This is a genomic window from Thermosynechococcus sp. HN-54 (genome assembly GCF_023650955.1).
Lineage (GTDB): Bacteria > Cyanobacteriota > Cyanobacteriia > Thermosynechococcales > Thermosynechococcaceae > Thermosynechococcus.
Genome location: NZ_CP098039.1, coordinates 519,045 through 749,730 on the forward strand (window position 1 = coordinate 519,045; position 230,686 = coordinate 749,730).

General features: G+C 53.5%; 203 protein-coding genes, 4 tRNA genes, 3 pseudogenes and 1 riboswitch (2 of these 211 only partly in view). Of the genes and pseudogenes, 108 read left to right on the forward strand and 102 right to left on the reverse strand.

The genetic code is table 11. From position 1 onward, the window contains the following. Together NBE99_RS02540 and NBE99_RS02545 are read right to left on the reverse strand one after the other, a co-directional pair. A protein-coding gene (locus tag NBE99_RS02540; protein ID WP_250682946.1) for an HAD-IC family P-type ATPase crosses the window boundary here: on the reverse strand, positions 1-827 show its beginning. 1,654 nt of this gene lie to the left of the window's left edge; 827 of the gene's 2,481 nt are visible here — the first part of the coding sequence; the start codon lies at positions 825-827; its stop codon lies off the left edge, out of view. Between the two features lie 3 nt (positions 828-830). Next, positions 831-1,262, reverse strand: a complete 432-nt coding sequence (locus NBE99_RS02545; protein WP_206200764.1) for a universal stress protein — start codon at positions 1,260-1,262, stop codon at positions 831-833. Between the two features lie 426 nt (positions 1,263-1,688). Between NBE99_RS02545 and NBE99_RS02550 the strand changes: the two genes are divergently transcribed. The 3 genes from NBE99_RS02550 to NBE99_RS02560 are packed head-to-tail and all read left to right on the forward strand — an operon-like array spanning position 1,689 to position 4,552. Then, positions 1,689-2,843 (forward strand): Re/Si-specific NAD(P)(+) transhydrogenase subunit alpha, encoded by a 1,155-nt coding sequence (locus tag NBE99_RS02550; protein WP_250682947.1) that lies wholly within the window; start codon positions 1,689-1,691, stop codon positions 2,841-2,843. A gap of 24 nt (positions 2,844-2,867) precedes the next feature. After that, complete coding sequence (locus NBE99_RS02555) at positions 2,868-3,146, forward strand: NAD(P) transhydrogenase subunit alpha (RefSeq protein ID WP_250682948.1); 279 nt, start codon at positions 2,868-2,870, stop codon at positions 3,144-3,146. A gap of 5 nt (positions 3,147-3,151) precedes the next feature. Further along, positions 3,152-4,552, forward strand: a complete 1,401-nt coding sequence (locus tag NBE99_RS02560) for an NAD(P)(+) transhydrogenase (Re/Si-specific) subunit beta (protein WP_250682949.1) — start codon at positions 3,152-3,154, stop codon at positions 4,550-4,552. On the opposite strand, the gene NBE99_RS02565 is transcribed toward NBE99_RS02560, so the two are convergent. Both NBE99_RS02565 and trpC read right to left on the reverse strand, forming a co-directional pair. Beyond that, on the reverse strand, positions 4,549-5,262 hold the full coding sequence (locus NBE99_RS02565) for an HAD family phosphatase (RefSeq protein ID WP_250682950.1): 714 nt from the start codon (positions 5,260-5,262) through the stop codon (positions 4,549-4,551). The two genes, NBE99_RS02560 and NBE99_RS02565, sit on opposite strands and share 4 nt — an antisense overlap. A 14-nt stretch (positions 5,263-5,276) precedes the next feature. After that, positions 5,277-6,200 carry an indole-3-glycerol phosphate synthase TrpC gene (trpC, locus tag NBE99_RS02570; RefSeq protein ID WP_250682951.1) on the reverse strand — a complete coding sequence of 308 codons (924 nt, stop codon included), beginning with the start codon at positions 6,198-6,200 and terminating at the stop codon, positions 5,277-5,279. Between the two features lie 117 nt (positions 6,201-6,317). On the opposite strand from trpC, the gene NBE99_RS02575 reads away from it, so the two are divergent. The 7 genes from NBE99_RS02575 to malQ all read left to right on the forward strand — a co-directional run bounded on the left by NBE99_RS02575 (position 6,318) and on the right by malQ (position 13,223). Then, the gene (locus tag NBE99_RS02575) at positions 6,318-7,817 is read left to right on the forward strand and encodes a cryptochrome/photolyase family protein (RefSeq protein ID WP_250682952.1); all 1,500 of its coding nucleotides are present in this window, start codon (positions 6,318-6,320) and stop codon (positions 7,815-7,817) included. A 240-nt stretch (positions 7,818-8,057) separates the two neighbouring features. Then, positions 8,058-9,209 carry a hypothetical protein gene (locus NBE99_RS02580; RefSeq protein WP_250682953.1) on the forward strand — a complete coding sequence of 384 codons (1,152 nt, stop codon included), beginning with the start codon at positions 8,058-8,060 and terminating at the stop codon, positions 9,207-9,209. A gap of 71 nt (positions 9,210-9,280) precedes the next feature. Continuing rightward, a complete protein-coding gene (locus NBE99_RS02585; protein ID WP_250682954.1) occupies positions 9,281-10,207 on the forward strand; it encodes an isoaspartyl peptidase/L-asparaginase in 927 nt (308 codons plus the stop codon). A gap of 120 nt (positions 10,208-10,327) precedes the next feature. Beyond that, the gene (gene ndhK / locus NBE99_RS02590) at positions 10,328-11,041 is read left to right on the forward strand and encodes a photosynthetic/respiratory NAD(P)H-quinone oxidoreductase subunit K (RefSeq protein ID WP_250682955.1); all 714 of its coding nucleotides are present in this window, start codon (positions 10,328-10,330) and stop codon (positions 11,039-11,041) included. A gap of 31 nt (positions 11,042-11,072) precedes the next feature. Then, positions 11,073-11,303: a photosynthetic/respiratory NAD(P)H-quinone oxidoreductase subunit L gene (gene ndhL / locus NBE99_RS02595; RefSeq protein WP_250682956.1), complete on the forward strand. Its 231-nt coding sequence runs from the start codon at positions 11,073-11,075 to the stop codon at positions 11,301-11,303. A 5-nt stretch (positions 11,304-11,308) separates the two neighbouring features. Then, positions 11,309-11,641 (forward strand): DUF3007 family protein, encoded by a 333-nt coding sequence (locus tag NBE99_RS02600; protein WP_250682957.1) that lies wholly within the window; start codon positions 11,309-11,311, stop codon positions 11,639-11,641. A 25-nt stretch (positions 11,642-11,666) separates the two neighbouring features. After that, positions 11,667-13,223 (forward strand): 4-alpha-glucanotransferase, encoded by a 1,557-nt coding sequence (gene malQ, locus NBE99_RS02605; protein ID WP_250682958.1) that lies wholly within the window; start codon positions 11,667-11,669, stop codon positions 13,221-13,223. Here malQ and NBE99_RS02610 read toward each other — a convergent pair. Next, on the reverse strand, positions 13,220-14,569 hold the full coding sequence (locus tag NBE99_RS02610) for a pentapeptide repeat-containing protein (protein ID WP_250682959.1): 1,350 nt from the start codon (positions 14,567-14,569) through the stop codon (positions 13,220-13,222). The two genes, malQ and NBE99_RS02610, sit on opposite strands and share 4 nt — an antisense overlap. Before the next feature lie 207 nt (positions 14,570-14,776). Here NBE99_RS02610 and NBE99_RS02615 point away from each other — a divergent pair, with 207 nt between their 5' ends. From NBE99_RS02615 to NBE99_RS02625, 3 genes are all read left to right on the forward strand, one after another. Next, a complete protein-coding gene (locus NBE99_RS02615) occupies positions 14,777-15,961 on the forward strand; it encodes a DegT/DnrJ/EryC1/StrS family aminotransferase (protein ID WP_315897282.1) in 1,185 nt (394 codons plus the stop codon). Between the two features lie 213 nt (positions 15,962-16,174). Then, positions 16,175-17,173, forward strand: coding sequence for a 2-hydroxyacid dehydrogenase (locus NBE99_RS02620; protein WP_250682960.1), 999 nt, complete (start codon positions 16,175-16,177; stop codon positions 17,171-17,173). Between the two features lie 85 nt (positions 17,174-17,258). Beyond that, the gene (locus tag NBE99_RS02625) at positions 17,259-18,464 is read left to right on the forward strand and encodes an argininosuccinate synthase (protein ID WP_250682961.1); all 1,206 of its coding nucleotides are present in this window, start codon (positions 17,259-17,261) and stop codon (positions 18,462-18,464) included. Here the strand turns inward: NBE99_RS02625 and NBE99_RS02630 are convergent. Further along, positions 18,461-18,733: a YciI family protein gene (locus NBE99_RS02630; RefSeq protein WP_250682962.1), complete on the reverse strand. Its 273-nt coding sequence runs from the start codon at positions 18,731-18,733 to the stop codon at positions 18,461-18,463. The genes NBE99_RS02625 and NBE99_RS02630 overlap by 4 nt on opposite strands. A gap of 105 nt (positions 18,734-18,838) precedes the next feature. Between NBE99_RS02630 and NBE99_RS02635 the strand changes: the two genes are divergently transcribed. Beyond that, a complete protein-coding gene (locus NBE99_RS02635) occupies positions 18,839-20,146 on the forward strand; it encodes a pentapeptide repeat-containing protein (protein ID WP_250682963.1) in 1,308 nt (435 codons plus the stop codon). Continuing rightward, positions 20,146-21,426 carry a CCA tRNA nucleotidyltransferase gene (locus NBE99_RS02640; RefSeq protein WP_250682964.1) on the forward strand — a complete coding sequence of 427 codons (1,281 nt, stop codon included), beginning with the start codon at positions 20,146-20,148 and terminating at the stop codon, positions 21,424-21,426. The genes NBE99_RS02635 and NBE99_RS02640 overlap by 1 nt, the downstream gene beginning before the upstream one ends. Here NBE99_RS02640 and NBE99_RS02645 read toward each other — a convergent pair. The 5 genes from NBE99_RS02645 to NBE99_RS02665 all read right to left on the reverse strand — a co-directional run bounded on the left by NBE99_RS02645 (position 21,423) and on the right by NBE99_RS02665 (position 28,569). Continuing rightward, the gene (locus NBE99_RS02645; protein WP_250682965.1) at positions 21,423-22,481 is read right to left on the reverse strand and encodes an extracellular solute-binding protein; all 1,059 of its coding nucleotides are present in this window, start codon (positions 22,479-22,481) and stop codon (positions 21,423-21,425) included. The genes NBE99_RS02640 and NBE99_RS02645 overlap by 4 nt on opposite strands. After that, the gene (locus NBE99_RS02650) at positions 22,469-24,058 is read right to left on the reverse strand and encodes a glucose-6-phosphate isomerase (RefSeq protein ID WP_250682966.1); all 1,590 of its coding nucleotides are present in this window, start codon (positions 24,056-24,058) and stop codon (positions 22,469-22,471) included. The genes NBE99_RS02645 and NBE99_RS02650 overlap by 13 nt, the downstream gene beginning before the upstream one ends. 83 nt (positions 24,059-24,141) lie before the next feature. Further along, positions 24,142-24,963 carry an alpha/beta hydrolase gene (locus NBE99_RS02655; protein ID WP_250682967.1) on the reverse strand — a complete coding sequence of 274 codons (822 nt, stop codon included), beginning with the start codon at positions 24,961-24,963 and terminating at the stop codon, positions 24,142-24,144. After that, positions 24,960-26,549, reverse strand: a complete 1,590-nt coding sequence (gene ndhD1 / locus NBE99_RS02660; RefSeq protein WP_250682968.1) for a photosynthetic/respiratory NAD(P)H-quinone oxidoreductase subunit D1 — start codon at positions 26,547-26,549, stop codon at positions 24,960-24,962. Before ndhD1 ends, NBE99_RS02655 begins: the two co-directional genes overlap by 4 nt. Before the next feature lie 49 nt (positions 26,550-26,598). Then, on the reverse strand, positions 26,599-28,569 hold the full coding sequence (locus NBE99_RS02665; protein ID WP_250683680.1) for an NAD(P)H-quinone oxidoreductase subunit 5: 1,971 nt from the start codon (positions 28,567-28,569) through the stop codon (positions 26,599-26,601). 272 nt (positions 28,570-28,841) lie between these two features. Between NBE99_RS02665 and NBE99_RS02670 the strand changes: the two genes are divergently transcribed. The 6 genes from NBE99_RS02670 to NBE99_RS02695 all read left to right on the forward strand — a co-directional run bounded on the left by NBE99_RS02670 (position 28,842) and on the right by NBE99_RS02695 (position 34,891). Continuing rightward, positions 28,842-29,543 carry a lipid-binding SYLF domain-containing protein gene (locus NBE99_RS02670; protein WP_250682969.1) on the forward strand — a complete coding sequence of 234 codons (702 nt, stop codon included), beginning with the start codon at positions 28,842-28,844 and terminating at the stop codon, positions 29,541-29,543. Between the two features lie 61 nt (positions 29,544-29,604). After that, positions 29,605-29,952 carry a YbaB/EbfC family nucleoid-associated protein gene (locus tag NBE99_RS02675; protein WP_206200739.1) on the forward strand — a complete coding sequence of 116 codons (348 nt, stop codon included), beginning with the start codon at positions 29,605-29,607 and terminating at the stop codon, positions 29,950-29,952. Positions 29,953-29,970: 18 nt separating this feature from the next. Continuing rightward, complete coding sequence (locus NBE99_RS02680; protein WP_250682970.1) at positions 29,971-30,600, forward strand: response regulator transcription factor; 630 nt, start codon at positions 29,971-29,973, stop codon at positions 30,598-30,600. A 69-nt stretch (positions 30,601-30,669) separates the two neighbouring features. Next, complete coding sequence (locus NBE99_RS02685) at positions 30,670-33,297, forward strand: FHA domain-containing protein (protein ID WP_250682971.1); 2,628 nt, start codon at positions 30,670-30,672, stop codon at positions 33,295-33,297. 11 nt (positions 33,298-33,308) lie between these two features. Beyond that, positions 33,309-34,316 carry a WD40 repeat domain-containing protein gene (locus NBE99_RS02690; RefSeq protein WP_250682972.1) on the forward strand — a complete coding sequence of 336 codons (1,008 nt, stop codon included), beginning with the start codon at positions 33,309-33,311 and terminating at the stop codon, positions 34,314-34,316. 56 nt (positions 34,317-34,372) lie between these two features. Beyond that, the gene (locus tag NBE99_RS02695) at positions 34,373-34,891 is read left to right on the forward strand and encodes a DUF4330 domain-containing protein (protein ID WP_250682973.1); all 519 of its coding nucleotides are present in this window, start codon (positions 34,373-34,375) and stop codon (positions 34,889-34,891) included. Here the strand turns inward: NBE99_RS02695 and NBE99_RS02700 are convergent. Beyond that, positions 34,878-35,276, reverse strand: a complete 399-nt coding sequence (locus NBE99_RS02700; protein WP_250683681.1) for a RidA family protein — start codon at positions 35,274-35,276, stop codon at positions 34,878-34,880. The genes NBE99_RS02695 and NBE99_RS02700 overlap by 14 nt on opposite strands. A 413-nt stretch (positions 35,277-35,689) precedes the next feature. On the opposite strand from NBE99_RS02700, the gene psaA reads away from it, so the two are divergent. From psaA to NBE99_RS02720, 4 genes are all read left to right on the forward strand, one after another. Then, positions 35,690-37,897: a photosystem I core protein PsaA gene (gene psaA / locus NBE99_RS02705; RefSeq protein ID WP_399371030.1), complete on the forward strand. Its 2,208-nt coding sequence runs from the start codon at positions 35,690-35,692 to the stop codon at positions 37,895-37,897. 23 nt (positions 37,898-37,920) lie between these two features. Next, complete coding sequence (psaB, locus tag NBE99_RS02710; protein WP_250682975.1) at positions 37,921-40,146, forward strand: photosystem I core protein PsaB; 2,226 nt, start codon at positions 37,921-37,923, stop codon at positions 40,144-40,146. A gap of 142 nt (positions 40,147-40,288) precedes the next feature. After that, positions 40,289-40,705, forward strand: coding sequence for a hypothetical protein (locus tag NBE99_RS02715; RefSeq protein WP_250682976.1), 417 nt, complete (start codon positions 40,289-40,291; stop codon positions 40,703-40,705). A gap of 308 nt (positions 40,706-41,013) precedes the next feature. Further along, entirely contained in the window at positions 41,014-42,546 is a 1,533-nt protein-coding gene (locus NBE99_RS02720; protein ID WP_250682977.1) for a mechanosensitive ion channel, read from the forward strand. Positions 42,547-42,597: 51 nt separating this feature from the next. On the opposite strand, the pseudogene NBE99_RS02725 reads toward NBE99_RS02720, so the two are convergent. The 6 genes and pseudogenes from NBE99_RS02725 to NBE99_RS02750 all read right to left on the reverse strand — a co-directional run bounded on the left by NBE99_RS02725 (position 42,598) and on the right by NBE99_RS02750 (position 50,824). Next, positions 42,598-43,459 (reverse strand): annotated as a pseudogene (locus NBE99_RS02725) (IS982 family transposase). 313 nt (positions 43,460-43,772) lie between these two features. Further along, positions 43,773-44,735 carry a transposase gene (locus tag NBE99_RS02730; RefSeq protein WP_399371026.1) on the reverse strand — a complete coding sequence of 321 codons (963 nt, stop codon included), beginning with the start codon at positions 44,733-44,735 and terminating at the stop codon, positions 43,773-43,775. 79 nt (positions 44,736-44,814) lie between these two features. After that, positions 44,815-45,474: an O-methyltransferase gene (locus tag NBE99_RS02735; protein WP_250682978.1), complete on the reverse strand. Its 660-nt coding sequence runs from the start codon at positions 45,472-45,474 to the stop codon at positions 44,815-44,817. Positions 45,475-45,607: 133 nt separating this feature from the next. Beyond that, complete coding sequence (gene ftsH2, locus NBE99_RS02740) at positions 45,608-47,503, reverse strand: ATP-dependent zinc metalloprotease FtsH2 (protein ID WP_250682979.1); 1,896 nt, start codon at positions 47,501-47,503, stop codon at positions 45,608-45,610. A gap of 61 nt (positions 47,504-47,564) precedes the next feature. Continuing rightward, entirely contained in the window at positions 47,565-49,949 is a 2,385-nt protein-coding gene (recG, locus tag NBE99_RS02745; protein ID WP_250682980.1) for an ATP-dependent DNA helicase RecG, read from the reverse strand. 14 nt (positions 49,950-49,963) lie between these two features. Further along, positions 49,964-50,824 (reverse strand): hypothetical protein, encoded by an 861-nt coding sequence (locus NBE99_RS02750; protein ID WP_250682981.1) that lies wholly within the window; start codon positions 50,822-50,824, stop codon positions 49,964-49,966. Positions 50,825-50,966: 142 nt separating this feature from the next. Here NBE99_RS02750 and NBE99_RS02755 point away from each other — a divergent pair, with 142 nt between their 5' ends. The 4 genes from NBE99_RS02755 (at position 50,967) to NBE99_RS02770 (ending at position 55,534) form a co-directional block, all read left to right on the forward strand. Beyond that, a complete protein-coding gene (locus NBE99_RS02755) occupies positions 50,967-51,788 on the forward strand; it encodes an undecaprenyl-diphosphate phosphatase (RefSeq protein ID WP_250682982.1) in 822 nt (273 codons plus the stop codon). 198 nt (positions 51,789-51,986) lie between these two features. Continuing rightward, complete coding sequence (locus NBE99_RS02760; RefSeq protein ID WP_250682983.1) at positions 51,987-52,790, forward strand: RNA polymerase sigma factor SigF; 804 nt, start codon at positions 51,987-51,989, stop codon at positions 52,788-52,790. 19 nt (positions 52,791-52,809) lie between these two features. Further along, positions 52,810-53,838 (forward strand): circadian clock protein LdpA, encoded by a 1,029-nt coding sequence (gene ldpA, locus NBE99_RS02765; protein WP_250682984.1) that lies wholly within the window; start codon positions 52,810-52,812, stop codon positions 53,836-53,838. Beyond that, entirely contained in the window at positions 53,831-55,534 is a 1,704-nt protein-coding gene (locus NBE99_RS02770) for a R3H domain-containing nucleic acid-binding protein (RefSeq protein WP_250682985.1), read from the forward strand. Before ldpA ends, NBE99_RS02770 begins: the two co-directional genes overlap by 8 nt. On the opposite strand, the gene NBE99_RS02775 is transcribed toward NBE99_RS02770, so the two are convergent. Together NBE99_RS02775 and NBE99_RS02780 are read right to left on the reverse strand one after the other, a co-directional pair. Next, positions 55,535-56,407: a chemotaxis protein CheB gene (locus NBE99_RS02775; RefSeq protein ID WP_250682986.1), complete on the reverse strand. Its 873-nt coding sequence runs from the start codon at positions 56,405-56,407 to the stop codon at positions 55,535-55,537. Then, complete coding sequence (locus NBE99_RS02780; protein ID WP_250682987.1) at positions 56,404-56,859, reverse strand: response regulator; 456 nt, start codon at positions 56,857-56,859, stop codon at positions 56,404-56,406. Before NBE99_RS02780 ends, NBE99_RS02775 begins: the two co-directional genes overlap by 4 nt. A 270-nt stretch (positions 56,860-57,129) precedes the next feature. Between NBE99_RS02780 and NBE99_RS02785 the strand changes: the two genes are divergently transcribed. The 4 genes and pseudogenes from NBE99_RS02785 (at position 57,130) to NBE99_RS02795 (ending at position 58,153) form a co-directional block, all read left to right on the forward strand. Continuing rightward, positions 57,130-57,318, forward strand: coding sequence for a hypothetical protein (locus tag NBE99_RS02785; protein ID WP_250682988.1), 189 nt, complete (start codon positions 57,130-57,132; stop codon positions 57,316-57,318). 100 nt (positions 57,319-57,418) lie between these two features. Next, a pseudogene (locus NBE99_RS13410) lies at positions 57,419-57,538 on the forward strand (ISAs1 family transposase); the annotation flags it as partial. Positions 57,539-57,540: 2 nt separating this feature from the next. Beyond that, the gene (locus NBE99_RS02790) at positions 57,541-57,765 is read left to right on the forward strand and encodes a hypothetical protein (protein WP_250682989.1); all 225 of its coding nucleotides are present in this window, start codon (positions 57,541-57,543) and stop codon (positions 57,763-57,765) included. A gap of 109 nt (positions 57,766-57,874) precedes the next feature. Beyond that, positions 57,875-58,153 (forward strand): hypothetical protein, encoded by a 279-nt coding sequence (locus NBE99_RS02795; RefSeq protein ID WP_250682990.1) that lies wholly within the window; start codon positions 57,875-57,877, stop codon positions 58,151-58,153. Between the two features lie 117 nt (positions 58,154-58,270). Here NBE99_RS02795 and psaC read toward each other — a convergent pair whose 3' ends face one another. Beyond that, positions 58,271-58,516 carry a photosystem I iron-sulfur center protein PsaC gene (gene psaC, locus NBE99_RS02800; RefSeq protein ID WP_011056855.1) on the reverse strand — a complete coding sequence of 82 codons (246 nt, stop codon included), beginning with the start codon at positions 58,514-58,516 and terminating at the stop codon, positions 58,271-58,273. 349 nt (positions 58,517-58,865) lie between these two features. Here psaC and NBE99_RS02805 point away from each other — a divergent pair, with 349 nt between their 5' ends. From NBE99_RS02805 to NBE99_RS02815, 3 genes are read left to right on the forward strand one after another with little or no spacing between them, the layout of a single operon-like run. After that, positions 58,866-59,258 (forward strand): DUF4168 domain-containing protein, encoded by a 393-nt coding sequence (locus NBE99_RS02805; RefSeq protein WP_250682991.1) that lies wholly within the window; start codon positions 58,866-58,868, stop codon positions 59,256-59,258. Positions 59,259-59,285: 27 nt separating this feature from the next. Further along, positions 59,286-60,032: a glycosyltransferase gene (locus NBE99_RS02810; protein WP_250682992.1), complete on the forward strand. Its 747-nt coding sequence runs from the start codon at positions 59,286-59,288 to the stop codon at positions 60,030-60,032. After that, entirely contained in the window at positions 60,029-61,003 is a 975-nt protein-coding gene (locus tag NBE99_RS02815; protein WP_250682993.1) for a glycosyltransferase family A protein, read from the forward strand. The genes NBE99_RS02810 and NBE99_RS02815 overlap by 4 nt, the downstream gene beginning before the upstream one ends. Here NBE99_RS02815 and NBE99_RS02820 read toward each other — a convergent pair. Further along, the gene (locus tag NBE99_RS02820; RefSeq protein ID WP_250682994.1) at positions 61,000-61,167 is read right to left on the reverse strand and encodes a metallothionein; all 168 of its coding nucleotides are present in this window, start codon (positions 61,165-61,167) and stop codon (positions 61,000-61,002) included. The two genes, NBE99_RS02815 and NBE99_RS02820, sit on opposite strands and share 4 nt — an antisense overlap. A 118-nt stretch (positions 61,168-61,285) precedes the next feature. Between NBE99_RS02820 and NBE99_RS02825 the strand changes: the two genes are divergently transcribed. Then, complete coding sequence (locus NBE99_RS02825; protein WP_250682995.1) at positions 61,286-61,657, forward strand: helix-turn-helix transcriptional regulator; 372 nt, start codon at positions 61,286-61,288, stop codon at positions 61,655-61,657. On the opposite strand, the gene NBE99_RS02830 is transcribed toward NBE99_RS02825, so the two are convergent. The 7 genes from NBE99_RS02830 to NBE99_RS02860 all read right to left on the reverse strand — a co-directional run bounded on the left by NBE99_RS02830 (position 61,654) and on the right by NBE99_RS02860 (position 71,854). Then, positions 61,654-62,121, reverse strand: coding sequence for a type IV pilin-like G/H family protein (locus NBE99_RS02830; protein ID WP_250682996.1), 468 nt, complete (start codon positions 62,119-62,121; stop codon positions 61,654-61,656). The genes NBE99_RS02825 and NBE99_RS02830 overlap by 4 nt on opposite strands. Positions 62,122-62,197: 76 nt before the next feature. Further along, entirely contained in the window at positions 62,198-65,530 is a 3,333-nt protein-coding gene (locus NBE99_RS02835) for a tubulin-like doman-containing protein (protein WP_250682997.1), read from the reverse strand. 108 nt (positions 65,531-65,638) lie between these two features. Continuing rightward, positions 65,639-68,248, reverse strand: coding sequence for a hybrid sensor histidine kinase/response regulator (locus NBE99_RS02840; protein WP_250682998.1), 2,610 nt, complete (start codon positions 68,246-68,248; stop codon positions 65,639-65,641). Between the two features lie 13 nt (positions 68,249-68,261). Then, positions 68,262-69,824 (reverse strand): methyl-accepting chemotaxis protein, encoded by a 1,563-nt coding sequence (locus tag NBE99_RS02845; protein ID WP_250682999.1) that lies wholly within the window; start codon positions 69,822-69,824, stop codon positions 68,262-68,264. Further along, positions 69,821-70,309 carry a chemotaxis protein CheW gene (locus tag NBE99_RS02850; protein WP_250683000.1) on the reverse strand — a complete coding sequence of 163 codons (489 nt, stop codon included), beginning with the start codon at positions 70,307-70,309 and terminating at the stop codon, positions 69,821-69,823. The genes NBE99_RS02845 and NBE99_RS02850 overlap by 4 nt, the downstream gene beginning before the upstream one ends. Positions 70,310-70,337: 28 nt before the next feature. Then, positions 70,338-70,712, reverse strand: coding sequence for a response regulator transcription factor (locus tag NBE99_RS02855; RefSeq protein ID WP_250683001.1), 375 nt, complete (start codon positions 70,710-70,712; stop codon positions 70,338-70,340). Beyond that, positions 70,709-71,854, reverse strand: coding sequence for a response regulator (locus NBE99_RS02860; RefSeq protein ID WP_250683002.1), 1,146 nt, complete (start codon positions 71,852-71,854; stop codon positions 70,709-70,711). Before NBE99_RS02860 ends, NBE99_RS02855 begins: the two co-directional genes overlap by 4 nt. 561 nt (positions 71,855-72,415) lie before the next feature. On the opposite strand from NBE99_RS02860, the gene NBE99_RS02865 reads away from it, so the two are divergent. Both NBE99_RS02865 and NBE99_RS02870 read left to right on the forward strand, forming a co-directional pair. Then, positions 72,416-73,354 carry a bile acid:sodium symporter family protein gene (locus NBE99_RS02865; protein WP_250683003.1) on the forward strand — a complete coding sequence of 313 codons (939 nt, stop codon included), beginning with the start codon at positions 72,416-72,418 and terminating at the stop codon, positions 73,352-73,354. A 47-nt stretch (positions 73,355-73,401) separates the two neighbouring features. Beyond that, positions 73,402-74,733, forward strand: a complete 1,332-nt coding sequence (locus tag NBE99_RS02870) for a MotA/TolQ/ExbB proton channel family protein (RefSeq protein WP_250683004.1) — start codon at positions 73,402-73,404, stop codon at positions 74,731-74,733. On the opposite strand, the gene urtE is transcribed toward NBE99_RS02870, so the two are convergent. The 8 genes from urtE to NBE99_RS02910 all read right to left on the reverse strand — a co-directional run bounded on the left by urtE (position 74,730) and on the right by NBE99_RS02910 (position 82,154). Next, on the reverse strand, positions 74,730-75,434 hold the full coding sequence (gene urtE, locus NBE99_RS02875) for an urea ABC transporter ATP-binding subunit UrtE (RefSeq protein WP_315897305.1): 705 nt from the start codon (positions 75,432-75,434) through the stop codon (positions 74,730-74,732). The genes NBE99_RS02870 and urtE overlap by 4 nt on opposite strands. A 50-nt stretch (positions 75,435-75,484) precedes the next feature. Continuing rightward, positions 75,485-76,258, reverse strand: coding sequence for an urea ABC transporter ATP-binding protein UrtD (gene urtD / locus NBE99_RS02880; protein ID WP_250683006.1), 774 nt, complete (start codon positions 76,256-76,258; stop codon positions 75,485-75,487). Next, positions 76,255-77,433 (reverse strand): urea ABC transporter permease subunit UrtC, encoded by a 1,179-nt coding sequence (gene urtC / locus NBE99_RS02885; RefSeq protein WP_250683007.1) that lies wholly within the window; start codon positions 77,431-77,433, stop codon positions 76,255-76,257. Before urtC ends, urtD begins: the two co-directional genes overlap by 4 nt. After that, positions 77,426-78,583: an ABC transporter permease subunit gene (locus NBE99_RS02890; protein WP_250683008.1), complete on the reverse strand. Its 1,158-nt coding sequence runs from the start codon at positions 78,581-78,583 to the stop codon at positions 77,426-77,428. The genes urtC and NBE99_RS02890 overlap by 8 nt, the downstream gene beginning before the upstream one ends. 111 nt (positions 78,584-78,694) lie before the next feature. Continuing rightward, complete coding sequence (urtA, locus tag NBE99_RS02895; RefSeq protein ID WP_250683009.1) at positions 78,695-80,008, reverse strand: urea ABC transporter substrate-binding protein; 1,314 nt, start codon at positions 80,006-80,008, stop codon at positions 78,695-78,697. Positions 80,009-80,145: 137 nt separating this feature from the next. Then, positions 80,146-80,490 (reverse strand): histidine triad nucleotide-binding protein, encoded by a 345-nt coding sequence (locus NBE99_RS02900; RefSeq protein WP_250683010.1) that lies wholly within the window; start codon positions 80,488-80,490, stop codon positions 80,146-80,148. A 30-nt stretch (positions 80,491-80,520) separates the two neighbouring features. Continuing rightward, a complete protein-coding gene (gene ispG / locus NBE99_RS02905; protein WP_250683011.1) occupies positions 80,521-81,729 on the reverse strand; it encodes a (E)-4-hydroxy-3-methylbut-2-enyl-diphosphate synthase in 1,209 nt (402 codons plus the stop codon). Between the two features lie 122 nt (positions 81,730-81,851). After that, positions 81,852-82,154 carry a helix-turn-helix domain-containing protein gene (locus NBE99_RS02910; RefSeq protein ID WP_250683012.1) on the reverse strand — a complete coding sequence of 101 codons (303 nt, stop codon included), beginning with the start codon at positions 82,152-82,154 and terminating at the stop codon, positions 81,852-81,854. Positions 82,155-82,343: 189 nt separating this feature from the next. Between NBE99_RS02910 and NBE99_RS02915 the strand changes: the two genes are divergently transcribed. The 5 genes from NBE99_RS02915 to NBE99_RS02935 all read left to right on the forward strand — a co-directional run bounded on the left by NBE99_RS02915 (position 82,344) and on the right by NBE99_RS02935 (position 86,226). Beyond that, complete coding sequence (locus NBE99_RS02915) at positions 82,344-82,592, forward strand: helix-turn-helix domain-containing protein (RefSeq protein WP_250683013.1); 249 nt, start codon at positions 82,344-82,346, stop codon at positions 82,590-82,592. A gap of 149 nt (positions 82,593-82,741) precedes the next feature. Beyond that, positions 82,742-83,734 carry a GGDEF domain-containing protein gene (locus tag NBE99_RS02920; RefSeq protein ID WP_250683014.1) on the forward strand — a complete coding sequence of 331 codons (993 nt, stop codon included), beginning with the start codon at positions 82,742-82,744 and terminating at the stop codon, positions 83,732-83,734. 72 nt (positions 83,735-83,806) lie between these two features. Next, positions 83,807-84,004 (forward strand): hypothetical protein, encoded by a 198-nt coding sequence (locus tag NBE99_RS02925; protein ID WP_250683015.1) that lies wholly within the window; start codon positions 83,807-83,809, stop codon positions 84,002-84,004. Positions 84,005-84,019: 15 nt separating this feature from the next. Next, complete coding sequence (gene argH, locus NBE99_RS02930; protein ID WP_250683016.1) at positions 84,020-85,411, forward strand: argininosuccinate lyase; 1,392 nt, start codon at positions 84,020-84,022, stop codon at positions 85,409-85,411. A 98-nt stretch (positions 85,412-85,509) separates the two neighbouring features. Beyond that, complete coding sequence (locus NBE99_RS02935; protein ID WP_250683017.1) at positions 85,510-86,226, forward strand: heme oxygenase (biliverdin-producing); 717 nt, start codon at positions 85,510-85,512, stop codon at positions 86,224-86,226. 2 nt (positions 86,227-86,228) lie between these two features. On the opposite strand, the gene NBE99_RS02940 is transcribed toward NBE99_RS02935, so the two are convergent. After that, the gene (locus NBE99_RS02940; protein ID WP_399371033.1) at positions 86,229-87,551 is read right to left on the reverse strand and encodes a TldD/PmbA family protein; all 1,323 of its coding nucleotides are present in this window, start codon (positions 87,549-87,551) and stop codon (positions 86,229-86,231) included. A gap of 221 nt (positions 87,552-87,772) precedes the next feature. Further along, complete coding sequence (locus tag NBE99_RS02945) at positions 87,773-88,573, reverse strand: DUF3800 domain-containing protein (RefSeq protein WP_250683019.1); 801 nt, start codon at positions 88,571-88,573, stop codon at positions 87,773-87,775. A 120-nt stretch (positions 88,574-88,693) separates the two neighbouring features. On the opposite strand from NBE99_RS02945, the gene NBE99_RS02950 reads away from it, so the two are divergent. Further along, complete coding sequence (locus NBE99_RS02950; RefSeq protein WP_250683020.1) at positions 88,694-89,566, forward strand: SDR family oxidoreductase; 873 nt, start codon at positions 88,694-88,696, stop codon at positions 89,564-89,566. Here NBE99_RS02950 and NBE99_RS02955 read toward each other — a convergent pair. Next, positions 89,563-90,429 (reverse strand): peptidoglycan recognition family protein, encoded by an 867-nt coding sequence (locus tag NBE99_RS02955; RefSeq protein ID WP_250683021.1) that lies wholly within the window; start codon positions 90,427-90,429, stop codon positions 89,563-89,565. The two genes, NBE99_RS02950 and NBE99_RS02955, sit on opposite strands and share 4 nt — an antisense overlap. Positions 90,430-90,498: 69 nt before the next feature. Here NBE99_RS02955 and aroF point away from each other — a divergent pair, with 69 nt between their 5' ends. Together aroF and NBE99_RS02965 are read left to right on the forward strand one after the other, a co-directional pair. Then, a complete protein-coding gene (gene aroF / locus NBE99_RS02960) occupies positions 90,499-91,530 on the forward strand; it encodes a 3-deoxy-7-phosphoheptulonate synthase (protein ID WP_250683022.1) in 1,032 nt (343 codons plus the stop codon). A gap of 20 nt (positions 91,531-91,550) precedes the next feature. Continuing rightward, positions 91,551-92,051 carry a GNAT family N-acetyltransferase gene (locus NBE99_RS02965; RefSeq protein WP_250683023.1) on the forward strand — a complete coding sequence of 167 codons (501 nt, stop codon included), beginning with the start codon at positions 91,551-91,553 and terminating at the stop codon, positions 92,049-92,051. Here the strand turns inward: NBE99_RS02965 and NBE99_RS02970 are convergent. Together NBE99_RS02970 and NBE99_RS02975 are read right to left on the reverse strand one after the other, a co-directional pair. Beyond that, complete coding sequence (locus tag NBE99_RS02970; RefSeq protein WP_250683024.1) at positions 92,032-92,358, reverse strand: hypothetical protein; 327 nt, start codon at positions 92,356-92,358, stop codon at positions 92,032-92,034. The two genes, NBE99_RS02965 and NBE99_RS02970, sit on opposite strands and share 20 nt — an antisense overlap. A gap of 3 nt (positions 92,359-92,361) precedes the next feature. Then, a complete protein-coding gene (locus NBE99_RS02975) occupies positions 92,362-92,910 on the reverse strand; it encodes a thioredoxin family protein (protein WP_250683025.1) in 549 nt (182 codons plus the stop codon). Between the two features lie 203 nt (positions 92,911-93,113). On the opposite strand from NBE99_RS02975, the gene NBE99_RS02980 reads away from it, so the two are divergent. Beyond that, positions 93,114-93,186 (forward strand) — tRNA-Val (locus NBE99_RS02980). An 11-nt stretch (positions 93,187-93,197) separates the two neighbouring features. Here NBE99_RS02980 and NBE99_RS02985 read toward each other — a convergent pair. Genes NBE99_RS02985 through NBE99_RS03000 form a run of 4 tightly spaced genes read right to left on the reverse strand, consistent with a single transcriptional unit; the run spans position 93,198 to position 95,587 of the window. Beyond that, positions 93,198-93,896: an OB-fold-containig protein gene (locus NBE99_RS02985; RefSeq protein ID WP_250683026.1), complete on the reverse strand. Its 699-nt coding sequence runs from the start codon at positions 93,894-93,896 to the stop codon at positions 93,198-93,200. 4 nt (positions 93,897-93,900) lie between these two features. Beyond that, positions 93,901-94,689: a TIGR03943 family putative permease subunit gene (locus tag NBE99_RS02990; protein WP_250683027.1), complete on the reverse strand. Its 789-nt coding sequence runs from the start codon at positions 94,687-94,689 to the stop codon at positions 93,901-93,903. A gap of 33 nt (positions 94,690-94,722) precedes the next feature. Then, complete coding sequence (locus NBE99_RS02995; RefSeq protein WP_226971977.1) at positions 94,723-95,175, reverse strand: diheme cytochrome c; 453 nt, start codon at positions 95,173-95,175, stop codon at positions 94,723-94,725. Positions 95,176-95,212: 37 nt separating this feature from the next. After that, positions 95,213-95,587 carry a DUF4346 domain-containing protein gene (locus tag NBE99_RS03000; RefSeq protein WP_250683028.1) on the reverse strand — a complete coding sequence of 125 codons (375 nt, stop codon included), beginning with the start codon at positions 95,585-95,587 and terminating at the stop codon, positions 95,213-95,215. A 119-nt stretch (positions 95,588-95,706) separates the two neighbouring features. Between NBE99_RS03000 and NBE99_RS03005 the strand changes: the two genes are divergently transcribed. Then, positions 95,707-95,779, forward strand: a tRNA-Met gene (locus NBE99_RS03005). 18 nt (positions 95,780-95,797) lie between these two features. Here NBE99_RS03005 and NBE99_RS03010 read toward each other — a convergent pair. The 10 genes from NBE99_RS03010 to NBE99_RS03055 form a co-directional block, all read right to left on the reverse strand. Beyond that, positions 95,798-98,467 carry an RNA helicase gene (locus NBE99_RS03010; protein ID WP_250683029.1) on the reverse strand — a complete coding sequence of 890 codons (2,670 nt, stop codon included), beginning with the start codon at positions 98,465-98,467 and terminating at the stop codon, positions 95,798-95,800. Continuing rightward, a complete protein-coding gene (locus NBE99_RS03015; protein ID WP_250683030.1) occupies positions 98,464-102,771 on the reverse strand; it encodes a response regulator in 4,308 nt (1,435 codons plus the stop codon). The genes NBE99_RS03010 and NBE99_RS03015 overlap by 4 nt, the downstream gene beginning before the upstream one ends. Positions 102,772-102,789: 18 nt before the next feature. Then, positions 102,790-105,873, reverse strand: coding sequence for a methyl-accepting chemotaxis protein (locus NBE99_RS03020; RefSeq protein ID WP_250683031.1), 3,084 nt, complete (start codon positions 105,871-105,873; stop codon positions 102,790-102,792). Positions 105,874-106,071: 198 nt separating this feature from the next. Next, a complete protein-coding gene (locus NBE99_RS03025; protein WP_250683032.1) occupies positions 106,072-106,602 on the reverse strand; it encodes a chemotaxis protein CheW in 531 nt (176 codons plus the stop codon). A 5-nt stretch (positions 106,603-106,607) separates the two neighbouring features. Continuing rightward, positions 106,608-106,973 (reverse strand): response regulator transcription factor, encoded by a 366-nt coding sequence (locus NBE99_RS03030; RefSeq protein ID WP_149817109.1) that lies wholly within the window; start codon positions 106,971-106,973, stop codon positions 106,608-106,610. Positions 106,974-107,053: 80 nt separating this feature from the next. Then, positions 107,054-108,286 carry a response regulator gene (locus NBE99_RS03035; RefSeq protein WP_250683033.1) on the reverse strand — a complete coding sequence of 411 codons (1,233 nt, stop codon included), beginning with the start codon at positions 108,284-108,286 and terminating at the stop codon, positions 107,054-107,056. 15 nt (positions 108,287-108,301) lie between these two features. Further along, entirely contained in the window at positions 108,302-108,937 is a 636-nt protein-coding gene (locus NBE99_RS03040) for a MerR family transcriptional regulator (RefSeq protein WP_250683034.1), read from the reverse strand. Positions 108,938-109,257: 320 nt separating this feature from the next. Next, a complete protein-coding gene (aroA, locus tag NBE99_RS03045) occupies positions 109,258-110,580 on the reverse strand; it encodes a 3-phosphoshikimate 1-carboxyvinyltransferase (protein WP_250683035.1) in 1,323 nt (440 codons plus the stop codon). 48 nt (positions 110,581-110,628) lie between these two features. Then, a complete protein-coding gene (locus NBE99_RS03050) occupies positions 110,629-111,159 on the reverse strand; it encodes a hypothetical protein (protein ID WP_250683036.1) in 531 nt (176 codons plus the stop codon). A gap of 29 nt (positions 111,160-111,188) precedes the next feature. Continuing rightward, on the reverse strand, positions 111,189-112,046 hold the full coding sequence (locus tag NBE99_RS03055; protein WP_250683037.1) for a hypothetical protein: 858 nt from the start codon (positions 112,044-112,046) through the stop codon (positions 111,189-111,191). Positions 112,047-112,119: 73 nt separating this feature from the next. Here NBE99_RS03055 and NBE99_RS03060 point away from each other — a divergent pair, with 73 nt between their 5' ends. After that, a complete protein-coding gene (locus NBE99_RS03060) occupies positions 112,120-113,145 on the forward strand; it encodes a YheT family hydrolase (protein WP_250683038.1) in 1,026 nt (341 codons plus the stop codon). A gap of 8 nt (positions 113,146-113,153) precedes the next feature. On the opposite strand, the gene NBE99_RS03065 is transcribed toward NBE99_RS03060, so the two are convergent. The 3 genes from NBE99_RS03065 to NBE99_RS03075 all read right to left on the reverse strand — a co-directional run bounded on the left by NBE99_RS03065 (position 113,154) and on the right by NBE99_RS03075 (position 115,457). Further along, positions 113,154-113,225, reverse strand: a tRNA-Cys gene (locus tag NBE99_RS03065). Positions 113,226-113,276: 51 nt separating this feature from the next. Beyond that, the gene (gene sir / locus NBE99_RS03070; RefSeq protein ID WP_250683039.1) at positions 113,277-115,178 is read right to left on the reverse strand and encodes a sulfite reductase, ferredoxin dependent; all 1,902 of its coding nucleotides are present in this window, start codon (positions 115,176-115,178) and stop codon (positions 113,277-113,279) included. A 108-nt stretch (positions 115,179-115,286) separates the two neighbouring features. Continuing rightward, a complete protein-coding gene (locus NBE99_RS03075) occupies positions 115,287-115,457 on the reverse strand; it encodes a hypothetical protein (RefSeq protein WP_190278128.1) in 171 nt (56 codons plus the stop codon). A gap of 158 nt (positions 115,458-115,615) precedes the next feature. Between NBE99_RS03075 and zds the strand changes: the two genes are divergently transcribed. Both zds and NBE99_RS03085 read left to right on the forward strand, forming a co-directional pair. Next, on the forward strand, positions 115,616-117,055 hold the full coding sequence (gene zds / locus NBE99_RS03080; RefSeq protein WP_250683040.1) for a 9,9'-di-cis-zeta-carotene desaturase: 1,440 nt from the start codon (positions 115,616-115,618) through the stop codon (positions 117,053-117,055). Then, positions 117,052-117,501: an SRPBCC family protein gene (locus NBE99_RS03085; protein ID WP_250683041.1), complete on the forward strand. Its 450-nt coding sequence runs from the start codon at positions 117,052-117,054 to the stop codon at positions 117,499-117,501. Before zds ends, NBE99_RS03085 begins: the two co-directional genes overlap by 4 nt. Before the next feature lie 7 nt (positions 117,502-117,508). Here the strand turns inward: NBE99_RS03085 and NBE99_RS03090 are convergent, their stop codons facing one another. The 3 genes from NBE99_RS03090 to NBE99_RS13265 all read right to left on the reverse strand — a co-directional run bounded on the left by NBE99_RS03090 (position 117,509) and on the right by NBE99_RS13265 (position 120,966). Continuing rightward, the gene (locus NBE99_RS03090) at positions 117,509-118,498 is read right to left on the reverse strand and encodes an inorganic phosphate transporter (protein WP_250683042.1); all 990 of its coding nucleotides are present in this window, start codon (positions 118,496-118,498) and stop codon (positions 117,509-117,511) included. A gap of 9 nt (positions 118,499-118,507) precedes the next feature. Beyond that, on the reverse strand, positions 118,508-119,890 hold the full coding sequence (gene thiC, locus NBE99_RS03095; RefSeq protein WP_250683682.1) for a phosphomethylpyrimidine synthase: 1,383 nt from the start codon (positions 119,888-119,890) through the stop codon (positions 118,508-118,510). Positions 119,891-119,900: 10 nt separating this feature from the next. Beyond that, positions 119,901-119,999, reverse strand: a riboswitch (TPP riboswitch). Positions 120,000-120,033: 34 nt separating this feature from the next. Continuing rightward, positions 120,034-120,966: a septal ring lytic transglycosylase RlpA family protein gene (locus tag NBE99_RS13265; RefSeq protein ID WP_305879886.1), complete on the reverse strand. Its 933-nt coding sequence runs from the start codon at positions 120,964-120,966 to the stop codon at positions 120,034-120,036. Positions 120,967-121,485: 519 nt separating this feature from the next. Between NBE99_RS13265 and NBE99_RS03105 the strand changes: the two genes are divergently transcribed. From NBE99_RS03105 to NBE99_RS03130, 6 genes are read left to right on the forward strand one after another with little or no spacing between them, the layout of a single operon-like run. Next, a complete protein-coding gene (locus NBE99_RS03105; RefSeq protein WP_250683043.1) occupies positions 121,486-123,261 on the forward strand; it encodes a DUF2339 domain-containing protein in 1,776 nt (591 codons plus the stop codon). Between the two features lie 2 nt (positions 123,262-123,263). Further along, positions 123,264-123,899: a pyridoxamine 5'-phosphate oxidase gene (gene pdxH / locus NBE99_RS03110; protein WP_250683044.1), complete on the forward strand. Its 636-nt coding sequence runs from the start codon at positions 123,264-123,266 to the stop codon at positions 123,897-123,899. A 37-nt stretch (positions 123,900-123,936) separates the two neighbouring features. Next, positions 123,937-124,242, forward strand: coding sequence for an urease subunit beta (locus NBE99_RS03115; RefSeq protein WP_250683045.1), 306 nt, complete (start codon positions 123,937-123,939; stop codon positions 124,240-124,242). A 33-nt stretch (positions 124,243-124,275) separates the two neighbouring features. After that, positions 124,276-125,031: a HEAT repeat domain-containing protein gene (locus NBE99_RS03120; RefSeq protein WP_250683046.1), complete on the forward strand. Its 756-nt coding sequence runs from the start codon at positions 124,276-124,278 to the stop codon at positions 125,029-125,031. Positions 125,032-125,043: 12 nt separating this feature from the next. Beyond that, positions 125,044-125,841 (forward strand): ABC transporter ATP-binding protein, encoded by a 798-nt coding sequence (locus NBE99_RS03125; protein ID WP_315897284.1) that lies wholly within the window; start codon positions 125,044-125,046, stop codon positions 125,839-125,841. Positions 125,842-125,868: 27 nt separating this feature from the next. Further along, on the forward strand, positions 125,869-127,032 hold the full coding sequence (locus tag NBE99_RS03130) for a glycosyltransferase family 4 protein (RefSeq protein ID WP_250683048.1): 1,164 nt from the start codon (positions 125,869-125,871) through the stop codon (positions 127,030-127,032). A gap of 6 nt (positions 127,033-127,038) precedes the next feature. Here NBE99_RS03130 and prmA read toward each other — a convergent pair whose 3' ends face one another. From prmA to NBE99_RS03175, 9 genes are all read right to left on the reverse strand, one after another. Next, positions 127,039-127,938 carry a 50S ribosomal protein L11 methyltransferase gene (prmA, locus tag NBE99_RS03135; protein ID WP_250683049.1) on the reverse strand — a complete coding sequence of 300 codons (900 nt, stop codon included), beginning with the start codon at positions 127,936-127,938 and terminating at the stop codon, positions 127,039-127,041. 8 nt (positions 127,939-127,946) lie between these two features. After that, a complete protein-coding gene (serA, locus tag NBE99_RS03140) occupies positions 127,947-129,530 on the reverse strand; it encodes a phosphoglycerate dehydrogenase (RefSeq protein ID WP_250683050.1) in 1,584 nt (527 codons plus the stop codon). A 145-nt stretch (positions 129,531-129,675) separates the two neighbouring features. After that, positions 129,676-130,575, reverse strand: coding sequence for a DnaJ domain-containing protein (locus NBE99_RS13415; protein ID WP_250683051.1), 900 nt, complete (start codon positions 130,573-130,575; stop codon positions 129,676-129,678). Positions 130,576-130,627: 52 nt separating this feature from the next. After that, positions 130,628-132,532 (reverse strand): RAMP superfamily CRISPR-associated protein, encoded by a 1,905-nt coding sequence (locus NBE99_RS03150; protein ID WP_250683052.1) that lies wholly within the window; start codon positions 132,530-132,532, stop codon positions 130,628-130,630. Positions 132,533-132,544: 12 nt separating this feature from the next. Then, a complete protein-coding gene (locus NBE99_RS03155; RefSeq protein WP_250683053.1) occupies positions 132,545-132,934 on the reverse strand; it encodes a hypothetical protein in 390 nt (129 codons plus the stop codon). A gap of 2 nt (positions 132,935-132,936) precedes the next feature. Beyond that, the gene (gene cmr4 / locus NBE99_RS03160; protein WP_250683054.1) at positions 132,937-133,734 is read right to left on the reverse strand and encodes a type III-B CRISPR module RAMP protein Cmr4; all 798 of its coding nucleotides are present in this window, start codon (positions 133,732-133,734) and stop codon (positions 132,937-132,939) included. A gap of 72 nt (positions 133,735-133,806) precedes the next feature. Further along, positions 133,807-134,937, reverse strand: coding sequence for a type III-B CRISPR module-associated protein Cmr3 (locus tag NBE99_RS03165; protein WP_250683055.1), 1,131 nt, complete (start codon positions 134,935-134,937; stop codon positions 133,807-133,809). Beyond that, positions 134,937-137,723 (reverse strand): type III-B CRISPR-associated protein Cas10/Cmr2, encoded by a 2,787-nt coding sequence (gene cas10 / locus NBE99_RS03170; protein ID WP_250683056.1) that lies wholly within the window; start codon positions 137,721-137,723, stop codon positions 134,937-134,939. The genes NBE99_RS03165 and cas10 overlap by 1 nt, the downstream gene beginning before the upstream one ends. After that, positions 137,642-137,968 carry a hypothetical protein gene (locus tag NBE99_RS03175; RefSeq protein ID WP_250683057.1) on the reverse strand — a complete coding sequence of 109 codons (327 nt, stop codon included), beginning with the start codon at positions 137,966-137,968 and terminating at the stop codon, positions 137,642-137,644. The genes cas10 and NBE99_RS03175 overlap by 82 nt, the downstream gene beginning before the upstream one ends. A gap of 650 nt (positions 137,969-138,618) precedes the next feature. Between NBE99_RS03175 and gshA the strand changes: the two genes are divergently transcribed. Together gshA and lpxB are read left to right on the forward strand one after the other, a co-directional pair. Next, positions 138,619-139,758 carry a glutamate--cysteine ligase gene (gene gshA, locus NBE99_RS03180; RefSeq protein WP_250683058.1) on the forward strand — a complete coding sequence of 380 codons (1,140 nt, stop codon included), beginning with the start codon at positions 138,619-138,621 and terminating at the stop codon, positions 139,756-139,758. Positions 139,759-139,760: 2 nt separating this feature from the next. Then, on the forward strand, positions 139,761-140,948 hold the full coding sequence (lpxB, locus tag NBE99_RS03185) for a lipid-A-disaccharide synthase (RefSeq protein ID WP_250683059.1): 1,188 nt from the start codon (positions 139,761-139,763) through the stop codon (positions 140,946-140,948). A gap of 51 nt (positions 140,949-140,999) precedes the next feature. Here the strand turns inward: lpxB and NBE99_RS03190 are convergent, their stop codons facing one another. From NBE99_RS03190 to NBE99_RS03200, 3 genes are read right to left on the reverse strand one after another with little or no spacing between them, the layout of a single operon-like run. Next, positions 141,000-141,440 (reverse strand): Spy/CpxP family protein refolding chaperone, encoded by a 441-nt coding sequence (locus NBE99_RS03190; RefSeq protein ID WP_250683060.1) that lies wholly within the window; start codon positions 141,438-141,440, stop codon positions 141,000-141,002. Between the two features lie 49 nt (positions 141,441-141,489). After that, positions 141,490-141,810 carry a hypothetical protein gene (locus tag NBE99_RS03195; protein ID WP_250683061.1) on the reverse strand — a complete coding sequence of 107 codons (321 nt, stop codon included), beginning with the start codon at positions 141,808-141,810 and terminating at the stop codon, positions 141,490-141,492. After that, positions 141,807-142,412 carry a sigma-70 family RNA polymerase sigma factor gene (locus NBE99_RS03200; RefSeq protein WP_250683062.1) on the reverse strand — a complete coding sequence of 202 codons (606 nt, stop codon included), beginning with the start codon at positions 142,410-142,412 and terminating at the stop codon, positions 141,807-141,809. The genes NBE99_RS03195 and NBE99_RS03200 overlap by 4 nt, the downstream gene beginning before the upstream one ends. Positions 142,413-142,570: 158 nt before the next feature. On the opposite strand from NBE99_RS03200, the gene NBE99_RS03205 reads away from it, so the two are divergent. Beyond that, complete coding sequence (locus tag NBE99_RS03205) at positions 142,571-143,230, forward strand: MotA/TolQ/ExbB proton channel family protein (RefSeq protein ID WP_250683063.1); 660 nt, start codon at positions 142,571-142,573, stop codon at positions 143,228-143,230. A gap of 464 nt (positions 143,231-143,694) precedes the next feature. Here the strand turns inward: NBE99_RS03205 and gpmI are convergent, their stop codons facing one another. Beyond that, on the reverse strand, positions 143,695-145,290 hold the full coding sequence (gene gpmI / locus NBE99_RS03210; RefSeq protein ID WP_250683064.1) for a 2,3-bisphosphoglycerate-independent phosphoglycerate mutase: 1,596 nt from the start codon (positions 145,288-145,290) through the stop codon (positions 143,695-143,697). A 283-nt stretch (positions 145,291-145,573) separates the two neighbouring features. Here gpmI and chlP point away from each other — a divergent pair, with 283 nt between their 5' ends. Next, on the forward strand, positions 145,574-146,782 hold the full coding sequence (gene chlP, locus NBE99_RS03215; protein WP_250683065.1) for a geranylgeranyl reductase: 1,209 nt from the start codon (positions 145,574-145,576) through the stop codon (positions 146,780-146,782). A gap of 25 nt (positions 146,783-146,807) precedes the next feature. On the opposite strand, the gene NBE99_RS03220 is transcribed toward chlP, so the two are convergent. The 4 genes from NBE99_RS03220 to NBE99_RS03235 all read right to left on the reverse strand — a co-directional run bounded on the left by NBE99_RS03220 (position 146,808) and on the right by NBE99_RS03235 (position 149,980). Beyond that, the gene (locus NBE99_RS03220; protein ID WP_250683066.1) at positions 146,808-147,077 is read right to left on the reverse strand and encodes a YciI family protein; all 270 of its coding nucleotides are present in this window, start codon (positions 147,075-147,077) and stop codon (positions 146,808-146,810) included. 9 nt (positions 147,078-147,086) lie between these two features. Beyond that, entirely contained in the window at positions 147,087-148,181 is a 1,095-nt protein-coding gene (prfA, locus tag NBE99_RS03225) for a peptide chain release factor 1 (RefSeq protein WP_250683067.1), read from the reverse strand. An 18-nt stretch (positions 148,182-148,199) separates the two neighbouring features. Next, a complete protein-coding gene (rpsD, locus tag NBE99_RS03230; protein WP_250683068.1) occupies positions 148,200-148,808 on the reverse strand; it encodes a 30S ribosomal protein S4 in 609 nt (202 codons plus the stop codon). Positions 148,809-148,933: 125 nt separating this feature from the next. Beyond that, positions 148,934-149,980, reverse strand: a complete 1,047-nt coding sequence (locus NBE99_RS03235) for an AI-2E family transporter (RefSeq protein WP_250683069.1) — start codon at positions 149,978-149,980, stop codon at positions 148,934-148,936. A 169-nt stretch (positions 149,981-150,149) separates the two neighbouring features. On the opposite strand from NBE99_RS03235, the gene NBE99_RS03240 reads away from it, so the two are divergent. Both NBE99_RS03240 and NBE99_RS03245 read left to right on the forward strand, forming a co-directional pair. Beyond that, entirely contained in the window at positions 150,150-150,830 is a 681-nt protein-coding gene (locus NBE99_RS03240; RefSeq protein ID WP_250683683.1) for an NnrU family protein, read from the forward strand. 67 nt (positions 150,831-150,897) lie between these two features. Next, positions 150,898-152,784 carry a chloride channel protein gene (locus tag NBE99_RS03245; RefSeq protein ID WP_250683070.1) on the forward strand — a complete coding sequence of 629 codons (1,887 nt, stop codon included), beginning with the start codon at positions 150,898-150,900 and terminating at the stop codon, positions 152,782-152,784. Here NBE99_RS03245 and cobA read toward each other — a convergent pair. The 3 genes from cobA to NBE99_RS03260 all read right to left on the reverse strand — a co-directional run bounded on the left by cobA (position 152,758) and on the right by NBE99_RS03260 (position 154,738). Continuing rightward, positions 152,758-153,525, reverse strand: coding sequence for a uroporphyrinogen-III C-methyltransferase (cobA, locus tag NBE99_RS03250; RefSeq protein ID WP_250683071.1), 768 nt, complete (start codon positions 153,523-153,525; stop codon positions 152,758-152,760). The genes NBE99_RS03245 and cobA overlap by 27 nt on opposite strands. A gap of 51 nt (positions 153,526-153,576) precedes the next feature. Continuing rightward, positions 153,577-154,218 (reverse strand): L-threonylcarbamoyladenylate synthase, encoded by a 642-nt coding sequence (locus NBE99_RS03255; RefSeq protein ID WP_250683684.1) that lies wholly within the window; start codon positions 154,216-154,218, stop codon positions 153,577-153,579. 79 nt (positions 154,219-154,297) lie between these two features. Then, entirely contained in the window at positions 154,298-154,738 is a 441-nt protein-coding gene (locus tag NBE99_RS03260) for a DUF29 domain-containing protein (protein WP_250683072.1), read from the reverse strand. A gap of 142 nt (positions 154,739-154,880) precedes the next feature. Between NBE99_RS03260 and NBE99_RS03265 the strand changes: the two genes are divergently transcribed. Continuing rightward, positions 154,881-155,285, forward strand: a complete 405-nt coding sequence (locus NBE99_RS03265; protein ID WP_250683073.1) for a hypothetical protein — start codon at positions 154,881-154,883, stop codon at positions 155,283-155,285. Between the two features lie 295 nt (positions 155,286-155,580). After that, complete coding sequence (locus NBE99_RS03270; RefSeq protein WP_250683074.1) at positions 155,581-156,831, forward strand: hypothetical protein; 1,251 nt, start codon at positions 155,581-155,583, stop codon at positions 156,829-156,831. 6 nt (positions 156,832-156,837) lie between these two features. Here the strand turns inward: NBE99_RS03270 and NBE99_RS03275 are convergent, their stop codons facing one another. Next, a complete protein-coding gene (locus tag NBE99_RS03275; RefSeq protein WP_250683075.1) occupies positions 156,838-158,241 on the reverse strand; it encodes a BCD family MFS transporter in 1,404 nt (467 codons plus the stop codon). Between the two features lie 309 nt (positions 158,242-158,550). Between NBE99_RS03275 and NBE99_RS03280 the strand changes: the two genes are divergently transcribed. After that, positions 158,551-159,762 carry an MFS transporter gene (locus NBE99_RS03280; protein ID WP_250683076.1) on the forward strand — a complete coding sequence of 404 codons (1,212 nt, stop codon included), beginning with the start codon at positions 158,551-158,553 and terminating at the stop codon, positions 159,760-159,762. 77 nt (positions 159,763-159,839) lie between these two features. Further along, the gene (locus NBE99_RS03285) at positions 159,840-160,376 is read left to right on the forward strand and encodes a DUF2062 domain-containing protein (RefSeq protein WP_250683077.1); all 537 of its coding nucleotides are present in this window, start codon (positions 159,840-159,842) and stop codon (positions 160,374-160,376) included. Here the strand turns inward: NBE99_RS03285 and NBE99_RS03290 are convergent. Both NBE99_RS03290 and NBE99_RS03295 read right to left on the reverse strand, forming a co-directional pair. After that, positions 160,336-161,013 carry a peptidylprolyl isomerase gene (locus NBE99_RS03290; RefSeq protein WP_315897306.1) on the reverse strand — a complete coding sequence of 226 codons (678 nt, stop codon included), beginning with the start codon at positions 161,011-161,013 and terminating at the stop codon, positions 160,336-160,338. The genes NBE99_RS03285 and NBE99_RS03290 overlap by 41 nt on opposite strands. 103 nt (positions 161,014-161,116) lie before the next feature. Next, positions 161,117-162,031, reverse strand: coding sequence for a cell division protein FtsQ/DivIB (locus tag NBE99_RS03295; protein WP_250683079.1), 915 nt, complete (start codon positions 162,029-162,031; stop codon positions 161,117-161,119). Positions 162,032-162,157: 126 nt separating this feature from the next. Between NBE99_RS03295 and NBE99_RS03300 the strand changes: the two genes are divergently transcribed. Together NBE99_RS03300 and hisB are read left to right on the forward strand one after the other, a co-directional pair. After that, positions 162,158-162,778: a hypothetical protein gene (locus tag NBE99_RS03300; RefSeq protein ID WP_250683080.1), complete on the forward strand. Its 621-nt coding sequence runs from the start codon at positions 162,158-162,160 to the stop codon at positions 162,776-162,778. 6 nt (positions 162,779-162,784) lie between these two features. After that, complete coding sequence (gene hisB / locus NBE99_RS03305; RefSeq protein ID WP_250683081.1) at positions 162,785-163,417, forward strand: imidazoleglycerol-phosphate dehydratase HisB; 633 nt, start codon at positions 162,785-162,787, stop codon at positions 163,415-163,417. Here hisB and NBE99_RS03310 read toward each other — a convergent pair. Further along, complete coding sequence (locus NBE99_RS03310; protein WP_250683082.1) at positions 163,414-164,220, reverse strand: pentapeptide repeat-containing protein; 807 nt, start codon at positions 164,218-164,220, stop codon at positions 163,414-163,416. The two genes, hisB and NBE99_RS03310, sit on opposite strands and share 4 nt — an antisense overlap. A 128-nt stretch (positions 164,221-164,348) precedes the next feature. Here NBE99_RS03310 and ftsH3 point away from each other — a divergent pair, with 128 nt between their 5' ends. The 3 genes from ftsH3 to menD all read left to right on the forward strand — a co-directional run bounded on the left by ftsH3 (position 164,349) and on the right by menD (position 168,153). Then, a complete protein-coding gene (gene ftsH3 / locus NBE99_RS03315; protein WP_250683083.1) occupies positions 164,349-166,187 on the forward strand; it encodes an ATP-dependent zinc metalloprotease FtsH3 in 1,839 nt (612 codons plus the stop codon). Positions 166,188-166,242: 55 nt separating this feature from the next. Next, positions 166,243-166,313: transfer RNA gene (locus NBE99_RS03320), tRNA-Gly, on the forward strand. A gap of 151 nt (positions 166,314-166,464) precedes the next feature. Beyond that, on the forward strand, positions 166,465-168,153 hold the full coding sequence (menD, locus tag NBE99_RS03325; RefSeq protein WP_250683084.1) for a 2-succinyl-5-enolpyruvyl-6-hydroxy-3-cyclohexene-1-carboxylic-acid synthase: 1,689 nt from the start codon (positions 166,465-166,467) through the stop codon (positions 168,151-168,153). A gap of 11 nt (positions 168,154-168,164) precedes the next feature. On the opposite strand, the gene NBE99_RS03330 is transcribed toward menD, so the two are convergent. Continuing rightward, positions 168,165-168,524 (reverse strand): hypothetical protein, encoded by a 360-nt coding sequence (locus NBE99_RS03330; RefSeq protein ID WP_250683085.1) that lies wholly within the window; start codon positions 168,522-168,524, stop codon positions 168,165-168,167. Positions 168,525-168,973: 449 nt separating this feature from the next. Here NBE99_RS03330 and NBE99_RS03335 point away from each other — a divergent pair, with 449 nt between their 5' ends. Next, complete coding sequence (locus tag NBE99_RS03335) at positions 168,974-171,736, forward strand: AAA family ATPase (protein ID WP_250683086.1); 2,763 nt, start codon at positions 168,974-168,976, stop codon at positions 171,734-171,736. Between the two features lie 6 nt (positions 171,737-171,742). Here the strand turns inward: NBE99_RS03335 and NBE99_RS03340 are convergent, their stop codons facing one another. Further along, positions 171,743-171,880 carry a hypothetical protein gene (locus NBE99_RS03340; RefSeq protein ID WP_024125599.1) on the reverse strand — a complete coding sequence of 46 codons (138 nt, stop codon included), beginning with the start codon at positions 171,878-171,880 and terminating at the stop codon, positions 171,743-171,745. A 313-nt stretch (positions 171,881-172,193) separates the two neighbouring features. Here NBE99_RS03340 and NBE99_RS03345 point away from each other — a divergent pair, with 313 nt between their 5' ends. Next, positions 172,194-172,934: an FHA domain-containing protein gene (locus NBE99_RS03345; protein ID WP_250683087.1), complete on the forward strand. Its 741-nt coding sequence runs from the start codon at positions 172,194-172,196 to the stop codon at positions 172,932-172,934. Positions 172,935-173,142: 208 nt separating this feature from the next. Then, entirely contained in the window at positions 173,143-173,469 is a 327-nt protein-coding gene (locus NBE99_RS03350; RefSeq protein ID WP_250683088.1) for a 2Fe-2S iron-sulfur cluster-binding protein, read from the forward strand. A gap of 257 nt (positions 173,470-173,726) precedes the next feature. On the opposite strand, the gene glmS is transcribed toward NBE99_RS03350, so the two are convergent. Next, positions 173,727-175,607, reverse strand: a complete 1,881-nt coding sequence (gene glmS / locus NBE99_RS03355) for a glutamine--fructose-6-phosphate transaminase (isomerizing) (RefSeq protein WP_250683089.1) — start codon at positions 175,605-175,607, stop codon at positions 173,727-173,729. A 39-nt stretch (positions 175,608-175,646) separates the two neighbouring features. Beyond that, on the reverse strand, positions 175,647-175,952 hold the full coding sequence (locus tag NBE99_RS03360; protein ID WP_250683090.1) for a hypothetical protein: 306 nt from the start codon (positions 175,950-175,952) through the stop codon (positions 175,647-175,649). A 355-nt stretch (positions 175,953-176,307) separates the two neighbouring features. Here NBE99_RS03360 and NBE99_RS03365 point away from each other — a divergent pair, with 355 nt between their 5' ends. Together NBE99_RS03365 and NBE99_RS03370 are read left to right on the forward strand one after the other, a co-directional pair. Next, a complete protein-coding gene (locus NBE99_RS03365) occupies positions 176,308-177,801 on the forward strand; it encodes a UDP-N-acetylmuramoyl-L-alanyl-D-glutamate--2,6-diaminopimelate ligase (RefSeq protein ID WP_250683091.1) in 1,494 nt (497 codons plus the stop codon). A gap of 20 nt (positions 177,802-177,821) precedes the next feature. Then, a complete protein-coding gene (locus NBE99_RS03370; protein ID WP_250683092.1) occupies positions 177,822-179,315 on the forward strand; it encodes a helicase C-terminal domain-containing protein in 1,494 nt (497 codons plus the stop codon). Here the strand turns inward: NBE99_RS03370 and larE are convergent. Continuing rightward, positions 179,287-180,099: an ATP-dependent sacrificial sulfur transferase LarE gene (gene larE, locus NBE99_RS03375; RefSeq protein ID WP_250683093.1), complete on the reverse strand. Its 813-nt coding sequence runs from the start codon at positions 180,097-180,099 to the stop codon at positions 179,287-179,289. The genes NBE99_RS03370 and larE overlap by 29 nt on opposite strands. Positions 180,100-180,252: 153 nt before the next feature. On the opposite strand from larE, the gene psb30 reads away from it, so the two are divergent. Then, entirely contained in the window at positions 180,253-180,393 is a 141-nt protein-coding gene (psb30, locus tag NBE99_RS03380) for a photosystem II reaction center protein Ycf12/Psb30 (protein ID WP_011057084.1), read from the forward strand. A gap of 19 nt (positions 180,394-180,412) precedes the next feature. Here psb30 and recJ read toward each other — a convergent pair whose 3' ends face one another. Continuing rightward, entirely contained in the window at positions 180,413-182,677 is a 2,265-nt protein-coding gene (gene recJ, locus NBE99_RS03385) for a single-stranded-DNA-specific exonuclease RecJ (RefSeq protein WP_250683685.1), read from the reverse strand. Between the two features lie 194 nt (positions 182,678-182,871). On the opposite strand from recJ, the gene NBE99_RS03390 reads away from it, so the two are divergent. Next, positions 182,872-184,485, forward strand: a complete 1,614-nt coding sequence (locus NBE99_RS03390) for an iron uptake porin (RefSeq protein WP_250683094.1) — start codon at positions 182,872-182,874, stop codon at positions 184,483-184,485. On the opposite strand, the gene NBE99_RS03395 is transcribed toward NBE99_RS03390, so the two are convergent. Further along, the gene (locus NBE99_RS03395) at positions 184,482-185,426 is read right to left on the reverse strand and encodes a GTP-binding protein (RefSeq protein ID WP_250683095.1); all 945 of its coding nucleotides are present in this window, start codon (positions 185,424-185,426) and stop codon (positions 184,482-184,484) included. The two genes, NBE99_RS03390 and NBE99_RS03395, sit on opposite strands and share 4 nt — an antisense overlap. Positions 185,427-185,536: 110 nt before the next feature. Here NBE99_RS03395 and NBE99_RS03400 point away from each other — a divergent pair, with 110 nt between their 5' ends. The 17 genes and pseudogenes from NBE99_RS03400 to NBE99_RS03480 all read left to right on the forward strand — a co-directional run bounded on the left by NBE99_RS03400 (position 185,537) and on the right by NBE99_RS03480 (position 209,011). Beyond that, complete coding sequence (locus NBE99_RS03400) at positions 185,537-186,277, forward strand: DUF561 domain-containing protein (protein ID WP_250683096.1); 741 nt, start codon at positions 185,537-185,539, stop codon at positions 186,275-186,277. Beyond that, entirely contained in the window at positions 186,255-187,283 is a 1,029-nt protein-coding gene (locus NBE99_RS03405) for an RsmB/NOP family class I SAM-dependent RNA methyltransferase (RefSeq protein ID WP_250683097.1), read from the forward strand. Before NBE99_RS03400 ends, NBE99_RS03405 begins: the two co-directional genes overlap by 23 nt. Before the next feature lie 1,045 nt (positions 187,284-188,328). Then, positions 188,329-190,920: an alpha-glucan family phosphorylase gene (glgP, locus tag NBE99_RS03410; protein ID WP_250683098.1), complete on the forward strand. Its 2,592-nt coding sequence runs from the start codon at positions 188,329-188,331 to the stop codon at positions 190,918-190,920. Positions 190,921-190,926: 6 nt separating this feature from the next. Then, positions 190,927-191,238, forward strand: a complete 312-nt coding sequence (locus NBE99_RS03415; protein WP_250683099.1) for a nucleotidyltransferase domain-containing protein — start codon at positions 190,927-190,929, stop codon at positions 191,236-191,238. Then, positions 191,232-191,708 (forward strand): hypothetical protein, encoded by a 477-nt coding sequence (locus tag NBE99_RS03420; RefSeq protein WP_250683100.1) that lies wholly within the window; start codon positions 191,232-191,234, stop codon positions 191,706-191,708. The genes NBE99_RS03415 and NBE99_RS03420 overlap by 7 nt, the downstream gene beginning before the upstream one ends. A gap of 7 nt (positions 191,709-191,715) precedes the next feature. Then, entirely contained in the window at positions 191,716-194,181 is a 2,466-nt protein-coding gene (locus tag NBE99_RS03425; RefSeq protein WP_250683101.1) for an ATP-binding cassette domain-containing protein, read from the forward strand. A gap of 193 nt (positions 194,182-194,374) precedes the next feature. Next, on the forward strand, positions 194,375-195,289 hold the full coding sequence (locus NBE99_RS03430) for a fatty acid desaturase family protein (RefSeq protein ID WP_250683102.1): 915 nt from the start codon (positions 194,375-194,377) through the stop codon (positions 195,287-195,289). Next, on the forward strand, positions 195,286-196,290 hold the full coding sequence (locus NBE99_RS03435) for an alpha/beta fold hydrolase (protein WP_250683103.1): 1,005 nt from the start codon (positions 195,286-195,288) through the stop codon (positions 196,288-196,290). Before NBE99_RS03430 ends, NBE99_RS03435 begins: the two co-directional genes overlap by 4 nt. Positions 196,291-196,395: 105 nt before the next feature. Continuing rightward, positions 196,396-198,582: an amylo-alpha-1,6-glucosidase gene (locus NBE99_RS03440; protein WP_250683104.1), complete on the forward strand. Its 2,187-nt coding sequence runs from the start codon at positions 196,396-196,398 to the stop codon at positions 198,580-198,582. Between the two features lie 79 nt (positions 198,583-198,661). Next, positions 198,662-201,379, forward strand: coding sequence for a bifunctional acetate--CoA ligase family protein/GNAT family N-acetyltransferase (locus tag NBE99_RS03445; protein ID WP_250683105.1), 2,718 nt, complete (start codon positions 198,662-198,664; stop codon positions 201,377-201,379). A gap of 49 nt (positions 201,380-201,428) precedes the next feature. Continuing rightward, a complete protein-coding gene (locus NBE99_RS03450) occupies positions 201,429-202,571 on the forward strand; it encodes a 5-(carboxyamino)imidazole ribonucleotide synthase (protein WP_250683106.1) in 1,143 nt (380 codons plus the stop codon). Positions 202,572-202,583: 12 nt separating this feature from the next. Continuing rightward, positions 202,584-204,119, forward strand: a complete 1,536-nt coding sequence (locus NBE99_RS03455) for a hypothetical protein (protein ID WP_250683107.1) — start codon at positions 202,584-202,586, stop codon at positions 204,117-204,119. 2 nt (positions 204,120-204,121) lie between these two features. Beyond that, positions 204,122-204,415 (forward strand): DUF2103 domain-containing protein, encoded by a 294-nt coding sequence (locus NBE99_RS03460; RefSeq protein ID WP_315897307.1) that lies wholly within the window; start codon positions 204,122-204,124, stop codon positions 204,413-204,415. A gap of 3 nt (positions 204,416-204,418) precedes the next feature. Next, entirely contained in the window at positions 204,419-205,417 is a 999-nt protein-coding gene (locus NBE99_RS03465) for an ABC transporter permease (RefSeq protein ID WP_250683109.1), read from the forward strand. Between the two features lie 189 nt (positions 205,418-205,606). Then, positions 205,607-206,221, forward strand: a pseudogene (locus NBE99_RS03470) (CsgG/HfaB family protein). Between the two features lie 138 nt (positions 206,222-206,359). Further along, positions 206,360-206,722, forward strand: coding sequence for a single-stranded DNA-binding protein (locus tag NBE99_RS03475; RefSeq protein WP_250683110.1), 363 nt, complete (start codon positions 206,360-206,362; stop codon positions 206,720-206,722). Between the two features lie 54 nt (positions 206,723-206,776). Further along, positions 206,777-209,011, forward strand: coding sequence for a transglycosylase domain-containing protein (locus NBE99_RS03480; RefSeq protein WP_250683111.1), 2,235 nt, complete (start codon positions 206,777-206,779; stop codon positions 209,009-209,011). On the opposite strand, the gene NBE99_RS03485 is transcribed toward NBE99_RS03480, so the two are convergent. Next, a complete protein-coding gene (locus tag NBE99_RS03485) occupies positions 209,008-210,078 on the reverse strand; it encodes an ABC transporter ATP-binding protein (RefSeq protein WP_250683112.1) in 1,071 nt (356 codons plus the stop codon). The genes NBE99_RS03480 and NBE99_RS03485 overlap by 4 nt on opposite strands. A gap of 166 nt (positions 210,079-210,244) precedes the next feature. After that, positions 210,245-210,712, reverse strand: a complete 468-nt coding sequence (locus NBE99_RS03490) for a DUF4079 domain-containing protein (protein ID WP_250683113.1) — start codon at positions 210,710-210,712, stop codon at positions 210,245-210,247. Positions 210,713-210,874: 162 nt separating this feature from the next. Here NBE99_RS03490 and NBE99_RS03495 point away from each other — a divergent pair, with 162 nt between their 5' ends. Beyond that, the gene (locus NBE99_RS03495; RefSeq protein WP_250683114.1) at positions 210,875-211,807 is read left to right on the forward strand and encodes a DUF1517 domain-containing protein; all 933 of its coding nucleotides are present in this window, start codon (positions 210,875-210,877) and stop codon (positions 211,805-211,807) included. 7 nt (positions 211,808-211,814) lie between these two features. Here the strand turns inward: NBE99_RS03495 and NBE99_RS03500 are convergent, their stop codons facing one another. Further along, a complete protein-coding gene (locus NBE99_RS03500; RefSeq protein WP_250683115.1) occupies positions 211,815-212,798 on the reverse strand; it encodes a glucokinase in 984 nt (327 codons plus the stop codon). Positions 212,799-212,808: 10 nt separating this feature from the next. Next, positions 212,809-213,543, reverse strand: coding sequence for a phosphoribosylaminoimidazolesuccinocarboxamide synthase (gene purC, locus NBE99_RS03505; protein ID WP_250683116.1), 735 nt, complete (start codon positions 213,541-213,543; stop codon positions 212,809-212,811). 140 nt (positions 213,544-213,683) lie between these two features. On the opposite strand from purC, the gene NBE99_RS03510 reads away from it, so the two are divergent. Next, positions 213,684-214,481 carry a helix-turn-helix domain-containing protein gene (locus NBE99_RS03510; RefSeq protein WP_250683117.1) on the forward strand — a complete coding sequence of 266 codons (798 nt, stop codon included), beginning with the start codon at positions 213,684-213,686 and terminating at the stop codon, positions 214,479-214,481. 9 nt (positions 214,482-214,490) lie between these two features. Next, positions 214,491-217,982: an AAA-like domain-containing protein gene (locus tag NBE99_RS03515; RefSeq protein ID WP_250683118.1), complete on the forward strand. Its 3,492-nt coding sequence runs from the start codon at positions 214,491-214,493 to the stop codon at positions 217,980-217,982. Here the strand turns inward: NBE99_RS03515 and NBE99_RS03520 are convergent. Next, positions 217,979-218,299: an MgPME-cyclase complex family protein gene (locus NBE99_RS03520; RefSeq protein WP_011057339.1), complete on the reverse strand. Its 321-nt coding sequence runs from the start codon at positions 218,297-218,299 to the stop codon at positions 217,979-217,981. The genes NBE99_RS03515 and NBE99_RS03520 overlap by 4 nt on opposite strands. A gap of 132 nt (positions 218,300-218,431) precedes the next feature. Here NBE99_RS03520 and NBE99_RS03525 point away from each other — a divergent pair, with 132 nt between their 5' ends. The 4 genes from NBE99_RS03525 to NBE99_RS03540 all read left to right on the forward strand — a co-directional run bounded on the left by NBE99_RS03525 (position 218,432) and on the right by NBE99_RS03540 (position 223,122). Beyond that, positions 218,432-219,337: an Rpn family recombination-promoting nuclease/putative transposase gene (locus tag NBE99_RS03525; protein ID WP_250683119.1), complete on the forward strand. Its 906-nt coding sequence runs from the start codon at positions 218,432-218,434 to the stop codon at positions 219,335-219,337. Between the two features lie 129 nt (positions 219,338-219,466). Beyond that, positions 219,467-220,204, forward strand: a complete 738-nt coding sequence (gene fabG, locus NBE99_RS03530; protein WP_250683120.1) for a 3-oxoacyl-[acyl-carrier-protein] reductase — start codon at positions 219,467-219,469, stop codon at positions 220,202-220,204. A gap of 25 nt (positions 220,205-220,229) precedes the next feature. Further along, positions 220,230-222,959 carry a valine--tRNA ligase gene (locus NBE99_RS03535; protein WP_250683121.1) on the forward strand — a complete coding sequence of 910 codons (2,730 nt, stop codon included), beginning with the start codon at positions 220,230-220,232 and terminating at the stop codon, positions 222,957-222,959. After that, positions 222,952-223,122, forward strand: coding sequence for a hypothetical protein (locus NBE99_RS03540; protein WP_250683122.1), 171 nt, complete (start codon positions 222,952-222,954; stop codon positions 223,120-223,122). The genes NBE99_RS03535 and NBE99_RS03540 overlap by 8 nt, the downstream gene beginning before the upstream one ends. A gap of 117 nt (positions 223,123-223,239) precedes the next feature. Here the strand turns inward: NBE99_RS03540 and NBE99_RS03545 are convergent, their stop codons facing one another. From NBE99_RS03545 to NBE99_RS03555, 3 genes are read right to left on the reverse strand one after another with little or no spacing between them, the layout of a single operon-like run. After that, the gene (locus NBE99_RS03545) at positions 223,240-223,596 is read right to left on the reverse strand and encodes a ribulose bisphosphate carboxylase small subunit (RefSeq protein WP_250683123.1); all 357 of its coding nucleotides are present in this window, start codon (positions 223,594-223,596) and stop codon (positions 223,240-223,242) included. A gap of 30 nt (positions 223,597-223,626) precedes the next feature. After that, positions 223,627-224,007 (reverse strand): RuBisCO chaperone RbcX, encoded by a 381-nt coding sequence (gene rcbX, locus NBE99_RS03550; RefSeq protein WP_250683124.1) that lies wholly within the window; start codon positions 224,005-224,007, stop codon positions 223,627-223,629. 53 nt (positions 224,008-224,060) lie between these two features. Further along, positions 224,061-225,488: a form I ribulose bisphosphate carboxylase large subunit gene (locus NBE99_RS03555; protein WP_250683125.1), complete on the reverse strand. Its 1,428-nt coding sequence runs from the start codon at positions 225,486-225,488 to the stop codon at positions 224,061-224,063. Between the two features lie 413 nt (positions 225,489-225,901). Here NBE99_RS03555 and ylqF point away from each other — a divergent pair, with 413 nt between their 5' ends. Together ylqF and NBE99_RS03565 are read left to right on the forward strand one after the other, a co-directional pair. Further along, entirely contained in the window at positions 225,902-226,759 is an 858-nt protein-coding gene (gene ylqF / locus NBE99_RS03560) for a ribosome biogenesis GTPase YlqF (RefSeq protein ID WP_250683126.1), read from the forward strand. 3 nt (positions 226,760-226,762) lie between these two features. Further along, entirely contained in the window at positions 226,763-228,262 is a 1,500-nt protein-coding gene (locus tag NBE99_RS03565) for a hypothetical protein (RefSeq protein WP_250683127.1), read from the forward strand. Positions 228,263-228,269: 7 nt separating this feature from the next. On the opposite strand, the gene bchI is transcribed toward NBE99_RS03565, so the two are convergent. After that, complete coding sequence (gene bchI, locus NBE99_RS03570; protein WP_399370851.1) at positions 228,270-229,337, reverse strand: magnesium chelatase ATPase subunit I; 1,068 nt, start codon at positions 229,335-229,337, stop codon at positions 228,270-228,272. Between the two features lie 341 nt (positions 229,338-229,678). Between bchI and NBE99_RS03575 the strand changes: the two genes are divergently transcribed. Beyond that, on the forward strand, positions 229,679-230,158 hold the full coding sequence (locus tag NBE99_RS03575) for an RNA-binding protein (protein ID WP_250683129.1): 480 nt from the start codon (positions 229,679-229,681) through the stop codon (positions 230,156-230,158). Between the two features lie 18 nt (positions 230,159-230,176). Further along, positions 230,177-230,686 carry the 5' portion of a precorrin-6Y C5,15-methyltransferase subunit CbiT gene (cbiT, locus tag NBE99_RS03580; protein ID WP_250683130.1) on the forward strand. Its footprint extends 93 nt past the window's final position, so 510 of the gene's 603 nt are visible here — the first part of the coding sequence; its start codon is at positions 230,177-230,179; the stop codon falls past the right edge of the window.

Here is a 230,686-nt window from a genome sequence, read left to right on the forward strand (position 1 = left end):
TTGGCACGGGAGATACGCAGTGCCCCCAAGGCATAGGTGAGGGTAATCGTCAGATACAAGCCCACGGGGACAAGACCCGCCACCACTGCCGCCGTTTGCACACTCATTTGTAGAGTGGTCAGGCGTACCAACAGCGAGAGCAGCACCAATAGCCATAGAAAAACCGCGAGCGCCAGAATGACGCGGATAATCAGATTAATTTCCCGTTGCAGAGGGGTAAGTTTGTGGTGGTGGGTTTTGGCGGCAGCAGTCAGTTGATGGGCGGTACTTGCTTCCCCCACCTGTTCAGCGACATAGGCAGCGGCACCGCGCACACAAAAGCTCCCAGAGTACAGGCGATCGCCCGCTTGCTTGGAGATGAGATCCGACTCCCCTGTGAGTAACGACTCATCAACTTGAATCTGTCCATCGCCAACCACTGTACCATCGGCAACGATTTGATCCCCCGGCTCCAAAAGGAGAATATCCCCTTCTACGACTTCTGCGGGATCAATAATGGCTTCTTGGCGATCGCGCAGCACCTTGACACGGGGACGGGTGAGGAGGCTAATTTCATCCAACTGCCGTTTGGCGCGAATTTCCTGCAGGATGCTAATAATGGCATTGAGAAACACCACCACCATAATGGCGGCCACATCCCCCGGACGGCCTAAAAAGAGCAAAATGACGCTAATAAAAGCAAAAACCCCATTGATAAACGTGAAGAGGTTTTCCCGCAAAATGTCGCCATAGGTGCGATTGCTTTCACTCGCTTGACGGTTAATGCGACCTTTGGCTTGCCGCTCCGCCACTTCCGCCGCTGTCAGACCCGTCAATGGTGCTGTCATACCTTAGGTTTCCGCTGACTTAACCACAAACACCGAGCAGGGGGCATCAGCCACAACGGCGCCACTCACCGAGCCTTGCACAACCCGCTCAACCCCCGTGAGACCCCGACTCCCCAGCACAATCAGGTCTGCCCCATAGATATTGGCCAAGCGTAGAATTTCCTCGACGGGGTCACCAGTCACAATTTCAATTTCCGAGTCACAGGGGAGATGGCTTTGGAACTGTTGTAAATGCTGTTCAATACTACGGTAGGTGCCCATTTGTGGATGCAACGAGGGGCGATCGGCACTGACCCCAAACCCCGACTCCACCGGTGAAATCACATGACTGAGAATCACTTGGGCATCTGGGTCAAGATTTAACTGTGCCACTGCTGCCATCACCCGTGCCGATAACTCACTGGTATCGAGTGCCACTAAAATTGTTTTGAACATGCCTGTGACTCTGTACTTGCAATCTCTTAGTCTGCCACAAGGGTGCTGGGATTGATATTTTCTAGGTTTGGCAAGTAGAAGTACCCAGCGATAATACAGCCTTTTTCAGATGGATTGAACACACTCAAAAGTGTAAACGCCAATGCCGCTGTAGGGTGGCATCCCACATCACTATATGTATTCCATTTCAGAAGAGAGCTATGTCAACATTTGTTACAAAGGTTACCGGGGATCATAAGACTTGTGGAGAACCCCCATGAAATGCTGACATTTCCTCGCATTCCCAAGGGGATCGCAGTAGCTTGAGGATCAGTACAGGACAGCAGGTGAATGTGTTGTGACGGTGTCGGGCGGTTATAAAAATGCCCTGATGAGTACACCGAGAAATTGTTCTGTCAAGACTGCAAACCCTATCCAAGAGTGCCTATGAAAGTTGGGGTCGTTAAGGAACGCGAAGTGGGTGAACAACGGGTTGCCCTGATTCCCGAAGTCGTTGCCAAGCTAGTGCAGCAGGGGTATCACCTCTGTGTGGAGTCCGGTGCAGGGGATATGGCTCACTTCAGTGATGATGACTACCGTGCAGCAGGTGCGGAAATTGGTTACTCCATTGAAGAGGTCTGGGGCGGTGTGGATGTGCTGCTCAAGGTTGCCCCACTGCGCGATCGCGAGGTGGAGTGGATCCGCCCTGGCACCACCTTAATTAGTTTTCTCAATCCCTTGGGCAATCCATGGCAGATGCAACACTTGGCAGAGCGGCACATTACTGCCTTTGCCCTCGAGTTGATTCCCCGCACCAGTCGTGCCCAGAGTATGGATGCCCTGTCTTCGCAAGCGGCGGTGGCGGGCTATGCGGCGGTGTTATTGGCTGCTTCCAATTTGCCGCGCTTTTTCCCCATGCTGACGACGGCAGCCGGCACGATTCCCCCCGCCAAGGTGTTTGTGATTGGGGCTGGAGTGGCGGGCTTGCAGGCGATCGCCACCGCCCGGCGTTTAGGCGCCGTAGTTGAAGCCTTTGATATTCGCCCAGCGGTTAAGGAAGAAGTGCAAAGCCTCGGTGCCAAATTTGTTGAAGTCAACCTTGAAGAGGACACCGTTGCTGAGGGCGGCTATGCCAAGGAGGTTTCGGAAGCAGCGAAGCACAAAACCCAAGAAGCCATTGCTGCCCATGTTCACACTGCCGATGTGGTCATTACCACTGCCCAAATTCCCGGCAAGCCGGCGCCCCTGTTGGTGACAGAACGTATGGTCGCCAGCATGAAACCGGGTTCAGTGATTGTGGATCTTGCAGCAGAACAGGGGGGCAACTGTGCCTGCACAGAACCGGGGCGCTCCATCTGTCATCAGCGGGTCACCATTATTGGCCCGATTAACCTGCCCTCGACAATGGCAGTGCATGCCAGTCAAATGTATGCCAAAAACATTTCCACGCTGCTGAAGTACCTCACTCCCAAAGGGGAATTGGTGTTGAACTTTGGCGATGACATTGTGGATGCCGCCTGTGTCACCCATGAAGGGCAGGTTCGCAACCCACGGGTATTGCAACTCTTGCATCCTGCCCAAACCTTGGCCACAACGGTTTAGAAATTTCCCTAGAGGGTTGGTTCTATGACAGATCCCATTCTTGTCGGTCTGATTATTTTTGTGCTGGCCAGTTTCATTGGCTTCGAGGTCATTAATAAAGTCCCTCCCACCCTGCATACCCCTTTGATGTCTGGCTCGAATGCAATTTCCGGTATTGCGGTGATTGGTGCGCTGCTGATGGCAGGAAGTGGTCACACCACCTTAACAGTGGTGCTGGGATTTATTGCGACGGTGCTCGCCACGATTAATGTGGTGGGTGGATTTTTGGTCACAGATCGCATGTTGCAGATGTTTAAGCGGTAGGAACCATGGATTGGCTAACACGTATTCAAGAATTGAGCTATCTGGGCGCGGCGGCCCTCTTTATCCTCGGTTTGAAAAAGTTGGGTTCACCGGCCACGGCACGCCAAGGAAATCGTCTTGCCGCGTTGGGGATGTTGATTGCAATTGTGGTCACCCTCCTCGATCGCCAGATTATTAGCTACACAGGCATCTTGGCGGCCATTGGCCTCGGCAGTGTCATTGGCGCGATCGCGGCCTACAAAGTGGAAATGACGGCCATGCCCCAGATGGTGGGGTTACTCAATGGCTTAGGGGGGGCGGCCTCAGCCCTAGTGGGCATTGGTGAATTTTGCCGCCTCGTCGCCGTCGGTGAACCCTTGACCCCCAGCACCCTGATCACAATTATTTTGGGGGTGCTCATTGGTGGTGTTACCCTTACGGGCAGTCTTGTGGCCTTTGGTAAACTTCAGGGGCTAATTTCCGGCACCCCGATTATTTTCCCGATGCAGCAGGCCATTAACCTCGGCTTGCTGGCGGTTTTCTTGGCAGGCAGTGGGTTTGTCTGGCTGGATCCGAGTCAGTTGCCAATTTTCTGGGGGTTGGTGGCGATCGCCAGCATTTTGGGAGTGCTCTTTGTCCTACCCATTGGCGGTGCCGATATGCCAGTGGTCATTTCCCTGTTGAACTCCCTTTCGGGCTTGGCTGCCAGTGCAGCAGGCTTCATCGTTGGCAACAGTATGCTGATTATTTCGGGTGCCTTGGTCGGGGCGTCGGGGCTGATCCTCACGCAAATTATGTGCAAGGCCATGAATCGCTCCTTGGCCAATGTGCTCTTTAGTGGCTTTGGTAGCTCCACCACTGGTAGTGCTGAGGGCAGCGTTCATGCAACGGCGAAGTCAGTGCGCACCATTGACCCCGAAGAAAGCGCAATGATGCTGGGTTATGCCAAGTCTGTGGTGATTGTTCCTGGCTATGGGATGGCGGTGGCTCAAGCGCAGCACAGTGTCAAAGAACTGGCAGATCAACTGGAGCGGCTGGGTGTGGATGTCAAATACGCGATTCACCCTGTGGCAGGTCGCATGCCGGGGCACATGAATGTGCTACTTGCTGAAGCCAATGTCCCCTACCCCCAACTCAAGGATATGGAGGACATTAATCCAGAGTTTGAGAATGTGGATGTGGCCTTGGTGATTGGTGCCAATGATGTTGTGAATCCAGCTGCGCGCACGAACCCCGGTAGCCCCGTCTATGGCATGCCCATTCTCGATGTGGATCGGGCACGGCACACGATTGTGATCAAGCGTAGCCTGAATCCGGGCTTTGCCGGTATTGACAATGAGTTGTTCTACAAAGACAGAACCCTGATGCTGTTTGGCAATGCCAAGGAAGTGCTCAATCAACTGATTGCTGAGGTCAAACACCTCTAAGAGGTGGCGGTGGCGACACTGCGGTCAAAAACAGGGGCAATTTCTTCAAGCTCAAACTGATCAAGGCGATCAAGCACCCAATGGCAGCGACGCTGGAGCATGTGGAAGGGGTAGGTGTGGGCGACCCCCAAGACCTTGACACCAGCTTCACGGGCAGATTGCACCCCCACCAACGTGTCCTCGATCGCCAGACAATCAGCGGCTGTAAGATCGTCCCCTAGGGCTTGCAAGGCTTCAATGGCACGGAGATAGGGGTCAGGGTGGGGTTTGCCCCGTTCCACACTTTCAGCACTGATAATGCAGTCCACAACACCCGTGAGGTTTCCCCGCTCAAGGGCTAAGTCCACATCGGATCGCAGGGCACCGGTGACAATGGCAATTTTCAACTGCGCGGCATGGAGTTTTTGCAGCAGGGCGATCGCCCCCGTAAAGAAGGGAAAAGGCTCCATATGAGCCAACCGTGCGCGGTAGGCGGCTGCCTTTTGTGCCACGAGTTTATCCAAATAGGCCGGGGTCACTGCCCGCCCGCGGCGACTAAGGAGGTTATCTAAACAGGCGCGATCGCTCCGTCCCAAGCAAAAGAGATCGTATTCCCCCCGCTGGGGTCGCAGGTTTTCTTGCAGCAGGATCTCATCAATGAGGGCAGCATGGATGGCCTCATCATCGAGGATCACACCATTGAAATCAAACAAGACTGCCTTCAGGGGCATAACCGAGTGTGCGACTAGTGTGCTAACTCTGGGAACAACTGCTGAATCTGCTGCTGGAGCTGCTCAGTTTCGCTCAAGTGCGCCATCTCTGGCAAGGGGCGCATCAGAGATTCTCCCACTAAAATGGCTTTGGCGCCCGCTTGGGCGACCCGTTCGACATCCGTGCGCTGATGAATGCCCGATTCACTGACCACGAGGATATTGCGATCGCGCAATTGCGCCCCATAGGTGGCGAGGAGCCGCTCTGTCGTCCCTAGATCAACGCTAAAATCGGTGAGGTTGCGATTATTGATCCCCACCAACTGCACCTCCTCCAGCTGAAGCACCCGTTCAATCTCCTCAGCGGTGTGCACCTCCACCAAGGCCGTTAGCCCCAAGCCATGGGCAATCCGCAGGAAATAACGCAGATCGCGATCCGAGAGAATGGCAGCAATTAAGAGAACCGCATCAGCGCCCCGCAGCCTTGCCAGAAACATCTGGTAGGGGTAGATGATAAAGTCCTTGCACAGCAGTGGCACGTCCACCACTTGGCGAATTTGGGCGAGGTACTCAAAACTGCCTTGAAAAAACTCACTGTCCGTGAGAACGGAAAGGCACGTCGCACCAGCGGCAACATAGGCTTGGGCGATCGCCGGCGGGTCAAAGTTAGGGCGAATAATGCCTTTGCTGGGGGAGGCCTTCTTAACTTCGGCAATCAGCGCCGGCTGGGTCACGGGCGCTTGCAGCGCTGCTAAAAAGGAACGCACCGGCGGCGCATCCAGCACCTGACGTTGCAAATCGGCCAAGGGCAGCACTTCCCGAAGCTGCTCCACCTCCTGTTCCTTGTGCCAAACAATTTTCTCAAGGATGTTGCGGGGGGCCTCATCGGCCACCGGTACTTGGTAGTGGAGGTTGCGAACCGTCACAGCGGGATTGGGAGGACGCCGGCGAATTTGCATAGTCAGCTTCCTATAGAGTTGCCATCGTTGCCCATAAGCATAAACCACAAGTACAACCCCTCACCACCCTCTCTAACCCTGTTATGGTGTCAAAAGGCCAGTAGGAGAGGGCTATAGATGAGCATTGGCGTTTGGGTCTTGGGGGATCAACTGTGGCGACAGCAAGCAGCGCTGCAAAGCTGTCCTGAGCCTGTACCTGTCATTCTGATTGAATCCCACGATTGGGTGAAACAACGTCGCTACCATGCCCAAAAACTGGTGCTGGTGTGGTCGGCCATGCGCCACTTTGCCCAAGAACTGGAAGCAGCCGGTTGGCCGGTGACCTACGCGATCGCCCCCGACTTTGCTACCCCTTTGCGGCAGTGGATTGAAGCTCACCATATCCACGAACTGCGGATCATGCAACCCAGCGATCGCCCCTTTCGCCATCTGATTGCCACCCTTGACCTCCCCTGTACCATCAAATTCTTGCCCAACAATCACTTTCTCTGGTCAGAAGCAGACTTTCAGCAATGGGCCGCCGGTCGCAAAACCCTTGTTTTGGAGTACTTTTACCGTGCGGGGCGCCAACGCTTCCAAATCCTCATGGACGGCAAATCCCCTGTGGGCGGCAAATGGAACTACGATGCTGAGAACCGCCAACCGCCGCCTACTCACCTCAAACCGCCATCGCCGCTGCGCTTTTCTGCCGATCAGATCACCAAAGACGTGATCAAAACCGTTACCCAAGGCAACTTTGCCACCTACGGTCACATCGAACCCTTTTACTGGGGGGTTACCCGTGCCCAAGCCCTGCAAGTACTGACTCATTTCATTGAGTACCGCTTGCCCCAGTTTGGCCCCTACCAAGATGCCATGGTTGTTGGTGAGGAAACCCTGTGGCACAGCCTCCTTTCCCCCTATTTGAACCTAGGGTTATTGCACCCCCAAGAAGTGATTGATGCCGCCTTGGCCGCCTATGCTGAACGGCAGTTGCCCCTCAACAGTGTGGAGGGCTTTATCCGCCAAATCCTTGGCTGGCGAGAGTACATGTATGGCCTGTATCACTACCTTGGAGCTGACTACTGTCAGCAGAACTTTTTTCAGCACACCCAACCGGTACCTGCTTTCTTTTGGTGGAGCGATCGCACCCAAATGAATTGTCTGCACCACGTCCTCAGTCAAATTGAGCGCACTGGCTATGCCCATCACATTCAACGGCTGATGATTCTTGCGAACTTTGCCCTCATTGCCGGCTTGTCCCCCCAAGCGGTGGAAAACTGGTTCCACAGTGTGTTTATTGATGCCTACGACTGGGTAATGCAAACCAATGTCTTGGGAATGGGACTGTTTGCCGATGGTGGACGCTTGGCCTCCAAACCCTATGCGGCCTCTGCCAATTACATTCAGCGCATGAGCAACTATTGCCAAGGTTGTGCCTATGATCCGAAACAACGGGTGGGCGATCGCGCCTGTCCCTTTAACTTTTTTTATTGGCATTTTCTAGCACGCCACCGTGAAGTTCTCAGTCACCAAGGACGGATGAGTGTGATCCTTAAAAATCTAGATAAATTGAGTGCCACAGAAACGGCAGCAATTCAACAGCAGGTGCAGCGATGGTATGCCGAAAATCTATAGACCAGTGAAATAAAAACTGTATTCCAGATCACACTCATTTCTTAAGATCTGAACCAACGTCAGGGAGTTTTGTATTCCCCGAAACTTGAAGCATTTTCACGCTTATCATGAATCAAGCTTAACCAAAAGATAACCAAAAAATAATTTCCTCCTACTCTCCAGTCGAGATAATTTGAGTGAGGTAGAGCAAAGTGCAGTTTTCACCCAAAAAATTCAATACTTATTCCGGGGGACAATCAAATGAATGAGACAGTCACTGTTCAACTGTCCGCAGCCGCTACATTAGCCGATCTGCCCTATTTCTCCTATCAGGTTTCTCCTGAAACCATCTCTGAAGAAGTGGCCGATGAATTTCAACGTCATCCTGAGCTACCGGGGGTGCTGGTGGTGGCGGGCGATCGCGTCGTCGGCATGATCTCAAAAGTCAAGTTTTTTGAGCGCATGAGTCAGCAGTTTGGCCGAGATCTGTACTTACCGCGCCCCATCAAATTAATTCCAGAAATTGCCGCGCCCAAAGTGCCTCCCCTGGTCTTGATGGCTCGCACCCCTGTAGAAGAAGCTGTGGAACAGGCCTTGAGTCGTCCCCCTGCCTTTGTCTATGAACCGGTGGTCGTGCGCAAGGGCAAGCAACTGGTGTTGGTGGATATGCGGGTGATCCTAATTGCTCAAGCCCAAGTGCTGAGCAAGAAAAATCTCTTCATTCAGCAACAGCACCTGCACACCCAAGAACTCCTTGAGAAGTTGAAGATTGAAAAGGAGCGCAACCAAGACTATGCCAAGCGCCTTGAAACCGAACTCACCCGTACTCAACAGATGAATGAAGCCCTAGAGCAGCAAGAGCGCTCTGTCCGTGAGCAAGCAGAACGAATTGCCCAACTCAACCAGCGATTTATTTCCATCAGCCAAGTGCTTTCCCAGCGGGGGCAAAAAGCCTTCCAAGAAACCTTTATAGGAGTCAACCAAATCACCCGTCACACCGCGGAGGTCTATCGCCTCAGCGAACGCTTGAAACAGGACGTGGAAATTATTGACCAAGCAACCCATCAAATTGCCGAGATCACCCGTCAAGTGAAGCACCTTGCGGTGCAAGCAGGGCTGATTGCTAGTCGCAGCGGTCAGCAGATGGCAGGTTTTGATTTCATCAGTGAGGCGATTAACAAACTGGCCAACCAAGTGGTCTTTGCCAACCAGCAGGTAGAGGAAATGGCCAATCATTTTCGCCATCACATTCGCGAGGTCGTACAATCCACCGCCTCTGGCGAAAAAATCGCGCGATCGCTCCTCAGTCAAGTGGAAGACACACAGCAAGCCATTCAAGAACTGCAAGCCCTACTGAATACAGAGGAAGCCACAATGGAGTATGATGCAACGGAGACAGCGGCGGTTGCCTAGGCAGTAGATTTAGACTGCCCGAACAGGGTATCGTGAATTTAGCACATTGATCTTTACTGCTATTCTTCAGGATGCCCCAACCCACTGTTATTCTCCATGGCGGTGCTGGCAGTTCCCTTCAAGACAAAGGTGGTCTGATTCCCGTCCGACAATCCTTGCACGCCATTGTTAGCCAAGTGGCTCAGGCCCTCAAAGAAGGGGCAACAGCGATTGAGGCGGTGGTTTTGGGGTGTCGGCTTCTAGAGGATGAACCGCGCTTCAACGCCGGAACCGGATCTGTGCTGCAATCCGATGGCCAGATTCGCATGAGCGCCTCGTTAATGGATGGGCAGCGGCAACGCCTCAGTGGGGTTATCAATGTCTCGCGGGTGAAAAATCCCATTGACCTTGCCCATTGGTTGCAACAGTGTCCTGATCGCATTCTTTCTGATATTGGGGCAGCTGAGCTTGCCCGTGAGCTAGGGATTCCCGTGTATCAACCCCTCACGGATCAGCGGCTCTACGAATGGCTAGAAGAACGCAAAGGCAATTTTCAAAAGTCCATGGCGGGCGTGGTCGCTGAAGAGGCTCGACGGGGCACGATTGGTGTCGTGGTTTTGGATCAGCAGGGACACTTGGCCGTGGGTACCTCAACGGGGGGCAAAGGATTTGAGCGCATTGGCCGTGTCAGCGATTCAGCAACGCCTGCGGGGAACTATGCCAACAGCTTGGCAGCGGTCAGTTGTACAGGAATTGGCGAGGACATTCTCGATGAAGGCTTGGCCACGCGGATTGTGGTGCGCGTCACCGATGGTCTTTCCCTTGAGGCAGCCTTTGAAAAATCCTTCCGCGAAGCCGCGAGTCGGCAACGCGATTTTGGTGCTATTGGGTTAGATCATCAGGGGGCGATCGCCTGGGGCAAAACCTGTGATGTTCTCCTTGCAGCCTACTGGGATGGCACCACCATTGGTGACACCTTGGAATTACCCCCCGGCTTACAGGTGGGCAGTCAAAAATAATTTATCCTTGCTGTCAAGTTTTTTTATTGCCAGCTCAATTAGATTGGGTGCATCTGTGGGGGCAAACGCCTATAATCTTAAATGTTTTTACATTTGGCCGATGTCCCTTGAGGGAACCCTATGACCAATACGACCTCGCCTGCCATCCTCAATCCCATTGCTCGTCCTGAAGTTCCCCAAGAACTTGCGGAAAATATCATCCTCACTTCCCTCAATGATGTCTATGACTGGGCGCGGCTATCGAGCCTCTGGCCACTCATGTATGGCACTGCCTGCTGCTTCATTGAGTTTGCGGCCATGATTGGCTCACGCTTTGACTTTGACCGTTTTGGCCTAGTCCCCCGTAACAGCCCCCGTCAGGCCGATTTGATTATTACTTCCGGCACGATCACCATGAAGATGGCACCTGCATTGGTGCGCCTCTATGATCAAATGCCCAATCCCAAATACGTGATTGCCATGGGGGCCTGCACGATCACAGGTGGGATGTTTAGCTCGGACTCCTATTCCGCTGTGCGTGGTGTGGACAAACTCATTCCCGTGGATGTCTATTTGCCCGGCTGTCCACCCCGTCCAGAGGCGATTATGGACGCCATCGTCAAGCTGCGCAAGAAAATTGCCAATGAGCATATCAGTGAGCGTGGTAACCTTGCTCAAACCCATCGCCTCTTTACTGCCAAGCACAAGATGAAGCCGGTGCCCCCCATTTTGACAGGGCAATATCTCAATGCGCCCAGTCGCCAAGCGCCTCCCCCTGCCCTTGCGGCAGCGATGGGAATGGCCGTTCCTACCCTGGGAGAAGCCGTGAGCGAAACCAGTGCTGTTTCAGAATAGTCGAGTCATTTTGGTGAAGAGGTAACAGTTGATGGCAGTTTCAACAGAGCTTTTGGTACTCGGTGTATATGTGGCTTTGGCAGGGCTGTATCTGCTGGTGGTGCCGGCGATCGTCTATGCCTATTTGAATGCCCGCTGGTATGTGGCGAGTTCCTTTGAGCGGGCGTTTATGTATTTTCTTGTCACCTTCTTCTTTCCCGGATTGCTCCTTTTGGCTCCCTTTATTAACTTTCGTCCGCAACCGCGCTCCCTCAACTCCTAGGTGCTATGCGCCGCATTGATGTTTTAGGGATTGGTATTGGTCTTTTCTTTACGGGTGGATTAGTCTATCTCCTGTTGCGGCTGGCTGGGGTTGAGCCACTCCAAGCGGGAGTTTGGAGTCAAGCCATATTTATCTTGGGGGTTCTGGGTTGGCTCTCCACCTATCTACTGCGGGTCTTTACGGGTCGAATGACCTACCACCGGCAACTCCAAGACTATGCAGAGAGAGTGATTAGCGATCGCCTTGCACGGATGTCTCCAGAGGAGCTAGCCGCCCTCGAAGCCAAAATTCTCGCGGAAACAAACGATACGGCTGATCCTGAATTGGGGGATAATTAGCTCAAGTTTTCCCCTTGGCTTGGTAATGCACTTTCCCCGCTCCTGTGGTTTACTGCTCCATCCCACCTCTTTACCCGGCGGTCACGGCATTGGTGACTTGGGTGCGGCAGCTCGTGAGTTCCTTGAATTTTTGGTTGCCAGCGATCAGCAGTACTGGCAGGTATTGCCCCTAGGGCCGACGGGCTTTGGCAATTCCCCCTACATGTGCTACTCTGCCATGGCCGGTAACCCGCTGCTGATTAGTCTGGATGAGTTGGTCAAGGACGGCTGGTTAACAGAGGCGGATTTGGCGGGCGTGACCCTTGAGAATCGCGATCGCGTCGATTTCGAGGCCGTCATTAGCCAAAAACTGCCCCTGCTCCGCCTTGCGGCTCAACGCTTTCAGAATCAAGCCACCCCAGAAGACTGGCAGGCCTTCCGCGACTTTCAAGCCCTTGCCCACTACTGGCTGCCCACCTATGCCCTCTTTATGGCCCTCAAGGATCACCACGAGGGACAGCCGTGGTATGAATGGCCGGCGCCTTTGCGCGATCGCGAACCCACCGCCCTTGCCGCGATCCAAGCCGTTCTCAAAGAGCGCATTTTTGAGTACGAGTTTCAACAATTTCTCTTTTACCAACAGTGGCACGCCCTCAAGGAAGCCGCCAATCAACAGGGGATTCAAATCATCGGGGATATTCCCATCTACGTTGCCCACGACAGTGCCGATGTCTGGGCCTTTCCTCAGTTTTTTGAACTGAATCCGGAAACCGGTGCGGCTGCCCTCATGGCCGGTGTGCCCCCCGACTACTTCAGTGCCACGGGTCAACTCTGGGGAAATCCTATTTACAACTGGAAAGCCCTTGCAGCCGATGGCTACTCTTGGTGGATTGAGCGCTTCCGTGCCCTGCTCTCCTACATGGACATTATTCGTGTCGATCACTTTCGTGGCTTTCAGGCCTACTGGCAAGTGCCCGAAGGAGAGGAAACAGCCGTCAATGGCGAGTGGCAACCGGGACCCGGTGCTGCCTTCTTTGAAGCGCTGCAAGCTGCCTTGGGACGCCTGCCGATTTTGGCAGAGGATTTAGGGGAGATTACCCCCGATGTCATTGCCCTGCGCGATCAGTTTCAGTTTCCAGGAATGAAAATCCTGCAGTTTGCCTTTGGCGGTGGCTCCGATAATCCCTTCTTGCCCTTTAACCAAGAGCGCAACTGTGTAGTGTACACGGGTACCCACGACAATGACACAACGGTGGGCTGGTACCGCAATCTGAGTGACTGGGAGCGGCAGCGATTCATTGACTATTTGGGCTACACCCCTAGGGAACCCCACTGGGCATTGATTCGCATGGCCTTGGGTACGGTGGCCAACCAAGCGATTATTCCAGTTCAGGATTTGCTCGGTCTCGATAGCCATGCCCGTATGAATTTTCCCGGTACGAGCGAGGGCAACTGGGCTTGGCGCCTCACACCTGGACAACTCACCCCTGAACTCGCTGCCCATTTGAAGCACTTGGTGCACCTCTTTGGCCGTCAAGCGCCACCGAGACCCCAGTCGGTTGAAGTTGCTGAAGAAGCCGCCCCCGAAAAAGACCCCGCCTAAGCTCGCCGCCGGCCATCGGGCATGATCGTGCCCCGCAGATCCACTTCACTGAGGTTGGCACCACTCATGTCCGCAGCAGTCAAGTTCACTCGTGTCAAATCCGCCCGCGAGAGGTTGGAGCCTGAAAGGTTGGCATCTCCTAAGTCTGCCCCACTCAAGTTGACACCACTCAGATCCACCGTTCCCACTAAACTGCCACTAAATGTTGCTCGGCTCAGGGTTGCCCCAGTGAGGGTCGCACGGCTAAGGTTGGCTTCTGAGAGGGTTGCACGGCTAAGGTTGGCTCCCACCAAGCGAGCGCGGCTGAGATTTGCCTCTACAAGGTCAGCACGGCTAAAGTTGGCTTCCGTCAACTCCACCTCACGCAGGTTGGCGCCACTGAGATTGGCTCCCCGCAGCTTCACACCATTAAAGACCAAACCACTCAGATTGGCGCTGCGTAAGTCCGTCTGACTCAAATCGGCATTATCCAGCAATGCCCCCTGCAAATTCGCCCCTTGGAGATTTGCGCCTCGCAAGTTGGTGCCCACCAGTTTGGCATGGCTGAGGTTGGCTCCTCGCAAGTTGGCACCACTGAGATCCGCATGGCTGAGGTTGGTGTGGCTAAGGTTTGCGCCACTGAGATTCGCGCCACTCAGGTTGACATCAGACAGTTCTAGGGACGACAGATCCGCCTTTGCCAGTTCAGCGCCCACAAGATTAGCCTTAGTCAGGTTAGCCTCACTCAGCTTTACCTCCGTGAGATCGACGCGGCTGAGATCGGCACCACTGAGATTCGCCGCTGTTAAATTGGCACCACTGAGGTTGGCACCGCTGAGGTTGGCGCCACTGAGATTGGCGTTGCTGACATCCGCTTGAATCAAATCCACACGGGTCAGGTTCGCTTGTTTTAGCTCCGTGCCATGCAAATTGGCGCCCTGTAAATTTGCCCCCGAAAGGTTAACGCCGTCTAGCCGCAAGCCCCGCAGATCTGCATTGGCCAAATCCACGCGGGAGAGATTGGCGCCCTGGAGCACCGTTCCCCGCAGCGTGGTTTCACTCAGTTCAGCGCGGCTGAGATTGGCTCGCGTTAGGTTTGCCCAACTCAGGTCACTGCGGCTGAGGTTTGCCCCAGCAAGGTTGGCATCTACCAGTTCTGCCTTGATCAGCATGGCATTGACAATTTCTGCACCACACAGCACGGCACCACTGAGATTGGCTCCGCTCAGGTTGACCCACTCCATGTCAGCGCGGGAGAGAATAATCCCCCGCAAATCAGCGTTGATAAACTCGCCATTTGTCAAACTGGCACGATTAAAGTCCCGTTCGCCACTGGCATAGCGTTTTAACAACTCTTGGGGATTCATCAAAAAAACGGGTCTGAAACCCCGCCCTTGAGAGCGGCTTTACACTCTAAGCCTAGCTTAATTCCTCAAGATCAAACTACGCTTGATAGCGCTTGTAACCATGGGCTGTGCGGCCTTTTTCTAAGATATCTGCTGCCCAATCAAAGGCTTGATTCTACCCCTGCTTGAGAAACCGTGTCTGAGTGAACAGCGACTTATGGCACACTCATGATGGAGACCTCTGCGCTCGATGCTGTCATGGAAACAATCCCCATTCTTGATCTCAAAGCCCAATATCAATTCCTCCAACCAGACATCGATCGCGCAGTTGCCCGCGTACTGGCATCGGGTCAGTTCATTCTTGGACCAGAGGTACAGGCCTTTGAAGAAGAAGTGGCAACTTACTTGGGGGTGCGCCATGCAGTGGCTGTCAATTCCGGCACGGATGCCCTAGTCATTTCCCTGCGCAGTTTGGGGGTGGGGGCAGGGGATGAGGTGATCACAACCCCCTTTTCCTTTTTCGCCACCGCCGAGGCGATTAGTTTGGTGGGTGCTCGTCCTGTGTTTGTGGATGTGGAACTGGACTCCTTTAACCTCGACCCGAGGCAGATTGCCGCAGCCATTACCCCCCGCACCAAGGCAATTTTGCCGGTTCATTTATTTGGCCGACCCGCAGCGATGGGAGCGATTGTGGAACTTGCCCAAGCTCATGGGTTAGCCATTCTTGAGGACTGTGCCCAGTCCTTTGGTGCTCGCTATTGCCCTCCCTGTGAGAACTGTCAATGTGAAACGGCAACTCAAAAAGCTTTGGCTCATCGGTTTACGGGGGCGATCGGTACCATGGGGGCGTTTTCGTTTTTTCCCACCAAGAATCTGGGTGCCTATGGCGATGGGGGGCTGATTACCACCAACGATGATGAGCTAGCCGAGCGAGCACGAATGCTTCGCGTGCATGGCTCCCGGCAACGCTACCACCACGAAATGATTGGCTACAATTCCCGTTTGGATAGCCTACAGGCGGCGATTTTGCGGGTGAAGCTGCCCTATATCGATCGCTGGAATCAAGAGCGACGGCGGGTAGCCCAAACCTATAACCAAGCTTTGGCGGGTCTTGAGGCGGTGGTGACCCCAGCCGTGTCGCCGGGGCATGTGTTTCATCAATATACGATTCGGGTGCTGAATGGCCAGCGGGATGCGCTTGCGGCTTACTTGAAGGAGGCTGGCATTAGTTCAATGATTTACTACCCGATTCCCCAAGACCACTGTCCCATGTACAAGGGGCAATCTCCGCCCAATCCTGTGAGCGATCGCCTTGCCAGCGAGGTTCTCAGCTTACCCATTTGGCCTGAATTGAGCAATGCCACAATTGAGTATATTGCCGCAACCATTCGTCAGTTTTTTCACAAGGACTAAGTGCATTCTGCAAATATTTGTCTTGAGGATTTGTCCCGACTTAACAGAACCTTAAGCTGACACTCGCTAAGCTAGCTACAGCTCTTTTCTAAAAGATGGGGCTGACAAACAGGACACATCCGCATGCTGTCCGCCATTGAAATTTTTGGTATTCAGGGTGTTCAACCCCTGCGAAAAGGGCTGTCATGTTACTTGGGCTAGGAGAGCTACGCTATGAAGGTTGCCGTTTTCAGTGCCAAATCCTACGATCGCCAGTTTTTGAATGCTGCTAATGAAGCTCAAGGTCACCCCCATCTCCTGAGCTATTACGACGTGCTGCTGCGCCCCCAAACAGCGTCCCTAGCCGAGGGACATGATGCTGTCTGCGTGTTTGTCAATGATGATCTGGGGGCAGAGACCCTAAAACGGCTAGCGGAATTGGGGGTGCGTCTCGTCACCTTGCGCTGCACAGGTTTCAATAACGTGGATCTGGCCACAGCTGCAAGTTTGGGGATAACGGTCACCCGTGTCAGTGTCTATTCCCCCTATTCAGTGGCGGAGCATACGGTGGGACTGATCCTAATGCTGAACCGCAAACTCCACCGTGCCTACAACCGTGTGCGCGATGACAATTTTTCCCTAGAGGGGCTGATGGGCTTTGACCTCCATGGTTGTACGGTCGGGATTATTGGCACAGGTAAAATTGGCCGTATTGTTGCTCAGATTATGCGTGGTTTTGGCTGCCACCTCTACGGCTATGATCCCTACCCCAACAAAGATTTTGAGCAGATAGGCACCTACACAACCTTAGAGACGCTGCTGGCTGAATCCGACATTGTCACGCTCCATTGCCCCCTTCTCCCAGAAAATGAACACATGATCAATGCGACCACGATCGCTCAAATGAAGCGCGGTGTCATGTTGATCAATACCAGTCGCGGCAAACTAGTGGACACCAAAGCAGTGATTGAGGGCATTAAAAGCGGCCAAATTGGTTATCTGGGCATTGATGTTTATGAAGAGGAAGACTCTCTCTTTTTCCAAGACCTCTCGGACACAATCATTCAAGATGACACCTTCCAACTCCTGCAATCTTTCCCCAATGTAGTGATTACTGCCCACCAAGCCTTCTTTACCCGCAATGCCCTCAATGACATTGCCCGTACCACGATTGAAAATTTGACCTGTTTTGAGAAAGGCCGACCGCTGCTTAACGAAGTCAAACAGCCCTAATACTTAGGCTAAACGGTGATGGTCATGAGGTTTCTAGGAAACAGATCCGCTATAGTAGCGATCGCGTTTATTTCAGGAAAAAATCATGGGGCGTGCAGAAAAAGTTATATTGGCCTATTCGGGCGGGGTGGATACCTCCGTGTGTATTCCCTACCTCAAACATGAGTGGGGGGTTAAGGAAGTTATTACCCTTGCGGCTGATTTGGGACAGGGGGATGAACTGGAACCCATTCGCCAAAAAGCCCTTGATGCTGGGGCTAGTGTGTCTTTGGTGGCCGATGCCAAAGCGGAATTTATTCGCGATTATGCCTTTCCGGCCATTCAAGCCAATGCCCTCTACGAGAATCGCTATCCCCTCTCGACGGCTCTTGCTCGCCCCTTGATTGCCAAGCTCTTGGTGGATGCAGCTGCCGAATACGGCGCCGATGCCGTTGCCCACGGCTGTACAGGGAAAGGGAATGATCAAGTCCGCTTTGATGTGGCGATCGCTGCTCTGAATCCCAACCTCAAGGTCTTGGCCCCTGCTCGCGAATGGGGGATGAGCCGTGAAGAAACGATTGCCTACGGCGAACGCTTTGGCATTCCTGCCCCTGTGAAAAAATCGTCCCCCTACAGTATTGACCGCAATCTTTTGGGACGCAGTATTGAAGCAGGCCCTCTTGAGGATCCGTGGATTGAACCTCTTGAGGAAGTCTATTTGATGACCCAAGCCATTGAAAACACCCCCAACTCACCGGAGTATGTGGAGATTGGCTTTGAGGCAGGGATTCCCGTTAGTTTGGATGGCCGCGCCCTCGATCCAGTGACGTTGGTGAGTGAACTCAATGAGCGAGTGGGTCGCCATGGGTTTGGTCGCATTGACATGATTGAAAATCGCCTCGTCGGCATTAAATCCCGCGAAATTTACGAAGCGCCGGCCCTGTTGGTATTGATTGATGCCCACCGTGACCTCGAAAGCTTGACCTTAACGGCCGATGTCACCCAGTACAAGCGGGGCATTGAGGAGACCTACAGCCGCTTGGTCTATAACGGCCTCTGGTACAGCCCCCTCAAACAAGCCCTTGATGCCTTTATCCAACAGACACAGCAGCGGGTCACGGGAACAGTGCGCGTCAAGCTCTTTAAGGGAACTGCGCGGGTGGTGGGGCGACAGTCTCCCTATTCCCTCTATACCCCAGACTTAGCCACCTATGGCGCTGAGGATCAATTTGATCACAAGGCCGCCGAGGGCTTTATCTACGTGTGGGGGCTACCCACCCGTGTCTGGGCGGAGAAACTGCGTCAGAGCTAATCGGGGGCTTCGACAATACACCACTCATGGAGTTCGTAGTGGACACACTGGTGTTGGACGAGGGGATCGCGGGCAACAATTTCCTCAGCGGCTTGGCGAGAATCGGCGTGAAACAACAACATGCCACCCCCTCGCTCAGCCCAGTATCCCGTGCGGGCTTGATGCCCTGCGGCAATAAGGGAGCGCACATAGGCGCGATGGGCACCAACGTGTTGATCAAATGTGGCCTTGTCCACAATGCCGCGTTCAATTTTGACAAACCATGGCATCGATCAGTGGCTCCTGTGGATGGGAATCAAGACCTAGAATAGCTATAAGCAGTGTGCTTGAGTAACTCTGTGGTGCCCTGATTGTGAGCGGCTATGAGCAAAGCCATGACTATTGAAACCTTGTTAAGTGAATTTGCCCGTGGGGTGCGGAATTTCCGTGGCGTGAATCTGGCGGGCAGTGTGTTCCCTCTGGTGCAACTGAGCCATGTGGATTTAGCGGGGGCTAATCTTCAGGGCATCAACTGGAGTGGAGCAGATTTGATCAAGGCCAACCTTGCCAATGCCAATTTGCGGGGGGCAAACCTCATTGGGGCGGATCTCAGTGGTGCAAACCTTACCGATGCCAACTTGCAGGAAGCGATGCTCAGTGGCGCGATTTTGGTGGGCGCCTATCTATCGCGAGCCAATTTGCAACGGGCAGTGCTGAGTGGTGCCATCCTTAAGGGGGCGGTGCTCCACGACAGTAACCTCAAGGACACGAATGTGGTGGGGGCAGATTTGTCAGAGGCGGATCTGACAGGGGCGATCGCCCGCCGCCAAGACTTAGAGGAAGCCAAGCTCTCAGGAACTATACTGCCCAATGGCGAAGTGGTCTTTGATGATGGGGACATTGAAGAGGTACCGTTGCCAGCGACAACGCCAATTGCTGAGCCAATGGCCACTGCCAACGAAACCACTGTTATTGAGTGGACGAATGAGCAGGTGATTCAAATGCTGATCCTGCAACAGCACCCCTTGCCCAGTACCTATCAAAGTGCCGATTTGAAGGTGGTGGATCTGGGCAATCACTGCTATCAATTGCGCACGGTGACTGAAGCAGTCGTGGCAGTGGTGGAGGGGGAGAGTGTGGCCACTGAAAAAGTGACCCTTTTTACTGAGGCGCCCTTTGCGGATTTGGTGGCCAGTGTTCTCCAAGCCCATTCGTTTTTGCCAACGCAATACGTCAGTGAACCGATGCCGGCATGGCAGTACGAGCAGGTACCCATTCCCCCTGGGGGTGAGGTTCGCTTGGGAACCGCACGGCAACTTTGGAAAACTTGGTGGTTACTGCTAAAGTCCACTGCCACTGGACAAGAGCCGTCGCAATTACAACTATTGGTGGGCAATCAATGGCAGACCATTCAGGATATTGCCTTTTCACCCTCGGCAACGGGGGGGGTGATCATCAAAACCGCTGCGGGCGATCGCCACTATCCTGCGGATGCTTCACTGATCTGGCTGGAAAATATCCCCTCTACATCACCCACGACCACTGCTACGGCGCCAACGTCCACGGCATCGCTTTGGAATGGCCTACTGAAATTTGAAAATAACTGCCTGACCATTCAAACAGCGGCAGGCCCTGTCTGTGTGCAGGGTGAAAATCTCAGGGTCACCATTGGTGGGCAAGCGATCGATCTCAACCAGCTCTGATGGTCGTCATTCAACCCTTTGATTTCAGTCGCTGGCCGATCGCTGTCAGTGATTTACCCCCCGATACGTACTTAGTGGGAGGCGCTGTGCGCGATGCTCTCCTTGGGCGAACAACCTTGTATCCCGACTTGGATTTTATTGTGCCGCGGAATGCAATTGCCTTGGCCAAGGAACTGGCGGATAGATATAAGGCTGGATTGGTTGTTTTGGATCGAGAGCGAGGGATTGCCCGTTTAGTCTTTGCCAAGGCGACGGTGGACATTGCCCAGCAACATGGAAAAACCTTGTTGACCGATTTGAGCGATCGCGATTTTCGTCTCAATGCCATTGCCTACGACATTCACCACCACCACCTCATCGATCCCCTCGGTGGCCTTTTGGATTTGCAACGCCACCAAATTCACTATGTAGCACCAGAAAATCTCGCTGCTGATCCACTGCGACTCCTACGTGCCTATCGCCAAGCCGCGCAACTGCAATTTACGATTACGCCCGAAACGCGGCAGGTGATCCAAACCCTTGCCCCCCAACTGCGACGAGTCGCCCCAGAGCGGGTACGGGTAGAACTGAGTTATCTTCTCAGTGCTGTTGAGAGTGCTCCCCATGTCACCCTTGCTTTTCGCGATGGGGTGTTGGCGGTATGGTTGCCTTCAGTAACGGAGGAGCGGATTACCCACTACCATGTCCTTGAATCCACCCTAGCGAATTTTCCCTTCCCAGCCCTTTGGCCGGCACTGACGACATCGATTGCCACAACCCCTGCGCCCGGTGAACCCCAACGGCGCACCCTAGCGGCTTTGGCAAAGCTCACCTGCCTTGTGAATGCGAGCGATCGCCAAGCTGCCGAGGAATTAACGGCTCTCACCTACACCACGGATGAAATTCGCATTGTTCAAGTTCTGTGCCGACTGCTCAGCCACTGGCTAGTCCCCCTCGAACAGCCCCTGAACCGCGAGCAAGCCTTCTATCTATTCCGCGCAGCAGGTAGCCATTTTCCTGCCTTTGTTGCCCTTGCCCTGAGCCGTGGCATCCCCAAAGAGCATCTAGTGCCCTTGGTCAAAGCGTGGTTAGACCCCAAGGATGCCATTGCCCATCCCCCCCAATTGGTACGGGGTGCGGATTTGGTAGAACAGTTTCATCTCTCGCCGGGGCCGCGTGTGGGTGAATTGTTGCGAGCTGTGGAAGTAGCCCAAGCGCGGGGAGAAATTCGCGATCGCCCCCAAGCCCTCGCCTATGTGGCACAACTCCTCAAGAGTGCAACCGAACCAAGGCACCGTTAGGAATTGGTCAGAAAAATCTCTTGCCAAAGGGTGTCATAGGTCTTTTGGGTCGCCGTATCAAGGGGTAGTAATACCTCACTCTTGGCAAAGGCAGTGGGGTCAGCGAGGGGAATATAGCGCTGAAAGAGGGTGGCCGTTAAATCGCTCACGCGGGGCGAGAGAGCATCACTAAATTGACTGAGTTGCTCAGCCACCTCTGGCTGCCACCAGTAGTTCAACCAAGCCAAGGCTGGGGCATCGGGGTTTTGGCCACAGACCCACAAATCCACCCAAAGCGCTGTCCCACTGGCAGGGAAGACTGCTCCATAGGTCTGCGGATCCCGCTTCAGCAGCGGCAGTAGATCCGTTGACCAACCCACTGCCAATTGCGTACTCCCCAGCATCAGCGGTTGCAGGTAGGCATCGGAACTAAAGAAACGGCAACCTTGGCGCAGCCGAGACAATCGCTCCCGTAACTGCGGGTGGGTGGGTGGGGCATTGTAGGACAACCCCAAGGATTTTAGAGTTAAGCCAATCACTTCGCGGGGGGTATTTAACAGGCTGTAGTGACCTTGAACAGCTGGATGCCATAGAACCTCCCAATCTGTAGGTTCCCAACCCAAATCGGCAAAGAACTCGCGGCGATAAATGAGGACTGTTGCTCCCCACCGATAGGGCAAACCCCACAAAGCATCCTCTTTGCTAATGAGTTGCAGTAATGGCTGCCACGGCTCAGCCCAGTCCAACTGGTTTTGAATCAGTCTTTTGGGAAGAGGGGCAATCTGTCGCTGAGCTACGGCCTGAGCTAGCCAAGCATCCCCCAAACTCAGGACGGCTGACCCAAGGTTTCCCGCAGCAAGGGTATCGGCTAACTCTTGGGGCGTTTCCCGCAGCCGCAGATGAATGCCCACACCCGCCTGTTGCCGAAATCGCTGAATCAGTTGAGGCGGTAAGGATTTTCGCAGCAGATGAACGGTTAGCCCGCCATTGGCACTTGCTTGACAACCACTAAGGGCGATCGCCCCAAGGGCAAACAACCCCTGACAAAATTGCCGCCGCTGCATTAGCGTTGCCACCGAAACTGCAATTGACTCGGTTGCGCCGGATCCCCCAGTTGCTCAATGCCGCGATCGTTGGCCACAAGATGCCGCAGGATCAGGTAAATCCGCTCCAGTTGATCGGGAGCATTGACTGCACTGGCGATCGCCTGCAAGTCAAGGGGTTCGTCACTTTGCTCTAAGACTTTAACAATCTGCCGTTGCAACGCCAAATTCGCCGCTGCTGCTTTCTTGCCAGCTTCCACCCCCGGCTGATGGTAGGCATTGATATTCACCAAGAAGCCATAGAGACCCACTGCTCGCTCGTAAAGGGCAATCAGGGCACCCACCGTTTTGGGTGTCACCTCTGGAATGGTGACCGTCAAAGAGGGGCGATTCTTTTCATAGAGAGCTTGGCGCGTGCCAAGAAGCAGACCACTGAGGTAGTCCCCCGATGTAATTCCCGGCTCCACATCCATACTTGGCTCTTGGCCATCCCGCAGCACTTCAATAAACGTGACAAAGAAATTGGGCAAGCCATCGCGCAACTGCTGCACATAGGCGTGCTGATCCGTTGTTCCCTTGTTGCCATAAACGGCAATTCCTTGGTGGACAATGTTGCCGTCGAGGTCTTTTTCTTTGCCCAAGGACTCCATCACCAACTGCTGCAAATAGCGGCTAAACAGCAGCAGACTGTCTTTGTAGGGCAGGACAACCATATCTTTTTCACCCCGACCATTGCCCGCATGGTGCCAAGCCAAGGCGAGTAGGGCAGCGGGATTTTGGCGAATCTTCGGCGCACGGGTCGCCTGATCCATCAGCTTTGCGCCCGCGAGGAGGGCGTCAATGTCAATCCCTTGGAGGGCAGCCGGCAATAGACCCACCGTTGACAGTTCCGAGGTGCGCCCCCCTACCCAGTCAAACATGGGGAAAATGGCGAGCCAACCGTTTGATTCTGCCACTTGGGCAAGGCCACTACCGGGCATAGTGATGGCGACGGCGTGATCAGCAAAGACCAGACCAGCGCGTTGGAAGCGGGCTTGGGTCTCCAACATGCCATTGCGGGTTTCTGGTGTCCCTCCCGATTTGGAAATAACAATCACCAAAGTGGTGCGCAGGCGATCGCCCAATTCAGCAAAAACCCGCTCAAACCCGGCGGGGTCAGTGTTGTCCAAAAAATGAATGTTCAGGGGCGGATTCGCAGGTGCAAGGGCAGAGGCCACAAACTGCGGACCTAGGGCAGATCCTCCAATGCCAATGGAGAGAATCTCCGTAAAGCGCCCCCCTTGGGGTGGAGCAATGGCGCCGCTGTGGACTTGCTGGCTAAACTGTTTGACTTGGGCAATGGCATCGCGGATTTCCGCGCCTAATTCTGGTGTCGGTGCCAAGTCCGGATTCCGCAGCCAGTAGTGCCCCACCATGCGGCCCTCATCGGGATTGGCGATCGCCCCCGCCTCCAATTCCTTCATTTGCTGAAAGGCGCGCCCAAAGGCTGGCTCTAGGCGCTGCACGACCGCTGGGGTCAGCCCCATACGACTGACATCCACATAGAACTCCAATTCCGGGTGGTAGTACAACCAGTCTTGGTAATGCTGCCAAAGAGCCAAAGCATCCATAAAAAATACTCTCGCGCTACGATCTCAGCGTACCTCAACAACTGTCCCTTACTGGGAACATCAGCTTTCCCTTAATAAACACCCTAGCTAGACTGCGCTTTCAAAAACGTGGCAAATTCCTCTAAGGCTGTCCGCAGGCGATCGCCCGCCACCTCAACGAAATCATTGTGATCGGCACCCTCGACCCAGAGGGCAAATTTTGGCTCACGGGCAATGGCAAACAGGTGTTTTCCGTGGCTAAAGGGCACAATGCTATCGGCAGTACCGTGGAGAATCAAGACGGGTGCTTGGACATGGGGCAATTTATCCCGATTGATCAATCGATCAAAGGGAAAGAGGGGAAAGGGCACCACCACCCGAAAGATGGAGGTAAACGTACTTTCTAAAACCAAACCCGCAATCGCAACCTGTGTCGCCAGTTCCGTTGCTACCCCACCGCCAAGGGAACGGCCATAGAGAATCACCTGCTCTGGGGGTACTCGCAGTTCCTCTGTGAGATAGGTATAGGCAGCCCGTGCATCTTCGTAGGCATGGCGCTCAGTGGGGGTACTCGAACTCAAGCCATAGCCGCGGTAATCGTAGGCAAGCACAGCAAAGCCCCACTGCCGTAACCTCTCTAGAAAGGGTTCCACCATGCCGAGGTCTTCACCATTGCCGTGGCTAAACAGCAGCGTAAAGTCCGCCTCTGGATTGGCGACATACCGCACCGCAAGGCGATCGCCCCAACCCACTGGAATCAGCCTGATCTCCTCAGAAAGGGAATAGGTGGGACGCGGTGGATGGAAGATGAGGGCATCGACGCCAAAGCAGAGATAGACCGCAATGATCAGGTAAATCAGGAGTGCCGATCGCCCTAGGCGCAGCCAACTCCACTCCCCCAGTATCCAATCTTGCAGCCAACTCATTTAGAGGTAGAATTCAGGCTCGGTGCCACCAGCGGCAGTGTTCCTAGGGGTTGCTCCGTCCGTTGAGCCAGTGTCGGAATCACTTCCCGCACCCGCGCAATTACCTGACCCGTGGTTGCATCGTAAATTTGCGTCAGTAGCTTGGGATAGAGGCCAATACCAATAATCGGCACCAACAGGCAGGCAATGATAAACACCTCACGGGGCTCGGCATCCACCAGGGCTTCATGCTCCACCAGTTCCTTGTTTTCGGGTCCATAGAAAATTTCCCGCAGCATTGAGAGCAGGTAAATCGGCGTTAGGATCACCCCCACAGCCGCCAAAAAGACCACAATCACCCGGAAGGGCAGCGAATAGGCATCGCTAGTGGCAAAGCCAATAAAGACCATGAGTTCAGCCACAAAGCCACTCATCCCCGGCAGGGCAAGGGAGGCCAAGGAGCAGGCTGTAAACATGGCAAAAATTTTCTTCATTTTCTGGCCGACACCGCCCATTTCCTCCAGAATCAGCGTGTGGGTACGGTCATAGGTGGCACCCACCAAGAAGAAGAGGCTCGCCCCAATCAAACCGTGGGAGACCATTTGTAGCACCGCTCCACTCATGCCCAAATTGGTAAACGAGGCAATCCCAATTAGCACAAAGCCCATGTGGGAAATCGAGGAGTAGGCAATTTTGCGCTTGAGATTGCGCTGCGCATAGGAGGTGAGTGCCGCATAGATGATATTCACGACCCCCAAAATCACTAGAACAGGCGCAAACTTGGCATGGGCTGCCGGCAGCATATCCACATTCATGCGAATCAGGGCGTAGCCTCCCATCTTCAGGAGAATCCCCGCCAGCAGCATGTGCACTGGAGCTGTTGCTTCACCGTGGGCATCAGGCAACCACGTGTGCAGAGGCACAATCGGCAATTTGACCCCATAGGCAATCAAGAAGCCCGCATAGACCAGCAGTTGAAAACCAACGGCATAGTCCTTAGCCGCCAAGGTCTGCATGTCAAAGCTAATCGTGTCACCATAGAAGGCCATCGCCAAGCCCGCCACCAAAATAAAGAGGGAGCTACCGGCGGTGTAGAGAATGAACTTGGTAGCGGCATATTGACGCTTGTGCCCCCCCCAAATCGCCAGTAGCAGGTAGACCGGAATCAGTTCCAATTCCCACGCAAGGAAGAACACCAGCATATCCTGCACGGCAAAAACGGCAATCTGGCCACCGTACATTGCCAGCATCAAAAAGTAAAATAGTCGTGGTTTCAGGGTCACTGGCCAAGCCGCTAAAATCGCCAAGGTTGTAATAAAACCCGTGAGTAAAATCAGCGGCATCGAGAGGCCATCTGCCCCCACCGACCAGCGCAGGCCAATTTCCGGAATCCAGTCATAGCTTTCCCACAGTTGCATGCCGGGGGTGCTCAAGTCATAGAAATTAATAAAGGCATAGACAATGAACGCAAAATCAATCAACCCCACTGTGAGGGCATACCAGCGGATGGGGCGTCCTTTACCGTTGGGATCTGGAATGAAGGGAATCGCCAAGGAAGCCAGAATCGGGAACAGGATCATCGTTGTTAGCCAAGGAAACGTACTCATGGCAGTCGTGTTTACTCCTCCAGCAGTTGGGAAAGAACCATGACCAGGGTTAGGCTTGCACCGAGAAGATGACAAATCCCAACACCGCCAGCAGCACAATTAGGGCGTAGAATTGGGCACGACCATTTTGGAAGTATTTCAGCCCTTCACCGGTGACCATCGTGACAAAGCCCGTGAGGTTGACCACCCCATCCACCACGTTGTAGTCCACTTCCAAGACCTGACGCGCTAGGCGACGACAGCCTTTGATGAAGACCACTTCATAGAGTTCATCGAAGTACCACTTATGCAGGGAGAACTGGTACAGCGGTTGAATCGCTTTGGCGATCGCCTGCGGACTGGGGGTGCCCTTGAGATACATCAAGGAGGCCACGGTGATGCCAATCAGGCCAATACCCACAGAGCTACCGCCAAGGATGAGAAACTCCGTCAAATCCACCGCGTGCTCGGCGACCACCTCTTCGCCGGCGGCATGGATAAAGGCCTCAAAGAGATTGTTGAAGGGGGTGCCGACAAAGCCAATCAACGTCGAGGGAATCGCTAGCACCACCAAGGGCAGCGTCATTGTCCAAGGGGATTCATGGGGTTCAGCAGCGTGGTGAGCATCGTGGCCATGGTGTTCCTGTAATTCTGGGGGCACATTGCGGAACTTGCCCTCAAAGGTCATGAAGTACATGCGGAACATATAAAAGGCGGTTAAGCCAGCCGTGAGCCACGTCAGTAGCCACATCGCTGGGTTGGCATGAAAAACCGCGCCTAAAATCTCATCCTTTGACCAAAAGCCAGCAAAGGGCGGCACGCCAGAAATGGCCAAGCACCCCACTAGAAACGTTGCCCCCGTAATGGGCATATACTTGCGCAGCCCCCCCATGTAGCGCATATCTTGAGCCAAGTCCGGGTTGTGGCCAACCACTGCTTCCATGCCATGGATCACAGAACCGGATCCCAGAAAGAGCATCGCCTTGAAGTAGGCATGGGTCATCAGGTGAAAAAGGCCAGCACTGTAGGCACCCACGCCCATCCCCATGACCATGTAGCCCAGTTGGGAAATGGTTGAATAGGCCAAGCTCTTTTTGATGTCGTTTTGGGTGATGGCAATGGTTGCCCCCATAAATGCCGTAAAGGCACCTGTCCAAGCAATGATCGTCATGACTTGGGGCAATTGCTCAAAGACAGGGAACATCCGCGCAATCAGGAAGACGCCAGCTGCCACCATGGTTGCCGCGTGAATCAGCGCAGAAATCGGTGTTGGACCCTCCATCGCATCCGGCAACCACACATGCAGGGGAAACTGGGCAGATTTGGCTACAGGGCCGAGAAAGACCAAGATGGCGAGAATGGCGGCAAGACTAGGGGAAAGTAGCCCGGTATTGACCAATTCCGTCAGGCGATCGCCCATCCCCGCAAAATCAAATGTACCGGTGGCCCAAAAGAGACCCACCATCCCCAACAAAAGGCCAAAATCACCGACACGGTTGGTAACAAACGCCTTCTGTGCTGCTTCAGCTGCACTTTTGCGGTCATACCAGAAGCCAATCAGCAGGTAGGAACACATCCCCACCAATTCCCAAAAGATATACACCTGTACCAAGTTGGGACTGACGACCAACCCCAGCATCGAGGAGCCAAACAGGCTGAGATAGGCAAAAAAGCGAACATAGCCCGCATCATGAGCCATGTAGCCATCGCTGTAGAGCATGACTAAAAAGGCCACCGTTGTGACGATGACCAACATCAATGCCGCTAAGGGGTCAATCACGTATCCCATGGCAATGTGAAGATTGCCCGCCGCTGCCCATTCAATCATTTGCGTATAGGGGGTGTGGCCTTGGACTTGACTCCAGAAGAGGCTCAGAGAATGCACCATAGCGATCGCCATCAACGCCATGATGAAAATGGCACTGGGTCGCCGCAGTTTCGAGGTGGTCTCTGAGAAGGCAATCAAGCCAAAGCCAACAATCAACGCTCCCAAGAGGGGTAAAACGGGAATCAGCCAAGCGTATTGATACAGGGGTTCCATGCGTGCCACCTAACTTTCCATGAGAGCTGCCTGCCTAGAAAACCAAATAGGTATGAATCGCTAGTGTAGGCAAAACCCTCTACATTCTGCCATATCCCTTTTAGCAAGCGACGAGGGGTACCAGTTACAGAAAGTTAAAAAAACGGATTTTCTTTAGGTTTGCTGCCATCAACCAAGGCAGGATTGGTAAGGGAACAGGCAGACAAGGTTTACCAGTCTAGCAATACATTGATGCACAGATAGGAGGGAATGCGATGGAATTGAGTTTTCCTATGGAACGATTACACCGAACCGGCTCTGCAATTGTGGGGGCGATCGCCCTCATTTTCATCCCCCATCCCACCCTTGCCCAAACTGCCCCTGATGCTCGCCTAGTACAACGGGTCGAGAACGCCACATTTGTGCTTGGGGAGTTCACATTTAACAACAACAATCGCATTCCCCCTCGGATTGTCCAGCGTGCCCAAGGCATTGCCATCATTCCCAACGTGGTTCAAGCAGGCTTTATTTTTGGGGGTCGGCGCGGCGCCGGTATTCTCCTTGTGCGCAACGAAAACAATGAATGGAGTAAGCCCGCCTTTATCACAATGACCGGCGGGAGCTTTGGCCTGCAAATTGGTGCCCAATCTACGGATGTGGTGCTGGCCTTCATGGACAAATCCGTAGTCATGCGCAGCTTGGCGCAGTCGTTTCGCCTAGGGGGTAATGTCTCCGTTGCCGCAGGCCCGGTGGGTGGCGAAGTGGTCAGTCCCACAGATCCGAGTCCCCAAGTCTTTTCCTACACACGCAGTGCCGGTCTTTTTGCCGGGGTTGCCCTTGAGGGCGCCAATATTAGTTTTGACCGTAGTGCCAGTACCCGCTTCTATGGCCGGCCTAACCTGACGCCAATGCAAATTTTCGAGAACTCGCCCCCCCTCCCTTCGCCTCCCGTCCTCAATGGTCTCTACAATGCCCTTGCCCGTGCGGCGCGCTAATCCCTTCTCAAGACAGTGATAAGATAGCAGTCAATAGTCCGCACTGTATAGAAGGAACACTATGGCACAGGGACAGGGTTTTGGCTTCGGTCTTGGCAAAATGAAGGAGCTGGCCGCAGCCATCCAAAAAGCGCAGCAAGTTCAAGAAGGCGCCAAGAAGCTGCAAGAAGACCTTGAAAAAATGGACATTGAGGGTCAAGCAGCAGGGGGTGCCGTCAAAGTGATTATGAGTGGTACTCAAGAACCCCGCCGCGTCGAAATCAGCCCAGATCTCCTGAGTGAAGGGGCTGAAGTGCTCTCTGATTTGGTGACAGCCGCCATGCGCGATGCCTACCAAAAATCCACCGCCACCATGCGGGAACGGATGGAAGAGTTAACGGGTGGCTTGAACGTTCCGGGTCTCGGTTAATGCACTTCCCCGCCCACCATGGCACCCAAGCTGCGGCTCCTGATTGTTGAAGATGATCCAATGATGCAACTGGGGCTAGGACAAGCCCTAGGAGAGCAGTTTGCTGTGGTGGGTTATGCCGAGGATGGCTATGGTGCAATTGATTTGACACGGCAGTTGCAGCCGCAGGTGGTTATTATGGACATTGGCTTACCAAGGCTAGACGGGATTGCTGCCACCCAACGACTGAAGCGAGAATTTCCTGACATTCATGTGGTGATGCTCACCTCACACCAATCAGCTCTTGAGGCCGTTGCTGCCCTTTCTAGTGGTGCCGATGCCTACTGTATCAAGGGGGAAACCGTTGAGCGATTAGTGATGGCGATCGCTGCTGCCCAGGAGGGAGCCACCTACCTCGATCCCCAGATTGCCCGCCATGTGATCCAGCACCTACATCCGCCCCAACCGACAATGGACTATCACCTGTCGCAGCGGGAACTGGATGTCCTGAAGCTGATGGTGGAAGGTTATAGTAACCCTGAAATTGCCAGTAAGCTGTTTTTAAGCCCAAACACCATCAAGACCCATGTGCGCGGTATTTTGAACAAGTTGGCGGTGGATGACCGTGTGCAGGCGGCAGTTGTTGCACTTCGTAACGGTTTAGTCTAGGCCTTCCACGAGACTCAAGGGCACTTGTTATCGTGAAGGGGAACCGTCGGTGTGTAGAGTCTGTGTCCCATGGCATCCCATAGTAGTGAGGCAACGGTTTTAGCTTCGGATCAAGAATCATCCCCCTTTCTGCAAATTAGTACGCCCGCTTCCGTCGAGGAGTTTCCGCTCCTGCAACCGGTGGTACGGGTAGGGCGATCGCCCCACAACGAGATTGTGATTTCCTATCCGACCATTTCGCGGCATCACTTTGAAATTGTTAAGACGGACACCGGCTATCGTATCCGTGACTTGGACAGTAAGCTCGGTCTGGTCTATGGCGATCGCCCCCTCAAGGAAAAAGACTTGAAGGATGGGGATACCTTTTACATCGGTGCCAACGTCAAAATTGTCTTCCGCGAAAGCCAAGTTCAATTTCTGCAAAAATCAATCAGCTTTCAGGGCAAGACGGTTCTGCGGATTGGCCGTGGCGATGACAACGATATTCGGATTGATCACCCGCAAATTTCTCGTCATCATGCCAAGATTGAACGTCAGGGTACGTCCATTGTCATTACAGACTTAAACTCCTCCAACGGGGTCTTTTGCAACGGCAAGCGCCTAACCAAACCCCATGCACTGCGGATTGGGGACAAAATTCGCATCGGTCCCTATCTGCTGCAAATCAATGTTGATGAAACCATCACCGTTGACAATGAAACGGGGAGTATCCGCCTTGATGCCTTTGGCTTAGAGAAAGTCGTCAAAGGGAACAAAAAACTGCTCCACGATGTGTCCCTCTCGATTTTGCCGCGGGAATTTGTGGTGGTTGCCGGCGTTAGTGGGTGTGGCAAATCCACCCTGTTGCGGGCGCTGACGGGCTTTAACCCAGCCTCCAGTGGCACGGTCTTGGTGAATGGCAACGATCTGTACCACAACTTTGATGCCTACCGCTCTCAGTTTGCTTACGTGCCTCAGGAGGATATTGTCCACAAAGAACTCACCGTTGAGGAAGCCCTCGACTTTGCTGCCCAATTGCGCATGCCTGCTGACATCACACCTACTGAACGCCACAGCCGCGTCGAGGAGGTGATGCAGATTTTGGGGCTGAGCCAACGGCGCGATGTGCCGATCAAAAATCTCAGTGGCGGTCAACTGAAGCGGGTTTCTATTGGTGTTGAGTTAATTACCAAGCCCAGTTTGTTCTTTCTCGACGAGGCGACCTCGGGTCTCGATCCCGGTACCGAGGCGGATGTGATGAGTCTGCTGCGGCGTTTGGCCAATGATGGCTGTACCGTCGTGCTCATTACCCATGTCACAGAAAATATCAAGCTGTGTAATCTGGTATTGTTTCTTGCCGCAGGGGGGCGCATTGCCTATTTTGGACCGCCGGATCAAGCGGCTGCCTACTTTGGGGTGAATTCTTTCAATGACATTTATCCCTTGGTGGAGCGGGAACGCAGTCCTGAGGAATGGCAGCAACGCTATCTCAACTCCCCGCAATACAAAACCTACGTTCTCGATCGCCAGAAGTCGGTGGTGTGTCACCTCGATCATGGACGCACCCCAGATTCCCAAGGGAAACGTGCCAGCAAAATTCCCCAGTACCATCCCGTCTCAGGGTTACGCCAGTACTTAATCCTGTTGCAGCGGGAAGCAGCCGTTTTGATGCGCGATCGCGTGAGTTTAATTCTGAATTTCTCAATTCCTTTCTTTATTGGCTTGCTGGACTTAATTATTTGGGATCGCGAGGTTTTTGATATTCGCAAAGGCGATGCCGCCACAGCGATTACAATGCTTTTTGCCACAGCCCTAGTGGCGGTGATGGTAGGCAACTTAACCACGATGCGCGAAATTGCCAAGGAGCGAGAAATTTATCGCCGTGAGCACCTAGTGGGGCTGAAAATTGGGGCCTATGTCTTTTCAAAAACAACAGTGGCGCTATTGCTAGCCCTTTATCAGGCCTCTGCCTTTCTCCTGTTCAAAAACATTGCCATTGATTTTCCCGGCGATAGCCTCACTCAAGTGCAGTTGTGGATCACGATGTTCTTGGCCTCCTTTAGCGGCATGATGATGGGGCTATTGGTGTCGGCACTGTCGCCGAATACGGCGATCGCCCCCCTGCTGTTGATTCTTTTTATTATTCCTCAGGTGACGTTTGGGGGAGGGATCATTGCCCCTTCGCAAATGAACCCCATTGGTCAGGTGATGAACCTCTTCACCTTAACGAAGTGGCCCTTTGAGGCCTTTGTGACCATTACAGAACTGGGCAAAGATGTGGCTCTCGATCCCTGCTGGATCAAACCCAATGAGACTCATTCTGCCGACACCTGTCGCTGCACGGGTGCCCAACTCTTTAAGACCTGCTACTTCCCTGGCGTGCGCGGTTACTATACGCCTGCCCTTGACGAGCCAGAACCCCAAAAACCGCCAGAGCCAGCGACACCCACAACGCCTGCTGCCTTTGCCACCTTCCAGCAGGAGATGACCACCTACAAAGATGATCTGGAGGTCTGGCAGGAGCAGTATTCCAACTGGATGCTGAAGCGAGAGAAAGCCATTGGCCAAGCAGAGGGAATCATTGACCGCCTTTACAATATCTACGGCGAGTTCTTTGATGTCAATGTGCAGCGCCATTGGCTGATGATTGTCTTGTTTATTGTCCTCATGTTTGGCATGATTGTCGGCATTCAGATTTATTTCGACACGCTGCACTAAAGGCGGCATTGGTGAATTCCCTCATTCCCTTAGGACAAACCCAACTCCAAGAATATGTCACCGCCCTTGCGTGGGGCGATCGCACCCTTTTGGCGGCGTCAGCAGCCGGCGAAGTCTATGCCATTGACCCAGTAGTGGGGGAACAACTCATGCTTCGGCCGGCGACTGATCAAAGCTTAAATGTCCTTGCCGTTTCTAGCGATCGCCAGTGGTGGGCAGCGGCCGGGGAACAGGGTCAGGTGCTCATTGGTTCCTTAGCTCACCCTGAGAATCTTCAGGTGCTCCACTACGGTTCCCACTGGATTGATCAACTCGCTTGGCATTCCCAAGCTCCTTGGGTAGCCTTTAGCCTTGGCCGCTATGTCCAGATTTGGGATGCGGCTCAAGCCGATGTCATTGCCACCCTTGATTTTGCGGCCTCCTCCGTTCTCGCTTTAGCTTGGCAACCCAGCGGTGAGGCTTTGGCCGTTGCGGGTTATGGCGGTGTACGGGTGTGGTCGGCTGCGGATTGGGATGCAGACCCCCAAGAACTAGGGTTTATGTCTGCGGCGGTGGGGGTGGCATGGTCAGCCACAGGGGACTATTTGGCGGCTAGCAACATGGATCACACCCTTTTTGTCTGGCGATGGGGCGATCAATATCCGTGGCAGATGCAGGGCTTTCCCGGTAAAGTTCGTAACCTGAACTGGCTAGAGACGCCAGACCAAGCTCCCCAGCTCCTCACTAGTTCCCAAGAGGGGATTATCCTTTGGCAGCTCAGTCAGAATCACAGTGGTTGGCAACCCCAAGTTTTGGACTTACACCGTGGCACCGTGCGTGCCCTCTCCATTCATCCCCAAGGTCAAGGATTCGTTTCCAGTGGTGATGAGGGATGGCTCTGTTATTGGCAGCAGACCCAGCCGCAGCAGTTGTTAGAGGGTGCCGAAGAGTACTTTAGCGCGATCGCTTGGCATCCCAAAGGAGCCTATCTCGCGGCCGGGGGGACCCAAGGGGAACTCTGGGTTTGGCAATCCACTTAAACACTTAAAGAGTAAGGGCATGGTAGCATGTTGCTGCGGGTTCGATTCAATTGCCAATGAAACTCATCGATCGCTATGGCCGTCTTTTTGGCAAAGTAAGTCTCTTAGACGTTGGGGCAGGAGTTGTACTTTTGTGCGTCTTGGCGGCGTTGTTCTTACTGCCAGGGCGATCAGGCACCTCTCTAGCACAAATGACAGCCGCACAGCCCATTGAGGTGGATATTTTAGTCCTCGGTCTTAGCACTCCCACCCCGCAAGACCTCATTCCTAAAGGGAGCACCGCCAACTTCATTATTCGCAACCAGCCCTACGGTCAAGTCACCGTAAAAAATGTCCAAGTGCTGCCGCGAACGGTCACCGTTTCCCAGCCTGATGGGTCGGTAAAAGCACTGCCAGACCCCCGCCCAGAGATGGCCTATAGTAGCAACTTACTCCTGACCCTCGAAGGCCGAGGCCAAATCACGAACAATGGGCCTGTGCTCGGGAATACAGCCATCAAAGTGGGGACACCTGTTGAGGTGGAGGGCAAAGAATATAATTTTCGTGCCTCAGTGATTGCCGTTAGGCCGTTGTAGGACAGTAGGCAATGCAGTCAATTTCAACCTTGACTCCCTTCGGCAGTCGCGATACCTCCACACAGGCACGGGCAGGTGCCGTCTCAGCATCCATGTACTGAGCATAGATTTCGTTCATGGCCGCGAAGTCATTGAGGTCTGCAAGATACACGGTTGTTTTCACCACCTGTGACCAATCGCTGCCTGCGGCCTTGAGGACAGCACTCAGGTTTTCCATTACTTGGCGGGTTTGCTCCTTGACATCTTCGCCACCGACAATCTCACCCGTTTTTGGATCAAGGGCAATTTGCCCTGCAAGAAAGACCCATTCCCCTTGCCGCACGGCTTGGCTATAGGGGCCAACGGGCATAGGCGCATCAGTGGTATAAATAATCACTTTTGTCATAAAACTTAAAACAATTACATCAAGGGCGCGATCGCCCCAAACGCTCATTCTAAAGGGGATTGAGCCACATCTACCTGTGGCGAATCAATGGATATGATAGCCCATATATTATGCATTTATACCCCCACAATCATGTCAAGAATTCAAGCATCTTAAATAATGTTAATTATCGGCAAAGTCTGTACTCCCCTTCTATAATGCTGAATTGAGCATTCGCCTCCTGAACGGGCTTTATCGTTCCATTCTGGGTCTTTAGATTCACGATTCTTCACAATCATTGATCTAAAGATCTTTCTATATTGCCGAGGTGAATGCCCTCGTTCCTTCCTTGCCTAAGAGAGAGGAGAGACTCGATGACCATCAGTCCACCGGAGCGAGAGCCAAAGGTCAGAGTCGTGGTTGACAGTGACCCGGTGCCCACATCGTTTGAAAAATGGGCAAAACCGGGGCATTTTGACCGCACCTTGGCCAGAGGACCCCAAACCACCACATGGATTTGGAACCTCCACGCTCTTGCCCACGATTTTGATACACACACGAGCGACCTTGAAGATATTTCCCGCAAGATCTTCAGTGCACACTTCGGCCATCTGGCTGTGGTGTTCATCTGGCTGAGTGGGATGTACTTCCACGGTGCAAAATTCTCAAACTATGAGGCTTGGCTGGCCGATCCCACCGGTATCAAGCCCAGTGCTCAAGTGGTCTGGCCCATTGTGGGTCAAGGCATTCTCAATGGTGATGTCGGCGGTGGTTTCCACGGCATCCAAATCACCTCGGGGCTATTCCAACTGTGGCGTGCCTCTGGGATCACCAATGAGTTCCAGCTTTACTGCACCGCAATCGGTGGCTTGGTCATGGCTGGCTTAATGCTCTTTGCAGGCTGGTTCCACTATCACAAGCGCGCTCCTAAGCTGGAATGGTTCCAAAACGTGGAATCCATGCTCAACCACCACTTGGCCGGGTTACTTGGCTTGGGGTCTTTGGCTTGGGCAGGTCACCAGATCCACGTCTCGCTACCCATCAATAAACTCTTGGATGCAGGGGTTGCTGCTAAGGATATTCCCTTGCCCCACGAGTTTATCCTTAACCCCAGCTTGATGGCCGAGCTATATCCCAAAGTGGATTGGGGTTTCTTTAGTGGCGTCATTCCCTTCTTCACCTTTAATTGGGCTGCCTACTCGGATTTCCTGACCTTTAACGGTGGCTTGAACCCTGTTACCGGTGGCCTGTGGCTGTCGGATACGGCTCACCATCACGTGGCGATCGCCGTCCTCTTCATTATTGCCGGTCACATGTACCGCACCAACTGGGGAATCGGCCACAGCCTCAAAGAGATTCTTGAAGCCCACAAAGGTCCCTTCACCGGTGCCGGCCACAAAGGTCTCTACGAAGTGCTGACCACTTCTTGGCATGCCCAACTGGCCATCAACCTTGCCATGATGGGTTCGCTGAGCATTATTGTGGCGCAGCACATGTATGCAATGCCCCCCTATCCCTACTTGGCCACCGACTATCCCACCCAACTGTCGCTGTTTACCCACCACATGTGGATTGGCGGCTTCTTGATCGTAGGGGGTGCTGCCCACGGCGCCATCTTCATGGTGCGTGACTACGATCCAGCAATGAATCAAAACAACGTTCTGGATCGGGTATTGCGCCATCGGGATGCCATCATTTCTCACCTGAACTGGGTGTGCATCTTTTTGGGCTTCCACAGCTTCGGCCTGTACGTTCACAACGACACGATGCGCGCCTTTGGTCGCCCCCAAGATATGTTCTCGGATACGGGGATCCAACTTCAGCCCGTGTTTGCTCAATGGGTACAACATCTGCACACCCTAGCCCCTGGTGGCACCGCTCCCAATGCAGCAGCGACTGCCAGCGTCGCCTTTGGTGGTGATGTGGTTGCTGTCGGTGGCAAAGTTGCCATGATGCCCATTGTCTTGGGAACTGCCGACTTCATGGTGCACCATATTCACGCTTTCACGATCCACGTGACAGTGCTGATTCTGCTGAAGGGCGTACTCTTTGCTCGCAGCTCTCGCCTCATTCCCGATAAAGCCAACTTGGGCTTCCGCTTCCCCTGCGATGGTCCCGGTCGTGGCGGTACTTGCCAAGTCTCCGGTTGGGATCACGTCTTCTTGGGTCTGTTCTGGATGTACAACTGCATCTCCGTTGTGATTTTCCACTTCAGTTGGAAGATGCAGTCCGATGTCTGGGGTACCGTTGCCCCCGATGGCACGGTGTCTCATATCACGGGCGGTAACTTTGCCCAAAGTGCCATCACCATCAATGGCTGGCTACGGGACTTCCTGTGGGCACAAGCGTCTCAGGTGATTGGCTCCTATGGTTCAGCCCTATCCGCCTACGGTTTGTTGTTCTTGGGTGCTCACTTCATTTGGGCCTTCAGCCTCATGTTCCTCTTCAGTGGCCGTGGCTACTGGCAAGAGCTGATTGAGTCCATTGTTTGGGCCCACAACAAGCTAAAAGTTGCACCGGCCATTCAGCCCCGTGCCCTGAGCATTATTCAAGGCCGCGCCGTCGGTGTAGCCCATTACCTCCTAGGGGGGATTGCCACGACTTGGGCATTCTTCCTAGCTCGGATTATTTCTGTAGGATAGGGGCGAGGAGGAGATAACCAACTATGGCAACTAAATTTCCGAAGTTTAGCCAAGACCTCGCACAAGATCCGACCACACGCCGGATTTGGTACGCCATCGCCATGGCTCACGACTTTGAAAGCCACGATGGCATGACCGAGGAAAATCTTTACCAGAAGATTTTTGCCTCCCACTTTGGGCATCTGGCCATCATCTTCCTGTGGGTGTCTGGCAGCCTATTCCACGTTGCGTGGCAGGGGAACTTTGAGCAATGGATTCAAGACCCTGTCAACACCCGTCCCATCGCCCATGCGATCTGGGATCCTCAATTTGGCAAAGCCGCAGTGGATGCCTTTACCCAAGCGGGGGCTTCTAACCCTGTGGACATTGCCTACTCCGGTGTCTATCACTGGTGGTACACCATCGGTATGCGCACCAACGGTGACTTGTACCAAGGTGCCATCTTCCTGCTGATTCTGGCTTCGCTGGCTCTCTTTGCTGGCTGGCTGCACCTACAACCCAAATTCCGTCCTAGCCTCTCTTGGTTCAAGAATGCCGAGTCCCGGCTGAACCATCACTTGGCAGGTCTGTTTGGGGTTAGCTCCTTGGCTTGGGCCGGTCACTTGATTCACGTCGCCATTCCAGAGTCCCGTGGTCAGCACGTGGGCTGGGATAATTTCCTCAGCACCATGCCCCACCCCGCTGGTCTGGCGCCCTTCTTCACGGGTAACTGGGGGGTCTATGCCCAAAATCCCGATACCGCCAACCATGTCTTTGGTACGGCAGAGGGGGCGGGCACGGCGATTCTCACCTTCTTGGGTGGCTTCCATCCCCAAACAGAGTCCCTGTGGCTCACGGATATGGCGCACCACCACCTTGCCATTGCAGTTCTCTTTATTGTGGCGGGTCACATGTACCGCACCCAGTTTGGGATTGGCCACAGCATTAAAGAGATGATGGATGCCAAGGACTTCTTTGGCACAAAGGTGGAAGGTCCCTTCAATATGCCCCACCAAGGCATCTATGAAACCTACAACAACTCACTGCACTTCCAGTTGGGTTGGCACTTGGCCTGCTTGGGCGTGATCACCTCCTTGGTGGCGCAACATATGTACTCGCTGCCGCCCTATGCCTTCATTGCCCAAGACCACACCACGATGGCTGCCCTTTATACCCATCACCAGTACATTGCTGGCTTCTTGATGGTGGGTGCCTTTGCCCATGGTGCCATCTTCTTGGTGCGCGACTATGATCCAGCCCAAAACAAAGGCAACGTTTTGGATCGGGTGCTGCAGCACAAAGAGGCGATTATTTCCCACCTAAGCTGGGTGTCCCTCTTCTTGGGCTTCCACACCTTGGGTCTCTATGTCCACAACGATGTCGTGGTGGCCTTTGGTACTCCTGAGAAGCAAATCCTGATTGAGCCGGTGTTTGCTCAGTTCATTCAAGCGGCTCATGGGAAACTGCTCTACGGCTTCGATACGCTGCTGTCGAATCCCGATAGCATTGCCAGCACTGCTTGGCCGAACTACGGCAATGTCTGGCTACCCGGCTGGCTCGATGCCATCAACAGTGGTACCAACTCCTTGTTCTTGACGATTGGTCCTGGGGACTTCTTGGTGCACCACGCCATTGCCCTAGGTCTGCACACCACCACCTTGATTTTGGTCAAAGGTGCCTTGGATGCCCGTGGCTCCAAACTGATGCCCGATAAAAAAGACTTCGGCTATGCCTTCCCCTGCGATGGCCCTGGCCGTGGCGGTACCTGCGATATTTCCGCATGGGATGCCTTCTATCTGGCGATGTTCTGGATGCTGAACACCATTGGCTGGGTCACCTTCTACTGGCACTGGAAACACCTCGGTGTCTGGGAAGGCAATGTGGCGCAGTTCAATGAAAACTCCACCTACCTCATGGGTTGGCTGCGGGATTACCTGTGGTTGAACTCGTCCCAGCTCATCAATGGCTACAATCCCTTTGGCACCAATAACCTGTCGGTATGGGCATGGATGTTCCTGTTTGGTCACCTTGTGTGGGCCACAGGCTTCATGTTCCTGATTAGCTGGCGCGGTTACTGGCAAGAGCTGATCGAAACCTTGGTGTGGGCGCACGAGCGTACTCCCTTGGCCAATCTTGTCCGCTGGAAAGACAAGCCTGTGGCGCTGTCAATTGTTCAAGCCCGTTTGGTTGGTTTGGCACACTTTAGCGTCGGCTACGTCTTGACCTACGCTGCCTTCCTCATTGCCTCAACCGCAGCTAAGTTTGGTTGATTGGGTTGATTGAGAATGCTATGTCCCCTGCCCCTGTGGTGGGGGATTTTTTATGCCTTTGTCCAAACAGTTCTTGCGACCTATGATGTTCAGGAGTGCTGTTGTTTCTCTGGGCTTGAGCCTGCCAGCCGTATTTCTACCTATGATGGCTCAGGCCAACTGTCATGCGGTTATTGCGGAGGTTCAGCAAAATCTGATCTCACGCTTTGGCGTTGTTGTGCGTGGTGTAGAGACTCGTCCAGTCGTTGAGCGCACGAATCCCTTTAGAGATCGCGATAAGTGGTTAATTTTTGTCCTTGAACACAATACGCCTCGGCGGCAAAGGGCTGCCAACCAACTCCTTAGGAGTGTTGATTTACGCAGGACGTATGCCCAGAGAATTACCGACAACTGTACAAATGTCGCGATCGTCAGCTTTGGACTCGCAGCAACGGGCATGATGGTGTCAGTTTATCGGATGCCCGATGGCACTGTTCGTGAGGCCGTTTATGTTGATCCTGCTGACAGAAGGGAGCCAAATAGGCCGTTACCTTGGGGATATCAACCCTGTTGTTTGTAGTTTTAGTTTTGTATCTCATCCTTTAGAAAACGGTTGTATTGTGCTAAAGGTTAGAATTTTTTAACGTATCTCAATATTCTATAAACTTAAAAATTATTTTCTTTAAGATCACTCTATCCTTCGGCTATAGTGAGACTGAATTCCGCTACTGGTTTTGACTGAGGGTAGTTGTGATGCAGGGTAGAGTTGCTTATTTTATTCTTCCGTATGAAAATCATATTGGATGGTCATTAGCGCAACTGAGTATTGGAGAACCTTCCCCGATCGCTGGCGAGAATTCAGCAAGTCCAGCCTTTGACCTCAACAATTTGGGTGCTCTTTTAAGCCAAGTGGTCATTGCCGTTGTTCTGTTGATCATTGGCTGGATTGTTGCAACCATTTTGGCAAAGGTGACGCAATCGCTCCTTAAGCGGACACGGTTTGATGAACGGTTGACTCAGTTTGTCGGGGGTGATGACTCCCTACGGGGTCTATCCATGACCCGAATTCTTGCAGGGGTGGTCTTTTGGGTCATCTTTTTGCTGGCAGTGGTGGCCTTTTTGGATGCGCTGCGTTTGACAACGGTGTCCCAGCCCCTCAATGCGTTTCTCAATCAAGTTTTTAGTTTCTTGCCGAAACTGGGGGCAGCTATTTTGCTGGCGGCGGTAGCTTGGGTGGTGGCTACCCTAGCAAAAATTATGGTTGTGCAGTCTGCCCGCTCTTTGAATTTGGATCGTCCGCTGCAAGAGGTAGCCGTTGAAGAAAGTTCGCAAGAGGCTGCACCGCCGCTGCTTGTCAGCGAAACCTTGGGGAATGCCCTTTATTGGTTTGTCTTTCTTTTTTTCTTGCCCTTGATCTTGGGGGTGCTCGACCTCCGAGGCCCCCTGCAGCCGGTGCAAAATCTCCTCAATGATATTTTGGGGGCACTGCCCTTTGTGCTCAAGGCAGGGATTATTGCGGTTGTGGGTTGGTTTGTTGCCCGCATTGTGCGGGGATTAGTGATCAACCTGATGACTGCGATGGGAATTCAGCGGATTGGTCAGCGCTTGGGTCTTGGGCAAACCAGTTTAGGCCAGTCTCTGGCGACGGTTATTGGCACGATTGTCTATGTCTTAATTTTGATCCCGACAGCGATCGCCAGCCTCGACGCCCTGCAAATTGTGGCAATCACAGAACCGGCAATAGCGATGCTGAACCAAGTGCTGACCGCCTTGCCGCGAATTTTTACTGCGGTGATTATCTTAATTTTGGCCTATGTGATTGGTCGCTTTGTCGCCGAGACTGTGCAGAGCTTTCTACAAACGATTGGTTTTAATCAGGTGGTTGTCTGGTTGGGTATTGAATCTGTCCCTGCCACTGCTGAAGAACCTGAAGCTCGTCCCCCTGCGGAGCGTCCTTATCGCTGGCGGCAACCCTCTGAAGTTGTGGGAATTGTAACTTTAGTGGGGATTATTCTCATTGGAGCGATCGCGGCGGTGGAGGTGCTCAATATTCCTGCCCTCAGTGCTTTTGTCAGTGCCCTTGTGGTGATCCTCGGTCGGGTGCTCGTGGGTATCCTCATCTTGGCTGTGGGGCTATACTTTGCCAACTTGGCGTTTCGGATTCTCGCTAGTTCGGGAACTTCCCAAGCCCGTTTTCTGGCTCAAGCGGCACGGATTGCAATCATGACGTTTGTGGGGGCAATGGCGCTCCAGCACATGGGCGTTGCCACCAGTATTGTTAACCTTGCCTTTGGCTTACTCTTTGGCTCCATTGCGGTGGCGATCGCCCTCGCTTTTGGGTTGGGATGTCGCGCGATCGCGGCCGCTCAGGTGGAAGAGTGGATTGCCTTGCTCAAGGGTAAAAACTCTAATCCAGAGTAAGACTTTCCCTTAGACTCGGTGTAATTTAACGTCAGTTTGGGATAAGAAGAGCTAGAGAACAATCGCAGGCTTCTTGGGCTGATGAGCATAGGCCATCAGCCCACAAATGAGATTCACACAGAAATTCAGAGGACTACGGTGCCGAGAATGCTCAATCTGAGAAATGTTTTTCAACTGGTCGATAACTGTGTCTATAATGACCCGTTTACGCGATAATACCTTCTCCATCAACAGCATCAGATGGTTTTTCATGGTGCGGCGCGGCTTCGCGAAAAACTGAATTTGGCACTGTTTCCACAACTGTTACCCTAAGGAGGCTGAGACATAGCCTCGGTCAGGAAAGACTTAGACTTTGCCAAAGACCAATTGCAGAAGCTCGGGCATAGGCTGGCGGTTATGGACATTTCCCGGAGTGAGTTGTACGGCCAACACTGGCGACGGTCATTGACCACTAAATGCAGCTTGAAGCCATACGTTTTGCCACCGGCTGCAAGGCCTTCGAGCACCGGATGGCGGTTAATCCGGCGTGGATAGCAGATCGCTAAACTCATGGAATCAATAAAACTAATCCCTGTACAGGTGTCAAAGAGCGTTTTGAAGTACACACACAGCGGCATGAGCAAGCTGGGCATCCATTCGACAAACTGCTGGTAGCTGAGTAAGCGGGGGAAAGCCTCCCGCCAATGGCACAGATGTGCTCCAGATAAAACTGCTTAAAGGTGCGATAGTGAGACTGATGAAAAGCAATAACGATGGTCATCTGTTCACTCAAGGTCAGGCAGCGAGGGCAGAGCCGCCGCTTTGAGCCTGTACCTAGTTGCTGGCGACGCCAGAGAGGAAGAAAGTGTTTACAAAAGTCATCGACGGAGCAGAACAAGGCGTCTAGATTTAGAGTAGATCTAAGGCAAGAGATGGGGGATATGTTTTCGCTTAGTTTACCCGTCTCTCTTTCTTTTTCAGCAGACCACTTATCCCGAACTCAGGTTAAGATAGCTCGAAAAAGCCGAAGCTGTTTACTGTTTGGCTTGCTTCTCTCATTAGTTAAGCTTATCGCCTTGAAGTCAAAATGGCCAAACTGACTCCCTAGCGGGTGTTTTACAACAGAGAATTGACGTTTTTTTACTAAGCAATAGGGTTTCTAAATACTGTAAAGGATTGATAACCAGTATCAATTAAAATGTGCTCAAATAGCAGAAGTGTTGAATTCTGCAACAAAACTTAACATCCTAAGTGACAAGTAGCTCTGGCTGCCAATCAAAGCTCCAATGCACTATCGAGCAGCGGCGACTCAGTTCCAGTTGCAAATATCGCAATTTGTCTAATAGCTTCCTGCCAAAGTATTCAGGTATCTCCATTAGCTCTAAAATTAAGTACCCAATCAAAACCATATAAATCTGATTTATCACCCCATTCAAACTCTTCGTAATCAGCTTGTCTAATGATAAATGCATCTTTAGAAACTTCCATAAGTTCTCAATCCCCCACCGATGCCGATACAGCTCACTCACTTCCTCATCACTTAGATGCATTAGATTCGTCGCAATACGAAACTCTGTTCCATGCTCATCAAAAAATTGAACCACTCGGTATCTCTCATGATTGAGCTTCATTCTCATGTTATTCTTGATACGCACAACAAATAAACACTTCCTCTCACTCAGCCGCTCTAAAAATCTCCAACTCGCAAACCCTCTATCCATGATGGCAACGGCATTCTCAGGGATCATTTCTAAAATCTCGTCTTGAAAGCTTAGGTCATGTCTCTCCCCAAAAGAGACTACTGCCTTACCCAGGATGTTCTCTGTTAAATCAAATCCTGTAATTAACTTCACTTGATGGTATTTGTAGAACCAAAAGAGCTTACTCGTCAGGGTAATGACGGTTGAATCAATAGGAAACAGCATCAGACTTGAACAACGATGTCTCTTGCGAGCTTGAGACATGAGATGAGTGTAAATCCTCTCAAATAAGGTGGTTGTTCGAGTTTTGTTCGCCTTGGAAAACGTGGACATATCCACTGTAATCCCCGAATGATTCAAGCGATAAAATAAGGCTCTCATGCTGGTTAATCCTTGGTCGAGAATGTAGGTCAACCAGATTTTGAAGAACAATTGAGAGTTGAGGACGGGGTAGTCGCAAGGGCTGAGCTGCTTGAGAATAGACTTGACAAGAACTGAAAAAGATGCCATAGTAAGCTGATTAATTTTTCTTCTTTTGAGGGAAGAATACGACATTTCTTCCCTTTTTTCTAGCCTCTTAAACTATCTTTCAACACTTCTGCTCAAATAGTTCCTCGTCAATCAATTCATCAATCACTTGCTTCACAGGTGAGTTATTATTACCTTCGGCATCATACCAGCCATAGTAGTCATGCAAAATAAAGTAACCCCCCGGTCGCAAATACCAAGGCACATAATTGAAAACATCAGCCTTGCATCCCTCATAGCTGTGATCACCATCAATGAAAATAAGATCAACTAAACCTTCAACCGTAACTTCATCTGAACGAGCGTTAATAAATTCAACATAGCTCTCAAGATTGGCTTCAGCAATCAGCTCCTCAGCTTCCTTAGTTGGAAAAGGATCAATTGAAAGTAGTTGCCGTTTTTTGGGCGCCTCAAATTCTCTGTAGTCTATGTCAGGACGTTGCTTGTGTTGTTGTGGTTCTTGCCAACCAATATCAATGAATCGCAGCGCACTTGCTAGGCATAGTGTGGAAAAGCCCTTAAAGCATCCAATTTCAATAATTCGCGTGGCACGAATGCTCACTGCCAGAGAAAAAAGAGTCATGCCCAATCCAAGTTCCGAGCCACCAGCAACGAGTGACCGCCGCATCAAGCCAAAAAAATTTCCAAAATACCCATCCATTCTTTTTTGATTATCAGTTAGGGGTTCTGTTGTCATTAAGTATTCTTGACTAAAGCTCATAGGAGGTATTCTCGGCAGCTATCCTTTCTAACTTGTCTTATCTTAACTGAGGTTAATTTGACTAGCAGCCAAACCAATAAAAAAATCCCCCAAGGTCACTTGGGGGACAACAGGAAGAGAGAAATTTTTGGCTCTAGAGTTGGGGCACAAACCGCTCTTTGTCGGGAACCACGGTGTACTCAGCAACAATTTGGCGAAACTCCTCACCATCAATCGTTTCTTTTTCCACCAGTAGATCCACCAAGCGGTCAATCACGACCCGATTTTCGCGGATGATCTTGATGGCTAGCTCGTAGCTGTGCTGCACCAACTCTCGCACTTGGGCATCAATGCGAGCGGCAATTTCCTCGGAGTATTCTGTCCGAGAGACCAAGTCCCGCCCCAAGAACACTTCACCGTTTTGGGTTTCCAAGGAGAGAGGCCCTAGATCCGACATGCCAAAGCGAGTAACCATTTGCCGTGCCATCGCTGTCACCTGTTGCAGGTCATTGCCGGCACCAGTCGTGACTTCAGCATCGCCAAAGACCACGTATTCGGCAGCGCGACCACCAAGGGCACCGGCCATCCGCGCCATCAGTTGCGATCGCGAGATGAGACCGGAATCTTCTGAAGGCATGAACCAAGTGAGACCACGGGCTTGACCACGCGGCACCAAGGTCACTTTTTGCACGGGATCGTGATCCTTCAGGAGGGTGCCAACAATGGCGTGACCCACCTCGTGGTAAGCGATGAGGCGTTTGCTCTTGCCATCAATGAGCGGTGTGCCCTCCATACCAGCGACAACCCGATCCACGGCATCGTCAATTTCCAGCATGGTGATGGCGGGTTTCCGCCGACGGGCCGTGAGAATCGCCGCTTCATTGAGCAAGTTGGCTAAATCCGCACCCGTAAAGCCGGGAGTACGGCGAGCGATCGCCTCAAGGGAGACTTCAGGCGCTAATTTTTTGTTGCGGGCATGCACCTTGAGAATGGCTAAACGCCCCTTGATATCTGGTGCATCCACGATCACCTGACGGTCAAAGCGACCCGGACGCAAGAGAGCCGCATCAAGAACGTCGGGACGGTTGGTTGCTGCAATCACAATAATGCCCGTATTTCCCTCAAAGCCATCCATTTCTGTCAGCAATTGGTTGAGGGTCTGCTCCCGCTCATCATTGCCACCGCCAATTCCCGCACCCCGTTGGCGACCCACGGCATCAATTTCATCAATAAAGATAAGGCAGGGGGCATTTTCCTTGGCCTTGCGGAAGAGATCCCGCACGCGGGAGGCACCGACACCAACAAACATTTCGACAAACTCTGAGCCAGAGATGGAGAAAAAGGGCACGCCAGCTTCCCCGGCGATCGCCTTGGCCAGCATCGTTTTCCCTGTACCAGGAGGCCCCACCAGCAATACCCCCTTGGGAATGCGGGCACCAACTGCTGTAAATTTCTCCGGTTTTTTCAGGAAGGTGACCACCTCTTGCAGTTCTTCCTTGGCTTCATCCACACCCGCCACATCATCGAACATGACGCCCGTTTTGGCCTCCATTTGGAAGCGGGCACGAGATTTACCGAAGTTCATCGCCTGTCCGGGACCACCGGGCACGTTGCTAGAGCGGCGAAAGAGGAAGAAAAGTCCTCCTAGAAGCAGGACAGGGAAGAGCAAATTGCCCAAGAGGCTCCAGAGAGCACTATCATTGCGGGCTGGATGCACATCGATTTCTACATGCTGCTCCCGCAGTTTACTGATGACCTCTGGCGCTGTGCCGGGCATGTCCACGCGTACCCGCAGGGGTCGGCCGTTAATCAGTTCCGGATCAGAGACATCGACAATGGCAGTGCGACCATTATCGAAAATATCCACTCGACTAATGCGACCGGCGTCTAAGTAGTTGAGGAATCGGCCATAGCTCATGCGCGTACTGGCGGTATTTAAGGGAGGCTGACTTTGATTGAGCATCAAGTTGCTTGCCCCCTGCCATAGCAGAACCCCCATCAGCAGTAGGGGAATTGACCAAAGGAGAACGGTTTTCCAAGAGACTTTCATTGGCGGCGCTTTTTATCAGGTTCTTAACTAAATTTAACATATCCCTCCCCAAGGCGGGGTCTTAGTTCATCATGCCTTCAAGGAGGCGATCGCGCCGTTGTTGGAGAACTGCTTGCAGAAGAGGGTACCCCTGCAGTTCAGGATCCTGTTCTATTAGTTGACTCGCGGCCGCACGCGCCGCCTCTAGGCAATCTTGATCCTCTACTAGGCTTGCGAGGGCAAAATCCGGCAGTCCCGATTGTCGTGTGCCCAGCACTTCCCCTGGACCGCGCAGCCGCAGATCCATCTCGGCAATAAAGAAGCCATCCTGAGACTGAGCCAACACACTTAAGCGTTGCTTGGCCGCCTCATTGCGAGAACTATTCAGCAAGAGACAATAGGACTGTTGGGCACCCCGCCCCACCCGCCCCCGCAGTTGATGCAGTTGGGATAGGCCAAAGCGTTCCGCGTGTTCAATGAGCATCACCGTGGCATTGGGGACATCTACCCCCACCTCAACCACCGTGGTGGCCACAAGAATATCCAGTTCCCCCTTGGCAAAGGCTTGAATCGTTGCATCCTTGTCACTAGATGCCATGCGACCGTGGAGCAGCCCGACCCGAAAATTGGGAAAAATCTCTGTTTGTAATCGCTCGTGCTCGGCAATGGCGGATTTCAGATCCAGTTTTTCCGATTCCTCAACCAAAGGGAGGACAATGTAGGCCTGACGCCCCTGGGCCACTTCACGGCGGATTAAATCGTAGGCATGGGGGCGATCGCACCGTCCCAACACCGTGGTTTGAATCGGCTGCCGACCGGGGGGCAATTCATCAATTTGACTCACATCCAAATCCCCATGGAGGGTCAACGCAAGAGTACGGGGAATCGGTGTCGCCGTCATTGTCAGCACATGGGGCAAGAGTCCCTTGGCTTGCAGCTTTGCCCGTTGCGCCACCCCAAAGCGGTGCTGTTCATCAATCACCACGAGACCCAGCCGCTGAAACGTTACCCCCTCTTGGATGAGGGCATGGGTACCCACCAGCACCGGTAATTCCCCTGTTGCTAATTGATCCAAAATCTGACGTCGCTTGGCCGCGCGTATCGATCCTGTGAGCAGTTCCACCGGCACATGGAGGGGGGTGAGCCATTCAAAAAGCTTGCGATAGTGCTGCTCTGCCAGAACCTCTGTGGGTGCCATCAGGGCTGCTTGGTAACCCGACTGCACAGCCGCCAATAGCGCAATCACAGCGACCACAGTTTTGCCGGATCCCACATCCCCTTGGACAAGGCGATTCATGGGAATCGGGCGCTCTAAATCTGCCAAAATTTCAGCCACCACCCGCTGCTGCGCCCCCGTAAGTCGAAACGGTAGCTGTTGATAAAATTGCTCGATGAGCGCCCCTTGGGGGTTGAGGGGGACACTGGCCTGCTGTTGTTGCTGCCGCCGCCGTTGGAGCAATCCCAGTTGTAGGTAGAAAAATTCATCAAAAATCAGCCGCCGCCGTGCCAGACTCAGTTGGGCTTGATCTGGCGGAAAGTGAATGTGACGCAGCGCCGTATCTAGAGGAATCAGTTGGTGACGTTGGCGTAGCTCCTGCGGTAGGGGATCAGGATAGCCCTGCACCAAGGGCAGAACGCGATCGACCGCACGGCGAATCACATCGGGAGAAACTCCCTCGGCTAGGGGATAGATCGGCACAATACGGCCAATCGTGAGGGAGTCTATTTCTGCCGCAGCATGATCCAGCACTTCCAACTGGGGATCCTCAAGGGTGAGGCCATACTTCGTCAGTTTCACGAGGCCAGAGGCAGCCACAATTGTCTGTGGGGCATAGAGGCGTTTTTGCTGCTCTTGCCATCCGCGTTGGGCATAGCGGGCACCGGCGTAGAAGCGGCTGAGGCGAATTTGACCCGTCCGATCTTGGAGGACAAGTTCCAAAATCGTTAGCTTGGCATTGCGAGGACTGGTAAAACAGTTGCAACGGCGAACTTTACCTACAAGGGTGACGGTTTCTCCGGCTTGCAGTTGCCGAATCGGTACTTGGCGAGCATAGTCAACATGATCGCGGGGAAAGTAGTCAATGAGATCCCTAACCGTGTAAAGCCCCAGTTTTTCCAGCTTGGCAGCAGTGCGATCGCCAATGCCATTGACCGTCTTTAGCGGCTGGTTGAGGAGACGGGGAGGGGAGCTAGTAATAAGTTGTTTGTGGACATCGTGCAGCAGTTGGCGCGTTTGCACCACGAGGTGCTGTCGTTGCGTGGGGGACAGATCGTTGTACTGGGCATAGGCTGCTGCCGTTTCCTGCCAGCGATCGCGCACCTGAACAGGCAGTTGTTGCAGGGGGGCTTGCGTTAACGCTTCGTGTAAATACTCATTGAACCGATAGGTATTGCCCTGAAGGTTGCAAAAGCCCCGCTCCATTTCGATGGCAAGGGCGCGTTGTAGGCGTGGCCAGTCTAGGGACATCGCAGGCCTCCTTTCTAAGGCTCACCATCCATTGCCTCGGAAACGTTGGCTGTCGCGTCTGCGGTTTCATTGGCTTTCCATGTTTGCCACCACGCCCGACTGGCCTTGAGAACCAGATATTGCCGCTGTTTTTTGTGGAGTTGTTTCTGGAGTGTGGCCAGACGAGCCTCCAGCTGACGAATTTGGCTGCGCTGATTGGCAAGGGGGGGATGCTGAAACTCCAGTTCCTCAAGTTGCAGATAAATGGCGGCCATGGGGTGATGGGTGACAGATTCCCTTTTGGACTCACTTGTGTCTTGCTCCTCTTCACCTGCCTCTTGCAGCTTTTGCTCATCCAGCATCATGGTCAGCAAATGAGGAATTCTCCCAAGGGGGCGATTTTCTGCCTTACTGGCAATCTCTAAAATCACTGCGATCGGAGCAGGAGGCAAAATGGCGGCCTGTTGGAGCAGGTAGTTAATCTTCAGCGAACTTTGATAAAGGACTTGGCTCAATTGCTCCGGTAGGGAGGGGGGGTCCTGTTCTTTGGTTGTGTCTTCCTCTGACGGCGCTTCCCCATTCACCGCCTCTTGCCTTGAAGTTGAGTCTTCTTGGTGACGGGGCTGTAGGCCTAAAATCGTGGTTTCCAAGGCGATCGCCAGTTCAACAATCTGACGCTGAAGTTCCTGCCGCTCTGCATCCTCAAGGGTCAAAAATTGCTCTGGAAAGACTTGAGTGCACACCTGATAACTGACCGTGATCAACTGCTGACGGGCAATGGGGGCAAGCATCTCTAGATAGACATCATAAAGCTGACGCATTTCCGCCAAGGCGGCCAATAGCATCCCCTGTAACCCTAAAATTTCCCGCTCAACGGCTTCTAAGTTACCCGACATACACGCCTAAACTGGGAAAACGGCAAAACAGTGCTGCTGCGTTTAGAGGACTGTTTCTACAATCTATTACAAAATCTTGGCGAGGATAGCCTGTTCACCCACTCATGGCAAGATGGTGAGGTCGCAAAGGTGAGGCAAAAACGTGGATATTATTCTCTGGTTGCAAGCGGTTATCCTCGGCTTAGTACAAGGCATTACAGAGTTTTTACCCATTAGCAGCACCGCTCACCTCATTCTCTTGAGTGATGTGTTGGGGTGGAAAAGTGTCTGGCATAAAACAGCCCTTGACGCGATGCAATTCGGCAGTGTGATTGCGGTTTTTGGCTATTTTTGGCAGGACATTCGCCAAATGGTTCAAGGCGGTTGGCAAGCATGGCGGCAACGGGATTGGCAGCGGGAGGAGTGGAAGCTGCTGGCCGGCATTGCCGTGGGCACGATTCCTGCATTGGTGGCGGGACTGATTCTGAAATTGGCCAAGGTAGAACTGGATCGCCCTCAAATCATTGCCACGATGGCGATCGCCATGGCGATTCTCTTGGGACTGGCGGAAAAGTGGGGTGCTCGCAAACGCACCTATCAAGACATTGGCATTTTAGATGGCGTGTTGGTGGGCTGTGGCCAGATGATTGCCCTGCTGCCAGGGGCTTCGCGATCTGGATCTACATTAACCACGGCTTTGTTGCTAGGACTGGAGCGGCAAACAGCGGCTCGCTTTTCGTTTCTGTTGGGTATTCCCACACTGACGATCGCGACCCTTGTCCAAGCCAAAGATGTCTTTGATCAGGGCACCCTGTTTTTTCCTTTAGTGATTGCCACGCTATCGAGCATGGTTTTCTCCTATCTGGCGATCGCTTGGCTGCTGCGATTTCTCCAACGTCACTCCACTTGGGTCTTTATTTGGTATCGCATTGGCTTGGGAGCTGCCCTCTGGGGGGCGATCGCCCTTGGCAATTTGCAAACCTAAGGAACAGTATTTAGCAAAATTTAACCAAATGTGTGGTGAGGATCACAGGGAAATTACGGATGCCTTGCCATACTGAGTGTGGAATGGTGAAAGAAGGTAAAACTGTACAGGGGCGCGATCGCTCTCCAACGAGGTGAAGAAGTAACGTCATATCCGCTCATTTTGGAAAGGGTAGGGAAACCAAAACGTGTGTGGCCTATGTCCAATACGGCACTAAATACTGATAATGCTGATAATGCTGACCTAAAGGGTTCTACCCTCTCTCTGTTGCAGGCCTACCAAGACCGTCCTGCACTGGAATTGCGGAATCGCCTTGTGCAGTTGAACATGGGGCTAGTGCGCAAAGAAGCCCATCGCTGGGTGAAATGCACCCAAGAAAGTTTTGAGGACTTGATGCAGGTGGGTACCTTGGGTCTGATTCACGCCATTGAACGCTTTGACCCTAGCAAGGGCGTTGCCTTTAGCTCTTTCGCCATTCCCTACATTCGCGGTGAAATTCAACACTACCTGCGGGACAAAAGCCCCCACATTCGGGTACCGCGTCGTTGGCAAGCCCTACAAAGCCAAGCCAAGCGGGTTGCTCAGGAGTTACGCCAACAACTGCATCGCCCTCCCACTGATAGTGAAATTGCCCAAGCCCTCGATGTCTCCCTTGAAGAATGGCAAACGGCAAAACTTGCCAGCTACCATACCACACCTGTGAGCTTAGATGCCCCCACCCTCGAAGGGGAAGAGGACAGTGTTTGTTTAGGGGACATCGTGCCCGATCAGCGGTACCAAAGTTTTCAACTAGCTCAAGAAGACCGCATTCGCTTGCAGCAGTGTCTTCAGAAACTAGAAGCCCGCACCTGTCAAATTCTCGAATTTGTCTTTTTGCACGATTTGAGTCAAAAGGAAACAGCTGAACTGTTGGGGCTAAGTGCGGTCACAGTCTCTCGGCAGATTAAAAAAGGCCTGCAAGCCCTTCAACGGATGATGAGTCACGACGACGCTGAGTCGTAAAAACGCATAAAATATATTCATGGCTGATTTTGCTGCCCCTTTAGCGGCTTTAGCGGCACATCGTTGGTTCAAACTCATTAACGGTGCTAGTTTCCAAGATGTTGCCCAAATCTATAACCTGACCTTGGCCTATGCACTAGCAGGCGCTGATTGTATTGATGTGGCCGCCGATGCGGCAGTGATTCACGCGGCCAATGAGGCTTTGACAGTGGCTGAAGGCCTCGGTGCAGCCCGACCCCTGCTGATGGTGAGCATCAATGATGGAGCTGACCCGCATTTTCGGAAGGCAACATTTGATCCGAGTCGCTGTCCACCTGCCTGCGATCGCCCCTGTGAGCGGATTTGTCCTGCGGCGGCCATTCGCTTTGATGAACCCCTGCAGGGGGTAGTGCGCGATCGCTGTTATGGGTGTGGTCGCTGTTTACCCCTGTGTCCCTTCGGCTTAATTACGACCCATGAGCAGCCAGCGGTTTTTGAGCACATCACTCCGCTCATTGCCAAAGGCACCCTTCAAGCCCTCGAAATCCACACCCAACCCCAACGCAATAGTGCTTTTGCCCAACTTTGGCAGCGCGTCCGCCCTTGGGTTCGACATTTGCAGGTGCTAGCCATTAGTTGTCCCCCCGGAGAGGGAGTCATTGACTATTTGCGCTGGATTAATGAGCAAATTCAGCCCCTTGAGTGTGCCCTCATTTGGCAAGCAGATGGGCGTCCTATGAGTGGCGACATTGGCGATGGCGCAACCCGAGCCACCATTCAATTCGGCCAAGCGATTTTAGGGGCAAATTTACCCGGATTTGTTCAACTGGCGGGCGGCACAAATGACCATACGGTTGCTAAACTCAGGGCAATGGGATTGTTAGCCCCACGGGGAATCGCTGGTGTCGCCTATGGTAGTTATGCCCGCAAACGCCTTGCACCGTTTCATGCACTGGCTGAGCAACCATGGCAAACGATTCCCTCTGTCCTTGCAGCGGCTGTTGCCGAAGCAGCTACCCTAGTGTCTTCTTTGAAATCTGTCCCGTCACCCTCTGTACCCTATGGTTGAATTGACTGCTGGACAACGCCAAGTTACCGACGATCTCGATCAACTATTGGCCATCCTCCCACCGCCCTTGGGGCAGTCTCTCACCCATCACCCCCAGCGGGAAGAACTCTTAGAAATCGTCCTTGATTTGGGGCGACTGCCAGAAGCGCGGTTTGTCCACAGTACGCAATACCTTGCCGAGACGCCCGTCAGCCGTGAAATGTTGCAGTATGCCGTGGATCGGGTGGGTGAGTTTAGTGGTGACAATCGCGCCGGCATTGAGCGTACCCTCCACCGCATTAGTGCGTTGCGCAATCGCCAAGGAACCATCATTGGCTTGACCTGCCGGGTGGGGCGGGCGGTCTTTGGCACCATTGGGATGATTCGCGATTTAGTCGAAAGTGGCCAGTCGATTTTGCTCTTGGGGCGTCCCGGCGTGGGTAAAACCACGGCACTGCGGGAAATTGCCCGTGTCTTGGCGGATGAGCTGCACAAACGAGTGGTGATTATTGACACCTCCAATGAAATTGCGGGCGATGGCGACATTCCCCACCCAGCAATTGGCAAGGCGCGGCGGATGCAGGTGGCGCGTCCGGAACTTCAGCATCAAGTGATGATTGAGGCGGTAGAAAACCACATGCCCCAAGTGATTGTGATTGATGAGATTGGCACAGAGTTAGAGGCGCTTGCCGCACGGACAATCGCGGAACGGGGGGTACAACTGATTGGTACAGCCCACGGCAATCAAATTGAGAACCTAATGAAAAACCCGACCCTTGCGGATTTGGTGGGCGGCATTCAATCGGTCACTTTGGGGGATGAAGAAGCGCGGCGGCGCGGCACCCAAAAAAGTGTGCTCGAACGCAAAGCTCCCCCCACCTTTCAAATTGCGGTGGAAATGCTAGAGCGCGATCGCTGGGCTATCCATCTCGATGTAGCTGCCAGTGTGGATCTCCTGTTGCGGGGTCGCCAACCGGCTCCTGAAATTCGCAGTATTGCTGCCGATGGCTCAGTGGTGATTAGCCGCCCCGAACTTTCCCCCCAGCGCTCAGAGGCTAAACCCCTGCCTCAGCGTCCCTCTTGGCGCGACAGTGGCCAGATGCTACCCGTGGTTGATGGCAATAAAGAACCCCTAAGAGCTAATTTTGCCCAGCTGCTTGAAAGAACCTTGGATGCTCCCACAGTTGGTCCCAATGGTGAGGAACTGCCCCTCCATGTTTTTCCCTACGCCGTCAGCCGCCACCATTTAGAGCAAGCGGTTCGCACCCTCAACTTACCTATCGTGGTGACTAAAGACATTGATCAGGCGGATGTGATTTTAACACTCCGCTCCCACCTCAAAGGGGAAAGCAAGCTACGGCACCTTGCCCATATTCATCACCTGCCGGTGCATGCCATCAAAACCAACAGCATGGCACAAATTGTGCGGGGACTGCGGCATCTACTTGGCATAGAAGACCCTAGCCCAGCGGAATCGGCAGATCTCTCCCTCTTTAGCCCAACGGGGAGTGATGATGAATTGGAGGCGCTTGAGGAGGCACGCTTGGCAGTTGAAGAAATTGTCATTCCCAAGGGTCAAGTTGTGGAGTTATTACCGCGATCGGCCAACATTCGGCGAATGCAACATGAACTGATTGAGCACTACCAACTCACTTCCTGTAGCTTCGGTGAAGAGCCAAACCGACGGCTGCGGATTTACCCAAATCTATCGCGTTAATCAGGGATTCACCAGTGCCTGCAAAGAGGCACCCATGCGGTCAATGGGCAAAACATGCTGCACGGCACCGAGGGCAATGGCCTCCTTGGGCATGCCAAAAATCACGCTAGTGGCCTCGTTCTGGGCAATTGTGATGCCACCAACACTGGCGATCGCCTGCATCCCCGCTGCACCATCATCTCCCATTCCTGTGAGCAAGACCCCAACAACGGCATCACCATAGTAAGCTGCTAGGGAGCGAAACATGGCATTTACCGAGGGACAATGTCGTTCATTGGCCGCAGCGGGTGTCAGACAAAACTTGCCGCGGCGATCAATTTCTAAATTCAAATGATCCGGCGCAAAATACACGACGCCGGGCTGAGGCATCTCGCCCGCAGTTGCCACTGCCACCGTCACCCGCAGTTGAGTGTCTTGAGACAACCAACCAATCAGACCGCCGAGAAAGCCAGAACTAATATGCTGGGTACAGACAATCGGTAGAGGGAATGTCGCAGACAGTGGCTGCAAGACTTTAGCAATGGCTTGGGGACCCCCAGTCGAAGCACCAATTCCGACAATAGCGAGGTTTGATGATGAGTGACCCTTGGGCAGCGGTGGCCCTGCAACGCTAGTGGTACTAGGAGGGGTGGGGCGTAGGGGACGGGTAAACACTCTCATGCCTGCCAGCACCCGAATTTTATTCAGCAGTTGGGTGCGGTCGTAGTCGGCTAGCAGACCACTACTCGGCTTGGGAAACACATCAATCGCCCCTACTTGCAACAGCTGAAAGGCCGTTTCTGTTTCTCCTGCTGCCACACTGATCACTAAAATAGGACGCGGATAGCGTGCCATGAGCTGACGGGTTAGCGCTAGCCCATCCATTTCCTTCATGTACAGATCCGTACAGACGACATCGGGCTGGCAGGATGGAATTGCGATTTAGGACGAGCGAGCATCTGAATTTTTCTAATCAAGGTGCTTCTAAGCTCTGGTAAATCAGGGGTGATGGCAGCGGGTTTAGGGAAGAAATCGAGAATGCCAGCCGCTTTGAGATGGGCGATGCTATGGGTCTGCTGGAGGACTTCTGGGGTAGCACTAATCACGAGAATTGGGCGTGGAAACCGCTGTTGAACCGCTTCAATAAATTCAAAGCCCCCCATCCCTGCCATTTCTAAATCGGTACAAATAACGTCGGGCTGAGTCTGCTCAATCAATTGCAGACCCGCAAGACCATCGGCAGCCGTCCCCACGATCTCAACTTCTGAAGAGCCAGCAATGAGCCGTTCTAGAACTTTGAGGGCAACTGGGGAGTCTTCAATGAGAACAACCGTAATTTTAGCCATTGCATGGCATCCTAGGAACCCTTCGTCCGAGTCACCCCTCACTGTCTTGATGACGATCAAGAAAAAACAGGAAAGGAGGCTGCTGAGCGGCTATTCTAATCTAGTTTGAGTGTCTGTTGTTGCTTCTACTGCTGCACGAATGCTGATCCCTGTTTGTCGGCGGATGAGGTTTAGAAATTGTTCGAGTAGTCGATCATTCATCGGTTCTATCCCCTAGGGTATGATCGTATAGGAAATACCCCAGTCTGTCGGCAATCATCAATTAAGTAAATGACACAAGCATACACCCCTGAAGATGTTTGGCGGTTATTGGGGGAACTACTGGAAGCTCAAAAGGAAACAGAACGCCGATTTCAAGAAACTGAGCGTCGTTTTCAGGAGACTGAACGTTTACTGCGGGAAGAAGCTCGTCAACTCAACCAACAAATTGGCAAGCTGGGCAGGGCGAACGCATACTGAAGGAATAAGCAAAGCGTACAGTCAGGCAAAGCAGGAGTGGCTGCGAGGCTTTTTGTAGTTGATGGGAAGACCCTGCGACACTCCTACGATTTTAGTGCATGGGTGCATCGTTACGATTGATGCCACGGGGACACAAAACCAGATTGCCCAGCAGATGATTGAGCAGGGTGGCGAGTATGTGTTGAGCCTCAAGGGCAATCAACGCCATCTGCATAAGGATATGTGCAACAAGTGCTTGAGTGGGCACAGCAGACGGACGTCAAAGACGTTGACCACGAGTTTTATCGAACCGTTGAAGGGGCTCATGGTCGCATGGAGATGCGCCGTTATGGGCTGCTGAGAGCCGCCGAGCGTTTGGTCGATGGGCATCTGTGGCTCAATCTGCGACGGGTGGGCGTGGTTGAATCAGAACGTACGTCAGGACACCTTTGCGAAGGGGGGTGTTGAGGCAAAACGTTTAAGGGCAGGATGGGACGATGACTACCTTGCCCCCGTGGTATCTTCGCCTGATGTGCAGTAGGCTAGTCTATAGTTATCAAGCCTGATCAGTCTCTTTATGGATAACCGTGGCAATGGCTTTGGCTGGGGATTTCTTGCAGGTGCCCTCTTTGGTGGCATTGCGGGTTCCCTAGTCACGCTTTTAGTCAAGGATAAATTGAGCGAAGCAATCACAGGTGACTCTGGACGGCTGAAGGGGGATAAAGCGATTCCTCTCAATGGCAGTGATGACAATTTGATGGAGTCGATGCGGCTAGAGCTAGAGGCAAAAATTGCCCAAATCAATGAAGCGGTGGATGACCTGCAAAACCGCCTCAGCAATGAGGATCAGCCTTGAGCAGCAGGTGAATACAGGTTGGTTCGTGCTAAAGACAACAAATAAAAGACTTGAGACGTAGGGATGTTGCCTCAAGCCCAATCAAGAATCTAACGAAGGTTTCACGAAAATAGGGGACTAGTAGGCTAGACCCATGCTGCGGGTGGTTTCTGCACCTAGATAAACGCGAATGCTCAAAAAGTCAGTAGGACAGGCCGTTTCGCAGCGTTTGCAGCCAACGCAATCTTCTGTGCGGGGGGAGGAGGCAATTTGGCCAGCTTTGCAACCATCCCAAGGCACCATTTCCAGCACATCGGTGGGGCAGGCCCGCACACACTGGGTGCAGCCAATGCAGGTATCGTAGATTTTGACAGTGTGAGCCATGTAATAACCGCTCCTAAAACGATCAGGATGACAGGTGGATGCCCTGCCGCCAACTCAGGAAGCCCCTAAGCTACGACAATAAGGGCAGTCTGGAGATAAATACCGAGATTTAGGATACCGCAGTGGTTGATTGCTGGGCGGGGTGGATGAGCAAACTTCAAAGAATGTAACTTTTTTGTAAAGTCTGGTAAATTTACCTATTGTGGGGTCAATCTTAGTCAAAACAGTTTTTAATCTGTGGTGCTTGCCTGCATTGAGGAACTTGAAGGGGTTCTATGGATTCCAAGTACAGTGTAGTCGGATGCGTTGTGTGTGGTGGTCAATGTCTTGGAAGTGGTTATTCCTTGCTATGTGTAGTGCAGGTCTGCTGCTGGCGCCTGTGCCTTTACCTCGTTCCATGGCTCAAACCTCTCCGCGCACAGATGTGATTGCTCCGTGGGAGATCATGAACTATGCCCGCGTGGTTCTGGAAATTGAACCCATCCGCCAAAAATATTATCGTCAAGCTCAGGCAGCTTTCCAAGGTCAAGTACCCCGCAACTCTTGCTTTGGCATGAATCCCCAAAATATCCCCAGTGGCTTGGAGACCATTTGCGCCAACTATGTACGCGAGGCAATGCAGGTGCTGAGGAAATATAATATGTCTCTAGAGCAATTCAATGCGATTACACTGCGAGCACAGCAGGACAGCGCCTTTAGCCAACGTATCCAAGCCGAAATGTTGCGGTTGCAACAACCTTGATCATACTTCTTCATACTCAATACCTCTGTGCAACCAACTCTTAGTATCATCACGGCAACTTATAATGCTGAGAATTATCTTTCCCGCTTGATTGCTTCCTTGGTTGCTCAAACTGATCCAGATTTTGAATGGGTGGTTGCTGATGGCGGTTCTACAGATCGCACATTAGAACTAATCAACGAAGCAAAATCACAATTGAAGACAATTACTGTAGATTCGCGCCCAGACTTCGGAATTTATGATGCTTTGAATCGTGCCGTGAAGCTAGCCTCTGGTGACTATTACGTGGTTGTTGGGGCAGATGATGTTTTATTTCCTGAAACGGTTGCCCACTACAAGACAGCTTGTGCAGAAACTCATGCGGACTTGATTACAACCTGCTACTACGATGGCGATCGACTAGTCACAGGTATTCAGCAGCCAGCTTGGGAATGGCTAAGGGGAATGCATGCTTATGTAACTGGCCATGCCGTAGGTTTAGCAATTCGGCGGGACTTGCACAAGGAAGTTGGAGAATACTCTCGCTATTTTCCGTTGCTGGCAGATCAGTTGTTTATTTTGCAAGCCATACATCAAGGAGCTAAGGTTGTTCTTAGAGATTTTATTGCTGGACGTTACTATCCCCAAGGAACTAGTAGCCGCAATGTACTGGGTTTCATTCTCGAGCTGTACCGTATTCAAGTCAAAATGGGACATTCATTGACTTTCCAAACTCTGCTGCTTCTCTACCGGCTCATCAGATGCTGGCCTCGCATTCAGAAACAGAGATTATGATTTCCGTTGTTATTCCTCTATACAATAAGGCTGCCCATATTGGTCATACCCTTGAGTGTGTTTTACAACAAGCTAGCCCAGCGGCAGAAATTATTGTGATTGACGATGGTTCTACGGATGGCAGTGCTGCTATTGTTCAAGAATTTGTAAGTCAGGGCGTACGCTTGATTCAACAGACAAATCAAGGGGTTAGTGTCGCTCGCAATCGAGGATTAGCAGAAGCGACTGAACCATACGTTGCTTTTCTGGATGCTGACGATGAGTGGTTGCCTGAGCATCTCACAATACTGCAAAGGCTGATCCGAGATTTTCCAAACGCTGCTCTGTGGAGTACTTGTTGTGTTATTCGTCGAGATGGTGAGTATCGTTTACCCCCTTCTCCCTTTTCAGAAGGATGGCGAGGAATAGTTGATCCTTTCTTTGAAGCCTATGCCAAGGGATTGAGTATTGTGACTTCTTCAACTTGTTGTGTGCGTAAAGAGCATTTATTAGCTGTGGGCGGTTTTCCAGTGGGTGTAAAACTCAATGAAGACTACATCACTTGGTGCAAGCTAGCTCTGCGATTTCCTGTTGCCCATGAAGCCACAGTGACAGCAATCTACAATCAGGATGCAGAGAATCGCTGCGGCGAACCTCAAACACTTCCTATTCCTGCCTCATTACCTTTTTTAGTAGAACTTTTACATTCTCAAGCAATGCCTATTTATCACTACAGGGGCATTCAGGCTTGTTTCCAGCGGGTTGCCTTAGCCACTTTAACCCATGCAAAAATTCAAGGGGCTTCAGTAGATGTAATGAATCTGCTACGTCTGGCGTGGCGGGGGAAATGTTATAAAGCAATACTTGCGCTGGCTTTGCTGAATGTTTTGCCGACAGGTCTTTTGAACCAAATCAAGTCCCTACGACATCAACATCAACGACAACAAGCCCAGCGCATTTTTTCTGGTAGGGAAGGGGCTAGCTTTTTCTAGGCGCAGCCACAGCCTGTATGGCCACAACCACCGCTTTGTTTGCAGGTGCCGTTGGCGCAGGCTTCGGAGCAGTAGGGCTTGCCTTCAACCATGATGGCATCGCTGAGGGAGACAACACACAGGCAATGGGGGCAAGCACATTTCATTTGGGTAACGGTTGTCATGGCTGTTTTCTCCAAATAGGTGACACAAGGGAGGTATGCTTCACCTCTCTTTTAATATATCTGAACGGTTGTTCAAATATCAATTAGTTAGCACCTGAACAATGCCTATGATGGAAGTATGAATCCTAAAACCATTGCTGCTCCTCATCCCCATCATCCCGAAGCGTTGGCAAGGGCAAGCGATCGCCTGCTCTCTACGGAAAAAGCCCAACGGATGGCGCAATTTTTTGGCCTGCTGGCTGATGCGAATCGGTTGCGAATTGTGGCCTTGCTTGCCCAAGGGGAGTTCTGTGTCGGCGATATTGCCGTGGCATTAGACATGAGTGAATCAGCCGTCTCCCACCAGTTACGGATACTCAAGGCCATGCGACTGGTGAGTTTCCGTCGCCAAGGACGACATATCTTTTACCAATTGCTGGATCACCACGTGCTGGCGCTCTATGAGGCGGTGGCGGAACACTTAGATGAGGAAGATTCAGAAACAGCCTAGGGAGAAGGGCAAGTCGGTGGCGAGGCAATGCTGGAACCCGAAGAAGCGGCTTCTAAAATTTGGGTTGTGGTCAATGTTGTGTACGTGGCGTAGGTGCAGCCTGTGTACGCTTTCAATTCTAGACGCTCAGGGGTGGCTTGGAATTCCGCGTAGTTACTATTCGCAACGGTGATCCCGTAATCATAGTCGGGCGTATCACTAAAGCCGATTTGTAAACTTGCGATGTCAGTGGTGAATGTGGGATTGGCTAAACGGTAGGCTTGCTGGGCACGGTTCACGGCGCCAATATTGGTTTTGGCTTGAGATTCACGGGCTTTGGTGGCTTGATTCAACATTGAGGGGAGGGCGATCGCCGCCAAAATCGCAATAATAATGACAACGACGAGCAGTTCAATGAGGGTAAAGCCCTTGGAGAGGATGAGCGATCGGTAGAGCCAAGGCAGGTTGGAACGATAAGGAGACATAAGAGTGCTCCAGTATTGGACTCGTCTTTACTCTCAAGTGTTCCCACAGATCTCCGTAAAATTACAGAGATCTCCTCTATAACCCCAGTAGTTTTTTCTTGGCCGCTTGGAACTCCGCTTCTGAGAGTAGCCCCTGCTGGTACATGGCCATGAGTTGTTGCAGTTGCTCTAGGCCAGAGGAACTCGCCGAAGCAGTGGTTTCAGATGTTGGTTCAGGTTGGGGTGGGGATGGTTCAGGGACAGGGGGCGTTGGCGTGGGGCTAGGGGTTGTAGGTGCCAATTGAGCCAATTGGTAGGTTCGGATTACCTCTTGGAGAATGGCGGCTTCCCGCTTGTATTCAAGGCTATCGCGCCCCCCAGCTTTATGGAGTTCTTCCTCGCGTCGCTTCAAATAGTTCAGTAAATGCTCATAGAGAGCTTGCTTTTGTTCTGGGGTTTCGGCTGCTTTGAGGATAAGCGTGACTTGGCGCTGAATTTCCTCTAAGTCGGGACGGCAGGCCAGTACCTCTAGGACTTGGGTCACTTCCTCCCAGTTGGCGGCAATGTCCACATCTTCAAGGCCAACGGCCGTATGGCGCGTATAGCGGATTGTGGCTTCACGGGTAGCACGGTTTTCCGCTTGTTTGAGAACATTAAGGGCGCGCGCAGTTACCACGAGTTTCAAAATCTGTGGGTTTTCTGGGAACACATCCCAGAAGGGGGAATCCTTTTGTAGATGGACAGGGATAGGTAGATCGCGGTTTTCCCCGCGCAGGCGGGCACGTTTGGCAGTAATCATTTGGCCTCGCCAATCTTGATAGGACTGGCGTAGTTCGGGCATGCCCTCAATACAGCGCAATGAAAAGCCGCCCATCTCTTGGACAAAGACAATCCGATGGCGCTCGCGATCGCCCAAGGGCTTGATATCATCACTCGTAATACTTTGGCCGTTGGGTTTGACGAGGTTTTTGAGCAGGGGAATCAGTTTTTTCGCAGCCAAATCGGTAGTATTTTCACCGCCGACAATGGCGATATTCGTATTCACCGAGGGGGTAAAGCCAGCATCGCGCCCACTCATGACCGCTTGGGAGAGCAACAATAAGGGCTTTGATTTCTGGTAGGCCATGCGCAGGACACTGAGGATGTCTCCTTCATCGTTGCGATAAACCTGCAACAGGCGATCGCAGGCGGTGAGATCCCGCACAAGGCGGCTTTCTTCTGGCGCGTTTTGCACGGTGCGCTGTACCGTTTCTTGGATAATCTCCCGCAAGTCACTCTCTTGAACATCCGCCAGTTGTGCCAAATCTAATAAACGCATGACCTCATTGGCAGTGCGGGTTTCCTTCCAGAGGGGACTGGCCTCTCGCAACACCGTTGTTGCCGTGGTGGTACAGAGTTGATTGAGACCAATGGCAAATGTGGACTGCACCCCGGTATTGGCACCTGCGTAGCGCTCTACTAGGTCTTGGTAAAGGTCATTGAGTTCTTGGCGATCGTAGAGCTTGACGCCGTTGATCCGCAGGGCATCAGCACTATCGGCTTGACTATCGGCCATTGCCTTGAAGCTATCCCGTAAATTCAGGAGCCGCTGGTTGAGTTTGGCAAGGCGCGCTTCCATTCCCTGGAGCCACTCTTCTAGCTTGGTCAGCACCTCTTTGGCCAGAAAGCGGGCTTTGGCTTGAATGATGGCATTGAAACTACCCTCAATTCCCTCTAGAGCCTGCTGACAAAATTCCTCCATTTTTGCTTGCTTGGAAATGCCAAAGAGCTGACTAAAGTGCCGGATGTCTTGGAGGGCATTGTCGTATTGCTGATAACGATTGGTGATATTGGGATGCCAAGTTTGCTGGATTTCACGGTCATATTTTTCCTTTTGGCTCATAAAGATTTGGCGAATTTGCAGCAGAAAGGCATTGGCAAACTTTGGCCCGCGATTGCGATCCTCAACGATGCGGTAGAACTCCTCCTCAAGACTTTGGCGAGCTTGCTGGATGATCTGATTGCGGTTGTCGTACATGCGTTGCAAAAAGTCACCGTGGAGGCGCTCATCGGGGCTATGTTCGCGCAAGTGGGCAGCACGGTAATTGTCCACCTGTTCACTGAGCCAAGGCACAAACTGCAAAATTTTCCCCCTTTCAGCTCCAATCATGCCCGCTACTCCCTGTTGGGTACATTCAAGGAGGTTTTCACGGCTAATTTGGTTGCGCAGCTCATTCACCCAGCGGGAGATTTCTTGCATGTAGGGGCGATCGCCCGCCGCTGCTAGAGCCAAGACCAAATCCATATCCAGTAGGTTCATGGGTTTTAGGAGGCTCTGCGTCACCTCCAAGAGTTGCGGTGGCAGTTGTACGGACTCGTTGAGCCACCAGCTCATAAAGTCTTGGCAGAGGCGATAGGTCAAGGAGGCGCGAATTTGGGCAATGGGAATTTCGACACTGGAGAGGCCAAAGGCCATGAAGTTTTTGGGATAGCCTCGACCCCCGGCATCCTGAGAGGCCCAAGCGGCCTTAATGTTGTCACGGATCGAGCGTTTGTGGGGAGCAAAGTCGGAGGTGAGATCCAAAAAGATATTTTGAGCAATCATTTCGCGGATCTCATCGAGCTTGAATTCACTCTCGCCGTTTTTGGTGCCTACGAGGTAGGTAAAGTCAAAGGGGGGCGAGTTGTAGCGAACTTCATCATTGAGACTACTGCTAAATTGGGCCATGTACTCAGTGCGGTAGTCAGAAAAATAACTGAGTTCCATCAGGGCGGCGTAGCCATTGGCCAGCACGCGATCGCCAACACTAATGGCGGCAAAGGCATTGGGCATGGGCACAATTGCAGTTATAAGGGGACTCGACTGCCCCTTGAGCCAGTGGCGCACACAATAGCCGAGGTCAATGAGCATACCGCTACCCGTGCCCCCCGAGAGGGAACCGGTAATAAAGACATTGAGGCTACTATTGTTGACCTTCAGCCCATAGCGGCTCTGCATGAAGGCTTCATGGCCTTTGACGCGATCGCTCGCCGCTTGGAATTTTTGCTGAATGGCATGGTAATTGCAAAAGAAGGCAAACCGCCCACAGGCACGAATTTGTCCGGCTCCTGCCTCTAAAGCCGTAATGTTGCGCTCTAATTCCTTGGGAAACCAAGAGGCAATCCAAGGGTAGTTGTCAAGGTTTTGAATAATTTGCTGCACGTTTTTGCCACTGACACTGGCCCAGTGTTTTTCGTTGTCCTTCAGGGGAGAACCCGCTGCGAGGGGGTTGCTCACTTTGTAGTCGCGATCGGTGTCAATGGCGAGAAAACTAATCACGGGAAACTGTTTTAGGCTACCGTAGGTTTCCTCAACTAACCGCCGCACCCGCGATAGCACTTCAATGCCTGTACCACCTACGCCAACAATCACTGTCGGAACAATGGACTTTTCCTCAACCTGTGCAGGCATGATTCCAGTCTCCGTGACAAGTCATCCCCATCCTAGCAAGGATGTCCGCGAAATCTGGTGATCGCAATGTTTGATAAAAAATTTTTGCAGCAATACAATCTGATAGTTTTATCCGCTGAGCGTCACTACAGCAGCAGGACGACCTGCAAGCAGTTGGGTCACCGTTTGCAATAACCCTTGGGGTTGAAAGGGCTTGGTAATGTAACCATTGGCACCCAGTTGAAAGGCTTTTTGGCGGTGGGTGTCCCCTCCCCGTGACGTTAACATTGCGACCGGTAAATGGCGTAAGCGCCCCGAAAGACGAATCGCCTCTAGCAAACCATAGCCATCGAGGCGGGGCATCTCGATATCGGTGATCACAAGGGACACCTGATCCCCTTGGCCAAGGAGAAAATCCAATGCTTCCTTGCCATCGCGGCATTGCACGACATCGTAGCCCGCCTGCCGCAGCACACGATCCAAGAGCCGTCGCACAGCAATCGAATCATCAACAATCAGCACTTGGGGTATGGTGCGCTGCCGAGCTGTGGCTGTCACTAGGGAGGCCGGTACCTCCATGGGCGTGAGCAGCACTGTAAAGTTGTCGGGAGCCAGAACTGGCGCCACTTCACCGCTTCCCAGAACCGTACACCCCATGATGTAGGGGGGCACAGGTACCGTTTGATCAAAGGGTTTGACCACCAGCTCTCGCTCGGCAATGAGGTAGTTCACTGCCAAGGCCACCGCCTGACCGGCGACATCCACAACCACACCCACACCAAGGGGCTGGTTTGGGGCACTCAGGGGACGCTGATAGGGCAAGAATTGATGCAGTGGATACAAGGGGATAGATTGTCCTTGCCACTCAATGGTGGCGCTGGGGTGGCGAATATCTGTGTATTCCTTCAGGGCAATGACTTCGCGGATACTCAGATCTGGGATGGCCAAGGTTAGCTCCCCGACTTGACACAGCACCATGGGCAGCAGACTGAGCGTCAAGGGGAGAGTAAGCGTAAAGGTCGTTCCCCGCTGGGGTTCAGTACTAATCTGAAGGCGCCCCCGCGATCGCTGGACTTGCTCGCGCACCACATCCAATCCCACCCCCCGACCGGAAAGATGACTCACCTGCTTGGCGGTTGAAAACCCCGGTACGAAGAGAAATTCCAAAATCTGCTCGCAGCTCAGGTGGGGAACTTTTTCGGGAGAGCAGAGCTTGAGTTCAACGGCCTTTTGGCTGACACGTTGGAGATCAATCCCCCGACCATCATCGGCTACCTGAATTTCCACGGCATTCCCCCACAGTCGTGCTCGTAGCCAAATCGTTCCAGTGGGGGACTTCCCCAATTGTTGCCGCTCTTGGGGAAGCTCAAGGCCATGGTCAAAGGCATTGCGCACGAGATGGGTCAAGGGTGCCTTGAGTTGCTGCAAAATCACTTGATCCACAAGGGTATCGCCCCCCTCAATCACCAGTTGAACCAGTTTATGGTGGCGATCGCCCAAGGTTTGCACAGCGGTCACAAACTTTTCTGCCAGTTGCCGAAAGGGCACCAAGCGGGAATTTGTCAGTTCACCGTACAGACTGTTTAAGTGCTGGCGGTTGAGATCAAGGGCTTCTTGGAGATCGCGGTTGAGCAGATCAATATCAGCGCCTGTCTCCTGAATCCGCACCAGCAATTCTTGAAAATCTTGGAGCGCGGTGTGCAGTTCTGTGTAGCGGTCAAATTGCAGGGCATCAAAGTCACTATGACCATTCGCAGCTAAACCTCGACTCCCAAGGGGGGTGGCCAAGCGATCGTAGCAGGTCTGCACCTGATCGCGAATGGGGCGAAATTGCTCAAGGCGGTGCTTAAGTTCGCGATTGGCACGCAAAAATTGCTGTTGATAGAGGGTGAGGCGCTCTTGGCCAATGAGCAATTCACTGACGGTGTTGCCTAAGCGTTCCAGCTTACTGACAGGAATCCGCAGGTAATTGTCTTCTAAGGGCGCTGTCTCAGGAACTGCAGGGGGGGTAGGGGTCGGTAACTTGGCTAGTTCTGCCTGCTGCAATTGCCGAAACTCAGTGACAACGGCGGGCACTAATTCCCCAAGGGGCAAATCCGCTGCGAGCTTCGGTAATTCTGCAGCCAGTTGCTGCAACCAAGGAATGGCGTACTGCTCCGCGAGGGTTTGGGTGGTGCCAATCAGGTGGGCTAAGGCAGTCTCCCGCTCGGCATCCGTGGCACTTGCCTCTAGAGTCTGTAGGGATTCCTCAAGGGTCTGGGTCAAAGCGGTGCGTAAATCGGGAGCAGCAGGGGTGGCTGCTGAGGGTGCTGAGACTGTTCCTAGGAGTTCTGTCAGTGCCTCAAGGAGGGCTTGGTAAAGCGGTGTGGGCATTAGGGAATGGTTTTGTTTGGCTGCCGCGAGGAGTTCTTGAGCTTGTTCAATACCCTGCACTAGGAGCCTGTGGGCACGGGGGCGATCCCCCATGCGACCCTCTTTGAGGGCTTCCAGAACATCCTCTAGGCGATGGCACAAGCCCTGTAGCTCACTGAGTTGGGCAATCCCAGCCCCTCCCTTGAGGGAATGCGCCGCCCGCATCAGGGTGTTGTAATCCTCAGCCGTATAGTGACGCTCAGGATCAGTCGCGACCTGCTCTGCCCATTGTTCGAGAAGTAGTAAATACTCCGGCGCATCCTCGTAAAGGAAGCAATGGCGTGCCTCTTGGGTAATGGCATCAAGGTCGGCAGCATTGAGGGTCATAGACTACCCACCCTTAAGCATCCACACGGAACCGCGATACAGAGGCTTGCAGTTCTGCGGCAACAGCCACTAGGCTTTCCATAGCATCCACCACAGCAGCAGCGGCTGAAGTTGTTGTTTGTGCCATCTGGGCAACCCCCTGCATAATCTGCGTCACTTCTGCGGCCGTGGACGTTTGGGAAGCAGTACGCTCAGAAATCATTTGCAGCCGTGAATCAATCTGCTGGTTGAGGCGAGCGAGTCCCTGTAATGTTGCTTTGGTTTGACTCACCAACTGGGTGCCCTTGACCACCTGCGCCGTACTGCCCTCCATTTCCTGAAGCACCTCAGCCGTCTCCTGCTGAATCCCCGTCACCAACTGCTCAATATCCCGCGCTGAATCGGTCACCCGCTCGGCCAAGCGGCGCACCTCATCGGCCACCACCCGAAAGCCTTGGCCATGTTCCCCGGCGCGTGCGGCTTCAATCGAGGCATTAAAGGCCAAAAGGTTGGTTTTCTCAGAGATGCTGGAGATGATGTTGATGATTTTGGAGATCTCTTGGGAGGATTCAGCGAGGCGTTTCATTTTCTTGGCGGTGTCGGCCACACTGAGGCGGATATTTTCCATACTCTCCACGGTGGTGTCCATGGTTGCATCCCCCAATTGGGCTGCCGTCAACCCCTCCGCGGCGATCGCGGCTGCTTCTTGGGCAGAATTGGCGACTGCTTGCACTGAGGTGGCCATCCTCTCAACCGCTTCTACGCTGCGATCAATGTCGGCAGCTTGCTGGGTTGCCCCTGCCACAAGTCCGGCGATCGCCTCTTGGGTGGTTTGGGCAGCGGCCTGGACTTGGTTGGCAGCGGTCTGGACTTGCACGACAATTTGCCGCAAACTGCGTACCGTGGCATTGAAGGCATCGGCAATGGATCCCATTTCCCCTTCGTCCACCTTGGCGCGGACGGTGAGGTCTCCCCGCTGTGCCCCTTCAATATCCAACAGTAGGTTAATTACCGCCTCCTGCATTTTCATCCGCTCTTGGCGCTGCCGCTGTATCTCTGCTTGGCGTTGGGTTTCAAGAGTTTGGATCTGGTCTTGCTGCTGTTGCAGTTGCGCCACCAAGGCAGCAATCCCTTGGCCAATGGCTGCTAGTTGGGGATCGCTGAACTCGGGCAAGGGTGTGTCCCACTGTTGCTGATGGAGTTGTCCAAGCCAAGCCTCTAGCGTATGCAACCCTTGCCGCAGCTGTTTGATTTGGCCACGCCCCAAGGGGATGGGCGTCGGCACAGGCGGAGGACTCGGCGGCGGGGGGGCTGGTATCGGTTGGACAGTAGGGCTTCCCTGCAACAAAGCCAAGGCATTGCGGGCACTTTGGCCAAAAATTCCCTGATCCGCATCGGCGATCGCCTGATAGAGGGCTTCAGCGGCGCCAATCTCACCGGCTTGCTCTAAAGCGGTGGCCAAGGATAACTGTAGCAAACGATCCGTTGGCTCCTCCTCAAGCAGAGCACGCAGGGTCGGGATATCCTGAGTGAGAATGGCATTGAAGTAGCGATCGCTCAGGGAGGTGGTGGGGGTAGAATTCGCAAGGGAGGTCATAGGGCAGAGGAGGGTGAACGGGCTATACTTGCAAAAATGGCCTCAACATTCAATAGTAAAATCGGTACACGATCAAACTGCACAAACCCCTGCAAGTACTGCTGCACCTGCCGTTGAAGTCGCTGGGGCACGGGCTGCTGCTTTTCGGGCGGAACATGGATGATCCCCCGCAGTTGACTGACGACACAGGCGAGTTGACGCGGCGATGATCTGTCCGTGTCTCGCATGACTAGTGCCGTCCAACGTTGGTGGGGCGATCGCCCCCAATCATGCTGCACCCCCAGCAATTGCAATAGGTCGAGCATCCATAATAACCGCCCCCGCTGGTTACTAATGCCCAAAAGGGCAGCTGAAACCCCCGGCATCAGACAAATATCCCGTGGCTCTAGGCTAAAGACCTCAGCGGTTTGCTCAAGGGGAATCGCTACATTCACCCGTCGGGGAAGCTCCACATGAAAGTATTCTTGAATTGCCGGCGTACTCACAGGCATCATTTCAAATTAGGACTTCAAATTAAGACAGCGGCGGTAGGTATTCGTTGATGGTTTCAATCAACTCTTCGGGTTCAAAGGGCTTGGTAATGTAGGCATTGCCCCCCTGACGCAATGCCCAGAATCGATCAAAGTCCTGATCCTTAGAAGAGCAAAAGATAATCGGTACTGTCTTGAGGAGGGGGTTTGCCCGCACTTCCCGACACAGTTCCAAACCATTGACGCCGGGCATCACAATATCAAGCACAATCAAATCGGGGGGCTGATGACTGGCCAACCATTCCATTGCTTTTTCTGCTGTTTCCGCCACGTGGGTTTGGTGTCCCAATTTCTCTAAAATTGAGACAATCATGGTTTGCTCTGTGCGGGAATCCTCAACGACTAGCACCTGCTTCATGAATGACTCTCCATCGCCGCAGTCTGGGTAAATCGCTCTGCTAACGATAGTAACTCCTGTGGGGTAAAGGGCTTCGTTAAATAATCCGTTGCACCCACCATGCGTGCCCGAATCCGATCCACTAACCCATCGCGCCCTGTGAGCATGACCACTGGCACATCCTTAAGGGTTTCCGTCTGCCGCAGCTGACGGCACAGCTCGTAGCCATCCATTTCTGGCATCGAGATATCCATCAAGACTAAGTTAGGCTTGGTGTCATTGAGGGCACTCAGGGCATGGGTCGGCTCCATCAAGCCCAGTACCCGATAACCACAGGTCTCCAAAATGAGGCGGACGTTGCGCTGAATGGTGCGACTGTCGTCAATACAGGCGACAATGGGACGGGTATCACTAGTGGGCGCATTGTAGGGATGCTGAGCAATCAACCCATTCACGAGGGCGGGTTGCAGTAACTGGGCAGTGGCGATCGCCTCCATGCGCAATTGAGTCGCCACCTCATAGAGTACAGGTGTCTGCTCCAAGAGTTGAGGCAATGCAGCGGCAATATCGCCGCCATAATCCATCGGCCACAGATCAGCGGGAATTCGCTCAGTGGTGGTGAGCACCAGCCGTTGCAGCGGCGAGTTCAAATAGGTGCGCACCTGTACCGCTTGGGTAATGGCTTGCCGCAGGTGACTCAGGGTTTGCTTGATCGGCACACAGAGCACCAAGTGATCGAGACCCGCCACTCGCTCCACCCGCACTGAGGCTTGGGGCATGGCAAAGATATGAACCAGCGCTTCTTGACTAAAGAGAAAGAGCAGCTTACGCAGTTGGGGAAGGGTCAATTGCCCCTGTTGCCAAAGACGACAGAGATACTGATACTCCGTTTCATCGGCTGCCAATGTGGTGCTGAGTTGGGGGCAATAGCGTTGACACAGGTAGTTGAAGCGTTCCTGATGCCCGACAGTGCTATTGGCGTAATGCAGTTGACCATTGCCGACATAGAGGTTCCAGCCGATGGAGGAATCCTTCGGATCGGTAAAGGTTAAGTGACCGGAGAGGCGATCGCCAATCACCTTTTGGATCACTCGTGCGGGAAATGCCAATGCTTTGTCGCCCACTTGCGCTACTGAACTTGACGTAGGTGTACTCGTCGTCATAGAAGTCGTACCTTTGACAATCTGATAAACCACCGACTCAGCAACAGAGAACTACTGCGTTGAAGAACTCGTAAATTTTTTGGCACTGTTTGTGTCAGAGAATTACCAGTACCCAATATTCAAACTTTGAACTTGTTTCAAAAGCAGGCTGGTTTGCCGCTTTTTTCTTAAGATCGAATGCCCCAAAATTCACTGTATGATAGGCTGCTACTCCTTATGATGTGCAGCCTCACCTTCGAGGAGCGCTGTCGCTACTCCCATCCTTCGAATCATACCCCCTCCCAATCTGTCGATTTTTCAGTATTTTTGCTGTAATCCTTATTCTAAGCCTCGCGTCCCGTTGGAAAATGTATTCTACTTAACGCTTTTTGTCTAGACACCTGACACATTATATTAAGGAAAACAGTTGAGGCGGATTCTAAAAGGGGGGCTTGATAAGTGTTGCAAAAGAGGCAATACTGATTTGATTATCTGATAGTAACAATAGCATCTATTGTACATAAAAGGGCAAAATGGCTTCTTTTTGCCTCTGCAACGTCAGCACACCGTAGGTTCGTTTTGATGTCTCCCCTCGAATGGTTGACTAACTTATTTCCTCTCTGGGTGCTGCTTACGGCAATTGTGGCGCTGCTGTATCCACCCCTCTTTTTGTGGGTGAGTAGTGATCTCATTGTCTGGATCCTGATGATTGTCATGCTCGGTATGGGGATCACCCTGACTTGGCAAGAGTTCCAAGCCGTAGGTCTGATGCCCCGCACCGTAGTCCTAGGCTTTGTCGCCCAGTACGTGATTATGCCAACTGCAGGATGGCTGGTTGCCCAGCTATACCAGTTACCCACCCCCTTTGCCGTGGGGCTGATTTTGGTGGCTTGCTGCCCCGGGGGGACGGCCTCGAATGTGGTGACGTTTATTGCGCGCGCCCATGTGGCGTTGTCAGTGGTCATGACGCTGTGCTCAACGCTGGCAGCGATTATTTTGACCCCCCTGTTAACCAAGCTCTTGGCGGGTCAATATGTCGAAGTCAATGCACTCCAGTTATTCTGGGGAACGGTACAGGTGGTGTTGCTGCCGATTCTCGTCGGCTTAGCTTTGAACACCAAAGCGCCCAACTTGGTGAAAAAAGTACTCCCCATTTCTCCCTTTGTTTCAGTGTTGGGTATTTGTGTCATTTGCGGTGGCGTGTTTGCGGCGAGTGCCAAGGCGATTCTCAGTCATGGTTTGCAACTGTTGGCAGCCGTTGTTTCCCTCCACAGTTTGGGCTTCCTCGGCGGTTATTACCTCGCACGAGCAGTGGGCTATTCGGAACGCACCTGTCGGACGATCGCCATCGAGGTGGGCATGCAAAACTCTGGGTTAGGAGTGGCGCTGGCGCGGCAAGCCTTTGCGAATCCGCTTACCGCAGTACCCTGTGCAATTTCTGGGGTTGTTCATTCCCTGATGGGTAGTCTCTTGGCAGGTATTTGGCGGTGGCAGCAGGGAGCAGCAGTTCCCAAAATTTGAGGCTCCTTCACGATAGATTGAAAAATGTTTGCGCCCTGAGTATCGTCATGACAGCTTCTTCTCCCGTGTCGACAACAACTGCCCCCTCATTCACCCCAGTGGCAATCCCCCGTCATGATCTCACAGTTCCTCTTTGGTTAGCGCTGGCGATCGCTGCTGTTGCCACAGTGATCCTTTACATTTTCTTTTTGCCGCTCCAAGGGACGTACATTGGCCAACTGCTGCTCAATCGCGGATGGACACAACCGGTGGCCGTCTTTTTTGCTTGGATCGTCTTGGTGTTTACGATTTTGAAGGCGATCGCCCTCTTTCAGCAAGCACCCAGTCTGCGGCAAATCTGGATCCCCGCCAACTATCCCTTCATCTCGATGCGGGATATTTTGCAATTGCAGCAAACCCTTGCCCAACGGCGGACGCTGCTGCCCAATCGCTGTGCCCGTGTTTTAGGAGTGTTTCTCAGTAGTGGCCAGCGAGAGATTGCCGTTGAAGCCGCCGCAGAAGATAGTGGCAGTGCCGCAGCAGTCACCGATGCCTCCTATACGATTCCCCGTGTCCTAGTCTGGGCGATTCCCTTGTTGGGCTTTATTGGCACCGTGGTTGGGATTAGCCAAGCGGTCAGTGGCTTTTCCAGTTTTTTGGAGACGGCTCAGGACGTGAACCAAATCAAGGAGGGGATTGGCGGTGTAACGACGGGGCTAGCGGTTGCCTTTGATACCACACTCGTGGCCTTGGTGCTGAGTGTTCTAGTCATGATCCCGATGGTGATTGTTGAGCGCTGGGAGAATAAGCTGCTGCTGCAAATTGACACCTACATTAACGATCAACTGCTGCCCCGCCTCCCCGTTACGAATACGCCCGCAGGGGTGGATCGCGAAACTCTCCAAGAAGTGGTTCAGGAAACAATTCGCGCGGAGTTGCCCACGGAGGAACGGCTACAACAACTGTTGGACAACTTAAATCAACTAGCCCGTGCCGTGGTCAGGGATCGACAGCAATTTGTGGCCACACTGGAGGAGCGTCAGCAACAGTCCATTGAGCAGTTTGAGCGCCTCGTGACCCAAATTCAGCACAGCCAAGGGGAACTACTGGCGCGTGTCAATCAGGAACAGACCGCCATTGCCCAGGAACTGCGGCAACAGAGCCAATACATTGCTCAACTCTTGGCTGAGAGCGATCGCACGCTGCAACAGCGGCTGCAACTTCTAGAGACGCTCCATCAAGCCTTGCAGGCGCTAGCGGATACCGGCAATTTGCAACTGCTGCTTGATAGCCTCAACCACACCTTGGCGAATCTGCAACCGGTGCTGCGACAATTGGCTCAACCCCGCCGTGTGACCCTTGTGGAGCAACCTAGCTCCTTGGAAGCGGCCGATCGCTAGACCGCGAGGAATCGTTGAATCACTTCTTGACTGAGATCACTGGTGGGACCAGAGGCAACAATACCCCCCTTTTGCATCGCATAGTACCAGTCCGCCTCACGGACAAAGTGGAGGTGTTGCTCCACTAGGAGGACAGAAAGGCCTCGGGCGGCAATAATGCGACGCACAGCTGCCTCAATCTCCAAGATAATAGAGGGTTGAATGCCTTCAGTGGGTTCATCCAAAAGGAGGAGTTTCGGTTGTCCCATCAGGGCGCGGGCGATCGCCAACTGCTGCTGCTGACCACCGCTTAAATCTCCTCCCATGCGGTAGAGCATTTTCTTCAGCACAGGAAATAGCTCAAAAATTTCCTCCGGAATCTCCTGTTTCCCCCTAACCCTTGACCGAGGACAAGCCTCCAAGCCGAGCAGCAGGTTTTCTTTGACCGTCAATTGAGGAATGATTTCCCGACCTTGGGGCACATAGGCAATTCCCAACTTGGCGCGCTGATCAGGACGCAGAGGTAGCAGTGAAAAACCTTGACAGTCCAGTTGACCACTGCGGGGCTTGAGCAGGCCAATAATGGTTTTCAAGAGAGTCGTTTTGCCGACACCATTGCGACCAATCAGGCACACCATTTTGCCAGTGGGCACACTCAGGTCAATGTCCCATAGGATGTGGCTTTCACCGTAATAGACATTGAGGCCACGAATGCGCAGCATCCAATCGGCATCTACCGCTGTTGTGGGGAGGGGATAGTGATCAACGGGGGTCATGGCTGTTTCGTCGAGTGGGATTCTTCAAGGGGGGCGCCGAGATAGACTTCAATGACACGGGGGTCGTTTTGGACTTCTGCAATCGAACCTTCGCAGAGCACTGAGCCTTCATGGAGCACCGTCACCGTGCGGGCAATTTGGCGCACAAACTCCATATCGTGCTCAATCACAATAATGGAATGGCTTTCGGCCAAGGCCAGCAGTAGCTCCCCTGTGAGGTGTGTTTCCTCATCGGTAAGGCCGGCAACGGGCTCATCCACCAGCAGCAAATCTGGGGATTGTGCCACCAGCATGCCAATTTCTAGCCATTGCTTTTCACCGTGGGAGAGGAGTCCTGCCGGAAAGTTTGCCTTTGGCCGCAGACCAATGGTGTCAATGAGGGTTTGTAGGCGATCGCGCTCCTGCCGCGACGGTCGCTGAAATAGGGTTGCCCATACCCTCTTGTGGCGCGCCCCCACCAACTCCAAGTTTTCCCGCACTGTAAGGTTGAGATAGACACGGGGGGTTTGAAACTTACGGCCAATGCCCATACGGGCAATTTGATCCTCACTGTAGCGGCGTAGATTGCGACCCTTGAAGAGCACTCGCCCCTGGGTTGGCTTGACTTTCCCCGTAATGACATCGAGGAACGTGGTTTTACCCGCACCATTGGGGCCGATAATTACCCGTAGCTCCCCCGCCTGCATGCGAAAGGAAAGATGGTTGAGGGCGTTGAAACCATCAAAGCTAACAGTGAGATCCTCAATTTCTAGAATTGGTGGTGATGTCACGGTGAGTGTTTGCCCTCCTGTTCGAGCACTTCACGTTCGTATTGCACCTCCGGATCAAACTCCAACTCCGGATAGGTGGCTACGGGCTGTGGCCGTCCCCAAAGTTTCGCGATCAGGTTGGGGGCTTCCGTACGCAGCCAGCCAACAATACCGCTGGGTAACGCCAAGACCACCATGAGGAAAAGCGCCCCTTGGAAAAACAGCCAAATATCGGCAAACTGTTCGCTGAGGAGGCTGCGGGCAAAGTTGACAAGAAGTGCCCCCAGTACCGCCCCAATCAGGCTGGCACGACCGCCAACCGCCACCCAAATCACCATCTCAATCGAGAAAGCAATATCCATTGCCCGTGGTGAGATAATGCCTGTGCGTAGGGTAAAGAGGGCACCCCCGATCCCCGCCAAGGCAGCGGAAATGGCAAAAACGAGTACTTTATAACTAGTGGGGTTGTATCCCGAAAAGCGGACACGGGCTTCGTCATCGCGGATGGCAACCAGCAGCCGGCCAAAACGTCCCATAGTCAGCCAACGGCAGAGAAGATAGGCCAGAGCCAAAAAGATCACCGTCAGGACATAGAACCAATACTGCGTTTGGGGACTGCGCACAGGAAACCCCAACAGGGTTTGAAAATCCGTTAAACCATTGGTGCCGTTAAAAAGCTTTTGCTGACCATTGAAGAAGTTAAAGAAGACAATAATGGCCGCTTGGGTAAGGATGGAAAAATAGACCCCCCGAATGCGGTTGCGAAAGACAAGGTACCCCAAAAGTGCCCCCAGTAGGGCTGGAATCAAAACCACTGCTGTTACGGCAAAGGCAAAGGAATAGAAGGGATACCAAAACCACGGCAACTCCGTGACGCCGTAGAGAATCATAAAGTCGGGTAAGGGGCTAGAGGCAGTGGCGGGTACTTGCAACTTCAGGTGCATGGCGATCGCGTACCCCCCCAAAGCAAAGAAAATGCCATGGCCAAGGCTGAGCAACCCTGTAAAGCCCCAAATCAGATCAATTCCCAAAGCAACAATAGCCAAGGCCAGATAGCGGTGGAGGAGATCCAAACGAAAGCCCGGCAAAAGCGGCGGCATCAGAAAAATCAGGATCAGGGCAAGAGCAACCACGACGAATAACTCGCGGCCACTCAGACGATCCTTGGGAAAGGAGAACTGCGGTAGCTTAGGCATCGACCGTCCGTCCTTTTTGTGGGAAAAGACCAGCGGGACGCACTTGCAGGAAAGCAATGATCAGGATGAAGACCATCACCCGTGCCATGCTGGTACTGGCAAAAAATTCAAAGAAGTCAAACAGTGCCGTTTGCGGTTCAAGAAAGCGGGTCATCAACCCCGAACCAATGACATAATTGACAAAGCCAATGCCAAGGGCAGCCACGATTGACCCAACAATTTTACCGACGCCGCCAACAACCACGACCATGAAGGCTTCGACAATGTAGTTCTGCCCTGTATTCGGACTCACAGAACCCAAGAGGCTAATGGCACACCCTGCTATCCCCGCTAGACCAGAGCCAAGGGCAAAGGTGAGTGCATCCACTGTTTCAGTGGGAATCCCCAAGCAGGCACTCATACTGCGGTTTTGGGTCACAGCGCGAATCCGTAGCCCCCATTGCGATCGCAGCAGAAAGAGGTAAATCGCTACCAGACACACTGCCGTCAGGGCAATAATAAAGAGGCGGACAAAGGGAAACTGCACCCCCCAGAGATTCACCCCTCCCCGCAGCCAACTGGGGGCCGTCACATCCACCCCCTGAGCGCCAAACCAAGGCTTTGTCATTGCCAGACCCACCGCGCCCCCAGCCACAAAGCCAGCCGTCAGGCCAATCCCGACAGAGAGCACTAGTAACACTGGCCTTACCCAAGCCTGCCAACGGGGGGCGATCGCCCGTTTGGAGAGGAGCCAGCGGCCACCAAAGAAGAGCAGACAAAAGAGGGCGATTTGCAGCGTCATCTGCCAACTGATACTGCGCACCAACTGTTGCAGGATCAAACTCACGCCCCAAGTGGCCAAGAGGGTTTCGAGGGGGCGACCATAGAGATAGCGAATGACTCCCCGTTCAAGGAGGAGACCGACACCAGCGGCAACGCCAAAGGCCAAGGGCACTGCTATCAATAGATAAGCATCAAACCAACCCTCCCCCAGTTGGCGGAAGCCATTTTGTACCACGAAGGTGGTGTAGGCTCCCAGCATCATCAGTTCACCGTGGGCAAGGTTAATCACGCCCATAATGCCAAAGACGATCGCCAGCCCCAGTGCGGTTAACAGCAACACCGCACCAATACTCATGCCATTGAAGACACTTTCTAGCAAAAAGGTCATCGTTCTCAAACCTGTGGGAAAAAAGCCACCCCGGACAGTTAACCGCGATCGTCAACCGCCTTGGGGGGCAAAAACTGTTTTCAGGACTACTAAATTGCGGAAATGAGGAAATCAAGCCCCCGCAGCCTTAAATTTGCCGGGGTTATCCACATCGGTGCGCGTCCAGTCACAGGCAAATCCCTTCGTTTCCGCCACAAACTGGTTCCAGGGCAGCGGATCTACGGGTTGAGGTGTGGAATAGACAATCTTAAAGAGACCATCTTCCCCTACTTCACCGATGCGCACGGTTTTGGAAATGTGGTGGTTCGGGAACATTTTCACTGGCCCTTCAGGCGCACTAAAGGTCTGGCCAATCGCTGCTTGGCGCACTTTTTCTAAATCGTCGGCTGTCCCTGCCTGCTCCACCGCTTGCTTCCACAGGTGAACAGCAATATAGGCGGCCTCCATTGGGTCATTGGTGACGCGGTTTTGGCCAAACTTGGCTTTGAAGGCCTCCACAAAGGATTTATTTTCGGGAGTTTCCACCGTCATGAAGTAGTTCCAAGCGGCATAGTGCCCCTTTAGATATTCGACACCGATGGCTTGAACCTCTTCCTCAGCAATACTGACGGACATGGTTGGGTATTTGTCGGGCGTTAGGCCAGCCCCTTGCAGTTGTTTGAAGAAGGCCACGTTGCTATCGCCATTGAGGGTGTTGAAAATCACACCACCATCGGGCAAGGCATTGCGGATTTTTGTGATGATAGGGGTAACTTCCGTGTTGCCCAAGGGGAGATAGTCTTCCCCGACGGTTTCACCGCCTTTGGCTGCCAGTTGTGCCTTGATAATGGTGTTGGCCGTGCGGGGAAAGACATAGTCGGAACCCACAAGAAAGAATTTTTTCCCCTTGTTTTGCAACAGCCAATCCACCGCTGGCTCAATTTGCTGGTTGGGAGCCGCGCCAGTGTAGAAGATATTTTTTGAGCACTCTTGGCCTTCGTACTGCACGGGATACCACAGCATGTGGTTTTTAGCTTCAAAAACCGGCAATACAGCTTTGCGAGAAGCAGAGGTCCAACAGCCAAACACCGCCACTACCTTATCTTGATCAATGAGCTTTGTGGCTTTTTCGGCAAAGGTTGGCCAGTCGGATGCCCCGTCCTCTAGAATCGCTTCAATCTGCTTACCAAGAACCCCCCCCGCTTGGTTGATTTGCTCAATGGCCAGTTGGGTAGCATCCACCACGCTCTTTTCACTAATGGCCATCGTGCCACTCAGGGAGTGGAGAATCCCCACTTTGATCGGATTGCCACTGGGAGCTGGGGTTTGTCCACCGCCGCCCGTTTGTGTGGCTGGGGCGCAGCCTTTGATGAGTAGGCTCGTTCCCAATGCAGCTGAGCCATAGACCAAAAACTTCCGTCGTCCGAGTCCGAATTGTTGAGCCATGGGGTTTTGCTGTCTCGTATAAGCAAGAATCTCCCATAGGTTAAGGGGACGTTATTGGTGCAAACTGTATCCTAGGCTACTAAGTTTGGGCGATCGCTCCCTAAGAAGAATTACGCTAAGTAAACAACGGTATCTCCTTAACCCGGTGGCCACTGCATGGCTCGCCCGCCCAAGAGGTGTAGGTGCAGATGATAGATGGTTTGACCGCCATCGGGGCCATTGTTAATGACAATCCGATAGCCATTCGTTAAGCCCTCTGCCTCAGCAATGCGTTTCGCCGTCAGCAGCAGGTGCCCCAGCACACGGTGATCTGCCGGTTCTGCCAAGCTGAGTTGGGGAATCGGCTTTTTGGGGATCACCAGAATATGCACAGGGGCTTGGGGGTTGATGTCACGAAAGGCCAGACACAGCTCATCCTCGTGGACAATATCCGCTGGAATCTCGCGGCGAATGATGCGGCTAAAAATCGTCTCCGTGCTCATGGTGTCACTCCTCATCAATTGCCTCATGGTTTAGGGATCGACCCAGCGGCCGTCCGCCTTGATTAATTCCACAAGGGCAGCCACTCCTTCGGCTTCAGGGACTTTCTTGACTTCCTCACGACCGCGATAGAGGGAGATGTAGCCAGGTTGTTTGCCCACATAGCCATAGTCGGCGTCGGCCATTTCCCCCGGACCATTGACAATGCAGCCCATGACGGCAATGTTGAGACCCGTCAGGTGTTTGGTTGCTTCGCGGACTTTGTGCAGCACTTCCTCAAGATTAAAGAGGGTACGGCCACAGGAGGGACAGGCCACATACTCCACCATGGTTCGCCGTAGTCCCAAGGCCTGCAAAATGCCGTAGCAAACCGGGATTTCTTTTTCGGGGGCTTCAGTGAGGGAGACACGAATCGTATCGCCAATGCCCTCGGCGAGGAGGGTGGCAATGCCCGCGGTGGATTTGATACGGCCATACTCGCCATCGCCGGCTTCGGTAACTCCCAAGTGGAGAGGATAATCCATGCCCAGTTCATCCATGCGCTTGACCATGAGGCGGTTGGCGGCAATCATCACGGGTACCCGTGAGGCCTTGAGGGAAATTTCAAGGTTATAGAAGTTCAAAGACTCGCAGATACGGATAAATTCTAGGGCGGACTCCACCATGCCCTCAGGGGTGTCGCCATAGGTAAAGAGCATTCGCTCCGAAAGGGAACCATGATTCACGCCAATGCGCATGGATTTGCCTTGATCCCGCAGGGAGATCACCAGCGGTTCAAGAGTTTCGCGAATTTTGGCACCAATTTCTTCAAACTCGGCTTGGGTATATTCGGTGCGATCAGGTTTGGGCTTCTCAAAGACGTATAGACCCGGATTGATGCGCACATTGTCCACATACTTGGCGACTTCGAGGGCAATTTTCATGCCGTTGTGGTGAACATCGGCGACAAGGGGCACAGGTTTGTAGGTTTTGTAAAGGCGATTGCGAATTTCTTCCATGGCTTTGGCATGGGCAAGGCTGGGCACCGTGACCCGCACAATTTCACAGCCAATTTCATGGAGACGACGAATGGCGGCCACTGAGCCTTCTATATCTAGGGTGTCTTCATTGATCATTGATTGCACGGCCACCGGATGACCGCCACCAATGATGACAGAGCCGATAGGTACAGGACGGGTTTTGCGACGGACAATGGTGGTTTCTGTTGGCAGAGATTGAACTGGAGTCGGCAGGGTTTGCATAGGATTGGGTTCGCCAGTATCGCGCAAGTTCTCCCTTTCAGAATGCCATAGAAGCGGCAAGCTGGGGCAGGCGATCGCCCCTGTGAACATTTGCTATCCCTCTCTGGGAACTTAAGAAGCTCTTAGTCCGTCCTGTCAGCAGTTTTCTTTAACCACTGGAGGGCTGTTTCCAGTACCCGACCTGCGGTGGTAGCTGGTAAGTGGCGCACTTTAGCAACAATTTCATTGACCAGTTGCTCTTCGGCATGAATTGTGACATCGGTTTGATTGAGGTAGGCAATAAAGCTCTCCAAATCATCAAACCCAAAAACACGACATAACTTTAATAGGTTTTCGGTATTCGGAAATAAGACCATCTTTTCCCATTTCTGCAAGCAGGTGTAGGAGATCCCTAGCTCAGCAGCAAAGGCACGTTGACTGCGCATCCCCCGCTTTTGACGTAGCAGTTTGGAGAGTTGTTTTCGAGAGAGTGAACTCACCATGCGGAACCTAGATACGCCCTTAGAAAGGGCAGCATGTCTTTGAATAACTTTACATGTCAACCTTGCCAATGAACACCCCCCGCTACTCTGTCAAAAGTTGTCGCTTGACAACATGGGTTCTCGCAACTAGCATTGAGTTGTTGGGCGCAGATTGATGACACCGCTATGCATCCTGAGGACATTAAGGCAGAACTGCGGAAACGGGATTGGAATGGCGCAAAAATCGGCCAAAAGCTAGGGGTTTCTCGCCACTGTGTATCGGCAGTTATTCGTGGCCGTTCCCGCTCAGCAATGATTGAGAAGGAAATAGCAACGATTCTTGAAAAGCCCCTTTACGTTGTTTTCCCCGATTACTATAGTTGTCAGTCGCCCTCGGATTAATTTTTATTTTTATCTCTAACTATCTATCTTTAGTGTAGCCTAACAATTAGAAAGTTTTATCTTGGTAAATAATCTTTAATCTTTCAGTGTGTTCCTGAAATATTTCTTATTAGTACAACCATTCCTTTGATTAGGCTTGAACAAAACAAATGAAGGGCACACTTACTGAGTATATTCGCCTTTTTCCAGAGCCGATCGCGATCGTGAACAGTAACGGTGAAATTCTGGCAATCAACGATGGTGCCTCGCTCTTTTGGCAACAGGATGCCCAAGAATTGATAGGTCAATCCCTCGCAGTGCTGCTCCAACAATCGCAGGATCAGGTACAGGCATGGTTAAAGCTGTGCCAAGGCAATGCCCAGATGTTGGCTGCTCATTTTCCGATTCCTCAGCCTGAAACCAATCATTGGGTCATTGAAGGCATTGGTATCAATCTGGATGGCGAACCTGCAATTTTGACACGGATTGTGCCTAGCTTTTGCCACAATCAGCAGTTACTCGCTGCCCAGTTACAGCAACTACAGGCAGAACTGGCTCGGCAAGTCGCCCTTGTGACGGAATTGCAACAGCGCCAGCAGACCCTAGAGCAGGAAAGACAGCAGCTACAAATCCTTGCCCAACGGGATCCGCTAACGGCTTTAGGGAATCGTCGTTTTTTTGACAAAGCCTTGAGTCGTCTTTGGCAGGAGGCGCAAGTTCAAGGCCACCCCTTGACGCTGGCGTTAATTGATATTGATGACTTTAAGGCCTATAACGACTGCTATGGTCACTTGGCGGGCGATCGCGTGCTGCAACAGGTAGCTCACACCCTAAAGGCACATGTGCGCTCTAACGATGCTATTGCCCGCTATGGGGGTGAGGAGTTTACCTTGGTGCTGGCCTGCCTTTCTGCTGAAACAGCGCTGCAAATTCTCAATCGGATGCGCAACCATGTGCGGGAGCTAAAAATCCTTCAATCAAAGGCAGCATGTCATCCCTACATCACCGTGAGTGGAGGGCTATGTTTTGTGCCTGCTAGGAATAGGGCAACGCTAACAGAGATTTTTGCTATTGCTGATGTGGCGCTTTATCAGGCGAAGCAAGCGGGGCGCGATCGCTGTGTTCTGCTGACGTGGTCACCCAATGCACCTTCCAATCCTTAGTGTTGTGATAGCGGTTGGCGATCGCCCCCACCTCCGCTAGGATAAACTTGAGTTGCGTTTCCGCTAATGGCTATGAATACTGCACCCAATTACTTTATTGCCAGTCAAATCACGATTGAGCCGCAGATTATCGTGGCGCAGAAATTCAAAGACACCTTGGGGGAAGACGTTTCTAAAGCGTGGGCAAACTTTGTCGATTCTGGCCAACTGTGGGCACTGATTATTGGCCTCGCCATTGGCTGGATCTTTGGCAAGCTCCTGAATTTTTAGCCCTGAGATTTGCCTGTGAGTGCCCAACCCCAACCTTGGAGCCAGCGCTTTGAACAAGCCCTCCATCCGGCGATCGCCCGCTTCAATGCCAGTATTGGCTTTGACATTCGCCTCATTGAGTACGATCTCACCGGCTCCCAAGCCCATGCGCGCATGCTGGCAAAAACAGGGATTATTTCCCCTGAGGAAGCAGAAACGCTGATCCAAGGCCTTGAGCAAATTCGCCAAGAATATCGCGCTGGCCAGTTTACGCCTGGTATCGAAGCGGAGGACGTGCATTTTGCTGTCGAACGCCGCCTCACGGAATTGGTAGGGGATGTGGGCAAAAAACTGCACACGGCGCGATCGCGCAACGATCAGGTGGGCACCGATATTCGCCTCTATTTGCGCTCAGAAATTGACCACATTCTTCAGCAACTGCGACAGTGGCAGCGTACTCTTTTGGACTTAGCAGAATCCCATGGGGAAACGCTCATCCCCGGTTACACCCACCTGCAACGGGCACAACCTCTGAGCTTAGCTCACCATCTGCTGGCCTATGTGGAAATGGCAGCGCGGGACATCGAGCGACTGCAACAAATTCGTGAGCGGGTGAATGTCTCTCCCTTGGGGGCGGGAGCACTGGCGGGCACTACCTTTCCCATCGATCGCCACTACACCGCAGAATTGTTGGGCTTTCGCGAACCCTATCGCAATAGCCTCGATGCCGTCAGCGATCGCGATTTTGCCATTGAATTTCTCTGCGCGGCTAGCTTGATCATGGTGCACCTGTCGCGCCTCTCGGAGGAGATTATTCTGTGGGCTTCCGAGGAGTTTGCCTTTGTCAAGCTCAGCGATACCTGTGCCACTGGCTCTAGCATCATGCCCCAAAAGAAAAATCCCGATGTGCCGGAGTTAGTGCGGGGAAAAACGGGGCGAGTGTTTGGCCATTTGCAAGCGCTCTTGGTGATCATGAAGGGGCTGCCCTTGGCTTACAACAAAGACTTGCAAGAGGATAAAGAGGCTCTTTTCGATGCCGTGGATACTGTCCGTGCCTGCCTAGAGGCGATGACGATCCTGATGGCGGAGGGCGTCGTGTTTCAACCGCACCGCTTGGCGGCGGCTGTCGAGAGTGATTTTGCCAATGCGACGGATGTGGCGGATTACTTGGCCAGCAAGGGGGTGCCCTTTCGTGAGGCCTACAACCTCGTGGGTCAGGTGGTGAAAAACTGCCTTGCTCAAGGAAAGTTCCTCAAAGACCTCACCCTCGAGGAATGGCAAGCCCTACACCCCGCCTTTGCAGCGGATATTTACGAACGGATCGCACCGCGACAGGTGGTGGCTGCCCGCAATAGCTATGGCGGGACGGGGTTTGATCAGGTGCGCCAAGCCCTTGCTGCGGCTCGCGATCGCCTTAATGATTTTTAATGAAAAACGGTGTCATTTACCCTTAGCCTGAGAAATAGACTGTTCTTACGGTCGCTTTTAGAAACAAAACGTTGCAAACTTTTAAGAAGGATCTCGTGATGACGACGTCTCTAGCGACGAAATTGCGCGAAGGCACGAAAAAAGCCCATACCATGGCTGAAAATGTTGGCTTTGTCCGCTGCTTCCTCAAAGGCACCGTGGAAAAAAGCTCTTACCGCAAGCTCGTTGCCAGCCTCTATCACATTTACAGTGCCATGGAACAGGAGATGGAGCGGCTCAAAGACCATCCCATTGTTGGCAAAATTTACTTTCCAGAACTGAACCGCAAAAACAGCCTTGAGCGAGATCTCACTTATTACTTTGGTGCCAACTGGCGCGACGAAATTACTCCCTCCCCCGCCACGCAGGCCTATGTAGCCCGCATTCATGAAGTGGCCAATACTGCCCCAGAACTGTTGGTGGCTCACTCCTACACCCGCTACCTTGGAGATCTTTCCGGCGGACAAATTCTCAAGGGGATTGCCGAGCGTGCCATGAACCTGCAAGATGGCGAGGGTACCGCTTTTTATCGCTTTGAATCCATTAGTGACGAAAAAGCCTTTAAGCAACTCTATCGCCAACGCCTCGATGAACTGGCGGTAGATGAAGCAACAGCGCAGCGGATTGTGGATGAGGCCAATGCCGCCTTTGGTATGAACATGAAGATCTTCCAAGAACTGGAGGGTAATCTTATCAAAGCGATTGGTCAGTTGCTCTTTAATACCCTCACTCGTCGCAAACAGCGCGGCAGCACCGAATTGGCCACTGCTGAGTAGCGCTAGAGCGTAAAGTTAAAGGCCTTGACCAGCATCCCCGGCACAGAAATGCCCCCAAGGGAGCGGCGTTCATAGGTGGCGGTGTTGGCAATCCAAACGGGGGTGTCCGTCAGGGCTTCGAGGTTGTCTCCCCAAAATTCATAGAGACTGTCATCAAAGCGTAAGTCTGTAATGGGGGCAACGATTTTGCCCTGCTCTACCCAAAAGCAGGCGTAGCGGGTCATGCCGGTCATGCGTCCATTGGGGCGATCGCTCCAGTTGAGGTAGTGTAAATTGCCCACATAGAGGCCGGTCTCTAGGGCAGCAAGCACATCTTGCTCTGGCAGAGTACCCGGCAGTACAAGGGGCGATCGTAGGGTTTCTTGGCGGTTGGCACCATTGGCCACAAGATTGTATTCCTGAGCGGTGCGCCGACTAATCAGCAACGTTTGCAATTGCCCGCGCTCAATCAAAGACAAGCGAGGGGGCGCAATATCACCATCGGCATTAAAGCGGGGGACTGTCCCCGTCGTAAAGTCCTCTTGCAAGCTGAAAAGGGGGGATAGGGTGACCCCTTCCCGTAACTTGGCAAGGGCACTGCCACCTTGGCGATAGGCGGATTCACTCACTGCTCCCCAGGAGAGCATGCCCACCAGTTCAGCCACGGCTGCTGGGGAAAAGTAGGTGCGATAGCGTCCCGGTGCTAACTGACGAGGAGGCTGTTCCAACTGTGCTAACTGCTGGCGATCGCCCTCAATTTGAGCTTGATAGGTGGCGTTGTCCCAATGGGTACTGGCGTAGCTATTTTTCACCGCCTTGCCCGCCGCTGTAAAGAGAGAATAATCCAAGCAAAATGTCTCCGTAGCAAACCAGTGCGCCTGTCCAGCAGAGTTAAAGCTGCCGCGAGCGATCGTCCCTTCACTGTAAATGCCGACAAAATCAAGGTCTTGAACGGGTGTCAGAATCGTCTCTACCACTGAGTCAGGGTCAGGTAGGCGGCCAAGGTAGGTGTCTTGAATGGAACCCGTATCCGTTGGTGGCACAAGGTAGGGATCCACTGGCAATTGCACCGTTTCTGAGCGCAATGCAGCCAAATGCTCTAGGGCAGCCGCTAGATCCGCCGTCCCCGTGTAGGGAAAAGAGGTACTTGCCGTCCGCTGCTGGGATTGCAATCGCAGGGTCACCACCGTATCTTCTACGGTGCCAATTTGCCGAACCCGTGCCCGATTGAAGCGAATAAACTGGCTAGATTCACTGGCAATTTCAACGAAGAGCGCCTCCGTGGGCTTCAAAGCAGCAAACAGATCATGGCTCAGGTGCTGAGCAGCAAAAAAGTCAAGGGTCATGCGGCGCAGAGGTCTTGTGAAGATTTGCAAAGGTATTCCTTAGAGTAACGTATTCTTTCTCTATCCTCTATGGTTGTCCATCAGATTTCCTCAACAAAGCAGGGAAAATACTTGACTACTTCGATCCTAGTGGTTAGAGTGTCATTAGAGCACTGCTCAGGGGTAGTCGTATGATTGCCGCACAGAACCGCACCGAATGTAGGATTGCGGTTTTGTTGTTTTTAATGCAGATTATCAAAACAGTAGTACTTTATCCCCATCTCATGGAGACTATCGTCTCTTAAATGTGTATCGACAAGCTTGTTGTGGCGAAGTAGAGCCTGAAATGCCTGATTTTCAGGTTGTTCTTTGGATTTTGCGACTGGATGCAGACATGAATCAGCAATTTGGATTATGGGATGGCTCTTAGATTTACCCTCTATACCTGCAAGTACTTGCTCCATTTTGATAGGTGTCAGGGGTGAATATTTGCTTGAAGTTTCAGCATTGAAAGGTGCTCCTGAATCTCTTAAACTCTTAAAGTAGTGAGTAATCAGACGATCTTCTTTTTTACCTGCTTTCTCAAAATAAATCATGACTTTTCCATTTTGGAGCAATACATACTTAGCGACTCTTTCTATCAAGATTGAGAAAGCGCTCTTCATCATTTCCCATGTATTGCTACCATAACGTTCTAGATATCGATCTAGATAGCCCTTTCGAGAAATAACACATCCATGAACAATAATAGGGCACTGAATAATCACATCTGACAAATCACTCAAAAACCTCTCTTGCTCATCTTTTGAGCTTCGACCTAGCCAAGCAAAGTTCCTCTTTCGACTGCGAATTTCATTGCCGTGCAAAGCTATTTTTTCATCAATGCCCCAGCGTTTCTTAAAGTCCGAGAGCATTTGGAATATAGTCTTTTCATCATCATGATTGATTAGTACTCCGCCAACAGCAAAGTAACTAGCTCCATCTTTAGGATCTGGCTTAGGGCTGCCACTTTCATCCATGTAGAAAGCAAACAGTTGACTCACAAAAACTCAACCAAAGCAAAGCAATGAAACTAAAATTATCATAATAGTAATTCAAAACTCTTGCATTGTGACTCCCCCTAGGGCACGCTGAGACAAGAATCCCTTAGATAGTGACACTTCATGTATCTGGTCACGGGTGCCACAGGACAATTGGGTTTGCGGGTGGTGCGCCGCTGTATCACCTTGGGGCTGCCGGTACGAGCTTTTGTGCGCCTAACGAGCCAATACGATCTCCTCAAGGAATGGGGAGCGGAGATTTTCATTGGTGATCTACAACAGCCCCGCGATATTCAGGCTGCCATGGAGGGGGTGGCGGCAGTGATTTGCTGCCATGGTAGTCAGTTACTCAGCCGTGCCATTCAGGCGATTGATTACCGTGCCACGTTGGATGTGATTCAGGCGGCTCAGGAACAGGGGGTGCGCCATATCACACTGATTTCTCCGCTAGCGGTGACGGGCGATCGCCAGCAGTCTCCCTTTCTCAAAGCCAAGTATGAAGTCGAGCAGGTGCTCATTAGCAGTGGCCTCAACTACGCGATTTTTCGCTGTCCTACACTCATGTCCAGTTTGCTTCCCCTTGCCGAGCGCTTTCAACAAACCGGTGTCTATTTCATCCTTGGGGATCCCCAGCATCGGTTACAACTCCTCAGTCCAGAAGATTTAGCTCGCTGTATTCTCAGCGCTAGCCAAGCCAACCAAATTGGCATTTTCAGCATGGCGCATCCAGAGGTGTTCACTCGCCAAGAGATTGCCGATCGCTTGGGTCGCTTTTTTAATAAACGTCCCTTTGTCATGACCGTTCCCCTAGCCGTGATTGACGGCGCTCGTCAGTTTTTGGGAGTGATGAATCGGGATCTCGAGGCCAGCCTAGGGACGCTGCGAACCCTATTGGCCTATGAAAGTCTCTGCCCTGCGGGTGAAATTGAGCGCGCCCAAACCTACTTTCAACTCTCCTTTGAGTCCCTCGAGACGTTTTTGGATCGCTATTTCTAGCGGGGACCATCCCCACAGGGGCGATCGCGATAGAGCTGCCAATAGCGATTAAATTTAGCCACATCGAAGCTGCGCGGATCCATGCGCTCGCCAGAGCGATCCACAGCCGCATGGGTCGTAACCCGTTGGAGATCAATGCCGGTTTGCGCCACCAGCCATGCTAAGGTACGGTACTGAGCCTCGGTATAGCCAGCATGTGTGGAACCATTGTGGCGACCTTCAGGAGGGGTTTCTAGGGAAAAGTGGAGGGCAAAATTGTTCACCGAAGGGGCAAGGCGGGGGTTGGTCTGCACGGTTTCATCGCTAAAAACCGAGTTGCCGGCACCATAGGCACGCTTAGACCAAGGTACTAGGTGCAGCAGCCAACCCTTGAGGGTAATCAATTCATGGTAGCTAGCCTGATCTTCATCACGGGGATGCGGTGTTTGGAAAAAATCGAGCGTAGATTGGGCAGAGGCCACAGTTTCATGCAAAACAATTAGCGGTGCATTGTCCACCACTTGACCCCGGACATCCGTACGGTAGCGATCGCCAAAATTGGTGCGGTCGATGGGGACACCGTACCAAGGGGGAGTAAATAAACACTGTTGATGAACTTGGCGGACTTGGGCAAAGAGGCGTTCGTAGGCGGCGCCGTCACTGCGTTGTAGAGGTATGAGGGTATTCTCTGGCAGCGGGGGTAAGGGCGATACGTCCGTTGGCGGATCAAATTGTGGATCATCAATGGACATCGCTTGACTCAAATCAAGGGGGCGATCGCCACTAGGGATAGAGCCAATCATCACATTCCAGAGGGACAGCACAACCACGCTAGCGATCGCCAGCGAAATCACCAACCGCAGGCCTCGACAACGACGCAGCATAGGCAGAACGGAACCAATTTGGCACAATACAATCAAACCCTAAGCCGAAAATTTGGGATCAGCAAGCGGATGATTATCGTTCTAAAAAGTGGCACCCCCAGTGAAGAGATTGAACGGGTCAGCAGTGAGATGCGCACTTGGGGATTGACCCCCGAAAAAATTGTGGGCAAGCACAAAGTCGTTATTGGCCTTGTCGGAGACACTGCGGAACTCGATCCCCTGCGGATTCAAGAAATTAGCCCTTGGATTGAGCACGTTCTGCGGGTTGAGCAGCCCTTCAAGCGAGCGAGCCGCGAGTATCGCCACGGTGAACCCAGTGAAGTGGTGGTTCCAACACCCAACGGGGAGGTCATTTTCGGTGAAGGCCATGATGTCGTGGTTGTGGCCGGGCCTTGCTCTGTTGAAAATGAAGCGATGATCCTTGAAACGGCGCAGCGGGTGAAAGCGGCAGGTGCCAAGTTTCTGCGCGGTGGAGCCTACAAGCCCCGTACCTCCCCCTATGCCTTCCAAGGCCATGGCGAAAGTGCCCTTGATCTGTTGGCAGCAGCAAAAGAAAAAACGGGCTTGGGTATCATTACCGAAGTCATGGACGCAGCAGATCTAGACAAAATTGCCGAAGTGGCCGATGTGCTGCAAATTGGTGCCCGTAACATGCAAAACTTTTCGCTTCTCAAGCGTGTGGGTGCCCAACGCAAACCCGTGCTCCTGAAACGGGGGATGTCTGCCACCATCGAGGAATGGCTGATGGCTGCGGAGTACATTTTGGCGGCAGGAAACCCCAATGTGATTCTTTGTGAACGGGGCATTCGCACCTTTGACCGCGAATATACCCGTAACACCCTCGACTTGGCAGCAATTCCGGTACTGCGCAAGCTCACCCATCTGCCGATTATGATTGACCCCAGTCATGGCACCGGCTGGGCAGAATTTGTACCTGCCATGGCCAAAGCCGCTGTAGCCGCAGGCGCCGATGCCCTCATGATTGAGGTACACCCCAATCCAGCCAAGGCGCTCTCCGATGGTGCCCAATCCCTCACCCCCGATCAGTTTGACGAGTTGATGCAAGCACTCCAACGTCCACTTGTCAGTCTGAGCCGCTAGGAAAGACAGGAAAACAGCCCATGACCGATATGCTGGTCAAGCTCTACGATCTCGCAGTAGACTGGCCCGCCGTGATGGCGCATCAACAGCAGGGGATTCACTACCGGCAGCCTTTGGGGTCAGAAGTGGCTTGGATTATCCAGTGGGTGGGCGATCGCTTTAGTGCCGGTTGGCGCAGTGAAGTGGCTCTTGCCTTGAGTCAGCGCCCGCCACGGGGACTGATTGCGGTTCAAAACGGCGAACTTCTCGGCTTTGCCTGCTATGATGCAGCCGCCTTGGGACTCTTTGGGCCAATGGCTGTGGCAGAACCCCATCGAGGGCGGGGGGTTGGTCGCCTGCTGTTGCAGTTAACCTTGGCTCAGATGCGAGCGGCCGGCTATGCCTATGCCGTGATTGGCTGGGTTTCCTCAGAGGCTTTTTATGCGAAAACCGTTGGTGCGATGCCAATTCCCAATTCGCGACCCGGACTCTGGCAAACGGCCTTGAACCTTGGCCAGTGCTCTAACCCGTCAGAGTCTTAACGAGGATACCTAGAACAAACCCCAAACCGGCAAAGCGCACAAACTGCCAAAAGTTTTCTTCAGCCAGAATTTCCTGCCAGTGTTCCCGCGCTGCCTCGCCTAAATGAAATAGGAGCGTGAGGCCAAACTCTACCTCTAGTTGCCGCAGTTCTTGGACGAGGCGATCGCGCTCTTGATCTAGGGCTGCCTGATTACGTCCTTTCAACCGTGCTTGGGTGGCTTTGATCTGCTCGTACTCACGGTAAAGCTGTGTCAGCCGCGCCTGGGTCTCTTCATACAGTTGGCGCACCTCATCTTGGGGTTCCACAGCTTAGCCCCCATGACTGCGGGGATCATCACTGCGTTGACGGGCAAGGGGATTGGCCAATTGTGACACTTCACCCGTTGATTGACCATAGGGGAGCGGGAGATCACGACTAAGGGCTTCTAAGTTTTTAGCCATCACTTCCTTGGGTTGGAGGCCGATCGCCACTGCTTGGGGTTCCAATTGCCGATTCAGAAAGACAAAGTGGGGAATGCCATCCACATTAAATTGCTCAATTTCCGGTAGCCACTTGGTGTTGTCCACATTCAGCATGACGAAGTTCAGGCGATCGCGATATTGCGCCTTTAATTCCCCCAAATCCTTGGCCATCGAACGACAGGTGCTACACCAGTTGGCATAAAACTCCAAAAGTGTCGGCTTGCCATTAACTTGAGCCTCTTCCCAAGGGGTGGCGTGCTGGGCTTGCTCGGCGAGGGTGAGAGGTTGATTGCTACTGCGTAAACCCGCCAATAGGGCAAGACTAATGAGAATGGCGACAACAGCAATCACAAAATTCCGTAACCGTTGACCACTGGCTGCCGTTGCTGCTCCCATAGGGCGTTCCTTGCACGTCTCGACACGTTGATCCTAGCGGATTTTCTTCGCAAGAGATGACTCATGTTGACGTACAGCGCTTTTCACGGGGATTGAACGGGCTTGAAAGGTTCAAACTTCTGTAAGACAGGCTTCTATCCCCTTTGTGTACCGTGATTTTAGAAACGGGCTATACCTTTGCTATGATAGATACTCTGGAACTTGGGCGGTTAACTCAGTTGGTAGAGTATCTCGTTTACACCGAGGCTGTCGGGGGTTCGAGTCCCTCACCGCCCATCAAAAATGCCCTAAGACTCTTCGCTATCTTTAATCTGAGATTGCCGCTGCTGGCGTAACCATGTGGCCTCATCCAAGCTATCTTTAGCCACGACAATGTATTCATTCTCTTGGCGATCGATAATTAAAATTTCCTGACCATGCTGGGGGGTGACCGTTGCCCAAGGGGGCAGCACTGCCGGCAGAATCAGTCGATTGCGATTGGCATCCAAAACACTCACTTGGCCAATACCAGTACCACTGTGGGGAATATGGGCAGAACTGACGTGGCCACTGCACCCCAGCAGGCGATCGCGACTGGTATCTTCACTAAACTGCGCAAAAATTTGCCCCAAAGGCCGCGAGCAAAGGCTGCCAATGGTTAGCGCCAAGAGTAGTGCCGCGATCGCAATCACCCCTGACCACACTCCCCCCGGCCAACTGCCACTCAGTGTGTAAAAGAGAACATTAAAAAACCAGCCCAGCACGCCCAAAAGGCTAAAGTCCAAGGCGAGCAAGAGAATGAGGGGCGCTCTCCCCACCCCCAACCAGTGCAAAATTGTCAGAAATGAGATCCCCTCCTCTAGTTCGACTTCCACTTCCAAGGGATCGGCATCTCCCTCTAGCTCGACCTCTTCATCGCCCACATCACCAAAGATCACCGTCAAAAAGAGCAAGACCCCCATGCCCAAGACAATCCAGTAGGGAGTGTGAATCAAGTGAAACAGCATTGCCTTAGTACATAAAGGGATTTTCAGGCTCAGGAATCGGCGCTATCGTCTCAGCAACCAATACCAATTGGCGACGGTCGTTGAGGGTTTCTGTGGTCATCCGACCTTCAACGCGAAACCACTGATCTTGGGGATAGGCTTGGCGCGATCGCCCCAGTTTTACTGGCAGTCCCACAGGATAGGCATCCGCTGCACAACAGGTAATGACAAAACGGGTGAGGGTGAGATAAGTCTCTGGCAGTTGGGGACTGTGGACAGCAAATCCCTCAATGCGAGCGGGCAACCCCCTATAGGCATCGGGTTCGGGATAGACATCAAGGGTGCGAATCCAGTCAATGAGCGTACGTTCCTCAGGCTGTTGATTGAGGCGAAAGGCCACGGGACTATTGCGGGTCACTGTCAAACCATCCTCGAGACCGCGATGAATGGCCGTTGCACTATTGAAAGGACGGGGCGTAATCACCAACCCCACGACTGCCGCAAAAATCAGGATACTGAGCGTCCAACGAGCTGGTAAGAGCGCAACATGCTGCACAGGCGTCACCTGACCCCGCCACAATCGCCACCCTTGCCAACCACTCACAGCAACTAAAAGAAACCCAGCGGCGATCGCCAGTCCAAAGTAGTTGGGGTGAATCAATAATCCCAGTCGCCCCTGCAACCAATATCGGAGAAACAACAGTCCCCAGAGGAGGAGTGCCACAACCGTCCACCACTCCTGCTGTAGCCAGCGACGGCGCATGATCATGCGTTGAACACGCGGAGAGTAGCGATTGGAGGAGCTAGAAGACATGGGGCGGTGGAAAATTCGCCATCCCTAAACATTCTAGGGGGAATCCTGCCATTGCGGACTTAGCTCACGAAAGTTAAAGAGGGTGGCCTTGGGATGACATTGGGCACAACCATCGAGGGTGACTGGCTGCGGCACCGCAACACGGGGATGGAGGATGCGAAAGAAGGGCGATCGCCCAACGCGAAAGGGAATTTGGGCATCGTTAGGCAGGGGTCGAGAATAGGTGCGCAAATAGTTCCACAGGGGAACCAACTCTGGGCGGGGAATGGGTTCGAGAGTTGCGCCGTAGTGATTAGTATCTTGAATCAGTACCTGCCATGCCTGAGTGGGCAATGTTTCCGGGGGTACTGCGAGGTGACAACTGCCACAGCGCCGCAGATAGATTTGCGCTCCCAACTGGGCATTCAAGGGCAAAACATCAACGGTACCGCTCAAGTCTGGGGTGGCGATCGCTGCTAGGGCTGTACCCACTAGGGCACAGAGCATCAAAAGAACTGCCCCTACCCCCCAGCGCCAGTGTTGTCTAATCTTGGATATACTCAAGCCCTTCATCCAAACAAAACTGTGCCCGCATCAATTCACGACCGAGATAGGCCGCATGGTCAAACATCGTCACCAGTTGGCGATCCTTTTCAAAGAGTTCAATACATAACTCCTTGGCTGTTCGACCGCTGAGTACCAGATCTGGTTCCCGCGTTACTTTCCCTTTGGTGGGAATGGGTTCCCCGGTATCGGGATCCACCGCTAAGCCCTTCTCATTGATGTCATTGGCATAGTGTTTCATCCAGATCAGTTCTTGCTCAGGGTCAATGTAGATAATGAAATACCCTGCCGGATCAAGATGAATAAATCGCTGTGATAGCTTGTTGTCAAGAGCCGTGCGTTCTGCTTTGGTCAACGCCTATCTTTCCTCTAATGGATCCACTCTTTATTGTACGGTGAACTCGACTTGAATCTGCGCGCCGAGCCTTGAGTTTTGGGACATTCGCGTTATAATGAAAATTGTGCAAAAATTTCGGCTCAGTAGCTCAGTGGTTAGAGCAGGGGACTCATAAGCCCAAGGTCGCAGGTTCAAATCCCGCCTGAGCCATTCCCTTGAGGAATCAAACTATACCGTTGCCGCCTCTAGCTCCAGCCCTTCTAGCAAGTCATTCACGGGGAAGCGATCGAGAAGATAGCGTGCCTGCTGGGCACTTTGGCGCAGTTGGGGACTGGTGTGGGGCGCATGGGGAATCTGGGAAAGAAAATCGAGGGTACGCCGTAGCAACCGCACAATATCCCCGGCATCGAGATTGGTTTCAGCGCACAATTCATTCCACGGCGTGCCCAAGGCCCACTGCTCCACCAAGCCAATCAAATCCCACTCGTACCAAAGGGGAAAGATGATGTGATGGCGGCGCTGCACCTGAAACAGCCGACGGCGAATTGGACTAAGGGCGGCAAGGCGTTCTTCTACTTCACTAGGAATGGGGTAGTTGCACCAACTGTCGGAACGGGGCGTTTCAGTGACCAAGGCAGCGATCGCTGCGGCTAAGAGGTGGGGGGGCAAGTCATCGAGTTCGCCAGAGGCCAAGGCTAGAGCCAACCAAAGTTCGTTTTCTCCCCGCAGAGCAGCGGCCATTTCCCCAAGGGGAGTGGGGGTCAGCTCATTGAGGCCACCAAAGTCTTGCAGTGCAGCAATGAGGGCAAGAAATTGCTCCCAGTGGCGTTGAGACTGTTGATGGAGCTTGTGCTGGCGATCGCGCAGTTCCGTTTGCAGCCGTTCTTCACGACGCACTAGGCGTAGCAGCGAATGAACATTTTGCGGCAGACTCCCTTGCAGTTGGCTCAGTTTCGCCTCGAGGTCAGCGATTTTAGCGGCTTGGGCAGCCACTTCTGGCGCGGGTAAGACGGGTGGCAAATCCGGGAGAGTACCGAAGTAGCGATCAGTCTCGTTGCAGGAATAACTTTCCCCTAGGCGCAGTTTCATCGCCTCTGGGGGCGGGGGGAGATTGCTACAGGGGGGGCGATCGGGATAAACCCCCAAAATGTCATCAATGCCAACGACCCGAAAGCGACCATCGGCCGCAAGGCACAGCCAGTGGGGCAACTGCCCGGAACCAGCAACGGGCTGACAGAGGACGGCGGCTAAGGGGGGATGCTCCCGCAGCGGGGATTTAATATGGAGCCACGTCCCCGGCGGCACCGCCATCATAAAAGGGAGGAGTTCTTGGGCACGTTCCTGCTCCGCCTGCTGTTCGAGGATTTTCAGGAGGCGTTGATCCTGCCGCAGCCGTTCCCGCAGCTTTTGATACTGCGCTAGTTGCTGCCGATCAATGCCCGTGAGGCGCTGTTGCACGGTTTGCAATTCCGTTTCCAGTTGGGCGATCGCCTGCCGTTGGGGCGTGAGTTGCAAGGTGGCCAAGTATTGGCCAAAACTGCGCTCCACCAATTCCCGCGCTTCTTCGAGGGTGTGACGTTGGAGCAAGTTTAGTACCATGCCATAGCTGGGGGTAAATTGGCTGATCAAGGGATCGGGGGCAGCGGTGGCCAAAAAGGCCGCTTCATGGGCACCCTCAAAGGGAGTCTGCAGGGTCACCACATGACCCACCGTATCCATGCCCCGCCGTCCAGCTCGCCCCGCCATTTGCAGAAATTCCGAGGCGGTTAAGAGGCGATGACCGCTATCGGTGCGCTTCGAGAGAGTCGAAATGACCGTGGTGCGCGCGGGCATATTGATCCCTGCGGCAAGGGTTTCTGTGGCAAAGACCAGCTTGATCAGCCCTTCCTGAAACAGGGTTTCCACCAAGGTTTTCACCACTGGCAACACCCCCGCATGGTGGGCGGCAATCCCTTGGTAGAGGGGGGCAATCATTTCTGGTGCCACAATCTCTTGGTGCTGCGCTAAAAATGCGTCCACCCGCTGCGCCAGCATTTCTTGTTCTAGGGGTGTGAGCAGGTTCATGCCCAAAACCTCTTGGACAGCCTGGTCACAGCCGCGGCGGCTAAAAATAAAGTAAATTGCCGGCAGCATGTCCCGCTGTTGCAGCTGACTCACGACATAGCGGATGCTCAAGAAGTCCCGCTTGCCACCGCGGCGCCGCTGTTCGGGTTGGCCGTGGAGCTTAGGGTTGAGCCGTTTGCGCTGACCATCCAAAAGGGGAAAGAGTCCCTTGCCATTGCAAAAGTAAAAGTGCAGTGGAATCGGTCGCCAGTCGGAGTAGATCAGTTCGGCCTCCCCGTGGACGGATTGAATCCAGTCGGTGAGTTGCTCGCCGTTGGCGATCGTGGCAGAGAGAGCCACCAGTTGAATGTCCTTCGGGCAGTAGATGATGGATTCTTCCCAAACGGTGCCGCGCTGGCGATCGTTCATGTAGTGGCACTCATCCAACACCACTACTTCCACCCCCACAAGGGAGGTGCCCACTTCGCCAATGGGGGTGCCGTAGAGCATATTGCGGAAAATTTCCGTCGTCATCACCAGAATCGGGGCATCGCGGTTAATGGAGACATCCCCGGTCAAAAGACCCACTTGCTCCGCGCCAAACTGCTGCTGAAAGTCACGCCACTTCTGGTTCGAGAGCGCCTTGAGGGGGGTGGTGTAAAAAACCCGTTGCTGCCGCGTCAGGGCACGATGAATTGCATACTCACCAATGAGGGTTTTACCTGACCCCGTAGGAGCACAGACCACCACAGAGCGACCCGCATCAAGGGCAGCGATCGCCGCTTCTTGAAAGGCATCCAGTTCAAAGGGGAGTTGGGCTAAAAAATCGGTTAGAGCCGGCGATCGCTCACTCATGGGGTAGGTGTCGGCTCCTGCTGCACAAGGACTTCACCCCTGAGGAGCCGCGCTGCCGCATCCAGTAATTGCTCCTCTAGATAGGGCTTCGTAAAGTAACCCCGTGCCCCCAGTTGTGCAGCCATCTTGCGGTGGCGATCGGCGCCCCGTGAGGTCAGCATGGCGATCGGCAGATGGTTGAGTTTGGGATCCTTTTGAATCCGCGAGAGCAACTCCAAGCCATCCATGCGGGGCATCTCAATGTCGCAGAAGACCAAGTCACAGGGCAGACCAGAGCGCAGTTTTTCCCACGCATCTTGACCATCCCGTGCCTGCTCGACGCGGTAGCCCGCCCGCGTAAAGGTCATTGAGAGCAACTCCCGCACCGTAATCGAGTCATCAATGATGAGTACCAAGGGTTCAGAGGCTTCCTCTGGCTCGGTAATATCGACAGTGTGCCCAAACCCACGCCAATCGCGATCCATGCGTCCTAGGGACAGGTCAATAATTTCCAGCACGTCGGCGATCGCCATTGCGCGGCCATCCCCTTGGACAGTTACCCCAGCAACACCCACTGGCTTCGGCACAGGACCCGACAACTGCTTAATCACAATTTCCTGTTCGCCAATGACCTGATCCACCTCCATGGCCACGAGATCATCGCCACTGCGCAGCACGACAATCGAGACCATGCCATCATCTTGGGTGCTGCCGCCATAGACATTGCTGCGGCTGATGTTGCGGCTGTACTTGAGCAAATCCCCAAGTTTACGCACTGGCAGCAGGCGATCGTGCCAAGAGAGGACGCGCTGACCATCTTCTAGGGTTTGGATGCGCTCTTGGGGAATATCCAGCATATCCTCCACACCGTCAATGGGGAAGGCAATGCGGCAGTGGTTATCAATGCAGCAGAGGGCTTTGGTAATGCTCAGGGTCAGTGGCAAGCGGATCGTAAATGTGGTGCCTTTGCCCACCGTCGAGTCAATGTTAATTGTGCCGCGAATATCCTCAAGATTCTTGCGCACCACATCCATACCCACACCGCGACCGGCAAGGGCATCCGCTTGATCTTTGGTGCTAAAGCCCGATTGGAAGAGGAAGGCATACACCTCTTGGCGCGACAGATTAGGGGCATCGGCCTCCTTCAGGAGACCCTTCTCAATTGCTTTGCGTTTCACCCGTTCTGGGTCAATCCCCGCCCCATCGTCACTGACAGAGATAATCGCTTGACTCCCTTGGTAAAAAGCCCGCACCCGAATCAGGCCTTTTTCGGGTTTGCCCAATTGCCGCCTGACCTGCGGCGGTTCAATGCCGTGATAGACGGCGTTATTGATCAGGTGGGTCATGGGGTCAAAGAGCTTTTCAAGGATACCCTTGTCAATGAGCGTATCCTCCCCTTCAATTTTGAGTTCCACCTGCTTGCCAATGGTGGTGGCAACGCGGCGCACCGCTCCCGGTAAGCGGGAAGACATTTCGCGGAAGGGCACCATTCGTGAGCGGCTCAACCCCTCTTGGACTTGGGTGGTGACTTGACGAAATTGCCGTGCCACCTGCTCCACTTCATCAATCACGTACTGGATATCATCTGCCGCCTCCCGCACCCGCACGATCCGCTCAATCACCTCCTGAGAGAGGGTGTGGAAGCCGGTAAAGCGATCCATTTCCAAGGCATCAAACTCGACCCCCGTGGCGTGGGTTCCCCGTTCCCCTTGGCCATTGGCTGCCCGTGCTGTCGTTACGCCCAACAGTGAACTTTCAAGGAGCGATCGCTCGTAGAGGTCTTGCATCTGTTGGCTGACATCCCCGAGTTGTTGGACTTGGTAGAGCAGGTTATCAAGAAACTGCCGCAGGCGTTCTTGGGTGTCTTCGAGGCTATTGCGGTTAACCACCAACTCCCCAACGAGGTTACTCAGGGTGTCGAGGTGGCGCACTGGTACGCGCATGGTTTGTTCCACCAAGGAGCCACCTTTTGCCCCTGCCCCTGTTCGTCGAGGAGTGGCCGCCTTGGCACTACTCCCTGCGGGTTGGGGAATTAATTTCTCTAAATCGGCAAAACTATCATCAGTGGTGGTCGGTGCTGGCGTGGGTACCGCAGGGGTGGCTTGCCCCAAGAGTTGCTCGAGATCCTCAAAGGCTGATGGAGGTGGTGCCGCCGCCTCTAAAAGCTGATCCAATTCGTTGAACGTGGCAGCCTCGGGTGGGGTTGTACTGGTTGTACTGTGCTCAATCAGCCCCTCCAATTCCTCTAGGACGCTTTCGCGGCTAGCAGGCACAGTGGCATCATTCACCAGTGCTTCCAGTTCAGCCATGCTGGCAGCTTCAGGGGAGGGGATGGATTCTTCCACCAGCACTTCGGGCGCCGTCATGCCCGCAGCTTCAAGCGAGGCAAGAGATTCCTCTGCCAGTGCTTCAGATTCAGTAACGGTCGCAGCCTCAGGAGAGATTAGGGACTCTTCCATGAGGGATTCTAGCTCGGCAATGCTAACAGTCTCAGGAGCGGGTGTAACCTCCTCTACTAGTGGTTCGGATGCAGCGATATTTGCCGCTGTGACTTCAGGTGTACTTGGCTCAGCGATCGCCGGCGCATCGGATAGCGTTTCTGCCCAAGGATCATCAGTGCTTGGCGGGGCAATAAATTCCGCGAGGGGTTCTTCCGCCGCGTTATCTACGACCAAGTTTTCTAGGACATCGTTGAGACCCGGCACCTCTTCGAGGAACTCAGCCACATCCTCAGCGACATGACTGAGAGTAGGGCTCTCAAAGTCCTCTTCTAGGGGAAGCAGATCGCGAGCCTCAGTGTTTTCCACCTCACCCAAAAAGTCTTCTAGGGAAGCAACTGCCTCATCAAGAGCGGCCATCTCTGAGGGGGCTTCCTCAGTGAATTGTTCAAGGAATGCATCCAGAGCGAGTTCGGCGGGTTCTGCGGCTGCACTCTCCTCAGCAGGACTGTCAAGTGTCAAGGGCGCCTCAAGGGCCTCAACCATACTTTCGGCGATCGCTGGCGGCGTGAGGTCATCGAGGGATGCTTCCTCCACCTCCGCGGCGACCAACTCACTAGAGAGTCCTTCAATTTCATCGAGGATGGCATCAAGGCTAGGTTCTGCCTCAGGCAACTCCTCAGCAGCGGTCATGTTCAAAAAGTCGGAAATCTCCTCATCAAAGGCCGCTTCACCCCCCAGCCCTAAACTGGCCAAATCCTCCTCAAGGGTGTCCTCCAGCCAGTCCGTCGGCAGTGCCGTGGCATCACTAAAAATGTCACTCAATTCTTGGAAATCAGCCCCACTCTCCTCGCCAAAAACAGTGACACCATCGCCACCGCTGCTCATTGGCTCCATTGGCTCGGAAATCTCTTCTTCAGGCGCACTCACCTCTAGCGGAGCAACCTCAGAGGCCATTTCAGGGGATTGCGGTGGTTCCTCAAGGGTCACGGGAGCTGATTCTAAGACCGCAGGCTCTGGCTCTTCTGGAACAACAGCCGGCGCTTCCTCAATCACAGAAGGCTGAAGCATCAATAAACTGTCACTGGGACGAATCGCACTGCCTTTACCATTGAGCACCAAGTCGCGAGCCGCCATAATCTCTTTGATCACCACGGGTGCCAAAGCCGTGAGGGGCTGAGCTGTGTTACTGACCGCCTGTTGAGCGATCGCCAGCAATTCAACCCACTGGGGCAGGGCAAAGGTTTCCCCCAATTGACCCAAATTAGAACAGGCTTCGGCCAATTCTTGCCGCACTTGGGGCGAATCGGGCTGCTTAAAGAGTTGCAACATTGCCCGCAGGCGATCGGGCACCTCCGTTTGAAAGACTAAGCGGTAGCTGGAATCGGCAACGGGTTGTACCGGCGGCTTAACGGGTTCAGCCACAGGGGGAGAAGGCACAGTCACAGGGGGAGCCGCCTCTGTTCCTTGGGTCAGGTGGCTCAAGTGGGCTTGCAGTTGATTAAAGACTGGCTCCACCCGATTCAGCGTTGCCGTTGCTGTCTCCTCCGTCAAACCAAAGGGGCCTTGCAATTCATCGAGGAGTTCCCGCAGCGCATCAAAGGCTTGCAAAAAGAGTTGCTCTAGGGTTTCATCCACCGTTACGGGGTGTTCCCGCAGAATTTTGAAGTAATCCTCTAGCTTGTGGGCGGTGTGCTGAATGCTGTGGAGTCCGAGCATGGCCGCCCCCCCTTTGACGGAGTGGGCTGCCCGAAACATTTCACTTATTGCCTCGGGGTCATTGACCACCTGCTGGAGATTCATCAAACTGTCTTCAATGGTGGTCAGGTGTTCCTGTGCCTCCTCAATGAAGTAGCCAAGAATGCGCTTTTGTTGATCGCTTTGCATAGCCCCCTCCCGGATTGCTTAGGCTTGATCTTCAGTATTTTCAACGCGGAACCGTTCCACCGATGCCTGCAAGTTGCGTGCCACACTCACTAGACCTTGCAACGAGTCGGACACCCGCTGTGCCTCCTGAGAAGTAGCCTGCGCTGTCAACTCAATGGATTGCATCACCTGCGCCATGGCTCGCGCCGATTCTGTTTGCTCGACCGTAGCGTTGGTAATTGAGCGTACAAGGGTATCAATTTGCGACGACACTTGGATGATGTCCTCAAGGGAGTGCTTGGCCTGTTCAGCCCGCTTCGTCCCCTCGATCACCTGCTGTGTCCCTTCTTCCATGGCGGTCATCACCGCGCCGGTTTCACTTTGAATTTGTAACACAATCTGCTCAATTTCTTTCGAGGCTTTGGCTGCCCGGTCTGCCAGTTGGCGCACCTCATCAGCAACCACGGCAAAACCCCGACCTGCTTCCCCGGCTCGTGCGGCCTCAATACTGGCGTTCAAGGCCAAGAGGTTCGTGCGGTTGGCAATCGACGAAATCACACCGACAATTTTGGCAATCTCTTGGGAAGATTCCGCTAAGCGCTTCACCTTGCGGGTGGTCTCCGCCACCGTTTCCCGAATCTGCAAAATACCCGCCACCGTGCGTTCCACCGCCTCACCGCCACGGAGGGCTGTTTCTGAAGCATTGCGTGCCACCTCATTGGCTTCTTGGGCACTTTCAGCCACCCGCTGAATCGCATTGGTCATCATCTGCACTGAGTTCAGGGTGACCGCTAGCTCCTCCGCTTGCCGCAGGGCATCTGCTGAGAGACTACGGGCAAAGGTTTCGTTTTCTGCGGCACCGCGACTCACCTGCTGGGCGGCAATTTTTACCTGTTGCACAATTGTCCGCAGGTTGTGAATTGTCAAGTTAAAGGAGTCGGCCACTGCGCCGAGCACGTCCGCTGTCACTTCTGCTTGTACGGTCAGGTCACCTCGGGCGGCACCCTCCACATCATCGAGGAGTCGGATCACTTGGCGCTGCAAATCATCCCGCTGCCGTTCGTTTTCCTCTGCTTTTTTCTGGGCATCGGCAGTAATTTGCTGAATGGTATCCGTCATTTGGTTAAAGCTTTGTGCCAAAAGCCCCAGCTCATCGTTACTGGTGACCGGCACCCGCGCCGTCATATCGCCGGCAATCACAGCATTACACTGCGCCTGCAAATCCGTACAGAAGCGCTTGATGCGGCTGACGCTGCGCTGCCCCATGGCATAGACCGCCACCCCGGCGGTGAGACCCGCTGCCGTCCCACTCACTAAGGGAGCAGGCCCAGGGGAACTAAAGCCCAAACTCACCGCCCCAGCAGCCAAAGCAGAAAGAACACCCGTGGTCACTGCTGAGGTAATGTTTTGCTGACCAAAGGAACTTGTAGCGGTAGAAGTCGCTGGAACCGTTGAGCCAACAGGGCTACGCGAGGGCGTCGGTGAGGTAGCTACTGGCGCTGCCATAGGTGCTTGCTGGGTAAAGGCTGAGAGATCCTGCTTTTCTTTGGGGGCAGAGGCTTCAGCGCGGCTAGCAGTGCTTTGGCTAAGGTCGAGACTAAAATCGGCTAGGTCTTCAAGACTTTGTTGGCTGAGATCAAATTCATCGGGTAAAACTGCAAAGGTTTCTGTGCCAGCATCGGTCATGCTGGTGGCGTCTGCTCCCCCTGCTCCCATCCCATGCACTTGGGGATTGGCGATCGTCATTTCATCATCAAAAGCAGCCTCTGAAATGTCTGCATTGCCAAAAGACAAATCCTTTAGGTCAAAGTCGGCAATGGATTCAAAGGGTTCTGCGCTACTTGGGGTGGATTCGCCTGTGGCGATCGCTGGCGCCTCTGGCTCCCTCACGTCTTCGGCAACTGCTTCGCCCCGCGGGAACTGGGACATGGCGATCGTTTGCTCATCCTCAAAGGTAGCAGGGTCAAAGGCCTCAAGAGACAGGGGTTCTGCCACAATATCTGGGGCTTCAAAAGCCTCAAGGGAAGCTGAGAAATCACCAAAGAGATCGTCTTCCTCCTCGGCAGCATCAGAAGAACTTAATTCGGGCTGCGGCAACAATTCAATGGCATCTGCCGTCTCATTGGTTAACAAATCACTGATACCAGCAGCAGACGTAGAGACTTCAGGAACGTTGGTCTCCACGGATTCCGTCAGATTTGGAAAGAGGCTCTCTTCAGAAATGTTGGCTTCTCCCGATTCTGTAAGCCCCCCAAAGAGACTCTCTTGAGGCATCGCCATTTCAGCGGCAAAGGGATCATCAAATGTTTCTAGGGAGGGCGGCGTTATTTCTTGAAAAGGAGTCGCTGCACTTTCTGTCGCCCCACCACCCAAAACAGGGCTGGCGGGTTCGGACGGGATCAAAGGAGAACTTCCCATGAGCATCGTGATATCATCATCCCCAATGGCTTCAGCGCCTAGCGGTTGCACCGATTCGCCGATGGGAATTTCTGGAATGTCCACCGCTTCTGAGACCGCATCCTCCAAAGAATTGGCCGAAAAGGCAAAGGGATCCTGAACCGCTGCATCTTCGTCGAAGGGGTTAAAGGTACCCTGTTCTAAACTGACGCCAAATTCTTCCTCAATGCCAGCAACCTCAAGATCGTCAAAGGGGTTGCTCGTCCCTAAATCGCTACCAAAGTCATCAAAGTGTTCAAGACTCAATTCCTCTGAGGGGTTCGCGGCTTGGGGTTCGCGAGTGGGTGGGGTAGTTTGCAAAAAGGTATTGTCCCCCTGAAGTTGGGTGTGATCTCCTTGCAGGGTGGTGTGTTGTTCTTCGCCCCCATTCTTGACAGGTTCAGTAGCAGGAATCAAATCCTTAATCTTGGCGAGGCTCTCGTTGGCCAGATTGATTAACTCTGGATCAGTTGTGGCGTTGAGAACCGCATGGTACTGCTCTTGAGCCTCGCTGTAGCGTTGTTGGCAGCAGTAAATATGCCCCCGCAGCAGCCGTAGGTTGGGATCGCCCGGTCGAGTGCCCACCAATTGGTCAGTGATTTTGGCTGCTTCTTCGTAGTTGCCTTGCACATAAGCGGCAACCGCTTTTTGATATTCTTGGGTGTGTTGGGTGCTGCTGGATGCCATGGGCTTACTCCCAGAATGGACGATGACAAGGGGCAGATAATTCTAAGGACTAAATCAGGGAAGCTTTAATTACAAAGTATGCGCCAATCCTTGGGAAAGATATTACGGGGGTGTTAATTTTCCTAAAGTGACTGGTCTTGATGAGTGCCATGGTGACACTTGAGCGCGAGTGTCCATTGAGATGCTACTTTTTCTAGTTTAGAGTCCCCAGCGAGCACTGCGTAAAATGGCGAGGGGGTCCAAAAGCTTAACAATGTCCTGTTGCTCGGCATCAAAAACCCATTCGCCACGGACAAAGGGAGCCATCTGATCGCTGACATGGGTCGCGGGCTTAATGGTGTCATTGTTGAGCCACTCCATGCCTCGAACCTGATGAACCGCTAGCCCTACCATTAACTCATCATCCTCAATGGCAATAATTGATAGCTCAGAGCGATCGGTATTCAAGGGAGTGTCATCCCCAAGAAACTTACCGGTATCCGCTACCCAAATCACCTGCCCCCGCAAGTTCAAAATCCCCAGTAGGAGATTGGAAGTATTGGGCACTGGGGTAATGCGATCGGGACTCACGGCCACGACTTCGCGTACCCCAATCGCTGGTAGCGCCAAGGTATCACCGCTAGGGATCGTAAAGAGGATATGTAAATCCCCTTCGGGGGTTACTAGGTCATCGATATTGCCACTTTCGATGGGGGCATTGGTTGCGAGTAGGTCTGAGCTACTAAACATCTTTTTTAGCCTCGCAAGAGTTGCTTGATGGTGCCAACGAGTTCTTTGGGGTCAAAGGGCTTCGTGATGTACGCATCAGCCCCCTGTTTCATGCCCCAATAGCGATCAAACTCCTCACCTTTGGAGCTACAGATAACCACGGGAATGGATTGGGTGCGAGGGTCGGACTTAATTTGGCGACAGACTTCATACCCATTCATGCGGGGCATGACAATGTCGAGAACAACAACGTCTGGCGTGCTCTGCTGCAATTGTTCCATTGCCTCGACACCATCGGTGGCAACCGTCACTTCAAAGCCTGTTTTCGCTAGCAATTCGCTAATCATTTCCCGCTGGGGTGGACTATCTTCGACAACTAAGACTTTGCTCATAGGGGGTTACACGTAGAATTAAGGGTTTGCTTTATATTCTAAAAGCCTAAGAGTATGACAGGTTGATGACAGCTAACCTGCTAACGGGGAGTCTCAAGGCCTGATTTTGGTTCTAGCACGTCGCCAAAGGACTCGTCTGTTAAGGAGGTCACAGGTGGGGCTGCACCAATATAATGATGCGTAATTGTTAACAATTCTTGAGTTGAAAAGGGTTTACTGAGGTAATCAGTGGCACCGGCCACTTTGGCTCGCAGGCGATCGCTCCAACCAACGAGACTAGTCAGCATAATAATCGGTGTATAACGGAAGCGAGGCGTGTGCCGCAGGAGCGTACAAAATTCATAGCCATCCAATTCGGGCATGGCAATATCGAGGAAAATCAGGTCGGGGTTGAGTTGGAAAATGAGACTCAAGGCGGTCAACGGGTGGGCGATGGCCGTGGCTTCATAACCTGCTGCTTGTAGGGTGGATTCAACCACTTGACGCACGGTGGCCGCATCATCGACACACACCACCCGCGGCGATCGCCGCCAAGAGAGGGGCGGAAAGGTACGGGTGTGGCCATTGGTTCCCCAAGAACTGACTTGTAAGTACCCTTGATGGAGATAGGGCAGCAGGAGTTTGCCCACAGTCACCCCATCTCGTCCCAGTTGCCGACTCAGACGGCGCAAGGTGATCCGCTCGCGCACGAAGGGTTCCAGTTGGCGAAACCACTGATCCGCTGGATCGTTCCCTGTGGGTTTAGTATCTGTCAGTTCGAGGGATTGATCGAGGGAACGCAACTCTGGATGCAGTTTTTTCCATTCCCGCAGATGACTCAGGCTGTCATTGAGCAGGGCTGTCAGGGAGAGATTGTGCCATTGGGGGGTGAGGGGACTCGCACTATAAAACTTGAACCAAGCGCGATTGAGGCTAACAACGTCAAAGAGACTCTCCCGCAGCAGAGCACGCCACACACTATGGATTTGATTGAGCTTGCAGTGATCGAGGAGCCACCATAGGCATTCGTATTCCACCCAACTGGCACCAGCTTTGCTTTCGATGAAGCTATCGGGACTCGGCCAAGGAATGCCCTGCCCATAGAGCAGATCCTGCAACCGCTCTAAACTGTGGCTGTGGCGATCGGCAATATAAACCAAGTGACCATGACTCAAAAAGAGAAGCCACGTATGACCGGCATCATCTTCGAGGTAGAGTTCCCCAGTGCGCTGACCAAGGGCAAGGGTTTGGCACAGCGTGTAAATATCCGTATCGTTGAGGCATCCTTCCATGGCGCTATTATAGCGATCGCCAGCGGGCTGACCGCGACACAAGATATTCAGTCCCAGTTAGCGCTGGGTATAGCTAGAGAGCAATTGCACCAGTTGCTTCACGAGGGCTTCCTGATCGCGATTGATCTGGGGAAAGTTAAAGTCATCGCGAATATGAACCTCAAAGCCGGGCACCACCTCAATGCGCTTCCAAGATTCCGGTTGCTGTGAATGGCTCGGGGGCGGTACCTCGCGGCGGCTGACACTGGGACTGACACGCATGGGCTCCCCATAGCGATGCTCGGAGCGGTCTTGTACCTGCTGCAAAAAGGCCAAAGCTGGGTTGATCGGGGGCGGATTCAATTGAAGATGAACCCCTTGCTCAAGGAGTGCCCGCAGTTCTGGGGTGCTCATGCGATACACGAGCTTGTAAATGGCACCTGCGGTATAGCCCTCCATCAACAGCCGCCGCACCACCAGCAATTGTAAAAGGTGGCGATAGCCGTAGCGACCTTCGCGGCCAATGCGAGCGGGACGGTCAATCAATTTGCAGGAGGTGTAATGGCGCACCAGACGGGGGTTGACCTCTTCCAAAACACGGTTTTTGGAGTCCTCTTGTGGGAGGTGCTGGGGCAAGAGTTCGTTGGCGATTTCTACCAACTCATCTAATGACCATTGATCCTGAACGTGGATGAAGTCTTGAATTGTTGCCATGATGAACAAACACAGCCTTTTTTGAACGAAAAAACAAAGAAGTCAGTTAGAGAGGAATTTACCTGTCCTAAGTGAAGCGCAAGGGCGCTCCTAGAGCAGGAGTGAAACTATATTACCGTATTTTTTTGTTCTGTATCATTTTGGGTCTAATTTAGTCTTACAATTATCAAGCAAGGTAAACACCTGAATATTAGAAGGCTGCAGAAAATTCAATGCAACGTGAAGCTGCATTGTGACACCAAAACAATTTATTTGATGTTAGCATACAGCGTTTGGTGTTGAGTGAAGTTCTCCCAAAAATTACTGGGATTTTTGTGCTGTCAAGCAATTTGTTGCAGCGTTGTTACAAACTCTGGATAGGAGACGGCTGCCGCACTGGCGTTGTGAATGTAGCTTGTTCCTGTGGCATTTAGGGCAGCGATCGCTAGACTCATGGCCATGCGATGATCGCCATAAGTTTCCAAGTGGGTTCCTTGCAGGAGCACGCCCCCCTGAATATCGAGGCCATCACTGAGTTCAGTGACCTTAGCGCCCATTTTTTGCAATTCTGTGGCCACGGCTTTGAGGCGATCGCTCTCCTTCACCCGCAGTTCTGCTGCATCCCGAATTTCGGTGATCCCCTCGGCAAAGGCAGCAGCCACGGCCAAAATCGGAATCTCATCAATCAAGCGGGGAATCAATTCACCGCCAATACAGGTTCCCTTCAGCCTCGCCGATCGCACCCGCAGATCCGCCACCGGTTCGCCTGTGACGAGCCGCTCATTTTCAAGGGTAATCTCGGCTCCCATTGCCCAAAGAACGTCGAGAATACCTGTGCGAGTGGGGTTGACTCCCACATTGGTCAGCACCAGTTCTGAATCGGGGGTAATGGAGGCTGCCACCAACCAAAAGGCAGCTGAACTGATGTCGCCGGGGACAATAACCTTCTGACCCTTTAAGACCGCCGGCCCTTCAAGACTGACCGTACAGGTGGACTCATCCACGCTCAAACAGGCACCAAAGGCCTGAAGCATACGTTCACTGTGATCCCGTGAGCGGTGGGGTTCGCGAATAATGGTGGTGCCTTCGGTGTGGAGCGCAGCCAACAGGAGCGCCGATTTCACCTGAGCAGAAGCAATGGGACTGTAGTAGGTGATTGGCTCTAGGGGCTGTCCTAAAACGGCCAAGGGGGCACGGCTGTGGTGTTGACGCCCCCAAATCTGGGCACCCATCTGTAGGAGGGGCGTGACGACCCGTGCCATGGGGCGCGATCGCAATGAGGCATCCCCAGTGATTGTAAAAAAGCGCCCCGTTTGCGCAGCCAATACTCCCAACAACAGCCGCATCGTTGTACCAGAGTTGCCGGCATTCAGCACATCCACCGGCTCTTGGAGATGGCCAATTCCCAAGCCTTGGACGGTTACTGCTGTTGGATTGAGGTCAGAAATGTCAGCTCCAAGGGCACGAAAACAGGCGGCGGTACTACAGGTATCTTCACCCACGAGCAGGCCTTCGATATGGGTGGTGCCCTCTGCCATTGCCCCCAACATCAGGGCACGGTGGGAAATGGATTTATCTCCTGGTACTTGGAGGCTGCCCCGCAGGGGATGGCCATCGGCCTGAATCTGCCAAGTGTCATCGGATGTAATCTGAATAACCGCCATGGGACATCTGGATAAAACCGCGTTCTCGATTCTCCCACGTCTGTTGCGCTATCGCCCCATCGAGCGTTTGAGTTCCTCAAGGGCAGTTTGCAATTCCAAGCGGCGAAACTCGGCTTCAATCGGATCATTGAGGTCACTGCTGATGCGCGGTGGGGGTGGGGGCGCACTGGCGGTAGGAATGCGGTTCATAACTTCCCGCCGGCGATCGCGAATCTTTTGCAGAAGCTGCTGGGTGACTGGAATTTGATTGAGGGCATTGAGGCGCTGAGTCCACAATTGCTCTCCGCGTCGGCGCAATTCTGCCTCCCGTTGCCGTGCTAATTCGGCCAGATCAGGACGCTGAGCCGCCATAGCGGTGTGGGTGCGATCGCGCCAGCGACGAATCTCGGAAACCAAGCCTAAAATCTGCTGTTCACAGGTGTTGACTTCCTGTTGCAGCCGCAGCAGCCGCTCTTGGGTTTCCCGTTCTTGATCCTCTAGCTCTAGGAGGAGGAGATTCAACTCCAGCTGAGGATTGGCGCGGATAAAGTCCTCAAGTTTCTGCTCTAGGAAGGCATTCAAGTCGCGAAAAAATGTCATGGCGGTTGCCCACGGCCTGCTTCCCCATTCTAAAAGCTTTGGCCAACGGTCAATGAACGCACTTCTCCTTGACGCCGTAGCACTGCCCGCTGATTTTGAATCTGTACCAGTTGCCAGCCGTCGGTGCCAAGTGTATCGCCGACGCTTAGGCGCAGGGTTTGGCCATTGCTTTGAAAGAGTGCCACCGAGCGATCGCCCAATTCTAGGATGCCCACCAAGGTATGCTGCGGGGGTGTGGGTGCAGCGGGCGGCGGGGTAGGTGTTGGCGCAGGGCTAGGGGCTGTGACCGTGGGTAAATTGGGCAGCGTCACTGTTGGCGGGCTGGGGGCTTGGTACACGGGAACGTAAATGCGTTCAACGGTAGGGGCGGGAGTTGAGGGAGTGGGAACCGAGTTACTAGCGATCGCCGGCGGTGCAGGGGTGGGTGTAGCGGCCTGTTGGCTCAGGAGTTGAAGGGAGGTTTGCAGATACTCAGCGAAGGCAATGTCAGCAGGGCTGGTGGTTGTGGTCACCGCAGCGTCAGGGGCAACTGCGACCGGTTGGCGATTTAGGCTGATCCAGAGGCCAACTCCCAGTACAAAGGAGGCAATGCCTACCCCCATCAAAAAGCGATCGCCCCAAGAAAAGGCCTGCTGCGGTTGAGATCGGTGCAGCCAGCGGGAGCGTTCCTCGGTCGGCGGCGGTGGGGGAGGAGGGGCAGTCGTCGCTTCAAAGGGAACGAGTAAGGAAGGCTCAGATTCTAAAACCGCTGCTAGGGATTCTGGCTGATTGAGGTTGGCTTCCACAGCGGCAAAGACTTCATCCAGCAAGCGATTGGCTTGGACATCCGTCAGACAGGTTTCCAGCGTGTAGGGATCTGTCCTCTTCGGATCATCGCTCCGTGTCATCACCAATGCCTCACAATGATCACCAAAAACACCCAACCTTGCCTATTTTGCTTACGATGGATGACTAAATTCTATGCAATCCCTATCCTATTGGCCACCACTGCCGCTGCACTCTGGCGTGATTCACACGGTCTTTACCGCCTATGTTCAACGCTGGGGGTGCCTCTACCCTTGGCAACTGCAAATCAGCCATGTTTTCCATGGGGCTGAGGGCGTGCCTCTCTACGGTGAAGGCTATTGGCTTGGCCGAGCACGCGGAACCATCATTGCCACCTATGGCATTACTGGTGATCTCCAGAATCAATGGTACTTGCATACCCTAGCCCATTGGGCGATCGCCCGCCGCTTTGATGTCGTGCTCTTTGATTGGCGTGCTCATGGCCGCAGCGCGGAACTGTCCCCAGTTCTGACCAGTGATGGTCTCTATGAAGGGCAAGACTTTGTGGCGATCGCGCAGCAGTGTCAAGAACTCGGCTATACCCCTCCCTACTGGTTTGTTGGCTATTCCTTAGGGGGTCAGTTAGCCCTTTGGGGAGCGTGGTATGCCCAACAGCAAGGGGCAACAGAGATTGGGGGGGCTGCTGTGATTTGCCCCAACCTTGACTCCAACCGCTCCCTTGCCCACCTAGGCACGACCTTTTGGGGACGGCAATTCGAACGCGCCATCAGCCGTCAACTCCAACACTTGGCTCGCCACCTCCATCGCCTTCATCCTCAGATGTTTGATCTCAAAACCGTTGCCCAGATTGACACCATTGCGGGTTTTGATGCAGCGCTCGTCATTGATCGCCTTGGCTTTGCTAGCGTTGCCGAGTATTACGCTGCCAGCAGTCCTCTACCGCTGCTGCCGCAACTGACAATACCCGTATGGATTCTCTATGCCGTTGATGATCCCCTATTTGATCCGTGTCTTGTGCCAGAACTTCTAGCGATTGCCGAGAGCAATCCTGCCCTCACCCTGCTAATGACAGAACAGGGCGGACATGTGGGTTTTACCAGCGATCGCAAGTGCCAACAGCTCTGGGGCGATCCTGATTACTGCTGGGGGATTCATCGACTCTTGGATTGGCTAGAGGAGCAGACGGACATCAAAAGTTAAATCAGTCAAGGCGGCACCCGGATTCGAACCGGGGAATAAAGGTTTTGCAGACCTCTGCCTTACCACTTGGCTATGCCGCCCTGTTTGGCGATTCCTCATTATAGCCGATAGGCATCCTCTCCTTGCTTACCTTAGTTAGATTGCTCAAGGTAACGCTGGATGGCTTCACGGGTCACTGCTGCCAGAGACATGCCCTTGGCTGCTGCCAATTCCTTAAGCTGCTGGTATTGATCCGCACGCACATCCACGCGGTAGCGCTTTGTCGGGGTAGCTGGAACATAGGTAGCGGCAAACTCCCGCAAGGCGGCCAAGCCGACGCGATGGCAAAAGTCGCCAAAGGATTCGCCCTTGTGCCGGCGATCGCGATAAAAGACTAGCAATGGCTCTAGGGCAGTTTCCAGTTCGGCAATCGGTAACCGCTCAATATAGACCTCCGCCAAGCGGGTTTGATCCGGACTCCCACCCAACCAAGTCTGATAGGCACCGGGCACAATGCCAACAAAGCCCAATTCCGCCAAGTAGGGGCGGGCACAGCCATTGGGACAGCCCGTCATCCGAATCACCAAATGTTCGTCCTTGAGTCCTAGCCGATCCATGAGACGGCGAATCCGCTCTAGCACCCCCGGAATTGCCCGCTCCGACTCGGTAATGGCCAAGCCACAGGTGGGCAGTGCCGGACAGGCCATGCTATAGCGTTCAAGGGGGTCAATTGCACTGACATCGCGCACCCCATGCTGCTCTAGGATGAGTTGAATGGCATCCTGTTGATCAGGGGAAACATCGTACAGGAGTAGATTTTGGTGGGGCGTCACCCGCAGGGGGAGATGAAAGTCCTTCACAATTTTCCTGAGGGCAGACTTGAGTTTGAAGTTGCCCCGATCCAGAATGCGGCCATTGGCAATCGAAAGGCCATAGAAGAATTTGCCATCTCCTTGGGGATGCCAGCCCAAAAAGTCCTGGTAGCGCCACGGTGGTAGGGGACGAAACGGTTCGAGGGGTTTGCCAAAGTATTCCTCCACCTTAGCCTTGAATTTTTCCACCCCCCAATCGTGGATCAGGTATTTCAAGCGGGCGTGGCGCCGATTGTAGCGATCGCCATAGTCGCGCTGGGTAGCCACAATTGCTTTCACGGCCTCATAGACATCTGCCGCTCGGACAAAGCCAATTTCATCGGCTAGGCGAGCAAAGGTTTCTTCCTTGTTGTGGGTACGACCCAAGCCACCACCGGCATAGATATTAAAGCCCTCAAGCTGCCCCTGCTTGTCGGTGATCACCACTAGTGTCAAATCTTGGGAGAAGAGATCGACAGAGTTATCCCCCGGCACCGTGACGCAGCACTTAAACTTGCGGGGCATGTAGTGATCGCCATAGATTGGCTCTTCATTGTTGAGGAAAATTGTGCCATTGCCATTGCGTTGGCGTGCTGCTTTGACATCAGGGTGTTCTTCCCCCGTGATCACTTTTTCGCCATCGAGCCAGATCTCATAGTAGGCTCCAGTTTGCGGGGTCAGCAGATCGGCAATGCGGTGGGCATACTCATAGGCAAGGGTATATTCGGGGCGATCGCGAAAGGGGGCGGGTGGCGCCATAACATTGCGGTTCAAATCGCCACAGGCGCCCAAGGTGGAACCCATGCTGCGAACAATGGCGGCGATCGCAGCCTTGAGATTTTTCTTGAGAATGCCGTGCAGTTGAAACCCTTGGCGCGTGGTCGCCCGCAGTGTGTGGTCGCCGTATTCATCCGCCAAGCGATCCAACGTCAAATAGAGTTGGGGTGGAATATACCCGGCGGGACTGCGGGTGCGCAGCATGAACTGGTAGTCTTTTTCCTGTCCTTTGACGCGATTATCGCGATTGTCCTGCTGATAGGAGCCGTGGAACTTGAGGATCTGCACCCCCTCTTCGCTAAACCGGTTCGTCGGTTCCAAGAGTTCTGTGGCCACGGGTTCCCGCAGGTGTTGGCTCCGTTCCTTGAGAGCCTCAATTTTTGAGCGTTTCAGTGCAGCATCAGCAGAGGGGGGCGAAGCAACCATAGTGTTCTGTCTTCCAGCAGGCGAGAGTAACCAAAATGACGACAGCTAAAAGTCCCTAATCTTGATCGGGAAAGTGAGCTATCTCATTTTAGCGAACCTGTGGAACGATTAACAGGAGGGTTCCTCTTTGGAGGCACAGTCCTTTTGCCAGCAGCGTTCGAGGTAAGCATCGTAATACTGCCGCCAGAACCGTTTGGGATTGAGGGTAAAGCCCGGACTAAATAGCCGTTGGTTCAAATACTGCCAGAGGGGAAAGGCGAGGACACGACGCGTAGCCATAAGCACACTGTGAGCGTGAGCGATTCAAAAACTTCAACTTACCTTGATCATAGACGAGCGTCCTTGGGGGCAAGGGTCTCTGCCAAGTTTCTTAACGCGAGGGGGACAGTCCCTAGGGTGAAAAATGTTAAAATCTGTAAAGTTTTCTAGGATCACCGATGCGGGTTGTCATTGTTGGTGCAGGGTTAGCCGGCTTAGCCGCCGCAGTAGATTTGGTGGATGCCGGTCACAGTGTTGAAATCTATGAATCCCGTCCCTTTGTGGGGGGCAAAGTCAGCAGTTGGCAAGATGCCGATGGAAACCACATTGAGATGGGGCTGCATGTTTTCTTTTACAACTACGCCAATCTCTTTGAACTGATGACCAAAGTGGGGGCGATCGCCAACCTGCTGCCCAAGGAACATACCCACACCTTTATCAATCGCGGTGGTCAAGTGGGGGAACTAGATTTTCGCTTTCCCTTGGGTGCCCCTTTCAACGGTCTCAAGGCCTTCTTCACCACTAGTCAACTCTCTGCTGCCGACAAATTCTTTAATGCTATTGCCCTTGGCACCAGTCCTGTGGTGCGGGGTCTTGTGGATTATGAGGGGGCAATGCGCCAAATCCGTGCTTTGGATCGCATGAGTTTTGCCGAGTGGTTTCGCCGCCACGGAGGTTCAGAAAATAGCCTTAAACGCCTTTGGAATCCCATTTCCTACGCCTTGGGCTTCATTGATACCGAGCAGATGTCTGCCCGCTGCATGCTGACAATCTTTATGATGTTTGCCGCCAAAACCACTGCCTCACGGCTAAATATGCTCAAGGGATCCCCGGCGGAATACCTGCTCAAGCCCTTGGTGAACTACATTGAAGCGCGGGGGGCTAAGATTCATCTGCGGCGACGGGTGAAGGAAATTCTCTTTCGCGGCGAGGATCCGAGCACTTGGCACGTGGAAGGGTTGGTGATTCCCCTTGGGGAAGAACTAGAAACCGTAACGGCGGATGCCTATCTGTGTGCCTGCGATGTGCCGGGGATTCAACGCCTGATTCCAGAGGCATGGCGATCGCACCCGACCTTTGACAACATCTTTAAGCTGGAGGCCGTGCCTGTGGCCACCGTACAACTGCGATTTGACGGTTGGGTCACGGAACTGCAAGACCCCAGTAAACAAAAACAGGTGGCAGCAACGGGTATTGATAACCTGCTTTACACTGCCGATGCTGATTTTTCCTGCTTTGCCGATCTGGCTCTCACTAGCCCCGCGGACTACTATCGCGAAGGTCAAGGCTCCCTACTACAAGTGGTGCTTACCCCCGGTGATCCCTTCATTAAAGCCAGCAATGAAGAAATTGCCCAACACGTGCTGCGCCAAGTCCATGAACTCTTCCCTTCATCGCGCCATCTGAACATGACATGGTACAGTGTCGTCAAATTAGCGCAGTCCCTCTATCGTGAAGCCCCCGGCATGGATCCCTATCGTCCACCCCAAAAAACACCCGTTCCTAACTTTTACTTGGCCGGCAGCTATACGCAGCAGGACTACATTGACAGCATGGAGGGCGCGACCATGTCCGGACGACAAGCCGCCCAAGCGATTTTGGCAGGAGGTCATGCATGAGTTGGTTAGAGCATACGGTTCAGATTGAAGTGGCGGCGGATGTCGATCGCGTCTGGGCACTGTGGTCCGATCTGGAGAAAATGCCCCTGTGGATGAAGTGGATTGAGTCAGTGGTCATTACCGAAGAAGACCCCACGCTATCCCGCTGGACATTGGCCACCGGAAACTGGCATTTTAGCTGGCGATCGCGCATTTGCCGCCAAGTGAAGCACCAAATTATTCAGTGGGAATCGGTGGATGGGCTGCCCAATCGGGGCGCGATCCGCTTTTATAATCGCCATGGCAGTACAGTTGTCAAGCTCTCAGTCTCCTATGCAATTCCGGGGGTCTTGGGACAAATTATGGATCACCTTTTCTTGGGGCGTGTTGTCGAAAGTACATTGCAAGCGGATCTCGAACGCTTTCGTCAGTATGCTCAACAAATGCAGCCCACACAGGTTTCCTGAGTTTGGCTTAAAGTTGCGCTAGACAAAAAGAGATCGCGATCGCCAGCAGAGCTGCAGCGGGAAAGGTGAGTACCCACGCTATGAAAATTTGCGCCCACACTTGCCAGTTCACTTCCCCTTGATGGCGATAGCCAGCACCAGTAATGGCGCCGACCACGACTTGCGTAGTACTCACGGGAAAGCCCACTAGACTCGCAGTTCCCACGGTCAAGGCGGCACTGAGATTCGCTAAGCAGCCACTCACAGGGTCAAGGGGTGTAATTTTCTCCCCGGTGGTGCGGATAATGCGTTCACCGCCGCCATAGGTACCGATCGCGATCGCCAGCGCACAGGCAGCAACAACCCAGAAGGGCACACCCGCATCGGCTGAAACTTGTCCCCAACTCACAAGGGCAAGGGTAATCACCCCCATTGTTTTCTGAGCATCATTGGCACCGTGGGCCACCGCCATCAACGTTCCTGAAAGAATCTGCAACCGTTGCCAGTGTTCTGGAGCCAGTTCCCCTTGCCATTGCAGCCATTTTTCGACCAAGGTCATCAAACCTAGGCCGATGGCGATCGCCAGCAAGGGAGAGACAACCATGGGAATGACCACGGACTGAACAATCCCCTGCCAGCAAACAATTGCTGGAGAAACTTGAAAGAGGGCTGCCCCCGCCAAACCACCAATCAGCGCGTGGGAAGAGCTACTGGGCAATCCCCAATACCAAGTGAGCACATTCCAGCCCATGGCACTCAAGAGCGCTGCGGCAATGACACTCCACCAGTGAGCACCCAATTCACTGCTGTTGAGAATCCCCGCTTCAATCGTCAGCGCTACCCGCGTACTTAAGAAAGCACCACCAAAATTAGCCACAGCAGCAAGGATGAGCGCCGATCGCAGGGAAAGGGCACGGGTCGCCACCACCGTTGCAATCGCATTTGCCGCGTCATGAAATCCATTGGTGACATCAAAGAGGAGGGCGATCGCAATCAACCACCCCCCAGTCCAGTTCACCCCCATGCCCTAGGCGGAGGCACTCACTTGGTCTTTGTCCTTGGCAAGGAATTTCTCCAGCTCGGCAAGGGCTTCGGCATCCACTTTCGTCTGCATGGGGCAGAATTTTGGCCCGCACATCGAACAGAACTCAGCGGTTTTATAGATATCTGCCGGTAGGGTTTCGTCGTGGTATTCCCGTGCCCGCTCTGGATCGAGGGCTAGTTCAAATTGGCGGTTCCAGTCAAAGTTGTACCGTGCCCGCGACAGTTCATCATCGCGATCGCGCGCCCCCGGACGATGACGGGCAATATCCGCTGCATGCGCCGCAATCTTGTAGGCAATCAAGCCATTGCGCACATCTTCGGCATTGGGTAAGCCAAGGTGCTCTTTGGGGGTGACATAACACAGCATAGCAGTGCCGTACCAGCCGGCCAGTGCAGCACCAATGGCACTGGTAATGTGGTCATAGCCAGGGGCAATGTCAGTCACCAGAGGACCAAGGACATAGAAGGGCGCCTCAGAGCACTCCTCCATTTGCTTGCGCACATTAAACTCAATTTGATCCATGGGGACGTGGCCAGGCCCTTCCACCATCACTTGGACATCGTGTTCCCAAGCCTTGCGGGTGAGTTGACCGAGGGTTTTCAATTCCGCCAATTGAGCTTCATCAGAGGCATCATGGAGACACCCCGGCCGCAGCGAGTCCCCTAGGGAGAAGGAGACATCGTATTTCTTGAAGATCTCGATGATGTCACGGAAATGGGTGTAGAGGGGATTCTGCTTGTGGTGGTACAACATCCATTTGGCGAGAATGCCGCCGCCGCGCGACACAATCCCGGTGATGCGGTTTTTCACCAAGGGCAGGTACTCAATGAGAATCCCGGCATGGATTGTCATGTAGTCCACCCCCTGTTGGGCGTGCTTTTCGATCACATGGAGAAAGTCATCGGGGGTGAGCCGCTCCACGTTACCGTGCACACTTTCAAGTGCCTGATAGACGGGAACGGTGCCGATGGGAACGGGCGAGGCATTAATAATGGCGGTGCGAATGGCATCAAGGTCACCCCCCCCTGTGGAGAGATCCATCACCGTATCGGCACCATACTTCACTGCTAGACGCAGTTTGGCCAATTCTTCCTCAAGGTTTGAGGAGTTGGGAGAGGCACCAATGTTGGCATTGACTTTGCACTTGGCAGCAATCCCGATCGCCATTGGCTCGAGGTTGGGGTGATTGATATTGGCGGGAATAATCATCCGCCCACGGGCAACTTCATCGCGAATCAATTCCGGGGGCAGGTTTTCGCGCCGCGCCACATAATGCATTTCTTCGGTAATGATCCCTTGGCGGGCATAATGCATTTGGGTGACATTGTCGTGCCCCTTGCGGGCAGCAATCCATTCGCTACGCACCATTGATAGAATCCTCTCTAAACAGCTTCCCTGCGCCAGCATGATCCGGTTCAGGTTCTAAGGGTTTGCTCTCAGCCTGCTCTGACCGCAGACACCCCTAGCATGTCGTTCATTCTACCACTTTGCCCTTGGGGGGATGGGGATCAGTCCAAAACGTCAATGCGTACAGGTCCGACACCTGCACCAATGAGGCCAATTGCAGCCGCAGCGCCCTGCGAGAGGTCAATTTCCCGTCCTCCCGTAAAAGGCCCGCGATCGTTAATCCGTACCACCACTGAGCGGCCATTCTGGAGATTGGTGACCCGTACCCGTGTGCCAAAAGGCAGGGTACGATGGGCTGCTGTCAGAGCATGTTGGTCAAATCGCTCTCCATTGGCCGTGCGTCCCCCATGGAAGCCGGGACCATACCACGAGGCAAGACCAGTCAACTGCATGCGAATCGGCCCCATGGCCAGAACGGTATTTTGGCTGCCCTCCACACTGGTCAGGGCAGGAGCGTTGCCCAATTGGCGGCGGATGAGGTTGGCAATTCGCAGGGCGCTTTCCTCGTTGCGCTGCTGACCGCTGGGGAGAACAACGTTGTTGAGCGTGAGCAGAGGTTCTTGATCGGCATAAATGCGATATTGCTGCTGTTGGGCATCCCAACGCACGCGCACAAGGTTGGCGTCAAAGCCCTGTTCGTGAAGCTGATTGAGGCGAGCAGTGAGTATGGTTGCCCGTTGGGCAGCCTCGGAGAGAGTGGTTTGCTCTGGTGTGTCTGCACCATTGACAGCAGCGACTTTGACACCCTCAGTAGCGGTAGCGCGCTGGCCTAGAAACGTGAGTACAGGAATCCCCCGCACATAGACGGTTACGGCTTCACGCCCCTGTTGTTGGTGACGATGCAGACTGGCGATCGCCCGTGTGGTGGTGGGGTCATTGGATTGGCGTTCCCCGACTTTTGTGGCAACGACGGGGGAAGAGGGTGCTGAACCTAACTCTGTGGCTGGTGTGGTTGTGGTTGCACGGCTACTGGAGAGGATTCCTAACACAGCCAACGTGGTTGTTGTCAGACCCACATAAAGCGTTTTTTTCATAGGCGTCCGTTAAAAAGGGCATCCATACGGCTGGACAGTAGGGCACCAACATCACACAGGGCAAACCCCTACTGGTGCCGTGTTCGCTCTCATCGCGGAACTGTTTCAACCTACCACGAAGGCCTAGAATCAAGCATCAGGGGCATTTTGTTCGTGGAAAACATTTTGAAAAAGAATAAAAAAGCACTGAGGGCGGTGAAACCGACGCAGACTGGCATATTGACGGAATTTACAGTTGGCGAAAGAAAATAAGAAAATTTTATAAACTTTTAACAAACTGTTTTTAATTTCTGAATATTTTTGTGACTCAGATCACCGTAAATAAAAATTTGCCTAAAAGAGAAAATTTGCTTTTTGTGACCTTTTCTGTGTGTCACAGGACGATTTCTCACCCAATTTTGTTTCCCGTTTTACCCCTGTTGGGATGCTCCTCTAGCCACTTCATAAAGTGCATTGCCCAAGGAATTGCTCTTCCCTGTAGCGCATAAAACGGGGATATAGCCCGTAGGGAGCTAGACTATGGAAGACAGGGATGACTTGCGGCGTCGTCTTGAACATTTGGAAGCCGCTGTGGCTGCCCTCCAGCGATCGCTCGAGATTCTGCAAACCGCCACTCTCCGTGAAGATCTCTCCTCTTCTAGAGTTCCAGAGCCTTCAACACAATCAACGCCACCGGAGGAACCGCCTGCGATCGTTCCTGCCCCTGCTGCTGAATTACACCCCCAAGTTCCTGAATCCCCATCGGTGCCACCGTTACGCCCAGTGAGGCCTTCCCAAGCTGACTGGCTCCAAAACTGGGAACTGTGGCTCAACCGTCTTGGCATTGGCCTACTACTGCTGGGCATTGGCTTCCTCTTTCGCTACGCCGTTGAATTGGGCTGGATTACCGATGGGGTGCTTGTGGCCATGGGCTTTCTCATGGGCACAGTGTTGCTTGGTCTGGGCTGGCGGTTGCAGCGGCGAGCCATCTTTAGCCAGTTTTTGCAGGGGGGTGGCCTCGCAACCTATTACCTGACGATCTTTGCTGCCTATCAGTTTTTGACCATCCTGCCTTGGGGTGTGGCCTTCCCATTGATGGTGGTGGTGACCCTAGGGGCATTTTTCATCTCCTTGCGCCAAAATCGAGCCATCTTTGCGGTGATTGGTGTGGTTGGTGGCCTAGCAACCCCCTTGCTGCTTTACAACGCAACCCTCAATCGCCCTTTGGCATTGGCCAGCTATACCGTTCTCATCATTTTGGGGAGTTGGGCGATTTATGGGGTGAAGGGATGGCGATCGCTCTTGTGGTCAGCCTTTTGGTTGGGATGGCTGATGTTGATGGTGGCTGTTATGGGTCACCTTGGGGGTAGAGGTCTAGCGTTGCAGAGCATTCTTGGTGTCACGTGGCTGGGCTTTACCATCCTGCCGCCTTGGTACCAGTGGCGCGATCGCGTTCAACCTGCCCCAAACCAGCCCCACGGTCAGGCGATCGCCCTCTTTAATCCGCTCATTGCTCTAAGCTTAAGTGCTGTCCTCTGGGATTGGTCCACAACGGTAACGGGGCGCGTGTTTATTGTTTTTGGGGTGCTCTACCTCGGAACCAGTCTGCTCTGGCGACCCCTGACGCAATCTTGGCGCTGGGTCTATAGTTTGACGGGACTTTTGCTAATTGCCCTTGGCATTGTTGTTCGTGACTACAGCAATCGCTTTATCCTCGCACCCCTGGCGATCGAGGGACTGATTTTGCATTATCTGAGCCAACACTATTCCTCGCGAACCCTGCGGGCTATCGCCCATCTTTGGTGGGGACTACTGACCCTTGGCTTTGTTCGCCAACTGCTGTTCACCGCCGCCGATCGCCCCCCGCTGTTGAATCTGGCTTTTTTCACCCATTTGGTGGTGCTTGCAGCCGCAGCAGTCAGTATCCGTTTTTTGCCCCCACCCACCCGCCCGGTGTACTGGACTTTGGGCTATGGGGTAACGATGATTTGGATGCAGCACGAACTAGCGCCCTTTGGCACCGGGGCAGCCACCCTTGGCTGGGGACTCTTTGGCGTCGGACTGCTAATCTACGGGTTGCGACGGGACACCTCAGCAGTGCGTACTGTGGCTTTAATCACACTGATCATTACTTTGGTGCGGCTTTTCTTTGTTGATCTCATCAATCTTGCGCCGGTGTGGCGAGTACTCCTATTTATGGGGTTTGGTTTGATTTTTTTGCTGCTGAGCTATTTTTTCCGCGCCCTGTGGCGGCGATCGCCCGCAGAATCCTCTAGGATCAGGGGAGAAACCCCAACTAGCGACTCTGAAGAATAGCCATGACCAGCATTGCTGATCTGCGCCGTGATTATCGCCGTCAACGTCTCCTTGAAAGCGAGGCCGCAGAAGATCCAATCCAGCAGTTTCGCATTTGGTTTAGCGAAGCCGTTGCAGCAGAACTACCGGAACCCAATGCCATGATACTGGCTACCCTTGGCCTCGATGGCATGCCTGCTGCGCGACTGGTCTTGCTCAAAGAGTTGGACGATCGCGGGTTTGTCTTTTTTACGAACTATCGCAGTCGCAAAGGTCAAGAGTTGGCTGCCCATCCCAAGGCTGCCCTTGTGTTTTGGTGGGCAGAGCTAGAGCGGCAGGTGCGCATTGAGGGGGATGTCGAGCAAATTAGTGCAGCGGAGTCCGATGCCTACTTCCAAAGTCGTCCCCTTGGCAGCCGCTGGGGCGCATGGGCATCCCAACAGAGTGAGGTTTTAGAATCCTACGCCGATTTGGAAGCCCGCCTTGCGGAAGTGGAAGCCCGCTATGGTGAAAATGTCCCCCGTCCAGAGCATTGGGGGGGCTATCGGGTTCTGCCGACCCTGATTGAATTTTGGCAAGGGCGACCCAATCGCCTCCACGATCGCCTCTGCTATCGTCGCCAAGGAGGTCACTGGCAGCGGGTGCGCCTCTACCCTTAGGATAGGGATACATTTGGAAAGAGTTTGAGACCTGAGCATGATTCCCGGTGAACTCATCCCCGCCGCAGGAACCATTGAACTCAATGCCGGGCGGCCAACGGTAACTTTAACCGTGGCCAATACAGGCGATCGCCCCATTCAGGTGGGTTCCCACTATCACTTTTACGAAGTCAATCTTGCCCTTCGCTTTGATCGGGAACAAGCGCGCGGGATGCGCCTAGATATTCCTGCGGGAACGGCCATCCGTTTTGAACCGGGGGATGAGCGGGTGGTGCAACTGGTAGCCTTTGGTGGCCGTCGCCAAATCTATGGCTTTCGCGGTGAAGTCAATGGCGCGCTCTAGTCGCGATTTCAAGCATCCTGTAGATTAAACAGTATGGATGACAACGACTTCCCCCTTCTTGACACCTCAGAGGATGCACTAGCGGCGCTGCCGAGTGAGGGGAGCGATCGCCCCGATCCCGAAGCCATGTTACCCCTGCTGACCTCCGCCGACGTCACGGAGCGGATGTTGGCGGCTCGTGCTTTTTGTGAACTGCAGGATGAACGCGCCACACCCTATCTCATCAATCTCCTGCAAGAACCCTGTCCCCTTGTCCGTGTCAGTGCGGCCTATGCCCTTGGCCGTAACCCCAGTTTGGCAGCGGTGGATGCCCTCATTCAGCAATTGGAGCGGGACTGGAATGGCTATGTCCGCAAAGGCATTGTTTGGGCCTTGGGTAACTGTGGCGTCCGCTTTCCCTTACCAGAAATTTATCGGCGCACCCTTGATCCTTTGATTCGTGCCCTGCAAACGGATATTTCTGCCGTGCGCCTGTGGGCCGCCAGCTCCTTGGGCCAAGTGGCTGAAGCCAGTGAAGAGGCGGCTACCGTTGCCATTCCTGCCCTTGCCCTTGCCTTGGCTCAGGATGCGATCGCTGCTGTGCGTAGTAACTGCGCTTGGGCGTTGGGTCATGCCTGTCGCAAAATTCCCCTTGGGCCTCTTTACACGCAAGCCATTGATCAACTGATTGCTGCCCTGCGGGACAGTGATATGGGTGTCCAAGAAGATGCCAAAGCAGCCCTCTTTAAGCTGGGGGATGCACGGGGACTGCAAGCGATCGAAGACCTGCAATTAGAAGCCCTTGGCTAAGGAATGCGTCAGATGACCGAACCACTGGTAGAACTGCGCGGTGTCTGCAAAGCCTTTGGCAATAAGCATGTCCTCAATGATGTGGATTTAGTCATCTATCCCCAAGATGCCCTTGTGATTCTGGGACCCTCTGGCACAGGCAAGTCAACGATTCTGCGGATTATTGCTGGGTTACTCGCTCCCGATAAAGGCGAAGTTTATGTGGCTGGTGAACGGCGTCAAGGGTTGCGCCAAGATGGCCTGTGCCGGTTGCGCATGAGCATGGTCTTTCAGCAATCTGCCCTCTTTGATTCCCTCACGGTTGCTGAAAATGTTGGCTTTTATTTGTACCAACACACCCATTTGCCGGAGGCACGGATTCGCGAAATTGTTAGTGAAAAACTGGCGATGGTCGGCCTCTCTGGCATGGAAGACCTCTATCCAGCGCAGTTGTCCGGGGGGATGCGCAAGCGAGTCAGCTTTGCCCGCGCCATTGTCGATAATCCGGAAGACCCCGATGATGATCCCTATCTCCTGCTTTACGATGAGCCAACGGCAGGGCTAGATCCCATTGCCTCAACAGTGATTGAGGATTTGATTCGCGAATTACGGGAGAAGACGGGGCACGCCTACGTTGTCGTCACCCACCAAAACAGCACAATTGAACGCACAGGCGATCGCCTAATTCTCCTCTACCAAGGTCGCATTTGTTGGCAGGGCACCCATACCGAAGCCCGCACGACCGATAATCCCTACCTGCGGCAGTTTCTCAGCGGTGATGTCAATGGCCCCATTCGCATCATTGATCAAGTGGGTACCGCTGCTCTATAAATAACGTATAAAAAGGAATCAATAATCGTGGCTCTACACATCGCATGGCTTGGCAAAAAATCTCCCCCCTGCGGCAATGTCACCTATAGTCGTGAGATTACCAATGGGCTACTGGATCGTGGTTATCAGGTGAGCTTTTTGCACTTTGCTCAAGAAGATGAACAGGAACGCCCCAGTGAAGGTGGCACCCCTGATGTCACCCTGCCCTGCCTCTATAAATCGCAGGTTTATACCCTGCCCTCCCTGCGAGCCAACAAAGTTCTGGTTGAATCCCTCAAGAAGCTGAAACCCGATATTGTCCATGCTTCATTGACCCTCTCCCCCCTCGATTTCTTTCTTCCCGACATCTGTGAAGAGTTAAACATTCCCCTTGTTGCCACGTTTCATCCGGCCTATAGCGAAAAGTATCGTACCCTCACTGCCGGCACCGCCTTGATGACTTACCAGCTCTATGCGCCCTTTTTGGCTCGCTATGACCGCGTGATTGTCTTTTCTCAATCCCAAAAGGAACTGCTGATGCGGCTTGGAGTAGGGGCGGAGACTCTGCGGGTCATTCCCAATGGGGTTGATACTCGCAAGTATGCACCGGGACCTTCGACGGCCAAAGAGGACTTTAAGGCGCGCTATCTCTATGTCTATCAAGGGCGGATGGCCATTGAAAAAAACGTTGAGGCGCTGCTGCGCTCGTGGTGTGCGGCGGAAATGCCCGCTGATTGTAAGTTACTGATGGTGGGCGGTGGTGCCCTGATGCCGTCCCTGATGGCCAACTATGGGCCCGATCAAAATATTCTCTGGCTTGGCTCGATCGTCAATGACCAAGAACGGCTGCAAATTTTACGGGGCTGTGATGTGTTCATTTTGCCCTCGCAAATTGAGGGGTTATCCCTGTCGCTCCTAGAGGCAATGGCCTGTGGCTTGGCCTGCTTGGCCACCGATGTCGGTGCCGATGGTGAAGTGCTCACCGGCGCAGGGATTGTCTTGAATCCCCAGTACGTGAAAACTCAGTTGCAAACGCTGCTGCCCATTTTTTATCAGCACCCGGAAATGATTCGCCTCTTGGGAGACAAAGCCCGCAAACGGGTGCTTGAGCACTATAGCCTCAGTCACAACTTGGATCGCCTAGAGGCCTGCTACCAGGAACTCATGGCCTCCTATGCTTTGGCACGCCCTGCAGCTAAGGTGAAAAGCTAAATGGCTCTAATTTGGCAGACCGTCAAAGCGAGCATTGAGACAACACCACTCCTGCCGTCGCCAGACACTGCCCAAGCTCCAACCCTGCCGTTCCAATTGCGCCGCTACGCGATCCGCTTGATCTAAAAGAATGCCACTAAAGATGCCCCAACCTTTGGGTTTCACAATTGCCGGCAAGTGGGGCAGCATCTCAATAATCACGGGTGCCAAAATGTTACACACCACACCATCCACCAATTCGAGGACTTGCTCCCAACTTCCTTGCCGCACAATCAGCTGTCCAGCTTTAATGCCATTGAGTTCAGCATTGCGTTGGGTTGCAGTGACCGCCAAATCAGAGGTATCCACAGCATAGGCTTTTTGTGCCCCTAGCAAGAGGCTGGCGATCGCCAAAATGCCACTGCCACAACCAATATCCGCAATCACCGTGGGCGGCAGCGGCTCAAAGGTCTGATCCAGTTGCATCTCTAGAGCCTCAAGGCAAAGCTGGGTGGTTTCGTGGGTGCCGGTGCCAAAGGCCATCCCCGGATCGAGGTTAATCACTATGCGGGTGTTATCCAGCGGCGGGGTTTCCCAAGCCGGGCAAATCAGCAGGCGATCGCCCACCGGGATCGGATGCCAATAGGCTTGCCAACTGTGGGCCCAATCCTGCTCATTGACCAATTGCCAATGCAGTTTTGGCGACAGATAGCCTTGGGCGACTACATCCTGCTCAATCCAAACCCCCAGAGCGGCAATATCGAGTAGGGTGACCTGCTGCTGCGGCACATACCCTTGAATCAACACGCGCCCCTGCTGTTGCTGGGTTGCCGTGCCTTGACAGCCAAAGGATTGAAGGCGCCAATAGACCAGCTCTTCCGCCTCAGCTTGACAAGTGACGGTAATTTCCCACCAACGCTGTACCACAACCGTGCCTACAGATTCACAATATAGGCATCCCGAATACCCGGAACCTTCAGGATTTCCTCCAAAAGGCCTTCAGGCAGCGGATCGTCCAAACTAATCACCATCACCGCATTACCGCGCACCATCTTGCGTCCCACCTGCATACTCGCAATGTTGACGTTGAAACTGCCCAACTGGGTGCCAATCTTACCAATGATGCCCGGCATATCGCGGTGCAGCGTCAGCAACATATAACGAGTTGGCGCCACACTAATGGGAAAGTCATCAATACTGGTGATGCGCAATTCACGGTGAGCCAGCAATGCACCAGAGACAGAGCGAGTTTCCGAGGGACTTTTAGCAATCAGCGTCAGCGACCCCGCATAATCCCGCTGCGATTCATCCCGTGTTTCGACAACGCGAATTCCCCGTTCCTTGGCTTCTAGGCCAGCATTCACATAGTTGACCCGCTCTCGCAACGCTGGGGAGAGCAAGCCCTTCAGCGCAGCAATCACAATGGGTTGACTGTCATTGGTGGCCAGTTCCCCTTGCAGACGCACTTCCAGAGACTCAACCCGACCGCCTGCCAACTGCCCCACCAAGTTACCGAGGGTTTCTGCCAACTGCATGTAGGGCGCCAGTTTCTCAAGAACCTCCGGACGCAGACCCGGAATATTCACCGCCGATCGCGCCGGTAACCCCAAGAGCACATCACGAATTTGCTCCGCCACATCAATGGCAACGTTAACTTGTGCTTCCTCCGTTGAAGCGCCCAAATGAGGTGTCAAGACAACTTCCATGCCAAGGTCACGCAGAGGAGAATCAGCTTCTAGGGGTTCATGCTCAAAAACATCTAAAGCAGCCCCAGCCAATTTGCCTGCTTTGAGCGCTTCTACCAAAGCTGCTTCGTCAATAATGCCTCCCCGCGCACAGTTAATGATGCGGGCTGTCGGCTTCATCTTGGCAATGGTTTTGGCGTTGATCAGATGCTGGGTTTCCGGGGTTTTTGGCAAGTGCAGGGTAATAAAGTCGGACTCCGCAAAAAGAACATCCAACTCCACGAGGCGGCAGCCCAGTTGTTCAGCCCGTTCCGTTGACAGATAGGGATCGTAAGCCAGAAGTTTCATGCCCATGGCACGGGCAACGGTAGCCACGTGGGAGCCAATTTTCCCTAGGCCAATAATGCCCAAGGTTTTCTTGTAAACCTCTACGCCCGTAAAGCGTTTGCGATCCCATTGACCGGCCTTAACCGCCGCATTTGCATCCGGAATATGGCGGGCAAGGGAGAGCATCATCGCCAAGGTATGCTCCGCAGCAGCAATGGTGTTGCCTTCCGGCGAATTGACAACCATGATCCCTTTGCGGGTGGCAGCAGGCACATCAACGTTATCTACACCAACCCCAGCCCGACCGATAATTTTCAGTTGGTTGGCGGCTTCAATGACGGCCTTCGTGACCTTGGTTCCCGATCGAATCATCAGGGCATCGTACTCGGGAATGATTTTGATCAGTTCTTCCTCGGAGAGGCCAATTTTGACATCAACTTGTGCCACTTGGGCAAGCAAATCAAGCCCCACCTGTTCAATGGGATCGGAAACCAGAACTTTGGGCATAGGTAAACACTATGTATAATGCCAGACTAGTTATGCTATCACATTTTATTTCGCTAAGGGTAGGGGTAGAATGCGTTTCAGTAAAACTCTTCCTAATAGGGAGGCGATAGTTCCTCCCTTCCTGTTTTTCTCGATCGCGCTCAGATTAGAATGGCCCACCCAGAAAGAGTTGCGACAGAAGTAGAACCACACCCGCTGCCGCAGCAATCTCTACACCAGCTTCAACTGTGCGCGCCCACTGCTGATCATCCTCTGTTTCTTTGATGGCTAAGAGCAGGAAAAACTGATCTTCATCACTTAAATTTTGAACAAAGGATTCTGAAAGCATTTCCAAGGGTAGAGTTTTGAAATAGTCAATGCGACGACGAATGTAACTAGATTGCTCCTGTAATCGTTGTTCTTTTTTCTGCGCAGCAGCAGCCTTTGCTGCTTCAGTTTCCTTTTTAATTTCACAGAGAATCTTGTATTTTCGGGGACTCACTGTTTTTGTCAGCATTGCCCCCAAGGTTCCCCAAAAGCAGAAGAAAGCCCACAGGTATCCCAGAAAGCCAAAAAGACCGCCTACACTCCCTACCAATAGGCCAACCAACAAGAGAATCCCCCCCTGAATAACGTTGCCCCATTTTGTTGCTGGATCGACTGTATCTAAATCGTCAATCTTGAGGCCGTGGCAAGCTAGCTTTTGCCGCTGTTGTTGGTCAATAGCATTGATTGATTGTTGATACTGCCGTTGAATGGCCTGCCGCTCTGTCTCCAGTTTCCGAGCTACGGCTTCCATACGAGCGGGATCGAAAATGGAGCGGGCAGTTCTAACATCTGTTGCTGGTTGGGTGGGTGGGGGCAGGCGATCGCCCTGCTCCATGAGGTAGGCATAGGCTTCGTTGATTTGCTTGAAGTGCTCCTCGACGATTTGCCGCGCCTTTTTGGGGGTCTCAGGGGGCAATTTATCAGGGTGGCACTCTTGGCAGAGGCGGCGATAGGCGGCTTTGATCTGCTCTTTGGAAGCCCGCGGTTGCAAGCCCAGAATTTGGTAGTAGTCGGCCATTATCTTTTGGACACTTCTTCAAGGTTGATGAAGAATCAGTCACTTCAGTCATTCAAGGAGACTTGAAAGGAAATAATTGCAAACACCCCCCACTGTTGTTTAATAGTTTTAGAAACTTGAGTCGCGGATCTTTGGTAACGCCAAAAATTGTGATGACTTGGTAGTTGCCTAAGTCAGCCACCCAAACGGGAGAGGGCTTGCCGGTAGAACCGCAGAGATTTCGGTCGTAATTACCATTCACCTTAAGGCTAGGGTCGTGAAGAAGGGCAAGACCATAGGGCTTTTCTCCTCTAGAGTGACCACTGCAAACGACGATACGGCAGTTTGCATCAATTGCTTCTGCCCATTGGTCAGAAGTTACAGTGCCAATGGATAATGGTTGAGCCGGGTTGATCTGGTAATGACCAAAGTGCTCTAAAGCTTGATAAAACCTTTGAAGGCGCTGTTGAAATTTTTGCTTGAATTCCTTGGCATTGTCGGGGAGTTCCCAAAAGGGATCCTTGTTTTCAGGAATTAGATCAGAGCCACGCCACCATGGTGCTTGGTTACGGGTTTTACGAGAGTAGCAAGGACGACGTGCCCCTTGGCCAATGCCACCCAAGTGAAACATGAGCCACGTCAAGTGTCTTGCCAGCTCTGCTACCGTTTCCTTGTGGTCATCAGGAACTTCAGCAGAATAGTCTAATACCAGTGTCCCCTGTTCTTCTCCACAGGGATCGTTTCTACCTTGCTGATTAGGGCGTGCCTCAGGTTGGGTCACCTTCCCACTAATCACTCGTACCCGCAGGTAGCCATGTTTGGGTTGCGGCTGAATTGCGCCGAAAATCAATCCTTCAAGGCGTTGGACTTCTGCTGTGGGCAACACCCCCCCCGCAAAGGCACGAAACCAGTATCGCAGTAGTGACTTAAAGGCGGTGGCTCGCACCTCGGCCTCTGGTTGACCACGCATCTGCCACGCTTGATTTCTGGCGTTCCATTGCCATGACGTAGGCGTCCACTTTTGGCGACCGTGGATGAGCTGCCCTCGAACTGTAAAATCCACGCTAAAGAAACCATGCCCCACCTGTTTTTGGGGTTCGACTAAAACCCCATAGCCTGCATTCACTTGAGAACCAATCCCTTGGGTCAGGCCGCGAATCAGCCACCGCTTGACCTGATGCAGCATTTCAGGAGAGCAATGATTGGTGGGTTTAATACCGATGAGAAATGAGACTCCGCGGAGGGAAAAGAACACGTTTGGGTTGGCAGCGTACTTGAGGTTGCCATTATCCCATGACCAAAGGTTGTTGGCCATGTCCACTGCTAACCCCCCATTCGTCTGTTCAGGCAAGGGGTAGGCATCAAGGAAAATAATTTTGCCAGCTTTTTCGCTAGGGTCGCTGCTATCGAGATAGCCAAAGTAAAGCTGACCAACCAGTCTATCCGCTTCAGGCCAAGACAAGCCTTTATTTTCCATCACTTCCCGAATGGCTTGGGCACGAGCGACGCCCCGCAAGGTACTAGAGGGAATATAGGGAATGCCTAGATTATCAAAGGCAGGCAGAAGAATACTTTCAGGGCCACGATGGCCCCCAACGCGGATGCGCCATGGGCAGGTGACTTCAAAATAGTTGCCTTCGCCAGCAATTTGGCGGGTGCGCTCTGTTAAGACCTGCAAGCGTTGGCTGTAGTCGCCCTGCTCTGCCGTTGTTACTAGTTCCACTTTTGTACCATCTTTGGCAGGGCTAGCGGGCGATCGCATCCAGCGAAGATACTCGACAAACCCTGCACTGCAATGGGGGTTGGGATTTGGATCAAGGGGATGTCCTAGCCATGGCGAAGGACGAGGTGGATTGTTCGAACCACCACTATTTCCTCTGCCACCTTTACCACTACCGCTATTGCTAGCGTTGCCTGAGTTGGGGCGCTGTGTGGCTTTATGAGCTTGAGGTCGCTGTAAGGCAGGATGATTTGTCATGTTGTACGACTCCTAGTCTGCATTTCCAATGCCAACGTAAAGGGCAGTTGTCCAGAAGCTAAATTCACGGGCAATTTGTAGCCCCAAGCCGGTGAGGCCAAGGTAGCACTCTGTGTCAAGGGTCTTGAGGGTTTCCAAGCCTTTGTCACTGGCCAAATTCTGAATACCTGCCGTGTCCTCAAGAGCACGGAAAAAAGCTTTGACAACATCTTTCTTCCCCTCTTGACTGAGGGCGGCTTCTTCCGCTTTTAGGCGCATTAGTCCCCACGTAGCCAAGTAGGTGTAGAGTTCAACGGCTTGGCTTTTTTGCTCCCGCAGCCGAGTGTCATCTGCGGTGCGATGCCGTAGTTCGCTCAGGGCTTTATAGACTGGCTGTGCCATTGTGCGTGGATCAAAGGCCATAACTAACTCCCAAGAGTGACAAGTCGGACAAAGCCGCGACCAAGGCTTTCTTGACCGCCAATTTGGAGAATGGGGTGGCTATCGAAAACATCTAGAAGATCGCTTTTTGCCTTTTCTGCGGCACCATTGAGTTGGGCAACTGTTCCCCAGGGAAAGTACATCAATGTATCGGGGGGAATGGCTTCCTCGTAGCGAAAACCCCCTTCAACGGTTTTATGTTGATCGAGTTTCACCTTGACCTGTCGCCAGAGGCTCGTTTCAATGAGGGTTTTGCAGTGCTGATCGGGTAGAACCAAGACCTGTTGAATTTGGGTTTGCTCGTGGATCGGAATCCACTGTTGCCAGTTGCCCCAAGGCTTGAGCTGATCGCCTTTGAGGATCGCGTCTTTGAGATAGACAGCTTTGCTGTTGCCTAAACTGGTGCTGTAGGGAGCCACTGAACCCAAGGATTGGCCAGTGAGGCGTTGCCAACGATGCAGCAGCATGGGGCAGCTAATCCAGATCACGCCATGGCTGAGGGAGGGAACCGGTACCCACAGGAGTGAGCCATCACCGACCCACACTTGCCCTTGGGTAAGGTTGGTGTTTTCGCCGCCCATGACATCTTCAATGGTGTTGCCCCAAAGGCGGTTGCGGCTTTTCTCGGGGGTACTGGCACGCAAGCGACCCCGAATCGTGCTGGAGGGAATGTAGGGCAATTCTGTGTGGGATTCCCGCGCAATGCCGAGAAGGTTGCCCTCTTGGGTGGTGCCACCCGTGTGCAGGGGGGAGAGAAGGTAGAGGTAGGCAAGGTTAAACATTGTTGATCATCCAGTCTCTTTGAGGTCAATGTGTATCGGTACTCACCTATTTATCCCTTGGTGTTTGGGGGGTTATGCAGTGCCCCAGAGCAATTGGCCGTAGTGAAGTTTTTCAAACGTACTGCGAGCTTTGGCGGCTACACCGCCGAGGAGTTGTTGGGGCTGGGGAGAGGGCGGCTGATCAAAGCGATAGACAGTTCCCGGCCGGACATAGGCACGCTGTGCTGAATAGCCCAGTTGGGGTTGCCCACTGCGACGAGTAAAGGTACTAAGGCCACCGGCGAGGAGGGGGCGATCGCCCACGACACCCAGCAGACACTCTTGCCAGTCATAGGGATACAGTCCATAAAGCGGCGCGTCGGCCACCACGGGCGCCAAACCGGGAGTCAGCACGTAGGCGAGGGTTTCTTGACCCGTGCCTTGAAACTGCTCTAGGTTTTCAAAGGGATGCTTCTTGAGGGCATGCACCTGTGCCTGATGCCCCTCACCGCCAATGCGCACGACTCCCTCTAGATTGGCAACACTGATGCCGGCCACAAAGCCCCAGCCCGGATGCAATCGGTTGGCCACCTCGGTAAAGTAGCCCGCTTCCTCTTCCACAGTGCGACTCTCAGCTTGCATTTTGATATGGGGGAGGACTTGGGTTGACCACGGCAAATCATGGAAGTGTTCTTGGGCATTCAGTTGATCCAGTTTTCCTTGGAGATAGAGAACAAGAGCATCCAAGCGCATGAGGGGAGCCGGTCGGCCTTGGGTTTGCTCATTCTCCCTGAGTGTCGGTTCCACAATAGGGCGTAACTTTCCCGGCAACGGATGGCGGAGATATTGCCAAGCAGGGTCGTCGGTAGCAGCGGGTTGAGTGCGAGCAAAGCCCTTGACTTTACTGAGGTCAGCCCGATCATTGATGTCGGCCTCCTCATTGCTCTTGTTGCCAATGCACACCAAATCCTTGGGCGTGTCCACCCAGACCTGATTTTTGGCATCAATGAGGAAAGGCCCAAGAAACTCCAGATTTTGCTCGCGTTCGGTGTAGGGATCACACAGGGAGCGTAAGGCTTGAAAGACCGTAATTGGCAAGGGCGGAAAGAGACTTTTGGCCCACGAGCCTTCCCCCGGTTGAAAGGGTCGGGAGTCACGAAAGAGGAGCACGTCTAGGGGGTCAAGGCGATACCAATTTAATTCATGTAATTTATGCGCCATCATTAATTACTCCTTTGGGGTGGAAAGCGTTTATCAATGAAGAAGGCCATGAGCCGCAAGAGGTTGAGGAGGTCTTGCAGATCAGTTCCTTGCTGACCTTCATGCTGGAGTGCCCAGTCTTCCCATTGATTGCAACACTGACAAAGCTGCTCAATCAGTTCTAAAGGGATGTCTTTTTCGCGGCGATTGGCAATGCTGGCGATCGCTTTCTCAATAACCCGCTCTTTGCTCAACCAACAGTGTTGGGGCAACTCTGCCACGAGTCGGTGCAGTAGCGGACTCACATCGTCATTGGCTTGCGCAAGTAATTCTCGCCAAGCCGCTAGCAGCTCACCTTTCAAAACTGCTTCAAGGACATTGCCAGAACCATAGAGCACCCGGAAGCAGAGGCCATCTTTACCGGGGAGTTTCTTTGCCCGTTCCTTTTCGGCTTGCCAGAGGTTTTCTAGGACCGTGGGCAGAGGCACGCTCCTGTAGGCAATGACCACACCCATACTCATGGTTGCCCCTTGCCCCATCGTAAAGAGGCGACGCATGCCCAAAACATGAGCCGCTGTACTGCCCTGAACTGTTTGCCAGTAGTCGCCGTGGGGTTCAAACTCCCCCTCTGGATCGGTGCCGCCACACCACGCTTGGCGTAGGACATGAATCAGCGAGAGGGCATCCTCAATGGGCAAGACAGCCATGACATCATCGCCACCGCTATAGACGACGCGGCCACAGTGACGTTGTTCGACAAGGTAGGGCACCAAGCGATTCGAGAAATCCAACAGGGCACGATTGAGTCCCACGTGGGTGGCAGGCCCCATGCGTTTGGGGGTGTCGTTGATCAGTTGTTGCCACTGCTGAGGGTTTTGGATGTAGCTTTTTCCTTGCTTAATGTCTTGAATAATGTTCGTCGCAACATACTCGCGATACTTCTTAAGGTTATGACCGCGGACGTAGTTGCCCATGCCATCGCCATCGGCCAAGAGGATGCACCACCAGTCCCCAGGGGAGCGATCGCCCCAACCCAAGCGTTTTTGTGCCCAATTCACTGCACTGCGCAGTGCGGCCAACTCCTGTTTACGTTCAAGACCCAAGGCCTCTGCCAACCACTTGGCCGAGAACATGACACCGTTGTAATCCCCTAGGTTGGCATCTACTTGGGGAATCTGGCTGGGGCGGCGAGTGGTGCTGCCAAAGCGCTTGCGATAGGGCTGTAAATCCAGATCATCAGCAAATACTCGATCCAATTCTCGCCAATACTGCTGCACCTGATCAGGAGACGTGACCATAAAGCGAGCGGCAGCAATACTGCTGGCATTGGGAAAGCGCACCAAGTTCTCATAGTCTTCCTCAGGGCACTCAACTCCAAGGGACTCGGCTAGACCCCCATGCTTCCATGCCATCCGCTTGGTCACTTCAATGGCATTCAAGCGTTCGCTGCCATTAAATAGCCCCGGAAAGGCTTGACCCATGACATACCAAAAGAGGCGCAGGGAACTCGCGGGCAGACCATGCCCCTCCCGAAAAGGATCACGGTACAGCAGATTCGGGTGCAGTGCGCTGTAGGCTCCAGAAATCGAGGAGCGCTCCCCTGGGGAAGCGGGAAACTGCCAGTTGCGAGTATTTTTCACGGCGGAGAGAGCCGAACCAAGGCGTTGTTGCAGCAGTGGCCACCATGTACCCACGTTAATTGTGGAATACACCGTTTCCTCAACCTGAGTAGGCAGGGGATCCTCGGCTTTTGCTAAGGTGGTTTGGGCGGTTTTCCAAGTTGAGTAGGTGGATGCTCGACGGTCACAGGTGAGGGATTTTTCGGGATCCCCAAGGGGCAAGGTAATCCAGTAGCTTTCCCAAAAGTTTTCCAGTTGGGCTTGCCAAAGGGCATTCCACTCCCAGCGTCCGCCTTGCTGCCAGCTCAGAAATTCTTTCTCTAACTCCTCTTGGGTTTCAGCAGGAAATTGCTCTTGAATCCACTCTTGAATGTGAGCCAGCCACTTGGAGTCCTCATAGTAACTCCGCACTTTGGTTTTGATGGCTTCGCGCACATTTTTGCCAAGGTTGAGCCATGTTTGCCGCAGATGGTCTTGCAGCTCTTGGCCAATGGTGTCTTTGTCTGCCGCAGGAATGAGGGCTGTAATGACGTTGGGAAAACCCGCGGTCACCAAGCTAGGGGACGGTTGCCCTTCGGCCTCAACCGGTTTGGGAAGGCCAAATGCTTCAAAGTAGGGTTCAAAATCTGGGTATTTTTGCAGCAGAAACGCATCAATGATGGTTTGGTTGTAGAGATTGGGGGTAATCACAACATCGGGGCCATAGCGCTCGGCAAGAAACCAGCAAGCCTTGGCACTTAAGTAGTGGAGGAGATAGGAACCTGACCAAAAGTCCAGCAGCTTGCGTGAGGATTTAATGAATTCCTGCACCGGTGAAAAGGAAAACATCAACAGCCATGGGTGCTGCGGTCGATCGCCATTGCTAGCGTTTCGGGGAAAGAGGGTGCCGGCAAGGGCAGCGGTAATGGAGGTGTGGGCTTCGAGGGGGCAGTCGGGAATGCGCGTATCTGCGGGCAAGAGCAAGACATCTTTGGCGTAGGCCGCCTGACCTTTAATACGCTGATCGGCAGCAATGGCTTCGCCGTAAAACCGCCAAAACCACCAAAAGACCTTTTCAGCATCGGTTTCTTGGCGAATGTCGTTCCAGATGGCCTGCTGCTCAATTGCAGTCAAATTCTCGTCACTGAGACTGCCGGCAAAGACAAAATTGAGATGACTTTTGGCACCAGTAATCGAGTGGCAAATTTCCACTTGGGTCGTGTTGACAGTGGTTGTGGGGGGGTGCTCATGCCGCGCTGAAAGCTCAGGCGATCGCTCGCCGAAGCAATATGGTCTGCCGTGACACCACTGTGATGATTCCACCAATTTTGCAAGTCTTGGGCATGTTGATTCAAGCAAGAGACCTGCTGCCATGCGCCTTTCAGCGCCTTGTTGGTGTACAGCGCCTTCAGGTAGGGGTCATGGAGGAGGGCAAAAAGCTTGCGTTCGTAGTACATGGGCAATGCTCCCTAAAACAATTGAGTCCACTGCAAGCCCCTACAGTGTGTCTGTAGCGATCGCAGCTAATGTTTTATCCAGCGTAGTGAGTTGGGATATGCAGTGGGAGGAAAATAAAAAATCTTTTGTAATATTTAACAGTTTTTTGTACTCGCTATACGAATTGGAACATTTGGGTCTTGCTTCCGAGGGATCTGCCAACTTGCCGCCAACCCTGATTCTTTCGTTGAATCCCTCGGCGTCTCTCAGGGAGCGCGTTTGAGGATTTTTTAATGTCCCAGAGAAAAACTTTTGCCCTCCTCGAAAAGGAATCCCTCGGAACAGGGGCTTGCAACCCGCTGCGGAAGCGGCTACTGTGAGGCTACTCCTTCCTCTTCATGGGGAAGGTGACTCAATGGAAACATCTAAGAGACAACCAACACGCACATCTGCTTGGATCGGCCGCTAGCCAAGCATGCCGAAACTCCTAGTAGCCAAGGGGATGTGAATTCAGGGCTACCCTTCAGAGCCTTTCTGTATGCTCACCGCAGCAGTTTCATCAATGTTCATATATGCGGCCGGCGCGGGAGCGTGGTATCGTGACTAAGTAGCTAAAACTTCCCAATCTACGCGGGGTTGCCTGCTGACCCAAGTTCATCAAGGGGATACCATGCTGTCAAAGGGGTTTGAGGTTGAACTCTATACGGGTAAACCCACGGGCGAGATTGTGGGACTATCGGATCGCATTGTGAGAGACTTGCCGGGGTTTGTACGTGAACCCGATAGCCGCAATGTCGAATTTACAACCCCCCCTGTGCTTCTCTATGACCAAGCCCTCTGTGACCTGCTGCGACCCCGCTTTCGGCTGCGCGCTTATCTGCAATCTTTGGGGGATTTAACGCTGGTTCCCGGTAGTACGCTGAGTCTAGGGGATACTCAACACTTTTATCGCTCTGACCCCCAGAATCCCTACCACACCTACATTGAGCAAACCTATGGCACACGGGTTGTCACCGCCAGTGTCCACATCAACATTGGCCTGCGGGATCCAGAAGAGTTGATCCGTGCCTGTCGGCTGGTGCGGCTGGAGGCACCCCTGTTTCTGGCACTAAGTGCTGCTTCACCGTTTCTCGACGGCAAGGTGACGGGCTATCACTCCACCCGTTGGGCAATCTTTCCCAAAACACCCCCGCAAGTGCCCCTATTTACCAGCCATGGCCATTTTATTGAGTGGACAGAGCAGCAACTCCAACTCGGCACAATGCAAAATGTGCGGCATTTGTGGAGTTCCGTTCGCCCCAATGGCGATCGCCGGCCCTATGATCTCAATCGTCTTGAGCTGCGCATTTGTGATCTAGTCACGGATCCCATTGCCCTACTGGCGATTACCGCTCTCCTAGAGGCACGACTCCTGCAATTGCTCGATACCCCTGACCTTGACCCTCTGCGCTGGGGCGATGGCGAAATGCTGGCACAATTAGCAGATGACAATGAGCAGCTGGCTGCAAAAAGTAGTCTAGAGGCCGTGCTGACCCATTGGCGCGATCGCCGGCAACTGACAGCAGCCGCTTGGGTCGCTGAACTGTATGAAGAGGTTTGGCCGATCGCCAAAGCCCAGGGCTTTAGCTGCTTTCTCGCCCCGATCAAGAAACTCCTGCGACAGGGAAATACTGCCCAGCAATGGCTGGCTCAATATGCAGCGGGGCAATCAATGCCTGAGATCATGGCCGCAGCCGTGCGGGAAATGGCCGCTACCGAACAGGAATTTGCTGATCAACTCTGTCAACCAGTGGCGGCAGTGCGGGGCTAAGCATGGCGCATGTGTTCATTAGTACAGGGGAGGTCTCCGGGGATTTGCAGGGTGCCCTGTTGATCAAGGCACTCTATCGCTTGGCCGCAGAGCGGGGGATTTCCCTTGAAATTTCTGCCCTTGGGGGCGATCGCATGGCTGCCGCTGGTGCAAAGTTGCTCTTTAATACCGGGAGCATTGGCTCTGTGGGGCTACTAGAAGCCCTACCATTGATCAAGCCCACGATCGCGCTCCAACTCAAAGCCCGCCGCTATCTACGACAGCACCCGCCTGATCTGGTAGTTTTGATTGACTACATTGGCGGTAATGTGGCCATGGGGCGGTTTATCCGCAAGCACTTTTCTGTGCCGATGGTTTACTACATCGCTCCCCAAGAGTGGGTCTGGTCCCATAGTTTGAAGGCCACTCGGCAAATTGTTGCCCTCAGCGATCGCCTGATTGCGATTTTCCCAGAAGAAGCGACCTATTACCGCCGTCATGGTGCCAATGTGGTTTGGGTGGGGCACCCCCTCTTGGATCGCATTGCTGCGGCTCCCAGTCGTGAAGTGGCCCGCCAAAGTTTGGGCATTGCTGCCGATGAGCTGGCGATCGCCCTTTTGCCCTTGTCCCGCAAACAGGAAATCAAGTCCCTTTTACCATTGATTTTGGGCGCTGCCACAAATATTGCCCAAGCCTATCCCCACGCCCGCTTTTGGTTACCCCTGTCTCTGCGGCAGTATCGTCCAGCCATTGAAGCAGTTCTCAAGGAATACCCCATTCGTGTCACATTTGCTGAAGACTCCCTGCAAGTCCTAGCGGCAGCAGATCTGGCGATCGCCAAATCCGGCACGGTGAATTTAGAAACCGCGCTTTTGAATGTGCCCCAAGTGGTGATCTACCGCGTTCATCCCCTAAGTTTGTGGCTTTATCAGCGCTTCTTGAAATTTGATCTCAAGTTTGTGTCACCTCCCAACTTACTGGTGGGTAGAGAAATCGTTCCCGAACTCCTCCAAGAACGAGCCACTGTTGCCAACATTACGGCTGCTGCTCTTGCACTATTGGATCATCCTGAAAAACGCCTAGCCATGCAGGCAGGCTACCGAGAGATGCGAGCTGCCATGGGAACTCCCGGTGTGGTCGATCGCGCTGCCACCGAGATCCTCGATCTGCTCATCAACAAAAAAGTGCAGGATCCGCTGTCCCGCACCTAGGAAAGTCATGAACTCCTTAGAGCCTTAGAGAGTTGACGAAATTTAATTAGGTTACTGCTGGGGTTTCATGGGGCGATTGCCCGGACCCCGCTGCTGCATTTGAGCAGCCAAGGCTTGTCGTTGTTGTGGTGTGAGAATGCTCCGCATCGCTAGCATGCTTTCAAAGCGGAGGGAAGCCAGTTGATTTTCTAGTTGGCGCACTTGCTGATACTTACTGCGGATTTGCTCCTCAGAGGCATTGCCACTCATCATTTGCCGCAGTTCTGCCTTGGCGGTGCGCAGTTGGTTGCGAGTTTGCTCCATTTGGCCTTGGTATTGTTGCCGCACGGCTTGCAAACGTTGCCGCTGCTCAGGTGTGAGATTTAGGTTGTCCAGATTGGCTCCCGAGCGAGATCCGCCATAACCGGGGTCAGCTAAGGTCGGGGGAGCGATCGCCACTAGGGGGCTGAGGCTACCACATACAAGAAGCGCCGCCAAAGATTTTTTCAACATAGCTGTGTTCTCCTTTGTCAGAAATTTTACAAGAGAAAGTTAGATCAAACTAGTCAAAGACTGCGGGTTCCGTATCGTAGAACATCGCTTGCCAATTGGTCTTGATGAAGGTTTCCACCGCATCTGGGGAAGTCTGCTGTGCCACTTGAGTTGAGGGTTTGAGAAACCAAACACTGATGGCGGTGGCGATCGCGCCAGCCCCCAAAAGAGACACGACCTGCCAGCGTCGCTTACTCAGTTGATGTTGATGCAAAGCGGCTTGGACAATGCGCTGCTCCAAATGGGGGGGTGGTGGCGGGGGCGTTCCCGCATAGGTCTGCAAAAACTGAACCAAAGGTACATCCTCCGCAGGTGGGGGTTCACGTTTCATAGGCTGACTCCAGCTTCGGTAAAGTAAGTCCGCAATGTGCCACGGGCACGAAAGAGACGGGATTTAACAGTACCCACTGGAATTCGCAGAATTTCAGCAATTTCCTTTTGGGGCAAGCCTTGGAGATCATGCATGACTAGGACACTGCGGTATTCTATGGGCAATGTGGCTAGCCCTCGCTGTACCAGATCTTCATAGTGCAATTGCCGTAGATCGAGTCCAGGGGTAAGTGGCTCATGCTGGTAAAGGTATTGTTGATGTCGAGCCTTACGCGTTGCCAGTTGGCGGCGATAGTCACAGGCGACATTCCAAGCAATCCGATAGAGCCATGTCGAAAACTTTGCCTCATGTTTGAGACCCCTTAGCCCCTTCCATGCCCGCAAGAAAACCTCCTGCACCAAATCGTCAAGGGCAACCGCACCGCACAACTGAAACAGGAGCGATCGCACCCGTTGTTGATGCCGTTGATAGAGTTCCCGAAACCCATTTGGATGCCCGGAAAGGCACTGCTCAATAATCCGCCGATCGGGATCGATCACTTGGGGTCGGGTCACAATATCCGTTGATGCCGTTGCCGCTGATAGGGGTAAAGATACACTCATGCGAGGTATCACTCCATTAACGTAATCCTCTATTTAGACGGGGCATCAAAAATGGTGGTTCAAGACCCTTGGCCGCACGGTTCGCTAGAATTTGGGAAACAATTGCGGCTACCGGCTGGACTATACTAAACGTCGGATGCTCTGACAGGGAACTGATCGTGAATATCGCTGAAATTTTTAACCGTGGTGGCTTGGCCATGTGGCCACTACTGATTCTCTCGATCTTGACCTTAGGCACCATTTTTGAGCGGCTTTGGTTTTGGAGTATTGTTTTTCGGGGAGAGACGAAACTGGCCGAGCAGATTCTGGATGCCGCTCGCCACGATTGGCAGGAAGCCATTGAATTAGCAGCAAATGCCTGTGACCAACCCATTGGTCGCTTCCTCTACACTCCTTTACAACTGATTGACACCAACCCAGAAATCTTTCGCCTAGCTTTAGAGGCTGCGGCTGATGAGGAACTAAGTGCCATGCGGCGGGGAGAAAAGGTCTTAGAAGCAACGATTACGATGGCACCTCTACTGGGTTTGTTGGGAACGGTGTTAGGTCTGATTAGTGCCCTCAGTTCAATTCGCTTGGGGGATATTGGCACACCTGCAACCATGGGCGTGGGTCTCGGAATTAGTGAGGCCTTAATTAGTACCGCCTCTGGCTTGGTGGTGGCGATCATTGCCCTCGCCTTTCAGCGGCTCTTTCAAGCTTTTCTTTTGCAGCAGGCACAAATTTTTCGTCGCACTGGCAATGAATTAGAACTCACCTATCGCCAAGCATGGCTAGAGCAGCGGATCAAAGGGCAACCCGAAAAAACATTGTTCTAATACCAATTCAATTTGGGCATTACCCTCAACATGGGCAGCAAAATGAAAAATCATCAAACACCTCCGAGAAACCCTAGACTTTAGAGCAGAGAGGGATAACCGCCAATAGAAGTCTTCCCTATTCTCTACAACAATGGTGTTGCAGGGAGCGCAAAATGTATGTCACTCAGAAGAACCAAATACGGGGTTTGAGTAGCCACGAAGACGACTGGGGCGTCCTTTTTGATGAACGGCAAGAAACTGAAAAGCATCAACCAGTGGTATAACCAGCAAAAGGCCAAATATCAATTTAACGTGGACTGCAACGGGGCTTGGAACATTGGAAGGAAAAGTAAGCACGAAGGCTTTGCCAGAGTGTCTAGAGGGGCTTTGGCGGCCCCAAGGAGCATCTTTATCTCCTGAATCCCCATAAGGTCGGGGAGTTGTCAAAACTTTGTGCCGCTGCTCTCTGACTGAGAAAGCCCTTAGACCTTCACAGAGATGGGGGTGCGATTGAGGCGCGTTTCATAGGGGGCACTGACAATCAGCGATCGCCCGGTCATCTCAGGGGGTTGAGGCAGCCCCAAAATTTCCAGAATGGTCGGTGCAATATCGGCGAGGCAACCATCCTGCCGCAGGGTGACATCTGTGCCATGGCCGGGGATTTTGCGTTTCTCCCCTTCCACCAAGATGAAGGGAACAGGGTTGGTGGTGTGAGCCGTCCAGGGGTTGCCGTCTTCATCAATCATGTACTCAGCATTGCCATGATCAGCAGTGATCAGCAGCGTGCCCCCCACTTTTGTCGTTGCTTCCACCAATACGCCTACACAGCGATCCACAGTTTCAATGGCTTGAATTGTTGCCGCCAACTGCCCCGTGTGCCCCACCATATCGGGGTTAGCAAAGTTAACTACAATTAGGGCATATTCCTGTTTCTCAATGGCCTCCTTAACCGCTTCTGTTACGGCGAGGGCAGACATGGCCGGGGCTTGATCGTAGGTGGCCACCATTGGACTGGGGATGAGAATGCGATCTTCACCGGCGAAGGGTTCCTCAAGGCCACCATTAAAGAAATAAGTGACGTGGGCATATTTTTCCGTTTCCGCTGCCCGCAGTTGCTTCAGGCCATGCTCGGCAATCACTTCCCCAAGGATATGATTGAGGTTTTGGGGCGGGAAGGCGACACCACAGTTAAAGTTGGCATCGTATTGGGTGAAGGTCACGTATTCCAGCGGTGTAATTAGCGTCCGTTCAAAGCCGCTAAAGTCAGGGTCAATAAAGGCTTGGGTGAGTTGGCGGGCGCGATCGGGACGGAAATTAAAGAACACCACGCCATCGCCGGGTTCAACAGCTCCTTCAGCAATGCGCGTGGGCACAATAAATTCATCGCCAATATCTTGGGCATAGGACTTACTGGCCACATCCACCGCCCGCAGGGGTTGAATATTCCCATTGCTGGTCATGACGCGGTAGGCCGCCTCGGTACGATCCCAACGGCGATCGCGATCCATGGCATAGTAGCGACCACTCACCGTCACAATTCGTCCGCAGCCGATGGCTTTCAGGCGTTGCTCCAATTCCTCAAGGACACCTGCTGCATCGCGGGGCGGGGTATCGCGACCATCGGTAATGGCATGAATACAGGCGGGTAACTCATGGCGCTTGGCCAGTTCCACCAAGCCGTAGAGGTGATCAATGTGGGAATGCACCCCACCAGCAGAACACAGACCGATAAAATGCAGCTTGCCCTTGCGCTCCTTCACGGTTTGGCAGAGCTTAACAAGGACGGGATTGCTAAAGAGGCTGCCATCTTCGACGGCATCGGAAATGCGCACCAACTCTTGGGGAACAATGCGCCCGGCACCGATATTTAAGTGCCCCACCTCGGAGTTACCCATTTGGCCCTTGGGGAGTCCCACTGCCTTCCCAGAGGTGTAAATCAATGTGTGGGGGTAGACTTGCCACAAACTATCCATGACTGGTGTATGAGCGAGCGCGATCGCATTACCATAGGTCTCTTCGCGATAGCCCCAGCCATCCAAAATCATCAAAACAACGGGCGCAACAGGAGACGATGCCATGTGAATGCCCTACCTTAAACTTCTCTGGGAAATGGTGTAAATTGTACAACCTCGCAAATGATACCATTCTCGACCGCGAGAGACAAATTGGGTAACTTCCGCTACAGTCCGCACACTGGATCAATTCTGAATCAATTAGGTGGATCTATCCTAGCGGATCAGAGACGGCCAAATGTTGAAAACTGTTACAGATGCGGCTTTTCGGGATTAAATCCTTGAAGACAAAAAATTGCTGTGATAGTATCCAAACTGTTGTTTGTTAGCTAAAATTGGGAGTCGTCCGTTGTCACTTCGGGTAGCAGTGGTCGGTGGTGGTCCAGCGGGTTCCTCAGCCGCCGAAACCTTAGCCAAAGCCGGAATCCAGACCTATCTCTTTGAACGTAAATTAGACAATGCCAAGCCCTGTGGCGGTGCGATCCCCCTGTGCATGGTCAGTGAATTTGACTTGCCTCCAGAAATCATTGATCGCCGCGTGCGCAAAATGAAAATGATTTCCCCTTCCAACATCGAGGTGAACATTGGCCATACCCTCAAAGACCACGAGTATATCGGTATGTGCCGCCGCGAAGTCCTCGATAGCTTTATGCGCAATCGGGCAGCGGATTTGGGCGCCAACTTGATCAATGGCACTGTCTTTAAGCTGGAGCAGCCTACCACCAGCGATCAGCCCTACACCCTCCACTATGTCCAAGAGGATGGCACAGCTCAGACCCTTGAAGTGGATATGGTGATTGGTGCCGATGGGGCAAATTCCCGCATTGCCAAGGAAATTGATGCCGGCGATTACAACTACGCCATTGCCTATCAGGAGCGGATTCGCCTGCCTGAGGACAAAATGGCCTACTACAACGAGTTGGCAGAAATGTACGTGGGGGATGACGTGTCCCCTGACTTCTATGCATGGGTTTTCCCGAAATATGACCATGTCGCCGTGGGCACCGGCACCATGAAGGTCAACAAAGACCGCATTCGGGAGTTGCAAGCGGGAATCCGCGCCCGCGCGGCTGCCAAACTGGAAGGGGGGCAAATTATTAAAGTGGAAGCCCACCCGATTCCTGAGCATCCTCGGCCTCGGCGGGTAGTCGGTCGCGTGGCTCTTGTGGGGGATGCTGCGGGTACTGTCACCAAATCCTCTGGGGAAGGCATTTACTTTGCCGCCAAATCCGCCCGCATGTGTGCTGAAACCATTGTCGAGACCTCCAACAGCGGTCGCCGTATCCCTACGGAAGCAGATCTCAAGCTCTACCTGAAACGCTGGGACAAAGCCTATGGCATGACGTACCTAGTGTTAGATCTGCTGCAACGGGTCTTTTATCGCTCCGATGCCACCCGTGAGGCTTTTGTGGAGATGTGCAGTGATATTGACGTCCAGAAGCTCACCTTCGATAGCTACCTCTACAAGACGGTTGTGCCGGCCAATCCCTTAGTGCAGTTGAAAATTACGGCAAAAACGATTGGCAGCTTGATGCGGGGCAATGCCCTTGCGCCCTAAGTGAGTTTCGGATCTGCCCTCATCCTTAGAGGGCTTGGATCCACTCATGAATGCTGTACTCTGTCCACACTTGATGCTGCCAGTAGGGGTCGTTTTCAATCAATTGGCGCACGGTCTCTTCGCTATCCGCCTCATAAATGGCAAAAAAGTAGCGCAGGTCTTTCGTAGGGCCAATGGTCACAAGTACCCCTTGGGCTTTTTGAGCCGCGAGGCCGTCGAGGTGGACTTGACGATGGGGGGTACGCCGTTCGAGGACATCCTCACAGTAGCGTCCCCAAGCCACAAATTTGGTCATTTCATCCTCCTAGGCTTGTTCGGCAGCCAGTTGCGCCAGTTGTTCCTGCTGATCACGGCTAATGCAGGCTTGGATAATCGGCTCTAAATCCCCTTCTAGAACACTGCTGAGGCTAAAGTTTTGTCCCAAGCGGTGATCGGTGACACGATCGTCTTTGTAGTTGTAGGTACGGATTTTTTCGGAGCGATCGCCCGTACCCACTTGCGAGCGGCGCATGGAGGTAATGGCCTCTTGCTGTTCCCGCAGCTTCATTTCATAGAGTTTGGCTCGGAGAATCTGGAACGCCCGCTCTTTATTTTTCAATTGGCTGCGCTCTTCGGTGCAAAAGACGCGAATTCCTGTCGGTTTGTGGTAGAGGTCAACGGCTGTTTCCACTTTGTTGACGTTTTGGCCACCGGCGCCCCCCGATCGCGCGGTGGTAAGTTCAATATCCTTAGGATCAATTTCTACTTCCACTTCGTCCACTTCGGGCATCACCGCCACGGTGGCCGTAGAGGTGTGAACTCGTCCCCCCGCCTCGGTAACAGGTACCCGCTGCACGCGATGGACACCGGATTCAAACTTCAGCTTGCTATAGACGCGATCGCCCTTAATTTCCAAGATGGCTTCCTTGAAGCCCCCCATTTCGGCAAGAGATTCACTGACTAAGCTCACTTGCCACCCCTGGCTTTTGGCATAGCGGGAATACATCCGCACCAAATCCCCTGCCCAAATCCCCGCTTCATCACCGCCAGCACCAGCACGAATTTCTAGCATGATGTTTTTTTCATCATTGGGATCACGGGGCAGGAGCAGAATTTTTAGGCGTTCTTCCAGTTCAGCAATGCGGCGGCTGAGATCAGCGACTTCTTCTTCAGCCATTTGCCGTAGTTCGGGTTCATTAACCGCTTCTTTAAGCAGTTGGCGAGCATCCACCAGTTGCTGATTGAGGGACTGCCATTCGTGGTAGGCATTCACCGTCTCCTCTAGGGCAGCACGGGAGCGAGCCACTTTCTGAAATTCGGTTGGGTTGACCGCCACATCAGGATCCGCCAAGCGACGGGTAAGTTCCGTAAAGGTTTGCTCGACGGTGCGGAGTTTTTCCAGAAGATAAGCTTCTGCCATAGGGAAGGTGGCGATAGGCTAGACTTTGCGGGAGTAGTACTCAACCACGAGGAGTTCGTTAACTTCGAGGGCAACCCACTGCCGTTCCACAATACCAGTGACTCTGCCGGTCAAGGTGCTTTTATCTAGCTCCAAGTGGCTGGGGATATTGGCAAGGCCGGGATTTTGGAGGTTGGTTTCCACTAAACGGCGCGATCGCTCGTTATCGCGGACAGTAATGACATCGCCGGGACGGCACTGATAGCTAGGAATGGAAACAGGGCGACCATTCACTAAAATATGGCCATGATTGACGAGCTGGCGAGCTGCTGGAATCGTCGGTGCCATCCCAAGGCGGAAAACGGTGTTATCCAGCCGCATTTCCAACAACTGTAGGAGGGTTTGCCCCGTGGAACCACTCACGCGACGGGCTTTGCGCACATAGCGCACTAGTTGCCGCTCCGAGACCCCGTAGTTGAAGCGAAGTTTTTGCTTCTCGTCAAGGCGCAGGGCGTATTCCGAACGCTTTTTGCGGGCTTGGCCGTGTTGACCGGGGGGATAGCTCCGCTTGGGGGCTTTGCGGGTGAGACCAGCTAGTTCACCCAGACGACGGACAATTCTCAAACGAGGGCCACGATATCGAGCCATGCAACTATACCCAACCTACAGTGATGATGGTGTCCAACCAAAAATGTGCAAAAAATACACTGATGTGCCGAGGGCAACTTAATCAGCTTGCCTAGTATATCAAGGGGATGGGCGCGATCGCAACCCTAGGACGAGGATTGAGGGGGATCCCCACTACCGGCCTGCAAGGCCTTGAGATCCCACAAGCTGACAATGGTACCCGTAATCGGAATGGCAAGGAAGACACCGACAATTCCCGCAACCGTTGCCCCCACCAAGAGAGCAAAAAATAAAACAACGGGATTGAGGTTGACGGAGTTGCGCATGACCCGTGGCATCAGGATATTTTCCTCCACCTGTTGCAGCAGAATACAACTGATGAGCACTTGGAGGCTGAGGGCAACACCCTTGGGCAAAAGAATGAGGCACACGAGGGAAATGCCAATGGTTGAGCCAATGCCCGGCACCAGATCGAAGCCGCCGGCGATCGCCGCTAGGGCAAGGGCGTAGGGCGCACGTAACACTAAGAGCACGATGAAGGTGCCTGTGCCAAAGAATAAGGACAGGAGCAAACGACCGCTAAAGAAGCCCAAAAAGTTGCGCTCTAGGGCTTGGGGCACGCGATCGCGCCATGGATCGGGCAAAAAGCTCAATAGATACTGCCACAGCCGTTCCCCCTCTAGCAGCATGAAGAAGGTAATCACAGCAACAATAATTCCCCCTACAAAAAGAGCAAAGATAGCTTGGAGCTTCCCGAAGCCAAACTGAAGCCCCGCAAGGGCAAAGTTGCGCAATTCTGACTCCAGTTGCTGAAAATTAATCTCTAAATTCCATTGCTCCAGAAATTGCTCCATCCTCTCTAGGGAGTCAATCCACAGATCAATTTGGCTGGGTAAACTGGTGATTAATTCTTGAAACTGGCCAATAATGGCCAAGCCCAGCGTAATCCCTAAGCCAATTAACAGTGCCAACGTCCCAAGAAACACCGCGGTAACGGCAAAACCATGGGGCAGGTAGCGCTTGAGCCAACGCACTGGGTAGTTGAGTAAAAAGGCCAAAATGGCAGCAAAAAGAAAAATCAGTAAAACGTAGGCAAAGTATTGTAGAAGCTGTACCCCCACCCAACCAAGGGCAAATAGGAGCAGGAGACGCAATAGACGGCGGTTTTCAAGGCGATCAAGCCAATTGAACATACACTCGGTGGGATGCCCTCAACGCCCTGACTATAACCTATAGGTTGGAATTTTCTCCTCATTTACATTGCTTTACAACTTGCCCTTTGGGATTATAGGAAATGGTCTCAATCGTGGGGAGCAGATTGGCGTGGAGCACCACAGTTGGCAAACCAGTTCGCAGTGGATCATGGTGGGGCTATTGCTCTTGTTTGCGATCGCCCACAGTGGATTGGCAAGCTTACGTCCTTGGGCAGAAAAGCGTGTGGGTGCCCGCCTTTATCGCATTTTTTTCGTCCTAGTGAGTCTGCCCTTAGCGACAATCTTGATTCTCTACTTTTTGGCCCACCGCTACGACGGCGTGCAACTGTGGCAACTCCAAGGAGTACCGGGGATGGGTGCGCTCGTGTGGGGGCTATCGGCGATCTCGTTTCTCTTTCTTTATCCGGCCACATTTAACTTGCTAGAGATTGCCGCTGTGCAAAAGCCAGACGTGCACCTCTACGAAACGGGGATGATTCGCATTACCCGCCACCCGCAGTTATGGGGGCAGGTGATCTGGTGTGTGGCGCATACCCTGTGGTTGGGCACGTCCTTTACACTGCTGACCTCCCTTGGTCTGATTGCCCATCACTGCTTTGGGGTTTGGCATGGCGATCGCCGCTGGTACGCACGGCATGGAGAAGCGTTTACTGCTCTGAAAGCCCGCACTTCAATCATTCCCTTCAAAGCCATTTTGCAGGGCAAGCAACAACTGGTGTGGCAAGAATTTTTGCGCTCCGCCTATGGGGGAGTGGCAATCTTTGTCGCCTTATTGTGGTGGCTACATCCTTACTTTTATCGTATCACGCCGCAAATTTTGCCCTTTTAGCGTCTCCACTGGAAATTGCGCATAATTGAGTTAGAGCTATCCCGCTTCAGGCAAATTTTTTCCACCAGTGTCCTCCCTCTCCCCCCTTTTTGCTGCTGAATCTCGCCTCACTCGTCTTTTCAATCAATTGCAACCGCCCCCAGAAACGGTCGTGCTAGTTTTGGCGGTGCTTATTGGTGGCAGTGCTGGCCTCAGTGTGCTGCTGTTTCGTTATCTGATTGAAACGATTCATCACATTGCCCTTGAAGACTTGATGGGGCTGATGGGTCAATTGGGCGCTTGGACATTGGCCTGTGTTCCTGCCCTAGGGGGCTTGCTGGTGGGGATCATCCGCTGGTTTGTGCAAGACTTTAGTCCCAACCTGATGTCATTGATGGGTGCTGTAGAAGCGGGCAAGGAAATTCCCTTCATTCGCCCCATTGCCAAAACCCTTGCGGCGGCGATTTCCCTTGGTACAGGTGCGTCCCTTGGTCCAGAAGGCCCCAGTGTGGAAGTGGGCGCCAACATCGGCATTCTCCTTGGTCAAGCACTGAAGGTTTCCCGAGAACGGCAAAAGTTACTCCTCGGTGCAGGGGCAGCGGCAGGTTTAGCAGCAGGCTTCAATGCCCCGATCGCTGGTGTGTTCTTTGCCCTAGAGGTGGTCTTGGGAACCACATTTGAAACAACGGCTGTGAGTGTGGTGCTTTTGGCCGCTGTGATTTCTGCCCTGATTACCCAAATTGGTTTGGGATCACAACCCGCCTTTGATCTGCCGGCCTATGAAGTACGCAGTTCCCTTGAGTTGCCCTTGTATTTGGGCTTGGGACTATTGGCCTACGGCGTTGCCATTGCTTATACTCAGTTACTTCAGTGGCTCCCCCAAGCTTTTCAGGGGAAGATTCCGCCCATGCAGTTTTTAGGTCGTATTCCCCTACTGCTGCGTCCCTTGGTGGGTGGCCTCTGCGTTGGCCTTGTTGCTCTGTATTTGCCACAAGTGCTGGGAATTGGCTATGAAACGGTGGAAGCGATTCTCAGAGATGTGAATTTTTCCCTTGGTTTGCTGTTGATATTGTTACTCGCCAAGATGGTCTTAACAGCAATGAGTCTAGGCAGTGGTCTGGTGGGGGGCATCTTTGCACCGGCACTCTTTTTGGGAGCCTCCCTTGGTGCCGCCTATGGTAAAGTGTTGCCCATCCTGCTACCGATGTTTGCCAACAGTATTGCTGCTCCTGCCGCCTACGCAACCGTGGGAATGGCTGCCGTCCTTGCCGCTAGCGTCAATGCCCCCTTAACCGCCATTTTGCTGCTCTTTGAAATGACGCGGGACTATCGCATTATTTTGCCTTTGATGGCAGCGGTGGGCTTGAGTGTCTGGCTGGTGAATAGTTTGAGTGTTCAAAAACGGGGCGAGCTGCCCGCATTGGCACCCAGCGCTCAGACCCACAAGGAGGAGCAGGAGGAAAGTCCCCCCAATCTTTCTGTGGCCGAAGCCATGCAATTGGAGGTGCTGTTGCTTAGCGAAGCAACGCCTGTGGTCGAAGCTGGCTTGCAACTGATTGAAAAAAAAGCCTACTGTGCCTTTGTGACTGATAGTCAGCAGGACTTGATGGGGTTGGTCACCCTTGGGGATATTAATCGGGTGCTGACCCGTTGGGAAGCGGATCAGGAAACAAGCGCCTATCAAACGCAAACGGTGGGGAGTGTCTGTACGCGAGACTTGTTACTGGCCTATGGTGATGAACCCCTGAAGGACGCCCTCGATCGCATGGCAGCGCGGGATTTAAGGCAGTTGCCCGTAGTCGATCGCCACAACCCACAACGGGTGTTAGGCCTACTCACCAGAGAAAATATCCGTCTTGCCTATTCTCTGGATCAAACACGACGTAAGCTATTGCCCTATTTAGAGCGGGCGATGCTGTCACTGCCCCTAGAACCTGAACCTGCTCCTTCAGATCTGGTGGAGACTTCCCATTAACTGGGAGCGCAGGTGAATGACCTCACCAATGACAATCAAAGCAGGCGTTTGAATCTGTGCCTCGTCATAGGTGGCGATCGCTCGCTCTAGGGTTGTCACCACCACCCGTTGTTGCGGTGTTGTCCCTGATTCAATAAAGGCCAAGGGGGTCTGGGGCGATCGCCCCCCTGCCAGCAGTTGCGGCACAATTTCCCCCAGATGGTGGAGTCCCATGTAAATCACAATCGTATCCACCGCCGTAGCCAGAGCCGACCAATTGACGCGCGGTTGATAGCGACCAGCGGCCTCATGGCCCGTGACAAAAACCACCGAAGAACTAAAATCCCGATGGGTGAGGGGAATGTGCGCATAGGCAGGTGCAGCCACCCCACTGGTGACCCCCGGCACCACTTCCACAGTAATGCCAGCCTCGACAAGGGCAAGACACTCTTCGCCGCCGCGGCCAAAGACAAAGGGATCGCCCCCCTTCAGGCGCACAATTACTGCATGGCGCTGTGCTAGGTCAATCAACAAGTGGCAAATCTCAGTCTGAGAGAGGGTGTGGTTGCCTCGCCGCTTGCCCACATGAATCTTTTCCGCTTGGGGGTTAATCAAGTCGAGAATTTCGGGACTAATCAGAGCATCGTAGAGCACCACATCTGCCCACTCCAGCAGCGTCTTGGCACGCACCGTCAGTAGCCCCACATCCCCGGGGCCTGCACCCACTAAATATACTTTGCCAATCAATTGCGGTGAATTCATGCCTTAACCCTTTGCGTGGAATTCTTTATCTACCAATGGGATCAGAAACGTTCAATCAACAGTCACCATTTCTGCCGGTAGCGCTTCCCACCCTTGTCCCTTGCGTACCAGTAGCGGGGGTTCGACGGTGAGATCAAGGATACTCGACATTTGCTGGCCGGGAGGTTCACCCGTATCAATAATCAGATCAACCCGTTTATCAAAGGCATCGAAGAGATCTGCTGTATTCACATAATAGGTCTCATCATCGGGCAACCGTGCTGAGGTGGAAATAATCGGATTGCCCAAGGCCGCTAACAGGGCTTGACTGATGGTATGGTCAGGCACACGAATCCCTGTGGTTTTGCGCTTGGGATTTTGGACAAGGCGGGGCACGAGTTTAGTGGCGGGAAGCAAAAAAGTATAAGGACCGGGGATCAGGCGACGCATGAGGCGATAAGCGGAATCGCTGACATAGGCGTACTGGGCAATGTTGGAAAGGGAAGAGCACAAGAATGTGACGGGTTTATCGTTGGAGAGTTGCTTGAGTTGGCGTACCCGTTGCACCGCTCCTTTGTGGTTCATGTCGCAGCCAATGGCATAGACCGTATCCGTGGGGTAGAGCATGACTGCCCCTTCTTTGAGAGCCTCAACAATTTGGGCGATCGTGCGGGGTTGGGGGTTAACCGAATGAAGCTCAAAAATCGCCGCCATCATAAACTTTGCAAGGGCACTGCCGCCATAACGTAGTTTTAGTTTAACGGCAATAGCATGGGCGAATGCATGTTTTGAACTAAGTGTCGGTTTCGGGGAGCCAATTCTGGGTCAAAACCCTCTCTGGGGGATAAGGACAAGTTTCAGGAAAGGTGCTCAGCGGTAAACCCGTTTGCTCTGCTGCTTGGCGGCGAGCGCGTTCATAGCTTGTGGAAAGTTGGCTGGCTGGGTAATCCCGCAAGCTAGGACTATCAGCTATGGTTAGCTCAATTTGAGTGCGGGCATCCGTGATCGAATCCAACCAACTATCGGAGCGGCGCTGGGGTTGATATTGCCACTTTAAGAGGTGTAGCAGCAGACGAGTTAACTGGCTATTGATGGCACGCCGTTCACTTTTGCCCAAGTCTTCTACCTCAGCAATGAGATGGGGCAGATCCAACTCTTGCCATCGTCTTTGTCGCAATAATGCCACTGTTTCTGCAATCCACGCACTGTAATCTTGGTCGTATTGCTGCTTCATTGTTGCTAGATAAAGCGTGCCAGCATTATTTTTATTAGATCCAATTTTCAGAATAGCGGAACTACAAGACGGTACTCGCGGTCTTTAGCTCTAGCACTGTGTGGAATACAGTACACTGGATTGGGTTAGTGGATGGTTCTCAATGAAAAACTCCTTGCGCTATCTTCTGTTTGGCTTGGGTGTGGGGCTGGCGATCGCCGTTGTGCCCCGTTTACCTGTTTTGCAATCTCCCGATATGGTCATGGCGCAGGGAACCAGTCAGATCATTTCCCCCCAAGGGCTGGCGAACCACCTGAAGAAAATCAATGCCAAGATGTACGGTGCCTACTGGTGTCCCGCTTGCATGAAGCAAAAAGAACTCTTTGGCAGCGCCTTCAAAAGCATCAACTATATTGAGTGCGATGCGCGCGGTACCAATGGCCAGCCAGAACTCTGCAAACAGGCCAATATCCGTGCCTACCCCACATGGGAAATCAACGGTAAACGCTATGAGGGTGTCTATCCCCTAGAGGGTCTAGCTCAGCTTTCGGGGTATCAGGGGCGCTAATGCTCGCGAACCCTAGAAACTCTTTTGAGGAGAGAACTTAGCACCAATTTTTATAGTCGATTGTCAATTGATTGTCTTGTTGCGTATCATCAAAAAGTAGTAGGGCGTTTGCGCTAGTCAGCGATCAAAGATACCTAGGTCATTCTTGTGATTAGGATCACGAAAAAAACGTGGTTGCGATCACAAGTGAACGATATGTTGCCTTTTATGATGCAGGTATGTTAGAACCTCTCGGTTGTGCCCCCGAATTCCAGCACTGTCGGTAGTGGCGTGGCTTAGGAGCGCATTCCCCCCTATGAATACTTGGATGAAGGCAAACGACTACCAACTGATTTACGATCACTTGCTGGAATGTGTGCAGCAGGAGAGTCCGCAGCAAGTCATTGAGCGGTTTCGTGCCCTTTTTCTCATGGGCTATACCTACCCCGATCGCCAGATTCAAGAGGCTATGGATCGGATTGTGACGGGGGCACGGGTGGCGGACAATTTCCGTCCCTTTATGAACCGCTGCTGCCACATTTTGATTAACCGCTGGCAGTCGCGTCCTTTGCTCCAAGGGGCGGTTCCCGAATTTCTGGCCATGCTGCAAACGCCTGTGGCGATGCCGGCGGGGGGTCTCAGCCGGGCACCGATTGTGCGCAAGCTGCGGCTGCTCCTCAAGGATTATTTAGAGAGCGAAGCTTTTCAGAAGCTCCAGCGCATGGTGCAATTCCTCCAAGAGGATGCCCAAGATACTTCCCAAATTCAACAAAACGGCGATCGCCCCCTTGCGACTCTGATTCGCCGCTATCCCTATCTCTACAACTACTGCCTCGTGGGAGATGACACGACACCCGAAGACCTGCGCTACATTCAAGACTTTCAGCAAAAGGCCACTCAGCAGTTTGAAATGAACCTGAGTCAATATCTCATGAGTGAGTTTCGCCGTGCTCAGGGGCATAACAATATTCCACTGGCGAAAAATCCAACCCTGCTCTCGCCAGAGGAAGTGAGAACCTCCATTCAACATTTTGTTAGTAAGGTAGATGGCCGTCATACCTATCGGGACTTGGCGAATCAATTTGAGCAGCGGCTGCAACGCATGAAGTCCACCCATGATTTTCGCGATGCCTTTTTCCACTACTTGATGGACACCACGGCGGATGTGGGGCGGGGTCGCTTCCGCCAGCGGTTTTATCAGTATTTGGAAACGCTGCCCCTCTTTCAGCAGCCGCAACCCCTGAATGAATTTACCATTGTGCGCACGTGCAGCCAAACCCTCAACTACTTGGTGGTGGATAGTGCCCAAAACCCCAACCATTTGGTTTTTATTGACTTACTCAATAACATTGGCACTGCGGCAACAATTGGCCTCTTGCTCAAGATCGTCCTTCTCAGCAAGAAAGTGAAACCCTACCTCGAAAAACGTTTTGCCATTTTGTTTAATCACTATCAGTCCTTTAGTCGCGGCAAGGTACGCTGGCTGGTGAACTGCTTAGAGCATTTTAATATTGCCAATGTCACCCACTTTGGCAAGTTGGATTTCTCCTTTCTTGCCCGCTGGTAAGCCCGTTTATTCCAAGTCCTCGGCCAGAACCTTGGCGATCGCCACCTGAGATTGTTGGCGAAATTGACTCACATCCACTCGTTTTAGAAGCAAGACAGCGGCCAGCATTCCCAACATTGGCAGACAAAAAACAAAACCATAGGCCAAGATCGGCACCCCAAAGAGTTGACGACCAATATCGAGTGCTGTTCCGCCGACAACGGTGGCCGATCCCCGCGCGATCGCCTGAGCAAGCCCCCACGCCCCAATAAAGGTACCGGCGGTTTCCGCTGCTGTTAAGTCCAGCATCAGACTGAGGGCACCCGTCGTTGTCACCCCAGCGGCAATGCCAAAGAGAAAGAGCTGCAACTGAAAGAGCCACACCTGCTGCGTGACCCCTGAAATGATCAGGAGTAAGAACATCAAGGCCACCCCCCAACAGCCATAGGTGGTGGTGCGGATCTTGCCGAGGCGGGGCACAATCAAAAATCCCGTGAAACTTAGACCCACAAGGGTGCCCATGCCCCAGTAGGCATTCAAGCGAGTAGTTTCGGCGATCGTCATGCCAAAAACTTCACCGCCAAAGGGTTCAAGAATCGGTTCCTGAATAAATAAACTTAGGGTCATCAGGACAAGGAAGAGAAAAAAGCGCCACGTTTGGGAGTTGGCGGTGAGAATTTTCAGGGCGCGACCAAGGGTAATGTTTTCCGGGTTGTCACAGGCACGACTGCGCACATGGTAGCGGGAATACTTGGCCTCAACCCCCCAAGTGCTCGCGATCGCCAGCGCAAAAACCACCGTCAAAACTACCAAAAAGAGGCGATTCACACTTTCTTGCAGGCGTTCAACCGGTGTATCCAACTCCAACTGCCGCAGCAGCACACTACTGAGGATGGCACCAACCACAATGCCCACGGTCAACATGGACCAGACAATGCCCACTAATTTGCCGCGATCCTCCTCTTCGGAGACATCCACCAGCAAGGCGGCAAAGGGGGTTGAGCTACTACTAACACAGATGCCATAGGCGGCAAAGAGCAATCCCAATAGGCCAATCCACCCTTGGGTAACCAGACTCCAGCCCGCTTGATCTAAACTTTGCCCCACCTGCCAGATCACCTGAACAATCGCGTAGGTGACCAAGGTAAAGGCCAAAGCCCCACCCCAAACATACCCCGTGCGATGATAGCCGCCAATGGGATGGGCATCCGACAGTTGACCAAACCACACCCGCACTGGTGAAACAAATTGATGCATGGCGATCGTCAGGGTCACCAATGTGGCCGGCACCGCCAATTCCTTGATCAAGATGCGGTTGAGCACCCCCAACACCAGAATCGACATCATGCCCAGTCCCATCTGAAAGAGACCCAAGCGAAACATGACCCACAGGGGCAGAGGGGGGGGTGCAGCGGCAGAACGAGTGGCCATACCTCACTCAACTCACATCACTGATAGAGGGTGATAAATGATTTTCAGGTCAAATTTAGATTGCCATCAAGAAAGAAATGGTCAATGATACAATCAGAGCAATCAGTGTCAAAAAGAGCGATCGCTTCAAAGATTCTGTATACGCAGACATGGGTTGCATCACCTCATCAGTAGGGTCTTTTGGGGGGTGTCCGATTGATGGGAAAAGAGCTGTATTGTGTTAAGTTGTAGTCTTTTATTGTACTGCCTTTTTCTCAGGGGCAAAACCCGACAGGTCAGACATCCATCACATGAGGACGTATCACATCAATGGGGATAAACCTGCGCTCACCATTATTCATTGTTTTGCTCACAATTGTCATCGACCGTTTGGGTGAGAGCCTCATTTTCCCCATTTTGCCCTTCCTCGTGGAGCGATTTAAATTTGATGCGTTGAGCTTGACGCTGTTATTTTCTGCCTTTGCTGCTGCTCAATTTATTGCTGCTCCCCTTTTGGGTGCTCTCTCGGATCACTGGGGACGTCGTCCGGTGTTGCTGATTTGCATTGCCGGTACTGCCCTGTCCTACATTCTCTTTGCTGTGGCGACGGTCCCTTGGCTGCTCTTTGTCTCGCGGATTATTGATGGTCTCACTGGAGGGGTGGTTTCAACCGCTCAGGCCTATATTGCCGACACTTCAGCGCCGGCAGATCGAGCGAAGAACTTTGGCCTCACGGGGGCAGCTTTTGGCATTGGCTTCATTTTTGGGCCAGCGATCGGGGGCAGCCTTGCGGCGATCGATCTCACGTTGCCGATTTGGTTTGCAGCGGTCTTGGCTCTAGTGAACGTAGTCTTGGCCTATTTCATCTTGCCGGAGTCCTTGCCCCAACGTCAGCGATCGCCCCTGACCCTAAAGAGCTTTGCCTTGCAGCAGCAGTGGTTGGAGCTATTCAATCAACGCACCCTCCAAGCCTTACTCATGGCCTTTTTTATCTTTAACTTTGCCTTTGCTGGCTTTACCAGTATCTTCGTCCTCTTTTTGAAGCGGCAGTTAGGCTGGGGACCCCCACAGGCGGGAATCATTTTTGTGATTATTGGACTTGTGAGTACGATTGTGCAGGCGGGCTTAATTCGCTCATTGATTCCGCGGTTTGGTGAGCAGCGCTTGAGCCTAGGGGGACTCCTCCTCGTGGCCTTGGTATTGTTGGGGATTGCGGCGGTGCCCAGTGCAGGTGGTTTGAGTGTGCCCTTGCTCTATGGGTGTGTGGTGGGTTTGGCCTTTGGGGTGGGCATCATGTTGCCCTCGCTGCGGGGGGTGATCTCCAATCGCGTGCGCGATCAGGATCAGGGGAAAATTATTGGCGCTAGTCAATCGCTCCAGAGTGTGGCAGGGATTGCTGGCCCGGCATGGGCAGGGTGGGTCTTCGATCGCTGGGGTGGGGTGGCGCCCGCTTGGCAAAGCAGTGTGATGATGGCGATCGCCCTCGGCTTTCTGACGCTCGGATTGTCGAAGCCCAAGAGGGCAACCCCTAGCAGTCTCTAAGCAAAGTATGTCAAACTGCTAAGCAAAGGTCACAATGCACTTATTTTGCACCCCTTGGACTCCCTTGAAGCTCACCTATGATGCGGTTGTCTTTTTCCCAGCTTTCTCGACAGCCTCGTTGGTTCCATTCTTGGCGACGATCGCTCCGCTATTACTATCTGCGCTTAATGCGCTCCCACAGTAGCACCGAGAGTATTGCCCGTGGTTTAGGGGCGGGCGTCTTTGCTGGCATGCTGCCCCTGTTTGGCGGTCAAATGCTCATTGCCGTTAGTGTCGCATTCCTCGTGCGTGGGAATAAGCCCTTGGCAGCCCTTGCAACGTGGGTGAGTAACCCCTTCACCTATGTGCCCTTGTTTTGGTTTAACTTTCAGGTGGGTTGGTGGTTGATGGGGCAGCCTTCCCTGTCCTTTGGTGAATGGCAGTCTTGGGAAAAGCTCCTAGAACAGGGGGGGCAAATGGCAACGATTCTAATTTTTGGTAGTGTTTGGGTGGGGGTGATTGCTGGGTTGCTCACCTACGCCCTGTGTTTGCGACTGCTACCCACCCTGCGACAACGCTTTCGCCGTCGTTCTGCTATGGCTGCTGTAAATTTTCCAAACCGGCCACAACCTTAGCGGATTGCAGGCGATCGCCCTGTTGGATGGTGTCCACCACGTCCATACCATCGGTGACATAGCCAAAAACGGCGTAATTGCCATCCAGAAAATCCAGTTGATCAAGGGCAATGTAAAATTGCGCCGAGGCTGAATCAGGCAGTTGCGATCGCGCCATGGCCACTGCGCCACGGGTATGGGTGAGGACGGGTGAGACTTTGCCCGCTTGGCTATAGGTAGGCGTATCGCTGCCCTGACCCAGAATTTCTAGGGGAATATAGCGGGGGCGGTTGGTTGCTGGGTCAATGAATGAACCGGTGCCATAGAGTTGTGGTGACACACTGGGGTCTTTGGTTTGGGGATCACCCCCTTGAACCACAAAGGGTCGGGGTTCACGAACCACACGGTGAAAGATCGTGCCATCATAGACGCCGCGATTCACTAAATCCACAAAATTGCCAGCAGTAATCGGGGCAGCATCCCCCTTCACTTGAATCGTAATCGGGCGATCGTTGACCGTCAGCACGACCGTTGCATCGCCATTGAGTCGAGGTAAATTGGCCATAGGGGTTGGGCTTTGTGCTCCTGGAATTGAACTCGTGTCAGCCACTGAGGAGAGTGACGCGCAACTCACCAGCAGAAGCACACCGAGCACCATTACCAACTGTGGCAGAAATCGTGGCAGTATTGTGCCGAACTTCAGGGATTTCATTGACAAGCCACTCCAAGCTAACCGTTCTATTATGCCGTGCTGCTGCTCCTTAATTGCTGCGGGGAAGAGGCTGCTGTGTTGGTTGTTGCCGCAGTTGCACCAAGGGTTCATCGGGGTTCACCAGATCAATAAAGACCATTTGCCGAGGATCTAAGTACTGAGGTAATTGCTTGAGACTGGCTAGGGCACTGAGTTGTTTCTTGAAGGTGGGACTATTCCACTGCACCACCCCAAGGTGAACGGGGACAAGAGGGGTTTGGACAATTAGATTCTGTTCATTGCGCCAATCTAAACCCGTAATCGGTAAATCCTGCTGCTGGAGAATCTGGTGAATTTGCTGCCACTGCTGCTGGCGATCGCCATCCACCGCCAATGTCTGCGGCCGCGGCGGATTCTCAACGGGGACAAAATACCCCTGCAACAGAAACGTGGGCATTGGTTTCACCGCACTGGCTTGATAGCTACCCACAGGAGCCACAAATCCGAGGCCATCCACCAACCAACGACTGGCAGGGCCTTGTAGCCGACCCGTTTCACTCATTACCCAGCATTGATTGCAGAGAGCAACTGCCACAGGCTTACGTTCTTGGACTTCAACAATCAGCGTCGGTGGAAAGAGTTGGCGGGCGATCGTTACCCGTTGCAGCGGTAGCGTCGTTTCAAGGGTATGAATGATCTCCTGAGGACGGAGACGGAGGAGGGATTCGGGGTACTCAAGGGGCAATTGTGCCTGCAACGCTTCCCTCTTCAGCAGTTGATTGCCACGAATCACCACTTGCTCAGGGCGGCGGATAATCCAATCCGGCAGCGTCAGTCCCCAGATAAGCCCCCCCGTTAAGGTCAAGAGGACACTGGTACGCCAAAGCCCTGCCAGTTGCCGCCAGCGGCGTTTACTTTGCAATTGGCGGCGGCGTTCACGAATGGCATCATGGGTCGTTGTCCCCTGAGGGGTGGGATTTACCATGGCCACGGCCTCAGTGTTGAGGAAAATTGGAACTTATGATCCTGCACGGGCTGTCATTACTTGGTGTAAGATACGCGATGTTGATTGTCCGCTTGACTGCCTCTATCTTAGTAAAGGCTTCGTACCATGCCCCTGAATACATTTGCTCACTGGTCAAGATCATCGCTGCTCCTTGGGGTGTTACTGCTAGGGGGACTCCCTCGGGCGGTGTTTGCTCAGAATCAATCTTCTAGCCCCAATGTCCAGATTGTGAATCCCACACCCCCGCCTAGCTCTTCAATCTACACGCTTGAAGGGGGCAAACGTTTGATGGATGAGGCTGCCGCCGCAGTCAGTAATCAAAATTATGCTGTCGCCGCTCGCAAGCTCTTAGAAGCCCGTACGGTGATGAACCAACTCTCGAACTTTTACCAGTCCCTCAACTCGAGCTTTTTGGGGATTGATAGTGCTGCTGCCGATAGCAACCGTCGCCGTGCCCTAGAAGCAGCGCAACTGCGAGATCAAGCGACTTTTCAACTGGCTTTGGTCTATCGCGCGAATAACCAGCCGGAGCTAGCAGTCCCCCTTTTGGTGGAAATCATCCGCAGCCAAAACCCCACCCGTGAACTGGGACAAAAGGCCTACCAGCAATTGCTAGAATTGGGTTTTGTAGATGTGCCCTTTCCGCGTACAGGGGCAATTCCCTCGGGAACGCCTGCGGCGAGTCCACCACCAGCCACCTCTGCCAATCCCCAACCGCGTCAGTAACCCTTCATGAACGACTCTCTCCTCAGTAATGGCCACGCGCCGCTGCTGCGCCAAGCCACAGTCGATCGCCAGACCAAAGAAACCAGCGTTCACGTTGAACTGTTTCTCGATGGCAATGGTCGAGCGGATAATCACACGGGTATTCCCTTTTTAGATCACATGCTCGATCAGATTTGCTCCCACGGTTTAGTGGATCTGCGGGTGCAGGCCACAGGCGACACCCATATTGATGACCACCACACCAACGAGGATGTGGGGATTACCTTAGGAATGGCGCTGGATCAGGCGTTGGGCGATCGCCGGGGTATTAATCGCTTTGGCCACTTTGTAGCGCCGCTTGATGAAAGCCTCGTGGAAGTTGCCCTAGACTTTTCTGGGCGTCCCCACCTCAGCTATGGGTTGCAGATTCCCACCCAGCGAGTTGGCACCTATGATACGCAACTGGTGCGGGAATTTTTCGTTGCCTTGGTGAACCACAGCCGCATGACGCTGCACATTCGCCAACTGGACGGCATTAACTCCCACCACATTATTGAAGCAACCTTCAAAGCCTTTGCCCGTGCCCTACGGATGGCGATCGCCATTGACCCGCGCCGCAGTCAGCAGATTCCCAGTTCTAAGGGGGTCATTCAAGCCTAGGTATGGACATGGCCATCGGGCATAATTGCTCCCGTAAGGCGCGCGCCAGTGAGCTTAACCAAGAGGCGGTTGCCTTGGCTCATTTTGGCTCCGCGGAGATCAGCCCCCCGCAGATCGGCACCACTTAAGTCAGCCCCAATGAGATTGGCCTCTTGCAGGTCAGCATAGCTGAGATCCGCTTGCAGTAAATTGGCACGGAACAGATTGGCATGGCGCAGGTTGGCGCGGTGGAGAATCACCCGATGCAAAAAGGCATCACTGAGATCGGCATAGCTGAGATTGGCATGGCTGAGATTGCGCCCTTCAAAGTCCTTTTCACTCAGGTTTGCCCCCTGTAAATTGATCCCCGACATATCCTTGTGGGGCGGCGTCGTGCGGGGTGGCTCTGGAGGCGGGGGCGCGGCTGTGCGTTGGCGCTGATAGGTGCCGTAGGTATGGTTGTGGTGTTGGCTATAGGCTTGGTGCGCGCTTTGCTGCGGTTCACGGGGTGGGTGATAGCTGCGATAGGTGTAGGGATTTGACTGATAGCGCGGCGGGGGTGAGGAATGATAGGTTTGCCGCTGGCTAGCAGCCCGCTGGGAGGTTTGGCTGCCGTGTCTGGCAATATGCTGTCGCAGTTGCTCGCGCGCTTCATTGAACTGCTTAATTTTCTCTTGTGCCTTTTCAATGAGGCGGGTGTTGTCCTTGGGGATGCGATCGGGATGCCAAATAAACACCAAATCCCGATAAGCCCGGTTAATTTCCTCTAGGGTTGCCCCCGGTTCTAACTCCAGTACCCGATAGCAGGTGTCCAAATCGAGCATTTTCTGACGGCTTATCATGGATATTGATGATCTTAACCATGGGACTGCTCACCTAGGGTTGCGAAAGAATGCGTTAGTATGAACTTATGTAAAGACTTTTCACATTTCCTAGCGGAGGATGGCGATCGGTGAATAAACAATGGCGAAATGCAGGTTTATACGTTCTTCTTGCAATCGTGGTGCTGGCCTTGGCCACTGCCTTCTTTGATCGCCAACCCACGACCAAACAAACTTGGCCCTACAGTGAGTTCATTGAACAGGTTGAAAATCAGCAAATCACCAAAGTCAGTATTACCCCGGACCGCTCGCAAGCCCAAGCCATTACCCAAGATGGCACGCGAGTGCTAGTCAATCTGCCTAATGATCCTGAATTGCTGGACATTCTCACCAGCAACAATGTGGACATCGCCGTCTTGCCCCAAAGCAATGATGGCTTCTGGTTCCGTGCTCTAAGTAGCCTCTTGGTTCCTATTGGCCTGTTGGTGCTGCTGTTTTTCCTGCTGCGGCGCGCTCAAGCGGGTCCCGGCAACCAAGCAATGAACTTTGGTAAGTCGCGAGCACGGGTGCAGATGGAACCCCAAACCCAAGTGACCTTTAATGATGTGGCTGGCATTGATCAGGCCAAGCTGGAACTGGGCGAGGTCGTGGAATTCCTCAAGTATGCCGATCGCTTTACGGAAGTAGGCGCCAAAATCCCCAAGGGCGTCCTTCTTGTCGGTCCGCCCGGAACAGGCAAAACCCTCCTTGCGCGCGCGGTGGCTGGTGAAGCAGGCGTTCCCTTCTTCTCGATTTCCGGTTCTGAGTTTGTGGAAATGTTTGTGGGGGTGGGTGCCTCGCGGGTACGTGACCTTTTTGAGCAAGCCAAGGCCAATGCCCCCTGTATTGTCTTTATTGATGAGATTGATGCTGTCGGTCGCCAGCGCGGTGCCGGCCTAGGGGGAGGCAATGATGAACGGGAGCAAACCCTCAACCAATTGCTGACGGAAATGGATGGTTTTGAGGGGAATACCGGCATCATTATTATTGCTGCAACGAACCGTCCGGATGTGTTGGATGCAGCCCTGTTGCGGCCGGGGCGTTTTGACCGTCAAGTGGTGGTGGATCGTCCCGATTACAAGGGTCGCCTCGATATTCTCAAAGTCCATGCCCGTGGCAAGACCCTTGCTAAAGATGTGGATCTGGACAAAATTGCGCGGCGCACCCCTGGCTTTACCGGTGCGGATCTGTCGAACCTACTCAATGAAGCGGCCATTCTTGCTGCCCGCCGTAACCTTACCGAAATCTCGATGGATGAGATTAACGATGCCATTGATCGCGTCCTCGCAGGGCCTGAGAAGAAAGACCGCGTCATGAGCGAACGTCGCAAGAAGTTAGTCGCCTACCATGAAGCCGGTCATGCCCTCGTGGGTGCCCTCATGCCCGACTACGATCCCGTGCAAAAGGTGAGCATTATTCCCCGTGGACGCGCCGGCGGTCTCACATGGTTTACCCCCAATGAGGATCAGATGGATTCCGGCCTCTACAGCCGCTCCTACCTCCAAAACCAAATGGCTGTTGCCCTTGGGGGGCGCATTGCTGAGGAAATTGTCTTTGGCGAAGATGAGGTAACCACGGGTGCTTCCAACGACCTGCAACAGGTGGCACGGGTGGCACGGCAAATGGTGACTCGCTTTGGTATGAGCGATCGCCTAGGGCCTGTGGCTTTGGGACGGCAAACGGGGAATGTCTTCCTTGGCCGCGATATTATGGCAGAACGGGACTTCTCCGAGGAAACGGCTGCCACGATTGATGACGAAGTGCGCAACTTGGTGGAGCAAGCCTATCGCCGTGCCAAAGAGGTGTTGGTGAACAACCGTCACGTCCTTGACCAAATTGCCCAAGTGCTCATTGAAAAAGAAACAATCGATGCCGAGGAACTCCAAAGCATTCTTGATCGCAACGACGTGAAGATGGCAACAATTCCCTAGGATTGACCTTTGCGATCGCCCCAAGGGTCGTGCTAATGTAGTATTCCTTGGGACTGCGGGCATGGTTTAATGGTAAAACCCTAGCCTTCCAAGCTAGAGACGCGGGTTCGATTCCCGCTGCCCGCTTAAGACTCAAAACCTCCAAAACCACGCTATTTAGGGCACTTCAGAGATTCTGAGAGGCTCTCTCATAGTCTCAAACTGGATTTAGAACCCTATTCTATTGGTGGCGTATGGCTAGGCCACGTAGGCTAGGATAGAACTTCTGGATTGATGGATGATTCTCACTGAAAATCTAAATGTCCTCTGGGCGAGCGTCCTCTTTGAAACCCTCTACCGGTTGGGACTGCGGACAGTCGTTCTCTCGCCAGGATCACGTTCGGGACCGCTAGCGATCGCGGCTGCTGCCCATTCCCATCTTGAGGCCTTGCCAATTCTTGATGAACGCTCGGCAGCTTTTTTTGCCCTTGGCCTTGTCCAACAGCAGGGACGACCGGTTGCTCTTGTCTGCACTTCAGGCACTGCTGCTGCTAATTTCTATCCCGCGATTATTGAAGCAAGCCTCAGTCATTTACCGTTAATTGTGCTGACCGCCGATCGCCCCCCCGAATTGCGCTTTTGCCAAGCGGGGCAAGCCATTGATCAGGTGCATCTCTATGGTCACGCGGTACGTCACTATCGCGAACTGAGTCTGCCGGAACTTGCTTTGCTGCCCTATCTGCGGCAAACCCTCTGCCATAGCTGGCAAACTGCCCTCTGGCCAGATCCGGGGCCAGTACATTTGAATATTCCCCTGCGGGATCCCCTTGACCTGCGATCTGAGGCAAATTTTCATGGGGCACTGCCAAAGAACTTTTTTGATCAGGTGCAGCCCTTTGTGCCGCCTCGCGTTGTCACGTCTCTCCCTTGGCAAACATGGCAACAGATGCAGCGGGGGTTAATTATTGCAGGGCCTAGTCATGGGGTGGATTCTCTGGCGGAAGCTACCGCGATTGATCGCCTGAGTCGGTTTCTGCAGTGGCCAGTGCTTGCCGATGCCCTCTCCTCAGCACGGGGACTGCCCCACGGTATTACCCATTACGATCTGCTGCTGCGAGATGCCCACCTACGGGAATACCTGCGTCCTGAGGCAGTGATTCAACTGGGACCGCTGCCCACCAGTAAAGCTCTGCGGGAGTGGCTGAGTACCTGCGATCCCCTGATCTGGTGCCTTGACCCCACGGGAGATAACAACAATCCCCTCCATGGCCGCTGTCAGACGTTGGCGATCGCCCCCCAATCGGTGGACTGCCCCCCCGACCCCCTGCCCCCCAACCCCTACCTCAAGGACTGGCAAGACCAAGACCAACGAGTGCATGAGCAACTGAAGCGGACATTTGAGGCCATTGATTGGTTCTGTGAGGCCAAGTTGATTTACCATCTGCCGCAGTGGTTGCCATCGCAAACGGCAATTTTTGTTGCCAGTAGTATGCCTGTGCGCGATGTTGAGAGTGTTTGGCGGGTCAGCGATCGCCGCCATCGCTTTTACTTTAATCGGGGTGCCAACGGTATTGATGGCACATTATCTAGTGCTCTCGGGGTTGCCCATCGCGGTCAACCGACCCTCTTGATCACTGGGGATTTGGCCTGCTTGCACGATACCAATGGTTGGCTGATCACGCCCCAGTTGCAGGGGTGTCTAACTGTACTGCTGATCAATAATAACGGCGGTGGTATCTTTGAGCACCTACCGATTCGGCAGTTTGATCCACCCTTTGAAACCTTTTTTGCCACACCCCAAGCGGTCAATTTTGCGCAGCTTGCAGCAGCCTACGGCATTCCCTATCACTGCTTGCAGAACTGGGCGGATGTGCAAACCCAACTTTCCCTCGACCCTTGGCCAAAGATACGACTTTTGGAATTCAAGAGCGATCGCCAGCAAAATGCCCAATGGCGACAGCAGGTACTGGCTCAGCTTGGGATTTGAGTTGCGGTGCCTCAGTGGCTATGGATGTGGTGGGAGAGCAACTGCTCCTCTAGGGCAGCAATCTGGTTGTAGGCAGCAGTGAGTTGTGCCGTCAGCCGTTGAATTTGCACCTCTGGACTCAGGGGGCGATCGCCACTGAAGTTACGCGCCTGACCATAGTCATCATCCACAAGAATATCCTTGTGCTCTGGGGTACTCACCAAAGGGCGAGGTTTCGGCAGGGAATTTTGCTCAGCAGGGGCTGCCGGCAGAGGCTTGAGCCGCCCTTCCTCTAAGGCCTTAGAAACCTTTTGGTTGAGTTGTTCAACGATCTGGTACAGGGCATCAATTTTGTTACTCAGAACCAGAATCTGCTTATGTAATAAATCCACGGGTCAAATCCTCTCGCGGTGGAATGCTGTAGTTGTCAACTCAACTGCTTCTAGGGAAAATAGCGGTGCGAGGCATCGCCAACCCTAGGCACTAGAAATACGCTTGATAGAGTAGGCATTTTCCCCAGAGTAGGGTGCCCAGAGTCAGGAGCATCGAGTGCGGAGACCAAGCTTGCCGAGAAACAGGGGTATTGCTATAGATCCAGCCTAGGGAAAGTCACTGGCCAATGGCAACTTTTTTCAAGAAGACTTAAGCCAAAGTAAACTTTTGTAAAAGCTTGGATTATCATTTTGTAAAAGCTTGGATTATCAATGCAGAACACCTGCCGACCAGCAATATTCCTAAAGAAATTCACACTTGGCTGAGCGAGGTCAGCTAGCTTCGACTCTTTAACTTGTTGTTTGATGTTGCTTGCTCAATCAACTGTCCTAGCTTTTGGAGACAGACGGTGGAAATTCAGCGACTCACTCTAAAAAACTTTAAGACCCATCAGGATCGCACCTTTGAGTTTCTGCCGGGGGTAAACGTCATTTGCGGTGAGAATGGTGCGGGCAAAACCAGTATTTTTGAAGCCATTGCTTGGGTACTATTTGATGCGACATCGGGTTATGGGAGTGGCTTTAATAAGGCCATTATTCGCAAGGGCAGTAAGCGTGCCGAAGCCGCAGTTCAGTTTATCTCCGCAGCAGATGGTCGCTCCTATGTGGTGCGCCGCAATACACAAACGGGCTACTCGATTGTTGATCCCCAAGTGGGGGAACTCGGTTTGTCGGTGCGTGAGGATGTTCAGCTATGGTTGCAGGAGCATCTTGGTATCTGCAGTTCCCTTGCCCTCAAGGATCTCTTTGAGCAGATCATTGGCATTCCCCAAGGAATGATTACGGCGGATTTTCTCAAGGCACCTGCCCAGCGGCGCCAAGTTTTTGAACCAATTTTGCAGGTGAGTGATTATCGCCAAGCTTTTGACAATGCCCTTGCCCTCGTGAATTTTTCCCAAGAGCAGGTGGTGTCCCTAGAGCGTCAGTTGGCTGTCCAAAAACAGGAACTGGTCACGCGATCGCAATATGAACAACAGGCAACAGCCTTGGCAGCGGAGCTAGAGCGCGATCGCCAACAGTGCGAGGAGTTGCAGCGACAATGTAACGCCTTGGCCGCCGAAAAACAGCAATATGAGGCCGCTGTTGAAGCGCTCAACCGTCTTGAGCAAACCTGCCAACGCCTCGAAGCCCAACTCCGTCAGCAGGAGGAATTGTGTCGCGATCGCCAGCGGCAATTGACTGCTGCCCGCGAAAGTCAAGCCCAGTGCCAGCAACTGCAATCCGACTACGATCGCTATCGGCAGCAGGAAGCACACTATCAAGCTCTAAACCAGCAATTGCGGGGACGCGCCGCCCTTGAACAGGAAATCCGCAAGCTTGAGCAACAGCAACAACAGATGGCTACCCAACTGGCCAGTATCGAGAGTCAACGCCAAGCGATCGCCACCATTGCCAGCCAACTCGCTGCCCTTGAACCCCAAATTGCCGCTGCCGACGCCCTCGATGCCCAAATTGCTCCCCTTGAGGCGCGCTACCAGCAAGCCCAACAGGCAGATCAAGAACTGCGCCACCTCAAGCAACAGGCAGCAACACTACAAACCCGCCTTGAAGACATTGCTCAACAGGTGCAAGCCCTAGAGCAACAGCGTCCCTTAGCCGCCACCTTAAGCGCTAAACAGGCAGAGCGGGAGCGACTCCAAGCCCAACTTAGCCATGCCACCGCTGCCCATGCCTTTGCTGCTACCCTCAATCCCATTCTCAAGACAGCGCAAACCCAAGCCATGGAAACTGATCCCCTCGTAAAGGTGGCGATCGCCGAACTCACTGCCGCTCAGCAATTTACGCTAGTTCGCCCTGCCATTGAACAGGGGCTGACGGCACTCCAACAGCTTCAGCACAACTACCGTTGGCTCTTGGATCAGTTGATCGCCCTGCGGCAAACCCTCACCGATCCCGAAGCCATTCCCGCCCTCACGCGTACCCTAGAGCAGTTAGAAGCAGACATTGCCCTTGCTGCCGCTGCAGAACGATCCCTCCTGCAAGCCCAAGCCCTTGAAGAAGAACGCCGCCGTTTACAGGCAGATCTCAGGCAGTTGGGCGATCGCCAGCAAGCCCTACAACCCCTGAGCCAAGAACTCGCTGATCTCGAACGCCGCCTGAACAAACTACGCGAAGAACGAGCCAACCTTGGTCAACCCCATGCCCAGCGGCAACTGTTACTGGAGCAGCAGGCAGCAGCCCCCCAACTGGAAGCAGACTACGAGCGTTTGTGCAGCGAACAAGCCACCTTACAAGCTTGCCTCACCCCCCTCTATGAGGAACGCCAACACTACGCCACTCTCGAAGAACAGCGGCAACAGCTTAGCGATGAGCTAGCTAGACTACGTCCCAGCTATGATACCTATCTCCAACACCAGCAGCAGGCCGCCCAGGTAGAGGCCTACGAAACCGCCTTGAGGACAGCCACGCAAACCGCCCATGAGTTGAAAGCTGCCCTTGCCAAAGCCCAAGCAGAGTACAAAGCTCAAGAGCAGGGGGTGGATTTAGCCGCTCTGGAGGCCGTGCGCGATCGCTACGAAAACCTCCACCGCGAGTATCAACGGCTCCTTGGTGCAATTCCCGAAAAGGAAAAACAGTACCAAAGCTGCCTTGCCAGCCTCAAACGCCTTGATGAAGTCGCCGCTGAAACGGAAAAGACACTGCAAAAGCTGATCACGGCACAAAAACATCACTCTCTGATTGAGACTGCCCGCGACATTTTCAAAAAGAGTGGCCCCCGCATCAGTGAAGCCTACTTGCACACCGTCTCCGCCGAAGCCGATCGCCTATTGCGCGAACTCCTCAATCGTCCCGATGTGGCGCTCCAGTGGACGGCCGACTACGAGATTCAGGTCAACGAAGGGGGTTACTGGCGACCCTTCAAGAGTCTCTCTGGCGGCGAGCAAATGTGTGCTGCCCTTGCGGTGCGCTTAGCCCTGCTGCGGGTCCTCGTCAACACCGAAATTGCCTTTTTTGATGAACCGACCACCAACATGGATCAGGTGCGCCGCCAGCAACTAGCCGAGAGCCTCAGTAATCTCAAAAGTTTTCATCAACTTTTTGTCATTAGCCACGATGAAACCTTTGAAGCCCTCACCGAGCACACCATCCATCTTGAGCGATCGCCCCTTTAAGCGTATTTAGGCGTAGGCCGTGTGCAATGCCCACCAAATCAGTGCGGCAATAAAGCCAAGAATCAAAACAGCAGAAATCGCGATCATGGCTGGGCTGTCGGCGCCATCAAACTTCATAATGCCGCGATTAAAATCCGTGGCCATAGGAACAAACTCCAAGCACCATTGAATCCACAGTAACCAAATTAATTCTAGGCTGCTTTTCTGGCAGTGGGGTTAAGGATAACGACTTGTTACGATTTATAGCGCTCCCTAAAAACCCTCTTAAATGTGATCAATATCACAGCACCCCTAGGTGAGACAGGCAAAGGTAGAAGTAAGCCCACAGCCTAGACCACTTGTTGAAGTGTCACGTTTTCTAGCGCTCCTGCCCCAACTAAAGAAAAAGGCAGGGGGTATTGGGGTTTGCAAAGGAGAGAATTGCTTGAAGGCTGTTGAAACACGGGGGATACATGGAATGAATAGCCTGCAACAAGAACGTCACGTCTTGATTTTGAATACCGTTGGTGGCCGGCGGGCAATTGCGTTGGATGCAGCTGCCTACTCCATTGGGCGCGATGAGAGTAACGCCATTGTCATTGACTTTGAAACCGTTTCCCGCCAGCACGCCATTCTCCTGCGGGTGCCCGTCCCCGGCACCACTAGCTATCGCTATCGCCTTGTGGATGGCAATGCCAATGGTAAGCCCAGTACCAACGGCACCTTTGTCAATGGCAAGCGCATCACCAGTCATGAATTGCAGCATGGGGATGTGATTCTCTTTGGTCGCAAGGCCAAGGCCTCTTATCTGATGCTCTCAATGGCGGATACTGAGTTCAGCCAATATCTGCAATCCATTGCCTTCCAGAGTATTAAATCCGATTTGCGGGGTGCTAAGGAAACCTTGGTGGGCATGGAGTTGAGCGGTGAACTGCGGCGAGCCCCCAACCGTGAATTGGTAGTAGCGGCGGCGACCCAGTTACATAGTGAGCCAGAAGTGGCGAAGGAAACCTTGGCCGGCGAGAACGAAAGCCAGCCCACCACCAATAACAAAGAAACCGTTCATGAAAAAGAGAGTCACGGATCAAAAACAGGGCTAGTTGCTCTAGGGGCGATTGCCCTTGTGGTTATTGCCATTATCGCAGGAGCAGTTTGGCGATCGGGGGTTTCTCCCAGTCAACCGCAGGGATCGCCGCCGGCCACTCAACCCCGAAATTAGCTCAACCGAGATCCTGTATTGCTTGAATCAATGGTTTCAAAGTATAAACAATCGGGCAGAACAGTCGCTCACTTGAGTCGGTTTGCTAGAATAAAAGAGGTGGTGAAATGCGTTCTATGATGGCCTGCGCAGTTGCGATCACTCTAAAGTCATGAGTTAAGCGGACAAACAGACAGGCATTTCAAAAGCAAGTTTTAGGAGAACTTGGATGACAAAGCGGGATCACAGCAAAGTTTATAATGTCACCTTGGTCAACGAAGCAAAGGGTCTAAATAAAACAATTCGTGTTCATGCCGACGAGTACATTCTTGATGCTGCCGAAGCTCAAGGTGTTGCTCTGCCCTACTCCTGTCGTGCTGGTGCTTGTGTCAACTGTGCCGGGCGAATTATCAAGGGCACTGTGGATCAATCGGATCACTCCTTTTTGAAACCTAAAGAGTTGGATGCGGGCTTTGTGCTTCTGTGTGCCGCCTATCCCACGTCCGATTGTGTGATCTCAACCCATGAAGAAGATAATTTACTGAACTTGACTTAAGCATTGCCTTAAGTGATTCATTATTATCTTTGAGAAATTAATTATCCAACAAGAGGGTGACCACAAGTTTTTCGGTGGGGTTGTTTATTAGCTAGAGGGCTACAGTGTTTGATTGCATCTCCACTGATCTTTATCCGATGAGGATGCTGAGCATCCCGCTATCCTAAATTCACAAAGGATGAGTCAGAATCCTTCGATTCGATCAATGGATTGTTGATTCAGGGATTCATCATCGAACATTAGCTGCCCTGAATAGACTACTCAACAGTAACTGACTTAGCGAGGTTGCGGGGTTGATCCACATCTAAGCCACGGCGGGCAGCAATGTGATACGCCAACAGTTGCAGGGGCATCACCGTCAGGATAGGGGAGAGCAGCTCATCAACCTCGGGCACGGGTAAGAGGTTATCAAAGGTGTGCTGGGCTTCGGCCTCGTCAAGGGGGGTGACACCAATGAGGCGGGCATCGCGGGCACGGGCTTCTTGGGCATTGGAGAGGACTTTCTCAAAGACACTGCCGGGCATGGCGATCGTGACCACTGGCACTTTGGCATCGAGCAGGGCGATCGGACCATGTTTCATCTCACCCGCAGGATACCCTTCGGCATGGATATAGCTAATTTCCTTGAGTTTGAGGGCACCTTCGAGGGCAATGGGAAAGTTGATGCCGCGTCCCAAAAAGATAAAGTCTTGGGTTTCGGAAAAATCATGGGAGAGAGCTTCAATGTAGCGTTCTTGGCTCTCTAAAATTTGCTCCATCTGGGCGGGTAATTGCCGCAGACCAACCACGAGTTCTGCCAAACGGGCGCGATCGCAAGACTGGCGCTGCCATGCTAACTCCAAGGTCAGTAAATAGAAAGCCATCAGTTGGGCAACAAAGGTTTTTGTGGCGGCCACGCCAATTTCAATACCGGCACGGGTATCAATAATGTGGGGAACCAGATGCCCAAGACTACTTTCTGGACGATTCGTAATCCCCAACAAGCGGGGTTGAAGGTTGCCCTGCAAGCCTTGGCGGCGTTTCAGTTCCATCTCTAGGGCCGCAAGGGTGTCTGCTGTTTCCCCGGATTGGGTGACACCAATGGTGAGAGTATTGGGCAGCAGCGGCGGCGGCGCATAGCGAAACTCTGAGGCATATTGCACACTGGTGGGAATCTGGGCAATTTGTTCAAGAAGATATTTACCGACAAGGCCAGCGTGCCAACTGGTTCCACAGGCAACAATTTGAATGTGCTGGAGATTTTCGAGGAGGCTGGGGTCTAGGTTCAACTGCACAGGGCTAAAGGGACTGTCAATTTCCCAATCGGCTCGTAAGTAGTCCTCTAAACAGGTGCGCACTACCCCCGGCTGCTCATAGATTTCCTTGAGCATGTAGTGTTTGAAGCCCTGCTTCTCCACCATGACCGGGTTCCAGTTGAGGGTGCGGGGCGTTTTGCCTAGGCGATGTCCCTCAAAGTCATAGACTTCAACCCCTGTGGGCGTCAGCCGAGCGAGTTCACCATTTTCTAGGGGCAACACAGCACGAGTGTAGGGAATGAGAGCTGGGGTATCGGAGGCACAGAAGAATTCCCCTTGGCCAAAACCAATCACAAGAGGCGCCTGTTGCCGAGCCACAATCAGTTCATCGGGATAGTCAGCACAAATGACGGCGATCGCGAACGCGCCTTCCAATTGATGTACCGCTTGGCACACGGCCTCTAAAAGTCCGTTGGCGGTAGGGGTCTCAGGCAACGCTTCCGCAATCAGGTGAGGGATAACTTCTGTATCGGTCTCGGAGCGGAAAATGTGCCCCCGCCCTTGGAGTTGCTCCCGCAATTCGCGGTAGTTCTCAATAATACCATTTTGCACGACGGCTAGGCGATCGCGACTATCCCGATGGGGGTGGGCATTGTGCTCTTCAGGTTTACCGTGGGTTGCCCAACGGGTGTGGCCAATGCCAACATGGGCAATAATGTCAAGTTGTTCGACCTTCTCAGCCAAGTTGTGGAGTTTGCCCTTGGCGCGCACACAGAGGAGTTCCCCCTCATTGAGTGTGGCAATGCCAGCGGAATCATAGCCGCGATATTCCAGCTTTTGCAGCCCCTGAAGCAGGACTTGGGCTGCTCGCTGTGGGCCAATATAACCAACAATGCCACACATAATCTTAGACCTCGTAATCTGAGAGAAATTGGGAGTGCTCTAACGACGGCTGGCAAACTGCGGCAGTTCCACCTGTGACCGTTTTAGGGGGAGTCGCGAACGGGAGGCAAATCGTTCTTTCGTGAATTCCGCTTGCCAAGGTTGAATGCCAATGGGTTGAATCGAACGGGGACGGGAAACCGCGGGCATTGCGATTTCGTCTAAAGGTTTCGCGGAGGGTCTTAAGGGGACTTGAACCCGATGAATTGTTCGGTGCCAAGACTGTTCAATTTGGCGGCGAGAATTGGCGATCGCTTGCCATTCTTGGTCATCCATGTTCCACTCTACTTTGTGCCACTCACTCATCACCCAACACCCACACCTTAATGACATGTTATTATTCGGATTTTTATGAACTAGATTATCGGAATTTTAACAAAACGCAAGCTTTGGCCAAAAACTGTCACAGGATGCTAGGGAGACAGCCCGTAACTGCCGTCACTTGCTGTGTTGAGCAACTACGCCAATCCGCTACCGTCCATGCGCTTTTAGTGCAACTTAAGACACTTCAGAAACTGGTACGTGCCTTTCTAGAGGCTTGAACTCCTCTCGCAGAATTCCTCATCCACCTATGCAGGGGGGGTTCATTTCCGTATCTTTCACAGGCGAGTGCCGTAGTGCCACAATACCCTAAACGGCCTATCACTGGAGATGGACAGCCATGAATCTACGGGAACTCCTGAGGGCGGCAGCAATTACCCCCAGCTTTGAGCATCCTGCCCTCGATCAAGAGGTGAAGTCCCTGAGTACGAATTCTTGGGAGTGTCAGCGTGGCTCGTTGTTTATTGGTATGCCCGGCACGCGGGTGGACGGGGGCAATTTTTGGCCGAGTGCCTTGGCAGCAGGGGCGATTGCCGCAGTCGTATCTCCCCACGCTAAACCCCCTGAAGGGGATGCCTGTGTGATTGTCGTGCCCGATGTTGAACGGGCTTGTGGCCGGCTAGCTGCAGCATTTTATGGTTATCCCAGTCAGCATCTCAGCCTCTTGGGGGTTACGGGCACCAATGGCAAAACAACCACCACCCACTTGGTGGAGCACCTCCTCAATCATGTGGGCTATCCAACGGCACTCTTGGGCACACTCTACAGTCGGTGGCCGGGACACTGTGAAATTGCCAGTCATACGACGCCCTTTGCGGTCACCCTTCAGGAACAATTGGCGGCCGCAGTCGCAGCAGGCTGTCGGTTTGCGGTCATGGAGGTGAGTTCCCATGCCTTGGCGCAGGATCGGGTGTGGGGCTGCCAGTTTGAGGTGGCGGCTTTTACCAACTTGACCCAAGATCATCTGGACTATCACCGCGATCTGGAGGACTATTTTGCCGCTAAGGCCAAGCTCTTTACTGCTGACTATCTCAAGGGTCGAGCAATTCTCAATGGGGATGATCCTTTTGGCCAGCGACTGGCTCAACAGTTGCCTCGCGATCGCTACTGGATCTATGGCCTAAGCGGGGATGCCGATTTTCGGGCTGAGGATCTCAACTATCGCGTCAATGGCGTGACGGGCACAGTCCATACCCCCATGGGTAGCGGCACCCTAGACTCGCCCTTGGTGGGACAGTTTAATGTCGCCAATGTGCTGGCGGCGATCGCCATGGGCGCAGCGGTGGGACTCCCCCTAGAATCGATGCTCAAAGCCATTCGCGACTTTCCGGGGGTGCCGGGTCGCATGGAGCAGGTGCGCCTCAGCCCAGAACAGGACATTACTGTACTGGTGGATTATGCCCACACCCCCGATAGCCTCGAGAACTTGCTGAAGGCGGCTCGTCCCTTTATTCCCGGCAAGCTGATCTGTGTCTTTGGCTGTGGGGGCGATCGCGATCGCACGAAACGTCCCCAAATGGGAGCCATTGCCGCTCGCCTTGCGGATCAAGTGGTAGTTACATCCGATAATCCGCGCACTGAGGATCCTCGCCGCATTCTCGATGACATCCTTGCCGGTATCCCGCCGCAAACACCGATGATTGTTGAGGTCGATCGCCGCCAAGCGATTCTCCAAGCGATTCTGACAGCGGCGCCCGGTGATGGGGTGATTATTGCGGGTAAGGGCCATGAGGACTACCAAATCCTCGGCACTGAAAAAGTCCACTTTGACGATCGCGAGGAGGCGCGAAATGCCCTCAAAGAGCGACTCAAACAACGACCAGATCAAGGCTAACGTGCCACAATAGGGGATTGTTGTCGCAAAGCGAGCAGATTGTGATTGAGGCAGAGGTTCACCGCCAATTACGAGCATTTTTACGCAGCAGTGGCGATCGCCAGTGGCCTCACCATCTGACATTGGCGCGGTTGGTCGCCCGTGCCCTGCGCTTGCGGCGGGGGTGCTTACTTCAGGTGACCCAGCGGGCAGTTTTGCAGCACCGCTATGGCCTCAGTTATCTGCTGCCCCTGCTGTTGTACCCCGAACCGGCGCTGCTGGTTGTCCCCCAAGAACGACTGCCGCGGCTGCTGCATCAAGAAATTCCTGAACTCCTCACCTTTCTTGCCGTCACTAAACCAATTCAGCATAGCCCCTGCCCGCAGCCGGCCTTTGAGGGAGTACTGGTGATGAGCTTAGAGGACTGGTGTGCCCAAGCCACTGCTCACCCCAACGTCGTCACCCTGATCGATGGCATTGAAACCCTGCCGCAAATTGCCCAGCAGCAGATGACTTGTACAATCACCACCCGCGATTGGGAACATTTGAAACTGGCGCTTCCCGGTGCAGTTGATACCATTCGACAGGTCTATGCTCAGTTGGTGCAGCATCTCTTGCAACGGCCTCACAACCCCTATGGCGATTACCTGCTGACGCCAACGGAACAACAACCGCTGCTTGAGTTACTCAATCAATGCCCCCAAGGGCTGCCCCCCCAATGGTCACAACTGCGCGAATACCTCAACCGCAGTGACACGGTCATCTGGGGACGCCGCCACCCGACGGTGGGCTACTTTACGCTTCAGGGGCATCCCCTGAATTTGCGCCCCTATTTCCAGAGCCTTTGGTCGCAAGCGCCCTTTGTTCTGATTGGTAGTGGGCCGGAGACGGACCCGCCCTTGGCCTATGTGCAACAGGAATTGGGCATCTCTCCCCAAACGACGATTAAATTTGCTGGCGATCGCCACAGCGAAGCGATTACGCTCTCCATTGCTGAAGATTTACCGCTGCCCAACACCCCAGAATTTGCCCCAGCCGTCCTGCGGCGTCTCTACGATCTCATTGGCACGATTGGCCATCAGCGAGCCGTGATCCTTGTCAGCGATGTGCCGCTGCGGGAGCAGTTGGCGACTCAACTGGCTGCCCTCTACGGTTCACGGGTACAGGTGGAGACTCCAACCCTTGACACAAATACGATTCTCGTGACTGGCGAGACCTTTTGGTTAAATCATGGCCCCCAGTTGCCCTGCCCCGCCCTTCTGGTGTTGACGACGTTGCCTCTCCCCTCACCGGAAAAGGCAGTGGTGAGTGCACGGATTGAATGGCACAAACAGCAAAAACAGGACTGGTTTCGTCAGTATCTCTTGCCAGAGTGCTTGACGATATTGGATCGCGCCCTTGCGCCTGTGCGTCAGGATGATACCTTAGTGGCGATTTTGGATCGCCGGCTCACGGAGCGCAGCTACGGCCGAGAAATTCTCCAGAGCCTGAGTCCCTACAACCGCGTTAGCGATCGCGCCCGATCGCCACGTTAAGTTTGCCACTGCGAAAGCCTTCCAAATCTAAGGTGACATAGGTAAACCCCAGCGCTTGGAAATGGTTCACCAGCTTCTCTAGATCCGTCATCGTCACAAAGTCGGCAATCTGTTCTTGGGGCACTTCAATGCGAGCCGTATCGCCATGACTACGGACACGGCACAACTCCCAGCCCTGCTTGCGCAGGTAGTATTCGGCATTGCCCACCCGTTGCAGCTTGGCAAGGGTAATTTCTTCACCGTAGGGAAAGCGGGAACTCAGGCAGGGTTGGGCGGGTTTATTCCACCACGGCAGCCCTAGGGATTTGGCAATTTCTCGCACCTCTAGCTTGGTGATCCCTACCTCAGCAAGGGGCGATCGCACCCCTCGTTCTTTGGCCGCAGCAATACCGGGGCGATAGTCTTGGAGATCATCGGCATTGACGCCATCGAGGATATAGTCATAACCCCAAGCTTGAGCCAGCTCCCGCAGGCGATCGTGGAGTTCACTTTTGCAAAAGTAACAGCGATTCACGGGGTTGGCGGCGTAGTTGGGATTGTCCAGTTCATGGGTTTCAATGAGTTCATGGCGAATACCAATGGCCGCCGCCTGAATGCGGGCATCTTCTAGATCTGCTGGAAACAGCGAAGGGGACACCGCCGTGACCGCCACAGCGCGATCGCCCAAGACATCCTGAGCCACTTTGGCCACGAGCGTACTATCAATGCCACCAGAGTAGGCAATCAAGGCTTGATCGAGTTCACCAATGAGATCGCGTAAGGCCGCTAGCTTGTCCACGCCCATCACCGACCGATGTTCCGAGAATGCTGCTCCTACAGTTTAGCTTAGGGATGCGAGAAGAAGGCTCAAGCGCCCATTAAGCAAATGCTGCGAGTGCTCCCCCCTGCTCTAAAATAAAATCACGAACTGATAACCGCTGATTGCTGGGGAGAACCTATGGGAATTTTCAATGGCATTATTGAGTTTCTTAGCAATATCAACTTTGAAGTCATTGCCCAACTGACCATGATTGCCATGATTGGCATTGCAGGGCCGATGATTATTTTCCTGTTGGCGGTGCGTCGCGGCAATTTGTAGGCCATTGCTTTTTCAAGAATTAGGAAGTCCCCCACGTTTGCGCTAGCCGTGCCAAATCCTTGGCTTGCAGTTGATACCAGCGTTGCAATCGTGCCAGTTCTTCGGTAATGCTCAAGGTGGGGGCAAATCCTTCGCAACTGTAGCCCAGATGACGCAGAATTGCCACAAGCGTACAGGGGGCAATCCAATAGGTTTGACTCAAGGCTAAAAGATTGAGGCTGCTCGTTTCCTTGAGGTGACGCTGAATCGAGAGGATGAGAGTTGTCACCGCAGCGATCGCAGGCTGTTGGCATCCGACATACACGACTTCCGGCTGAGCAATGGCCAATAGCCACCGCAAATGGGTGGAAGAGGGGGGCAGTGACCACAAAATCAAGGTACGACAGCGATCGCGGGGGCGATCATAGTGAATGGTTGCCGTAGTTAAGTTGGCCGGTACGTCAGGGCGGCCATAGCCATAGAGCAAGATATGGTCACGCAACTGCGGTAGCAGCGTTGTCAAGGGGGGCAGAGATTGCCAACGAGGCAGGGGATGATTCGGCGGCTCAGGGACATGCCATGTCAGTGAGGGTTTAACTCCCTTGAGTTCAAGCTCCACGTAAGTCTCGCCATTCCAAGTGTGTGCCGTTAGGGCATAGGCCACATCCACAGTGGTTGGCAAGGGAAAAAACTGCCCCCAACGCCAAGCCTTGGCAATCATCCGTCGCCCGTTCTGTTCTAGGGTGAGTTTCAGGTGCTCCCCCTGCTGTCCCATGGGGGCTTGCTCAAGAATCCTGACCCCGCGACTGCAAAAAACGGGTTGGGGATTCTCACTGCCAAAGGGCTGAAGTTGCTCCACTTGGGCATAAAAGTCCCACGTTAGCTGGTCAAAGGACACTTCAGCATCAATCGTGACAAGGGGACATAAGTCCTCAGGCTGAAGACAGGTTTGAGCAAAGGCTCGCAGGCGATCGCGCCAAGCCGCTAAATGCTCTGCCCGCAAACTAAAACCACCCGCAGCCCTATGACCCCCGTATTTCAAGAGAAGATCCTTGGTTGCCTCCAGAGCCTCAAAGACATGGCATTCGGGAATACTGCGAATTGAGCCGCGAATCGTGGTCTCATCCTCATAGGTGCCAATAAACACCGGTACGCCGTAGCGCTCCACCAAGCGCGAGGCAACAATACCAATCACCCCATGGTGCCATCCGGGCTGGACAATGACTAACACCCACTCCTGCTGCGGATCAAAACCGCTGGCCTCAAGGTGGGCGATCGCCTGCGCTTCAATCTCAGCACAGAGTTCCTGACGGCGACGGTTCGTTTCCTCACACAGGGCTGCCAGTTCCTGAGCACGGGCTGGATCGTCCGTTGTCAATAGTTCAATCACCACTTGGGGATCACCAATGCGGCCAATGGCGTTGATGCGCGGGCCTAGACGAAACCCGACTGCTGTGGGTTTAAGAGAGGTCTCCTGCTCAGGTAAACAGCCGGCCATTTGCATCAGCGCTTGGACACCCACAAGGGAGGAGGTGGGAATGGTTTGCAGCCCCTGCTTGACCCAGCGGCGATTCACCCCTGTGAGGGGAGCCAGATCCGCAATCGTGCCAAGGGTACAGAGTTCCCGCAAAGGCCGCACCAGTTGCCGCCATTTTCCCAATCGCTGTGCCAAGGATAAAGCAAGGGTATAGGCCATCCCCACCCCGGCAAGGGTATGGTAAGGGGACGTTGGCGGAACCAGCTTTGGATTGAGAATGGCATGGGCAGGGGGCAGTTGCGCCGGCACATCGTGGTGATCCGTTACGATCACGGTTAGTCCTAGTTCCCGTGCCTTGAGAATGGGCTGGAGGGCAGCAATGCCGTTGTCCACCGTGAGAATCAGTTTCACGCCCCGCTCGTAGCAGTCCTGAACAATCCGCTCATTGATGCCATAGCCTTCCTGCATGCGGGAGGGAATTTCATAGTCAATGTCGGCTCCCAAATGACGCAGGGCACGCAACAGGAGAGCGGTACTGGTCATGCCATCGGCATCATAATCGCCACAGATGGTGATCTTGTCGCCGCGGGCGATCGCCCGTTGCAGCAATTCCACCGCTAAATCAAGGTCGGGAAAGACGGTATTGGGAGGGGGCAGCTCTAGGGTTTCGGGTTCGAGAAAGGCCTGCACCGCTTCAGGAGTCGTCAGACCCCGCCGCAGATAAATTTCCGCTAGGGAGGGGGTGCAACCCAGCGCACGGATCAGGGCGTCACAACTCTCAGGATCAATGGGCGGGAACACCCAGCGTTGATGGGGAAGAGCACCCATGATGCGGTGGGGGGAGATAGGCACAGCGACAACCCCAATGCTACCTTAGCCAAGACTTGAGTTGACAGAGTAAAAGATTAGAATGATAATCGTTACCAAAATTATTCAGCCTTGGTCAAGGGTGCCTCGTCCTTCAGGGTCATTTTGGGAACCCATTCCCTAAGTTTTTTCGGTGTGAGGTTAGGAGGTCAGTCATGCAAACATCCCTAAGCACAGTCTTGGTTGGTGCCCTTGGCATTCACTATTTCCTACTGCATTCCACAGCGTTTGCCCAATTACCCTCTCAGACGCAGCAGCCGCTACCGCCGAGTGCCCCTATGGGACAGGTCACCTCTGTCTCCCAGCTCTCTGATGTGCGCCCCACCGATTGGGTCTATCAAGCCCTTGCCTCCCTTGTCGAAAAATACGGCTGTATTGCTGGCTATCCCGATGGCACCTTTGGGGGCAACCGTGCCCTGACGCGCTTTGAGATGGCGGCGGCTTTGAATGCCTGCCTCGATGTGGTGAGCGATCGCTTTGCCACTAAGGAAGATTTAGCCACTTTGCAACGCCTAGCTCAGGAATTTGCCGCCGAACTGGCCACCCTGCGCGGACGGGTGGATAACCTCGAAGCCCGCACTGCTAATCTGGAGGCCACGCAATTTTCGACAACGACCCAGCTCTCTGTCGATGCCGTGATGGCCTTTCAAGCGGGGGGGAATACCCGCCAAGTCGTTGACCCCGTCTCTGGAAATACATTTACTGGGGGCAGCTATAATCCCACCGTGATTAGCAAGGTGGAAATCAACCTCAATACCAGTTTTCGCGGTACGGACTTACTGACCACCACCCTTGAAGTGGGCAACAATGGGTTGGATACCTTGGGGGCAACGGGGATCGGCACGAGTGGGCTAATTGCTGCGGGTGCTGTGGATTACGCTGGAGTTGGATCAACCGTCAATCTCTTCCGTCTTTTCTACAGCTTCAAGCCCACAGAGGATTTAACGATTGGTGTAGGGCCGCAGTTTTACCCCAGTGATATTGTCGATACCAACAGCTACGCCAACGATTCTTTCGCGGATTTTAGTTCCAATTTCTTTATCAACAACCCGCTGATTGTGCCCTACGCCGTCAATGATCCCGGTGGAGCAGGTGTCAGTATTCAATGGAATCCGGGGGGAGGGTTCTTTACCCTGCGAGGAGTTTACGTTGCTGCTGAGGCGGGAGCACCTACAGGTGTAGCCACAGGGGGCGGTCTGTTTGGCGATCCCTATCAGGGAACTGTGGAATTGGAGTTTGCCCGTGCCTTTGGTGCCAATGAACAGAACAACTTTGCCGTGCGCCTGCAATATACCAACGCCTCAAGCTTGAACATTTCCCAGAATGCCGGCGGTGTGAATGTGGAACTCACCCTTGGCAAGTTTGGCCTCTTTGGTCGCTATGCCTACGCCGATATGAAACTCTATGGGGATGGGGCAACCATTAGTGGCTTGGGGCCTTTTGCGGTCGATCCGGGAGTCTTTGTCATTCCCGCTGGGGGGCAAGTGAAGACCACGGCGCAAACATGGATGGCGGGTTTGGCTTATCGGGATTTACTCACGCAAGGGTCTCTGTTGGCGGCGGCGGTGGGTCAACCCTTTATTAACTCGTTGGCGTCAGCCCCGGGCATCAACGATGCCACCCAAACGAACTATGAACTCTTTTTCCGCTATCCCCTTAGCGACAACATTGCAATTACACCCGTGCTGATGGCGGTTACCAATGCCAACAATCGCTCCACCAACAGCCCCATTTTCCAAGGGTTGATCCGCACTACGTTTAGCTTCTAAAGGAGACACGCCCTAAAGGCTTGGCGGAGTTGGCGCTCATCAAGGTTACGGCCAATAAAGATGAGTTCATTGCGCTGATGGCCAAGGGGGCGATCGAGGGGACGACCATCAAAGAGCATATGCACCCCCTGAAAGACAAAGGGCTGGGGCTGCTCCGCCAGATGCAAAATCCCCTTCATGCGGAAAATATCGGGACCTTGGGTTTGCAGCAAGTGGGTCAGCCACGTTTGCAGCTTGGTGCCATCCAATTTTCCTTCGGCAACAATGGCCACAGACCCCACGGATTCATCGTGTTCATGGTGATCTGCCTCAAGGAAGTCTGGGTCAAGTTCGAGGGCACGCTCAAGGTCAAAGCCGCCGACATTGAGGATGTACTCCATTGGCACGGCGGCCTGCTGCGTGGAATACACCTTGGCCAAGGGGTTCATGGTATGGATGCGATCGCGCAACTGGGCGAGGTCGGCTTCGCTCACCAAGTCCGTTTTATTGAGCAAAATCACATCGGCAAAGGCAATTTGCTCTTGGGCTTCGTCCGCCTCCCAGTGGTAGTGAATGTGCTTGGCATCCACCACGGTAATCACGGCATCCAGGTGGGTTTGGCTGCGAATGTCCTCATCCATGAAAAAGGTTTGGATGACGGGGGCAGGATCCGCAAGCCCCGTGGTTTCGATAACCAGATGGTCAAACTTGTGCCGTCGCTTCATCAGGTTGCCAATGATGCGGATCAAGTCGCCGCGCACCGTACAGCAAATGCAACCATTGTTCATCTCGAAAATTTCTTCATCGGTATTGACCACCAGTTGATGATCAATGCCCACTTCGCCAAACTCGTTGACAATGACGGCCACCTTCTTGCCGTGTTCGTGGGTGAGAATGCGATTGAGGAGGGTAGTTTTACCAGCACCTAGGTAGCCAGTGAGGACTGTGACAGGAACGGTCATAGGAGCTAAGGATAGTCAAGGACTCTACGACCCTATCAAATATCGCTTACGGTCGTTGCGAAAAGGGCTGTAGGATAAAAAAATGCCCAACTATGGAAAGTTGCAAGTCTATGTTGCATCCGCGTTTAGCTCCTGCCTTTGAGCAGCGCTCTGTTCTCAAGATTATTAGTGGTCTGAATAACTTTGATCGCGATCGCGTGCGGGCAGTGGTCACTGCTGCCGATCAAGGGGGCGCCACCTTCGTGGATATTGCTGCTGACCCTGAACTGGTGCGTCTTGCCAAGGAATTAACGACGCTGCCCGTCTGTGTGTCGGCGGTGGAGCCATTACTCCTGCTGAATGCCGTTGCTGCTGGTGCTGATCTGGTGGAAATCGGTAACTACGATAGCTTCTATGCCCAGGGGCGGGTATTTAGCGCTGAGGAAGTGCTGGCGTTGACGCGCCAAACTCGCGAGTTGCTGCCCCAGATCATGCTGTCGGTCACGGTGCCCCATACGCTGCCCTTGGATCAACAGGTTGCCCTTGCTGAGGCCTTGGTGGCCGCCGGTGCCGATATCATTCAAACCGAGGGGGGAACGAGTAGCCAGCCCCACCACAGTGGCACGTTGGGTCTCATTGAAAAAGCAGCACCCACCTTGGCAGCGGCCTATGAAATTTCCCGCGCCGTCTCGGTGCCAGTGCTGTGTGCCTCTGGTCTTTCTAGCGTGACGATTCCGCTGGCGATCGCTGCCGGTGCTGCGGGTGTGGGGGTTGGTTCGGCGGTGAACCAACTCAATAGTGAGGTGGCCATGGTGGCCAGTGTGCGTGCCCTTGCCGAAGCGATCAAAGGTGCCATTGCCATCCACCGCTAAACCTGTGGCCAAGCCCTCCCGATTGGCTGTGGCCTGTGCCAACCGCCTTTTTGAGACGGCGGGCGATCGGGAGCGTTTTTTAGAAGCACTAATTACGCCGTTGGCTTATCCTGCCACGGTGCTTTGGTGTGGGGAGCCAGCCTCCCCCTTACCTTTTGATGCCCTACCGCCCCTGCCGTGGCAGCCCCCTTGGGTGAGTCGCTTTGCTGCGGGTAGCCCTACGGGTCAACACCCCCTCCATGGCGCCGGGGCTTATTATTGCTTGGATAGCTCGTCAGTATTTGCAGCAGTTCCCCTGCTGACGCTGCCCCAAGAGCCGTCCTTGGTGATTGATGTGTGTGCGGCGCCCGGTGGCAAGAGCCTGTTTGCGTGGCGATCGCTCCAACCCCGTTACCTCATCTGTAATGAAACCATTGGCAAACGGGTGGGGATGCTCATTAGCAATCTCAAACGCTGTCGAGTGCATCCCGTGGGCGTCACCTCTTGGGATAGTGAAGTGCTGGCTGCTGAGTTCCAAGGCACTGCCGATGTCGTGATTGTGGATGCCCCCTGCTCTGGGCAATCTCTGCTGGCGAAGGGTCAAAAGGCCGAGGGGTGCTTCCATCCTCTGACAATCCGTCACAACCAACGACGACAAAAGCGCATTCTAGCGGCCGCAACCGCCCTTGTGCGTCCGGGGGGATGGCTGCTCTATAGCACTTGCACCTTTAGCCGCGATGAAAATGAGGACGTGGCGGCGTGGCTCATGGCAAAGTTTCCACAGTGGGTTCCTCAACCCGTACCAGCACTGGCGGCCTATCAATCCCATCTGGCAGCGTTTCCCTGCTATCGCCTCTGGCCCCACCAAGGAGAAGGGGCGGGTGCCTTTACCATCCTCTGGCAGCATCAGGGGGCTGGCGAATCCCAACCTTTACCGGAATTGGGCGAACGTCGCGCCTTTGGCGATCGCTGGCGCTGGCACTCCAGTTCCCAACCGGCATCGGTAATGGCAACAAAGGCCTCCTGATCCAAGTAGCGGCTAAAAATACGACTGCTGGCGATCGCCTCCCCGCCCACTAAGGTAGCTCCCAACAGGTGTCCTTGGCGGTTGATCACCACCTGCCCCAAACTCTGGCCATTGGCGCTGCAATGCTGAATTTCCCACAGGCGAATCGGTTCTCTAAGGATCTGCTGGGCTTGGCGAGCATTCCAACCGACACGGGCTATGGGCAGCGGCAAGGCAATCCACCAAGGGTGACGGTAGTAATCAAGGGCAATGGTTGTTCGCTGCAAAATACTGCGGGCGATCGCAAAGGCCTCAAAGTAGGTCAGGGAGGGCAAATGGTATCCCCGTTGCCAACCGCCACAGGCATAGACCTGAGGATGACTGGTGCGTCCTTGACGATTGAGCCGCAGCCAACCTTGGCTATCCCGCTGCAGGGGGTGCAAGTTCAAAGGCGTTGGATCGGGCGCTTCACGCCTTCCCTGTGAAGGGATGCCGAGACCGAGAGCAGTCAATGCCGCATGCAGGCGATCGTTGAACCAAGCATCCTCTGTGGTGACCACTGGAAGGCTCTGCGAATCCGGATCAGGGGTTTGGCCCGACCAGTAGTGCCAACAGGCCGCCTCAATGCGGCTCAGGGGATCCATGCAATCGGGATCCATCGCCGCAGGCGCATCAAGGAGGAGATAGCCGCGGGCATACAGGCGATCGCCCCCCACCTGAAAATGACAGCGTGGTTGCCAAACAAATTCCCCTGCCCCTGTGATCACATCTACCCCCACCAGTTCCAAGACCCTAGGGGCATAGCGTCGCTGTCCATGGGCGAGGTGAGCTTGAAAGTGCTGCCAGTGCTCTCTATCCAACCTTTGGGGGGGAAACTGTGATAACCACCAGCGTTGCCACTGCCACTGCCACGGCGGATCAGCAGGTGGGATCACAAGACCAATTCGTCCCAAGGCGGCACACCGATAGGCAATGTCCAACCCCAAGGGACTCGCCGCCACAATCAGCAAATCATAGTCAAAGCGCATAGGAAATTAAGATAGAAACGACGACACTGGCAGCCCCTATGAAGCCCATCCGCACGTTTAACGTTCGTCCCCACTTGCCGCAACGTTTAGAACCCCTGCGGGAACTCGCCTACAACCTCTACTGGACCTGGAACACCGAGGCGATCGCCCTCTTTCGGCGGCTCGATCCAGAACTGTGGGAGCAAACCAACCACAATCCCGTTGCCCTGTTGGGACGTATTCGCCAAGATCGCCTCTTGGATGCCGCTGCCGACAATGGCTTTTTGGCTCAGATGGAACGGGTGATCAGCCAATTTCAAGAATATGTCCAGCCTGTGCAGACGTGGTATCAGCAAACGCGCACCGATGCGCCCCCCGGTGAGTGTATTGCCTATTTTTCGTTGGAATTTGGCCTGACGGAGTGCCTACCAATCTATTCTGGGGGCTTGGGGGTGTTGGCCGGGGATCATCTCAAATCTGCTAGTGACTTGGGACTCCCCTTAGTGGGCGTCGGGCTACTCTATCAAAAAGGTTATTTTTCGCAGTATCTCAGTGCCGATGGCTGGCAGCAAGAACGCTATCCCAGCAATGATTTTTATACCCTGCCCCTCAAGCTCGTCACGACTCCCCAAGGTCAAGAGCATCGGATTCGAGTGGACTACCCCAATCGAGAAGTCCAAGCACGGGTTTGGCAAGTTCAGGTGGGCCGGGTTCCCCTGTATCTTTTAGACACGAACTTGCCAGAAAACAGTACCTACGATCAGCAGATCACCGACTACCTCTACGGTGGGGACATGGACATGCGCATCCATCAAGAGATGTTGCTGGGGATTGGTGGGGTGCGTCTGCTCCACAGCTTGGGATTGCGGCCAACGGTTTATCACATGAATGAGGGACACTCCGCCTTTTTATCCCTAGAACGGATTCGCCAACTGATCACCGAAGAGCAGCTCACCTATGATGAAGCCCTTCAAGTGGTCAAGGCCAGTCAGTTGTTTACCACCCATACCCCCGTGCCAGCGGGAATTGATCTCTTCCCTGCCGATAAGGTGACGTACTATGTGGGTCACTATGCGGAGGCCTTTAACCTCTCGCAGCAGGAGTTTCTCTCCCTAGGCCGTGTCAATCCAGGGGCTTTTCAGGAACCCTTTAGCATGGCGAATTTGGCTATTCATACCGCCAGTTTTGTCAATGGGGTGAGCGCGCTCCATGGCGAAGTCTCCCGCCAAATGTTCCAAGGTCTGTGGCCGAATCTGCCGCCGACGGAGGTGCCGATTACCTCGATTACCAATGGCGTCCACGCCCGTAGTCGCGTTTCTGAACCATTGCAATACCTACTGGATATTTACCTTGGCCCGCAGTGGTCTGACGCTCCCTTGGCAGATCCCCTCTGGTCGCGGGTGAGCAGTATTCCCGATGAAGAACTCTGGCGTATCCATGAGATTTGTCGCTATCAGTTGGTGATGTTTGTGCGATCGCGCCTCCAACGCATGCTCGCCGAACAGGGTGCCTCCAGTGCTGAATTGGCACAAGCCGCAGAGGTACTGGATCCAACAGCCTTGACGATTGGTTTTGCCCGTCGCTTTGCCACCTATAAGCGGGCTACGCTCTTTCTGCGGGATGTGGAACGGCTGCGGCGGATTTTATTGGGATCCGTCCCGCTGAAAACAGGCGCCAAACAGCGGCGTCCCATTGTCCAATTTGTCATTGCGGGGAAGGCGCACCCCAAGGACAATCCCGGGAAGGAATTGATTCAGGAAATTATTCACTTTACCCGCCAAGAGGGCATGGCCAACCACATTGCCTTTATCCCGGACTACGATATGCACGTGGCGAAAATGATGGTGGCGGGCTGCGATGTCTGGCTCAATACCCCCCTGCGTCCCCAAGAGGCCTCCGGCACCAGTGGCATGAAGGCAGCCATGAATGGGCTACCCAATCTGAGTACGTTGGACGGTTGGTGGGATGAGGCAGACTACGTGAAAACGGGCTGGGCCATTGGCCATGGTGAAACCTATGGCGATCGCCACTATCAAGATTTAGTGGAAGCCAACGCCCTCTATGAACGGCTGGAGCGGGATGTCATTCCCCTATTTTACGATCGCGATGAAAATGGTGTGCCGCGTGGCTGGGTGCAAAAAATGAAGGCAGCCCTTGCTCTGAATACACCTCAGTTTAACACCGCGCGAATGGTGCGCGAGTATGCCCATCGGGGCTATTTCCCCGCCAGCGATCGCTACTTTATTCTCAAGGAAAATAACTATGCCGCAGCCAAGAAACTGGCGCGCTGGAAAGCCCATATCTTTGAACACTGGTACTCGATTCAGATCATCAGTGTTGAGACCTCTGCTGAGCACAACCTTGAAGTCAATGAAATTCTTGACGTGAAAGCGGTGATTGCCCTCGGCGCGCTCTCCCCCAGCGATGTACAGGTGATTTTGTTCCAAGGGCGGGTGAATGACGCCGGTACCCTAGAGGAGACCTGCCCCACCCTGATGACGTTTGCTGGCACGACCCCCGAAGGCCATAGCCTTTACACCGCTGAGATTAGCTATGACAGTAGCGGCCACCAAGGGATTGCCCTCCAGCTGCTACCACGCCACGCCTATTTGAGTCATCCCTATGAAATGGGACTGGTGTTGTGGGCTTAGGAGAGAGTGAGGTTGCGATTAACGGATCAGCAAGTGCAGCAAATTTGCCAGACGGTGGCGGAGCTAGTGGGTACCGAGGCCGAGGTGTGGTTGTTTGGTTCGCGGGTGGACGATCGCCTGAAGGGGGGCGATGTGGATTTGTTGATCCGGCTCTCCCAACCCGTTGAGAATCCTGCCCTTGTCAGTGCTCGACTCAGTGCCAAAATCAGCCGCGCCATGGCGGGTCGGAAAGTGGATATTCTCCTCTGGGCACCCAATCTCCAGCCGCAGCCCATTCATGATTGGGCACAACAAACGGGAGTTCGCCTTCGATGTTGAGTCCTCAAGTTCAGGAACGGCTGCATCACCTTTGCGAATTGGTGGAGCGAGAAGTGGCACACCTACAGGTGACGGATCAACGCCTCTTTCAGGAGCCATTTACGGCACGCCGAGCGGCACAGTTGGAGGAAGATATTGATCTAGCGGAGCGCGTGGATGCTTTTGTGGCCCGCTTTGGTCGCCTTCAGGATACCCTAGGGAGCAAGCTCTTGCCTGCCTATCTGAGCGCCTTTGGCGAACCAGTGGCAACTTTTTTAGAAAACCTTGACCGTGCTGAGCGGCTTGGCCTTGTGCCTGATGCGGACGCTTGGTTTACGATGCGGCAACTGCGCAATCAAATGGTGCACGATTACATTCGAGATGCAGCCATTTTGGCCACTAGTTTGCAGGCCGCCCATGAGTTTGTGCCTGTTTTGATTGAAACTGCCGCTCGCTTTTGCCAACGCATCCAACAGGTCTCCCCTTCCTAAACGGCCTATGCGATCGCCCGCACCCCAAACAGTTGTTGATCTACCCACCGTCACCCTCACCCTCGAAAGTCGGGGGCAAACCTTGACCTACCGGCTGAGCCAACCAGAGCATCGCTTGGGGCGGGATCAACAGTGGGCAGATTTCGTGGTACCCGATGAGCCACCGTGGTTAGTGATTTCTAGCCGCCATGCCGTTTTTAAGCAACAGGGGGCAACCTACTACCTTTTCGATGGCGATGGCAATCAACGCCGCAGTACCAACGGCACGTTCTACAATCGGCAGCGCATCGGCCTTGAGGAAGGCTTTGCCCTAGGGGAAACGCGGCGCCTAGAGATTGGCCAAGATCCGGCCAACAAAGTGCAGCTACTCGTGCAGATAGAGTTTTCGGGAACTGGCAGTCCCCCTCCCTTACCGCAGCAACGCCGCCTTGTCCTGAAAACCCTGAAGGAATGGCCGCTGACTTTAGGGCGTCAAGCCAGCAACAGTTATCAGCATTGGCAGCTGGATGCCCCCACGGTGTCTCTGCACCACGCCAGCATTGATCGCACGAGTGGGGGTCTCTATGTGCTACGGGATCTCGGCAGCAGCAACGGCACCTATGTCAACGACAAACTGCTCACAGCTCCCCACACGTTGCGCAACGGCGATCTCATTCGCATTGGGCCTTTTGTGCTTCTTTACCGTCAGGAGACCCTAGAGATCACGGATCAGGGCAGCCATGTTCGCATTGATGCTTGGGGATTGGAACGATGGGTGAAAACCCCCGCAGGCGATCGCCCCCTCTTAGCGGATGTCTGCTTTGTGGCGGAGCCAAAGCAACTGGTGGGGATTGTCGGGGGCAGTGGGACTGGTAAATCCACACTGCTCAAGGTGTTAATGGGACTTGCCCCTGTTCAGAAAGGACAGGTCTTGCTCAATGGTCTCAATCTGCATCGCAATATCGCTGCCTACCGCCACCAGATTGGCTATGTCCCCCAGGAGGATATTTTGCATTCTCGCCTAACCGTAGAGGAAGTTCTGAACTATGCGGCGCAACTGCGCTTACCCGCGGATACCGATGCCCAAACCCGCAAAGCAGCGATTCAGCGAGTGCTCGAACAGGTGCAGTTAACGGGAACAGAACAGCAACTGGTGGCCAATCTCAGTGGTGGTCAGCGCAAGCGAGTGAGTATTGCTGTCGAGCTATTGGCCAATCCCAAGCTCTTTTTCCTTGATGAACCCACTTCTGGTCTGGATCCGGGCTTGGACTTTTTGCTGATGCAGTTGCTGCGAGAATTGGCGGATCAGGAGCGCACGATTGTCTTGGTTACCCATGCCACAAGTCATGTGAACCTGTGCGATCGCCTGTTGGTGATGGGAGCCGGGGGGCGCCTTTGCTATTTTGGTCCTAGCGATCGCGCGCTTGCATTCTTTAGCCCTTCGAGCGATCGCCCCCTGCAGTCCGTGGCTGAAATCTATGCCCTCTTAACCCCCGAAAACAGTGCCCAGTGGAGTCAAAAATTTCGCCAATCCGCTGACTATCAACACTACCTTGCCAGCTACCTCAGCATGGGGCAGCACTATGAGCGCACCAGTGTTCTGGGGGGTGAGAGTCGTCCCAGTGCCGAACCCCCTCCCCAACAGCCGGCACCGCCTCACCTCTATCAATGGCGGGTATTGTGTCAACGCCAGTGGCAACTCCTGTGGCGCGATCGCCTGAGCCTTGTCTTAAATCTCATTAGCGTCCCCATAGCGCTGCTGCTCACCCGCTTTGCCATCGATCGCTCGCCTTTCCTGCCCCAAGATCCCCCCGGCCTGCTGCAAGCGGCGCAAACGCTGCGCATTCTCTTTGTCTTTACCTGTGCGTGTCTTTGGGTAGGACTCTCTGGCTGGGCACAGGCCTTGATCACAGAGGTGGCCATCTATCGCCGCGAACGCCTTGCTAATCTCAGTCTCTGGGCCTACATGGCAGCCAAACTCACCCTTGGCAAGGGCATGGCCTTGGTACAAACCCTCCTCATCACCCTTGTCGGACTATTGGCCTTTGGTCTGCCTAGAGGTGCGCTCCTCCCTTGGCCAGTGGGCTTTGGCATCACCACCTTCTTGACGCTAGTGGCCAGTCTCTGTTTGGGACTTTTGATCTCCGCTGCCGTGAATAACAGCGATCAAGCCAGCAAGATTTTACCGCCATTGCTCCTACCCCAAATTATTTTCGCTGGCGTCCTCTTTAAGCTCACGGGCGTTGCAACCGCTCTCTCTTGGCTGACGATTGGCCGTTGGACGATGGGTGCCTATGGTGCCTTGATTGATGTCAATGGCATGGTGCCACCGCCTTTAGATTTTGGCCTCTTTGAACCCCCTCCCCAACCCTTTGACCCCACCCCCGTCTATGCGCCCACTTGGGGCAATCTCCTCTTGAATTGGGGAATGCTAATTCTGCACAGCCTGATTTACACTGGGGTGGCGACGTATCTGCAACGGCGCAAAGGCTAGGACAGCCCTTCTAAAAATCCAAGCTTGAGTAATATGGGTGCTTGCAATAGGTTAGGCCAAGGCGGTATTCAAAGATACAACGATCCTCCATCAAATAAGCTAGGCTAGCTTGTTAGCTCCATGTCCTGATATTCGTCCTGACAAAGGATCAGCTTTTCCTAATCCACTGCCCACAGGATTTAGACAAGCCCCTATGACCCCATCAACGAGTTCCTCTAGCCTGCTCTCGGTGGCCGAGTTGCAAGACCTCAATCAACGCAGCGATTGGGCTGGCCTACGCCAACTAGCCCTGCATTTAGGCATCATCTGTTTGAGTGGTGCCGTATGGCTGACACAACTGGGAGCGCGCTGGTGGTTGGCTATTCCGGCTCTATTCCTCTATGGCACCAGTTTGGCAACGATGTTTGCGACGCTCCATGAGTGTTCCCACCGCACGGCTTTTGCGACTCAGCGCCTGAATGATGCGGTGGCGTGGTTGGCGGGGCTACTGTGCTTCTACAACAGTGATTTTTACCGCCGCTATCACAAATGGCACCATCGCTACACGCAAATTCCCGGCAAAGACCCAGAACTCGATGACCCCAAGCCGACCAATTGGCGGGAGTATTTGTGGGAACTGAGTGGCTTGCCTTGGTGGTGGGGTAAACTGCAAACCTTCTGGAATCTGCTCCTTGGTCGCTTGGAGCGCTATCCTTACATTACGCCAGAAGCCCGTCCCGAAGTGATCCGCTCGGCACGAGTGCAAGTAATGGTTTACATGGGGGCGATCGCCCTCTCAATGACATTGGGCTATCCTTGGTTTCTCTTGGGCTGGGTGCTGCCCCTTGCAGTGGGTCAGCCCGTACTGCGGTTCATTTTGCTGGCCGAGCACACCCATTGCAGTCACGATAACAATGGCTTAACCAACACGCGCACGACGCTGACGCTCTGGCCGATTCGTCTGCTGATGTGGAATATGCCCTACCACACGGAGCATCACCTCTATCCTTCCATTCCTTTCCATGCCCTTGCCAAGGCACATGCCTTCCTGAAACCCCATTTGACCCACTGCGTTTCGGGCTACTTTCAGGTGCACCGCCAAATTGTGGCGCAGTTTCGCTCCGCATGAGCTGGGGGACGTGGCAAACCCCCAACTTTCCCCTTGCCTGTGGCGTGACGTTGCCAACTTTGAAGCTTGTCTATGCCACCTATGGAGAGTATCGGGGCAACAATGCCATTCTCTATCCCACCTCCTATGGCGCCCAGCACCCTGATATAGATTGGCTGATCCATCCCGACGGGATCCTCAATCCCCAAGAGTGGTTTGTCATTATCATCAATATGCTGGGGAATGGCCTCTCTACCTCCCCCAGTAATAACCCCCACTGTGGCCTGCGGGAAGCGGGCTTTTGGTTTACTCATTGGGACAATATCCGTGCCCAAGCCCAACTGCTGGAAGAGGTTTTTGGTATTGAGCGGTTAGCCCTCATTTATGGCTGGTCGATGGGGGCACAACAGGCCTATTATTGGGGTGTGCATTTTGGCGATCGCGTCCAACGGATTGCTGCCCTTTGTGGCACCGCCCGCACCACGGATCACAATCGCCTCTTTTTGGAGAGTTTGCGGGCAGCCTTGACAGCAGATCCCGCTTGGGAGGGTCAGCAGTTTCAGGGTGTTCCCGATCGCGGGTATCGTGCCTTTAGCTATATCTATGCCAGTTGGGCAGCCTCTCAGGCCTTCTATCGTCAAGGCATTTACCGCAGCTTAGGCTACAGCTCTCTGGCTGACTATATCCAACAGGGTTGGGAAGCCAATTATTGCCGTCGTGATCCCCATGACTTGTTGGCCATGATTGACACGTGGTTGCACTGTGATGTCAGTTCTCTCCCTCCCGATGGCGATTACGCAGCTGCCCTTGGGCAAATTACAGCCAAAACCCTCGTGATGGCTAGTAGTACCGACCTTTACTTTACCCCAGAAGATTGTCAGGCGGCGGCGGCTCTGATTCCCCATGCCCGCTTTCAGGTGATTGATTCAATTTGGGGACACCGCGCGGGCAATCCTCGTCAAAACCCGGCGGATGCTGCGGTGATTCGCAAAGCCGTAGCGGACCTGTTAGCCACGTCCTAACTTTACTTTCCGCATATTTACTTATTGCGATCGCCCGAGCAGTGAAGGAAGATCTAGCGAATGAGCCAAAATTGTTCTTTCTAAAGAGAGACCGCTGCCGCATCCATGGAGAGTGACGTTGTTTCCCTGTACGGGCGCGATTACATTCCGATTGTCGCCCCACCCCCGCCCGCCACTAAGATTCAAACCCACCCCAAAACAGTTCCCGTTCTCAAGGACGACGACGTGCTGCTCATCTGTGATGAGTTGGGCAACATCTGCAATGACGAGCAGCAAACAGCCATTACAGGCCTCTTTTGTCACGATACCCGCTTCCTCAGTCAAGCGGAGTTGCGAGTGGGTGGCGATCGCCCGGTGCTGCTGAGTTTTCATTGTACGGGTAGCCATGCCCTCAAGGTGGTGTGCACCAATCCCAAGCAAGCTACTCTACCCGCGGAGGCACTGGCGATCGAGCGATTCCTTGTGGTGCGCGGTGCCCTTTTTGAAACGATTCTAATTACCAACCACCAAGTACAGCCCGCAGTGGTGGATATTCAGCTTACCTTTGCGGCAGACTTTCAAGATTTATTTGAAATTCGTCAGTATGGGGGGGGGCGGCCGCAACGGGGACAGACTTTGCAACCCGTCAGTTGTGAATTGCGCCACACCAAGGGACGCGCTGATCTCTGCTTTGCTTACCAAGGCCTTGATGGTGCCTTGATGGAGACCCAAGTGCAGTTCTTGGGCACCCCTCCGGATCGTCTTGATGACACCACCGCTACATGGCACCTCAAGCTAGAACCGCAAGGCTACCACAGCATTCACTATTGCGTCCGTCCCTTTACCAATGGAGCACCCACGGCTCACGTACCGGTACCCTCCTCCCTTGCGGCTGCTGATCAAGCGGCCCAACAGGAACGACAACGGTGGTGGTCAGACTGTACGGAAATTATCACTTCAAATCCGCAGTGGAATCGCATCCTACGGCGGGGGATGGCGGATCTCTACATGCTTTTGCAGTCCTTTGGCCATGGCAAGGTCTTGACCGCTGGAATTCCTTGGTTTGCCACGCTCTTTGGCCGTGACTCCATCATCTCAGCAATGCAAACGCTGATCTTGAATCCAGCGATCGCCCGTGATACGCTGCGCACCCTTGCCCACTATCAAGGGAAGCAGGTCTGTCCTGAGCGCGATGAGCAACCGGGGAAAATTCTCCATGAACTGCGTTTTGGCGAGATGGCGCGCAACCGCGAAATTCCCCACACGCCCTACTACGGTACGGTTGATGCCACCCCCCTGTGGCTAATGCTCTATGCTGATTACTATGCATGGACAGGCGATCGCACCACCTTAGAGCAGTTATGGCCCCATGCCCTTGCGGCAATGAATTGGATTGATCAGCAAATGGCTGCCACGGGCTACCTCACCTACGATCGCAAAGCAGCAAAGGGAATTGATAACCAAGGCTGGAAGGACTCTGGCAACTGTATTGTCAACCGCCGTGGTGAACTGGCTCACGGCCCCATTGCCCTCTGTGAGGTGCAAGGTTATGTCTATGCAGCGAAAATACGCCTGAGTGCAATTGCCCAAGAATTTGGCTATGGAGAGTGGGGCGATCGCTGGCGGCAGCAAGCAACGGATCTCAAGGCTCGCTTTAACCGCGACTTTTGGCTTGAACCGGAGGGATTTTATGCCCTTGCCCTCGATGGTGAGGGTCGTGCCGTTGATAGCCTCACCTCCAATGCAGGTCAGTGCTTGATGACGGGTATTTGCGACCCCGAGAAAGCCCAGCGAGTAGGGCAACGCCTGCGGCTGCCGGACTTGTTTAATGGTTGGGGCATTCGTACCCTCAGCAGCACCTCCCCTGCCTACAATCCCATCGGCTACCACTTGGGTTCTGTGTGGCCCCACGATACGGGCCTGATTGCTTTGGGGCTGCGTGCCATTGGCGACAGCCACTTTGCGTTAACCTTAGTGGACACCCTTTTTGATATGGCCTGTCGGCAGCCAGATTTGCGCCCGCCAGAACTGTTCTGTGGGTTCGATCGCCAGACCTATCCCCAACCGGTGCAATATCCAGTGGCCTGTTCCCCCCAAGCATGGGCGACGGGGAGTCTGTTTCAGTTTATTCAGATCATGGTTTGGCCGCTCGTGGATGCGCCCCAAGGTAAGTTCTCAGTGTATCAGCCCCTGTTGCCCGCCAGTATTGAGGAACTCCACATCCGTAACCTGCGGGTCGGAGACACTCGCTTTCACCTGCGGCTCTGGCGCAGCGGCGAGAATGGCTGTGACTGGGAACTGCATTCAGCGTAACGAAGCGTAACTAGGCGCGATCGCGCTCGCTAGAGTAGAGGTGGCTTAGTTCCCCAACTGCTGTAAAGGGAGCAATCCCATGACCCGAACCACTGCCTACGACATTTGGCGAGCCGGTCATCAGCCCCTGCGCCCCCTCTTTGCCCCCCAAAGCGTTGCTGTCATTGGTGCCACTGAAAAAGAGGGCAGTGTTGGCCGCACCCTGCTATGGAATTTGATTCAAACCCCTTTCGGCGGCACCGTCTTTCCCGTCAACCCTCGCCGCAGTTCTGTTTTGGGCATTAAAGCCTATAGCAGTGTCACGGCTGTACCGGAACCCATAGATTTAGCCGTGATTGCCACCCCAGCGGCAACTGTTCCTAAGGTCATTGCTGAGTGTGCAGCAGCGGGTGTGAAAGGAGCAATCATTGTTTCAGCCGGGTTTCGGGAAGTGGGGGCAGCCGGACTAGCCCTTGAAGAAGAGATTTTAACCATTGCCCGTCAAGCGCGGATGCGCATTATTGGTCCCAACTGTCTGGGTGTCATGTGTCCGCCCACGGGGTTGAATGCCACCTTTGCCGCGACAATGGCGCGATCGGGTCATGTCGGCTTTATCAGTCAAAGTGGTGCCCTGTGCACCTCAATTTTGGATTGGAGTTTGCAGGAAAATGTCGGCTTTAGTGCCTTTGTCTCCATTGGCACGATGCTGGATGTGGGCTGGGGCGATCTCATTTACTACCTTGGTGATGATCCCCAAACCCGCTGCATTGTCATTTACATGGAGTCCCTAGGGGATGCGCGCTCCTTCCTCTCAGCCGCGCGGGAAGTGGCCTATGTCAAGCCCATCATTGTCATCAAAGCGGGTCGAACCGCCGCCGCCGCCCAAGCCGCTGCTTCCCACACGGGGGCATTGATGGGGTCAGATGCCGTTTTCGATGCAGCACTCGCACGCTGTGGTGTCCTGCGGGTGGAAACCATTGAAGATTTATTTGACATGGCCGAAGTCTTGGACAAGCAATCGCGCCCCAAAGGCCCCCATCTCACGATTCTCACCAATGCCGGTGGCCCAGGGGTCTTGGCTACCGATGCCCTGATTCGGGCGGGGGGCAAACTAAGTCCCCTCTCTGCGGACACACTAGAGGCACTGAATCAAGTGCTCCCTCCCGCTTGGAGCCATGGCAATCCCGTGGATATTTTGGGGGACGCCACCCCAGATCGCTACCTCAAGGCGCTGCAACACTGTGAAACCGATGCTAATAGCGATGGTCTACTGGTGGTACTCACCCCCCAAGCAATGACGGATCCGCTGGCGATCGCCCAAGATCTCGCCACCTACGCCAAAAACCGTCCCAGTGGTGCCAAACCGATTCTGGCGAGTTGGATGGGGGGCACGAGTGTCAAAGGTGGGGAAGCGATTCTCAATCAGGCGGGCATTCCCACCTATGCCTATGCTGATACGGCAGCCCGCATCTTTAGCTATATGTGGCGCTATAGCGATCACCTGCAAGCCCTCTACGAAACCCCCTCCCTCCCCTTGACCACCACCCCGCCCGATCGCGACACCGTTGCTCGCCTTTTTGAGCAAGTTCGCCGTGAAGGACGTACCCTCTTAACGGAATGGGAAGCCAAGAGTGTCCTTGCTGCCTACGGAATTCCTGTGGTGGAAACCTGTATTGCCCGCAGTGAAGCAGAGGCGGTGACCGCTGCCAATCACCTAGGGTACCCCGTGGTTCTCAAACTCTACTCCCCAACCATTACCCACAAAACGGATGTGGGGGGTGTGGCTCTCAATCTTTCCAATGCTGCTGCGGTGAGGACGGCTTACCAACAGATTGAGAAAAATGTCACCACTGCCGCTGGGGCAGGGCATTTTGCTGGGGTGACAGTGCAACCGATGATCCCGTGGAAGGGGTTTGAGCTGATTTTGGGCAGTTCCACCGACGCTCAGTTTGGACCGGTGATTCTCTTTGGCACCGGCGGACAGTTGGTGGAAGTCCTTGAAGATACGGCGATCGCTCTTCCCCCCCTGAACACCACCTTGGCACACCGCCTGATTCAGCACACAAAAATTTCCCGTGCCTTCGCAGGTGTGCGGGGCTGGCCAGCCGTTAACCTTGCCCTGCTTGAGGATCTGCTGGTGCGCTTTAGTCTGCTGGTGGTGGAGCAACCGTGGATCAAAGAAATTGACATCAATCCCCTCTTGGTGGCACCCCCCGATCGCCTCGTGGCCTTGGATGCCCGCATGGTGCTCCACAAAGAGGAAAGCACTTTTGTCAAGCCTGCGATTCGTCCCTATCCCACCCAATACATCCGTCCGTGGCAGTTGCGCGATGGCACCCCGGTGCTGATTCGCCCCATTCAGCCAGAGGACGAACCCCTGATGCGGCAGTACCACGCCACCCTCTCTGAGCAAAGTGTCTATCTGCGCTATTTCCATCTCATGAAACTCTCACAGCGGATTGCCCACGAACGATTAGTGCGAATTTGCTTTGTGGATTACGATCGCGAGATGGCGCTGGTGGTGGAGCATCAAAGCCCTGCGGGAACTGAAATTATTGGTGCGGCCCGTCTCAGCAAGGATCACTTTAGTAACACGGCCGAGTTTTCACTGTTGATTAGCGATCGCTGGCAGCGGCAAGGCTTGGGTACTGAATTGCTGCACCGTTTGATTCAAATTGGCCGCGATGAGGGTCTGAGTGCGATTCACGCCTATGTCCTCAAAGACAACGAGGGGATGATCCGCATTTGCCGCAACTTGAACTTTGAGTTTGCTGGGGGTGACGATCCCAGCGTTTGGTTTGTGCAGCTGAACCTCTAGGAGGCATTGAGGTAGGACAATAGTTTCCGTTGAGTCTATTGCAGGAAGCGTGAACAAAGGAACCAAGATTGGGGTGATTGGTGGCGGTCAATTGGCTTGGATGTTGGCGCTGGCCGCCAAGGAGATGGGACTCTCGCTGTGGGTACAAACACCTGCGGCAACGGATCCAGCCGTCGCGGTTGCTGAGGGGGTCTGCTATGGGGCGATCGCTGATGGGGCGACCACGGCGCAACTTGCTCAGCACGTTGATGTAATTACCTTTGAGAATGAGTTTGTGGATCTCGAGGGATTGCAGCACCTTGAGAATCAGGGCGTTTGTTTTTATCCTCGCCTTGCTTCCTTAGCGCCCCTCTTGAACAAGTACCAGCAGCGGCTCTTTTTAGAGGAACTGGGGATTCCTGTACCTACCTTTAGCTATTTGCGCGATCGCCCCCCAAGCATTCCCTGTGTGATTAAGGCCTGTCGCCATGGCTACGACGGTCAAGGGACGTTTGTCATTCAAGATGAGCAGGCATGGCAGCAGTTTCAGCAACGCTGGCCAGAGATCCCGCCCCAAGGGTTTTTGGTGGAAGCCTTTGTGCCCTATGTCAAAGAACTGGCCATCATGGCAGCGCGATCGCCCCAAGGGGAGATTGCCCTTTATCCCGTGGTGGAAACGCAGCAGGTGGCTGCCATTTGTCGCTGGGTCATTGCCCCTGCCCCCCTTGACTCCCAAGTGAGTGGGCAAATTCAGCAGATTGCCCGCCAAATCCTAACGGCGCTTGATGCTGTGGGTATTTTTGGCATTGAGTTTTTCCTCACGGCCACAGGTGAGGTACTGGTGAATGAAATTGCCCCCCGCACCCATAATTCTGGCCACTATACCATTGATGCCTGTGTCACCAGTCAGTTTCAGCAGCACCTCCGCGCGATCAGTGGCCAGCCCCTAGGCAGTCCCGCTATGCAGGTACCCGCAGCCGTCATGGTGAATCTTCTGGGCTTGCCAGAGCCTGAGGTTGATTATGCAGCAAAACGTGAAGCGCTAGCCGCCCTCCCCCATGCGAACCTCCACTGGTATGGTAAGAGTCAAGCCTACGCGGGTCGCAAGTTGGGTCATGTCACCGTACTCTTGGCACAGCCGGAGGCAGCACGGACAGTGATCCAGCAAATTGAGGCGATTTGGTATGGTACTCCTGTTGCTGCGACTATGTAAACGTTCCTGCTGATGCGTTCTCACTCCTTTCCTCAGCCTCTGGATCGCGCTGCTCTGAGTGTGTTTTTTGTGGCACTGCTTTTCACGCTCCTCCTCTTGTGGGGGGGCGATCGCACCCAAGCTGAAGTACGGGACTTTACTTGGCAAAACCGCGACGTGGGAGCCGACGATCGCGCCTTTATCCTCTCCTTTAATCGGCTAATGGATTGGTCGTCGGTGGCAGAGCATCTTAAGATTGAGCCAGCTCTTGAGGGCAAGGCCAGTTGGTCGGGGCGCCGTTTTGCCTACACGCTGACGCAGCCGATTCCCTACGGTCAAACCTTCAAGGTGTCCCTTGAGGATGCCGTTTCGGTGCCCCAAGGTAAGCCCCTCAAACCGTTTCAGGGGCAGTTTCGCAGTCGCGATCGCGTGCTAGTCTATCTTGGCTCCGGGGTCGAAGAGGGACGCCTCATCCTCTATAACCTGACGCTGCAACAAAAGACCTTCTTGAGTCCTCCCAATCTGCGGGTGTTTGACTTTCAGCCCTATCCCGCGGGCGATCGCATTCTCTTTAGTGCCGGCGAGCGGGGCCAGCAAATGGGCTTTGACCCCCAACTGTACACCGTCACAACAGGGCTATACTTCAATGCCCCCGATACGCCGCGTCGTCAACCGCGCCCTGCGGGCGAAATTTCCCTGATCCTTGACAACAGCGAGTACCAAAACCTGCGCTTTCAGTTGGCCAATGATGGTAGCAAGATAGTTGTTCAACGGGTGAATCGTCTCCAGCCTGCGGACAGTTCCCTATGGCTCCTTGATGAAAATTTTCAGCCCCGCCGCCTCAACCAAGCGGCCGCTGGCGATTTTCGCATTGCCCCCGACAACCAGCACCTAATTATTGCCCAAGGGCAGGGACTGGCCATTGTGCCCCTTGAACCGGGCAATGGTGAGAGTGACTTTGACTTTTTGCCCCAGTATGGCATGGTGCTGGACTTTAGCCGTGACGGCCGTCAAGTAGCGGTGGTGAAATTTAACCCCAACTTCTCGCGATCGCTCTATGTGGTGGACATCTTTGGCGAGCATAGGGAATTGCTAACCATCAATGGCTCAATCATTGCTGGTCAATTTGATCCCAAGGGGGAATTTCTCTATGCCATCCTCACCCGCATTGCAGGGGAGGGCAGTTACCGCGAAGTTCCCTATCTTGCCCTCTTTGATCTGAAAACCAAGGAATTGTTCAAGCTCAAGGATTTTGACCCCCAGCAGGAACTCTACCTCAGCTTGGCACCCGATGGCCGTACATTGGCCATTGACTATGTTGAGGGACGGGAAATGCCCGATGCGGTGGACAATAGCGATCTGTATAGCGAGACTGCCCCCGTCAACCCCAGTCCCAGTGATCTGGCAGAACTGCCCACTGCCCCCCAAGCATCACCCCCGCCACCGCGTCAACTGCCCCCTCAACAGCATCAAATTTGGCTCTTCCCCCTAAAATTAAATCAAGATAAAATTGTTGTTGGGATGCCAGAACCCTTGGCACCCGGCTTGCAAGCACGGTGGTTACCTTAACAATGGCAGCAGCAACTGGTCGGGTTGTCCTGAATCACTCTACCCATATTGAAGGCTTGATTCCCGTCTTGGAAAAATTGGCCAAAGTGGCGGGGATTAGTACACTCACGCCCGGTGTCATTGCTCCTGTCAAAGGTAAGTCTCCCCATTTGCATCTACGGGTGTCGGTACCAATCAAGGGCGGGTTTAAGCTAATTGCGCGGCGTGGCAAAACGGTGCAGGAGGTGTTTGTCATTACCCAACTGAGTGAAGCAGAACTCAAGGCTGCTATTGATGCCGTGCTGGCTTCCAAATAACCGATGCTCAAATCCATTGGCCAACGTTGGGGGAATGACACGAGCCGCCTTGTTCTCAAACGCTTGGGAGAAGCCATCATCACGCTACTGTTAGCCTCTGCCTTGAGTTTTGCCATCATGCAGTTGGCACCGGGGAACTATCTGGATAACCTCAAGGCGGATCCGCAGATTTCTTTGGAACGCTTGCAGGAGTTGGAGCGGCAATTTGGCCTAGATAAGTCGCCCATTGAGCAATACTTTCGCTGGCTGTGGCAGATTATCCGCTACGGCAACTTTGGCACCAGTTTTGTCTATCAGCGATCGGTGGCCTCCCTATTGTGGGAGCGCGTACCGGCCACTCTCCTCCTCTCTTTTAGTTCCATTCTCCTGACATGGGGGCTAGCTATTCCCTTAGGGATTTGGGCAGCGGTGACCCAAGATCGTTGGAGCGATCGCCTGCTGCGGGTCATTAGCTACATTGGCCAAGGGTTTCCCAGTTTTATTACAGCGCTGCTGCTCCTGTTTCTCGCTCAAAGTACCCCTTTGTTTCCTGTGGGGGGCATGACCAGTGTGTTTTACGATGACCTACCGTGGTGGGGCAAAGTCCTCGACATTGGCTGGCACCTGATTTTACCGACCGTGGCACTTACCCTCACCAGCTTTGCCGGCTTACAGCGACTGATGCGCGGGAATTTGCTGGATGTGCTGCGGCAAAACTATATTCAAACAGCACGAGCCAAGGGACTCCCGGAATCGCGGGTGATCTATGTCCATGCCCTGCGCAATGCCGTGAACCCCTTAATTACCCTGTTGGGCTTTGAATTTGCTAGCCTCCTCAGCGGTGCTTTTATTGCCGAATTTTTCTTTAACTGGCCGGGTCTCGGTCGGCTCATTTTACAGGCGGTAACTGCCCAAGATCTCTATGTCGTCATGGCCAGTCTCATGATGGGGGCAATAATGCTGATTGTCGGCAACCTCCTTGCGGATTTACTCCTGAAATGGGCTGACCCTCGGATTAGGTAGTAGCCACCCTTTCCATAGGGATTGAACACACCCAAAACAGTCAAAACGGCGATTACTCGCTAATCTACAGTCTCAGCTTTCAATAACCATAAAAACTGTGCTATCGTTGGCCACTAAAAATGTCAGCCTAGAGGTTTAATTGATCCTTCAACAGCGGCACAAATTGGCCGACTGCTGGGAGCTGATGCGGTGATTATTGGCTCAATTACTCAATTCAATTTGGAGCGATCGGGATCGGATGTCAATGTTGACTTTTTTGGCAGCAGTGTTGACAATCGTCGCTAGAGAGCTAGTGTACAGTTGACGGCTCGGATTGTGAACACCACCACTGGCGAAATTTTAGCGGCCACTGAAGGACGGGAAACCGCAGAGAAGAAGACCGCTGGCGCAAGTGTTTTGGGGACGGGGGCAAGCAGTTTTGGTGAGGCGGCTGATCCACTACTATCGGCAGCAGCTGAGCAAGCAGTGAACCAACGGGTCGAGGGGATTGTTCGGCAAGAACCTGCCTTGGCTGCCCTAGCACCGGTGCTTCCCAATGTTGTGGCTGTGGTGGCCGATGTCTCCCTAGGTCGAGTGATTTTGAATAAAGGGAGTAGAGACGGCTTGCGCCCAGGGATGTTCTTCTCGATTGAACGAGTGATTAAGGAGATCAAAGATCCAACAACAGGCAAGTTGCTGCGCCTCGATAGCCAGCCCATCGGTCGAGTTCAAATCACAGAAGTGGATGATGTTTCTGCGGTTGGTCGTGTTTTGAGTGGTCAAGGTCTTAGGGTTGGCGATCGCGCAAAACCTGTATCAAATTAGCCACCAACCCTGAACTAGCATTAAGAACAGGGGGTTGCAATCCACTTAGGGAGAGGCTATATCGATACTCCTCTTGCTTTAAGGAAGTAGAATCAAACGATATACAATGAAGCGAAGAGCAATCTGAGGCAGTTGGCCATGAGTCTAAACGTGGTTCATCTAGTGGGTCGTGTCGGCAGTGATCCCGACGTGCGCTACTTTGAATCGGGGAGTGTGAAGTGTCGGCTAACGTTGGCAGTGAATCGCCCCAGCAAGGATGATCAACCCGATTGGTTTAATTTGGAAATTTGGGGCAAAACGGCTCAGGTGGCTGCTGATTATGTGCGTAAAGGAACGCTTTTGGGTATTAAGGGCAGTCTCAAGTTCGATCGCTGGCAAGACCGCACAACGGGGGTTGATCGCTCTACACCGGTCATTTTAGTTGAGCGCATGGATATCCTCAGTTCCAAGCGGGATACGGATCCGAGTGCCGTGCCAGCAGGCTATGTACCAGAAATGTAGGGATACAATCGAGTTACTCGTTCGTCAAAGGACACGATCCCTCTTGTTGCTGCCATGCCCAATCCTGCCCGAGATCTTTGGCAGTCCATGACCCAGACCGTCACCCAAGCGGTGCAAACGGTACACTCTCGCTTTGATTGGCAACAGGTCTCCCTGCGGGAAAATGCGCGCACGCCCGAACTATGGGTGGAGTTCAACGGCCAACGGCAAGTTTTTCCCTTAGTGGGCGATCGCTATATTCTTGGCCGTAGTCAGAGTCGCGCCGATATTATGATTGACGCGGAGATTGTCAGTGGCACCCACGCCCGCCTAAAACGGCTCACCCCCACAGGCGTCTTTCAAATCCAAGACTTAGACTCTACCAATGGCATCTATCGGCAACGGCAGCGACTGCAAACGGGTGAGCTGCACCATGGCGATGTGATCACCCTTGGGCCACCGGAGGTCAAAGGCGCCGTTACCCTCCGCTTCCATAATCCACCCCCCCCTTGGGTTCAGGTTCTCACCTACAGCATTTGGGGAATCATGGGCATCAGCGCCCTTGGGATTGGGTTGCTGAGTGTGGAGGCCAACAAAGTGGCGGTGCGTCCCCTGCCTCCGATTGAGCAAGGCCCGATTATTCTCCTCGATCGCCAAGGGGAACTGATCAATCCTGTGGAAGATCGCCCCCACCGCGAACTGCAACGGCTCAATGACTTTTCCCCTTACTTAGTCCATGGGGTCTTGGCCTCTGAGGATGTGCGCTACTACTGGCACTTTGGTGTTGATCCTCTGGGCATGGCGCGAGCGGTAGTTACCAACCTATTAACCCGCCAAACACGCGAAGGAGCCAGTACCCTCTCCCAACAACTGGCACGCACCCTTTTTCGCTCCCATGTGGGGATGGATGAGAACCTCGGCCGCAAATGGCGCGAAATGGCGGTTGCCCTGAAGTTGGAATTTTTCTACAGCAAAGATGAGCTGCTCTTGGCCTACCTCAACCGTGTCTATTTGGGCATGGGCAATCGCGGTTTTGAGGATGCTGCGCAATTCTACTTTGATAAGCCTGCCAAAGATTTGACGCTCAATGAGGCGGCCACCCTAGTGGGAATTTTGCCGGCACCTAACCGCTTTAACCCAGTGCGCGACTACGATGCTGCCGTGGATTATCGCAATCGGGTGATTTTACGTATGGTGCAGCAGGGCTACATCAGCAAAGAAGAGGGCGATCGCGCCCGCCGCTCCCGCATTGAAATTAGTCCCAAGGCGCGAGAATTGCTCACCGCCCAACGCTTTCCTTACTACACAGACCATGTCTATCAAGAACTAGCTCAACTCCTTGGCAATGAACTCGCTCAAGAGGGCAACCTGATTGTGGAGACAGGCCTAGACTCCCGCTGGCAAGCACTAGCCGAAACAAGTCTGCGCAATTTTATCAGCAGCACTGGCAGCGCCTATGGGGTTCAGCAAGGAGCCTTGATCACCCTTCAGCCCAGTAGTGGTTTGATTCTGGCCCTCGTGGGCGGGGTGGACTACCAAAAAAGCCAGTTTAACCGTGCCACCCTTGCCCTGCGTCAGCCCGGTTCTACGTTCAAGGTGTTTGTCTATACCGAAGCCCTCCTGAAAGGCCACACGGCTGGTGAAACCTTTTCCTGCGCTCCCGTCTTTTGGGAAGGGCAACAATTTGAGGGTTGTCGGGGGGGTGGCGGCGCCATGGATCTGGCCACTGCTTTAGCCCTTTCTGAAAACCCCATTGCATTACGCCTCGCCCAAGCCGTTGGTTTGGAGGCAACCATTCGATTGGCCAGAGCAATGGGAATTACAACGCCCCTGCAAGCGGTTCCCGGCCTTGTTCTCGGTCAAAGTGAGGTCACCCTCTTTGAAATGAGTGGTGCCTTTGCTGTGCTCGCCAATGAGGGACAGCGCATTCCACCCCATGCCATTCTCTCTGTGCGCGATGGCGGCGATTGTAAAAGCGCAAACGACTGGCAGACCTGTCGCCTCATCTATGCGGCTCAAGAGGAAACGCCTCAACGGGTTCTCGCTCCCGCGATCGCCAACGAAATGACAACGCTCTTGACCGCTGTCGTGAGTCGCGGAACCGGTCGTGCCGCTGCCATTGGCCGCTCCGTGGCTGGCAAAACCGGCACTACCAATGATGGTCGCGATCTTTGGTTTATCGGCTATGTGCCCACTGCCGATGTTCTCACTGGGATTTGGCTAGGGAATGATGACAATAGTCCCACTCAAGGCAGTAGTGGTCTTGCTGCCGCTCTTTGGGGAGAGTACATGGGACAGGCTCTAGATTAGTGCTCCTTGGGGAAAAAGCGCACGGCTTGAGCAGCCACCTTCACAGCAGTCCCAATGGGTAAATCCACCTCGAGGGGCTGGCGGGCATGGAGTTCTTGCCCGGAGGGCAGTTGAATACAGTAGCGATACTCGCGACCGAGAAACTGGCGATCGCGAATCACAAAGCAACTGGTGGCTTCAGTGTCTGGCTGCAACTGGAGATCCTCTTCTCGGATCATCACTTCCCCTTCTCCTTTGGCTAAGGCACCCAACAGGGGAAACGTACCAACATCAGTACGCACCTGAGACCCTTCGGCACAGGCAGGCAAAAAGTTGGCTTGGGTAATAAACCCCGCCACAAACCGCGAGGCGGGCTGGCAATAAATTTCTTGGGGGGTGCCCACTTGTTCAATTTTGCCTTGGCGCATCACTGCCAAGCAATCCGACAGACTCAGAGCTTCCTCCTGATCATGGGTGACAAAAATCGCCGTTGTCCCTGTGCCCTTGAGAATTGCGCGTAATTCCTCCCGCAGTTGTAGGCGCACTTGGGCATCGAGATTACTGAGGGGTTCATCGAGGAGAATCACCGCCGGTTGGGGGGCGATCGCCCGTGCCAAGGCTACCCGCTGCTGCTGACCACCGGAAAGTTCATGGGGATAGCGCTTTTGCATCCCCTCTAGGTGCACCAAGGCCAAAACTGCTGCAACCCGCTCCTGAATTTGCTGCTTACTGAGGCGTTGTTGTTGCAAACCAAAGGCAATATTCTCGGCCACCGTCAAATGGGGGAAAAGGGCAAAATCCTGAAAGACCATGCCTAAAGACCGCTGTTCAGGAGGGACAAAGACATTTGCCGCTGCCACACAGCGCTCGCCCACCCTAATTTCCCCGGCATCTGGCGTGTCCAGACCCGCAATTAAGCGTAGTAACGTTGTCTTGCCGCAACCCGAAGGCCCCAACAGCCCCAGAATTTCCCCCTCCTGAACCCAGAGGCTAACATCGTGAATCGCGGGAAAGCGACCAAAGGACTTGTATAAATGCTCAACTTGGACGGCTGTTTTCAGCGTTGGCATCAGGGAAAGTGTGGTCATGATCACCCAGAAAGTGAACCGCCTGCAATCAGTAAAGCTATGGAGCACCCACTGCATTAGGAATTATTTGCAGTAATTAGTGCTCCTCATATTTTGGCACAAAAGTCCTCGCTTGTTGCAGAGATTTTGCAATTGCTACGGCTACTTCCTAGGCTGCCCCTCTCACCTAGCTGGCATTGAGAATTCGCTGCACAATTTGCAGACCCGTGACTGCTTGCCAGCCAAAGAGGATCACCAGAAACAGGTTGAGGGTCATGTGCAGCGCGCGCGCCACCTCACTGCCTTTTTGCATAAAGGGGGTCAAACTCGCAGAAATCGCAATCAGTGCCGTCATCGTTAGCCCGACAATCAAGTGGGGGCCGACAAAGAGCTTGCCATTATTGATGTAGGTGACCGCCATCCCACCAATCGTACCCATGACCATCAAGGCCAGTAGGATGGCGCCAACTTGGTGGTGTTTGATATTTACCTTCGATTGGATCAGTGCTTTCTTTTCCTCGCCGCTGAGGGAGCGTAGGCGACGGGTTTGAATCCCCAGATACATGGCATACAGGGTCAGAGCGAAGAGAACCCACATCAGCACTGGGTGGGCAAATGTAATGACGGGTTTAAGGGGTGCAGGAATCTCAATCATCGTTTCATGAACAGAACTCGGCAGGCAAAGAATCTATCGAGAGTTTGCTTCTCATATCCTACAGGTTTTGGTCGGAGTTCCCCATCTGCTCTAAAGATGGCAAAACGTTAGACTGAGAGCAGGACATCTCCTTCGGTGTGTCAATCCTTGGGAACACGATTTATGATGAAAACTTTTTGGCAACGTCTCAAATCCGTCACGGCAATTGTGGCAGTGGGGGTATTGATTGCCCATCTTGTCCTTGACAGTGGTGCAGCATGGGCGGCTCGCAGTGGCGGGCGTGTCGGGGGTGGCTCCTTTAGTCGGCCGGCACCCACTCGTTCCTACCGTGCCCCTCGCAGTGATTATGGCTATGCCCAGCCGGTTCCGGTCTATGGCGGTGGTTTTGGCTTTCCCTTCCTGATTCCTTTCTTTGGTTTTGGGGGTGGCTTTGGTGGCCTATTCACGATCATCATGATTGGTGTGCTGGCAAATATCTTGATCTCCACCTTCCGCAACTTCCGCAATAGCAGTGATGAGTCAGAGATCTACCAAGATAATCCGGTCGTCTCGCTGCATACGCTGCATGTGGGATTGCTTGCCCAAGCGCGTGAACTCCAAGAGGAGCTGAATCAACTGGCGCTCACCGCCGATACCCAAAGTCCCGAAGGTCTGACCAAAGTGCTGCAAGAGGCAACCCTTGCTCTGCTGCGGCATCCCCAATACTGGGTCTATGCCCATGCCAGCAGCCAAGAAACCAAGCTGTTGCAAGCAGAAACCGCCTTTAACCAACTGGCGCTGGCAGAACGCAGCAAGCTGAGCGCGGAAACCCTCTCAAATTATCGCCGTGAGATTAAGCAGATGGCGATCGCCCCTGTGGTGAGCAATGATGTGGGTGAATACATTGTTGTAACTTTGGTGGTGGCTGCCACTGGCCGCTTGAAATTGCCCGCAGTCAATAATGACCTCGAGCTACGGCAAGCCCTACAACAGTTGGGAGGCATTGGTAGCGATCGCCTCCTAGCCGTCGAACTCCTCTGGCAACCTCAGGCAATTGGCGACACCCTCACCGCCGAGGAACTGCTGCTGGCCTATCCCCAACTAAAACACCTGTAAAGGCTCATCAAGCCCCCTGAGCCGCCAAATGGACTGTGCCCCGTAATCCCACTTCTGGATTGGTAATCACAGCAACGTACAACTGCTCCATCAGGGGGCGAAAGCGTCCCTTCTGCACAAACCCTTGGAGAAACGTGCCATCAGTCATTTTCGGCAGGATTTTCGGGGCAATTCCCCCAGCAATTAGCACTCCCCCCAAGGGCAAACTTTTGAGAGCAAGGTTGCCAGCCTCTGCCCCGTAGGCTTCGACAAACATCCGCAAGGCTTCCGCACACAGGAGATCTCCCTCGAGGCCGTATTGACTGACCACGGCGGCGCGATCCTTGACATCTGCCATGGCTGCTGCCACCGCTAGAGATTCAGGGGCAAAGTTCACACCCCTGAGATAGTCGTAAATCGCCACTAGCCCCGCACCAGAAACCACCCGCTCCACGGAGACTCGCTCGTAGGTTTGCCAGAGATAGCGCAATAGACCCATTTCCTGTTCATTACGGGGGGGAAAGTCGGTGTGGCCGCCCTCAAGGGGCATCACTTGATAGCGATCGCCCTGCCAAATCATTAGTGCTTCGCCTAAACCGGTTCCTGCCCCCAATAGGGCAATCGGCGCTTGGGGACGCCGCGGACGATCCTGAAGCACGACAAAATCCTCTGGCGGCAGCACCAACGAGCCATAGGCCACGGCGGCAAAATCATTCAGCAGCGTCACGCACGGGATCTGCAATGCCGTTTCTAATTCGGTCCCACTGACGTGCCAGCCCAAATTGGTGACCTGAGCCACTTGGTCAATCACTGGTCCCGGAATTCCCAGACAAGCCCGCTGGGGATGCACAGGACTCTCCTTGAGGAAGGTTTGCAAAAGGGTTGTCAGGTCGGGGAAATCGCGGCTGGCGTATTTAGCCCTGTGGAGCAAATGCCAATCACTGCCCACCACATCCCACAACTCAACGAGAGTTTTTGTGCCACCCACATCGGCACCGAGCACAACGGTCATTGCCCACCCCTTACAAACTGACGCTATGGGCTAACACTCGCTGCATCACGAGGGCGTAGGCATCCTCAATGGCACCCAAATCTTGGCGAAACCGATCTTTATCGAGAATGCGCTTTTGAGGATCGCTTTCATCTTGATTCCAGAGGCGGCAACTGTCGGGACTAATTTCATCTGCTAAGAGAATCTCGGCCGTCGGACTGCGGCCAAATTCCAGCTTAAAGTCCACCAAGGTAATGCCACACTCGGCAAAAAAGCGACTGAGATGGGTATTCACTGCCAAAGCCATTTCCCTGATGGTTGCGACTTCCTCATCTGTGGCAATCTGCAATAGGCGCAGGCGATCGGGGGTTAGCAGAGGGTCGCCAAGATCATCATTCTTGAGGTAAAACTCCACTAGGGGGGGATCGAGTTCTAGCCCCAAGGGCAATCCCGTCTGCCGACAGAGGCTTCCCGCTGCCCGATTGCGCACCACCACCTCAAGGGGAATAATCTCCAGCCGCCGAATGTGCATCTTGTTTGGCGCCACTTGGGCAATAAAATGGTTGGGGATGCCCTGAGCCGCTAGATACTGAAATAAATGGCTGGCGATCGCGCAGTTCATCACTCCCTTGTTTTGGATCGAGCCGCGCTTCTGAGCATTAAAAGCCGTGGCATCATCCTTGAACTCCGCCAGCAAGATGTCTGAATCCGCTGTGGCATAAATAATTTTTGCCTTGCCTTCGTACAAGGGAGAGAACTGAGTCATAAAAAGAGGTGCGTCTAAAAGCCAGATCTAGCCTAGCAAAGGCAGTCCCCCAATCCACAGCAGCTTGCTATAGGATAATCCCAATGACTAAACCCCTCTTCGGCAACTTGGCATAGACTGACGGCAGGAGATAGATAGCGATGCCTCACCTCAGTAATCAACAGGCAGAAAAACTGGCAGAAATTGGTGCCTTCCTCCGCGACAAGCGACTCGAACTAGGTCTGAGCCTTGAGGAGTTGGCCGCCAAAACGTTGGTGCGCCAGTCAATCCTTGCAGCCATTGAAAATGCCAGCCTAGAGGAGTTGCCCGAGCCCGTTTATACCCAAGGATTTATTCGCCGTTTTGCCGATGCCCTTGGTCTTGATGGCAAAAGTATTGCCGCTAATTTTCCAACAGTGGCTGACCCTGTGGAGCGCCCCGATAAGCCCAGTGTTCCCAAGGGCGGAATGGGCTGGCAGTTGCGTCCGATTCACCTCTACCTGATGTACTTTGCCCTCGTGGCAGCGGCAGTGGCTGGGTTGGCCTATCTCTTTCGTCCTCAAGCCCAAAGCATCACTGATTTAACCCCCGCACCTACTCCTACCGCGTCCCCCAGCCCCACCCCCACAGTAGCGGCAACGCCGACGCCCAGTCCCACTACCCCTGAAATGCTTGAGGTCAAGTTGTCCCTCTCCGATGCCTCGTGGCTCGAGGTGGAAGCCGATGGTCGAGTTGTCTATGCCGGTATTTTAGAGTCGGGGACAGAGCGCAGTTGGCAAGCCAAGGAACGTTTAATTGTCCGCACGGGGAATGCTGGCGCTGTCAAGGTGAGTGTCAATAATGGCCCGTCCCAACCGATGGGGCAACTGGGAGAAGTTACAGAAAAAGAATTTCTAGCGAGTCAGGCCACTTCAGAGACCACCACGTCAACGGCACCTAAGCAGACGGTTGCGAACTAGGTCAGACCCATGGATGCCGCAACGACTTATCAGGTGGGCGGAAGCTTGCCCACCACATCGGCAGTGTATGTCCGACGTCAAGCGGATGCAGATCTGTTGGCTGCCCTCACCGCTGGCGAGTTTTGCTATATTCTCAATTCGCGGCAAATGGGCAAATCTAGCTTGCGGGTGCAAGTAACGCAGCAATTGATGACAATGGGGTACCGCTGTGCTGCCCTCGACATTACCAAAATTGGCAGCCAAAATATTCAACCCGAGCAGTGGTATGCCAGCTTTGTTGGTGCCCTCATTCAGGGATTTCAGTTAACCGATGTGGTCTCCTTGCGCTCTTGGTGGCGCGATCGCCAGCTTGTGTCGCCCATTCAACGCCTCAGCGAATTTGTTGAAGAGGTTCTCCTAGCCCATACGCGGGAGCCACTGGTCATTTTTATTGATGAAATTGACAGTCTTTTGAGCTTGCCCTTTTCCACCGATGATTTTTTTGCTTGGATCCGCGCTTGTTACAACCAACGGGCGGACTGTCCCGACTATCAGCGGTTAACCTTTGCCCTTTTTGGCGTCGCCACCCCCGATCAGCTCATTCAGGATAAGCAACGCACCCCCTTTAACATTGGCTGTGCCATTGATTTACAGGGATTTACCCTTGCAGAAGCCACACCTCTCCTCAAGGGCATTGCCCATCTCAGCGATAGCCCCGATCAACTCTTAGCGGAAATTCTCAACTGGACAGGCGGTCAGCCCTTCTTGACCCAAAAACTCTGTCGGCTGCTGCAACACCACGGGTCATTTATGCCCGCGTCAACCCTATCCCAGCAGTTAGCACAGTTTGTTCAAGAACATCTTCTTCAAGACTGGGAGCGGCAAGATGAACCCGAACACTTGAAAACGATTCGCAACCGTCTCCTTGCCGATGAACAGCGCATCGGTCGTCTCTTGGGTCTCTATCAGCGCGTTTTAGAAACGGGTGGTATTCCTCTTGATGGCAGCAGTGAGCAGCGTGCCCTTGCTCTCACCGGACTGGTGTGCCAGCGCCAAGGCAAATTGCAAGTCTTCAACCCCATCTATGCCCATATCTTTGATGCTGCGTGGGTGGAGCAACAACTGGCGCAACTGCGCCCCTACAGTGAGGAGTTTCAAGCGTGGCTGCGCTCTGGGGGGAGGGATAGTTCTCGGCTGCTGCGGGGACAGGCCCTTGAAGAAGCATTGCTGTGGGCCAGTGGCAAAAGCCTCAGTGATCTGGATTATCAGTACCTCTCTGCTAGTCAAGAGGCCAACCAAAAGGCGATTCAAGATACCCTCTTCCTCGAGCGCCAAGAAAAGGAAGCCATCAGCGCCGCCAATCGGATTCTGGAAGCAGCTCGCCGCAAAGCCAGTCGTCTAACTCAGCGGGCCCTCATGGCGCTGGGCATTGTTTCTGTGATTTCCTTGGGGGTAGCCGCGATTTTGGCTAAAACCCACGCTGATTTGCAAGCCAGCCAAGAAAGTTTAGCCCTTGAGCAAACCAGTAACGATCTCCTAGAACAATTTCAAAGCCAAGAGTTGCCTGCTCTGTTGGCAGGAATTCAGGCAGGACGTGACCTAAAACGATTGGTGGGCGATCGCCCCCTGAGCCAATACCCAACCACACGCCCCCTCTTTGTGCTCAATTTTTTCCTCGATCACATTCAAGCCCGTAACCAATGGCAGACCCAGAACACTCCCCTGATAGCTGCTTTTTTGGGCAGGAATGACCAGCAGTTGAGTATTAGTGAAAGCGGCCTAGTTGAATTTTGGCGGGTAAATGGGGAGCGACTCAATGCCCAATCGCTAGATATTGGCAATGTCAAACTGGCACGGATTAGCGTTGCCGGCGATCGCGTCGGTCTCCTCAATGACAAGGGCGAAATTTCTCTATGGCGTGTAGAACCGCAAAAACTCGTCCTTGAGTGGCGTTTACCTGCCTTACCGATCAACAACTTCCGCTTTAGTCCAGAGGGTCAAGAGTTGGCGGCCACCACCACCACGGGAGAGATTCTTCGCTGGAGTATTGAGGGGGAATTATTGGCCACCATTCCCACCCCCAGCCAGACGATCAATAGCTTGAGTTATGCCATCAGGGGCGATCGCTTGGCCACCGCTGATGAAGACGGATGGATTCGCGTCTGGTCACGCCAAGGAGCACGCCTAGCAGCGTGGCAAGTGCAAGCCGATGTCCCCATTCCCCAAACCAGCTTGACCTATCTCAGTAATGGCCAGTTGGCCACGGTCGGTAAAGATGGTACCCTCCGCCTCTGGAATGCCAAGGGGCAACAAATCAATCAATGGCGTGTCAGTGCGGCGCCGGTGTATTTTGTGGGCACCTCCCCTGTGGGCTATCGTCTATTAACCTTGAGTACAGATAATACACTGCGACTTTGGCAGCCAACGGGTGAACTGATTGCCGAGTTGCGCGGTCATGAACGCTTGATCAATACTGTTAGCTTTAATGCAACGGGTTCAGTGCTCCTCAGTAGCGATCGCGGTGGGCAGATGACGCTGTGGTACCTCGATCATCACCGCACGGAACAGTGGCTTGCCCATCAAGACAGTATTTGGACACTGGCCTTGGATCCCCAAGCAGCCACGCTGGTCAGCGGAGGCAAAGATGGTCGTGTCAAGCACTGGCAACGGGATGGCACCCTCCTTGCGACAACCCCTGTCCTCGATCCTGAAGGCATTAACCAAGTGCTCTTTAGTCCTAGCGGTCAACAGGTGGCGATCGCCACCAAGGGTGGAAAATTGGTGATCTGGAACCTTGGAGATCGATCCCAACAAACATGGCAACTGGCCAGCGAAGCTCCCCTCTACACTGTGGCCATGGATCCCCAACAGCGGTATTTAGCGGCGGGGGATGAAAAAGGCACGATTTATCTCATTGACCTCCAGCAGCCCCAGAACATTCAAAAACACAAAAGTGAAGGGGAAATTTGGAGCCTCAGTTTTCACCCGAAGTTGCCCCTGTTAGCGAGTACTGGGTCTGCGGGCACCATTGAGGTTTGGGATGTTGCGGGCGATCGCCTTGCCTATCGCTTGAATCCAGATGCAGGATGGCTGACTAGCCTTGAATTTAGTGCCAATGGTCAATTCCTTGCGGCGGCTGGCGAAAGCGGCTCAGTCTATTTGTGGTCAATTCACGGCAAAAGTGCCCCCGGCAACCCCCGTGTCTTCCGTGCTCACCAGCGCAGTATTGTCAGTCTGAGTCTTAGTCCGGATGGTGAAATGATTGCCACCGCTTCCCCCGATCGCAGTGTGCGGGTTTGGAACCAAAGGGGTCAGCTCATCACCCTGATTGATCGCATGTCTGCCATTCCCTACAGCGTTGATGTGAGTGGCCAAGACAAGCTTTATGTAGCGATCGGTACCGAGGACGATGAGGTCTTAATTAGCCCGCTGGCTAACCTAGAGCAATTGCTGACAGGCGCCTGTGACTGGCTCAAGGACTATCGTCAACAAAATCCCAGCGTTGCTCAGGCGTGCCCCTAAACACTTGCGAGGGAAGCGAGGGGGTTAGGCACTTCCTCACTGGTGAATTGTCCCATCAGCACATACTCTAAGCGCAATTTCAGCCACTGGATAAACTGCTGATTGGTGGAAATAATAGCTGCGGCGGGCTGCGGACAACGCGCCTTCTGTTCAGCAAACTGGGGCTGCTCTAGAAAGGCTGGTTCTGGCACTAGCCAAAAATCAATCTCTTTGCCTTGCTCCCGATAGTGACGCTGTCGCTCGCGAAACACTTCTTCAAGGGGTTCTTCCTCAGTCAAAAACTTTTTGCTTGCGAGAATGTAATAGTACGTCGCCATAGGGATCTATGCAAAACCACAACATATTCTATACAGATTTCAGCTTACCATAGGGGGAACCCCTGCCTCCATAACGCTCTAGTTCTGAAGTTTTCTGAAGTTTCTGGTGGGAGCGATCGCTCTTCCTAGCCCATGCACCGCGACTCCCTCTTTTACCAACTGTTTGCCCAGCTACCTCAGACCCTCTTTGACCTCTTGGGCATACAGACTCCTCAAGGGTATCGTTTTGACTCAGTCGAGTTGAAGCAAACCGCTTTTCGCATTGACGGCGTCTTTCTCCCCCCTGACCCCTCAGGAACGGTCTATTTCTGTGAAGTGCAGTTTCAACGGGACACGACCTTCTACGAACGTTTCTTTGCTGAAATCTTTCTCTACTTGCGTCTGTACCGCCAGACCTTCTCTGATTGGCAAGCCGTGGTCATTTATCCCGATCGCCAAGCAGAACAAGAGTGTTTTGAGCCGTATCAATTGTTAGTGAATAGCGATCGCCTGCGTCGAGTCTATTTGAATGAACTGGGATCACTTGAAGGGTTGCCATTCAGCCTAGCCCTGATGCAGCTCACAGTATTATCCGAAGCAGAAATGCCAACAGCAGCGCGGATGCTGGCAGAGCGCACTCGCATAGAGGCAGTTCCAAGGCCAGAAGTCATAATGGAGTTGATCACAACCATTGTCCTGTACAAGTTCACCAAGCTGAGTCGGGAGGAGGTGCTGCGGATGCTGGGGTTCACCACAGAAGAGCTGAAGCGGACGCGATTTTATCAAGAGGTTTATGCTGAGGCACAAGAGGAAGGGTTACAACAGGGATTACAGCAGGGGCTACAGCAGGGGCTACAGCAAGGGCTACAACAGGGATTGCAACAGGGAGAGGTACTTGTTGTCTTGAGGCAGTTAAGACGGCGGTTTGGCGATTTACCGGCTGACCTTGAAGAACGCATTCGTCAGCTTTCTCCTCATCAAGTCGAAGCTCTCGCAGAAGCACTCCTAGACTTTACTGACCTAGGGGAAGTGTCTGATTGGCTCGATCGCTCCGCCTAGAATATAGTGCCTTGATTGCTGTTCGAGGGGGATAACATACCCTAGCCGCAAGCGGGGTAACATCCACTGTTAAAATTTGTGATGGGTTATTCATACGTGCAGCATTTTTGCCCTTAGGAGAGAACTGATTTGAGCGAAGCAGCCGTTGCCATTGTTACTGGTGCCTCACGGGGGATTGGGCGGGCGATCGCCCTCGACCTAGCGAAAGAAGGAGCTACTGTAGTGGTCAACTACGCCCGTTCTGCTGAGGCCGCCCTTGAAGTGGTGCAAATGATTGAACAGCAAGGGGGAACAGCGATCGCGATCGCTGCCGATGTGTCTGTCCCTGAGCAGGTCGATACCCTTGTGGCCAAAACCGTGGAAACCTATGGCCGCGTGGATGTGCTGGTCAACAATGCGGGTATTACCCGCGACACGCTGCTGCTGCGTATGAGCCTAGAGGACTGGCAGGCGGTGATTAACCTGAACCTGACGGGAGTCTTCCTGTGTACCCGTGCGGTGAGCAAATTCATGCTCAAGCAAAAGCGGGGACGAATTATCAACATTGCCTCAGTAGCCGGGCAAATGGGCAACCCTGGCCAAGCCAACTACAGTGCCGCCAAAGCAGGTGTGATTGGGTTTACGAAAACCGTTGCCAAAGAACTTGCCAGTCGGGGCATTACCGTCAATGCCGTTGCCCCCGGCTTTATTGCCACTGAGATGACCGCTGGACTCAAGGCAGAGGACATTCTTAAATTCATTCCCCTAGGACGGTATGGCGAACCCACAGAAGTAGCAGGGATGGTGCGCTTTTTGGCCTTGGATCCCGCAGCCGCCTACATTACAGGGCAAGTCTTTAATGTGGATGGTGGTATGGTAATGGCCTAGGCGCCTTGGAGTAGTGCAGCAACCCATGACCGACGCGATTACCCTCCCCAGTCAATACGATCCCAAGCAAACCGAGGCCAAGTGGCAACAGCTTTGGGAACGAAGGGGTGTCTTTCATGCCGACCCCAACCATCCCGGCAAACCCTATTGCATTGTCATTCCCCCTCCCAATGTCACCGGTAGTTTGCACATGGGGCACGCCTTTGAGCACGCCCTGATTGATGTGCTGATTCGCTATCACCGCATGATTGGCCGCAACGTTCTCTGGCTACCGGGGACAGACCATGCCAGTATTGCCGTCAGCACAATTTTGGATCAACAGTTGCAGGCGGAAGGCACCAACCGCTTTGCCTTGGGACGCGAGGCCTATCTGCAGCGGGCTTGGGCGTGGAAAGCGTCCTCCGGCAATACCATCGTCAGCCAAATTCGTCGCTTGGGACTGTCGGTAGATTGGTCGCGGGAACGCTTCACCATGGATGAGGGGCTATCGCGGGCGGTGCTGACCGCTTTTAATCGCCTCTATGAAGCGGGACTGATCTATCGCGGTAAGTATTTGGTGAACTGGTGTCCCGCCAGTCAATCGGCGGTCTCGGATTTGGAGGTGGAAAACCGTGAGGTGCAGGGGCATCTTTGGCATTTGCGCTATCCCCTGACAGATGGGTCGGGTTATCTGGAGGTGGCTACAACTCGCCCAGAAACCATGTTGGGGGATACAGCGGTGGCGGTTCACCCGCAGGACGATCGCTATCGCCATTTGATTGGCAAAACGCTGCGCCTTCCCCTGATGAATCGAGAGATTCCGATTATTGCTGATCCCCTCGTCGATCCCACCTTTGGCACCGGCTGCGTCAAGGTCACCCCCGCCCATGATCCCAATGATTTTGTCATGGGGCAGCGCCATCACCTACCGATGATTCACCTGATGAATAAGGATGGCACGCTCAATGAGAATGCTGGGGAGTTTGCCGGTCTGGATCGCTTTGTGGCGCGTAAACAGGTGGTGGCTCGCTTAGAGGCGGAGGGCTTTTTGGTGCGGGTGGAAGATTACAAGCACACGGTTCCCTATAGCGATCGCGGCAAAGTGCCCATTGAACCACTCCTGTCCACCCAATGGTTTGTGAAAATTCGTCCCCTAGCGGATGCCACCCTCAAAGCCTTAGATAAAAAGCATTCCCCTCGCTTTATCCCCGATCGCTGGGCAAAGGTCTATCGCGATTGGCTCGTGAACTTGCGGGATTGGTGCATTTCACGGCAACTCTGGTGGGGGCATCAAATTCCCGCTTGGTACGTGGTCAGTGAAACCAATGGCGAAGTGCGCGATGACACGCCCTTTGTCGTGGCCATGGATGCGGCGGCTGCCCGCGCCAAGGCGATCGCCCAATTTGGCGAGGATATTGAACTCCAGCAGGATCAAGATGTCCTCGATACGTGGTTTTCCTCTGGCTTGTGGCCCTTTTCCACCTTGGGCTGGCCCGATGAGACGGCGGACTACCGTTGCTACTACCCAACCACCACCCTTGTTACTGGCTTTGACATCATCTTTTTCTGGGTGGCGCGGATGACCATGATGGGGCAGTACTTCACCGGTAAAATCCCCTTCCGCGATGTCTATATCCACGGCTTGGTGCGGGACGAAAACAACAAAAAAATGTCTAAGTCGGCCAATAATGGCATTGACCCGCTGGTTTTAATTGAGAAGTACGGCACGGATGCCCTGCGCTATAGCTTGGTCAAGGAAGTCGTGGGGGCAGGCCAAGATATTCGCCTAGAGTACAACCGTAAAACCGATGAATCAGCAACTGTCGAGGCGGCTCGCAACTTTGCCAATAAACTTTGGAATGCCTCCCGTTTTGTGCTGCTCAATCTAGAGGGACAAACCCCCGCCCAGTTGGGAACACCGCAGCGACGGGACTTGGCAACGAGCGATCGCTGGATTCTCAGTCGCTACCACACGGCTATTCAAACCACCCGCGAACGCATTGAAAGCTATGGCCTTGGGGAGGCAGCCAAGGGACTCTACGAATTCATCTGGGGGGATTTTTGCGACTGGTACATTGAACTGGTGAAGCCCCGTTTGCAAGGGGAAAACGCCAAAGCCAAGCGCACAGCGCAACAGGTACTTGCCATGGTTCTTGATGGCACCCTGAAGCTGCTGCATCCTTTTATGCCCCATATCACCGAGGAGATTTGGCACACGCTGCATCAGGTGGGAGAGAACGAGGTTCTGGCGGTACACCCCTACCCGAAAGTGAATCGCCGCGCCATTGATCCAGATCTTGAGGCTGAATTTAGCCTTGTGATTGAAACCATCCGTACCCTTCGCAATCTGCGGGCAGAGGCGGGCATTAAACCAGGACTGTATATTGCCGCCCTGATTGAGGCCAGTGCGGAAGAAGCGCCGATCTTTGAAGCCGCAGCGGCTGATATTCGACATTTGGCTCGCTTGGAAGCTCTGACCATTGGCAGCGGACTGCCAATTCCGCAGCAGGTGTTTAGCGGTGTCGTTGGCCAGAGTGAGGTGCTCATTCCCCTAGCGGGAGTTGTGGATGTCGAGGCCTTGGTGGCCAAACTCCAGAAAGAGGGCGATCGCCTGACGAAGGACATTCAATCTTTAACCGCTCGCCTCAACAACCCCAACTTTGTCAACAAAGCCCAACCCGATGTGGTGGCCACTGCCCAAGCCCAACTTGCCGCTGCTCAGCAGCAACTGACGATTATTGAACGCCGACTCCAGTCCCTGACGGCCCATGCCTAACCCCAGCCCTGATGAGCCGCCCAAGATCATTATTCCCACTGCCGCCATGATGGCCGTTGAGGCGGGGCGACTGATTGAGGCGATTAAAATCACCCAAGCGCGGTTAGGGGTGGACTTAAAAACAGCACAGCAAGCTGTTGAGACCTATTTGCGCGATCGCTAGCTTTTGACTCAGTACACTCCGTACACTTCCCGACAATAGAGTTGCCAAATAAAAAATAGGGGGGTGCTTTCCCCCCTTGAGTTCAATTCAGCCGCATGAATTGACGGTGTCTAGCGCTTAGTAGCGATAGCCGCTATAGCCGCTGTTGGCCTGATTGGGCTTGTAAACAATAAAACTCATCACTTGGCACTGCTTAATATTGTCAAAGGCAACAACCCGAATGAAGCAGTTGGGATATTCCGAGCGGCACTGCTGCACTTCGTTGAGCACCTCTTGGGCATTGGTGCAGTTAAACAGGGGCAGCTTCCACATCGTCCAGTAACGAATTTCAGCATCAGAGCTTTCATTGAACTCCACACAGGGGTGGTAGCCCTGATCAATCGCGTACTGGATTTGGCGAGCAATTTGGGCGTCACTGAGGGGAGGCAGGTAGGAGAAGGTTTCGTAACGACGCTCTTTAGGCAGTGTTTTCATAGGTTCCTCAATTGGTTCACAGTCAACAAATTATTCAGGGGTTTCTGGGTTGCTGCCCTCAACGTTGACTTCCGACACTTGGGTCATCCGCTCCAGTTGTTGACAGCGTTGTTGCAAGTTGGCCTGCTGGATGCCCGCACGCAGCATTTCCGGTAGGTAGTCCGCCACCATTTCCGCGAGATGTTCGCGTACTGTGAGAATGCGAAAACCGAGATCGGGCTGTTCGCGAAAGAGGGCTTCCAAGTAGCGTTCACCATCTTGGACACTTTCTTGACTCGTGAACTGGTGTAGCCAGAGCGATCGCGGTGGATCGGTTTCGGCTAGTTGCCCAATCACGGTTCGCACGGCCTGATAGGTCAGATAACTCATCAGGGTTTTGGTGGTTTGCTTCGCAATGTGCTTGACATCCATAGACCTACGGGGAAATCGTTGCCGTAGCTCCGATTGAACCCCAACTGCATCACCTAGATCGTGTCTTGCGCTTCAAACTCGAACTTAATTTCTTTCCAGAGTTCGCAGGCCGCAGCCAGTTCTGGACTCCAGCGAGCCGCTTCGCGGATAATGTCGCCGCCTTCGCGCATGAGGTCACGACCTTCGTTCCGAGCTTGGATACAGGCTTCAAGAGCGACCCGGTTTGCCGTTGCCCCCGGTGCATTCCCCCAAGGGTGACCCAGTGTGCCACCACCAAATTGCAGCACGGCATCATCACCGAAGATTTCCACAAGGGCAGGCATGTGCCAGACGTGAATCCCACCGGAGGCCACGGCCATCACACCCGGCATCGAAGCCCAGTCTTGGGTGAAGTAAATGCCACGGGAGCGATCCTGCTCAATGTAGTTTTCCCGCAGCAGATCCACAAAGCCTAGGGTCACGGCTTTATCCCCTTCGAGCTTACCGACCACGGTACCGGTGTGGATGTGGTCACCGCCGGACATCCGCAAGCACTTGGCCAATACCCGGAAGTGCATCCCGTGGTTTTTCTGCCGGTCGATCACAGCGTGCATGGCGCGGTGAATGTGCAACAGCATGCCATTGTCACGGCACCATTTCGAGAGGGTGGTGTTGGCGGTGAAGCCAGCGGTGAGGAAGTCATGCATGATGATGGGCATTTCCAGTTCTTTGGCGAACTCTGCCCGTTTTAGCATTTCTTCGCAGGTGGCGGCGGTCACGTTCAGGTAGTGGCCTTTGATTTCACCGGTTTCTGCTTGGGCTTTGTGAATGGCATCAGCAACAAACAGGAAGCGATCGCGCCAGCGTTGGAAAGGCTGGGAGTTGATGTTTTCGTCATCCTTGGTGAAGTCCAGACCACCGCGCAAGCATTCGTAAACGGCACGACCATAGTTTTTCGCCGACAGACCCAGTTTCGGCTTAATGGTGCAGCCCAAGAGGGGACGACCGTATTTGTTCAATTTGTCGCGTTCCACTTGGATACCGTGGGGTGGCCCTTGGAAGGTTTTCAGGTAAGCCACAGGAATCCGCAGGTCTTCAAGGCGCAGAGCTTTGAGGGCTTTGAAACCAAACACGTTCCCCACAATGGAGGTCAGCATGTTGGTGACAGAGCCTTCTTCAAAGAGATCCAGCGGGTAGGCAATGTAGGCGATGAACTGATTGTCTTCACCCGGCAGGGGTTCGATGTCGTAGCAGCGACCTTTGTACCGCTCCAAGTCCGTCAGCAGGTCAGTCCACACGGTGGTCCATGTACCTGTCGAGGATTCTGCGGCAACGGCGGCAGCAGCTTCTTCAAAGGGCACGCCCGGCTGCGGGGTTACACGAAAGGCCGCTAGAATATCGGTATCTTTGGGGGTGTAATCAGGGGTGTAGTAGGTCAGGCGGTAGTCTTTTACCCCTGCCTGATACCCAGCTTTCTGGGATTTGGATTGCGTATAGGCCATAGACGTTTTTCCTCTTTAACAGTTAGTGTGCCGAATAGAGCAATCTCTACAGGCAACCTGTGCAATGGGTAGTGTGAACGCTACGATTCCCCGAAAATGGGGCAAAGTTGAGCAATGCAAAACTCAGCGAGATGATGCAACCATCCGCAAGCCTGTGATATCGTCGTAGGTCTTATGCTTAAGCATTAGCTTAGTTGATACCCAATGCAATAACTTTTGCTTTGGAGATTCTTAATTATTCTATAGGTTTGGGTTATCAATCTTTAGAGTTGTTTATAGGTCTCTAATTAGAGGGGCATAACTATAGTCTTCTTTCTATACAAGCTGAACTGAGAATTGTCTTAAGTCAATTTAATAGTCCTCATCACTGGCGATCGCTCTATTGTTTCTGAAAAAAAGAGGGTGGAATTTCTATGAGTCCGATCATTCAATGGTATCCTGGCCACATTGCCAAGGCAGAACGCGCCCTTAAGGAACAACTGAAACAGGTGGATGTGATCTTTGAAGTACGGGATGCGCGGATTCCCCTCGCCAGTTGCCATCCCCAGATTCGCCAGTGGGCCAGTGGCAAGCAACGCCTCTTGGTGCTCAATGGCATGGACAGGATTAGCGATCGCGATCGCCAGCAGTGGCTGACATGGTTTGAGACCCAAGGGGAAACCGTCTTTTTCACCAATGCGCAGCGGGGTGAAGGGATTCGCCGACTCCAACAGGCTGCGGTGCGGGCAGGGGCTGCTATGAATCAACGCCGTCAACAGCGGGGCATGCAAGTAAGAGCCGTGCGGGCTGTGGTTCTCGGGTTTCCCAATGTGGGCAAGTCAGCACTGATTAATCGCCTTTTGCAGCAACGGGTGGTCGAGAGTGCAGCTCGGCCGGGGGTGACGCGGCAACTGCGTTGGGTGCGCTTGTCTCCCACCTTGGAACTTTTGGATGCCCCCGGTGTCTTGCCGATGAATTTTAAGAATCAAGAGGCGGCGGTAAAACTGGCCATTTGTGATGACATTGGCCAAGCTGCCTACGATCCTTGTCGGGTGGCACCGATTCTTGTTGAGCTGATGCACCAGTTGGGACATGCCGATCGCCTCAGCGATCGCTATGGTTTAGCCGTCACTGACACGGGTGAAACCTATCTTCATGATCTCGCCACTAACCGCTACCACGGCGACTTGGAACGGGCGGCACGACAACTGTTGCAGGACTATCGCCGAGGGTACTTGGGGGCGATCGCTCTTGAGCGTCCTCCTCAGAACAGAAGCGAGAGCGTAGCATAATTTATGAAAACACTGATTATTACTGTGGGGAACCGGCAAGTTGGCTGGCGGTGCCGCGATGGCATTATTCGCAGTTTTGGGGCGGATGGCTCTCGCAAGGATCCCCCTCATCTTGATGAACTGTATCAGGAATTTGGCGTCGAACGAGGTTTCCATGATCCTGAGGGAAAGTACCGCCACAATGTGCGCTATCTGAGTGAGATTGTGTATCACCGCTGTAAAGAAAAAAGCGATTTCTCGCCGCTGGTGCTGCTCCTTGATGAGCAAATCTTGGCGGAACACTATGCCACGCCAACGGAATCTGCAGAGGTGATTCTCTGGGGAACGGATCAGCCAGAAGCGGTCAGTTGGCAATTTCGTTCCATGGATACCCGCTGGCTGGCAAAATTGATGGCGGGGGCGATTCAGCAGCGTTATCCTCACCTGCCGGTAACGGTCTGGAACTGTTCTGTGGATGTGAATGACACCCAAGCCCTAAGGAGTTTCACCGAAAAACAGCTAGAGGACTACATCGAGCAGTTGCCCAAGGAGGCAAGTTGGCGGTTACAAATTCAAACGAAGGGATCCGTGCCCCAAATTGCCAGTTCCCTAGAGCTAATTGCAGCAATTCTGATGCGGGAATACCTAGTTGAACAACTCATCCCGCAGGAACCCACACCCTTTTTTGATCCGAGTCATCAATCTGCCCGTAGTGCTGAAACTTTTCATGTGGTGTCCCTGAGTGAGGTGTTTTGGCCCCTAGAACGCCAGTGGATTGCCACAGCATGGAAACGGGGCGACTTTACGGCCGCAAAGGTACTCCTTGCAGCCCATCGCGATCGCTATGAGGCACTCTATCAGTTGGCCGATCGTCTTGCATTAGCCACCAACTGGAGTATTCAAGATTTTCTCAAGGGGATTCAGGGGGAACGCTGGCTGGCTCAAAAGCCTACCAAAGCAGTGACTCACAAAGCTCAACGGCAGCAGTGGCGTGAGGCGACGATCACTCGCTGTCCTAATAGTGAAACGGTCACCAGCAAGTTCTTGAAAATTTGGGAATTTGAGCTATTGATTGATCTGAGCTTGCAGCAGGCAAACTATACCCTAGCCTTTATGCAATTTGCCCAGATGCTTGAACGACTCCTGTTTTGGCGATGCGAAAAGGAAGATTGGCGCACTCAGGGGTACGTAGGTCCGGAATTCTTGCAGGAGGGCAACTATCGCGATCCGACCTTGGGGCAGTTGTGGCGAGCATGGGCACAGGCTGAGAGGCGATCGCTGACTGACCCGTTTGTCAAAAAACTGGAAAAAGTGAATGAATATCGCAATGGCGTTGTTCACCGCAATCGAGCGATCGCTCGCGAAGAGTTAACGGTGCTAGCTAACGCTTCACCACAGGCCTCCCCAAGTGAGATTCATCAAGGGCTGTTAAAGGTGCTCTGCTCGGTTCTCAATCTGCAAGACATGCCTGAGCCAGGAGTGGCGCGATCGCTCTACGAGTGGGGACTACAACAATTAAAGTAATTGGCGCCTAGGCAGCAATTTGAACACCAAAGACCTCTTGGAAGACCTTGCCTACCTTGTAGCCGGAGTCAATTGACTCTAGCGGATCTTTGCGCAAGCGGTGCCGCAGACAGAGGACAATCACCCGTGAAATATCCTCAACGGTCACATCGGTGCGTCCCTCAAAGGCGGCCAAAGCCTTCGCAGCGCGGTTAGTGACAATGTCGCCCCGCAGGCCGTCCACATCTAGCTCGGCACAGACTTGGGAAATTTTCACCCGCAGCTCGTGGTCAATTGTGACACTCGGCAATAGGGCTTGGGCGGCAACTATTTTGGCTTGCAGCGCTTCCTGTTGGGCTTGGTATTTGGCTAAAAAGGCTTCTGGATTTTGATCAAATTGCGATCGCTGCTCCACAATTTCCACCCGCAGGGTTGGATCCTTGACGGTGCGAATCTCAGCGTGCATGCCAAAGCGATCCAGTAGTTGCGGTCGCAGTTCCCCTTCCTCGGGGTTGCCAGAGCCGACCAAGACAAAGCGTGCTGGGTGACGAATTGAAATGCCCTCACGCTCAACGGTATTCCAGCCGGAGGCAGCGGCATCGAGCAGAACATCCACCAAGTGATCATCTAGGAGGTTTACCTCGTCCACGTAGAGAATGCCGCGATTGGCCTTGGCCAAGAGTCCTGGTTCAAAGGCTTTGACTCCCTCCGCAAGGGCTTTTTCAATATCAATAGTCCCGCAGACCCGATCCTCGGTTGCCCCCAAGGGTAGATCCACCATCGGCACTTTTTTCTTAACGGTGTGAATCGGTTCACCCGCTGCTACGGCCACCTTCACCCCATCACTCATGAGATCGGGATCGCTGGGGTGACTATTAAAAGGATCATCGGCCACCACTTCAATTTCCGGCAGTAGATCCGCAAGGGCGCGAATGGTGGTTGATTTGCCCGTGCCGCGATCGCCCATGATCATCACCCCCCCGATTTTGGGGTCAATGACATTGAGCAACAATGACAGTTTCATTTCATCCTGACCGACAATTGCCGCAAAGGGAAAAACAGGCCGACGAGGGACAGCAGTCGCAGTCACAGGCATCACATCGCAAAAACAGCATTAATCATTGTGCCACATTGCGTTTGCGCTGCCACAGCAAAATTTTTCCGCAAAATCCTAGCCCTAGGTGGAGAAAGCGTGGTACCCTAAATAGGGATAACTCAAGAGCTAAGTGCTCTTATTGCCTTTGCTCTGCTCCATCTATCAAGGTTCTCAATTAGCAACAATCGCTGTGAACCAATCTAGTCATTTCACACCATTAATAAAGGCAGGGTCTTTGCGTGCCATTGTTGGCTCTAGGCCTTTGTTGCGAGCGGTTTCTCACGCCCGACTGTCCATTTTTGAATCATGTTGTTTTTAAGCTGCCTAAGGGAGGTTTCTTTATGTCCGTGCGTTTATATGTGGGCAATCTGCCGCGTGAACTGAGCCGCGAAGAGCTAGAAGCCCTATTGAACCAAGAAGTAGGCGAAGTAGGCACCACCAAACTGATTACTGATCGCAAGACTGGTAAGTGCCGCGGGTTTGGCTTTGTCACCGTCGAATCCGAAGAAGTGGCAGATCAGGTGATTGAGAAACTCAACGGCTACACCTTTAAGGACAATCCCCTCAAGATTGAAAAGGCCAACGACAAGCCTAAATCTGAAGCTAAGGAAAAAGAAGACGCAGCGGCAGAAAAACCCACTCCCAGCAACCGCAGCAGCAATCGCAAAAATAATAAAAATAATGGGCGGCGTACCCAAACCAATTCGGCGCCGGCTGAGTATAGCTCTATAGATACGGAAGCTGCTCAACCGGATCCCCGCTGGGCAGATGCCTTAGCACAGCTCAAGGAACGGCTCCTCGCCCAAAGCAGCAACGGTTAAGGGTTTTAGGCAGTTTCTATGACGGCGGATCCCTGGCCATTTGTTACTCCGGGTATCCCTGATGGTCTTTTTGAGCGCTTACCAGGTATTCCCCTCACCCAACGGGAAACGCGGTTATTGATGCTCTCCTATTTGCGGCTCGAGCCAGACTCCTGCCTTTGGGATGTGGGGGCCGGCACGGGTACGATCGCTGTTGAGGCAGCACGCTTGGCGAAGCGTGGACAGGTGATCGCCATTGAACGGGATGAAGAAGTCATTGATCTGATCCAGCGCAATTGCAATCGCTTTGGTGTCAAGAATGTACAGATTGTTGCTGGTTCGGCTCCAGGTTGCTTTCCCCAGTTACGTCGCACACCGCAGCGGATTTGTCTCGAGGGGGGGCGGCCGATTAAGGAAGTTTTGCTGCAAGCGTGGGAGTATCTTGCCCCCGGTGGCCGCTTGGTGGCGATCGCCAGCAGTTTAGAAAATCTCTATGCCCTCTCTGAAGGTTTCGCGACAGTCCAAGCCCGCAGCCTAGAGGTGGTGCAG

Coding starts and splice junctions, on each gene's coding strand:
- NBE99_RS02835 (WP_250682997.1), bottom strand. CDS start 65,530: ATGCCTGCACAGGTTGAGGAAAAGTCCATTGTTCCGACAGTGATTGTT.
- NBE99_RS02995 (WP_226971977.1), bottom strand. CDS start 95,175: ATGCTCTGTGCCCTAGTGGGTACAGCCCTAGCAGCGATCGCCACCCCA.
- NBE99_RS02670 (WP_250682969.1), top strand. CDS start 28,842: ATGGAACGATTACACCGAACCGGCTCTGCAATTGTGGGGGCGATCGCC.
- NBE99_RS02750 (WP_250682981.1), bottom strand. CDS start 50,824: ATGTCGGGTAACTTAGAAGCCGTTGAGCGGGAAATTTTAGGGTTACAG.
- NBE99_RS03150 (WP_250683052.1), bottom strand. CDS start 132,532: ATGACAAATCATCCTGCCTTACAGCGACCTCAAGCTCATAAAGCCACA.
- NBE99_RS03060 (WP_250683038.1), top strand. CDS start 112,120: ATGCAATCCCTATCCTATTGGCCACCACTGCCGCTGCACTCTGGCGTG.
- NBE99_RS03495 (WP_250683114.1), top strand. CDS start 210,875: ATGATGAAAACTTTTTGGCAACGTCTCAAATCCGTCACGGCAATTGTG.
- purC (WP_250683116.1), bottom strand. CDS start 213,543: ATGACTCAGTTCTCTCCCTTGTACGAAGGCAAGGCAAAAATTATTTAT.
- NBE99_RS03165 (WP_250683055.1), bottom strand. CDS start 134,937: ATGATGGCGCATAAATTACATGAATTAAATTGGTATCGCCTTGACCCC.
- NBE99_RS03440 (WP_250683104.1), top strand. CDS start 196,396: ATGGAGAGTGACGTTGTTTCCCTGTACGGGCGCGATTACATTCCGATT.
- NBE99_RS03555 (WP_250683125.1), bottom strand. CDS start 225,488: ATGGCCTATACGCAATCCAAATCCCAGAAAGCTGGGTATCAGGCAGGG.
- NBE99_RS03290 (WP_315897306.1), bottom strand. CDS start 161,013: ATGGTGCTCGGTGTGCTTCTGCTGGTGAGTTGCGCGTCACTCTCCTCA.
- NBE99_RS03425 (WP_250683101.1), top strand. CDS start 191,716: ATGCGATCGCCCGCACCCCAAACAGTTGTTGATCTACCCACCGTCACC.
- pdxH (WP_250683044.1), top strand. CDS start 123,264: ATGACCAGCATTGCTGATCTGCGCCGTGATTATCGCCGTCAACGTCTC.
- NBE99_RS03175 (WP_250683057.1), bottom strand. CDS start 137,968: ATGTACTACGAACGCAAGCTTTTTGCCCTCCTCCATGACCCCTACCTG.
- NBE99_RS03085 (WP_250683041.1), top strand. CDS start 117,052: ATGAGTTGGTTAGAGCATACGGTTCAGATTGAAGTGGCGGCGGATGTC.
- NBE99_RS03475 (WP_250683110.1), top strand. CDS start 206,360: ATGAGTCTAAACGTGGTTCATCTAGTGGGTCGTGTCGGCAGTGATCCC.
- NBE99_RS03265 (WP_250683073.1), top strand. CDS start 154,881: ATGAAAAACTCCTTGCGCTATCTTCTGTTTGGCTTGGGTGTGGGGCTG.
- NBE99_RS03565 (WP_250683127.1), top strand. CDS start 226,763: ATGAAAACACTGATTATTACTGTGGGGAACCGGCAAGTTGGCTGGCGG.
- NBE99_RS03575 (WP_250683129.1), top strand. CDS start 229,679: ATGTCCGTGCGTTTATATGTGGGCAATCTGCCGCGTGAACTGAGCCGC.
- NBE99_RS03460 (WP_315897307.1), top strand. CDS start 204,122: ATGGCAGCAGCAACTGGTCGGGTTGTCCTGAATCACTCTACCCATATT.
- menD (WP_250683084.1), top strand. CDS start 166,465: ATGATTCTCACTGAAAATCTAAATGTCCTCTGGGCGAGCGTCCTCTTT.
- sir (WP_250683039.1), bottom strand. CDS start 115,178: ATGGTTGCTTCGCCCCCCTCTGCTGATGCTGCACTGAAACGCTCAAAA.
- NBE99_RS02890 (WP_250683008.1), bottom strand. CDS start 78,583: ATGACCTTTTTGCTAGAAAGTGTCTTCAATGGCATGAGTATTGGTGCG.
- NBE99_RS02680 (WP_250682970.1), top strand. CDS start 29,971: ATGGCACCCAAGCTGCGGCTCCTGATTGTTGAAGATGATCCAATGATG.
- NBE99_RS03300 (WP_250683080.1), top strand. CDS start 162,158: ATGCCCCTGAATACATTTGCTCACTGGTCAAGATCATCGCTGCTCCTT.
- recJ (WP_250683685.1), bottom strand. CDS start 182,677: ATGGGTGCTCTTCCCCATCAACGCTGGGTGTTCCCGCCCATTGATCCT.
- NBE99_RS03360 (WP_250683090.1), bottom strand. CDS start 175,952: ATGAGTGAGTGGCACAAAGTAGAGTGGAACATGGATGACCAAGAATGG.
- cmr4 (WP_250683054.1), bottom strand. CDS start 133,734: ATGTTTAACCTTGCCTACCTCTACCTTCTCTCCCCCCTGCACACGGGT.
- NBE99_RS02640 (WP_250682964.1), top strand. CDS start 20,146: ATGGTCGTCATTCAACCCTTTGATTTCAGTCGCTGGCCGATCGCTGTC.
- ldpA (WP_250682984.1), top strand. CDS start 52,810: ATGGCTGATTTTGCTGCCCCTTTAGCGGCTTTAGCGGCACATCGTTGG.
- NBE99_RS02950 (WP_250683020.1), top strand. CDS start 88,694: ATGTATCTGGTCACGGGTGCCACAGGACAATTGGGTTTGCGGGTGGTG.
- NBE99_RS02545 (WP_206200764.1), bottom strand. CDS start 1,262: ATGTTCAAAACAATTTTAGTGGCACTCGATACCAGTGAGTTATCGGCA.
- NBE99_RS03195 (WP_250683061.1), bottom strand. CDS start 141,810: ATGAAACGTGAACCCCCACCTGCGGAGGATGTACCTTTGGTTCAGTTT.
- NBE99_RS02620 (WP_250682960.1), top strand. CDS start 16,175: ATGAAGGTTGCCGTTTTCAGTGCCAAATCCTACGATCGCCAGTTTTTG.
- NBE99_RS02625 (WP_250682961.1), top strand. CDS start 17,259: ATGGGGCGTGCAGAAAAAGTTATATTGGCCTATTCGGGCGGGGTGGAT.
- NBE99_RS03285 (WP_250683077.1), top strand. CDS start 159,840: ATGATGCGGTTGTCTTTTTCCCAGCTTTCTCGACAGCCTCGTTGGTTC.
- urtC (WP_250683007.1), bottom strand. CDS start 77,433: ATGCCTAAGCTACCGCAGTTCTCCTTTCCCAAGGATCGTCTGAGTGGC.
- ylqF (WP_250683126.1), top strand. CDS start 225,902: ATGAGTCCGATCATTCAATGGTATCCTGGCCACATTGCCAAGGCAGAA.
- NBE99_RS03420 (WP_250683100.1), top strand. CDS start 191,232: ATGTTGAGTCCTCAAGTTCAGGAACGGCTGCATCACCTTTGCGAATTG.
- NBE99_RS03465 (WP_250683109.1), top strand. CDS start 204,419: ATGCTCAAATCCATTGGCCAACGTTGGGGGAATGACACGAGCCGCCTT.
- NBE99_RS02585 (WP_250682954.1), top strand. CDS start 9,281: ATGCCCCAACCCACTGTTATTCTCCATGGCGGTGCTGGCAGTTCCCTT.
- NBE99_RS03515 (WP_250683118.1), top strand. CDS start 214,491: ATGGATGCCGCAACGACTTATCAGGTGGGCGGAAGCTTGCCCACCACA.
- NBE99_RS02685 (WP_250682971.1), top strand. CDS start 30,670: ATGGCATCCCATAGTAGTGAGGCAACGGTTTTAGCTTCGGATCAAGAA.
- NBE99_RS03030 (WP_149817109.1), bottom strand. CDS start 106,973: ATGAGCAAAGTCTTAGTTGTCGAAGATAGTCCACCCCAGCGGGAAATG.
- recG (WP_250682980.1), bottom strand. CDS start 49,949: ATGTCCCTAGACTGGCCACGCCTACAACGCGCCCTTGCCATCGAAATG.
- NBE99_RS03020 (WP_250683031.1), bottom strand. CDS start 105,873: ATGGCATCCAGCAGCACCCAACACACCCAAGAATATCAAAAAGCGGTT.
- NBE99_RS03025 (WP_250683032.1), bottom strand. CDS start 106,602: ATGTTTAGTAGCTCAGACCTACTCGCAACCAATGCCCCCATCGAAAGT.
- rpsD (WP_250683068.1), bottom strand. CDS start 148,808: ATGGCTCGATATCGTGGCCCTCGTTTGAGAATTGTCCGTCGTCTGGGT.
- NBE99_RS02780 (WP_250682987.1), bottom strand. CDS start 56,859: ATGGCTAAAATTACGGTTGTTCTCATTGAAGACTCCCCAGTTGCCCTC.
- NBE99_RS03535 (WP_250683121.1), top strand. CDS start 220,230: ATGACCGACGCGATTACCCTCCCCAGTCAATACGATCCCAAGCAAACC.
- NBE99_RS02730 (WP_399371026.1), bottom strand. CDS start 44,735: ATGGCATCTTTTTCAGTTCTTGTCAAGTCTATTCTCAAGCAGCTCAGC.
- psaC (WP_011056855.1), bottom strand. CDS start 58,516: ATGGCTCACACTGTCAAAATCTACGATACCTGCATTGGCTGCACCCAG.
- NBE99_RS02665 (WP_250683680.1), bottom strand. CDS start 28,569: ATGGAACCCCTGTATCAATACGCTTGGCTGATTCCCGTTTTACCCCTC.
- NBE99_RS03545 (WP_250683123.1), bottom strand. CDS start 223,596: ATGAAAACACTGCCTAAAGAGCGTCGTTACGAAACCTTCTCCTACCTG.
- larE (WP_250683093.1), bottom strand. CDS start 180,099: ATGGGCGTGGACAAGCTAGCGGCCTTACGCGATCTCATTGGTGAACTC.
- NBE99_RS02715 (WP_250682976.1), top strand. CDS start 40,289: ATGATGGCTCAGGCCAACTGTCATGCGGTTATTGCGGAGGTTCAGCAA.
- NBE99_RS13415 (WP_250683051.1), bottom strand. CDS start 130,575: ATGGCCGACTACTACCAAATTCTGGGCTTGCAACCGCGGGCTTCCAAA.
- malQ (WP_250682958.1), top strand. CDS start 11,667: ATGCACTTTCCCCGCTCCTGTGGTTTACTGCTCCATCCCACCTCTTTA.
- NBE99_RS03010 (WP_250683029.1), bottom strand. CDS start 98,467: ATGAGTGAGCGATCGCCGGCTCTAACCGATTTTTTAGCCCAACTCCCC.
- glgP (WP_250683098.1), top strand. CDS start 188,329: ATGAAGCCCATCCGCACGTTTAACGTTCGTCCCCACTTGCCGCAACGT.
- NBE99_RS03235 (WP_250683069.1), bottom strand. CDS start 149,980: ATGTTCAATTGGCTTGATCGCCTTGAAAACCGCCGTCTATTGCGTCTC.
- bchI (WP_399370851.1), bottom strand. CDS start 229,337: ATGCCTGTGACTGCGACTGCTGTCCCTCGTCGGCCTGTTTTTCCCTTT.
- NBE99_RS03255 (WP_250683684.1), bottom strand. CDS start 154,218: ATGGCGGCGATTTTTGAGCTTCATTCGGTTAACCCCCAACCCCGCACG.
- NBE99_RS02855 (WP_250683001.1), bottom strand. CDS start 70,712: ATGAAGCAGGTGCTAGTCGTTGAGGATTCCCGCACAGAGCAAACCATG.
- NBE99_RS02965 (WP_250683023.1), top strand. CDS start 91,551: ATGACCGATATGCTGGTCAAGCTCTACGATCTCGCAGTAGACTGGCCC.
- NBE99_RS03115 (WP_250683045.1), top strand. CDS start 123,937: ATGATTCCCGGTGAACTCATCCCCGCCGCAGGAACCATTGAACTCAAT.
- NBE99_RS02935 (WP_250683017.1), top strand. CDS start 85,510: ATGACGACGTCTCTAGCGACGAAATTGCGCGAAGGCACGAAAAAAGCC.
- NBE99_RS03340 (WP_024125599.1), bottom strand. CDS start 171,880: ATGGCCACGGATTTTAATCGCGGCATTATGAAGTTTGATGGCGCCGAC.
- NBE99_RS03485 (WP_250683112.1), bottom strand. CDS start 210,078: ATGACCACACTTTCCCTGATGCCAACGCTGAAAACAGCCGTCCAAGTT.
- NBE99_RS02575 (WP_250682952.1), top strand. CDS start 6,318: ATGAGCATTGGCGTTTGGGTCTTGGGGGATCAACTGTGGCGACAGCAA.
- prfA (WP_250683067.1), bottom strand. CDS start 148,181: ATGGCAGAAGCTTATCTTCTGGAAAAACTCCGCACCGTCGAGCAAACC.
- NBE99_RS03455 (WP_250683107.1), top strand. CDS start 202,584: ATGCGTTCTCACTCCTTTCCTCAGCCTCTGGATCGCGCTGCTCTGAGT.
- NBE99_RS02820 (WP_250682994.1), bottom strand. CDS start 61,167: ATGACAACCGTTACCCAAATGAAATGTGCTTGCCCCCATTGCCTGTGT.
- NBE99_RS02770 (WP_250682985.1), top strand. CDS start 53,831: ATGGTTGAATTGACTGCTGGACAACGCCAAGTTACCGACGATCTCGAT.
- ndhK (WP_250682955.1), top strand. CDS start 10,328: ATGACCAATACGACCTCGCCTGCCATCCTCAATCCCATTGCTCGTCCT.
- psaB (WP_250682975.1), top strand. CDS start 37,921: ATGGCAACTAAATTTCCGAAGTTTAGCCAAGACCTCGCACAAGATCCG.
- NBE99_RS03540 (WP_250683122.1), top strand. CDS start 222,952: ATGCCTAACCCCAGCCCTGATGAGCCGCCCAAGATCATTATTCCCACT.
- NBE99_RS03520 (WP_011057339.1), bottom strand. CDS start 218,299: ATGGCGACGTACTATTACATTCTCGCAAGCAAAAAGTTTTTGACTGAG.
- NBE99_RS02555 (WP_250682948.1), top strand. CDS start 2,868: ATGACAGATCCCATTCTTGTCGGTCTGATTATTTTTGTGCTGGCCAGT.
- NBE99_RS02675 (WP_206200739.1), top strand. CDS start 29,605: ATGGCACAGGGACAGGGTTTTGGCTTCGGTCTTGGCAAAATGAAGGAG.
- NBE99_RS02925 (WP_250683015.1), top strand. CDS start 83,807: ATGAATACTGCACCCAATTACTTTATTGCCAGTCAAATCACGATTGAG.
- NBE99_RS02655 (WP_250682967.1), bottom strand. CDS start 24,963: ATGAGTTGGCTGCAAGATTGGATACTGGGGGAGTGGAGTTGGCTGCGC.
- NBE99_RS02920 (WP_250683014.1), top strand. CDS start 82,742: ATGAAGGGCACACTTACTGAGTATATTCGCCTTTTTCCAGAGCCGATC.
- NBE99_RS03275 (WP_250683075.1), bottom strand. CDS start 158,241: ATGGCCACTCGTTCTGCCGCTGCACCCCCCCCTCTGCCCCTGTGGGTC.
- NBE99_RS03075 (WP_190278128.1), bottom strand. CDS start 115,457: ATGGCTACGCGTCGTGTCCTCGCCTTTCCCCTCTGGCAGTATTTGAAC.
- NBE99_RS03200 (WP_250683062.1), bottom strand. CDS start 142,412: ATGAGTGTATCTTTACCCCTATCAGCGGCAACGGCATCAACGGATATT.
- NBE99_RS03490 (WP_250683113.1), bottom strand. CDS start 210,712: ATGATTGAGATTCCTGCACCCCTTAAACCCGTCATTACATTTGCCCAC.
- NBE99_RS02870 (WP_250683004.1), top strand. CDS start 73,402: ATGACAGCTTCTTCTCCCGTGTCGACAACAACTGCCCCCTCATTCACC.
- NBE99_RS03445 (WP_250683105.1), top strand. CDS start 198,662: ATGACCCGAACCACTGCCTACGACATTTGGCGAGCCGGTCATCAGCCC.
- NBE99_RS03480 (WP_250683111.1), top strand. CDS start 206,777: ATGCCCAATCCTGCCCGAGATCTTTGGCAGTCCATGACCCAGACCGTC.
- NBE99_RS02700 (WP_250683681.1), bottom strand. CDS start 35,276: ATGACAAAAGTGATTATTTATACCACTGATGCGCCTATGCCCGTTGGC.
- NBE99_RS02600 (WP_250682957.1), top strand. CDS start 11,309: ATGCGCCGCATTGATGTTTTAGGGATTGGTATTGGTCTTTTCTTTACG.
- NBE99_RS03365 (WP_250683091.1), top strand. CDS start 176,308: ATGAATCTACGGGAACTCCTGAGGGCGGCAGCAATTACCCCCAGCTTT.
- NBE99_RS03155 (WP_250683053.1), bottom strand. CDS start 132,934: ATGGCCTTTGATCCACGCACAATGGCACAGCCAGTCTATAAAGCCCTG.
- NBE99_RS02990 (WP_250683027.1), bottom strand. CDS start 94,689: ATGTCTTCTAGCTCCTCCAATCGCTACTCTCCGCGTGTTCAACGCATG.
- NBE99_RS03395 (WP_250683095.1), bottom strand. CDS start 185,426: ATGACCGTTCCTGTCACAGTCCTCACTGGCTACCTAGGTGCTGGTAAA.
- NBE99_RS03430 (WP_250683102.1), top strand. CDS start 194,375: ATGACCCCATCAACGAGTTCCTCTAGCCTGCTCTCGGTGGCCGAGTTG.
- NBE99_RS03295 (WP_250683079.1), bottom strand. CDS start 162,031: ATGGTAAATCCCACCCCTCAGGGGACAACGACCCATGATGCCATTCGT.
- NBE99_RS02955 (WP_250683021.1), bottom strand. CDS start 90,429: ATGCTGCGTCGTTGTCGAGGCCTGCGGTTGGTGATTTCGCTGGCGATC.
- NBE99_RS02610 (WP_250682959.1), bottom strand. CDS start 14,569: ATGAATCCCCAAGAGTTGTTAAAACGCTATGCCAGTGGCGAACGGGAC.
- NBE99_RS03125 (WP_315897284.1), top strand. CDS start 125,044: ATGACCGAACCACTGGTAGAACTGCGCGGTGTCTGCAAAGCCTTTGGC.
- NBE99_RS02775 (WP_250682986.1), bottom strand. CDS start 56,407: ATGAAGGAAATGGATGGGCTAGCGCTAACCCGTCAGCTCATGGCACGC.
- NBE99_RS02560 (WP_250682949.1), top strand. CDS start 3,152: ATGGATTGGCTAACACGTATTCAAGAATTGAGCTATCTGGGCGCGGCG.
- aroF (WP_250683022.1), top strand. CDS start 90,499: ATGATTATCGTTCTAAAAAGTGGCACCCCCAGTGAAGAGATTGAACGG.
- NBE99_RS03525 (WP_250683119.1), top strand. CDS start 218,432: ATGCACCGCGACTCCCTCTTTTACCAACTGTTTGCCCAGCTACCTCAG.
- NBE99_RS02830 (WP_250682996.1), bottom strand. CDS start 62,121: ATGTCTCCTTATCGTTCCAACCTGCCTTGGCTCTACCGATCGCTCATC.
- gpmI (WP_250683064.1), bottom strand. CDS start 145,290: ATGGCATCGTCTCCTGTTGCGCCCGTTGTTTTGATGATTTTGGATGGC.
- NBE99_RS02940 (WP_399371033.1), bottom strand. CDS start 87,551: ATGACCCTTGACTTTTTTGCTGCTCAGCACCTGAGCCATGATCTGTTT.
- psb30 (WP_011057084.1), top strand. CDS start 180,253: ATGGGAATTTTCAATGGCATTATTGAGTTTCTTAGCAATATCAACTTT.
- NBE99_RS13265 (WP_305879886.1), bottom strand. CDS start 120,966: ATGAAAAAAACGCTTTATGTGGGTCTGACAACAACCACGTTGGCTGTG.
- NBE99_RS02565 (WP_250682950.1), bottom strand. CDS start 5,262: ATGCCCCTGAAGGCAGTCTTGTTTGATTTCAATGGTGTGATCCTCGAT.
- ndhL (WP_250682956.1), top strand. CDS start 11,073: ATGGCAGTTTCAACAGAGCTTTTGGTACTCGGTGTATATGTGGCTTTG.
- NBE99_RS02760 (WP_250682983.1), top strand. CDS start 51,987: ATGTCCAATACGGCACTAAATACTGATAATGCTGATAATGCTGACCTA.
- zds (WP_250683040.1), top strand. CDS start 115,616: ATGCGGGTTGTCATTGTTGGTGCAGGGTTAGCCGGCTTAGCCGCCGCA.
- lpxB (WP_250683059.1), top strand. CDS start 139,761: ATGGCGCATGTGTTCATTAGTACAGGGGAGGTCTCCGGGGATTTGCAG.
- NBE99_RS02615 (WP_315897282.1), top strand. CDS start 14,777: ATGATGGAGACCTCTGCGCTCGATGCTGTCATGGAAACAATCCCCATT.
- NBE99_RS03270 (WP_250683074.1), top strand. CDS start 155,581: ATGAATACTTGGATGAAGGCAAACGACTACCAACTGATTTACGATCAC.
- NBE99_RS03190 (WP_250683060.1), bottom strand. CDS start 141,440: ATGTTGAAAAAATCTTTGGCGGCGCTTCTTGTATGTGGTAGCCTCAGC.
- ftsH2 (WP_250682979.1), bottom strand. CDS start 47,503: ATGAAAGTCTCTTGGAAAACCGTTCTCCTTTGGTCAATTCCCCTACTG.
- NBE99_RS02825 (WP_250682995.1), top strand. CDS start 61,286: ATGAATCCTAAAACCATTGCTGCTCCTCATCCCCATCATCCCGAAGCG.
- serA (WP_250683050.1), bottom strand. CDS start 129,530: ATGCCCAAAGTTCTGGTTTCCGATCCCATTGAACAGGTGGGGCTTGAT.
- NBE99_RS02735 (WP_250682978.1), bottom strand. CDS start 45,474: ATGAGCTTTAGTCAAGAATACTTAATGACAACAGAACCCCTAACTGAT.
- NBE99_RS02985 (WP_250683026.1), bottom strand. CDS start 93,896: ATGCTGTTTCACTTGATTCACACTCCCTACTGGATTGTCTTGGGCATG.
- NBE99_RS02910 (WP_250683012.1), bottom strand. CDS start 82,154: ATGCGCAGTCAACGTGCCTTTGCTGCTGAGCTAGGGATCTCCTACACC.
- glmS (WP_250683089.1), bottom strand. CDS start 175,607: ATGTGTGGCATTGTTGGTTATATTGGCCCACAGCGAGCAGCCCAAGTC.
- NBE99_RS02630 (WP_250682962.1), bottom strand. CDS start 18,733: ATGCCATGGTTTGTCAAAATTGAACGCGGCATTGTGGACAAGGCCACA.
- NBE99_RS03400 (WP_250683096.1), top strand. CDS start 185,537: ATGTTGCATCCGCGTTTAGCTCCTGCCTTTGAGCAGCGCTCTGTTCTC.
- NBE99_RS02650 (WP_250682966.1), bottom strand. CDS start 24,058: ATGGATGCTTTGGCTCTTTGGCAGCATTACCAAGACTGGTTGTACTAC.
- rcbX (WP_250683124.1), bottom strand. CDS start 224,007: ATGGATGTCAAGCACATTGCGAAGCAAACCACCAAAACCCTGATGAGT.
- NBE99_RS03240 (WP_250683683.1), top strand. CDS start 150,150: ATGGTGGGGCTATTGCTCTTGTTTGCGATCGCCCACAGTGGATTGGCA.
- NBE99_RS03220 (WP_250683066.1), bottom strand. CDS start 147,077: ATGACCAAATTTGTGGCTTGGGGACGCTACTGTGAGGATGTCCTCGAA.
- NBE99_RS02840 (WP_250682998.1), bottom strand. CDS start 68,248: ATGACCCTCAATGCTGCCGACCTTGATGCCATTACCCAAGAGGCACGC.
- NBE99_RS03435 (WP_250683103.1), top strand. CDS start 195,286: ATGAGCTGGGGGACGTGGCAAACCCCCAACTTTCCCCTTGCCTGTGGC.
- NBE99_RS03510 (WP_250683117.1), top strand. CDS start 213,684: ATGCCTCACCTCAGTAATCAACAGGCAGAAAAACTGGCAGAAATTGGT.
- NBE99_RS02865 (WP_250683003.1), top strand. CDS start 72,416: ATGTCTCCCCTCGAATGGTTGACTAACTTATTTCCTCTCTGGGTGCTG.
- NBE99_RS02975 (WP_250683025.1), bottom strand. CDS start 92,910: ATGGGAGCAGCAACGGCAGCCAGTGGTCAACGGTTACGGAATTTTGTG.
- NBE99_RS03055 (WP_250683037.1), bottom strand. CDS start 112,046: ATGACACGGAGCGATGATCCGAAGAGGACAGATCCCTACACGCTGGAA.
- urtE (WP_315897305.1), bottom strand. CDS start 75,434: ATGCTGCGCATTCGTGGCCTCAATGTCTATTACGGTGAAAGCCACATC.
- NBE99_RS03350 (WP_250683088.1), top strand. CDS start 173,143: ATGACAAAGCGGGATCACAGCAAAGTTTATAATGTCACCTTGGTCAAC.
- NBE99_RS03390 (WP_250683094.1), top strand. CDS start 182,872: ATGCAAACATCCCTAAGCACAGTCTTGGTTGGTGCCCTTGGCATTCAC.
- NBE99_RS03345 (WP_250683087.1), top strand. CDS start 172,194: ATGAATAGCCTGCAACAAGAACGTCACGTCTTGATTTTGAATACCGTT.
- gshA (WP_250683058.1), top strand. CDS start 138,619: ATGCTGTCAAAGGGGTTTGAGGTTGAACTCTATACGGGTAAACCCACG.
- NBE99_RS02580 (WP_250682953.1), top strand. CDS start 8,058: ATGAATGAGACAGTCACTGTTCAACTGTCCGCAGCCGCTACATTAGCC.
- cobA (WP_250683071.1), bottom strand. CDS start 153,525: ATGAATTCACCGCAATTGATTGGCAAAGTATATTTAGTGGGTGCAGGC.
- NBE99_RS03260 (WP_250683072.1), bottom strand. CDS start 154,738: ATGAAGCAGCAATACGACCAAGATTACAGTGCGTGGATTGCAGAAACA.
- urtA (WP_250683009.1), bottom strand. CDS start 80,008: ATGGCTCAACAATTCGGACTCGGACGACGGAAGTTTTTGGTCTATGGC.
- NBE99_RS03050 (WP_250683036.1), bottom strand. CDS start 111,159: ATGACATTTTTTCGCGACTTGAATGCCTTCCTAGAGCAGAAACTTGAG.
- ispG (WP_250683011.1), bottom strand. CDS start 81,729: ATGCAAACCCTGCCGACTCCAGTTCAATCTCTGCCAACAGAAACCACC.
- NBE99_RS02795 (WP_250682990.1), top strand. CDS start 57,875: ATGGATAACCGTGGCAATGGCTTTGGCTGGGGATTTCTTGCAGGTGCC.
- NBE99_RS02900 (WP_250683010.1), bottom strand. CDS start 80,490: ATGAGCACGGAGACGATTTTTAGCCGCATCATTCGCCGCGAGATTCCA.
- NBE99_RS03040 (WP_250683034.1), bottom strand. CDS start 108,937: ATGGCAACAATTCAAGACTTCATCCACGTTCAGGATCAATGGTCATTA.
- NBE99_RS03310 (WP_250683082.1), bottom strand. CDS start 164,220: ATGCTCGATTTGGACACCTGCTATCGGGTACTGGAGTTAGAACCGGGG.
- NBE99_RS02785 (WP_250682988.1), top strand. CDS start 57,130: ATGACACAAGCATACACCCCTGAAGATGTTTGGCGGTTATTGGGGGAA.
- ndhD1 (WP_250682968.1), bottom strand. CDS start 26,549: ATGAGTACGTTTCCTTGGCTAACAACGATGATCCTGTTCCCGATTCTG.
- trpC (WP_250682951.1), bottom strand. CDS start 6,200: ATGCAAATTCGCCGGCGTCCTCCCAATCCCGCTGTGACGGTTCGCAAC.
- aroA (WP_250683035.1), bottom strand. CDS start 110,580: ATGGCGGTTATTCAGATTACATCCGATGACACTTGGCAGATTCAGGCC.
- NBE99_RS02550 (WP_250682947.1), top strand. CDS start 1,689: ATGAAAGTTGGGGTCGTTAAGGAACGCGAAGTGGGTGAACAACGGGTT.
- NBE99_RS02695 (WP_250682973.1), top strand. CDS start 34,373: ATGAAACTCATCGATCGCTATGGCCGTCTTTTTGGCAAAGTAAGTCTC.
- NBE99_RS02635 (WP_250682963.1), top strand. CDS start 18,839: ATGACTATTGAAACCTTGTTAAGTGAATTTGCCCGTGGGGTGCGGAAT.
- NBE99_RS02805 (WP_250682991.1), top strand. CDS start 58,866: ATGTGTAGTGCAGGTCTGCTGCTGGCGCCTGTGCCTTTACCTCGTTCC.
- NBE99_RS02815 (WP_250682993.1), top strand. CDS start 60,029: ATGATTTCCGTTGTTATTCCTCTATACAATAAGGCTGCCCATATTGGT.
- NBE99_RS03105 (WP_250683043.1), top strand. CDS start 121,486: ATGGAAGACAGGGATGACTTGCGGCGTCGTCTTGAACATTTGGAAGCC.
- hisB (WP_250683081.1), top strand. CDS start 162,785: ATGAACGACTCTCTCCTCAGTAATGGCCACGCGCCGCTGCTGCGCCAA.
- NBE99_RS02860 (WP_250683002.1), bottom strand. CDS start 71,854: ATGACGACGAGTACACCTACGTCAAGTTCAGTAGCGCAAGTGGGCGAC.
- NBE99_RS03015 (WP_250683030.1), bottom strand. CDS start 102,771: ATGCAAAGCGATCAACAAAAGCGCATTCTTGGCTACTTCATTGAGGAG.
- NBE99_RS03120 (WP_250683046.1), top strand. CDS start 124,276: ATGGATGACAACGACTTCCCCCTTCTTGACACCTCAGAGGATGCACTA.
- NBE99_RS03500 (WP_250683115.1), bottom strand. CDS start 212,798: ATGACCGTTGTGCTCGGTGCCGATGTGGGTGGCACAAAAACTCTCGTT.
- NBE99_RS02845 (WP_250682999.1), bottom strand. CDS start 69,824: ATGACCTCCCTTGCGAATTCTACCCCCACCACCTCCCTGAGCGATCGC.
- NBE99_RS03280 (WP_250683076.1), top strand. CDS start 158,551: ATGGGGATAAACCTGCGCTCACCATTATTCATTGTTTTGCTCACAATT.